Raw genomic sequence first — 224,509 nt, 5'->3', positions numbered from 1 at the left:
TCCTGATTCTGGCAGCTTCCCGCTGGTGGGGTTTTCGCTGTGTGATTAGGCGTTTTGTTGGCTTGGCGGGGTTTCCCTCGCCGCGGCGACTGGTAATACTTTACGCAGGTTTTTCACACCGCGCAAATCGAAAAAGAGGAGAGGACGGGCTCAAAGGGGCCCAAAAGGGGCTTTTCCCCACCCCCAGCCTCTCTCTGCAATGATGTTTCACCTAGTCAAAAGCTATCTGTGAGGCAGGTCTATGGTATATATCTATGACCTAGTCCACCAAAATTTCCTACCGCTCTCCCCGTTTTGCCCCTCAACGGCCCTCAGCTTTACTCATTACCTGGATATTCAACTCCACTATCGGCACGGTAGGGAATACAAGCAAACCTCCGCACGTTGTAGGACCTAGACAAGAGCATCACCCTGAGCAAGGAAAACCAATGCCAGCACTCTCATTACTTGACTTCGCGCTCATCTTCCCTGGGGAAGGCCCCTCAAATAGCTTCAAAAGGTCTGTGGCCCTAGCCCAGCAGGCAGAAAAACTAGGCTACGACCGCATCTGGTACGCAGAACACCACAATATGAAGCGCATCGCTTCATCTGCTCCCGCAGTTCTTATTGCCCATGTTGGCGCCCACACCCAGAAAATTAGGCTGGGCGCGGGCGGGGTAATGCTCCCCAACCACTCCCCGCTCACCGTTGCCGAACAGTTCGGCACGCTGGCAGAAATGTACCCCGACCGCATAGACCTGGGTCTGGGACGCGCACCCGGAACCGATATGCGCACCCTCCGTGCGCTAGGCCGCGACCCACGAGATGCCGAACGGTTCCCCCAGGATGTCCAAGAACTCCAGGGCTACCTCACCGGTAAGACACTGGTCCCAGAAGTACATGCAACCCCTGGCGCAGGTACCAATGTTCCCCTCTACATCCTGGGGTCCTCACTCTTCGGTGCCTCTCTAGCGGGCTCTTTAGGTCTGCCCTACGCCTTTGCCTCACACTTTGCACCCACCCAGCTTGAACAGGCCATCAAGGTCTACCGCGATCGCTTCGCCCCCTCAGAGCAGCTCCAGGAGCCCTACGTTATTGCCGCCGCTAACGTCATTGCAGCGGACAGTATGCAAGAAGCCAAAGCCCAGCAGGTTATCGCCCACCGCCAGCGCGTCAAATCAATGATGCGCCTCGATGACCGCGATATGACCGATGAAGAACTCGACCTGCTCGTAGAATCAAGCCAGGGCCAGCAGATTCTGGATATGCTCCGCTACACCGCACTTGGCACAGCACCCGACATCAAGGACTACCTCACCCGCTTTGCCAATATGGTCCAGGCCGATGAAATTATGATCTCTAACCTCTCCCCCAGCACCGAGCAAGCCCACCGGGGCCTAGAGATACTGGCAGAAGCGATGATTAAGGCCTAAATGTCTAAGAAAGCGAGGACGGCCCGGACCCGCCGATTACCGGTATCAGCGGGAAGGTCAAGCTTGTCAAAAATGTTACCCACATGCTTAGCAACGGTAGCTGCCGAAATATAAAGGTCCTGCTCAATCTCTGCGTTGGAGTAACCCCGAGCCATGAGCCTCAGAATCTCTAACTCCCTGGGGGACAGGCGAGCCAGCTTCCCATCAGTCCTGGCAGGCACAGATGCAGAAGCTGCCAGCACCCCGCCACTTTCTGGTGACACCGGTGGAGTTCCCGCACCCAAAAGGTGTTGCACCACATCGGGATCAATGACGGTGCCCCCGTTGGTCACGGTCGTGAGCGTCTGAGCGAACTCCTCAATATCACCCACCCGATCTTTGAGAACATAACCAAGCCCAGCCGCCGAACGCGCAAAAAGTTCCCGCGCATAGGCTGTCGTGATGTACTGCGATAACACCACAATTGGCAAACCAGGGTAAGCCTCACGAAGTTCCAAGGCAGCTTTCAACCCATCGGACGTGTGGGTAGGGGGCATACGCACGTCGGTAATCACGATATCGACCCCCTCACCGGTCTGTGCCGCATGGACGGCGGCCAGCAAAGACGGAGCGTCCTCAACCTCTGCAATAACGGTATGACCCATAGCGCCCAGAACCATCGCCAGCCCCTGACGGAGCAGAGCAGAATCTTCAGCAAGGATAATACGCATGAGCGGCCTTTCAACGGTGTCTCATTCCCAGGGTACAGACCCCGGCTACTTTCTACTGCCCAAGAACCGGCAGGTAAATAATCTACCCACCGGTTCTTTGCTCAATCAGGACCCTAGGCCAGCGGCAAACTGACCGTCAGCCGGGTAGGCCCACCCTGCGGCGAATCAAGCTGAGCATGTCCGCCCAGAGCCGCTGCCCGTTCTACCAGACCAGCCAGGCCGGTGCCACCATCCAGGTTAGCTCCTCCTATGCCGTCATCTTCTAGACTGAGCACAAGCAGGTTCTCAACCACCGCAACCGTTATCGAGATACGCTGTGCCTGTGCGTACTTGAGAGTGTTAGTGACAGCCTCGGTCACCGTGTAGTAGGCGGCCCGCTCAATCTGCTGGGGTAGACGCTCCGGAGCGTCGTAGGTCAGGTGAACCGGAATGAGGGTGTGGCGGGCCAGCTCTTCCAGGGCCGCTTTCAACCCGTAGTCCTCAAGCACCGGTGGGTAGATTCCCCGCACCGTATCGCGCAAGGTGTTCTGAGCGTGGGCAAGCTGAGCTCGGGCTTCGATGACGTGCTCAAACAGCCTGCTAGCCCGCTCGTCCTGGATGCTATCGGCAAGGCCCTTAGCCTCCATCTCCGCCAGACCCAGACGCAGGTTAAGATTCACCAGCTCCTGCTGAACACCATCGTGTAGGTTCCGTTCAATCCGGCGGCGCTCACTTTCAAAAGCGTCAACGATCTTGGTGCGGGAAGCTGCAAGCTGGGCAAGCTGTTTTTGTTGCTCCTCGGGGCGAGGGGAAAGAATCAGTTTGGAGAGGCTGGCACCGGCCGCCGCTAAAAGACCGTTCAGGTAAGCAAAAATGACAAGACCGATAACCATAGCAATGGGGAAAACCCACCATAGCTCAGGAGCTATCTCAGTAAATGGCCCACTCAGTTGTTCTCCTCCGTTAGTTGCCTGTAAACGCTGGAAATCCTGTTCAGAGTACAGACCAAAAATCTGGCCCCAGTCAATATACAAACGGTTGCCGATACCTGTGTAGTAGGTCAGGCTAACGCACACTGCAAGGAAACCAAGCTCTACAAAGAGGAAGAACCACCCAGCAATGAGGCCCCACACAGTGGTCAGGGCAAGCGAGCCAACCTCACGCCAGGTCGCTACCTCTTTTAGGCGGAAAAGTAAACCGTCAAAGAAGTTCTCACCGGGATAGCTCACATGGCCGTCTCGAATCTGGCCGTATCCGCTGACCTTCAAACGCCACCGCTCATAGAGACCAAACCCAATAGCTGCAAAAGGTAGAAGCACAATCCCAATCAGGGAAGCAGTAAGAGTAAAGACCACACCAGAGATAACGCTCTGAGCCAGCAGAGTAGCCAGGGCAATCCAGGGGCCTGCGGAAAACACGTAAAAAGGGCTAGCCATACGCCGCCACAGGCTCCTGACGGATGGTTCCTTGCGCTGAGTATGAGAAATGTTTGTCATACTTCTATTCTTGATGAACAGACAGCACTAAACAGTGGAGCAGACTCTACTCTTGATTCCAGCCCACTCACTCTGTGGTAGAGCCAGCTCTACCGGTGAGAACCTTTTCAGCGCCGATAACACCGCGTAGCAGCTTAGGGTCAATATCCTCACCTTCACGTACGATACTGAGGTGACCGGTCACCTCTAAAATGACGCACTGAACCTGATCAAACTGAGAAATACCAGCTTTACGCAGGGCTGCATAAATCTCTGCCGGCGCCAAATGCGAGCGCTTGAGGTTGCGCACCACAAACTTACCGTGGGCCATGATGACGCGTGGCTTATGGTTGAGGTGGCGGATACCGGTCACCGACTGCACTGCCCCAAAGATAATCTCTAAGAGCATGAGCGTTCCAAGGCCCACCATGCCCGAAGCAAGAGTGGGAGGGTGACCAATGATGACACGACCAGCAACAGCACCAAACATAATGATGATGACCGCATCAAAGCCGTTCCAACCACTAAGAACCCGCACCCCAAAGATGCGGACAAGCACCAAAAAGGTTAAGTAGATACCCACTGCGGATAACATCACGATAGGAATACGCCAAAGCTCAATCCCCAGATACTCATGTAAGGCGGGACCCCAGCCCTGCGGTGGTTCCAACAAGAGAGGACTCCTCCTTTTCGTCTAGCTGGCCTAACGGTAAGTGAGATGGTTATGTTTTTATGCAATAGATCCAGGCACAACAATCACCACTGCCCAAGACTCTTATGCCCTACTCAACGAAAGCTTCAGCCTAGGCAGCCCGCCACAAGAATAAGAGTATTGGTTCCGAAGTAAGTCACATACATTCTCTAACATCTTCTCAGTTTTGGAGTGAACTCGCACCAAGCACAACTGGCCGGTGACCCAGAGCTAAAGATGCCCCTTGCGAATCTTCTGGTGCTACCGTACAGCTGGCTTTCACTCAAAAGACCGGTCGCCCCAAAACCTACACCCACTTTCCTATAACTACCTGAGGTCAACAGTCCTTCTAAGCGGAACCAGTAGTAGAGGGGCAACTGCGCCTAAGGCAATAAACAACCAACCTATTTCAGCTTCAGCCCCGGATATAACAAGCTTTGACACTACAGATGCCAGCACAGCAGCGCAGACAGTCGATGCAATTGACTCACTCAGTACAGAGGCAGTGGCAAGCTCAGCGTCCTTAAGACCATCAGCACGGGGAGGCTTCTCAAATAAAGCATTCATGACATCCAGATAGATAAGCCCTATGCCTAGGCCTGTCATACCAGAACAGCAGGTCAGCATGAGAGCCGCTCCGGTTGGGAGAACCACTAAAAGGTAGCCAATACCAATCAAGCCGGCTGAAAGACAGGCAATACCGAGACTCCCCCGCCAGATAAAATACCTACCAGTTGCAGGTTTAGCGCCGGTGAACATGCCTACAACAGCCCATGCCAGCCCTGAGGACATCAAAGTAGCAGAGATCAGAGAAACCGAATCATCAAACCGCTCCGATATGGCCACAGCAATAATGGAATCTGCACCCAAGTAGATACCTGTCAGCAAGAACTTGAGGAGAACAGCGGAAGGACGGCCCCTTCTGGCAGAAAAAACACCCGCTGGTAGCAAGAGACGTGCAAAAAATAAGGCACCAGCAACACCGCAGGGAAGAGCCAACCAGATACTGTGCTGGGATCCATTAGAGAGCGAAATAGTAAGGACAGAGGTAAAGAGGGCAAGGGAAAGAAGGAGCGTTCTCCCCGCAGACTCGCCCCTGTGCTCCACAACTTGAGAATGTTCACGGAGGCTCACAGCAACCAGCGTTCGCGCCAGCAGAAGCAGCGGCAGGTAAAGAACAAGGGCCCAACGCCAACTAAGAAGCTCGGATATCAAGGCAGCATACAGGGGGCCAACAAGAGAAGAAATTACCCACATGGCAGAGTAACCAGCCAGCACCATCTGGCGCCACCGCGCTTCAAGATGCCTTACGATAGCGGCCAGCGACACTGCCCCTAACAAGCCAGCAGCTAGACCTGAAAAGATACGCCCAGTAGCAAAAACCCAGATATTGGGGGCAAGGGCGCTAGTAACCCCACCAATTACGGTAACCCAGGTGCCGGCAAGAAGTAAGGATGACGCCTTCCAGCGCCCAAGCGCCAGCGGTGCAAGTGGAATAGTTACAAATGAAGCAGCCAATGATGTGGTCGTAATCAGGCCAAAATATTGTTGAGCTTTAAGCTCTGCACCAATTTCGGGAGTCACAAGCGAGAGAACATAAATCTGAATCCCAGCGATCAGCTCAATCAGTAGTAAAGAAACCGATAAGAGCACCGTTCTAGACCGATGCATTGCTTCCCCTCCCTGATTTTGCCCCATGATCGCCTCACCCAATACCGGATCGGTCAAGCCGTCTGGAGACTGAAGTTGACCAGGGATTCTATCTCTAGCCACCAGCCGCCGGCTACCTTATGTATGGGATGCAGTTAGTCTAGCCCCTAAAAGGTTTCAGTACCGGTGTAGGAATCGTGCACCATGTTGGCAAAGCGCGAATAGTGGCCCTGGAAGGCAACCGCAATGGTCTTAGTGGGGCCGTTACGGTGCTTAGCCACAATGACGTCGGCTTCGCCAGCACGAGTGGACTCCTTATCGTAGTAGTCCTCACGGTGAAGCAGAATGACCATATCCGCGTCCTGCTCAATCGAGTTGTGAACGGTAATGCCGTTAGCAACAAAGTTGTGACTCCCCAGGACAGTAGCGTCAAAGACCTCTTCTTCGCCGTCGTATTCAATCCCGGTCACGGTATCCCAGAACAGGTCATTAACCGCCAGCATCTCTAAATCTGCGGCATCAAGGACCGTAGCAACCTTCTCCAGGCGCGAGCCAGACGGCGCACTCTTGTCATAGGAGGAGCCGCAGTACTGTGAGCCCATAGCGGCCTGGAACTCACGGTGGCTCATGCCTTCCTCCGACAGAATCTTTCTCACATCATCCCAAACCTGGACGGGTGCTGTATCACCATTCGTATTGGAAGAGGATCCCCCATCGGTCAGAGCAGCAAGCAGCAAGGCACAGTTCTTAGCCCGCTCCCCGTAGGAAGAGATTTCGCGTAAAAACCTCAGCTGTTCATCGCGCCCAGAAATGTCCAGGCTGTACCCCTGGGGGTATTCGCCCTTGATAGTGCTAGCGCGAACCCGCGAGTTAATGCCAAACCGCAGAAGAAGAAGCGATAGCTGATCCACGAGAGCACGAGAGGTCGAACCGTAGTAGATACGGCCCGCCCGGCCATTCTTATTGAGGGTTACCGAGCCATCAGTAGCCCAAAGATGCTTGATAAACAGAGCAATCTGACGTTTGGGCAGAGCAAAGACCTGCTCCGGGATAAATTTCTCCCAAGAACGCTTATCAAAGAGCCCCAGTTCATCGAGCCACGCAGCCAAGGGATTGCCTTTACCGTGGGTCAGTTTCTCCGGTGACGGTAGACGCAAAGAAGTACAGCGAGCCGCCGGGTGAGTATCACGAACACCGGTAATTCCGAACTGCTTACGGGCTGACTCAGCCACCGCATCAAGGTTTTCCGGATCGATAGAGGCGTAGCGGATAGGCTGGTGGGCAAGCGCTGAACCATCACCAATCATGTGAGCTAGCAGAATAACCTGCTCATCGGTCCACCGGGTACGAACAGACGGGCCGTTAACGTGCCGGGGTACACCGAGCCGGTCACCTACGGATAGTTCTCCCAGCCCCTTCCAGCCGGTGTAGGTGAAGAAGGGGTGGTTGGCAGTAGCGCGGAGAGTCTTACCGGATGCAAGAGTTAGACGATATACAGGCTTCACCCCGGTTGAGAAAACGTGGGTGAGGTGACGCTCCACAAAGCGCATATCGTCACCCAAAGACCAGACAGGGATATCCCGAGCTCCCTGCGCGAAAAGCTCAGCCATGGTTACCTCGGCACCTGTATCTGACCGTAGGATGCGAGTATCTGCCGTCAAACAACCCGACTCACGAAGGTCAGAGACCTGGGGCTTCTTGTCGGGGCGCTGCTCAGAACCACGGTTAAGCTGCGATAGGGCAATCAGGGGAACTTCAAGCTCCTTAGCCATCAGCTTGAGGGCACGCGAGAACTCTGAAACCTCTTGCTGGCGAGATTCCACTTTCTTACCGGAACTCATGAGCTGGAGGTAGTCCAGAACAATCAGTTTGAGGTCGTTCTTCTGCTTGAGACGGCGGGCCTTAGCGCGGATCTCCATAAGGGTCATGTTCGGTGAATCATCAATGAAGAGCGGCGCGGAGTCCATCTTGCCCATAGCCGTTGCAATCTTGGCCCACTGGTCATCGTCCAGTCGGCCCTTACGCAGGTCTGACAGGTTAATACCGGCCTCAGCCGACAGGATCTTCATGGCAATTTCGTTACGCCCCATTTCTAGGGAGAAGAAAACCGTGGTCATCTTGTGCTTAATAGCCGCCGAACGAGCTATATCCAAAGCGAACGTAGAGTTATGTGTCGGCACAAAAGCAGATGATGCCAGGAAAAGGTGGTCGCTGTTATCAACCTCAATGCAACGCACCGGAACAGATTCAACAGGCTCAACAGACACAATGTAACGCCAAGTACGCTTAGCCGTAGGACGGGCATCCCGTTCGCGGTGCATCTGGTTCTTGCGGGACAAGCCAAAAACGGTATCTGAGGTAGAGAAGGTCAGCTTGTACGCGGTTGAACTTTCTGGGGTACGAGCAGCCACTTTCTTGGTCCGCAGGCCGGTGCGATAGCCCAAAGAATGGACGAGTTCCTGCACATCAAGAGCAAGCTGTCTGTTGGTGACAACAAACTGAACACATCCCGCGTTGGTCACTGTCCCATAGCTGTCCAAAAGGCCCGCCAGGAGAGCCCTGCGCTGCAACTCCGATGCGCGAAGGTACGACATAGGAATGTGCTTATTATTCAAAACACCCAGAGTACGCAAACGCCCCTGCACACTCGCCCGAGAACGGTGGCAGCTCAAGCATCGCAAACCGGCAGTACACGGCCTCCCACAGTCAATGCAGGTCGCACGAGACTGTGGAGTAGCAATGAGATTTTTACGCTTACCCCCGCAGGTACGGGAGCATGTGGTGACGTTTCGGTCAGTGTGGGTGAATTCCTTCCCACAAACCTGGCAGTGTTTCGTAAACTCCCGGTTTTCTTGTGGGAGATGAACTGAATAGGTAAGGCCCTGAACCTGGCGGATGTCGTACCCATCAGCTTCAATTCCCTGGAGAACCTCATCATCTGCTGTGGTGATGCGAGCAGAAGCGGCGGCGCCGTCACCCAGCCATACCCCAAGAGTGTATGGGGCAATAGGAAGATCAGCGTCGGGCAGCTGAAGTGCACTGGCATTGGAAATGCAATGGTTAGCGCGGTTATCAGCGGTAGCGCAGCGCACCGTCTCATGAATCTCAGCGGTAGTGCGTACCTTAGCACCTGCCAGCTGCGGCTCATCTACCGCAGGTCCCCCTGCCCCTACCTTGATGCGAGCGCGACGAGAAGCCCGTGTGTGGGTAAGCCACTGGTGCTCAGCATCGGCAATAATGCGGGTTCCGTCGTCAAAGGTCACGGTATAGCAGGGACGGCCGGTCATAACTTCGGTTGCATTGATGACCTTGGTGGGGCGGCCGTCTGCACCGAGAACAAGATCACCGACCCGAATATCACCCATGGTAGTCCAACCTTCCGGGGTGGGAATCGGGGTGTCAAGCGCGAGAGCTTTACCCATAGCAGGGCGGGCCGCCACCACAACCATTTGACCAGGTTGCAAACCAGCAGTAAGTTCATCAAACTCGATGAAGCCGGTGGGAACACCGTGGATACCGCCAGCACGTGAACCGTTAGCTTCGATTTCTTCAACGGTGCTGTTCATGGCTTCGGACAGCGGGACGTAGTCTTCCCTGGTGTTATTAGCCGATACACCATAGATTTCGGCCTGGGCAGCGTTCACCAGGTCTTCCGCTTCACCATCGCCGGAGTAGCCCAGTTGAACAATCTTTGTCCCCGCCTCGACCAGGCGGCGGAGCATAGCCCGTTCTGCCACAATTTCGGCGTAGAAACCGGCGTTAGCCGCTGTGGGCACACTGGCGATAAGGCTGTGCAGGTAGGCTGCCCCACCTACCCTGTTGAGTTCGCCGCGCTTGGTGAGCTCATCGGCTACGGTAATCGCGTCTGCCGGTTCGCCGTGCCCGTAAAGGTTGATAATTGCTTCGTAAATCATCTCGTGGGCAGGCTTGTAGAAGTCTGCGCCGCCACCGATGACCTCAACAACGTCGGCAATAGCGTCCTTGGACAGCATCATGCCTCCCAGAACTGACTGTTCTGCGGTGTCGTCGTGCGGCGGTGTGCGAACAAATTCAGACTGACTCTCAGACAAAGCTGCCCCTTCGGATCAAAAGATGGTGAGCTTCTATCATCTCACTTTAGGGTAGGTGTGTCCTACCCTCTTCGCTCTGAGGCTAGAGGGGCGAAGGCGGTATGTGGAAACATAGTTCACCCCGTGTGATGCAGACAACCATACAGGAGTAGCATGGTACATGAGACCAGACAGGTCTGAGAGGCCGCTGTATCGCGCACCTGAAAGGACTACACGTGGGCAAAAAGAACAAAGGCAAAGAGAATGATGCCAAAGACCTCATCAAGGAACTTAGGCACCTTAGAAAGAGCCACAAGAAACTTCTCAAACGGGTGCAAAAGCTAGAAGAGTCCTTGGCCGCTTACACAGCTTCAGCCGCCCCCACTCCAGAGGCGCCGACTGAGGCAGAATCAACCGACTCGCAAAATACGAGTAAGCCAGCACAGAGCGCCTACCCTGCACCCATGAAGTCCGGCAAGTACAAGAACGGCTACGCCCCTTACACGGTCACTGAGGTAGGCAAACTCACCCCCACCGTTATGCGCCTAGTAGCTGAACCTGCCGGTCAAGCCAGCGCTGAGTCACAGGGCCTGGTGGGTGAGTATATTCGACTTGTGACCGGTAAACAGGGTGAAGCGCTCCCCGAACCTGATCAAGCCAAAAACAAGGTGCGGTGGAACCAGCCCACCAAGAGCACTAAGTACACGGTTCGCTCCTACCAGGAAGAAACCGGGGCGCTTGAAATCAATATCGTTCTCCATGAAGCAGGAGCAGGCACTACCTGGGCGCAGGAGGCAGCGGTGGGGGACCTCATCCACCTTCTGGGCCCAAAGTCCGGCTACGAGATTAGTGACGACTACGATTTCTACCTGCTTGCGGGGGACGAAACCGGACTACCCGGCATGGCTCGGTGGATCGAGTCCATGCCCTACGATGCCCGGGGTGTAGCTTTTATCCAGGTAGCAGGCCCGGATTCACACCAGCAGATTGATGCACCCGAAAACTTTGAGGTGGTTTGGGTCGACTCCACCCTGCCCGGGGCGCTAGCTGATGCCGTTCAGTCTTACCCCCTGCCCCAGGGCGCTATCTTTACCTGGCTTGCAGGAGAGTCGGGTTCTATTCAGCCACTCAGAGCATGGGTACGGCGGGAGCTAGGGGTTCCCAAGGGCCACGGGTATTCAAAAGGCTACTGGAAAAAGAAGTAAAACAACCCAGTAAAATCGTTTATTGACCGGCTTTGATTTCCTCTGGGGGTTCAAGGTAATTACGCGCTATCAGCGCACCTAGCTCCTGCACATAGGGAGCCGGGTCAGCTAGCGACTCTGCCAGCCTTGCCTGGGTATCGGCTGTTACCGAGTAAACAGCGGTGAAACCTGCCCCCTGATATTGTTCTTGACGCAGTTCATTGATACCGCACACCGCAATGGCGGGGATACCCTTTTGGTGCGCCGCGTCAGCAACGCCAGCAGGCCCTTTCCCCTGGAGGGTCTGCTCATCAAATTTGCCTTCCCCGGTGACAACAAGATCTGCGCAAGCAAGCGCATCGTAGAAGCCCGTGAACTCACAGCAGATATCCACGCCGGGGCTCACACTTGCACCAAGAACAGACATGCAGGCAAAGCCCAACCCACCAGCCGCCCCGGCCCCGGGTGCGTGCGCGAATGTTCCACGTGAAACGTTAAGTGATTCTTCAACGAGGACAGCTAGCTTTTCAAGGTTTTGGGCCAGTAAGGGGACTTGCTCCGGGGTGGCTCCCTTCTGTGGCCCATAGACTGCCGCCGCACCATGAGGGCCAACAAGGGGATTGGTAACGTCACTGGCAACAATGATGTTGAGGTCCTGCAAGCGGGCATCTAGCCCGGAGATATCCACGCCTGCTAGTTCCGCTAAGGCACCGCCGCCGGGAGCAAGTTCCCTACCTAGCCGGTCGCAGAAACTTACGCCGAGCGCCTGGAGCATACCCGCTCCCCCATCAGTAGTAGCAGAGCCACCCAGGCCAACAATAGCTGCCTGCGCCCCGTTCTCTACCGCATGTAGCAGCAGCTCTCCCACGCCGTAGGAGGTAGCGTGCCAGGTATCAAGCTGTTCAGAAGTCAGTGAAGCCATACCGCAAGCCTGAGCGACCTCAAGGACGGCGGTATATTCAGCTTCAGAGTAGGCGTAGCGGGCAGTAACTTTCTGACCAGAGAAGGGGCCGGTCACTTGGCACTGCACTTCGGTGTAACCTGCGGCCAGAGCGGCATCGACAGTGCCATCACCACCATCAGCAATAGGGCAATGCACCACGGAATAGTGAGGTGCTACGCTCTGTATCCCCGCAGCCAGCGCTTCGCAGAGCCGTGCACCGCTCAGGGTTCCTTTGAATTTATCAACCGCCAGTAAAACTTTCATGGGTCTATTATGTGCAGATTAAGACGCATTCGATAAGCCACAGAACTCTACAGGCCCTTGAGATACACGGCCGCTTATCTATTGCCTACAGGTAAGCGCTTAAAGCAGTGGTGCCGGGTCCTGCGACCCGGCACCACCATTACACACATTTACACATCGATCAAAGACCCATGCAAAATACACACTTTCTTTCTTGAGGTCCAGAAGAACCGGCCACCTTGCGGCTGTTCTTCCCTTGAACCTGTACTACCAGTATGCTCCAGCGGCCTGAGCGCGATATAGATTGTTTCTGTGGGCGGACTGAGAATATCTGTTCCTCTCTTGCCTCCAGAGCACCGTCGGGTGCAGGGAAGACCACAGATAGGCACAAAAAGTGGCGAGGCCCCCATACTGGTCTCGCCACTCTCCGATGAAAGACAGGTTCAGCATTACCTGACTTTGAAGCACACACACATTCGCTTCTTATAGCCTTTCAAGCTAATACCTCTATATAACCTCACTAGGCTTATGGTGGGTTTTAAGTTACCTGGGAACTAGCTGGGTATTTATGTTTTTTACTGCAAAAACTTCTTCTTAGGCAAAAGAACCAATAATAAAGAACCACAGAACAGGGTTAGCAAGGACCGAAACCACCATCACTGCGATAAAGCCACCGGTGTGCCGCGAAAAGCGGATCAGTCCCACCAGGGCAAGGATAAAAGCTAGGGCTGCAGCTAGAACAGAAAGAACCATAAAACCTAGCAGGGTAGCTAAAACCGTTGAGGGGGGTCCAATGTTGACCGCAAACGCCAACACAAGGGATATCAGTGAAATTACCTCAGTTACGACAGCGGCAATAAAGGTCTGGGTACTCTGAGGGCGCGGGGTAGGTTTAGCCATACCCTCTAGCATGCCAAACCAACCTGGAAAACCCGAATACTACGGACCCACTACACACGCCAGTTTCACCACATTAGCCACAGCTACCCCACAGTGCGCCACAGTGCGCCACAGTGTCAGACCATGCGAAAGCCCCGTTCTCTCCTGACGGGAGAAAACGGGGCTTTTAGGTTGGCCGTAACGGGTAATAAAACGAGTTTATTACTCGGCTACAACATCCAGCTCAACGTTGGCTACAACGTCTTCGTGCAGACGCACGGAAACAGTGTAAACGCCGGTGCGCTTGATAGCGGAACCGAGGTTGATAGCGCGCTTGTCGATTGAACCTGCACCGGCAGCTTCAATAGCTTCAGCTACGTGCTCAGCCTTGACGGTGCCGAAGAGACGGCCGTCAGCGCCAGCCTTGTGAGCGACAACAACGGGCTTTGCCGACAGAGCAGCCGCAGTTGCCTTAGCTTCTTCGAGGTTAGCCTTGGCGCGAGCTACACGAGCTGCACGGATTGACTCAACCTGCTTTTCGCCGCCTACAGTCCAGGTGACTGCAAAGCCACGGGGAAGCAGGTAGTTACGAGCGTAGCCGTCCTTAACGGTAACGACGTCGCCAGCAGCACCGAGACCGGTGACTTCCTGAGTAAGAATGATCTTAGCCATGTTCTTCTACTCTCCTATCGATTTAGCGGCCAGCGCCTGAGTAGGGCAGCAGTGCAACTTCGCGGGCGTTCTTGATTGCCTGAGCAATCTTGCGCTGTTCCTGAACGGTTACGCCAGTAACGCGACGGGCACGGATCTTGCCGCGATCGGAGATGAACTTACGCAGAAGTGCAACGTCCTTGTAGTCGATTACGGTAACGTCTGCAGCCTTCAGCGGGTTCTGCTTGGGTTTGGGCTTACGGATTTCAGCCTTAGCCATCGTGGTGCTCCTTTTTCTCTTGGGAGCCCGCGGCTCTCACCGCGGGATGGATGAATATTTGGTCTTGTTCACAGAAGGACACTTGGTGTGCACCCTCCTCTGCATATGGCAGGTAAGTGCCTGCCAGCACCTTAGAAGGGAGGCTCGTCGTCGGCTCCACTACCCCAGTCATAGTTACCGCCGGACTGCTGGCCCCAAGGGTCAGCGGCTGGAGCCGGTGCCTGCTGGGGAGCTGCCTGAGGAGGAACTGCGGGGCTTGCCTGCGGGGCAGGGGTGCCGTAGCCGCCCTGCTGGCCGCCGTAGCCTGCGCCACCGCCAAAGCCAGCCTGGGGTGCGGCGTTGTAGCCGCCCTGGTTGGCATTGTTGTAGCCGCCACCAAAGCCCTGGTCGCCACCAAAGTTGCCACCTGAGCGCTGGTTACGGGATACGTTAGCGGATGCAAAACGGAGTGAGGGACCGATTTCTTCGATCTCTAGCTCCATTGAAGTGCGACGCTCGCCTTCTTTGGTTTCATACGAGCGGGACTTTAGACGGCCCTGCGCAATAACGCGCATACCCTTTTTGAGGGTTTCAGCGACGTTCTCCGCAGCTTCACGCCATACGCTGGCACGCAGGAAGAGGGTCTCGCCTTCTTTCCACTCGCCTGATGCGCGGTCAAAGTTGCGGGGGGTTGACGCGATCGTGAAGTTAGCTACCGCTGCCCCGTTGGGGGTGAAGCGAAGCTCAGGATCGCCTGTCAGGTTACCGATTACGGTAATGACGGTGTCGCCAGCCATGTGATGCCTCCGGTCGTAGTTATAAGAGTAAGTATTTGAAGTTTTGCACGGGGGTCTGACATTTTAGAAGCCCCTCGCGGGAGGTTAACCTAGTTTTCCTCGCCCCGTTTCAAACATTTACTTGGAGGAGATCTGCTGATCTTCCGGGCGGATGATCTTGGTGCGCATGACGGACTCGTTCAGGTTCAGAACGCGGTCCAGTTCAGCAGCAGTCTCGGGGGTTGAGGTGAAGTTAACAACGGCGTAGATGCCTTCGCTCTTCTTCTGGATTTCGTAAGCGAGCTTACGGCGGCCCCAGATGTCCATCTTCTCGATGGTGCCGTTGTCCTTGGTGACAACTTCGAGGAACTTGGTGAGGGTGGGCTCTACAGCCTTGTCCTCGACCTCGGGGTTGAGGATAACCATCAGTTCGTATGCACGCATGATTAAACCCCTCCTTTGGGCTAAGCGGCTATGGGATTTCCATAGCAGGAGATTACGTACTGTCTGCCCGGGCTCAGGTGTTGGCTGGCACCAGCACAGACTCCACCCACTTTACAGGAGTAGGGAGGGTTTAGGCAGGTTTTTGAGGTTTTAAAGAGTGTTGCCCGCAGCACTGTAGGCGAGCTGTTTCTTAGGGCACCTAAGCCCCAACTCCCAGTGGCTTAGCTCCTGTAGGTGGCCCGGCTCTTCATCAGGGCATTGAGGTAACCTACGCGCACGGGTATGGTGAAGAGATCCCACAGCATGACAATGGCCAAGGGGGCATAAGATATCCAGCCAACAAAAGGAATACCTGCTGTCAGGGCCGCCGCAATGGCATTCCCTACAAGGTAGAAAATCCCCATAAAGGGCTGGCGGAGGTAGAACTTATGGGCACCGAGCCACCACAGGAAGATAAAGAGCAGGTAGGCCACGAGAGTCGATTTGGCCTGGACAATATAAACAGGCTGGCCCTGGGCGTATGAATAGGGGTGCCCAGGGTTATTGATGTAGGTGGGGCTGTAATGCTGAGGTTGTTCAGACATGCTTTCCTGCTTCGAGTCCGCCTAAGAAGTAGCGGCAAATTGTTGGAGAGTCGGTTGGGAGAGAACGTCATCAGAAACAGATTCTTGTAGCTCTTCCCTACTTGTTTTTTTATCTCCCAGACCGACGCTAATATCGGCGTGGTTTCCATCTGAGACTACCTCAGCGTCAATAGTGAATGTGATGATTTCTCGCTGGGCTTTACCGTCTGCTAGGTAGGTCAAATCCATGACAGCCTGATCATGCTCAGAGGCATGCCACAGGCTAGGTTTGGCGGTATCTTGAACCAGGTAAAACGCAGGTCGAGAGACGAGCTTCCACTGCACATCACTGATAGTTACAGTTGAGTCATTCCCATAGATAGCGGAGGTGGGACACCCCACGACATCGAGCCTTCGTGAACTCTCACAGCGACTCAGCCAGGAATCAATGAGTTCATCTGTCTCTCTCCACATGCGGGGGGACGGGCGGACCTCCAAGTTTAGGGGGGATATTTCGCTACTCCCGTCGGGCAGGGGGCTAGTCACAGTGCGCTCTACCGGGGAAAGTACATAATAGGACGTTGAAGGTAACGAGACGGTGTATGCACCGGGCAAGAGAGGAACCAGCCAAGAATAGCCCCCGTCAACCGTAAGACGGCGTGTCTTAGGCAGGCTCAGAGAGTGGCCGTTGACTGTAATTTCTGAAAGATCCACAGGGGTGGTTAACTGCAGATAATTCTGTGCGGAGGTCGCTAGTTTCCAGGTGTCATTGAAGGGGCCGCTTCTGGGCTCCAGTACAAATGGCAGTACAAAATCGTGCTCTTGCCCGTTGGCAAGGGCCCGCACAGTGACTTCAGCACGGTCATCCGGCTCAGGGGCGGAACTCAAAATGGTATAGCTTTCCACCCGTCCTTGAGCGGAGCTGTAGATAGTGTTGGTGAGATAGGTGTATGTGAAGCTTCTGTAGGCTTCCTCGTCCAGACCGTCGATATAATCGCCACGCTGAAGCGCCTGTATATACTGTTCAGCGGCTTCTTCTGGACTATGCGGCAGGGAATAGTAGTTACCCACCGACGCAATTACCAGGGCAAGCACCGACACGAACAGGGCTGTTAGGGTCAAACGAATCTTGATGCTACGGGCATCTCTGCGGGTCAGAATACCCGCTGCCCGTTCAGAGAACTCACCTACCTGGCCAGAGAACCGACCAACTTTTTGCACCGAAGCGGAAAAATTTTCACGAAGCTGCTCCCCGTGAGCGTGCAAGACAGAGCGAGCACTTCTCTGCTCTTCATTTTTGTCACGCTCAACCATGCCACCATTGTATGCCGGAGCGCTGGTGTATCTTTGCCTCCGCGATCAATCATTTCAAGATAGAAGAAACATATTTATTCAAGCCACAGGAGTAAGTCGCAAACTAATGGGCGCTGGAGCTCTGCTTATCAGAACTCCACCGCCCACCGGTATGTGTAAGCTACACCTTCCAGGGACAAAAATTATCCACGGGTATCCGAAAAACGGAACCGAAGGTAGCCGAGCAAGGCCGGGATAAAGGCCCAGAGCGCAAACCAGGAGCCAGCCTCCAGGTAGCCCATATCCGCATCAGCTCGCAGATCATAGGTCAAAATTACTCGCCCCAGAGAAGAGGGCAGGTAATTCATCGCATCAGCTACCCATTCCACTTGACCCGAAAAAATGGCCGCAATTATGGGAAGGATGAAGAAAACCACAACGACCATAACAATGCCCGCAGCATTGTTCCGGAAGAGGGTGCCAAAGCCGTACCCCATCCAGGCCATCAACATGAAGTAGATACCGGCAGCTACCCAGTTAAGCATCAGCCCGTTGTTGAACTCTAGGGTATCTTTCACAGAGCTATCAAGAACTGCGTAGCCAACCCAGTAGCCGATGCCCGTAACGACTACACCGAGTACGAAGGAGTAGACAGACAGGACGATAAGTTTTGCCAGGTAGTAACCTGTTCTCCGGGGCACAGCGGTCAAGGCCGCCTGAATTGACCGAGTGGAATATTCAGAACCGATAAAGACCGCCGCAAGAGAAGCAACCAGCATATTGGCAAGGTCAATACCGGAAGAACCCATCGCATATGCCAAATTGGTAATACTTTCGATCCCGGCGTTGGTCTGCTCCATTTGTTCAGACATCTTTGCCAGACTCTCAGCGTCCCGAGCCATTGAGTTAAGGATCGTGGCGTATAGCGGTGCCATTCCAATCATGACCAGAGCGGTCACTAGCGTTATCACCCAGTTGGTAACTAAAGACCGGAACTTGAGCGATTCCGAGCGAATCACGCCCCAAAAGGTGAGTTTTTTACCGGCGAATTGAGAAGGGCTCACCGGAGCCGCAAGAGATGTGTTCGCCATGATTATTTCTTCTCCCCTGTCTCGTTGCTGCTAGTTCCCCAAGGCGTACCCGGAATGTTCTCTGCTTGCACCTGAGCCGATTCAAAGGTGCTTGAGTTGTATTCCACATCATCACGGGTCATATTCATGTAGACCTGCTCCAGCGTGGCAACCTGTGGGGTGAGCTCATGCAGTAACACACCACGGTCACGCGCAAGCTCAGCAAGGTGACGAGAAGCTACCTGCTCCACCATCAGACCGTCCGTGTCAATAACACTAAAAGCATAGCCAGCTTCTTGGAGGGCACCGGCAAAAGCCTCTCTGCTATCGGTGCGAACCAGCACTTTATTCTGATCACCAATGGTGAGGAACTCTTCCATCGAGCAGTTGGCCAGCATGCGGCCACGCCCAATCACAATAAGATCATCGGCTGTTTGAGACATCTCACTCATGAGATGGGAGGAAATCAGGACAGCTCGCCCTTCACTGGCTAGGTGCCGGGCCAGGTTACGCACCCAGATGACGCCTTCCGGGTCAAGACCATTGACGGGCTCATCCAGGATGATGTTTTCAGGGTCGCCCAGCAGAGCGGCGGCAATACCCATGCGTTGGCCCATACCCAGAGAGAAGCCCTTAACCTTCTTCTTGGCTACGGCACTCAGGCCAGTCATTTCGATGACCTCATCAACACGAGTCTTGGGAATACCGTGGGTCAGAGCCAGCGAGCGCAGATGGGCCAGCCCACTTCGACCGGGGTGCATGGCTTTGGCATCGAGTAGGGCACCAAGGCTAGAGAGCGGGCTAGGTAGGGAACGGTAGGGTGAGCCATCTACTAGAGCTTTCCCTTGGGTGGGCTTTTCGAGGCCGACCAGCATGCGCATGGTGGTTGATTTGCCGGCACCGTTGGGGCCCAAAAAGCCGGTAACTTTGCCGTTGGGGACGGTGAAACTTAGGTCATTGACGGCTGTCTTAGAGCCGTAGCGTTTGGTGAGGTTTTTGACCTCTAGCATGGGTGTCCTCTGCAATAGGGGGATTCTTCTTCTCTGAACCTTACAGGGTTTTGGACATACTGATATCCACCCAAAGGATGAATCCTGGAGAATATTTTGGTGGTGGAAGGTGAGAAACGGACAGAGACACCGACAGTGAACAAATTATCTACCAGCTACCTGAACAGGCACTGTGGGAAGATTCTTGGGAAGGGCCGCTTTGGGATCAAGACGCGAGCACAAGCCGTATTCAGATGCTCCCCTCACAAGAGTTTGAAGATGCCCTGTGCCTTGCTCATGCAGTCAGCAGCCTGCTAGCTCATCCACCTCACCCTAGCCAGCTTCTACCCCAGCAGCTAGTTGGTGTAGATAGCCAGATAGCACCAAGCTGGCATTATCTTCAAGCCAATCAGCACATCACGATTTTCCTGCCCTCTGTGGCCCAGCCACCCCAGCAGACCTATCTGTCAGTATGGTTGCCCGGTGCCATGGTGGAAAGCTTTGCCCTCTACCGAAACGAGGAGGGAAAATTCTTCATTGTTGCCCACGAGAAGCTCACTCCAGAGAGCACTTTTATTTCTCTTCAGGAGCTCAACAAACGCCAAACTATCGCTGATATTTTTGGTCACCCCTTGGATCTATCTTTGCTCTGTCAAAACCTGCCCACCATTTTTGCAGATATAGAGCAGGGTTCTACAGGTCGATGATCTCCTAGCTACTATCTATTCAATAGTTCCAAGGCTCAAGCCAATATTTCCAAGGCACAAACTCTAGGGAAAATCGATTAAACCCTATCTTCCGGGCTCTAACTTACTTGCCCTATCCCCTGCTCAGCTGCCCATGCCCGCAGACGCCAAGTAGCTTCTTCTTCGCCCAAGGCACCTTCATCCAAGCGCATATTCAGCAAGAACTTATAGGCCTGCCCCACCAGCGGGCCGGGCTTAATACCTAAAATTGCCATAATCTGCTCGCCGTCCAGGTCCGGGCGCAGAGAGTTCAGCTCTTCCTGCTCGGCAAGTTCAGTGATGCGGCGTTCTAGGTCATCATAGGCCGAGGAGATGCGGTGAGCCTTGCGCCTATTGCGGGTAGTGACATCGGCACGAGTCAAGCGGTGCAGACGTTCCAGCAGTTCTCCCGCATCGCGCACGTAGCGCCGCACAGCAGAGTCTGACCAACCAGCATCGCCGTATCCGTAGAAACGCATATGAAGCTCTACCAGCCGAGCAACAGCCTTGATAGTGTCGTTATCAAACCGCAGTTCCCGCATCCGCTTCTTAGTCAGTTTGGCACCCACTACATCGTGGTGCAAAAAGCTCACAGAGCCGTTCTCTTCAAACTTACGGGTAGCGGGCTTACCGATATCGTGCATGAGAGCAGCAAAACGCAGAATGAAGTCAGGGCCGGGTACCGCACCATCATTATCCGTTTCCTGTGAAGCGGCCTGTTCCATAACGGTTAAGGAATGTTGGTAGACATCCTTATGCCGGTGGTGCTCATCAACTTCTAGCTTAAGGGCCGGGATCTCTGGTAAGACATAGGAAGCCAGGCCTGATTCCACCAGCAAGTCAACACCGCGACGGGGCGCTGTCCCGCAAATAAGCTTGACCAGTTCATCACGTACGCGCTCAGCGGAGATAATAGTGATTCGCTCGGACATATCGGTCATGGCTTCAAAAACCTCAGGAGCAAGGTCAATATCCAGCCGGGAAGCAAACCGGGCGGCACGCATCATACGGAGCGGGTCATCGGAGAAAGAATCCTGAGGGGTGCCAGGTGTTCGAATGATCCCAGCTTCTAAGTCTCGCTGACCGCCAAAAGGATCAACAAGCTCCAAAGACGGCAGGCGCAGGGCCATTGAGTTAATCGTGAAGTCACGCCGGAGGAGGTCATCTACAAGGTCAGTTCCGAAAGCCACGACCGGTTTACGGGAATCAGAATCGTATTTCTCAGCGCGGTAGGTGGTGATTTCGACCATCTCATTGCCCTTACGGATTCCGATGGTCCCGTATTCCTTGCCGATTTCCCAGGTGGCGTCTGCCCACCCTTTGACTACTTCTAAGGTCTGGTCCGGAGTGGCGTTGGTGGTGAAGTCCAGGTCTACCGATGTTTCCCCTAGAAAAAGGTCACGAACGGGCCCTCCCACCAGGGAGAGCTCAAATCCTGCGCGGTTAAATAGCTCGCCCGCCTCAAGGGCCACAGGGTGAATCAAAGAGGTATCAAATACATGCGCCATAACCCTTCAATCGTGCCAGCAAAATGCACAAGTTACCACTCACACCTACCTTTTTAAAACATCGTCCCCGCATATCGGTTAAGGTAGAGACATGACTTTTCCTATTCCACGGGCACCCAAGAGGCGGACTTTTACGCCCCTCGTTGCCATGCCCACGGTCGAGGAGGTCTCCGCAGGCGGTGTGATTGTCGACTTTAACGACCGAAATCTGCCTGTAGCCATCATCGCCCGAGTCAATCGCGGTGGCCGTCTCGAATGGTGCCTACCCAAGGGTCACCCCGAAGGTGATGAATCTAAGGTTCGCGCTGCTGCCCGTGAGATTGAGGAAGAAACTGGCATCTGTGGGGAAGTCATTACTTCTTTGGGTAGCATCGATTACTGGTTCAACGTCTCGGGGAATCGAGTCCATAAGACCGTCCACCACTTTCTGTTCTCCGCAACCGGGGGTGAATTGACTACTGAGAATGATCCCGATCATGAGGCGGTAGATGTCGCCTGGGTCAATATTGATGATTTGGGGCGCAAGCTCTCTTTCCCCAACGAGCGGCGTATCGCTGAAATCGCTCGCGAATACATCATTCACCAGCTTTCCTAGCTCCTGATTAGATAAGGATTCCCGTGGCACGTTCCGGTGCTCTTTCCAGCGCGATTATGGCTGCTGGAACCCTGGTTTCTAGGATTCTAGGGTTTGCCAAAACTTTTCTGATTACCGTTGCCCTTGGTTCTACAACCACTGTGGGCGATATTTTTGAAACCGCTAACACCCTACCAAACCTGATTTATGTTCTGGTGGCCGGCGGTATTTTCAACGCTGTGCTGGTGCCGCAGATTATCAAGGCAGCCAAGCATGATGACGGCGGTTCTGACTATGTTTCCCGCCTGGTAACACTTGCGGTTAGCGGTATAGCAGCTATTACTGCCCTTGTCCTGCTGTGTTCCTGGCCTATTATCCAGGTCATGGGTAGCAGGTGGAGCCCCGAGCAGCAGCACTTCGGTCTTATTTTCGCCTTCTGGTGTCTACCCCAGATTTTCTTCTATGGCCTCTACACAGTTCTAGGCCAGGTCCTGAACGCTCGCGGGGCTTTTGGCTGGTATATGTGGGCACCTGTGCTCAACAATGTGGTTGCTATTGCGGCGCTCATCGTCTTCATCTTCCTTTTTGGGCCCCAGGACGTCACCACTAACCCGCCCTACCATAATCTAGACAGTTGGACCTCAGCTCAGACTCTAGTTCTGGCAGGATCTGCCACCCTAGGTGTGGCTTTACAGTCACTGATTCTTTTTATTCCGCTCCGAAGAATCGGGCTACGGTTACGACCTAAGTTTGGCTGGCGCGGTATTGGACTGGGAACTGCCGCCCATCTGGCAGGTTGGACCCTCGCAACCGGCGTGATTTCTAACCTGGCCTTTATGTATCTGACCAAGGTGGCTGCTGGCGTGGTGGGTTCTCGCGAAGAGTTATTGGCCGCCGGTATCCAGATTCCGGGTGTTCAGGCCCTGAATTATTCGTCCATGCTCTATTCTCTGCCCCACGGTGTCATTGGCCTGTCGATTGCCACGGTGCTCTTCAATCGTATGTCTGCCGCCTCCCAGGAGGATGATCGCAGTACTGTTGCCTCCGCACTCTCTTCGGGTCTTAGGACCGCTTCGATTGCAACTATCTTCTGTGCTGTAGTTCTTGTGGTCTTTGCTGGGCCTGTAGGGATGATTTTCGGTGGCGGCTCCCAACAGTCCGGTGCAGTCATTGGCCAAACCATAGCGATAATCGCCCTTGGTGGGCCTTTCCTCACCGTTGCTTTCATGATGGGCCGTGTCTTCTATTCCCAGGAGGATGCAAAGACCCCCTTCTACGTCCAACTTTTCTCTGCTTTCGTTATTATTGCCCTTGGTTTTACAGCATCGCGACTATCCCCCCAGCACGTTATCTACGGCCTTGCACTAACGTATGCCCTCCAGAATGTTCTGGCGGTCTATCTGAGCCACCGGGTCCTGGTACGCCGTCTAGGTGACTACGATGTGAGAGGTATCGTCCTGACTCACGCTAAAGTTGCGTTTGCATCTCTGGGAGCAGGGGTCTTCGGCGTTGTTGCCCTCTATCTTCTGGGTGGCTATAGCTTTGATGGGTTCGCCTGGGAGTCAAGACTCAGTGCTTTCTTCACGGTGCTGCTGGGGGGCATCGTCATGGCAGTTGCCTACTATGCATTCCTCTTAATTTTCCGAGTCAAAGAATTAGATACCCTAATCAACCCGATTATGAATAAAGTCGGTGTGCTTACTCGCCGTGTCCGTGCTAGCAGGTAGTATCAGATACCAAAGAACCATTCAAACGGGAGGCCCCTTTTGACACCGCAGATTCCTCTTAACACCCTGTTGGGAGATCGCTACAAAGTCACCGCGCATGTTTTGGAAACCGCGGGCGGCGATGCAGTGCTCGATGGCCTAGACCAGGTATTGGGTCGCAAGGTTTCTATAGTTGTTGCCGCGCCCGAACACAATCGTCTTTTGGTTACAAATGCACGCAAATCAACGACTCTGACTCGTTCAGCAGTCCAGGTTCTTGACCTGGGCAACAAAGATGACAGCACCTACCTCATTACCTCCCATTCTCGCCCTGACACTCTCCTCGATGTTCTGCTGACTGAAGGTGAGAGCGGAAATACCGAAGAATTTGGGGAGGAAATTTTCGGTGATACGGGGTCTATGGCGGCCCCCAACACCTATGTGGTTGCTAAAGAAGCCAGCACAGTCGGTGGCGGGGCGATCTCTGCTATCAGGTCTGTGGATGAGGTGGCCGATGAGCCAGCAGAAGAATTTGAAGAGTACGATGCCGAAGAAGATGGCTACTACGAAGCGGACGAACCAACTGACCGTAATGGCGGTGTCTGGATTGTGGGCATCGCAGCTGCCCTCCTGCTTGTGATTGGCGCTGGAGCTGTCTTTGTGACCCTGGGTGGGCTTTCAAAGTCCGGTGAGTCTTCAGAGGCTTCGGGCGAAACAAGCGTTAGCGCCTCTGCTTCAGAAGGAGCAGCATCAGATGGTAAGGCTTCTGCAGCTGGGGAGCCCTCTGCTCCGGCAGAGAAATCTGCTGCCCCAAAGATTGACGGGACTTTTACTCGCTTAGTTCCTTCATCACCGACGCTGATGGCCGAAAGTGATTCTATGCTGGCTCATCTGACCGATAAGAATGAAGCGACGACCTGGACATCCTTGGCTTTTGGTTCGCCCAATTTTGGGGGCCTGGCAGATTCTGTCTACCTCTTGGCTAAGTTAGATGAGGCAACAACAGTTAAGAGCATCACTATCAACCAGGTTTCAGGTACCGGCGGCCAATTCACCATCTATGCCTCTGAAACTGCTTCTGCAGATGGCGGCAAGGAAATTGGATCTGGCAGTTTTGCAGCGAGCGGGGAAACCACTGTACAGCTCAATAAGGACGCCCAGAAGGGCAAAACCAAGTACATCATCATTAAGTTCACTGCGGCGCCTCAGCTGAGCCAGCCCATTGTTGCTGGTTACCCTTACGGTCTTCGTATCGCTGAAATCAGTATCAACTAAACCTTTGCAGCTGCCGGCGGGTGGGTTGGGAATATTACCCACCCACCCGCCGTTATATTGCACAAGCCCTGCAACACATAGATCCTCAAGGAGAAACATGACAGATAACGCTCTTGGCGGCCTTTTCAATGGCTCTGCCGGCCTCAAGGTGAAGGCTCCTGCACAAGCCCCTGAGACCGCGGCAGAGAAGCCCCGAGAAGCCGAGCAGCCCGTTCACAAGGTGATTATTGTGGGTTCTGGCCCCGCAGGTTACACTGCGGCTATTTACACCGCACGAGCTAATCTTCAGCCTCTTCTCTTTGCATCATCGGTATCCCCCGGCGGCGATCTGATGACTACCACTGAGGTCGAGAACTTCCCCGGTTTCATTGAGGGAATCCAGGGCCCTGAGTTGATGACCAATATCGGCGCTCAGGCAGAGCGTTTTGGCGCTGATATCCGCTACGAAGATGTGGCCGAAGTGGAGCTTGAAGGCGATATTAAGAAAGTCATTTTGACTGACGGTTCTGTTCACCTAGCCAAGGCCCTTATTTTCTCTACCGGGTCGGAATACCGCAAGCTGGGCGTTGAGGGTGAAGCACGCCTTTCAGGGCACGGTGTCTCTTGGTGTGCAACCTGTGACGGTTTCTTCTTCAAAGAGAAGGCTCTGGCTGTTATCGGTGGCGGCGATTCCGCTTTGGAAGAGGCTCTCTTCCTGACCAGCTTTGCATCTAAGGTCTATTTGGTCCACCGCCGCGATTCCTTCCGTGCCTCAGAGATTATGACCCAGCGTGCCCTGTCCAACGACAAGATCGAAGTGATCTGGGATTCCGTTGTGAAGTCCATTGACGGCGAAGATAAGGTCTCTGGCCTGACATTGACCAATATTAAGACCGGCCAGGACAGCGCCCTTGATGTTGAAGGTGTTTTTGTTGCCATTGGCTCAGACCCCCGAACTGCGCTAGTACAGGGCAAACTGGAGCTCACCTCCGAAGGCACCATTGCCGTAGATGGTCGTTCTTCCCGCACGTCTATCCCCGGTGTTTTTGCTGCGGGTGACGTTATTGACCCCACCTACCGCCAGGCTATTACAGCCGCAGGATCAGGCTGTGTAGCCGCTATTGATGCACAGCACTACCTGGAATCTCTTTAATTTCCCCCTCAAGATACGCCAACGAAAGGTTATTTCCTATGACTACTCAGGTTACTGATGCAACTTTTGCCGATGAAGTCCTCCGCTCCGATAAGCCCGTTATTGTTGATTTCTGGGCCGAATGGTGTGGCCCCTGCCGTATGGTTGGCCCCGTTATCGACCAGATTGGCGAGGAGTATGGAGACAAGGTCAAGGTGCTTAAGCTCGATGTCGAGAACAACCCTGCTACCGCCATGAAGTACGGCATTACCTCTATTCCCGCAATTTATGTCTTCAAGGACGGCGAGGTCGCCAAGCAGACCGTAGGCGCTAAGCCTAAGGCTGCCCTGGAGCAGGAATTCGAAGAGTTTCTCAAGTAAGGCCTCGATGATGCAGGACCGATTCTGCATCATCAGTACATGCGGGTCGGTGTTTCACGTGAAACACCGACCCGCATGTGTTTATACAGAGTCACAGTAAAGTCATAAAGCATGCCTTGATTTATCAGTAGATACGGGAAAGCTAAAAAGACACTAGATAAATTCCCCGTCGAGACCCATAGGGGAAATCTATTTTAAGATAATTACAGGCAAAACTAGGGTGGACTAACAGATCTGCGTGAAGCTATAAATTTTCCCAAACATAAACTTTTAATATATTTACACACCCTATTACATCTATGTCTAAAAGATAAATATTCAAAATGGGGTGAGGGTAAAAAATATTTTCTATTTTCCAGCAGATGACTCAAGTAGCATGCACCCACAGAAACTCTATTCCCCGTAATAGGCAACCCTGATACACCGTATTTAGTCCAAAAAGTGTAATAAACAACCTATTTTGGTATATATTTATATTTGTTTCATGTGAAACAACCCGTAGGAAATATTCGGTATCTACCTAAAACAAAACCTATTTAACCCCTACTTTCAATTTAGTGAATCAAGGGGTTTTTCAAGATTAAAGAGGAGAGAATTAGCCCCGATATCACCAGATAATTTTTCCACGCCAGGTAAAAACTCCGGTGCTACCACCGAACCGTAATTATCCATAGGTTGCGTCAGAATATCCCTAAAAATACTTTATTTATTAATTTTATTTCTTATTTCACCGCACCGAACTTTATCGATTCCCCATCGCCCAACAACATATTCACCACCAGCGGTTAAAACTAAAAATAAAGTTCCCATGATGAATTCTGGAATGCTCTCCAGCTCGATCCCCTTTTAAATATCCTCTATGACAGTAAAATATTCTAGATGAGGGATAAATATAGAGAAGTCTGATTTTCGGACCATTTTTCGATGCCCTAGAGCCCTAAGCAGATCGGTACTGAGTTACCACTGCGCTAGTGCAGTTAATGCAGTCAAATACACATTACCCTGATTCTGCTTCAAAGGGGCATACCTAGAGGCACCCCATCTCTTTGCCAAAGAACTATCCCTATAGTTCCGGGGTAAGCTGCTCTCAAGATTTGATTCCCTAGCCTGCCGGCTCGCGGTAGAACAGTTTTTTAGGTGACCTCAAGAAAAAATACAGCCTCCAGATTCGCTCCTGAGGCCCTAAAGCCACCTAGAGTAGGTAAATACCTATCTGGCATAAAAATAGCCCCTTAGACGGCCACTGAGGGGTTTCAGCCTCCTCTGGATCCCTTAAAAACATCGAAAGAGGCCCTATCCAGCTCAAAAAGGGTAAGACAGAGCATTCTTCGACCCCTTACCATTTTCCTTGCGCAACTGCCTACTGAAGCGCAAATATTTATAAATGGACGAGCTGTTTCACGTGAAACAGCTCGTCCATTTATGGCTAAGTTAGCACCGCCTAGATCCTTGGCAAACACAGGGCCGGCAAGGAATGCCCACACCAGAACAAACCTACTTTTTGCTTATCTTGGGGTCGATGAGATCAAGGATACGGTTTAGATCATCAACTGAGGCAAATTCAATCGTCATCTTCCCTTTGCGCGCGCCTAGGGAAATTTTGACGTTAGTATCAAGCTTGTCACCAAGGGCATCCGCAAGGTAGTCAAGGCGCTGGGAGTGGTCCTGGACCTTAGTGGTCTTGGGTTCTTGCGGCTTCTTACCCTCAGTACCAGCTGATACAAACTCTTCAACTGCACGAACAGATAGGCCCTCATTCACAATTTTCTGAGCGAGTGTTTCTATCTCGGAGGCTTTTTTTAGCCCTAGAAGAGCCCTAGCATGCCCGGCTGAAATAGTCCCAGCAGCTACCCGCCTCTGGACCAGGGCAGGCAATTTGAGCAGTCGGATGGTATTAGAAATCTGAGGGCGGGAACGTCCGATACGCTGGGCCAGCTGCTCTTGGGTAGTCCCAAACTCTTCAAGAAGCTGCTGGTAAGCAGCCGCTTCTTCAATAGGGTTGAGCTGGGACCTATGCAGGTTTTCCAGCAGAGCATCACGGAGGAGATCTTCATCTTGAGTCTCACGGATAATGGCAGGAATGGTATCGAGACCGGCACGCTGGGTTGCACGCCAACGGCGCTCACCCATAATGAGCTCGTACTTTTCAAGGCCATTTTCGCGGCTGGGACGCACCACGATGGGTTGCAAAACACCGATTTCTTTGATGGAGTGCACGAGCTCTTGCATATCGTGCTCATCAAAATCAGTTCGGGGTTGCTTACGGTTGGGGTGAATATCAGTAACATTGAGGGTCGCAAAGTTTGCACCTGGAACGGGTACTAGGATCTCCGATGCGGCTGCTTCTTTTGCGCTGTCCTCCCCGAAGAAGAAATCTACTGGGCGACGTGACCCTGTAGTGCTCCGCAAGGCAGCTCCCATATCGGCGCGTTTCTCTGGACGTTTTTTCTTGGGTGTTTCACGTGAAACAGACTTAGGCTTCTCGGCATTTTTCCCCGACTTAGTTGCAGGGGCTTTCGAGGTAGAGCTGCGAGTAGACCTAGCAGGCGCCTTATTATCGGGCGTATCTTGGGTAGCTTGTGACTTAGTACCCTCGGGAATAAGAGCACCTAGCCCCCTACCTAACCCACGCTTCTTTTCTGCCATACGGACCTCCATGCCACTTAGGTTTTGTCTCTTGTCCAAGTCTAATGGAGTAAAAGCTCATAGAAAGACACTGGTCTTGCTAGACAGCGAGATTCCAGTGTCTTCTTTTAGCTTTAGAAAAAATATTTATCAGATAAAGATTCTTTACAAGGCGCTAGTCACCCTGGTGGGCAATTTCAACGGCGGCCTTAAGGTAAGCAATTGCACCCGATGACTGCGGATCGTAGCTGATGACGGTCTGCTGGTAGCTTGGTGCCTCAGAGATACGCACCGACCGAGGAATAGCAGCATCGAGAACCTGTTCAGGGAAATGTTCACGCACCTCTTCTGCTACCTGAGCAGAAAGATTGGTTCGACCGTCATACATGGTGAGAAGGATGGTACTAATATGCAGATTTGCATTGAGGTGCTTCTGAATCATAGTGATATTTTTTAGGAGCTGACTCAGCCCTTCCAGCGCATAGTATTCGCACTGAATAGGGATGAGGACTTCACGAGCGGCAACAAAGGCATTAATGGTGAGCAGCCCCAGGCTGGGAGGGCAGTCAATGAAGACATAGTCCAGCCGAGGCTCCCCCGCCATTTCCCGAGCCGCCATATAATCTGAAAGTGCATTCTTGAGCCTGGTTTCACGGGCAACCATAGAAACCAGCTCAATCTCAGCACCTGCAAGATCAATGTTAGAAGGTGCACACCACAGGTTTTCAAGGTCGGGGCACGGCTGGACGATATCCGCCAGCGGTTTATCATCGACCAGTACGTCGTAAATCGATGGAACGTCAATACCGTGATCGATACCCAGTGCTGTCGAGGCATTCCCCTGCGGGTCATTATCAATGACCAAGACATTCATTCCCTTACTTGCAAAGGCGGCAGCAAGATTGACGGCAGTAGATGTTTTGCCAACTCCACCTTTTTGGTTAGAGATGGTAAAGATTCGGGCTTCAGCGGGCCTTCCCAGCTGCTCACCATCAAGTTGCTGCAGTTGTTGCTTAGCGCTGTATGCCTGCTGTGCAATGGGGTTTTGGGTAATGGCTACACTGTCGGTGCGTTCGAGTTTTTCACGTGTTTCACGTGAAACATGGGAACCGCGATCGGGCTTAGCGGTCGCATCTTGAGGTTCTGGGGGTAAGCCAAAATCAGGAATGTTTGAGATAGTGGGCACCGGGTTCTCCCCTGGGTAGGTCTATGTTCTCGTCTGTATAAGACTACCCGCTTCCTGAGGAAACTCTAAAGCTCTACACATAGAGTGCTTTATATAGGTTGTTTTATAAAATTTTATTTTATGTTTCACATGAAACACTCCTTAAAATCTCAATGCCGACACCCCGGTTTTACCATGCACTAGGCAACAAAAAGGTCCGGCAGTTCGCTCAGGACTGCCGGACCTTAGGGAAGAGTGCCAGTTCTAGTGGGTTTTACAAACTAACCCGAACCACTGTGGTGGGTTCTTCTAGCAGGTCTTGACCTGCAATAAGAATCTCGGTTTCCCTCGCTCCATATCGGGTAAGTTTTTTGGATGCTTTAGTAATCTCATCTGCCGCGCTCTTCCCTTTGAGAGCAAGAAGCTGGCCGGTACCGCGCAGAATCGGCAGAGTGATATCCAGAAGCCCTACCAGGGCAGATACGGCACGAGCAGTCACATAGTCTGCTTCCACCTGCCCTACGGCCTGTTCAGCCCGCGAGCGCAGGATGCCTACGTTGTCTAATCCCAGGTCCTCAACTACCTCTGTCAGCCAAATAACTCGGCGCTCCAGAGGCTCAATCAGAGTTATCTGGAGGTCTGGGCGGGCTATAGCCAGACAGAGCCCTGGAAGCCCCGCTCCGGAGCCCACATCCACCACTTTGGCATCCTTCTCAATAAGCTCCTCGATAACTGCGCAGTTGAGCACGTGGCGCTCCCAGAGACGAGGAACCTCACGCGGACCAATCAGACCACGCTCAATACCGCTAGTTGCCAAATGCTCAACGTAGCGTTCGGCAAGGGGGAGGCGGTCGCCAAAGATTTGGTCAGCAGCCACCAGGGAGGGGCCGACCAGTTCAGGTAGCTGGGTATTTTCTTCACTCACGTTTTAGTCCTCTACCGGTGCAATGACGATGTGGCGGCCGGGCCCGGAGCCCTCAGACTCAGAGTAGAGACCGTGGGTTGCCACGATGTCGTGAATCAGTTTGCGCTCGTAGGAGCCAAGGGGCTCCAGGTGGACTTCCTGCCCTGTTTCTTTGACCTGAGCGATAGCTGTTTCGGCCATGGTGAGCAGCGCCTGCTGGCGGCCTGCCCGGAACTCTGCAATATCCAAAATCAGGCGGGTGCGCTGGCCGGTAGTGGCCAGCACAGAGAGGCGCACTAGCTCTTGAAGAGCGTCGAGCACTTCGCCGTTCTTACCCACGAGGGCTTGAAGGTCCTCATTGTTACCGTCTTCAGTGACTACGGAAAGATAGGTGCGGCCGTTACGTACCTCGATATCAATGTCTCCATCGATATCGGCGATATCGAGGAGCTCTTCAAGGTAGTCAGCGGCAATGTCACCTTCGTCTTCAAAGTTGTCTTCTAGCGCGGCATCCGGTGTTTCGGGGGCTTCAGTCATGATGTTTTCTCCTGTAGCTACCGCTAATTTTTCTTTTTATTCTGTTGCTTCTGGCGCTTCTTACTGACAGGCTGCTGGCGCTGCCCGCGGGCTGCGCGTTCACGCTGTTCAGCAAGTTCCTGCTCGTGCTGTTCCTTGGTCTTGCCAACGGGCGGAAGGCCCTTAGCGGCACGGCGTTCGTTGAGTTCGCGTTCAGCCTGAGAACCGGGGGTGGGGTTGTTCTTGATAACCCAGTACTGCTGGCCCAGGGTCCAGAAGTTAGAAACGGTCCAGTAGACCAGCACACCTAGGGGAAAGTTGATACCGGAGATTGCGAAGATTAGAGGCAAAATATAGAGCATAATCTGCTGCTGGCGGTACATGGGGGATTCCTTAGCGGCATCCGACATGTTCTTAGCTGAGAGTTGCTTGGTGATGTAGAACTGGGTTGCACTCATCAGCACTACCATGATTGCGGCCAGGGCAATAGTTGCGGTGTGGTTGCCGTTGCCGGGGTGCGTCATGGTGGAGAAGAGGGGGGCACCAAAGATATAGGCGTCGTTGAATTGTTCGACCTTAACATTGTCAAGGATCAGGATGCCCTGGCCATTAGCTGCCGCCTTAGGGATACCGTTGAGCACCTGAAAAAGGCCGAAGAAGATGGGCATCTGCACGATAATAGGCAGGCAGGATGCTAGCGGGTTAGAGCCCTTTTCCTTGTAAAGCGCCATCTGTTCCTGAGCCAGCGCTTGGCGGGAAAGTTGATCGGTTTTCCCTTTGTATTTGGCCTGGAGCTTAGCAAGCTCAGGTTGCAATTCCTGCATGCCACGCATGGCCTTGATTTGCTTCATAAAAAGCGGGATCGTCAGGGTTCGCATGACAAGGGTGAGGCCGATGATGGCCAATACCCAGGTGACGCCCGATCCGGGGTCCATGCCGATAGCGGTGAAAAGTTCATGAAATGCCCAAAGGACTGCAGAAACAATCCATTTGAAGGGCCAGAGAATGATGTCGAACATGTATCTCTCCCTGGCTCAGCGAGATGTGAGCCGGTTGTGGTGGACAAGCACTAGCACCGAGAAGTTACTGGTGGTGATGGTGCCGGTGTGGATGGTTTAGAAGAATTATCTTAGGTTCCTGGCCGGGCGCAAAAGTGCGTTTGCCGGCCGGAACAGGGTCAAGACCGCCCGTAGCCCAGGGATGGCACCGCAGAATACGGCGAACGGTAAGAGAGAGGCCGCGGATGGCACCGTGGCTTGTAACTGCTTCTAGCCCGTAGGCGGAGCATGTTGGGTAGTACCGGCATACGTTGCCGTAGAGGGGCGAAACGATAGCTCGGTAAATCTTGATAAAAGCGATTAGAAGGTTCTGAGGTAGGACCAGCGCCGCTTGGGTCAGAGAGGTCGGAACCACAAACTCGTGGGGAGCTTTTTCTAGCAAGATGTCCTTGTCGCTAGGGGTGGGTTCCTGGGGGGCGGTGTATCGGGAGGCACTCATGTGTTTTAGAGTTCCTCTCCATGAGGGGCGACGGGGGTAGCGGCAAGGCCATGATTATTGGGATTGCCCCCGAGTTTTTTGAGGTTGGATAGAAGAGCGCTTTCGAGGTCGGAGGCAAGCTCAGCATAGCTAGCTGAGGCCGCGGCCGGTAGGGCTCTGAGCACAATGGAATAGCCCTCGGGATGCTCTGTCAGAAAGTGGGCACTTAGTTCTCGAAGGCGGCGTTTGGTTTTGTTGCGGGTAACGGCGTTACCCACGGCTTTAGAAACGATGAAACCGATAAGGGTTGGTTCTTCGTTTAATTTGGCTGTATATAGAACTAAGTTCCGGCGTCCTGATCGGACGCCGGAACGTGTAGTCTGTGAGAATTGAGCCGAAGCTCTCATCCGGTGCTGCTGTGCCAGCACGTGCTCTCCCCTTTCGGTTCGGTCTGTCTCGGCGGGCTGCGTTAGTACGCTGGCCTGCATGGAGTGAAGGCCGATTGGTTAGGAGATAGTAAAGCCTTATGCTGAGAGGCTTGCGCGGCCCTTTGAACGACGGTTCGCGAGGATAGCGCGGCCTGCGCGGGTGCGCATGCGAAGACGGAAACCGTGCTTCTTGGCGCGGCGGCGATTATTCGGCTGGAAAGTCCGCTTGCTCATCTGGTTACTCCAAAAGTGGTTGGTACGGGGGCCAACCTTTCAACAGTTCTTCGAACAGGTTGACGCTTCTTGCTGATGTGTAGGCCGCCGTTGAGGGCGGGGCATACCTAGTATGGGCATACTCCTAGCACACTTTGACTAATCAACTCTAGAAGACGGGGCTATACAAGGTCAAGCCTAAGGGGCGTAGGTCTTTAATCACAGGCAGTGGAGAGAGGTTAGGCACATCTGTGGATAGCTTGTCGATAAGAATCTCTTAGCGCAGGTTATCCACAGGTCTTCGCAAAAAGTTGTAAGTTGTATTTTTCACGACTTTAAGCTGGCAAACCGCACTTTAATCACATACTGTGGACAGGTACCCCACCAGCAATTCACATCTTATCCACCCTGTGGATAACATGGTGATATTCTCAGGGTATCTATGGGTAAGCTGTGGGTAAGTTTTCTAGTTGCGCGTCTTGTAAGGAGAGCCTGTGGGCGATTATATGGATCCTGAGCTTCAAAAGAAGTGGATGCACTTGGTGACCCTGCTGCGTGCCGATACATCGGTAGCGCAACGCCACCGCGCACATATTGGGCTGGCTCAGCCTCATGCTTTCATGGGCAATGTTCTGCTGATTGCGGTCCCCAGCGAATTTACCCGTGATATTTTCCAGCATGAGCTCAAAGGCTCCCTGCAAGAAGCAATTAGAGCTACTTTTGGGCCCGGTGTGACTGAGGCTTTCATCATTGATACCAGCCTTGTGAAGAAGCCAGAAGTTGCTGCTGAGCCTTCGTCATCGGTAGCGCAGCAACAGGCGACGGCAGTAGTAGATCACTCCCCCACCAGTTTTATTGAACCGGCACAGGCAGAAGCTACCAGCGGGTTTATTGACCGCGGCTCTGAACAGCAAGGAGTAGCCGATGCGCCTTCAGATATCTCTGATGTTCCGGCGGTTGCCGATACAGACAACTACTCTGGGCAGAGTATCTCCCACGATGTTGAGCCTCGTCAGGAAAGCCCCAGAGAATCTAGTACGTGGGACTCAACAGCCCGGCTGAACCCTAAATACACTTTTGATAGCTTTGTGATTGGCCAGTCCAATCGCTTTGCCCATGCGGCCGCCTTCGCTGTCTCGGAGACCCCTGCCTCTGCCTATAACCCACTCTTTATTTACGGTGGTTCGGGGCTGGGTAAGACCCATCTGCTTCACGCCATCGGTCACTATGCCAAGAGTCTCTACCCAGGGCTTCGAGTACGCTACGTGAATTCAGAAGAGTTCACCAACGATTTCATTAACTCGATTCGAGACAAGAACGATACGTCGTTCAAGCAGATTTATCGTAACGTCGATATGCTCCTGATTGACGATATTCAGTTTCTGGCAGGTAAAGATAGCACCCAGGAAGAGTTCTTCCATACTTTCAATGCCCTGCATAACCATCAGAAGCAGGTCGTGATTACATCGGACTTACCGCCCAAGCAGCTCACAGGCTTTGCAGAGCGTATGAGGTCGCGTTTTGAGTGGGGTTTGATTACCGATGTTCAGCCGCCTGAGCTAGAAACGCGTATCGCCATTTTGAGCAAGAAAGCCCAGAATGAGGGGCTCAATGTTCCCGATGATGTCATGGAGTATATTGCCTCGCATATCTCAACCAATATCCGTGAGCTTGAAGGTGCGCTGATTCGTGTGACCGCTTTTGCGTCCTTGCAGCAGCAGGCCGTTGATATGCAACTGGCTGAACAGGTACTCAAGGACCTTTTGCTCGATGATGGTGCCCCCGAGATTACTGCTTCGCAGATTCTTTCTGCTACTGCGGAATACTTTGATGTCACTCTTGAGGATTTACGCTCCAAGTCACGGAGCAGGACTCTGGTCAATGCCCGTCAGATTGCAATGTACCTGTTGAGAGAGCTCACGGACATGTCCCTGCCCCGTATTGGTCAGGAGCTGGGCGACCGTGACCACACCACTGTTATGTACGCCGATCGGAAGATTCGCAATCTGATGGCCGAACGTAGGCCTATTTTCAACCAGGTAACTGAGTTGACGAACCGCATCAAACAGGGTTCCAGGGACGCATCACGCTAGAAATGGGCTTTCAACACCCCTGTGGATAACTTGCTATTGGCGGGGTTTTAATGTGGAGGTTAAGTGCATAGATATTCAAAAGGTGTGCAGTTCATTTTTTGCATAAATATTCATACACTATTCATTCACAGATTGGGCCTTACTTCTACACAATAGCCCCACAGGGAAATCCTTGATTTGCTGGGTTCAAATTGAGTTTTCCACAGTTTTCACAAGGGTTATTAACACTACGACCTTTAAAGAAGAAAAGGCAAATAACAAAAAATTGTCCCGATCCTGTTTCCCCTGGCGAGAGTTCTTGTAATTACATGGCCCTAGCCGGTTGCTTACCCCTTGTAAGAACTCTCTGTAATTACAGAAATTCGCACTCTTTTGGGAACGCTCTTCTGTAGTTTTCGGATCTCTGCCCAAAGCCAAGGCTCAGATAGGGCTAGGGTCATAGGTTCAAGAGGGGATGAGTCCGGTAGACTGAGAGTCTGAATATGCCCGTTATCGCGGGCTTCTACTGTTTTGAGATTTGGAAGGTGCTCCAGTGAAATTTACTGTTGAACGCGACACCCTGGCAGAGGCGGTTAGCTGGACCGCTCGTTCCCTCTCCCCTCGCCCTCCGGTGCCTGTCCTTTCAGGTCTGCTCATCAAGGCAGTTTCAGGTGAAGTATCCATCGCAAGTTTTGACTACGAAACCTCAGCAAAGCTAAATATCGCAGCTGATGTTGCCCAAGAAGGCCAAGCTCTCGTATCGGGCCGCCTGCTTGCTGAGATTTGCCGTTCCCTACCTAAGGCAGACGTTCTCTTTGAACTGCACGAAGGTAAAGTCCATCTCTCATGCGGTTCCTCAAACTTCAACCTCTCATCAATGCCTGTGAACGACTACCCGGAACTACCAGCGCTACCGGCAATCTCAGGCACCGTGGAAGGTACCGAATTCGCTAAAGCAGTGAGCCAGGTATCGGTAGCAGCTTCCAAAGACGACACCCTGCCAATTCTGACCGGTGTTCGCATGGAAATTGAAGGTGATCAGATCACCCTGCTGGCTACCGACCGTTACCGTCTAGCCATGCGTGAACTGACCTGGAACCCCACAGACCCTTCCATCTCAACAGCAACCCTCATCAAAGCTAAAACACTGTCGGAGGTCGCCAAGACACTCGGTGGTGCCGGTGATCTTTCTATTGCTCTCTCTAACAGCCACGAACTTGTAGGCTTTGAATCTGACTCCCGCCGGACGACAAGCCTGCTCGTAGACGGCGAATACCCCAAGATTCGTTCGCTCTTTCCCGAAGTCACCCCGGTACACGCAATTATCCGTACCTCAGATTTGATGGAGGCTGTTCGCCGCGTATCACTGGTAGCCGAACGAAACACCCCTGTTCGTCTTGCTTTCAGCCAGGGCCAGGTAACCCTCGACGCCGGCACAGGCGAAGACGCTCAGGCATCCGAAACCCTGCAGGCACATCTTCACGGTGAAGATATTACGGTTGCCTTCAACCCCAGCTACCTGTCCGAAGGCCTCCATACCTTTGCTTCCAACAAATTTGTGAGGTTCTCTTTCACCGACCCTCGCAAGCCCGTTGTGCTCTCTGAACAGGAAGACTGGCAGGCTGAGGACGAGAAAAACTACCGTTACCTGCTAATGCCTATCCGCCTGCAGAACCAGTAAAGGTTCTTTCTCAGCCCCCCTCTCATAACGTCAAGGAGTACGCGCTGTACATCGACCACCTATCCTTGATGGACTACCGCACCTATCGACTACTGAACCTGCCGCTGACCCCAGGCGTCACCGTTTTTCTTGGCCCTAACGGGGTAGGTAAAACCAACATCATCGAGGCAGTTGACTACACCGCGCAACTTGCCTCTCACCGGGTCAGCCAGGATTCACCGCTCGTACGTGTGGGGGCCCAACGCGCTTACATTCGTACCCGCACCGTTCGGGGCAACCAACAAACGGTCCTCGAATTTGAGATAGCTCCTGGGAAAAGTAATCGGGTGCGTATCAATAGGGCAGCTCCCGTCCGGGCAAGAGAAGCTCTTGGTGTTACAAGAACCGTCCTGTTTTCTCCCGAAGACCTGCAGCTTGTCAAAGGTGAGCCAGTCGGCCGAAGACGCTTTATCGATGACCTAGCAGTTTCTTTGCGCCCAGCTGTGGCCGCATATCGTTCTGAGTACGAGAAAATCTTGCGTCAGCGAAACTCCCTGCTGAAATCTATGCGGGGCCGCCGTGTATCTGTGCAAGAAGATGCGTTCACTCTAGAGGTCTGGAATCAGCAACTAGCTACTAGCGGGGCTTACCTCTTGCAGGCTCGGCTGCGGACCCTTTCGCTGGTGCTTCCCCAGCTTCAGCGTGCCTATGGGCAATTAACTGATGGCTCAAAAAGCGTCAGCATCAACTACGAATCTACTGTCTTCCCTACGATCTCGGGTCAAACCCTCCCCCAGGCAGCTCTCATGGGTGTAGAGGATATAAAACAGGCACTTATCCGTGCCCTGGAACAAAAACGGTCTGAAGAGGTCGAACGAGGAATAACCCTGGTAGGGCCCCATCGTGATGACCTGGCCCTAGAACTCGGCGGGATCCCTGTGAAAGGTTTTGCTTCCCACGGTGAAAGCTGGTCTTATGCTCTAGCCCTTAAACTTGCTGCCTGGTATGTTCACCTTGCAGATAATGATTCGACAGGGGCATCCCCAATTTTGATTCTTGACGATGTTTTTGCTGAGTTAGATATTGCTCGCCGTCACCGTCTGGGCGCGATTGTGGCAGGTGCTGAACAGGTTCTTGTAACCTGTGCTGTAGTGAGCGATATACCCCAGGAGCTAGGACAGATTGTGCTGGTTCGTGTTGACCAGGGCAAAGCAGATGTTGATGAAAGCTTCAACCATCGTATGGACAGTGCGGAATAGTCACCATGAGCAAAGATATTCCTTATACAGAATATGATGCGGATGGTCTAGATGCCCCCGCCGCTCTCTTGAGCCGTATCCGAGCGGCTAAAGAAGCTCGCGGTGAACTGCGGGTTCAGGGCCTAGCCGGCCTAAAAATCATTAAAGATTTCGGTCGGGTGATGAACGCTGAACCCGGTGCAAAAGTCAAACGGTACAACTCCCTATCGACTGCCGGCCAGCTCGGGGGGTACTCCGGGCCTGGGCCCAGTGTCAGGGATCCCCAAAGCCTGGCTGGCCTCTTGGATCGCGTCATGATGGAGCGGGGCTGGAGTACCCCTTTGGCAGTTTCATCGGTCATGGCTCGCTGGGACAAACTGGTGGGACCGCAACTGGCAAGCAAAACTACCCCGGACAGCTTTGATGATGGGGTTATCACCGTCCGTTGCGAATCAACAGCTTGGGCTGTGCAGGTGCGGCACATGAAATACGACATCATTCGCCGCTTTAACAGCGAGCTAGGTGATGAGGTGGTGCGTGATGTCAAAGCCTTCGGCCCCAACGCCCCCTCCTGGAAAAAGGGGCTGCGGGTTGCCCCCGGTGGTCGCGGGCCACGAGATACTTACGGGTAAATTACTGGAAAAATCGCCTCTGGACGGTTTGACCCCTCAAGCTGTGAGAGCCTACAGGCTGAGGGGGTAAAGCACTGGGAAGGCCAAATAAGCGCCTTCTGCGAGCAGATAGCCCTCTAAAACCTTGTAAAGCGGGGAGAAAAAAGCCCCGGTGCGGTAGAATTGGCAGAGAATACGCGCGCCCAGAATAAGCGGGCCTTGATGATCTGTCTGCCTATACTGCCAGCATCTTGTGCCTGACCATTGGGCGCGATACCGACCATGCAAGGAGCCTAATCACCCGTGGCAACTGAAGAAACTTCCCACGAATACGGCGCCGCCGACATCACGGTCCTCGAAGGCCTTGAAGCTGTGCGAAAGCGCCCCGGTATGTACATCGGCTCAACCGGGGAACGCGGCCTGCACCACCTGGTCTATGAAGTCGTCGATAACTCTGTCGACGAAGCTCTGGCCGGATACGCGGACCTCATCGAGGTCGTCATTCAAAAAGACGGCGCAGTTCGAGTCTCCGATAACGGGCGAGGCATTCCCGTAGATGAACATCCCACCGAGAAAAAGCCCACCGTTGAAGTTGTTATGACTATTCTGCACGCGGGCGGTAAGTTTGGTGGCGGCGGCTATGCGGTATCGGGTGGTCTACACGGCGTGGGTATCTCGGTCGTTAACGCTCTCTCAACACGCGTTGAAACCGAAGTGCGCCGCCAGGGCTACAGCTGGCACATCAGCTACGCTAACGGCGGTAAAACCGCTAAGCCCCTGACTCGCGGTGAAGCCACCGACGCTACCGGCACCACGCAGACCTTCTACCCCGACCCCGAAATCTTTGAAACCGTCGATTTTGATTTCGAGACCCTCCGTGCTCGCTTCCAGCAGATGGCCTTCCTCAACAAGGGTCTGACTATCCGTCTGACCGATGAGCGAGAGCTGCACGAAGGTGATGAGGTTGCCGGTGAGGACAAACCCGCTACCCTACCACTCAACCAGGTCGGCCCTAGCGCTGAGGGTTACAAGAGCGTCACCTACATGTACGAGAACGGCCTCTACGACTACGTCAACTTCTTGAACACTTCAAAGAAGCTTGCGACCGTGCACGATGATGTCATCGCCTTTGAAACCGAAGACACCGACCGCATGATGAGCCTGGAAGTTGCTATGCAGTGGACTGCTGCCTACAAGGAGTCGGTCCACACCTATGCCAACACCATCAACACCCACGAGGGTGGTACCCACGAAGAGGGCTTCCGTGCTGCACTGACCACCCTGATTAACCGTTTTGCTCGTGAGAACAAGCTCCTGCGTGAAAAGGACGACAATCTGACCGGTGAGGATGTCCGTGAAGGTCTTACCGCCGTGGTCTCAGTCAAGATTTCTGAACCCCAGTTTGAGGGCCAGACCAAGACTAAGCTGGGTAACTCCGAGGTTAAAGCCTTTGTTCAGCGCGTCATTATGGACCAACTGGGCGACTGGCTGGAACGTAACCCCTCAACCGGTAAAGAGATTGTCCGCAGGGCTATTACCTCTGCCCAGGCGCGTCTGGCGGCCCGTAAGGCGCGTGAAACTACCCGCCGTAAAGGCCTGCTGGAGAGCGGCTCTATGCCGGGTAAGCTCAAGGATTGCTCATCAAAGGACCCCTCGGTATCCGAGATTTATCTGGTGGAAGGTGACTCCGCGGGTGGTTCTGCTGTACGCGGCCGTAACCCCGAGACCCAGGCTATCTTGCCCCTGCGCGGCAAGGTTCTTAACGTTGAGCGCGCTCGCCTTGACCGCGCCCTATCAAACGCTGAGATTCAGTCACTGATTACCGCTTTTGGAACCGGCATCGGTGAGGACTTCAACATTGAGAAGGCTCGCTACCACAAGGTTGTGCTGATGGCCGATGCGGACGTCGATGGCCAGCACATCACTACCCTGCTACTGACCCTGCTCTTCCGCTACATGCGTCCCTTGATTGAGGCAGGCTACGTCTATCTGGCTCAGCCTCCGCTGTACCGGATCAAATGGTCTAATGCTCCGCACGACTACGTCTTCTCGGACGCTGAGCGCGATGTTGCCTTAGAGCGTGGTTATGCCAAGAGCCAGCGCCTGCCCAAGGATAATGGCATTCAGCGTTACAAGGGTCTGGGTGAGATGGACTACACCGAGCTCTGGGATACCACCATGGATCCTGCTCGCCGCACCCTGCTGCAGGTTCGCATGGAAGATGCTGCTGCCGCTGATCAGATTTTCTCCATCTTGATGGGTGAGGACGTCGAAGCCCGTCGAGAGTTTATTCAGCAGAACGCAAAAGACATTCGTTTCCTTGATATCTAAGGCATTTATTCCACAAAGGGAATATATGCAAAATCTGGAATATATAGGTCAAGGACAAAGAAGAGGAACTTATGAGCGACGATAACACCAAGGGCTCAGAACAGCCCCTAGAGGGCCAGCTGCTTGATACCCCAGAGGGGCCCGGCGATAAGGTCGAGGTAGTTGACCTACGCTCCGAAATGGAACGCTCCTACCTGGACTACGCTATGGCGGTCATTATTGGCCGTGCGCTTCCCGATGTGCGCGATGGCCTCAAGCCTGTGCACCGTCGCGTCATTTACGCGATGTATGACGGTGGCTACCGCCCCGAACGCTCCTTCAACAAGTGTGCCCGCGTTGTGGGCGAAGTGATGGGGCAGTACCACCCCCACGGTGACTCCGCTATTTATGACACCCTGGTTCGTCTGATTCAGGACTGGGTCATGCGCTACCCCCTGGCCCTGGGGCAGGGTAACTTTGGTTCACCAGGTAACGACGGTGCGGCAGCTCCCCGTTACACCGAAACCAAGATGGCCCCCATGGCGCTTGAGATGGTACGGGATATCAACGAGGACTCCGTAGATTTCCAGCCCAACTACGACGGTAAGAATCAGGAACCTGTTGTCCTACCCTCCCGCTTTCCCAACCTGCTGGTTAACGGCTCATCGGGTATCGCCGTGGGCATGGCCACCAATATTCCGCCGCATAACCTGCGCGAAGTAGCCGAGGGTGTGCAGTGGTTCTTGCAGAACCCGCAGGCCTCGAACGAAGAGCTTCTTGAGGCGCTGATTGCCCGTATTAAGGGTCCTGACTTCCCCACCGGCGCCACTATCTTGGGTCATAAGGGCATTGAAAATGCCTACCGGACCGGGCGTGGTTCTATCACCATGCGTGCCGTGGTGAACGTCGAAGAAATCCATGGCCGCACCTGCCTCGTCGTCACTGAATTGCCCTACCAGGCCAACCCAGATAACCTGGCTGTCAAAATTGCTGAACTGGTCAAGGATGGCAAAATTACCGGCATCGCTGATCTACGCGATGAAACATCTGGCCGTACCGGTCAGCGACTGGTCATCGTGCTCAAGCGTGATGCGGTGCCCAAGGTTGTGCTGAATAACCTCTATAAGCACACCCAGCTGCAGGAAAACTTCTCGGCTAACATGCTGGCTATCGTGGATGGTGTGCCCCGCACGCTTTCGCTCGATGCCTTCATCCGCCACTGGGTTAACCACCAGATGGAAGTTATCGTTCGCCGTACTCGGTACCGTCTACGCCAGGCTGAGGAAGAAGCGCATATTCTGCGCGGCCTGCTGAAGGCTCTGGATGCCCTGGATGAGGTTATTGCCCTCATTCGTCGTTCACCCACCGCCGATGAAGCACGTACCGGGCTGATGGAATTTCTGGATATTGATGAGGCTCAGGCTCAGGCTATCCTCAACATGCAGCTGCGTCGCCTGGCTGCTCTGGAGCGTCAGAAGATCCAGGATCGTCACGATGAGCTCATGCGCATGATTGACGAGTACAACTCCATCATCGCTTCTGAGGACCGCCAGCGCACTATTATCTCCGAGGAGCTCTCAGAGATTGTTGGCCGTTACGGTGATGAGCGCCGGACCAAGATTCTGATGGGCTACGACGGTGATATGTCGATGGAAGACCTGATCCCCGAAGAGGAAATGGTCGTTACCATTACCCGTGGTGGCTACGTCAAGCGTACCCGGAGCGACCAATACCGGTCCCAGCATCGTGGTGGCAAGGGAATCAAGGGTGCTGCTCTGCGTGGCGACGACGTGGTGGAACACTTCTTTGTGACTTCCACTCACAGCTGGATTCTCTTCTTCACTAACCTGGGGCGTGTGTACCGTACCAAGGCTTACGAGCTGATGGAAGCAGGGCGCGACGCCAAGGGCCAGCATGTTGCTAACCTGTTAGCTTTCCAGCCCGAAGAAACCATAGCAAAGGTCATGGAACTGAAATCCTATGAGGATGCTCCGTACCTGGTGCTTGCCACTAAGCGGGGCCTGGTCAAGAAGACCGCGCTATCTGACTATGACACCAACCGTGCCGCAGGTGTGATTGCGATTAATCTGCGCGAGGGTGATGAGCTGGTCTCTGCCCAGCTGGCAAGCGCTGAGGACGACCTGCTCCTGATCTCTAGGCATGGGCAGTCGCTACGCTTTACTGCCAGCGACGAAGCCTTGCGCCCCATGGGTCGTGCGACATCCGGTGTAACCGGCATGAAGTTCCGTCAAGGCGATGAGCTTTTGTCAGCCAACGTCGTCACCGATGACTCCTTTGTTTTCGTTGTCACCGCTGGTGGTTATGCTAAGCGCACCCAGGTTGATCAGTACCGTGTTCAGGGGCGTGGTGGCTTAGGTATCAAGGTCGCAAAGCTGGCAGAAGACCGTGGTGATCTGGTGGGTGGCCTCATTGTGAGCGAAGAAGATGAGGTCATGGTTGTTATGCAATCGGGCAAGGTGGTTCGTACCGCTGTTGCCGAGGTTCCCGCTAAGGGCCGCGATACCATGGGTGTTATCTTTGCTAAGCCCGGTAAGAATGATGAGATTCTTGAAGTTGCTCGTAACTTTGAACGCAACATTGATGAGGCAGAAGACACCGACGAAAACGGTGCCGAAAGCTCAGAAAATCCGGCAGATGAAGTAACTTTAGAAAATGACACATCACCGGCGGATACTGATGCTGATTCCGCAGAAGCACACGGAGGTAACTAGTGAGTACCAATAGCAAGGGCACAGCCCCGCGCCCCGCACCGCGAACTGGCACTCCGCGTGCCTCGCAGGCTCGAAACCGAGCTGGCGGCACTTCCAGTTCGGCAGGACCTCAGCGTAAGCCGCTGGTTCGTCCCGCCCCTCGGTCTAAGATTCGTCGTGCCCGTCTGGTAGTTGCAAAGGTTGACACCTTCTCCGTTGCTAAGCTGGTCTTCCTACTTTCGGTGGCTGTCGGTATTGTCACGGTTGTTGCAGCTGTGATCCTGTGGCTGGTTATGCAGGCTTCAGGTGCTTTCCAGAGCATTAATGACCTGCTGCAGCTCTTGGGTACTACCGGTGACGCCGTGGATATCTCGGAGTACCTGTCGCTGGGTCAGGTAGCGCTCTACAGCACGATTATCTCGGTTATCAATGTTGTTCTGTTTACTCTGCTGGGCACCCTGTCTGCCATGCTCTACAACGTCGCCGCTAAGCTTGTTGGCGGCGTGGGGGTCACTCTGACTGACGAATAGGTTTGAAAACCTCTCAGTAGCTTTCATGGCGGCTTCTCGCCCCCCTTATCGGGGGGAGGGGAGCCGCCTTGGGTTTATGGGGCAGGTGGCTATTGACCTCAAAAATGGATGTGAGTCAGAACATATCTTTTCGATTTGGCAAGGTTCCAAAATCTGTGTAAAGTTATATTTCGTTCTGATGAACACCAAGGGCGTATAGCTCAGACGGTTAGAGCGCTACACTGATAATGTAGAGGTCCCAGGTTCAATTCCTGGTACGCCCACTCACCTTGGTTGAAAGGTTGGCATGAAGAAATTTATGACAATCACACTGGTTGCAGTTGCTACGGCAATAGCAACAAAGGTAGCCAAGGATTCTCAGGAGAATAAAAAAACTTGGGAAGAAGCTACAGATAAAATTTCATAGGTAGCACCCGATGGGGGCGTGGCGCAATTGGTAGCGCACCTGCTTTGCAAGCAGGGGGTTAGGGGTTCGAGTCCCCTCGCCTCCACTCTTCGGTGATTATAGCAAGAGGGAAACACCCGGTCCCATCCCGAACCCGGAAGTTAAGGCTCTTAGCGCCGATGGTACTGCACTGGCGACGGTGTGGGAGAGTAGGTCATCGCCGAATTAAATGTGATGGAAAGGCTCCGATCAAAAGATCGGGGCCTTTCTTTTGTATTAAGGTCACTCTGTATTACTTCAACTAAGGGTTGAGTTTGGGTAGGGTGGGTGATAAAAGCCACGGGGCTTTAAGGTGAACACTAGGTAAACAAATTTGTGTTGAGGATTGTTGTTGCCAGAGCAGCGTGTGGGTTTGTGCCCTAAAAGCCCTGCTTTGAGATATTGTTTTAAAGAATGATGGCTTTAAAAATTACCTTTGACTAGTAATAACGTAATTCTGACTAGCCTGCGGCCTGCCCTCACGCTCCTGTTTGTATGCGTTTTTTGGGTTTTATGAAACTTAAACAATATTTAAGGCTCTTCTCATCTGGTGGTGGGTTGAAGTTTTCCAAAATCTGCTGAGGCAACAACAATAGATACGTGACTACAGAACTGATCATCCTGGCGATTGTCGTCCTCACAGCTTTGGCTTTCGACTTCACCAACGGATTTCATGACACAGCAAACGCTATGGCATCCTCCATTGCTACCGGTGCGCTCAAGCCCAAAGTAGCTGTGGCTCTCTCAGCTGTCCTTAACCTGGTAGGCGCTTTCCTCTCCATTGAAGTGGCTAAAACCGTGGGGAAAGGCCTGGTAGATCTTAACACCACAGACAATGGGGCAAGCCTCATGCTGATTGTGTTCACCGGTCTGGTGGGCGCTATCTTATGGAACGTTTTCACATGGCTGTTGGGGCTACCATCTAGCTCATCCCATGCCCTCTTTGGCGGTCTCATCGGTGCAACCTTAGCTTCACTTGGCACAGATGGGGTGCTCTGGGAAGGTGTGCTGATGAAGATCATCGTTCCTGCTCTGATGGCTCCGCTGATTGCCGGTGCTGTTGCAGGTATCGGTACCATTCTGGTGTACGCCTCAACCCGCAAGGTATCTGCTAACCGTAAGAAGAAAAACTTCCGTTTCGGTCAGATTTCAGCTGCCTCTCTCATGTCTTTGGCTCACGGTACAAACGACGCTCAGAAGACCATGGGCGTTATCTTCCTAGCTCTGGTTGCTGCCCAGAAAGTTGACCCTAATGCTGAAATTCCTTTCTGGGTTCGTTTTGTCTGCGCCGCCGCTATCGCATTGGGAACCTATCTGGGTGGCTGGCGCATCATTAAGACCTTGGGTAAAGGCATCGTCGATATTGACGGACCCCAGGGGCTTGCAGCTGACGGTTCTTCGGCGGCTATCATTCTGACCTCGTCCCATTTTGGTATGGCGCTTTCGACAACCCACGTAGCGACCGGCTCCATCATTGGTTCGGGCCTGGGGCGTCGCGCAAAGGTACGCTGGTCAACCGCCCGCCGTATGGTGATCGCCTGGATTATTACTCTGCCCGCAGCCGGTGCAGTCGGCGCTATCACCTGGTTTGTCGGTAACTACATCAACCTCTTCACCGATAGTAACTGGGTGGGGGAAGCAACTGTCTTCCTAATCCTGGTTGGTTTCTGCTTCTTAATGTGGGCTCATTCCCGCAAGAGCGCTGTTAGCCACATTGATCTGCATTCGGGTGAAGCAGTCACTGCTCGTGAGGTGCTTAAAGAAACCTTGCCCGCTAGTGGGAAGGCCGGTGCCTAATGTTGATTGTCGATATCTTTCATAAGATTTACCCCGTATTCTTGGCTGGCCTGGTGTTTGGCGCTGGACTCCCTGCCCTGTATGCCTTGGCGGTACGGCTGATGAGCGGTGCCGCCGGTGAAACGGAAGAAGGCGCAGTGCTTGAAACCGAACCGAATTTCCTTGCCCGTACTGCCGCCTATCTGATCTTTGTTGTTTTAGTCCTCGCTGTTATCAGCGGTATCCTATGGATTGCTAAGGACTTCCTCTACGCCTACACCGGCTTTAACTTTTTGGGTGTTGCTGGCTAGCTCAAGGCCTAGCATGCACCCAAGGGAAAAGGGGTTCCTGATTGCAGTCGGTTAGGAACCCCTTTTCGTGGGTGAGTTTTAGGCCCACTCTGCTGTCTCCATGCTTACCCCGTGGGCAGCTGCATTGGATACGATAGCGGCAACGAGCCATTCCGTGAGTCCCGGCTCTTGGGCATCCTAGTGGGCAGTGAATCGTGGACTAGCGCTCTAGCCCTGTGCAATAAGAACATGCTTGGAGTGAGTCACAGGGAGCCGGTGGCTCAGTAGATAAGGGTGTGTTGAACCTTCTCGATATCTTGAGTCGTGTAGAGACGAGCGCTCTCACTACCGCGTCTACTGGGGCGTAGTAGGTGTATTTCACCCCAATAGTGCAGGGTTCGTACTGTTAGTTCCAAAAGCTGGGCCGTTTGGCTGACTGTTCGGTACCGTTTATCTCCCGTGCTCACTAGGCTAGAAGCCTCATGTTCCGTGAGAGCAAGTCATAATAATTTTTCTTCCTAAGGCCTTGGGTCACAAAACCTCAGCAATCTAAAGTTGAGGCTATGACCGAATTCCTCAACCTTCCGCTGAGACGCATTATCGCTAGAGCTGAAGACAAACCTGCCCCAAGCGGTGCTTGGCCCTATAATCTCGCCATCACTCGTCGTGCTCTTGATGGGCTGGATTTTGGTGCGCTGACCGTCATAACGGGTGAAAACGGGGCAGGTAAATCAACCCTGGTGGAATCTATTGCTGAGGCCTACGGGTTACCCCTAGGTGGTGGTGATGCGCAGGTTGCCCGGCCCGGTTATGAAAATTCATCTGCTTTTGGTTTTGCTTTACAGGTAGTGCGCGGGGCTGCGCGGCGGCGTGCCGGTCTTTTCTTGCGGGCAGAAGGCTTGCTTGCACATCTTGAGTACCTGGCAGAGCTGCAATCTGACCGGGCCAAGAAGATGCTCAGGCTCTCTCACGGTGAGAGTACTCAACGGTTTTTGGAATACGCTCAGGAAAACTACGGCCTGTGGATTCTTGATGAACCGGAATCTGGTCTCTCTTTGAACGGTCAGCTCCAGCTCTTGGCGCGAATCCTAGATTTTCTGCAATCTGGAGGTCAGGTTATCCTCTGCACGCACAGCCCCCTGCTGGCTTCGCTTGCCGACTTCCGTGATGAGCAAGTGTGGGAAATAGGGGAGTGGGGCCTGCGCTTGAGGTCCTGGAGGGAACTTGAGATGGTTCGGGACTGGCAGGCTATTTTGCAAGAACCCGGGTGTTACCTTAGGTATTTGGCGGAGAGCTAGCTCAAGAAAAATAAAAATAGTGTGGTGCAACTAACCGCTCATTTGATAGGCTGGTGTTGCGCGTGTAAAAAACGTGTAGTAGAGTAGAAGCATAACACCACGGGGGCGTGGCGCAATTGGTAGCGCACCTGCTTTGCAAGCAGGGGGTTAGGGGTTCGAGTCCCCTCGCCTCCACTCTTCGGTGATTATAGCAAGAGGGAAACACCCGGTCCCATCCCGAACCCGGAAGTTAAGGCTCTTAGCGCCGATGGTACTGCACTGGCGACGGTGTGGGAGAGTAGGTCATCGCCGATTTAAATTTAGTTCAAAGAAACCCTAGGCTGAAAAGCCTAGGGTTTCTTTTTGTCTTCAGATGAGACCTAGCCCATGAACAGCACCTCAAGGGTGCTAGCCCGCCAGATTTCCCCCTCACCTGCCCTGCGTCGCATGTTCCTGGTAGAGCTTTGCGCCCGGCCCCACCAATTTTCACAGAAAGGGGGGCCTGTCTCTTATAGAGACAGGCCCCCCTTCTTTAACTCAAGGCAGGAAAGGTTAGGCCGCAGGGGTCTTCCAGGGATCCTCGACAGGGCGTGAAGCCTTGTAGGCAGCAACGCCAGCAACAAGGCCAGCAACCAGCAGGCCAAAGACCAATAGGCCCTTGCCGCCACTCTTAGCAGCCTTCTTCTGTTCCTTAGCATAAGACTTAGCGGCCTTAGCGGCAGACTTTTGAGCTTTTTTCAGGGCTTTCTTATCGCCGGTCACCTTGGTTGCTAGAGTTTCAACCGCAGCCGGTGCCTCTACATCCGAAATCTTACCGGCCACAGTTGAGGCAACGCCGGCTGCTTTGATTCGAGCCTGAGCTACAGCACCTTCTACCGCAGGTGTTACATCGTTCACCTTTGACTGAATTTTATCGGCAAGGCTGCCTTGAATCTTTTCAGCCTTCTGTACGCCATCCTGGGCAACCGAGCGAGCGTTCTTGCCGAGCTGGTGTGCTTTTTTGCCGGTCAACTTCTCGGCACGACTGAACTTTTTCTCCGCTAGAGCAGTCAATTTATCTGCCTTCTTACCGGACTTCTTAGTAGCCTTCGCCAGCAGCTTCTCTGCCTGCTTCTGGGCCTTCTTAGCCTTGCTCTTCTTACATAGTTCCATGGTCTCTCCTTAGAGTCTTAACCTGCTTGCAGTTTTGCCTTCCCGGCTCAACTAAATGAACTAGCAGGTTTTACTAGTATCTCATTATCAGCTTACTTTCTATCATTCAAAATAGGGTTTGGATACCTCAAAAAACACCCGTGTTTCTCTACTCGCTGAAGTTGAGCCGCTTTCGCTTAGTGCAAAAGCACAGCGAATAGCTAGCGGGTATTGAACACCCCGTGCAAGAATAGGGACATGACTGCAACTGCAAAAGCAACAATTCACACCAACCACGGTGACATCGTCGTTAACCTCTTCGGTAACCACGCACCGGTAACCGTCAAAAACTTCATCGGCCTGTCCGATGGTAGCCAGGAATGGCGCCACCCCCGCACCGGCGAAGCACAGAACGGCCCCCTCTACAAGGACGTTATCTTCCACCGCATTATCCGCGACTTCATGATCCAGGGTGGCGACCCCCTCGGCCAGGGTATCGGTGGACCCGGCTATCAGTTCAAGGACGAGATCCACCCTGAACTCTCCTTCAACAAGCCCTACCTGCTCGCTATGGCTAACGCAGGCCCCGGCACCAACGGCTCACAGTTCTTCATCACCACCGTTGAAACCCCCTGGCTCAACGGCCGCCACACCATCTTCGGTGAGGTTGCAGATGAGGACTCCAAGAAGGTCGTTGATGCGATTGAAGGTGTTCCTACTGGCGCCATGGACCGCCCTGTTGAAGACGTCGTCATTTCTTCCATCGACATCGAAGAGCTCTAAATCTCCGTAAAGATTTACTCCAGGCCCGCCCGAACTCTGGGCGGGCCTTTCTGCACTCTGCGCTTATGAGGAGTACATAGAGAAAGGAAGGCCCCGTGAGCCAACAGACAGGCGGTTACGGGTATAAGGATGAACAGGTTTCGGTGTGCCCACGCCACCCTGATCAGATAACCTATGTACGATGTGGGCGGTGTGGCAGACTGGCCTGCGGCAAATGTCAGGTGCCCTTAGAAGTTGGCATGATCTGCGTGGACTGTATGACTGCCGCTCAAGCTACCGCACCTAAAATTCGGTATGCCCGCACCATGCCCATCGTTACTTACATCCTTATCGCTCTCAACTGCCTGGTGTGGGTCCTCCAAATACTCTTCCGCCAGGTCACCCTATTCGGCATTTACAACCCCCTCTACGTGGAATATACGGGACAGTGGTACCGCCTGCTGACCTCAGGCTTTCTGCACTCCACCAGCAACATCACCCATCTTTTGCTCAATATGCTGACCCTCTACCTCTTTGGGCAGGCCCTGGAACCGTTACTGGGACGGTGGAAATTCTTGGCAACCTACCTGCTCTCCATTATTGGAGGGTCCCTGGCGGTGCATCTGATTGCCCAGATGATGGGCACCATGGACACCAGTACGCTGGGCGCATCGGGTGGCGTTTTTGGGCTCTTTGGAGCCTTCTTTGCCCTCTCTCGCGCTCGCAAACAGAGCACCAATGGCATTGTCCTCTTAGTTGTTCTCAACTTTGCCTTTGGTTTCTTTGCTTCTGGTATTTCGTGGGAAGCCCACCTAGGCGGGCTGATTACAGGTGCCGCGGTAGCTACCCTCTTAGACCGTATCCCAACACCTCGGGGTAAGCGACTCAGCCGCTAGTGGGCAGATCAACAAAATGACAAGAACAGTGGGGCGGGTGGCCTATAGCTAGCCAGCCCCACTGTACTTAAACCAGGGTTCCACACAGTTTATCCACAGCTGTTAATAACTACATAGATGTAATTCCACAGATGTTAAAAAACTGTGTATAGCGGAACCGAGCTGATGGAGATCTTGAAATTACATGGATGTAAGAGATTTCCCCAAATTTATCCCCACCTGTGGATAAAGCCTGTGTGGGTAAATAAGCGAATAAAACCCTACGGAATCGCCCCTCCCCAATAAAAAAGCGCCACAGGTACAACCTGTGACGCCCAAGAAGAAACTAACTTAGTCTTTCTTGAAAGAATCTGCAATCCCGGAGAAGGTTTCCTTGACCTTGTCAATACCGTCGCTTACGGCTTGCTTGGCGTCTTCAACCTTGTCCTGTGCCTGAGCTTTGACCTGATCGGTCTTGCCTTCTGCCTCGAGGTGGTCATTACCTGTCAGCTTTCCGCCAGCTTCCTTAGCTTTACCAGCTAGGTTGTCTAGACCGTTTTCAAATTTCTCTTCTGCAGCCATGAGAGGCTCCTTTCATCTATATCCAGAGACGGATAGAACCTTTATAAGGTGATACTTGGGTATTGTTTTGTGGGGTAAACCCAAGCTTTACTTGTTGAATTTCTCGCCCAATTTATTGGCAACATCGGATGCAACGTCCTTGGCCTTCTGAGCAAGGTCGTCGTTGACAACTTCCTTACCGGCCTTTTCATTGACGACGTCCTGCGCCTTCTCGAGGTTCTCGTTGATGGCGTTATTGAGGTCAAAACCCATTTGTTGTTCCTTATGTGAGGTATATACCAGGACGGCAGGAAAGCCATCCCTGAAGCCCAGTTTATGCACTCTCACTGTGAAAAGAAACCCGCCAGGCTGTAGATATGCTGAGATAGTCAGTCCGGCATTCAAGGAGCTGTGCAATACTTTGAGAGGCTGAGAAGAAGTCCTAAAGATCTCTATCGGCAGGGAAGCCTGCTACCATCGGCAAGAACTCAGGCTCATCATAGCCCCCTTGAGCGTAAGCAAGAGCAACCTGCTGGGCGGCCTGCTGTATATGCGCGGCATCCATGAGGGCCATAACAGCGCCACCAAAGCCACCACCCACCAGTCGGGCACCTAAAGCCCCGGCCTTCAAACAGGTCTCTACCGCCACATTAATTTCGGGGCGCGAGACCCGTAGCTCATCGCGCATGGAAACAAAGCTTTCAGTGAAGAGATGGCCCAGCTCAACCCAATCGGTGTGCCCACTCGCAGCTTTAGCTTTTAGAAGATAGGCAGATCGCTCAACCAGCGTCATGTCGTGAAGAGTGTGGCGCACCCAGCCACGGGGGAAATCTAGGGGCTGCCCACTTTCTTCCAGGGCAACCAGTGCGCGGTTGACTGTCTCGTCAATAATATTGAGACGACGCTGTTTGGCCTCGCGCTCGCTGAGGCCGGCGCAGGATAGGTCCTTGGGAAGCGCATTGCGTAGATAGTCGAGCCCCATAGCTTGGGTGACAGCCTCGTTGGCCGCCCGCCGAGCGGCAAACTTTCCACCTGTGAGCTCGTGGGGAGTGTTGGTATTAATAACCAGCCAGGCTAGACCTGCCTTATTCACATCGACCTCTAGCGGTTCAATGGAGAAATCCCTGAAGTTAATGACAAGCGCTTGGCCCGGTGTGGAACGAAGCGAAGCGGTCTGATCCAACCCTCCTGTGCGGGCACCTGCGACCTCGTTCTCAGCTCTGATACAGACCTGCGCCAGGCGCGCCCTGAGCTGGTCATTACCGGGACCTCGATCAGAGGGAAGAGCCTCGGTGGAGTCACAATCAGCTCGTAGAGGGCACGAAAGATCAAGGAGGGCGAGCGCTGTTGAACATTCAATAGCAGCTGATGATGAGAGCCCCCCGCCCACGGGAACCTGCGATGAAATCAGGAGGTCGGCACCAAACTGGTGTGGCAGAGCGATATCTTTGCCGCCTTCCCTATTCATAGCCCAGGCTACTCCGGCAACATAGGTGAACCAGCCCTTAATAGTTCCGGGAGCGATCTCACGAATGACAACAGTGCGGTCATCGCCTGGCATCTGGAGAGATGCAGCCCGCAGAACTCCATCGGTGCGGAGTTTACCTGCAACATAGGTGCGGTAGGGCAGAGGCATGGGCATGCAGGAGCCGCCCAAAAAGTCGATGTATTCCCCCAAGAGATTGAGTCGACCTGGAGCTGACCACACACCGTCTGGTTCCTCCCCATACTTATCGATGAAAGCGGTGCGAGCGGCCTCCACCTGGGCTTCATGGTCGGGCAGAGTTGACCACAGGGGTTCTACACGGAAAGTCACGATACTTATCTTTTCTACAGGCTTCAGGAGCCGGTTGTCGTTCTAGCTACATGTAAAACGTATGAAGCTACTACTTTATTTCTTGTCGAAGGTATCGCAGGCTAATACCCCGGTGGAGTTGAGGGACTGACTGTGAAACCTTTAATCAGGTGTTCCAGGGCAGATATATAGCTTGCCGGGGGATCTGAGGCAGGAGCGGCACCTGTGAGTAGTGCTCTGGTCTGCTCTTCCTCAATCAGGCTGAGAGCCAGATGGAGCAAAGAACTCGCGGCAAGGCCCGCAGAGGATCCGCAGAGGGGTTTAAATTCGCTTTCCAGAATATCTAAAAGATCAAGATGCCCCGGCCCTTGCTCCTGGGGATGCAGTGCAATAGCCAGACGGATTACCTCGGCAGATTCCTTGACCGGCATAAGTTGGGTGTACAGTTCACCGCAGATAATGTCCAACCTACCTGTGCCTGCTCTACCCTGCCTAGATGAGGCGACCAGAACTCTGTGCAACATGCGAGATGCGAGATGAGTAAGGAGCTCCTGCTTATTTTTGACGTGGTAGTAAAGGGCACCCGGTGCGACCCCCAGCTCGGTTGCCAACCTGCGCATAGACAGGTCGGCTAGCCCAAACTGGCGGAGTACTTCAAAAGCTGTATCAAGAATCTTTTCACGGGTTAATGCCACCCCCTCATTGTGTCCTACTTTGAGTTTTCAGAACAGTTAGGCGCTGACCCGGCAGGGCGAAACTGGCGGTAGGGGAGTACATTGGGGAGCATGACTCTTAACTTCTCAGACCTAACCCGCCGCGTCCGGGCGGGGCAGAAGGTCACCGCCGAGGACATCAGCGACGTTCTCACCGCTAGCGCTGCGGCTACCTTCGCCCTCATGGAATTCGCGGCGGAACTACGACAACAGCACTTTGGGACGCTGATGACAGTGACTAACCTGCCGGGGGTAGCGGCAGACGTAAAAGCGGGGGTTCGGTTAGAAATTACCGCACCGCTTGACCCTACAACACTCGTTGCTCTACTTATCGACGAGGGTGAAACACGTAAGGCTCTGGAACTTGATTTTGTGGCAGGGGACAGTGCTCTGCTCCCTATGGAAGCGCTGCGCATTATTGCTGCCGCCCGTATTGCGGATCCTGCTCGTAGTCTTCACCTGGGTTCCAGCAGAGAGGCAACGCTCCGTTCCCTACAGCCCCTTGCTGTGGGTGCGATTGATTCCCTGGTGCTCAACGACAGTCTCGAGGAACCTCGCCTGGTTTTTGAGGACCTCAAACTTATTGTGGGCGCAGGGCTCACTATTGAAGGTGCCGGAGAGCGTGACCTGGTCGCCGAATATGTGGATTACCTGAGTCAGCACGGTGTTGCCGGTGCAGAAACCTACGCTCAGATCGCCCTGAGCGGTTCCGATAAGACAGGTGGGTGCGGTGGCAACTGCGCTTGCGGTAGTGGCGGGTGCGGGTCCTAAAGCAGGCTCAGGCAGGAGAAGTGAAAAAGTCATAGGTGCCCAAAAGTTGAACACTGTTCAAAAACAGTGTTCACTGGTTGCATGACTGACTTTTCTGCTCTTGCCGACAGGGCCCTAGCTGGCCAGCCTGCGACTCGCGACGAAGCGCTCGCCATGCTGACAGCTACCGATGCCCAGACCTTTGCTCTCGTGGATGCGGCTTCGCGCCTGCGCCGTCACTACTTTGGCAACACCGTCAAGGTCAACTACCTGGTCAACCTCAAATCGGGCCTCTGCCCCGAAGACTGCACCTACTGCTCCCAGCGTCTGGGCTCAGAAGCCGACGTGCTCAAATACACCTGGATTAAGGCTGATGAAGCCGTCAAGCAGGCCGGCTACGGTATTGCCGGTGGGGCATCACGTGTGTGCATGGTGGCCTCCGGTAAAGGTCCCACCGATCGTGATGTTGAGCGGGTGGCAGCAATGGTAGAAGACCTCAAAGAAGAACACCCTCAGGTGGAGGTCTGCGCCTGTCTGGGTATCCTCAAAGACGGCCAGGCTGACCGCCTTAAAACTGCCGGGGTAGATGCCTACAATCACAATCTCAACACCAGCGAAGACCACTACGCCGATATCTGCACCACCCACACCTTCCAGGACCGGCTAGATACCGTCGCAAAAGCCCAAAACGCCGGCCTTTCTGCCTGCTCTGGCCTGATTGTGGGTATGGGTGAGACTAATGAACAGCTCGTTGATGCCATCTTTTCCCTCAAAGAACTTGAGGGGGACTCAATCCCGGTGAACTTCCTGATGCCTTTTGAAGGAACCCCGCTGGCAGGAACCTGGGAGTTGACCCCCATGCGGTGCTTACGGATTCTCGCCACGGTCCGCATGGTTGCCCCGGAAAAAGAACTGCGCATGGCCGGGGGGCGTGAAATGCACCTGCGCACTCTACAGCCACTGGCCCTGCATGTGGTGAACTCTCTCTTCTTGGGCGACTACCTCACCTCCACCGGACAGTCAGCCCTCGATGACCTCAAAATGATTCGTGACGGCGGGTTCCTTGTTCTTGGTGCTGAAGACCGTGACCTGGTTTCAGAACACGAAGACTACCTGCGTGCCCATGGAGTAGATCTAGCCCAAGAGTCCGGTACAGCTCTTGCTCCCTGCGGCGCCTCTGGTGGGTGCGGAGGTTGCTCATCCAGTGCTTGCGGTGGGCACGAACCTGCCAAGGCCCAGGAAGGCCCCATCTTTTCCCCCCAGATTCGCCGACGAGGCGTAGGGACGGATGCCACCCCCAACTTCTAGGGTGATTCAGGATGCCGAGAGGTAGATACTCAAGAAATTCTGAGGATTATCCCCTACCATGGGGTAGGTAACCACTCGATAGGCGCTAGGTCTACACCAGGTGTAACTGGACGCTTGTCGCCCTACCCCTAAATATTCTTCCTATAGAATATAGGCATTAAGTAAACCAAAGAATTAGGACCCATGGACCCCAAAGATCTTTCACCGGCATACCTGACTTCCCTTGCGTCTCTGCTTGTAGGAGCTTTACTGGTGAGTGTCAGCTCATCTTTGCTCGCGGTGCTGGGTTGGGTTTTGCTTCTGGCTGGCTTGGGCCTCAATGTCTTCTCTACCTTGGTCATGATTCAGCGTTCCAAGGGCGGACCTCTTCCTGCTCTGCTGACGGGTGGGGAAGGCCAGAAGGAAGCTGAGAGCCTAGGAGAGGTATCAGATACGCAGATTGATGAAGCGGAACCCGTAACTGAGTCTCACGAGATCCTTCCTTCCAACCCTGCGGCAACCTCCGATGAGCGTATCTTCCGCCCCCGCCCCCCTCGTCCGCACGTTCACTAAAGCTCTACCGGCAGATAGGTTATACCTCAGTTCATGGATACAAAATTTCTTTTCTCGCCTGCCTACCTGGTTTCGGTGACAGCTCTCGTTGTGGGAGCTATCCTAAGCGGAACCTCGCTTATGATTGTTGGCTGGATTATTTTTATTGTGGGTCTTGCCCTTAACGCTATGGCTCTAGTTGTTCTTGCCAACCGTGAACAGCTCTATAAGGCACAGAGAGTGGGAGCAGCACCCAAGGGTAAGGCTGGTAAATCCAGCTAAGTTATACCTGGCTGAGGGTGCCAATAGCAGCTTCACATAAGAGAGGGGTTGTACCGTCTTGATGGCTGGTGTGAACCCTTATCTGTAGAAGGTACAAATGACCTATAAGCTATTGCGGGTCCTGAGTTTTGCTCTGTGATGTGATGTTGTTCCGGACAGTTCGCGAAAAAAGTGAAACCGCAAGGGCTATTGAAGGGTCAAGTGCGCTGAAAACTGTGCGCTGTACCTCTCTGGTATATATAGGAGCTGCCTGGCGGTAGACCTGCTGGCCCAAGGGCGTAATTACTATACCTTTACCTCGACGGTCCTGAAGCACAGGCATCTTTGAGACCCACCCTTGCCGCTCAAGAGCTTCAATTTGGTAGGTGAGACGAGAAGCTGAAACGCTGGTAGTTCGCGCAAGATCGCGCATGCGTATAAGCGTTCCTGCGGTGGGAGAGACGCTATTGGCCTCCATGAGAGTTGCCAGAATCTTGTAGTCGGACAGCTTAATTTTTGCTTCTTTTTTGAGGCAACGATCAAGATGGAGATTGAGAGTTGCCAGAGTCTCCGTCAAGTTCCTCCAGAGGCCTTCCTGATCTTTAATGGAACTAGCTGATGGGGTAGATATGGTCACAAAACCTCCTCGCATAAGTCTTGTGAGAGAGTAGATGCGGGGGCGGCTGGAAAAACCCCTACAGGTTTAGCCTAACTCTCGGTTTACCTGTATGGAATACTTGCCTTAAATATTAAGCTACTTTAAGGGAAATATTGGCTTGACCAGCATCTATGTTTATTTTCTGATTCTTTTATGGAGAAGAAAAAATAGACAGATGAACCAGCGTGCATCTTGTTCTCACGCCATGCTGAAAACCCTACCCCTTGCTGGCTTGAGCTATGAGATGCTGTACTGATCCCGGGCAAGCCGGGCAATGTGAATCGTCAGGTAGGTGAGTTCATCGTCGGTCAGTGGCTGGTTAAGGTGCATTTCTAGTACCAGGCGCACCTTGCGGGCACAGGCAAAAGCGCGGGGGTGAGCCTCTCTCATGCTGTCCAAGAGGAGCGGGAGGCTAGGGGAAGAATCCGGAGGCTGGTGCTGAGAGGCTCTCACGAACAAGTATCGAAGATGAGTAACAAAGCGCGCCGCACTCATGAGCGAACGATCAACGGGGCCACCAAAGCCTGCACCAATAACTTCAAAAATCTGGGCAAAAACCTCGGTCATGCGGTAAGTGCTGCCCATATCCTCAGAAGCGAACTGAGAATTAACCAGGTGCATAGCCAGAGGAATAGACTCAATATCGGGCAGCTCAATGCCCATACGGTCTTTAACCAGCTCAAGGGCACGACGTCCAAATCGGACCTCTTGGGGATACAGCTGCGACACCTCAACAGCGAGCGGATAATCGACAGTTAGGCCTTCTTTGGCGCGAATAACCGCATAGTTGATATGGTCAGCTACCGGCACAATAAAAGAATGAGAAATGCTGATACCTTCAGCCTTAACTAGAGACTCCAAATCGGTTGTAATACCCAAAATCTCTGATGGTATTTTTGCCAGAGACCATGACAAACTCTCATCAGACATCCCTGATTCAGGAACAAAAGTCTGTTCAATCAAAGTGGGGTCAACCATGTCCCCCTTGCGCTTGCCGAAAGCAAGACCCTTGCCAATAACAACAATCTGCTCACCGGAATAGGTCTGGGTGAGCGCAACATTGTTATTGTAGATACGAGCAATGCGCACACTGACCCCCCATCTTTATTGCAGAAAGTACCGTATCCCTACCATTCTACCGGTCTGCGGTGCTGAGGTCCCACTCTTTTGTGGACCTCTTGCCCGAAACTGTATAAGCTATAGCTTTCGCTTTCAACAAGAATTGATAACCGCCAGAAATGAACACTACTTCTCGATCATCATTTTCTCCTGCAGGTGTCTTGGTGACAGCCTTGATGCTGTTTTCCATGTTCTTTGGAGCAGGTAACCTTATTTTCCCCGCAATGCTAGGCGCAGAGGCGGGAACCAACTTTACCCCTGCAATAATTGGATTCCTGGCTACTGGTGTGCTGATGCCCATTCTTGCGGTGATTGCTCTTGCTGTGACAGGTCTTGACCTTCATGACCTTGCAAGCCGCGGCGGGCGTATCTTTGCCCTGATCTTCCCACCCCTGGTCTACCTTTCCATTGGTGCTCTCTACGCCCTGCCTCGCACCGGCACCGTAAGTTACGCCATCGCTGTAGAACCTTACTTTGGCGCCCAAGGCATACTACCCACCCTGATTTTCTCCGCGATCTTCTTTGGGATCTCCTATGTGCTGGCCATGAACCCCAGCGGAATTGTTGACGCTCTGGGTAAGTACCTCACTCCAGCACTTGTGGCTTTATTGGTAGCACTCTTTGTGATGGGTTTTTTAACCCTGCGTGAGCCAGCGGCAACTCCCACCGAAGACTACGCCAGCGGCGCCCTTGCTACAGGCTTTGTCAGCGGCTACATGACCATGGACTCCCTAGCTGCCCTTGCTTTCGGGATTATCGTAATTGCCTCCCTACGAGAAAAAGGAATCACAGCCCGCGGTGACCTGCTCCGCGGTGTTGCTCTGGCCGGTATTATCGCGGGTCTACTCCTAGGGCTGGTCTACCTGGGCCTGGGATACATTGGCGGTCATATTAAGGATGGGCAGGGATTCAAGGACGGTGCGGCCCTGCTGACCGAAGCTGCTCACCAGACTATGGGTAGCGCTGGGGCCCTCGTCTTTGGCCTAATTGTACTTCTTGCCTGCCTGACCACCTCTGTTGGGCTTATCGGTGCGACCAGCTCCTTCTTTAACAAGCTGATTCCCGCAGTGTCTTACCGAGCCTGGGCTATCATCTTCACCCTGATTGCCTTTGCCTTGGCTTCCTTTGGCCTCGAAGGGTTGATGAGCTTTGCCATTCCCATCATCACCACCCTGTACCCTCCGGCTCTCACCCTGGTGATTCTTGCGCTGGTAGAAGCAGGTATTAAGGCGCCCTGGATGAACTTTACCCACCGCTTTGCACTGATCATCTCGGTACTGTGGGCGCTGTGCATGACGCTCTCCTCCCAGGGAATTGGGTCTTCGCTCATTGAATCTCTCATCGGCTGGGCACCGGGCCATTCCTACCAGCTTGGTTGGATTGTACCTACCTTGGTTGCGGCTCTGGTTGGTTTTGTTCTCGATACGACGCGGAAACCCCGTAACAGCTAGATTGAGCGCAGTCAGCTGGGACCTGAAAGCATAGAAAAAGGGAGCCTTGCCTCGCACCTTAAGTGCGGGACAAGGCCCCCTTTCTTCTTAATAAAAGAGGCTCGCGCTGAGGGGAACCACAACCATCAACGCGAGCCCGCTCAACGAGTTGCAAGGCTTAACCCTCCAACTCAAACTCAGGAGACCCCGGCAAGGCCACCAAAATCTTCTTCAAAAATAAACAAGTAACAGCTTGCAACAGACTCTACCCGATGGGAGATTGGAAAGAAACAGGTCTTGATGATGGAAATTTAAAGAAGATGATCCAAGGCTTTGAGGGTCAATTTTACCGCCGGTGACCCCTCCTCAGGATGAGCGAACAAGGTGATAGTCTGGGCGGGTGAAACCTAGCCCCTCAGATGCTTTCCTGGTCTTTTGTGGTGGTGGTGTCGGAGCCATTATCAGGGTGGCTCTTACCGCCCTATTCCCCGATTCTGCAGTAGACCCCCTGACTACAGACCCCCTGAACATGTTCCCGGTAACTATGCTTGCCATCAACTGTGCCGGTGCCCTCATTCTGGGAGTACTGACCGGCTTCTTGAACTCTCGTTCAGGGGGACCCTGGGTAAGGTCAGCACGTCTAACTTTAGGCACCGGTGTGCTGGGTGGATTTACTAGCTACTCATCTTTTGCCTTGGCTCTCGCTCAGCTTGGGGCAGCCGGGCAGTACATAGATGCTCTGATTTATCTGGTGCTCTCACTGTTTGGAGGCTATCTGATGGCTTGGTCAGGGTTACGCTGGGGTAAAGTGCTCGGTGGAAGAGAGCACAAGGAAAACTACTTTCAGAAGGGCAGGGGCCCGCGATGATTGCCTTGCTTATTTTCTGTGCTGGTGGACTTGGAGCGGCCTTACGTTTTGTGGTCGATAGCTATTTTAAGGCTTATCTCTGCACCCGGCTCCCGCTGGGGGTCTTCTTTATTAATGTGACCGGATCCCTGTTCTTAGGCCTGCTGACCGGGGTGATAACCCAGAATCAGGCTTCTGATCTTTCAGAAGGTCTTGGACTGGTCTTGGGCGCTGGTTTTCTTGGCGGCTACACGACTTTTTCTACTGCCCTTCTTGAAGCAGTCACCCACCCCGGTAAGGCTGGACCCTTGATTCTTGTCCTGCTACAAGCTGTGTGCGCAACCTTGGCAGCTGCCCTGGGGCTTATTGTAGGGGGATCCCTAGCCCTTTGAGGGGCAGTTATCAGGTGAAGGCCTAGCCCATGAAGGGAACAATAAAATTGACCTCTTATACAAGGGGTTAGAATAAAGGCCCCCGATTCCTACACCCCTGGACTATGCGCTACTACCTTAACTACTCTCTACCTGTGATTCAGCAGGCTATCTGGCTGTGGCTTATATTAGCTCTTGTTGCTCTTCCCCTGACCTGGTGGGGCAGTCGCCACCTTGCTACCCGTGCCCTCGTGCAACGGCTGGGGCGTACCTCAATAGTCCTGTTCTACGCCACCGGAGTGGTCGCCTACACCCTACTTCCGCTGCCGGATCGGGACACCTTTGTCTGCCCGGCGGGATGGGGCAATACCTACCCCCGCTTCTTCCTGGGATGGAGCCTACAGTTTGCCCTGCGGGAACACGGTAGTCTGCTCGAAGCCCTTTTTTCCACCTATATCCTGCAGATGCTCCTCAACATCTTGCTCTTTATCCCCTTTGGGATCTTTGCCTACCTGTTCTGGAAAGCCCATTTTCGTACCGTACTACTGGCCGCCTTTGGGGTCTCCTTGGTTATTGAGTTGACCCAGCTCACCGGGCTCTGGGGATACTACGGGTGTGCGATCCGCACTTTCGATGCCGAGGACCTTTTCAATAACACCCTGGGTGCTGTGCTGGGCTGGACTTTTGTGGTGGCTTGGCAGTGCCGTGGCTACCTGTTGGAGACACTAAAGCGTCTTTTTGCTCCCTAAATGCGGGAATCTGCGCTTGTGAATCCGGGCTAGATTCTTAGTAGGTGGAAATAAATTATGGGTTTTCAATCACATTATCTTGGGTAAATCGCAGGAAATCGCTTAAGTGTTAGAGCACTTTTACCCCTAAGGTCTTGCCCCAACAAACCCACTCATTCACACTTAAACGCAACCGAAACAATTATTTGGGTGAAGACACCGGATAGCACCGGCCCCACGCCCCAGACCGTGCGGAGAACCTGTGAATACCATCAGCCCCTACCTCGCTGAATTCCTTGGCACCATGATCATGGTAACCATCGGTTGTGGTGTCATCGCCACCGTAGAGCTACGCCGCTCAAAAGGCCACGGTGACAACTTCTTCACCATCGCTTTCGGCTGGGGCTTCGCAGTAGCATTTGGTGTGTACGCCTCCCACCACTATTCCGGCGGCCACCTGAACCCCGCCGTTTCTATCGGGCTAGCTGCCTACGGCGAATTTGAGTGGGCCAAGGTGCCCGGCTACATCCTGGCCCAGGTGCTGGGTGCCATGGCTGGTGCCTTTATCGTCTTCCTCAACTACCTACCTCACTGGAAAGCCACCGCTGACCGCAAAATCAAGCTGGGTGTCTTCGCCACCGTTCCCGCCATTCACAACTACTTCACCAACGCTCTCTCCGAGATTATCGGTACCTTCATGCTGGTCTTCTCAGCCCTCTATGTGGGCGTGAACTTTAGCCCTGCCCTCGAAGGCTCCGCTCTGACGCTAAACCTCAACGACGTACTCAAGCCCCTTGCCTTCGGCTTCATGGTTACCGTACTGGTCATCGGCCTGGGCGGTCAGACCGGCTACGCACTCAACCCTGCCCGTGACTTGGGCCCCCGCCTCATGCACACCCTGCTCCCTATCCATGGCAAGGGCCGATCACGCTGGTTCTACGCCTGGGTGCCAATCGCTGCACCTATCTCCGGTGGCATAATGGGCGGCTCCTTCTTCAAGCTCTACTACGACGGTCAGTTCTCTATCTTCCAGATCATCTCAACCGTTCTGGTGGTAGCCGTACTTGGGTTTGGGCTATGGGCTAACACCCACATGTACCGCTCCAAGTCTGCTGAAATCCTGCCCCAGGTAGAAGACACCGCCGCAACCGCCGCATCAGCTGCCGCAACCTATGTACCCACCGGCCAGATTCCCGTGGTCGACAAGAAGCACTTCTGGGAGTAAGACCCACATACAGCCCTTTGCGCCTACCCCGTCCACCTCAAGCTCCTGCTTACAGCAAGTCAGCAGGAAATAGACCCGGGGTAGGCACTTTTGTTACGGTGCCTCTAGGCAGACTATCGGCAGGGTATCTACACTGGGCTTATGGTTGCCAGCTATCACTTTGTGCCCTACCCCCTAGCTCCCGGACTGCACCCCGTTCTGGCAGGGATCCTCACGGTTCCTGTCATCGAAACTCACCCCGGGGAACCTGGCACCATCATCTATGTGCAAGGGGAAATTGAACAAGACCCTTACCACCCGCCGGGCCGTTCTGAGATGAGCGTGACCTATAGGCCCGAGACATCTGCCGGCATCACAATTCGGGCTACCTACACGCAGAGAACAAAGACCTGGGATATGAGCCTAGTGACTTTGCCTGTGATGGGGCAGCCCGGCTGTCCTTTGCTTAAAGAGGTGAGCCCTGGGGTCTTTGAAGGCAAACTCCCCGGGGACGACGAAACGGGACGAGAAACCCGGGCACTGACCGCTTTTATGGGTGCCGTGCGCGCCCTCATCGAAAGAGAATGTGGCCCTGATCCTTACCCGGCGGCAGAGATACTCGCACAAACTGCTGGGTTCTCACCCTCAGCTACCTCAACAGGCTGACCCTCTACCTGCGAAGTAACGGAGACTGGGCCATGCTCTGGGAATCACTTGACCGCAGAGCACCTTTGCACGAGGAAGTGGGTATAGGGGACCCTGCTACACCCACCGTCTCTTCTCGCTACCAAGAAGCCCCGTACCAGCGGTGGATAGCTCTGGGTAAAGAACTCCAGAGCCGGGTAGCAACCGAGCTAGGAGAGAGCTACACCGTGGAAACCATCTACAGGCTAGACACCGCTGAAGACCTAGGAGACCTGCTCAGTAGGTAATAGCAACTCAACCTTGCAGTTTGGAAGAACCTATTGATAGGTTCTTACTGGGCGCTGGTTGCCCATGCCAAAACCTTCTCCATAAAGCGCTCGCAGGCCTCAATCTGGGCTAGCTCAATCCATTCGTTAGGAGTATGCGCCTGTGCAATATCACCAGGTCCGCACACCACAGCCTGCACACCGCCATAGAGGGCAAACTGGCCAGCTTCGGTACCGTAGGTAACCTTAAGAGCTTCCCGCGACCCCTCACGCCCTGCCCAGTCATTAGCCAGACCAATAATCTCAGCATCACCCGCAGTGCCCAGCGCAGGAACAACAGCCAAAAGCTCGTGCTCAATACCCACCGCCGTCTCAAACTCACCGGCAGAAACACCCGCCAATTTCTCCGCATCACGGGCACGCGACTTAAGGGCTGGTAGCAAATCGTCGGCTATCTTAGCCTCAAGCTGGGCTATCACTTCATCGGTCGTCATCTGAGGTACCGTGCGAAAGTCGTACTCCAAGACCACATGCTCACCCACAATGTTGTACTGGATACCCCCACGCGCAAAATTCACTCCGCCAGTGGACGACGGAACAATAAAACCCTCGTCAAAGGGGCCGTGCTCCCGCCAGCCTGCCGCTAGCTGCTCAAAGAAAGTAATGAACTCTGCCGCAGGAGCTAGAGCATTAACCCCGTGGGGGGCTAGTGATGCGTGCTTAGCGACACCGGTAAAAGTCACCCGGCCCCGGTGGGCGCCCTTATGGGCCGAAATGACCTGCATCATGGATGGCTCACCGATTACTGCGAAATCGGGTTTTACCCCGCGCTCGCGGAATTCTCGGATCATGGACGGTGCTCCTACACAACCAATTTCTTCATCATAAGAGAAGGCGCAGTGTAGGGGACGGGTGAGCTGGGCTTGGGCGATGCGGGGGAGTAGCCAGAGAATAACCCCGATAAAAGACTTCATATCCGATACTCCCCGGCCATAAAGCTTGCCATCGACTACGCGCGGTGAAAAAGGGGCAGTAACTGTCCAGGCCTGACCCTCAACCGGAACCACATCGGTGTGCCCCGAGAGCACCAATCCGCCACTAGTAGATCCATCGCTGGCCGGAATGGTGACAAAAAGGTTGGTGCGCTGGCCGTCATCGCTGTGTGTTAAATAGGGGGTGAAACCATACTTCTCAAATTCTGCGGAGATGAGGTCGATGACTGCCCGATTACTGGTCTGGCTAATGGATTCGGTGCGAATAAGCTTTTCGATCCAGGGCAGGCTGGCAGGTGTAGACACTGGTGTCCTTTCAGGGGATTAAGCTGATTTCCAGCTTACTCCCGCAGAGGACTCTAAGAGTGAATATGCCAAATAAAGCATGTTATTTCTATTCTCCGATGGAGGAGGACCTAAAAGGATAAGAGAATATACCTGAGGGTGAAAATCCTAGTCCTTGGCTTAGCCTAAGACCTGGTAAAGCAATAAATTAGGGTTCGTGACCCCCTCGGTGCATAATAGGAGGAATGAAAACACATGGCGCGCATCATATTGTGGTGATGGGGGTCAGTGGCACCGGGAAAACCAGTGTCGCCCACGCTCTGCGTGATGAGCTGGGCTGGGAATTCATCGAAGGAGATGACTTGCACCCAGAATCCAACATCCGCAAAATGAGCGCAGGAATACCCCTCAACGACTCTGACCGAGGCCCTTGGCTAGAGAAAATTGCCTCCTGGATTCAGGAAGCAGATAAACGAAAAGCTAAGACCCTGGTCACCTGCTCGGCCCTTAAGCGCGCCTACCGCGATGTACTCCGAGAAGCATCACCGGGACTTGTGTTTCTGCATCTCACCGGCGATAAAGACCTAATCGCTGAGCGTATGAAGAGGCGCACAGGCCACTTTATGCCGCTTTCACTACTTGAGTCACAGCTAGCTACCCTAGAACCTCTCCAAGAGGATGAAAAGGGTGTAGCTGTAGATATCTCAGGGGAGATGCCCCAGGTCCTTGAGAGAGCTTATGCAGCTCTAGGCCTTAGCCTGACCTAGCCCGTAACCACATCATCTTATCCATCAGGAAAGTAGTTCCTCATGCCCCTCCCCGACGACTGGAGTCAGAGCCTGACCGCAGGCCCGCTTCTAGCTATAGCCGCCGGTGCAATTTTGCTCCTGCTACTTCTCATCATCAAACTGAAACTACATGCCTTTCCCTCCCTGATCATTGTCAGCCTCCTGACCGCAGTAGCCACAGGCATACCGATTACCAGTGTTGTACCGGTCATGCTCAGTGGCTTTGGGTCTACACTTGCCTCCGTAGCCCTGCTGGTGGGACTGGGCGCAATGCTGGGTGCTCTGATTCAGTACTCAGGTGGCGCCCAGGTGCTAGCCAATAAGCTGATCACAGTTTTTGGTGAGAAGAGGGCTCCTATTGCCCTTGGTGTCGCTTCAATGCTCTTTGGCTTCCCCATCTTCTTTGATGCCGGGCTGGTTGTCATGCTACCCATCGTCTTCTCAGTAGCTCGCTGGGTCGGAGGTTCCTTGCTCTACTACGGTATTCCCGTTGTAGGTGCCTTCTCGGTTATGCACGTCTTTGTTCCACCCCACCCTGGGCCGGTATCTGCCGCAGCATTCTTTGAAACAAATGTAGGAACCCTACTACTTGTCTCACTCCTGATCGCAGTCCCAACCTGGTACCTGGCAGTCTACCTTTTTAGCAAGCTGGTAGCCCAGAGAATTAACCTACCGGTTCCGTCACTTCTGGGGTACGAAGAAACTCAGGAAGATCCTACCAACCCGCCCTCTTTTGGAACGGTTCTTTTTGTTCTGCTCCTACCTATGGCCCTTATTTTTTTCAATACGGGCCTCAACACCCTTGCCACCGGCGGTGTCCTACCTGAAGGTTCAGCCAACCAAACCTGGTTCCAGGTCCTACGGCTCTTAGGAGAGACTCCCGTTGCCCTGCTCATCACCTGCCTAGTTGCCATGTACCTGCTAGGCTTCAAGCGTCAGGACCAGGCAGCCGGACTACAAAAGATTATGGACGGCGCCCTGCCCGCTGTCTGTTCGGTTATTCTGATTACCGGTGCCGGCGGTATGTTCGGTGGGGTCCTGCGCTCCTCAGGGATTGGTAATGCCCTAGCTGATGTACTGGGTGATTTAGGGGTTCCGCTGATTTTTGCAGGCTTCATGATTGCGGCCATCTTACGTGTAGCTCAAGGCTCAGCCACCGTAGCTCTGACTACCGCTGCTGGCCTGATTGCCCCCGGTGTTCTAGCAGCTAACTACAACTCAATTCAGCTAGCCGCCCTGGTCGTCTCAGTTGCCGCCGGTTCTGTAGTGCTCTCCCACTTCAATGATTCAGGTTTCTGGCTGGTCAGTCGCTTCTTCCGCATGGATGAAAAAACTACGCTCAAAACCTGGACCGTCATGGAAACCCTGATCGGCATAACTGGTTTTGCCGGTGCCCTGGCAGTTTTTGGAGCCGCAAGCCTACTCTAGAGCCTGACTCCCTGAGAAAGGTCAGATGACCTCAGAGGCCGCCCCTTCTGTTGAGGGGGCGGCCTCTGAGCTCTCTATGAGTTATTACTTCTTCTTATTGAGCTGGGCAGCCTGTGCACCAAACTTCTCTAGAAGCTCAGGCATGTCCATGGGGGCGGTGACAACCTCCACAAAGACCAGCTTGTCGCGGGTTTCACGAGCAAGGTGGCAGGCCTCGTCAAATTCACGAATAGTGGCGGCTCGAAGAATAACAGTGTTGTCTTCTCTTCCCCCAAAGGCACCGGGAATCTTTGACCAGTCATAGGCCGTGATGTCGTTGTAGGAGGCGGTGACACCGTGGATTGAACGTTCAATGGTGTAGCCATCATTGTTAATCAGGAAGATAACCGGGTTGATCTCTTCACGGATAATTGTGCCAATCTCTTGGATCGTGAGCTGGGCAGAGCCATCGCCCACCATCAGTACACCGCGGGATCCCTGGTCAGCCATAGCCGCTCCCAAGAGAGCCGGAATGGAATAGCCGATCGACCCCCATAGTGGCATGCCAATAAAACGTGAGTCCTTGGGGAACTTGCGGGTAGCCATACCAAAGAAGGAGGTGCCCATATCGACTACCACGGTGTTCTTAGAATCCAGGTTGGAGGAAAGAACCTTCCAGAGGGCGTCCTGGGTGAGTGCCTCATCGGTAATCTGGGGGAGTGGCTCCTGGGTGGTGGTTGCCTCAAAGTCGGTACCACTGAGCCCCAGTTCCAGCGCGACTTCCTTCACGATGGTCAGCGACCTGGCCATGGTCAGTGGCGCATAGTGGCGGCCCGCGATACTGGTGCTCTCAGCCGCAACATTGATTACCCGGCTAAAGTCAATGGAATGCGAGTAGATGCCGGTGGTGGTATCGGTAAGCTCTACACCAGCGCAAATAAGAACCTCGGCATCCTCAACTACGGCACGTGTCGGCTCGGCAGAAAGCCCACCCACATAGATACCCGCAAAATTAGGTTCCGTCTCATCGAGAACAGCCTTACCCCACATGAGTGATGCGAAGGGGAAGCCGGTTTCGGTCACCAGGTCCCGCACCTCAGCTACGGCACCTAGCCTCTCGGTCATAATATCGGCAAGTACAGTAACCTTCTTACCCTGCATAAAATCAGCTACTGCCTTGCGGAAAGCCTGTTCAATATCGGGTGAGGAAACCTTGCTGTCTACCTCAAGTGGCTGTGCCGGTGGGGTGGTAGGCATAGTGGATACATCAACAGGGAGCATCAGGTAGCCGGGCTTGCGCTGAATGACGGCGCTTCGGATCACACTGTCAATGTCACTGGCTGCAGTGGCAGGGTGGATAGCGGCTACAGCGGCAGAAACCTCCGAGGCCATACGCATGAAATGCTTAAAATCCCCATCACCTAAGGTGTGGTGCATACGCAGGTGGGAGTTCTGCGCGGCAAGGCTAGGGGCACCCACAATATGGATGACGGGGACGTTTTCTGCGAAAGAACCGGCAGTTGCGTTAATAGCGGACAGTTCACCTACGCCGTAGGTGGTAACTAGTGCACCCAGACCCTTAACACGGGCGTACCCGTCTGCGGCATAGCCAGCGTTCAGTTCGTTGGCGTTGCCCACCCAATCTAGCTTCTCATGGGCCAGAACATCGTCCAGGAAAAAGAGGTTAAAGTCCCCCGGGACGCCAAAGACCTTATCGACCCCTAGCTCAGCCAAGCGATCGAGAATATAGCGGCCTACGGTATAAGTCATCGTCGACTCCTTCTCTAGTACATCATGCAGGTTATTAGCACCTGCCACAGTCATCTAACAGTTTAATCGCTCCTGCAAGACCCCCCGAGCCGGTTTGCGCTTACTCTTGGTCTGAGGGTGCACAAATGGGTGTTTAATAGAAGATCCGCCTGTATGTGAGGGGCTCTAGGGGGGCTTATGCGGTGATTGTTGCGGTTTCGGTAAGAAGGGGATGAGAGTAAGGTCCTGAGGTGTAGCGGGTACGGAAGAAAGATAGTGTGCAGGAGACTAGCCCGCCCTAGCTCTGAGCTTGCCCGGTACTTGCCGTGATTTCTGCAGGTTTAAGCCCGGGATTAACAAGGCTCAAGAATAATATGTCTAAAATAGGAGATACTTTTGATCCGAACCCATAGAGCTCATGGGTTGAGTTATACCGGATATTTTATCCCCGAAAGGTAGTGGGACTGGTGAGCTGGTCTGTTCTTGTGCTTCCGGTTGTTATCTGTGTGGCGCTTCTTGTTCTACCGGGGCTATTCCTTGTCCTAGCGACAGGCCAGAAGGGGCTAGATGCCCTAGCCCTCTCCCTGCCTGTATCGGTGGCCACTATTGGGCTAAGCGCCATAGTTGCACCCCTGTTGGGGATCAGGTGGTCTATAGCTGTTCCCTGCCTGAGCGGGCTCATATTAGCCCTCCTTACCTACCCGCTGATGCGGTTGCTGCAGAGATATAGGTGGTGGGATACCCCCCTGCCCCTCACGGCAGGTAGCCCATCCACACTGAGCCAGTCACAATGGTGGGGGCCTCAAAGTATTTATTCTGTCCTAGGATTTTTTCTAGGGGTTGCCCTCCTGGGCCGCGGTATCCTGGGTGCTCTCGGTAGCCCAGATGCTATTGGGCAGTCCTTTGATGAGCTCTTTCATCTTAATGCGGTCCGGTATATCGCTGAAGAGGGCAATGCCTCGTCCTTCTTTGTCGGGACCATGACTATTGATGCCGACTCATCCTTTTACCCGGCTGCCTGGCATGCTATCCCTGCCTTGGCCCTTGGAGCGGCTCAAGATTCTGTTCGGGCGGCAGTCAATAGCATGGCTTTAACGGTTGGTGCTTTTGTCTGGCCTATCAGTACTCTCTACATGGTGCGCCATATCCTGAGGAACAACCCGGTATCGCTGGTGGGAACAGGGGCTATTTCGGCATCTTTTATAGCCTTCCCTTTTCTTCTCATGCGCTGGGGGATTCTCTATCCCAATAGTTTGGGAATTGCGCTTATTCCTGTGGGTATCGGTCTAGCTGCCCAGATTTTTAGACTTGCGCATTTGAGGACCCTAGCTAGTGTTCAGGGAATTTTCCTGGGAATTTTCGTTTGCCTGGGCATAGGCTTAGCCCACCCTAACGCGGCACTTACTTTGCTGGTTCTTTGCCTACCTATGGTTGTGGTTCGCATGTATCTACAGGTGCGCGCTGCCTTCAGAGGGCAGCTGGGTTGGCTACCTACCAGCTTCCAGTTGCTGGCGCTCTTTTCCTGCATCCTGGTCTTAGGTGTGCTGTGGGTACTGGTGCGCCCAGATATTGAGGCCGGACGTCACTGGGTACCTGAACTAACAGCCTCGCAGGCTGTGGGGGAGGGCCTGGTCAACGGAGTCATGAATACCGGTGCCCTCTGGGCTGTCAGCCTTTTGATGATTGTCGGTATATTTGTAACGGTTGCCCAAAGGGATAAAAAACTGTGGATTCTGGGTAGCTGGCTAGTAGCTATGTTTTTTCTGGTAGCTATCCGGCACCTAGATTACGATGAAGGCCGGTACGAAATTACCGGTGTCTGGTACCAGGATGCCTACAGGGTTGCTGCTTTTACACCCGTTGTAGCCCTACCCTTGGCCGCCTGTGGCTTATCTGCAATGAGTCAGAAATTGGTTGATTCTTTCTCCCCAATCCTACGGGGGCGGGTGAAGGAAGGAGTTCTATGGGCCGCTCTTATCTTGGTCTTTCTGGCTCCCCTCACCTACTGGACCCAGAATGCAGTAGGTTATACAGAATATCTTCAGAAACTTAAGAAGTACTATACGGTGACCGACTCGAGTTACCGGGTCTCCAATGACGAAATCGCTCTCTTACAAGAAATCAAGGGGATTTTGCCCCCAGGGTCCACCATTGTGGTGAACCCAGAGGATGGAGGGGCCTATGCTTATGCCATATCTGGCTATGAGGTCACCTCTAAGCATATACTTGCGGATGTTACGGAGGATGAGAGGACGCTTAAGCTCCATTTTGATGAGGCGGCTACCGACCCTGACGTCTGCCCGGCCATGCGACGGGAAAACGCCTTCTACGCCTTGGATTTCACACCTCCTCCTGGTCAACAAAAGGCAAGTGGCTTCGACCGCCTGGGGGAGGACCTCCCCGGCTACACTCAGATTGACCGTGTGGGGGCTGTCGGCTTATACCGGGCTGACCTCTGCATGTAGCCGCCGAGCTAGGGTTTTTGAGGTTGCCCCAAAAGAGGTAGGCTAAACCTTTGCGCACATCCTGCGCAGAAAGTGTTCTAAGCTGGGTGATTGAGAGACTCAGCTTGGTTTAGGGCCTACCGGCGGTGGACTGGGGAAGGGGCTCGGCCGGACTATAATTGAGGCTAGGTGCCATAAACAAGGCCCTAATTGATATTTTTGTGAGGAGAACTCCACGCCCATGCCTGCGGAACCCCTAAGAGGTAGTCTGAGTACCCTCATCATTATGCCCGCCTGGAATGAGCAAGACGTTATTGGTCGAACTATTGCAGAGCTCTACGCCGTAAAACCGCAGGCTGATCTTTTGGTTGTTAACGATGGTTCAACAGATAGAACAGCGCAGGTAGCCCGGGAGGCCGGCGCCCTGGTGCTGGACCTGCCCTATAACATGGGCGTGGGAGGTGCTATGCGTGCAGGTTACCGTTACGCCCAGCGGATGGGCTATGACGTTGCCCTGCAAATGGACTCTGATGGCCAGCACCCCCCAGAGTACATCGACACTCTAGTAGAAGCCCTTGAGGGAGCGGATATAGTCATTGGATCGCGTTTTGCCGGGTCAGATAGTTACAGTGTGCAGGGGCCCCGTAAATGGGCCATGCACCTGCTGTCCTTTCTTTTCACGCAGATATCGGGTGAGAAATTTACGGACGTCACCAGCGGTTTTCGTGCCGTGAATAAAAGGGGAATTGACCAGTATTGCGACTTCTTCCCAGCGGAATATTTGGGCGACACCATTGACTCCACAGTTATGGCCATACGAGCTGGCTGTAAAGTGATTCAAGTCCCAGTTGAGATGCGAGAACGTCAAGGAGGCAAACCCTCATCCGGACCTCTTAAATCAGCTGTCTACCTGATGCGCTCTTTTTTCGCCTTTGGTATATCCATGACCCGTAAAAAAACAGAAAGCGGGAAGTAGTCGTGCCATCTAACATATTTTTCCTGATCCTGGCCATTCTCATATTCGCTATGGTCTTTGCCCAAGTCCGCAATCAAAAGATGAAGGAAAAGTACGCCGCGCTGTGGCTGCTGGTCTCGGCAACCATCATTATCTTAGCTATCTTCCCACACCTTTTGGAGGCCCTGGCACAGTTAGCCGGGGTTGTTATGCCTGTTAATCTGCTCTTTATGTTAGCGATTATCATGCTCATAGGGGTCTGCTTACACCTAACATTAGACCTATCTCGTTTGGGGGAAGACACCAGAAGGCTGGCCGAAGAGGTAGCAATCTTACGGTCCCAGCTGGAAAAGCCAGATCATAGACCGGGGCCAGCTGCTATCTTGAAGGACCAGCCGAGCCAGGCAGCAAACCATAAGAGGAAATAGCTAGGGTATGAATATTGCTTTTGTCATTAATAATTACCCTCCCAAGGTGGGCGGGCTAGAACAGCATGTCTCTGCCCTAGCCGCTGAACTTAAAGACTTAGGCCACCAGGTGACGGTACTTACTTTAGGGGCCAAATCCCACTTCGCGGTAGAGGAAGGTATCAGGGTTTACCGGCTCAAAGAGTATCTTACCGTGGATGGAATTTTAGGTTTTCCCTCACCGCTGGGGATCCTGAAAATTGCCCGTCTGCTCAAAAGCGAAAAAATAGATATCATCTCGGTTCACACTAGGTTTTTTAGTATGAGCTGGATAGGAGCCGCCTTAGGGAAAATCCTGGGAATCCCCGTTCTGCATACTGAACACGGTTCAGGTTTTGTAGCTTCGGAAAAAGCTTTAATTCGCACTGCCAGCCGACTCGTTGATCGGACCTTGGGTGTTTTGACCCTGCGAGCGGCTTCACGGGTTATTGGGGTGTCAGAACCCTCCTGTGATTTTATTAAAAGACTTGCCGGGGTGGAGGCTGAGGTTTTCTATAACGTTTCTCCACTTCCTGCCCTAGCCCCTGAAGATGTAATTTTTGATCGTAAAAAGTTGGTCTTTCTGGCCCGGCTTGTGGAGGTTAAGGGTTGGAGAACCTTCCTTGAGGCGGTTGAGCTCCTAGCAGCTGATGACCCGGGGGTCAGAGCTCTTGTTTTAGGGGCGGGTCCCGACCTTGAAAAGGCTCGTGCTTATGCTAGTGAGCTGGGTATAGCTGACCGCGTAGATTTTAAGGGGTTTGTGGATCATTCCACGGTAGCCCGGGAGCTGGCCGGTGCTACCTTGGTCAACCCGACTGTTGCCGCTGAGGGCTTCCAGACCACCATTATTGATGCATACGTTTCACAGGCTGCCATTGTTACCTTCGATGTTTCTAGCGCCCGCGTACTTCAGGAATCCGGTGTTCGAGTTCGCATCGTGACTGACCGCGGGGCAGAAGAGCTGGCAGCTGCTATTGCCGCACAAATCGCAGAGCACGACGCTCAACCCCGCCCCATTCAGAGCCTAGAGCAGTGGGGGTGGCCTAGCCAGGCTAAAAAATACGAAAATATCCTCACAAGCTTAGTGAAATAGTCACCTCTGATAAGGAGTGGTTGCCTATGAAACCCGCGCCTGAACTTTCCGTAGTGATTCGAGGCGGCGATATTAATGACTGGCTATGCAAAACAGTTGAGTCTACCCTCAACAGTCAGGGCCTTAACCTTGAAATTATTTTGGTCCTCAATAGCCCAGATGTCCCATTAAAGGGTGAAGCCCTTGAGTCTCAGGAAAGAGCCTACAGCTGGCTTCAGGACCCACGACTGACTGTGCTTAGGTACGACCGCTACATCGGTGTTTCAAACGCTATGAGAGTTGGTTGTGAAAATGCTCGGGCGGATTTCATCGCTAACGTGGATGGCGATGATCTGGTGGATTCAACCAAATTCCGCACCCAACTGGACTATCTGGCTACCCATCCTCAGTGTGTTCTTGTGGGTACCGGTGGACGCCTAATCGACGGTACCGGTCAGGTTACCGGCCATTTTAAAATCCCTCTCGGTGATGATGTGCGCCGAAGTATGCTTCTGCTGAATCCCATACCTCACTCTTCTATCGTTATGCGCGCCCAGGCCTATAAGGAGGTCGGCGGATACCGTCAGGACCTGGAACAGTTCGAGGACTATGATCTCTTCTTGCGGCTAGCCAGATTAGGCGCTGTAGCCACTCTGCCTGGGCCTGGTATCAGCTACCGTGTGCACTCGGAAAATATCAGTAAGGGTGCAGGTGCCCGGGGTAGACATATCAAGGTAGTGGCTCAGGGACGCCGTCAGCTGGCTAAGGTGCTGGGTGTTCCACAGTTCCTTGCTCTGCCCCAGCACTTTATCTGGCGAGCTGTTCAGTTTATCCGGGTAGCTGGCCTTATCCGACCTTTGCACGAGTACTTTAAATTTTTGTAGGTAAGGTCTACTGCCTAGAACGGAAGAGGGCCTGCATTCCAGCAAGATGCACCGCTGCACCTACCAGCGGGCTAGATATGAGGGCAAGCAAGGTTCTGGCCTCTAGCCCCAAAGGGAAGATGAGGCAGACCAAAGCGGTGAGAAGGGTGGCGACCCACCCGAGCAGGTAAATACGGTGTGCCCCCATAGCCAGGGCCGCCGTCCCTGAGAGGGTAGTAAGAGCTAACAGGGCTGCTGCGAAGGTTAAGGCGGCCAAGAAGGGGCCAGTCAGTTGCCCAGCGTACTGTGTATAAATCAGATCGAAGAGCAAGGGGCCGATGAGCCAGGCCGCTAAGGCACCCACCACTCCCAGGCCGACTAAGCCCGCTAGGGGTTTAGCTAAAATCCTTGCGGGGCTTTGACTTTGGGTGATGAAGTAGGAGACCGCCACACCCTGAAAAGCCTGAAGAGGGAGCATAATGGGGGCTCTAGTGATGGATATACCCAGAATGATTGCCGCCATCAGGGTAGCTTCTTTTGCTGAGCTGGTGGAACTGGTGGCTTCAAGAAATACGGGGAAGCCCGTAGACATGGCGGCCATAGCCAGAGCCGTTCCCACCGCCAGCATCATGCTGATATAGGTAGTCCTTAGGTTACCGCTCAGGCGAATCGTGAGTGTGGAGCGAATCTGCGGTGAGAAAAGGATAAAGAAGATCCACAAAAAAGCGGTAGCTAAAAAGGACAGCTGGAAGCCTAGCGGACCTGCTCCGGTCACCGATGCAAGGTAGGTGCACAGCAAACAGAAGATACCGCCGGTAGCGATCAGAAGAGCATATTCGGTCCAGGCTCGGATCCCAGCGGCTGCACCGATAAAGTAAACGTGGCAGGCGTAAACGGTGGTGGTCAAGGCGATCAGGAGGGCTGATCGAAGGTCCTTAGCCGGAAGCACCGTCCCTAACCATACGGGAGTGAGGGCGAGGAAAACCAGGGAGCAGGTGACACCAACGAGCACTGCAGCTAGAAGGGGGTTATAGGTTGGTGAGCTACTGGAGTGCTGGTTTTTGAGACCTGTCCCAGCCCGGTCTTGCTGGGCAAGCCCCAGGAGCCTGGCTGATTCCTGTTGGACACCCAGAAGTGTTGCAAAGACAAGGGAGGTAAGGGACCAGAAAACGAGGAAGTCCTTGCCCTCCTGAGGTCCCAGGGAGCGGGTTGCAAGCCAGGTGACAATAAAAGTGGAGACGGCGCTAATAACTGATGAGCCGGTGATAAAAAGAGACTGCCCCTTGCTGATGACAGGTTGCTTGGATAAATCCTGCTTCACGAGCCCTCCAGTTTGATTCCTCATAGCCTTTAGTCCCTCTAGTCTAGTGGTGGTGAGGCTGTCGCCCGGTGCCGTATCATGGTTCTGTGACCAATCCTTCCTCCCCCAAGCCTGACCAAGGTGCAGCCGTCCTGTCGGTAGTGGTTCCTGCTTACAACGAAAGCGAAGGTATCAGAACATTCCATGAGATGCTACTGATACCGGCGCTTGACGAGATGCGCGAGGAGCTGAGCCGATTGGGGCAGGTCCCCTATGAAGTGGTTTACGTGAATGATGGTAGCTCTGACAGTACATTAGCTGAACTCCACGCTCTCGCAGACCAAAAAGAGAACATAAGGGTCGTTAACCTCTCGCGTAATTTTGGTAAAGAAATTGCCACAACTGCTGGTATTGAAGCAGCTACCGGTCAGGCTGTGGTGATGATGGACGCAGACGGACAGCACCCGCCTGCCTATCTACCAGAGTTCATAAGGCTCTGGCAGGGTGGGGCCCAGGTCGTTGTAGGGGTTCGCTCTAACGATGCTGGCGGCTTCTTTAAAACCCAAGGTTCCCGCTACTTTTACCGCATCCTCAACTCAATTTCTGATAGCCAAACTGTGCCTCGGTCTACTGACTATCGCTTACTTGATCGGGGTGTGGTCGATGAGTTCCTCCGCCTAGGTGAGCGTAAACGCATCACTCGGGGGCTCATTGATTGGCTAGGTTTTAGGCGAGAGTACATTGAGTTTGAGGCTCCAGAGCGTCTGGCTGGCGAAGCCACCTATGATATGCGCAAACTGGTAGGTCTTGCACTTAATAGCTTTACCACGATGAGCATTAAACCGCTCTTTATTTTTGGCTATCTAGGGGTCATGATTACCCTGGTAGCATTCATCACCGGTATTTCCATTATCGTGCAACAGTTTATGATGGGTGACCCGCTGGGGTGGGACATTACTGGGTCAGCTATGGTGGGCATCCTGGTGGCCTTTCTCGTAGGTATCTTGTTGATAGCTCAGGGGATTCTCGCGGTGTATATGTCACATATCTACGTGCAGGCTCAAGGGCGGCCTCTCTATGTGGTTGATCGTTCCTCATCACGCAATCTGGCAAGGTAAACCATGCTCGGTTTAATCCGTAAAAATCAGACCTTGGTGCGTTACGTTCTAGTGGGCGGAGTCGGCGTACTATTTGAGCTTGCGGTCATCTTCGTGATGATCCGGGTATTCACTGCAAGTGATAGTCTCGCGGTCACCGCGAGCTACTGGCTCGGCGTTATTTTCTCTTTCTTACTGCAGAAATTTTTTGCGTTTGAGAATAAGGACGTTCGTGCTAAAACCGTGAGCTACCAAACCGCTGCGTTTGCAGTTCTGCTTGGGTTTAATTACCTCTTTACCTTGGTTTTTGTGCATTTTACGGCCGAGTTTTTAGGGATCTATCTTTCCCGTATGGTTGCACTAGCCATTACAACCGGCTGGAACTTCTTTGTCTATAAATTAATTATCTTTAGAAAGCCAAGCCATGTCTCATAGCTCTCATACCCGCGCTGCAACTAGTAGGCTTTCAAGGGTAGCGGCTACGATACTTGCTGCTGCCGCTCTTGTGGCGTTTGGAACCTTTACCTACTTTGCCACTCAGGCAAGTATCATTGCCGATGACTTTAGCTACTTTCATGCCTATGAGCAGGCGGGTAATCCTATAAGTTATGTCACCCACCACTATATGACCCATAATGGGCGGTTGGGGCAGGCCGCCTTCTTTGCCTTTGCCTACGCAGTCTTTGGTCAGGCCTCCTTGCAGATTGTGCCTGTTTTTATGCTGGTCATGATCGTTTCTTTGGTGGCTTATATGGTGCGCCGTCTAGTGGCGCTGACTGTGGCGCCGCTAGTTGTCTCCCATAGCGTAGCTGCTCTCTTCACCGTAGGCGCTTTGATACTCACCCCGAGTATGTTTGATTCCTTCCTCTGGCTTACCTCAAGCACCGTATATCTGGGTGGCCTTACCTTTACACTGTTGGCCTTTTCTCTGGCGCTGTCGATGAGTTTCAAAGACGTGCGGCTACCGGGTATTTTAGTGTTGTTCCTGGTGACGTTGTGGGCGGGTATGTTCACTGAGCCCCTAACTGTCTGCACCGGTCTTACCGGGTTTGTCATACTCTTGAGTGGAGTTTTTACGGGTAAGGGGGCCTTGCGCCGTCTTGGCCTTCCCCTGTGGCTGGGCTCAATTGTAGCCTTTGCGCTCATTTATTTTTCCCCGGGTACAGCAGCTCGCCGTGAGTACTATGGGACTGATATTTCTATTGGAGAGATTCTTAAGAGTCTCCCCGCGAACTTCCGCCTCTTCACAGAGCACTCGCAAGAGTGGGGGTATCTACTTGTTGTGGCCGCAGCTTTAGCTGTTTATGGTTTTGCTTCAACCCAGTGGCACGAAAACCTCAAGTTCAGAAAACTACTAATGGTTACCGTACTGGTATTTCTCATTTATTTTGTGGGCCAAATTTTTGTTGCCCGAACAGGTAGCCCCGAGATTGCACTAAGAACCTTTACAAACCCCACTTTCGCTCTAGCAAGCTGCTGTGCCCTGGTTGTACTTGCGTTGGTTCGACTCCTAGCACCTCGGAAGGAACAACAATCGGTGGTGCTGGTGTTGCCTTGCATTCTTCTGGGCCTTTCATTAATTTCGGCGGTGACGTATGTTCAAACTGTCTCTCAGGCACTTACCATGCGCGCTACTCAACTTGAGGTACGCGCTCAATCTGTAGCCGACCAACTGGCATCTGGAGACGCCTATTCGCCGGTTGAGCTAAAGCCACTCAATACTCCCTTGGTGAGTGAGGCTGTTGATCTTAACTACAGCGATGTGCCCCAGATTGAATGGGTCCTTGATGCGATTAGCACCTGGTACGGGGTAGAAACTGAGCGGGTAGTCATTGGACAGGAGCCGCAAGGCTACTGCCTGCCTGCAAGCCCTATCGTCAAGTCGTGGATGACATGCAATATGCCTTAGGGGTCCGTGAATACTATTTTTGCAACGGCTAATAGCGGGGTGTGATAGGATTCCTCAGTTATTGGCTTGAGATTTGATAGAAAACTTGGGATATCCGATACGGCCTGGCCTAGCAGATAGTGTTAAGAGATGAATCAGAGACCGCGTAGACAGCATAAGCCCCTCGGTAGCTTGGTGGAACAACCTAAATTCAGGCCAGAAGTGCAGGGCCTGCGTTCTTTGGCTGTGCTCCTGGTTGTCATGTACCATGTCTGGTTTGGCAGAGTCTCAGGCGGTGTGGATGTCTTTCTTTTCATCTCTGCCTTCCTGCTGTCTCTTTCCTCTCTGCGCAAAATTCAAGAGGGTCAGCCCCTAAAAATTCTTAGCTACTGGCTCCATGTCTTTCAGCGCTTGCTCCCGGCTGCCGCAACGGTGATTGTTGCCACCCTGCTGGCAAGCTACTTTGTTATTGTTCCCTCACGCTGGGCCTCCATACTGGCGGATGCCAAAGCTTCCATCTTCTATTACCTTAACTGGCGACTGGCCTTCAACGCCGTGGACTACTACGCCCAGGACGCCACCCTCAAGACACCATTCCAGCACTTCTGGTCGCTCTCCATGCAGGGACAAATTTTTATTCTCTGGCCCCTGCTTTTTGCTCTGGTAGCTTTCCTGGTCGGTTATCTACGCCTTAAAGTCTTACCGACAGCCCTCTTTGTCTTTGGTCCTATCTTTGTTCTCTCTTTGACTTTCTCTATCTTGGAGACCGGTTCGAACCAGGGCTTTGCCTACTTCGATACTCGGACCCGCCTGTGGGAGTTCGCTGCGGGCACTCTGTTGGCTATTGTTCTTCTTTCATGGCGCGTGCCCCAATTCATTAAAGTCCCGATGGGTTGGGCTGGCGTGATTGGCCTTGTCACTTGTGGATGGCTTTTACCTGTTCAGCAGGCCTTTCCCGGCTACCTAGCTCTCTGGCCCCTGCTCTCCGGTGCTTTCGTGATTGCGGCCGGGCAGACCGGCTCACCTTTTGGAGCAGATAGGTTGCTATCCGCTAAGCCCTTTCAAAAAATGGGTGCTATCTCCTACTGCCTCTACCTGGTGCATTGGCCGCTACTGATTCTTTATACTTCCTGGGCCCGAAAACCTCAGGCAGGCTGGTTTGACGGTGCTCTCATTATCCTGATCTCCCTGGTCCTTGCCTGGTTGCTTCATAAGGGTGTTGAAAGGCCGCTGAGAGCCTGGGAGAAAAAGTCAGGTGCTACTCCCTTTACTTCCCCTGCTGGAGCAGCAGATAGGCACCAGATGCCCTGGTCTAGTGTGGTCCGGGTAAGTGTAACCCGTCTGATTCGCCCGGCCTCATTAATTCTTCTTTGCTTGGCACTAGCGGGAGGCCTGGTGTTTGGCGGGCAGAAGTGGCTTGAGGCGAAATCGGTTCAGTGGGCCTCAAATGAACAGTACGCCGGGAGTGAGCGATTCCCTGGCGCCCTCGCTAAAAACGTAAACCAGAGGTACACGGACCCGGCTATCCCAATGACTACAGACGGCCAGCTCCCCCCCTTTGGTGAAAGTTGTTTGGATTACCCCGGTATTGATAACGAGTATCTCGATTCAGGCGTTGAGACCAGCATCTGCCGCATGAAACTATACGGAGACCTGGATGCTCCTCTGACCGTGGTGGTCGGAGACTCCCATGCCCACCACCTGGTCTACCCCCTGATGGAGGGTATCGCCCGGGCAACGAACACTAACCTCATCTTGCTCTTCCGCCCGGGTTGCCGTTTCTCGCTCACCTCAGACCCTGCTGAGCCAGGATCATGCCAGGACTACAACCAGATTGTCTACCAGCAGTTGCTGGAATTGCACCCTGATAATGTGGCTTTGGTTTCTACCCGCACCTCCAGAGAATCCAATGAAGAAATTTTTACACCCAACTTGGAGCCAGCACTTGCTGGGCTCACCTCTGAGGGGATTAACGTCATAGGCGTCCGGGACAACCCCCGTTGGACAGAGAATAAGTTTGAGTGTGCACAATCTAACCGGCAGAACCCCGCCTCATGTGGCGCTCCCCGGCAAGACAAGATGGCTGCGACCGACCCCAGCATCGACATCATGAATCGTTATGATCACACCTACAGAGTCGATGTCACCGACGGTTTATGCCCGGATAACTATTGCAACTCCATTGTGGGCAACATCATTGTTTACATGGATGATAACCACCTGAATTGGTCCTTTTCTCAAACTTTGGTTGAGGAAGCAGACCGAGAGCTACGTGAACAGGGCTGGGATCCCTACGATTTACAGATTCCTTCCTCACAAGAACTGATACCCGCACCGTAATCGGCCCGTTACCTGACGGCAGGCTGAGAAAGTGCTAGCTCTCAAAGTGACCCCGTGTGAAGACGCCCGGGGTCGGGCTCCTTATGCCTCTGACCGGTCTCACTAAAATCTAGAGGTAGTAGTGTTGCGGTTCACTCCCACCCCCAAGCGGACTAAGATTAAATGACGCGCACCACCCCGCGCACCGATATCACAAAGAAGTGACATCCTCACCAGCGAAAGGCAAATTCTTGCGCACGAACGAACGCTCAGCCCTCTGGTCCGGCACCAATGACTGGATCAACGATTACTACCGTCACAGCTCAGCAGACGAGCTTGAAGGGCTGACCGACCAACAACTCACTGACCTTGCCCAAGCACACCGGTCCCTAGCTGCCGTCCGCGCACCGGGCCAGGCTATCGTCTCTCTCCAGAACGACGACAGCGGCAGCACCCTCTACATCGTGGTCGATGACACCAGCTTCCTCGTCTCCTCCATCACCGCCCAGATCGCAGCCCACTGGGGCGGTATCTCAGGCCTGGTTCACCCCACCTTCCTGGTAGAACGTAACGGTGCAGGTGAACTGGTCAACCTCACCGGCCCCGGCCTCAAACAGCCTGTAGCCAGCGGTGACACCGTCTCCATGCCCATCATCAGAGACGCTACCAGCGGCAATATGGGGGCAGGGGCAACCGTCGAATCCTGGATCTCCGTCCGACTGACCACCCGCGTCGATGATGCCGCCACCGGGCAGTTGGAAGAAGAAATCCGCTCCGTCCTGACCGACGTACACCGCGCTGCCCGTGACAACGAAGCTATGGCTAGCCGTGTTCTAGATATCGCTGATAAGCTCAACGAGCTTTCCGGGGTCACCCTCGGCGGGGCCGAACACTACACCGGCACCATCAATTCCGATGCCGACCCCATGACCCGGGTGGAAGCCGCCCAAGAATTCCTGCGCTGGCTCACCAGAGGAAACTTCCTCTTCATGGGCATCAAAGAACGTGACCTGACCGGCCACTCCGGCGAAGTGCTCCTGACGGACCGCCCAGGCTCCGGCCTAGGCATCCTGGCCACTACGGGGGAAGGCGACCCCATCGTCCTCACCGGCCTGGGCCTAGAAAACGCCCGGAATCCGCGCCCCCTCTACATCACCAAAGCCAACTCCCGCTCCACCGTGCACCGCCACGAATACCTGGACTACATTGGGGTACGCGACTTTGACCGGTCCGGCAAGATTGTGGGCGAATACGTCATTCTGGGCCTGTTCTCCCGCCAGGCCTACTCGCTACCGGCAGTAGAAACCCCGCTGGTGCGTGAACGCATCGCCATTATGCGCCGACACCTGGGCTACCAGCCCGGCTCACACTCCGATAAGACCCTGGCTGGCATTATCGAAGACTACCCCCGCCTAGAACTGCTCCACGCCGACCTGGAAGAACTCACCGACACCTTCCGTGGCATTATGGGCCTAGAAGAACGCCGTACCACCCGCCTCTTCCTGCGCTCCGATACCTTTGGCCGGTTCGTTTCAGCCACCGTCTTCCTGCCCCGCGACCGCTACAACACCCAGGTTCGCCAGCGGCTCGAAGCGGTCTTCTATGAGTTCATCGACGTAGAGAGCCTAGACTTTGAGGTCTACCTCTCCACCTCATCGCTGGCCCGTATTTTCTTCCGCCTGCGCCTGGCAACCCCCAACGTCATTCCCAGCCTGGATGCACGGGAAATTGAACGCCGCCTACAGGCCACCACCCGCTCCTGGGGTGAAGCAACCGCCGCCGCCGTTGAAGGCGCTGTCCTTGGCCAAAAGCAAGACCCCGAAGCTAGCCGCCTGGCCGCATCCGCCTGGTCAGAAGCGGTACCCATGACCTACCGCGCCGACTACGAGGTTGAAAACGCGGTCGAAGACATGGCCATCTTTGAGTCCCTCAGTCAGGAACAGCCCGCCGCCGCCCGCATCGATGAACGCAAGGGCCGCACCCGCATCAAGACCTACCTGGCCTCGGCGCACACCCTGACCGAGCTACTGCCGGTCATGCAGAACATGGGCCTGGTCGTCATTGACCAAAAACCCTACGAAATCACCCCTGCTGACGGACGAGTATTCTCCCTCTACGACTTCGGCGTAGAACTACCCCAAGGGGTCGATATCCAGGCAGTTGCAGGGCTCTACCAGGATGCCCTCAACGCCTACCTGCTGGGCAAGCGCGAATCTGACAGCCTGGACCGCCTCATCCTCATTGAAGAACTCACCTGGGAACAGGTCGCTATCCTGCGTGCCTACACCCACTACCTGGTCCAGCTGGGCCAGGTCTACTCCGCAGAGTTCATGTCCGACACCCTGCTGGGTTACCCTGCGGCCACCCGCCTGCTTGCCCGCTACTTCGCGGTCAGCTTCGACCCCGACGCCAGCTACAGCCCAGCAGAGGAACGAGAAGCCAAGCGCGAACAGGTCTGGGCCGAACTTACCACCGCCCTGGATGCTATCCCCACCCTCGATGTGGACCGCTTCATGCGCTCACTTGCCACCGTCATGAAGGCAACCCTGCGCACCAATGCCTACCTGGACCGCCCCGCCCTCGCTTTCAAGGTGGCACCCGGCCAGATTGACTTTGCGCCCCTACCCCGGCCCACCTTCGAAATCTTCGTCTACTCACCGCGCGTTGAGGGCGTTCACCTGCGCTTTGGCCCCGTAGCCCGCGGTGGCCTGCGCTGGTCCGACCGCCGTGAAGACTTCCGCACCGAGGTCCTGGGCCTGGTCAAGGCGCAGATGGTCAAAAACGCGGTCATTATCCCCACCGGCGCTAAGGGCGGCTTCTACCCCAAGCAGCTACCCAACCCCGCACTTGACCGCGACGCCTGGATCACGGAGGGCCGCGAATCCTACAAGGTCTTCATCGCCTCCCTGCTCGATGTCACCGACAACCTCTCTATCGAGGCCGACGGCACCGAAACCGTAGTACACAACCCCCGCGTCCTGGCCCGTGACGGCGACGACTACTACCTGGTCGTTGCGGCCGATAAGGGCACCGCCTCCTTCTCCGATACCGCCAACGCCATTAGCGCCGAATACGGCTTCTGGCTGGGCGATGCCTTTGCTTCCGGCGGTTCGGTAGGCTACGACCACAAGGCTATGGGCATCACCGCACGCGGCGCCTGGGAATCCGTCAAGCGGCACTTTGCCGAACTCGGTATCGACTGCCAGACCCAGGAGTTCACCGCCGTAGGTATCGGCGATATGAGCGGGGACGTCTTTGGCAACGGCCTGATGCGCTCACGCGCCACCCGCCTGGTTGCGGCCTTTGACCACCGGGATATCTTCCTGGACCCCTCACCGCAGGCTGACGTCTCCTTTGAGGAACGTGTTCGCCTCTACAACCTGCCCCGCTCGTCCTGGCAGGACTACAATCCCGAGCTGATTTCTGAGGGCGGCGGTGTCTACTCTCGCGGCGCTAAGTCCATTCCCATCTCTCCCCAGGTGCGTGAGGTTCTGGGGCTGGGCGAGGATATTACCCAGCTCTCACCGCCCGAACTGCTCTCCGCCATTCTTAAGGCCCCGGTTGATCTGCTCTACAACGGCGGCATCGGTACCTATGTGAAGGCTTCCAGTGAGAACCACGCGGCCGCGGGTGATAAGGCCAACGACGCTATCCGCGTGGACGGCCGCGACCTGCGAGCTAAGATTGTGGGCGAGGGCGGCAACCTGGGCTTCACTCAGCTAGGTCGCATTGAGGCCGCACGCGCAGGCGTCCTGCTCAATACCGATGCTATCGATAACTCAGCCGGTGTGGAAACCTCTGACCGCGAGGTTAATATCAAGATTCTGGTGGACCGCCTGGTGGCTGCCGGTGAGCTTGCCGCTGAGGAACGCGCGGCTTTCATTGAAGCCCAGCGTGAGGATGTTGGTGCCCAGGTTCTGCTGACCAACCAGGAGCAGAATGTGCTTTTGCAGGCTGAGCGCCACGGCACCGCCCCCGGTATTGAGGTCTATATCCGACTGATTCACGACCTGGAAGAGAAGGCCGGGCTGAACCGTGCTGTCGAGTTCCTGCCTACCGATGAGGAAATTCGCAGCCGCTACGAGGCGACCGGTGAGATGCTCAACGGCCCGGAACTGGCTGTGCTGGCGGCCTACGTCAAGATTCACCTGACCGCCGAGTTGGAGAAGACTGACCTGGCCGATGACCCCTACCTGGCCCGTATTTTGACCGACTACTTCCCGCCTGCCCTGGTGGAGCGTTTTGGGGAACATCTGGCTTCGCACCCGCTGCGTCAGCAGATTATTTGTACCCGTGTCGCCAATGAGATGGTGAACCTGGGTGGCATTACCCACGTCTTCCGGGCTGTGGAAGAAACCGGGGTGGGGGTTGATGCGATTGCCCGCGCCTTCTATGTTTCCCGTGAAACATTTGGCATTGGCAACTCTGCACGGTTGCATCGTGAGCTTCCTGCTTCAACTCCCTTGGAGGGGTGGCTGGCTGTTATCCGTGACTGGCAGCGCGTATTGGACCGCCTAGCCCGTTGGTTTGCCGCTGAACGCTCGGTGGTGGTGGGCACCCCCATTGCTGACATGATTGAGCGCTTCAAGCCCGTTGCCGAACTCATCCCCTCACTCAATGACTACTTTGCAGACGACACACGAGCCAGAGTACGCGCTATGCGTAACCAGGCAGAGGCCTGGAACCTACCCGAAGAGCTCACAGTCAACTGGATTCGCGAGTTTGAAGCATTTGCTCTTATGGACGTGGTACGTGCGGCAGAAGACCACAACCTGTCCACCGAGCAAATGGCCCGCGTCTACTACTCGGTCTATGACCGCTTCCAGGTAGATATGCTCCTGACCACTATCTCGACTCTGCCCCGTGCAGACCGGTGGGAGACTCTGGCTCGCTCATCACTGCGCGATGACCTCTACGAGATTGCCGCTAAGCTGGCCCTGCGTGTGCTCCAGGAAACCGGCCAGGGCGTAGTAGCGGGCACCGAGAACGGCGATCTTGCCGTAGCCCGCTGGGTAGAGAAGCACCCGGTTCGTATGGGCCGTGTGGACACCATGCTGGCTGAGATTCAGCAGGCTGCCCCCGGCGCCGACGGCCGCCCCCGCCTGGCGGTACTTCAGGTAGCCCTGCGTACCCTGCGCGGTGCCGTGAGCTAGACGGAAGATCTCCTCACTGCAAGGCGAAATAGCTAGTAGACAGCGGCCCCGGGGAATGTCCCCCCCCCCGGGGCCGCTACTTTCTGACAGGGGCTCAGCTAGGCGGCGTAGAGCTCATCAATGACCTGACCGAAGCGCTTAGAAAGCGCTGTGCGCCTGAGCTTCTGCGTGGGGGTTATCAGCTCCGGGTCCTGATCATCTAGCTCAATGACCTTAAAACGGCGGACCTGCTCACTGCGGGCCACCAGGGAATTAGCATCTTCAACCAGCTTCTGGATAGCCTGAGCGCAAGCCGCCTGAGGTAGTGCCCGGCCATCTTCGCTGGGCACTATCAGGGCAACAAGGTAGGGTCTCTTATCTCCTATCATGATCGCGTGTTCCACCAGTGGGCTGGCGGTAACCGCCTCCTCCCAGGTAAAAGGCGATATGGACTTGCCGCCGGCTGTTGTAATTTCATCTTTGAGTCGCCCGCGAATGGTCAGGTAGCCGTCCGCGTCTAGGGAACCCAGGTCACCGGTTCTCAGGTAGCCGTCTTCGGTAAAAGCCAGCTGATCCCAAGAACTATCTGTGTAGCCCGAAATCACACCGATGCCCCGCGCTAAGACCTCCCCTTCCTCGCTAATGCGGATCTCTGCGCCGGGCAGGGGTAAACCTACCGTCCCTGAGCGGATAGCACCTGGCCTGTTACCAGCCAGTGGGGCGGTAGTCTCGGTCAGGCCGTAGCCCTCCACCACCGGAACTTTCATGCCCGCAAAAAGTAGTGATAGCTCACGAGCTAGGGGAGCGCCGCCTGAGAGTATCCATTCAATTTTTCCTCCCAGCAAGGAACGCACCCTGCTAAAGAAGAGTGCATCGTATGCGGCCCTAGCGAAAAGAAGCGGCCGACCGGGGCGTAGCCCCTGCTCCTGCGCTCGGGCTACAGCCAGGGCGGTTCGCTCGGCGGCCTGCCACACCCTGCCCAGGTGCTTAGCCTGCGCCTGCTTGGACACCGCATCGCCTACCTTCTCTAAGACGCGCGGAACCACCACTAAGAAGGTGGGCTGGGTATGCGGTAGCTGCGAAATCAGCTCCTTGGGGTTTGAAAGGTGGGCGATCCGCATCCCCTTGACCAGGCACACCAGCTGTAAGCCTCGCGCCAGAACATGAGCCAGTGGCAGGAAAATAACCGTCCTGCCCTGTTCATGAACAATCTCCGAGTAGGCAGCTGCAACGTTGAGAACCTGCCCCATCATATTCAGGTGGCTAATTTTTACGCCCTTGGGCGCCCCACTGGTCCCCGAGGTGTAGACCAGGGTAACGATATCTGCGGGCCTCAGCTGAGCTCGGCGCTGGTCCACCTGCACCTGTTCAAGGCCCCGCCCTGCCTCCTCCAGATCGGCCAGACAGGGGTAGGAAAGCGAGCTTTCCCAGCACCAGATGGCAAGTTCCAGCCCGCGTTCTTCCCCTGCCTGAGTCAGGGTATCGGCATGCCCCTGCGACCCGGCAAAAGCGGCCACCACGCCGGCATCGGCCAGAATATCGCCCACCTGTTGGGGTGAGCTCGTGTCGTAGATGGGCACCACCTGGGCACCTGCATAGATCAGGGCGCAGTCAGCTACAGCCCACTCATAAACGGTGGGTGAGAAAAGAGCAACGCGGTCGCCCAAACCTATGCCCTGGGCTATTAGACCCGCCGCAACCGCCCGAACCTGCCGGTGAAACTCTGCTGTTGTGACATGCTTCCAGCGCTCAATGGCACCTGTAGACCCTCGCACCGGCAGATCAAAAGCAATGTGCTCAGGGTTCTGTGAAAGCCGTTCCTCTAAAACGTCACTGAGGTTACGGTACTTCTGCTCAGGATCAACCATCAAAGCTGATGAGACCGATGTCCGCTTTCTCACTAGTTCTTACCCTTAAGGCCCGGAATCAGCACAGGGGTGTTCCGCTTGTACTCCTCATAGGCCTCCTGGCCGCCCCAGCGTTCATCGGCACGAGCCTCCAGCTTGGGGATACCACTGACCTTAGTAAGAAGAAGAACCACCACAACAGGCGACAAGATAGTTACCCACTGCCAGCCCACCAGCAGGGGAGCAGCGGTCACCAAAACACCCACCCAAACCAGAATCTCGCCCAGATAGTTAGGATGACGCGACACCGACCAGACCCCGCTTTGGATAAAGTCACCACGGTGGGCGGGGTCAGCCTTAAAGCGGCTCTTCTGGACATCGGCGGTTATCTCAAGAGCCATACCTACCAGCCACACCAGTACACCCAGATAGCTTACCCAGCCCAGCTCAGCATGGCGGCCTGAGGTAATGACCGCCCAGGCTGCACTCGCTGTTACCGCAACCCACAGCCCCTGCAAAGTCCAGGCGATAAAAAAGCGTACGGGGTCGGTTTTAATGTCGTCAAAGCGGCCGTCGCCCCCGCTGCGCATGACCCGAACCAGGAGGAAGAGGGACAGGCGGAGCGACCAGAGAATAACCATGGCCCCCAGCAGCCAGGCAAGAGGGCTCAGAGAGGAGGCAGCAAGCATCACAAAGAGGGTTCCTCCCACAAAGCCCACACCACCGGCAGCATCATAGAACTTCTCGGTCTTTAGGGCGTAGGCGGGGATGAAAAAGAGCCACTGAATCAGGTAGGACAGCACCACGGCGCTCGCAAAGAGCGGGAACCCACCCGCTAAGGTCTCACCCCGGTAGCTACCGCCGCTAGCTACCAGAGCAGAAATCAGGATGACTACCCCAAGTACGCTGACCAGTGCTTTTAATTTTTGAGACATATTTCCCTTACCTTTTCGCACCCGCTAGCTTGAGCGGTCCAGGGGTTATAAATATAGTTGCTGTTTTGAGTGCCCCGCACCCCCCAGCTCAGAGCTGGTTCAGGCTGGTTTTACCGGAACCCACACCTGCATCTGAAAGTCTTGAGACGAGGGGTCACCCGGTCCGTAGGCTTCAAAGACTGGGCCGTTGGCCTTAAAACCAGCTTGGGGCAAGAAAGTCCCCATGAGGTGATCTACACCTGCCATAGTACTCATGGGCACAGCACCCTGAACAGTGGTCACAGCAAAATCACCGCCATCCACCTTAAGGGCATTAAGCCCTAGAGCTTGAGCGGTCTCTAGGTTCTCCACCAGAATTCCCGCCATGTAGTCGAACTCGCCTGCGCCATTCATGCCCACAATGACACCCATGGAATGAACCTCTGGCATGGTAACACCGCGCTTCTGGACGTGGTCGGTCAGCTTCTTCCAGAGTTCACCGATTCCAGCCCCCTGCTTGACGGTCTGGCGGAACCCCGCAATAAAGAACTCGTCCTTGTGCTCTACCCGCGCACCAATCATCGCCACTCCTTAGAAAATAAAATCAGCACTATTCTAGTGCCCAGCACCCAACGGCCGGTCAGCTGCCGCACCCGCATCCGCCGCACCCGCAGGTGGACTGCGACTCCACCAGGGGGTCACCGTCATCGGGCAGGCCCTGCCCGAAATCGCCGCCCATGAGGTTGCGGCGCCCGCCGATGTCGGGGCCACCCGTTGGTTTTTGAGTGACCCCCGCAAGGACGGCCGCAAAGCCAGCTGGCTCAAGGGTAGGTGTGCTTGCCGGAGCTTGGGCACCACCGGTCCCGCAGGCCGCAGCCGCTGCGTTCACCTTGGGTTGTTTGACCTCAGAAAAGTGCGAGAAACGGCGCATCTGCTCAGCAGTGGGGTACATGTAAGACACCTTGACTAGGCCCTCCACCAGCAGGATGGGTAGGACCGCTTCCCCAGCCATAGCAATCTGATCCGCTACCGGCTCACAGTCCCTAAAAGCGGAGGGGTAAGAGTCCGTGGAGTAGACGGCGATATCAAGACCGGCATCCAGGAGCTCCTGCGCCTGGCGCAAAAAATCCTGCCGGGCGCTATCGCCCGGGTCGTCAGGGTTTTGGCCGGGCGCTGGAATGAAAACTTCTAGAGCGGTGGTGCCGATGGTGTCCTTGGCGATACGGGCCACGGGTACTCCTTTGACGGGGTGTGCAAGGGTGCTAGCTCTTCTCCCAGCAGATATGAGAAGAAGTTAGACCCTAGCCTACGCCCAGATAGTGCCCCCGCGCCTCTAGTTACCTAGCTGCCGGTAAAGAATTTGCGCAGGGCGGAACGCAGGTTACCTTCGGGCTGCTTATCCTCACGCTGGGCTGTTACCTCACTCGGGGAGGCTGAGGTGAGTGACAGTTTCTTACCGCGCCTATCACGGGTGGGCATGGGGCTGGTGTCTGCCGCACGGTATTCCTCGCGCTGTTCCTTGGTGCCAAAGGCCAGGGTGCCAATAGCAGTGGCGATATTCTTCTGCTCCGGCGAAATCGGTGCGTAGGTCTTGCCGGGGTTAGTGTTGTCGGCGCTGACCTCCGAAGCCTCAGACTGAACGGTTTCTGCCCGCTCCGGCTCATTGTCGGGTTGGGCGCCGTTGGCTTGTTCTTCTTGCCACTCGGCGCTGGGTGCCTTAGGGCTATCAGCCTCGGTCCCCTCAACATTGGTAGAGTACTCAGGCTCGTCGGCTTTGCTGGTTGCACCCGCCTGCTTACCTGAATCGGTAGCGGACCCGGCGGTAGCTTCAGTATCTGCTACGGGAGAGGATGCCTCGGTGGGGGCTTGACTAGAGAAGAGAGCGCTGGCATCTTCTGCGACCTTGGCCTCTCCAGGAGTAGCATCTTCTAGCGGCCCAGAAGTCTCCGCCTGCCCTGCTGTGCTCTGCTCGACGGTTTCAGCGTCGGTTTCACCCTCAGCAGGAGCCGGGTCAGCCAGCTCTTGGAGTGCCTGCCGGTAGTGGGACTCAGCCGGAAACCCTGCCCAGCCTAAGAGCGAGGGGAAGGCGATAGGGTCTACGGTGCCAACCCAGGCAACGGTTTGCCCAAACGGGCTTTCGTTCTGAGAAGTGCCCTGGGGAGCTTGGGCTCCTTGGTCGCCTCCAACCTCACCTACCACAAACTGGGCCAGTGAACTTGCAACCTGCACAGGGACGGAGGCCTCGCCAATAGGGCGCGCAATAATCTGACCGATAACACCGGCAGAACCTGGAGCCAGGTCGATGGCGTACAGGTGGCTATCGCTGTGGGCTATCTCGATCCACAGGCGGTGGTTCAATACAGCCTGCACGGTACCATCGTGGGTGGCCGGGGCCTTCCAGGGGGCACTGTCGAGGCTTGAAGCCCCGAAGTCAGCCTGTGGACTAGAGGCCAGCACATCGCGCCCCTGCGCCTGTGCAACCACACCTTCACGCACCAAAGCCCTGTAGAACTTGAGTTCGGGAGAAAAAGAAAAACCGCGTTCTCTTTCTTCGTTGGCAATCTCTTGGGGAGAATAGCCCGAAGTATGCCCACGGTCCATCAAAGCCGCGCGTAATTGCAGGCCATCAGCGGTGATAATCTGCTGGGGCTGAGCGGCCGGTGCCGGCTGGGAATCAGCGCTAGCAAGGGGTACCTGCTTGACGATCACCTGCCCGCCAGGGCTGCTATTGATGCGGACGGTGAAGGAGCCTGAAAAATCTTCAGACCGGGCTATATCAAGGGCGGCAACTGTAACCGCTTGGGCGTAGTCGGTTGGAACCGGCCTATCAGCGCCCCCGGTCACAGAGGTGCGGACGGTATCGACAGCGCCCTCGTGCACTCTCAGGCGAAGCTCAAGAGGTAGCTGGTGTGCATCCGTGTACCACTGGGTCATCTGAGCAAGAGCTAAAAGGTGCGAGGGGAGCTCGGAGTGCGAATCAAAACTCATGGTCACTATTTTTGCACGTTTCCAGGGGGCTATGACCCGGATGACCGGTGGCTAGGGGAGATTACTTTTTGCCGTTCACCCCACAAACTTTAATAACGAAACATGACCCGCCCGTCGGCATGTGAGGCAGGCTACCTGCCTAGCAGGGGAGGGCGTAAGATGGATAGGACAGCCGCGAGACATTAGACACACAGTCACTGAAAGGTGAAAACCCTCATGACCCTGGATACACAGGAACTTTTGGCAAAGGTCCCCACCGGCCTACTTATCGGTGGGCAATGGCGTGAGGCCTCCGACGGCGGAACCTTCGACGTTGAAAACCCCGCCACCGGCCAACACCTCGCCACCCTAGCATCAGCGACCGAAGCCGACGCGCTCGCCGCCCTCGACGCCGCCTGCGCCGCTGAACGCGGTACCCGAGGCAACGGCTGGGCCGCCAGCTCCCCGCGCGAACGCGCCGAAATTCTCCGCCGCGCCTTCGAGCTCGTTACTGAACGCGCCCAAGAATTTGCCACCCTCATGACCCTAGAAATGGGTAAGCCCTACGCCGAAGCCCTGGGAGAAGTCACCTACGGTGCCGAATTCCTGCGCTGGTTTGCCGAGGAAACCCCCCGCCACTACGGGCGCACCCTCACCGCCCCCGAAGGGCACCTGCGCATGATCACCCGCCACAAGCCGGTTGGCCCCTGCCTGCTCATTACCCCCTGGAACTTCCCCCTGGCCATGGGCACCCGCAAGGTAGCCCCCGCCATCGCCGCAGGCTGCACCATGGTGCTCAAGCCAGCCCGCCTAACCCCGCTCACCAGCCAATACCTGGCCCAAACCCTCATGGACGCCGGCCTGCCCGCAGGTGTACTCAACGTGGTTTCCTCCAAGTCGGCGGCAGCTATCTCCGAGCCCATCATGAGCGATTCGCGCCTGCGCAAGGTCTCCTTCACCGGCTCCACCCCGGTGGGTAAGCAACTCCTTAAAAAGGCCGCTGAGAACGTCCTACGTACCTCTATGGAACTGGGCGGCAACGCCCCCTTCATCGTTTTTGAGGACGCCGACATCGACCAGGCGGTTGCCGGGGCTATGGCCGCCAAGATGCGCAACATCGGTGAGGCCTGCACCGCCGCTAACCGCTTCATCGTCCACGAATCCCTGGCCGAAGAGTTCTCCCAGAAGTTTGCCCAGAAAATGAGCGAACTGGTGGTGGGCAATGGCCTGGATGAGGGCGTGACCTGCGGCCCGCTCATTGAGCAGAAGGCCCAGGACTCCATGGTTGCCCTGGTTGAAGATGCTGTCGCCAAGGGTGCCCGCGTGCTCACCGGCGGTAAGAAGGGGGAGGGCGCCGGCTACTTCTTCCAGCCCACCGTGCTAGTTGATGTGCCCCTGGACGCTCGCGTAGCCCGCGAAGAAATCTTTGGGCCCATCGCCCCCATCTTTACCTTCAGCAAGGAACACGAAGCCTACGCCCTGGCCAACGACACCGAATACGGCCTGGCCTCCTACGTCTTTACCGAAAACATCGACCGCCTCTACCGGGCTTCTGACCACCTAGAGTTCGGCATCATGGGCTTCAACGCCGGTGTCGTCTCTAACGCGGCGGCCCCCTTTGGTGGTGTCAAACAGTCCGGTATGGGCCGTGAAGGCGCGGCAGAAGGCATTGACGAGTACTCCTCCATTCAGTACATCGGCATGCGTAACCCCTACACCAGCTAGCTACCCTGCGCCGCCGGTCCCCACCGGCGGACACCCAACTTTTCTGTAATTACAAAACTTTTTAAGGAAAACCATGGCTGAGATTACCTACCGCCTGCCTCAAGAAATCAAGCTAAACGGTCCCGTCCCCGGCCCCCGCTCAGCAGAACTGGCCGCCCGTCGCAGCGCCAACGTACCCGGTAGCGTGGCCTCCACCCTGCCTGTCTACACCGCAGACTCAGACGGTGGTGTGATCGTCGATGTGGACGGTAACTCCTTTGCCGACCTGGGCTCCGGTATTGCCGTGACCTCCGTGGGCGCTTCGGCCCCCAAGGTTGTGGCCGCCGTCCAAGAAGCGGTCAGCCACTTCACCCACACCTGCTTCATGGTCACCCCCTATGAGGGCTACGTGGCTGTTGCCGAGAAACTCAATAAGCTCACCCCCGGCGACTTCGACAAGCGTACCGTGCTCTTCAACTCCGGCGCTGAGGCCGTAGAAAACGCCGTCAAGATCGCTCGCGCCGCCACAGGGCGCAACGCCGTAGTGGTCTTTGACCACGCCTACCACGGGCGCACCAACCTGACCATGGCACTGACCGCCAAGGCCGCACCCTACAAGAAGGGCTTTGGCCCCTTTGCGCCCGAGGTCTACCGCGCACCCATGAGTTACCCCTACCGCGATGGCAACGTCGGCGGTAAGGAAGCTGCCGCCAAGGTCATCGACATGATCGAAAAGCAGATTGGCTCCGAGTATGTGGCCGCAATTCTGATTGAACCCGTACAGGGCGAGGGCGGCTTCATCGTACCCGCCGAGGGCTTCCTGCCCGAGCTCGTCACCTGGGCCCGCGAAAAGGGCATCGTCTTTATCGCTGACGAAGTACAGGCTGGCTTCTGCCGCACCGGTAGCTGGTTCGCCTGCGACCACGAAGGTATCGAACCTGACCTGATCACCACAGCTAAGGGTATTGCCGGTGGTATGCCCCTCTCTGCTGTCACCGGCCGCGCCGAACTCTTCGACAAAGTGCAGCCCGGCGGTTTGGGCGGCACCTACGGTGGTAACCCCGTGGCCTGCGCCGCAGCCCTGGCCACTATCGACACCATGGAAGAGTGGGATCTTTCTGCCCGCGCCCGCCACATTGAAGAAATCGCCCGCCAGAAGCTGGCCCCCCTGGTTGAAGAGCTGGACATCGTGGGTGAAATCCGTGGCCGTGGCGCTATGTTCGCCGTGGAGTTCGTGGCAGATTCCGACTCCAAGGAACCCCACGCCACCGCCGCTAAAGAGATTGCCGCCGCCTGCGCTGAGCGCGGTGTACTCATTCTGACCTGTGGCACCTACGGTAACGTGGTGCGCCTGCTGCCGCCGCTGACCATCGGTGATGAACTGCTGGGCCAGGCCCTGGATATCTTCGTCGAAGAAATCCGCAAGGTCGCCGGCTAATACCCAGCGATAGGCAGGGCGGGTGTCCCCGGCAATCGGCTGGCTGGCATGAATCGTCTGCGAGCTGGTTAGTCGGCCTAGGAGCGCCTAGCCGCATCAACCCTAAGAGACACAAAAGGAATATGATCCATGAGTAACTACCGCGTAGAGGACCCCACCACCGGGCAGATCCTCGAAACTTTCCCCACTCTCACCGACCAGCAAGCCATCCAGGCTGTAGAGCGCGCCCACGCCGCCTACCTGACTTGGCGCAAGACCAGCCTGGAGGATCGTGCGGCCATTGTGCGCCGGATCGGTCAGCTCTTTGAAGAGCGCAAGCAGGAGTTAGCAGAAATCATCTGCACCGAAACCGGTAAGTCCCTGCCCGAAGCCCTTGAAGAGGCTGAGTTCTCCGCCGCGATCTTCACCTACTATGCAGATATCGCTCCTGACCAGCTCAAGGACGAGCCGATCCCCTCCCAGACCGAAGGCTCTGAGGCCTACATTCAGCGTCGCCCCCTGGGCGCCCTGCTGGGAATCATGCCCTGGAACTTCCCCTACTACCAGGTGGCCCGCTTTGCCGCGCCCAACCTGATGCTGGGTAACACCATCGTGCTCAAGCACGCCGAAATTTGTGCCCGCTCCGCCCAGGCTATCGAACAGTTGATGCTGGACGCTGGTCTACCAGCTGGCACCTACCTGAACGTCTTTGCTAGCCACCAGCAGATTGAAACCATCATTGAGCACCCCCACATTCAGGGTGTTTCCCTGACCGGCTCAGAGCGCGCCGGATCCATTATTGCCGGCATTGCAGGACGCAACCTCAAGAAGGCCGTTCTGGAACTGGGCGGATCTGACCCCTACATTGTGCTTGATACCGACGATGTGAAGGCCGCCGCGGCAACCGCCTGGGGCTACCGCATGTACAACGCCGGTCAGGCCTGCAACTCCAATAAGCGCCTGATCGTCATGGAGGACATCTATGACGAGTTCGTAGCTGAACTGGTTGCCTTGGCCCAGGCTATGAAGCCCGGCAAGCCGACCGAATCTGACGATACTACCTACATGGCCCTCTCCTCACGGTCTGCCGCTGAGGGGCTCAAGAAGCAACTGGATGAGGCCGTGGCCGCCGGTGCCACCCTGCACGCTGGTGGTGAACTACTCGATGACACCAGCGCCTACTTCTCCCCAGCTGTCCTCACCGATGTTCCTGTGGGTTCTGAGGTCTACTACCAGGAACTTTTTGGCCCTGTTGCTACCGTCTATAGGGTCAGCAGTGATGAGGAAGCCCTGGTTCTGGCTAATGATAGCCAGTACGGCCTGGGTGGTGCGGTCTTCTCCCAGGACCGGGAGCGTGCCGAGAAGCTGGCCCGTCAGCTGGATGTGGGCATGGCCAATGTGAACACTCCTGCCGGGGAGGGAGCTGAGATTCCCTTCGGAGGGGTGAAGAACTCCGGTTATGGCCGTGAGCTGGGCCCCTACGGCATGGACGAGTTTGTCAACAAGCGCCTCTACTTCGTGCAGAAGTAAGAGCCATACGGTCAAGCCTGTCTTCACCCTCTGATAGAGAAGGTGAGGGCAGGCTTCACTTATTGGTGTCGGCTGATATAAATTTTTCTACAGCTATTTATTAGATTCACCAGGCAGTAAAAAGTCATGAGTGGGACGATGATGTGGATATTCTTGCCCACCCCTGGAGGTCAGAAAAATTATTATGAGTATTGAGGACACTAAAAAAATTAAGAAGAGCATGGATGATGCTAGGGCGTTTAGAGCTTCCCTGGATTCTTCTGGTGTTGTAAACATAGGTTTGTAGGGTAAAACGGTGGGCAACTGCGGTAGCTGAGATACCACCTATGCCTACCAGTGGGGCCTTCAGGAAGAGTGATGGTATGGGCTTTAGGGAGGTCTTCATGGGGCATAACTTTCTGTTTGGAATCTAGATTTTCTAGATTTAGGAGGTTGTTCCCGGCTTGATGTGAAGAAAGTCTAATTAAGTGGTTCTCTGGTAGCGGACCAATTTATGGTGTTCCATACTTTTACTTTCTTATCTCAAGAGATTAGGGGTGCTACCTGCCTGCGGACCCTCTTGCCCGGTGCGTTTCGCTCGCAAGGGCGATTCGCGCCCCGGCCTTGCCGCGGACTCCGTTCGCTCCTGGGTGTTACGCACCCGCTCACTTCATCGAGCCGGTAAGCGAGGGCGGTTCTAAGCGGATGATCAGAGAAATTTTCTACTCTTGACTTGCCCGTGTCCAAACCAGTACATTTAGAAGCGCAGAACCCCTCTACACAGGTAGAACAAGGGGTTCTAGCTGTTTAAAGGATCTATATCAGGTGTATTTAAAATAATTGGTTTTCTAGCCACATCTCTTACCGATAAGTACTGTTCATACCATCGATGCGCAAAAGAATGTTTGGGTATTTGGGCGATACTGGCGTTTGCACACCAGGCTATGTGGTCTGCCATCTGCATGAACTGTGATGTCTTAGAGTCCAGGTAAATAGGATCTTTGATAATGTTCCGTTCGGAACGAGGTAGGCTACGGTGAGTATCACGATACGAGGTGTCGCTTCCATCGCCATCCATATAGATAATCCCTAGAGAATGTCTAGATGCAAGCTCTTGATCAATCTTTTGGATAAGCCACTTGTAGACTTTCTGACGGTTAACCGCCAGGTTCTCGGGCTTGCCTGTAGTGCCTGGTGGCACCTGCCAAGAAATATAACAGTGTCTCAGGTCATATGGGTGTGTCTTGTGTGTAGTCTAGTGGGAAAGTGATTCTTGGTGATACCACCTGCCCATAAGGAGAAACTCATGGCTCACCCTCCTGCCAACAGCCCCCAAGCATCAACACCCAACGGGCCAGCCCCCGGTATCTCGGGGGATACCACCGTCCACAAGCTCAAGCCCCGCCACGTCACCATGATTACCCTGGGTGGCATCATCGGGGCTTCACTCTTTGTGGGCTCCGGCAACGTTATTCGGTCCGTGGGGCCGGCTGCTATCCTTTCCTACCTCATGGGTGGTCTACTGGTCTTCCTGGCTATGCGGATGCTGGGTGAAATGGCCGCCGCCCGCCCCTCCATCGGCTCCTTCATGGAATACGCCAGGGTGGGCCTAGGCAACTGGGCGGCCTACCTGGTGGGCTGGCTCTACTGGTACTTCTGGGTAGGGGTGTTGGCCTACGAGGCGGTGCTCGGTGGTGAAACCCTGGCCACCTGGTTCCCCGGCCTGCCCGCCTGGGGGGCCTCCCTGGCCCTGCTTGCAATCTTTGTGGGCACCAACCTCATTTCGGTACGTACTTTCGGTGAAGTCGAGTTCTGGCTGGCCTCCATTAAGGTGCTCGCTATTGTGGTCTTCCTGGGGGCAGGCACCCTCTACGCCCTGGGCCTGTGGCCAGATGCCACCCTGAGCGTGAGCAACCTCTGGGCCCACGGCGGGTTCGCCCCGCACGGCTACGGTATCGCCCTCACCGGTGTTGCCCTGGTGATTTTCTCCTACTTTGGCACCGAAATTGCGGTGATGGCCGCCGCTGAATCTGAGGACCCGGCTAAGGGGATTAGGCAGGCTACCTCCACTATTATCTGGCGCATCCTGCTCTTCTTTGTTGGGGCTATTGCGGTGATCTGCATGGTCATTGCCTGGGATGAGCTACCTGAACCCACCAACGTCGCAGCCGCGCCCTTCACCCAGGTCTTTGAACGCCTGGGGATTCCCGCCGCGTCGGTCATCATGCAGTTGGTTATCTTTACCGCCGTGGTGTCGGTCCTGAACTCTGGTCTCTACTCGGCATCGCGTATGGCCGCTGCGCTCGCCCAGCAGGGCTTCGGCCCGGCCCTCCTAGCCCGTAGGTCAAGTAGGGGAGTGCCGGTCTACGCGCTCTTTGCCTCCACCGTGGGTGGTGTGATTGCTTCCTTGGTGAACTTTGTGGCTCCTGACTCCGGTATTTTTGAGTTCATCATGAACTCCGCTGGCCTGGTGGCGCTCTTTGTCTATGTCTTTATTGCCTTGACCCAGTGGAACCTGCGCCGCACAATGACCCCGGAGCAGGTGGCCGACCTCAAGCTGAAGGTCTGGCTCTTCCCCTGGCTGAATATCGTCCTGATTGGCGGGGTGCTCTTTGTTCTGGTGGTCATGATGGGTAGTGAATCGGGGCGCACCCAGGTGTACACCTCGCTAGTAGTCACTGTTGCCATGCTTGCCCTGTGGCCGCTGGCCCGCAAGAAGGCCCTGAATGACTAACTGCCTGCGCAGGCACGGCAAGTTACCTTGCCCGGGTGCACACCTGGGGTAGCCTAAGGTGAGATGGATCAGGTAATAGAAAGGTGGCCTTGGTGCTTCTCATGCTGGTAGGGGGCCTGCTCATTGGCCTACTCATGGGCGCCCTGGGCGGCGGCGGCGCTATCTTGGCCGTGCCCCTGCTGGTCTACGGGGCTGGAATGGCACCAGCTTCTGCCACCCTGGCATCACTCGTTATCGTCAGCCTGGGTTCTATTACCGGAATCGCCACGCACGCTCGCGCCGTTCGGTGGCGGCAGGGCATTACCTTTGGTGCCCTGGGTATAGCCGGTGCCTCTGTGGGGCGGATGCTATCTGTAGGGGTAGACGGCAGCGCCCTGCTCCTGGCCTTCTCCGCACTCCTAGTAGTGGTGGCAAGCCTCATGGTGACCAAGGCCCTCAGGGCTACACCCGCACGCCCCTCCCACCCCGCTCACACCACCCATCTAGCACCCGGTCGGCTTGCTCGCCTCATCGGTGCCGCTAGCGGGGTAGGTTTTCTGACTGGCTTCTTTGGTGTGGGCGGAGGTTTTGCTATTGTCCCCGCCCTCACCCTGATTCTGGGGCTGGGAATGGGGGCGGCTGTGGGTACCTCCCTGCTGGTCATCCTCATTAACAGCCTTATCACTCTCGCCCTGAGCGCCAGCCACCTGGCGACCCTTGACTGGGCGCTACTGCTTCCCCTACTGCTGACCACCGTGGCAGGAGTACTTGCTGGCGGCTGGGTGGGTAAACGTGTCTCCCGCAGGGCTCTCCAGCTTTCCTTCGCAGGCTTCCTCTACCTTATTTCCATATATATCGCTGTCAGTACCCTCACTCAGTTGGCCGCATCAAGGTAAGGACAGCACACGACGGCTATCCCCACCGACCTCCCCGCACAGATTGATGTGCCCCAGTTCGCCGAGAAAATCAAGGCCGACGACGGTGCCCTGCTTCTTGATGTTCGCACCGGCGCAGAATATGAAGGTGCCCACGTCCCCGGGAGTGTCAATGTGCCCCTGGCTCTTATTGAGCAGCACCCCGAGGAGCTCAGTAGCTTCATCGACAACGAAGCTATTATTATTTGCCGCTCCGGTGCCCGTGCCCAGCGTGCCCAGAAACTCTTGGCAGGGGTGGGCGTTACCCACACCAGCGTCCTGGTCGGAGGTATTGAAGCCTGGAAGAAGGCAGAGCAGGCTGTCAATGTTGGCCCAGCACGCTGGGATCTAGAACGCCAGGTTCGACTGGTTGCCGGGTCCTTGGTGGCTGGAAGTGTGGCTGCTAGCACGGTCTTTCCCCGCGCTAAATACCTGGCTGGTGCGGTAGGCGGTGGACTGACCTTTGCGGCAGTGAGCAACAGTTGCGCTATGGGCTCTTTGCTTTCGCGTCTGCCCTATAACAAGAGTGGGGAAGTAAGCCTGAAAGAGGCCAAGCGCAGGCTAGCTGCTGCCCGTGCAACCGGGAAAGCATAAATTTTCGAATGCCCTTAAGGACTTAAAGATTTGAGGCTTATTCACATGTTAGTCTAGGGAGACGCTCACCACAGGCAAGCCGGCTGGGGCTGGTATGAATCGCCCTTATAGGTGCAAGAATCAGGCCAGAAGGTGAGCTTGCCTGTGATGAGCGCCGAACAGTTATACGGGACTTTTGGATAAGCCTCTGAGCGACTGGCAAAAAACTTATCGAGATAGCAAGAAACTCATGAGAAAAGAATATTTGGGGCGCAAGAAAAATAAATATTTAATATCCACCCTTCTTACATCAACAATTTGGATAATCACCTTACCTCTCTGGCTATTTTGTAATTATGTGGTTTTATTCAGAACGGGTTCAATCGATTTTTTCTGTGAAAAACAAGGTATATATTCGGACAATACTACGGGGAGCATTCCGTTCGACTTGAAAGCCTATACATGCGGCGGGTATCGTGATGTTTTTAGTAATTTCGATATTGTATTTTATTATTTAACTTCAATAATTATAATCATCGGATTTTTACTATCTATATATTTATTTTTAATGTATGAAAAATATAAGAGAGAAGCATGGATTTATCGTGGATAACTAGTGATCCTGTCTAGGTAAAAATTGAGGTACTGTTAGTATTCTTTTAATTATCCAAGGGTAAATAATTTTCTACAGCATCTTTTCTCTTGCCGAGGTGGAGTCCAGTCTGATATCGGAGCGCACCCAGGCAGGACTTGCTGCCATGAAAGCAAAGAACGGAGGTAAGAAAAGGGGCCGGGCAGGGTCGTCCTGCAAAGTTATCTGCTACGCAGAGGGGGCAGTTGGTGCGGATGCGTTCGGAGGTCAACCCACAGACCGGGCGGGTGTGGAGTTTGCGGGAGCTGGCTGATTTTTTTCGGGGTGGGAGTATCCACCGTAGCTCGCGCACTCGAACACTCTAGGGGGTAAGTGCACAAAGAAAAAGCTAAAGGTCCCACCCTGTATGCACCGCTAGAAATGCCTGAAGAGCAAAGAAAACGGTAGTCCTCGGCACCTGCTTTAGGCTAGGGAGAGGAACATTTTTTCAAGTTCCTGGGGGCTGAGTTCCGGGTTATCGGACGCTAGGCACTGCTGAAGGCCGCAGGCCACCACCGCAAAGCTGGCCCGGTCTACCGCCTTGGATGCGGCGGCCAGCTGGGTAACAATTTTCTGGCAGTCATCGCCCTCTTGGAGCATACGAATAACACCGTTGAGCTGGCCTTGGGCACGCTTAAGACGGTTGATGACGGGCTTCATCTCATCGGGATCGAGTTTCACAGCTTCTCTACTTTCGTGTTTGGGTGGTCCCTACAGAAAAATTATACCCCCCGGGGTTTATCGTATTTTGAGAGCTACACCGCTTTTCCCTGGCATACCTACTCACGGCAGGCATACTGCAAAAGCACCGCCCCTCCCACCTAGAACCAGGGGAGAGGGGCGGCTATTTTTAAGGCGGACTACTGGCAGGTGCCACCTATGAGTTGGCGCGGGTCAGTGCAGCGGCCACATCCGCCAGCAGAGCCGGGACGTCGTCCTGATCCATGACGACTTCTATAAAGACCAGCCTGTCACGGGTTTGGTGGGTGAGCTTGGCAGCCTCGACCAGCTCACGGGCGGTAGAGACCTTGAGCATGAGTACATCGTCCTCCTGTGCGCCCAAAGCCGCCGGAATCAGCTGCCAGTTGTAGGTGCGGATATCGTTGTAGGGCTGGGTGGCTCCGTGGATAGCACGCTCCACCGTGTAACCCTTGTTATTAATGAGCACCACCACCGGGTTAATTTTCTGCTCCAGCATGGTACCGATTTCCTGGAAGGTCAGCTGGGCTGAGCCGTCACCAATGAGCAGAACCCCGCGTGCTGAACGGTCAGCTATAGCCGCCCCCAACATAGCCGGTAGGGTGTAGCCAATAGAGCCCCACAGGGGTTGGCCAATAAACATTGAGTTCTCGGGGAAGCGGCGCGAAGCCATACCGAAGAAAGAGGTGCCCTGGTCGGCCACCACAATATTGCCCGGTGAAAGTTTCTGAGACAGCAGAGACCAGAGAACATCCTGGGTGAGCGGCTCATCCCAGGCGATTACTCCCTGGTTTTCTTCCTCGGCCCAGGGCAGGAGCTCCTTGGGCTGGGCTCCCACCTCAAGGGCAACCTCCCGCACCACATCGAGAGCGGCAGCCAGGGTCAGCGGGGCATAGGTGCGCCGACCAATCTTGGCGGTCTGCGCCCCCAAAAAGACAGTATTCTCGGGGAGCTTCTGCGAGAAACCAGCCGTGGTGGTATCGGTAAAAGTGACACCGGCGCAAATCAGGGCCTCGGCCTGCTCCACAGCATCCTTTGCCCGCGCATCAGAAACAAGGCCGGCATAAATGCCCGCAAAGGCAGGCTTGGACTCATCAACCAGGGTCTTACCCCACATGAGGGTGGCGTAGGGTAGGCCGGTGGTGGCAAGGAGCTGGGCCAGCTGTTCCTGCGCCCCCATGCGGTGAACCAGTAGGTCCGCTAGAACGGTGGTCTTTTTACCTGCAAGCGCTGTGGCAAGATCTGCCCGGAAGGACTCTAAAGCACCGGGGGATGAGAGCGCCTGGGGCAGCTCCAGCGGTGCCTGGGGCGGTGCCACCTCAACCCGGGCCACATCGGTAGCTAGCAGAATATAACCGGGCCGCTTTTGAATCATCATCTCACGCAGGACGCGGTCAATCTCACCGGTCGCGGTGGCGTGTTCCAGGTTAGCCACAGCGCAGGAAACCTCGGAGGCCATGCGGATAAAGTGGGTGAAATCGCCGTCTCCCAGGGTGTGATGCATGGTCAGGTGGGCGGCCTGAGCATCTTTAGAGGGCGCACCCACAATGTGCAGGACGGGCACATGCTCGGCGTAGGAACCCGCCGTGGCGTTGATAGCCGAGAGCTCACCCACCCCGTAGGTGGTCACCAGGGCACCAATACCGTTAACACGGGCATAGCCGTCGGCGGCGTAGCCGGCATTGAGCTCGTTAGCGTTGCCCACCCATGCCAGGGTCTTGTGGGCAACCACATGGTCCAAGAATTGGAGGTTAAAGTCGCCGGGAACACCGAAAATATCGGTAACCCCCAGCTCAACAAGTCGGTCAAGGAGGTAGTCGCTGACGGTGTAGGTCAAAGGTCGGGCCTTTCTCTGGGGGTAACCACATAATGTTGTTAGCATCACGTTTGTCTCTCTCTATGATAGGGCCGGATGCTAGCTTGAATAAACTGCCCCTAGCCCCAGCGTCACAGGGGCGTAAGAAACCTTCTCGCCTGCCGGTGGGCGTAGACTGACCCTATGAAAGAGCAGGATATTCTTGGGCACCCCTACACAGCCGAAAGCCTTGACCTGGGCGCTGATTCCGAAGGCCCGCTGGTGGCCACTCTGGTTCACCGGCCCGCCGATTCTGGCCCCACCCCGTCAGCGGGTGCTGTGCTCTATGTACACGGCTTTGTGGACTACTTCTTCCAGCGGGAACTAGGGGACTGGTGGGCAGCCCGTGGCTACGACTTCTACGCCCTTGACCTACGAAAGTACGGACGTTCCCTGCGCACCGGCCAGACTCCCTTCTACACCGAGGACATCACCGACTACTTTGCAGAACTGGACACCGCCTGGGAACTAATAACCAGCCGTGACGGGCACCAGCAGGTGGTGCTCATGGGGCACTCCACCGGTGGGCTCATCACCAGCCTGTGGGCGGGGCAGACCGCCCCGCCAGAACTTACCGCCCTGATCCTCAACTCGCCCTGGTTGGATCACTTTGAAGGGCCGGTTGCCCAGGCCGGTTTGACCGCCCTGGCCGCTACCGCCGCCCGCCTGAACCCGCGCACCGTCCTCAAAAAGCCCGCACCCGACCCCTACGCCCGTTCCCTGCACCACAGCACCGGCGGTACCTGGGACTTCAAGACCGCCTGGAAGACCCTCAACTTCCCGCCCATCTACGCAGGCTGGCTCACCGCTATCCGGCGCGCCCAGGCTAAGCTCCACCGGGGTACCGGCATCACAGCCCCGGTGCTGGTACTGACCTCAGCCCGCTCCGGGCGGCTGAGCGCACCGGGCCAGAAACATGACTTTGACGCAGTACTCTCTGTTCAGCAAATCCGCCGCTGGGCCCTAGAACTGGGCAGCGATGTCACCAGTAAAGTCATTGACGGTGCTACCCACGATGTTTTTCTCTCCGCCCAACCCGCCCGCAGTCAAGCTTACGAACTTATGGGCCGGTTTATGCGGCGGCTGGCAGTGGACTAAGAGGGCGCTAGAGCTGTCTAGCCCTCCGCAGGCTGGGTGGGGGCTATGCTCTCTACCTGCCAGCTAGTTGCCGGGCTGGGGTCTTTGCCGCAGGAGGCCGGCCGGGCAGGTAGCTCTACCTCATGGGCGGTAACTAGCCATGCCCGCCCGTCCCGGTGGGTCACGCGTGCGCTCTGGACGATCCCCTCTGCCGGTGTGCTTACCCGTTCGGGGCTGAGGTCATTGATTCGCGGCTTCTCGCCCTCTTGGGCAAGGTAGGAGCGCACTGCAACTTCCGCTACCTGCTCGATAGGGGTGTGGGCTGAGCGTCCCCTTAGGCCCGCTAAAGCAAGCTGCTCAGACCGGATGCCAGAGGCGAGAGTTAAGGCCTGCTCAAAAGTGAGCCGCCCATAGGTGTAGCCACTGGGTAGGGTGAGGGCAACCGGGCCAAAACGGTGGCCTCCGGTGTGGGAGCACTCCCATACCTGCACCCCGGTGCTCTGCTCCTGGAGGAAAGCCGCCAAGGGGCGCCCCAGTAAGGCACAGCACCGGTCGCGCTTAGAATGGGTGCATATCAGCACCAGGGTTTCACGTGAAACAACTAGTCCGGGTATAGTTTCTGGCTTTTCCAGGGGGAGCGTCAGCAGGTCTGCCACATCTGAAACCTCAAAAGTATAAAGCACGGCAGGCTCAAAGCCCCGACCTCCTACCCGGGCAAGGTAGGCCCTGCGGGACTCCCCACTAGCCATAAGTACCTGGCCCTCCCGTCCCGGCTTACGCACCAGAAGCAGGCGGGCCCCCAGTTGCTCCATGCGCGCCGACAGCTCAGTGGAGAGAGGCTGGCCAAATGCTGACCCATCCAGAATATCTCGCCCCCAGCCACCCGGGTGCTCCACAAGAACCCAGGTAGTTACCTGGGCCGCTGTGCCGGGAAGAGCCTCATCGCGAGGTAGAGAGCAGGAACCCGCTGGAAGCTCCGCCTGCTTTCTAACTGTAGAAGAAGTAAAAGCCATACCATCCAGTCTAGGGCCGGTAACAGTGCTCTGCCCATGGGGCCTCTGAGGCGCTACCCCTTGGCTTCATGCAATGCTCTTAGCTGCTACAGACCCGGCCCCTGCTTTTATTGAGGTGGCCTGGTGACTACCCTAGAAGACATGACTCAACCCACCGGCGCCGGAGCGGTGCCCCCACCCGCGGCAGAAGAAGCACAGGCACCCGTGCGACTTGACGCCTGGCTGTGGGCCGTCCGCATCTTTAAGACGCGCTCGCTGGCCTCCAGCGAAGTAAAGGCCGCCCACATTCGGCTTAATGGGGCCCACACCAAGCCCTCCCAAAAGGTGCGCCCCGGAGACACCGTCACCGTGCGTTACCCTGGCTGGGAGCGCACACTGGTGGTACGTAAAACCCTGTCCAAACGGGTCGGCGCACCCGTAGCTGTTACCTGCTACGAGGACATCTCTGCCCCCAAGCCCGCCTACCTGACCAGCGGAACCCTACCCCGGCGCGAACGCGGCGCGGGCAGACCCACTAAAACTGAACGTCGCGCCCTCAATAAGCTGCGCGGCTACGAGAAAGCGTAAGTGCTCACGGCCTCCACTCTCCGCCTGATCCGGTGAGATTCTCAGCACAGCCGCCTACCTGAGTAAGTTCTGTCTGGGCCCTGCTGTGCGGGGTAACGGGCTGGCCGATGAGCTCATGGAGCGGGTTAAAAGACCAGGCTCCTGCCGCCGGGATAGAGGGCATCTATTGAGCTACCCACCAGGAGAATTACCGGGCTCAGAAGTTCTAGGAGAAGATGGGCTACACCATCGTGGGAACCCGCCAGTTCTAGCTAACCCCCGGTGTGCTGGTGCAGGACTTCGCCTACTACCTCCCACTGATAGAAAAACACCCTTCGCAGGTTGGTGTTGTACGATGTTCTGCGCCCCACCCATCTCACGTCTTTTGGTGGGGTTGGAGGACACCGTGAAATTTGAGGTTCGCCCACCCCTGCCAGCGGAGGCAAGGGCCTGGGAGCAGCTGCGTATTGCCTCGTGGCGAGAAGCCTACGCCGGCGACTTTACCCCCGAGGTCTTTAAGGCTCAGGAGAGCCAGCTAGAAGCCCGTGCCGAGGGCTTTGCCCAGTGGCTCGAATCCACCGCTGGTACCGGTGAGGACGTACAGCCCCAGTTGGGCCAGCGCCGCCGTGCCCTAGTGGCTGTGCGATCAGCGGAAACTGTAGCGGCACCACAGACTAGCCCCGCAGATCTAGGGGGTCTGTTGGGCCTAGCCTTTGCCACCCGCATACCCTATGAGGTGCAGAAACTTGAGATGCTCTACCTGCACCCACAGGCTTTCGGCACCGGTATCGCCCACGCCCTGCTCAGCCGGGTCCTTGACCCCGGTCCCGCCGAGCTAGAAGTACTGACCACTAACGCCCGCGCAATCCGCTTCTACGAAAAAGAGGGATTTGTGCAGGTGCGAACCGATAGGTTTGCCGGACGTAAAACCTACATTATGGCCCGCCCCTAGCTACCCTTGGAACTGCCCAGAGCCTACCTGGTGGAGGGCTCAGCCTAAGAGCTAGGCTAGAAGCTATGCCAAACGCAGCTCAAACCAGACCAGCAGACCGGGGGAGTACCCCCTCCCTGAATCGTCAGATTCTTGCCCTTGCCCTACCTGCCTTCGGCGCACTCATTGCTGAGCCGCTCTTGGTGCTTGCAGACTCAGCTATCGTAGGCCACCTGGGGAGCGCCCAACTTGCGGGCCTGACCTTGGGCTCCACAGTCCTTCAAACCCTGGTGGGCTTCATGGTCTTCCTGGCCTACTCCACCACGCCCGCCGTCGCCCGCGCAGTCGGTGCAGGTGACACCGGCCGCGCCTTTGCCGCTACCCGCAACAGCCTATGGGTAGCCGCTGGCCTGGGAGTATTCTTTGCTCTGCTTCTAGCCCTCCTTGCTCACCCCCTACTCAAAGCCCTGGGCGGTGAGGGCCAGGTACTTACCTACGGCAACGCCTACCTGCTGCCCTCTTTGGCCGGTCTGCCCGGCATGCTCATCGTTCTGGCCGCAACAGGTGCCCTGCGCGGCTTCCAAGACACCAAAACCCCGCTCTACGTCGCCATAGCCGGGGCCGCCCTCAACGTGCTGCTGAGCTGGGTTCTGGTCTATCCTGTGGGCTGGGGCGTGGCCGGTTCAGCGGCCGCAACCGCTCTCACACAATGGGCTATGGCCCTGGTACTCACCGCCTCAGTGCTGGCCCGCACTCGCGGGCAAGAACAGGGCTGGGCACCCGACAGGGCTGGACTGGGGGCCGTCTTTAAGGTCGGTGCCTGGTTGATGGTTCGCGCCGCCTGCATGCGCGTTGCCCTGCTTGCCACCGTCTTCGTGGTCACCGCCCAGGGTGAGAAAAACCTGGCCGCCTACCAGCTCACCATGGCCTTCTTCAACCTACTGGCCTTCGCCCTAGACTCCCTTGCCATTGCCGCCCAAGCCCTCCTGGGTCAAGAGATGGGCACCCAAAACCTGACCACACCCCAGGGCCGTGCCGCCGTCACCCAGCTGAAAAACCGGCTGGTCCGCTGGAGCGTCCTCTTCGGGCTAGTGACCGCCCTAGCCTGCCCCGCCGTAGGGTTCGGTGCGGCCTGGATCTTTAGCTCCGACCCGCAGGTCCAGCACCTCTTTGCTCTCTCCCTGCTGGTACTGGGAGCAGGCCAGCCCCTGGCGGCCTACGTCTTTATTCTGGACGGGGTTCTCATCGGTGCCCAGGATGTGCGCTACCTGGGCCTGGCGGCCTTCTTCACCCTGGCCGCCTACCTGCCGGTGCTGGTGGGCCTCTACCTGTGGTGGGCCGGTAGTTCCTTCCCCGCCGGGGCCACCGCCGCCTACCTGCTCCTCTGGTGCGCCTACGCCCTCTGGTACATGGGCGCTCGCGCCACTACGCTCTGGTGGAGGGCCCGCACCGGCGTCTGGATCCGTTAGCCAGTTTCACCCGGATGCGCGAGCAGCCCGTGTAGCTGGAAGGAAAGCCCGCAGGTTACTGGCCGTCCTGCGTCAGTAGCCCCTCGATAAGACCCTCTACCCGGTGGCCCTGCCCGGTGGTCTGGAGTAAATCAAGGCAGGCATCTAAGGCGGCGGTGGCTGACTCGACCAGCCCCACCCCCTGAAAGAGCTCCCTGGCCCGCTGATAGGCGCTGACAGCGCCCTCAACTCCGCCCCGCTCACGGGCATACTCAGCAACCAGCACGAGCAGACGTGCCGAACGCTCGGGGAAACCCAGCTCAGCATAAGCATCGGCCGCCGCGACCAAGCCCGCCTGAACCTGCTGAGGGTCAGATGTTCCCGCCGCCGCATCCAGCCGCGCAACCAGCTCCTGGGCTAGTAGATAAACCAGGAGGTCAGGGCGCGGTAAGGCACTCATGCCGGTGCCGCTGGGTCGGGCTTCACTGCCCTCCTGAGCAGGAACCAGGGCGCTCTCTACCCGGTCAAGGGCAACTTGGGCAGCAGGCAGCACCGCGCCGTAATCCCCCAGAATCTCAGCCACTGGTGCCCACTGGCGTATCGTCTCTACCAGAAGCGCGGGGTGCGCATCACCGGCTACCAGCAGATCAAAAGCCTGGCTCAAGAGGGCGGCAGCTTCAGCTTCACGGCCCACTAGCTTGGTGCAGATAGCGGCCTCAGCCCGTGCCTGCCCCGCCGCCGCAAGCTGACCGGCACCCTCATAGCTAATGGCCTGTTCCAAGTAGGCCTGGGCGGCTCGGTCGTAGCTGCCCTCCGCCAGTAGGCCATCTGCACTCTCACCTGCGGCGGCAGTATCCGGCGACATCAAACCTGCCTGTGCAGAGTCAGTGTAAGAAACAGGCTCACCGGCAGATTCCCCCTTAGGCCCTAAGGGGGCGCTCGCGGCCTGCCCCTCCGGAAGAATCAAGGGGGTGAGAACAGATTTTAGTTCGGCATCTGCCAGTGATTCACTAAAACATGTGTTACCCGCCCGCCGGTCAAAAGCCGCAACCAGGGGTAGGGATTGGGCCAGGGCCCAGTCGTAGAGCTCACCCAGGGTAGCGCGAGACACCTCTGCTGACTGACCTCCCTGGCTCCCGGCAGAAGATGCGGGGGTAAAACCGCTCAAGCCGGTGGGCATCTGTCCCTTCTCCTGGCGGGCCCAGGCCAGACCGGCTACCAGGTAGCGCAAGAAGTTACGGTTATCGCCGGGGTCGCCACCCAGGGCCAGCGCCCGTTTGCCGTGTTTTTTCAGCAGAGCAAAGGCGCGCTCTAACTGTTGGCCGCGCGCTAAAATCTCAAACTCTACACCCACATCGTCGGGGTCATAGTGCTGGCTGTTGGCCTGGGCACGCAAAAGCTCCCGCCCGGCCTCCTCGCCCCTGCCCAGGTGAAGCAGGGCCAGGGCAAGCTGGCGGTGGGAGGACGCCGGTTCGCGGTTGCACAAATCTTCGGTCGGGGCACCGAGCGCAACAGCCTGCTCAAACTCCCCGGCGGCCATATGGTCCCGCAGATTGCTCCCGTGGCGGCAGGAGCCGCAATCCATCTCGTCCTCACCGTGGGAGAGCCAGCGGGCCTGCCAGGTTTGGGCGGCTTCGTCATCGCCAATGTGGGCGGCCCACATGTGTTCGGCACGGTCGGCGGCGCTATCGCCCAGCCCGGCTAGGCGGTAGCGTTTACGCATCTCATCAAGGAGCTGGCGGGCCTGCTCCTTGGAAATCTGCGGGTAGGCGGTCAGGTCGCCGGTGACCCACTTGAACTGCCAAAAGAGGGCCTTGGCGGTTTCGTCGTCAAAGTATTCGGGGTGGCTGTCCCACAGCCGTAAGAGCTTAGAGAAGACCGCAAAAGAGGCGGGGGTTGGCTGGCCAAAGACATAGGCCTCCACCAGGGTTAGGAGGGCCTGCGGTAGAACCTGCTCCGGCCCCTCGTTCTCAAGGGTGCGGGCAATGTACTCTGCGGCGGCGGTGCGCGCGCTCCCATAGGGTAGCGTGCGGGTGTGAGCTATCTTCTGGGTGGCTTCGTGGATGGACCACACGGTGTTTCTCCCTGGTGAAAACTAGGTGTTGGGGCGCAGAGCGGCTTCAAGAAGCTGGGCCAGGCTGTCGCTGAGCAGGGTGGTTTCACTGCCGCGCAGGCCCTCACCCGCCAGCATGAGTGCCGAGAGGTAGAGGGTGTTAATGCCGGGCTCAAAGGAGGGGTGATGCGGCTGGTGCAGTAGCCGCTGGACGTTCTCGTTGGCGTCGTTGAGCACCAGGGTGCGGCTGGGCTCGGTGGACTGACCTGCTAGGGAGCCAAGAAGATCGCCCCACAGCCCATCAGCCTGCTTGGCTTCTTGGGTGAGGTCGCGGCGGCGTTCGGCGTCGGCATCGCGCAGCAGAACTGCCGGTACGCTGGCCGGTTCAAAGACCCGCAGGGTGGCCCCGCAGTCTTGGGGGGATAGTACAGCGCGGGCGAGTTCCAGGGCTGGCATCACGTCAAACTCCCGCTCCATCTCCACAGAGGAAAGGGTTTGGGTCACGTCCTGGCTGGTGAGTTCGGTGACCTGCCAGCCGGGGCGGTCAGCCAGCTTAGCTAGCAGGTCTGAGTCGTAGACGTAGCCGCCGTTGACCACCCATAGGCCTTGGGCGCGGGCCACGGGAGCTATACGGCGGTAGGCCTCGGTGGTGGGAGTGTAGAGAATCTGCCCGGCGGCATCGGTGACCTCGGTGAGGGTGGCAAGCCCCTGGGATGTTTCAAAGGGGAGGGAGCGGGCAACCACATCGAGCATGTCGTCGCTGGCAAGGGCAACAGCGCGTAGGGCTAGGTTGTGGGTCTGCACAAAGCGGTCGCGCAGGGCACTTGGCTCTGCCAGAGCTTGCGTAATCCAGGTTTTGAGCTGGTCCCCGATTGCTTCGCGGGTGAGCAGGAGTACCTCGTCCTCGCGCAACTGTTCGCGGGAGGCGGTGGGGGTCAGCCCCTCAGAATTGACGACCGCCCGCACAAAGAAGGCCCAGTCGGGTAGGAGCGAGTCCTCACGGGAGGCTACCAGCATGTTCTTGACGTAGACCCGGTGGCGGCCAGAACCCGGTGAGACGGCCTGGGGGAGTATGTAGGCGACCCCGCTGGTGCCGGTGGCCGGTACCTCTAGGTCGATCGTGGCAAGTGGGGTGATGCCCAGGGTTTTTTCTGCATAGGTAGCTAGGGCCATGGTGCGTTCATGCTGGTTGGGGGCTTCTTCGCTGGCGCTGTTGTTTCCCAAGGTGCGGGCGGGTGCCCACGGGGGGCGGGGGTGGGAGATTCTGCGCGGTAGGCGGCGTGAGCCAGCTTTAACGACCACGGATACGTCGATGGGGAGCATGTCGGCGTAGTCGGTTGCCAGGGTTAGCACAGTTTCTTGAGCAACCCAGTGGGCGGCATCGCGGCGGGCTTTCAGGCGGATAAGGGTGCCCACTTCGGGGGCCTGCTCCGGCGCTAGCTCGGTAACCTCAAAGGTGCCGTCGGCATGGCCCAGCCAGCGGACCGGGGCCTGCCCAGCGGTGGCAGAACGTGACGTGATATCAACCGTGTCAGCAATCAAGAAGCAGGCCAGTAAACCAATACCGAACTGGCCTAGGTACTCGGCTCGGCCTTCGTTAAAGACGTCGTCACGCTTGGAGGTGCGCCCAATAGTTGCTAAAAATTCTTCGGCCTGTTCCGCGGTCAGCCCAATCCCGGTGTCGGTGATGGTGATACCTGTGCCCTCTTCCCAGGGTTCTAGAAGCACCCGGGCGGGGGCATCGGGGTCAGTCTCGCGGCGGGCGGTAATGGCATCGACACCGTTCTGGATTGCCTCGCGTAGGTAGACCTGCGGGCCTGAATAAAGGTTTTTGGAGAGCAGTTCAACCAGGCCGCCCAAATCCACTTTAAAGCGCTGTGACATGCTTTTATTCCCCTTCCGTTATGGGTTCAAAGGCGCCTTCTACTTCGGTCAGGAACTCCTGGGCCGAGCGGCTAGCTTCACGCAGGTAGAGGTCGATCTGCTCATCGGTGGCCCCGGCGGTGACGGGCAGGGTGAAGTCCGCTGGCAGGAGCGCGAAGTCCTGGCCGTCTTCACCCAGAATGGCCGGGTAAGCAGTGGGATAGGGGCGGTGCTGGTTCCATTGGTGGGCAAACATGCTCAGGTGGGGTAGGGAGCTGGTGGGTAAGGACTGCCGCCAGGTGGTACGTACCGTCAGCCGGTCAGGGGTGAGCAGGTAGAGCAGATAGCCGGCAGGGTAGTAGGTGATGGGGGTGCCGTCCGCTTCAAGCTCGTGGGGGATTTCAAGACGCCGCAGTGCTTGCCCCAGTCGAGTGCTTGTGAGCGGTGCAGGGGTAGCAGGTGCTGGCTGGACGCTATCAAAGAAGCCCAAGGGTGCTCTTTCTTTTTGCTGGCGGGCGGTGAGGCTGATAGCCACAGGCCCGTTTATGTGGTCTGTAGGGGGGCGCTGGCACCTCTCTATCCTACAAGTTTTGGGGTCTATCTTTTAATGGTCTTGAGGATAGGTTCCAGACCTTGCCGGCTGGGGTAGCTCCAGACCAGTATTTAGTGGGGCGGGTGCCGGGTTTCCGTCTGTGGTCTAGGCTAGAACTAGCTAAATCTACCTCAAGGAGCCCCGTGGCTGACACCGCACTTTCTGCCCTCGACCGGCAATCGGTTCGAAAGACCCTTACTTCCCCCAAGCTACTCAAAACCGAAGTCCTCGCCGGGCTTGTCGTTGCCCTAGCCCTCATCCCAGAAGCCATTGCTTTCTCTATCATTGCCGGGGTAGACCCCAGGCTAGGGCTTTTTGCCTCCTTCACCATGGCAGTCACAACTGCACTGCTTGGCGGGCGACCAGCCATGATTTCAGCAGCCACTGGCGCTATCGCACTGGTGATTGCCCCGCTGGTTGCCAGTCACGGCACCGACTACTTTATTGCCACCGTTATCCTGGCCGGATTTTTCCAGGTTCTTTTGGCTGTGGCGGGTATTGCTAAGCTCATGCGCTTTATTCCCCGGCAGGTCATGGTCGGTTTTGTGAACGCCCTGGCTATCCTCATTTTCATGTCTCAGGTTCCCGAACTTTTGGGTGTTCCCTGGGCGGTTTATCCTCTGGTTGCCCTGGGTCTTCTGCTGGTGTTCGGGCTTCCCCGCCTCACCCAGGCTGTCCCTGCGCCCCTGGTCGCTATCGTCCTCATTACCGCTATTACCGTAGTAGCTGGAATTAAGGTGCCTACTGTGGGCGATAAGGGCGAGATGCCACAGGCCCTGCCCACGCTCTTTATCCCCCAGGTTCCCCTCAACGTGGAAACTTTCAGCATCATGGCCCCCTACGCCCTGGCTATGGCTATCGTGGGTATCTTGGAGTCGCTGATGACAGCCAAGCTGGTGGACGATATTACCGATACCCCTTCCAATAAGACCCGCGAATCTTGGGCCCAAGGTGTAGCCAATATCGTCACGGGCTTGACCGGCGGTATGGGCGGCTGCGCCATGATTGGGCAGACCATGATCAACGTCAAGGCCTCGGGTGCCCGCACCCGTATTTCTACTTTCCTGGCCGGTGTTTTCTTGCTGGCGCTGGTGCTCCTGCTGGGTGATGTGGTGGCGCTGATCCCTATGGCCGCACTGGTAGCTGTCATGATTTTTGTGTCGATTGCGACCTTTGATTGGCACAGCATCACCCCGCGTACCCTGCGAATCATGCCCAAGAGTGAGCTGGTAGTCATGCTGGTGACGGTGGCTACCACAGTGGCTACCCACAACCTGGCAATCGGTGTGGTGCTGGGCGTGCTGACCGCTACGGTTCTCTTTGCGCGCAGGGTTTCTCACCTGGTGACGGTAAACCGGCAGATGGCACCCCTGGACGGGGTGGAGGCCGTGACCTACCGGGTGGAAGGGGCGCTGTTCTTTGCTTCCTCGAATGACCTCTACTACCAGTTCCAGTACGCGCAGGACCCGCAGACCGTGGTCATTGATTTGAGTGGCTCCCACATTTGGGATGCCTCCACGGTAAGCGCCCTGGACAGTATTACAGCCAAGTATGAGCGACTGGGTAAAACCGTACAGATTCAGGGTTTGAACCCTGCCAGCCAGGACTTCCAGGACCGGCTGAGCGGCCAGTTAGGAGCAGGTCACTAGGAAGTGGCATTGCCCCCAGCATGTCCCCGTACTCCTACCTGATTCTCAACCGGTGCCGTGCCAGCCAGCTGGCTTGGGGGGCTGGCGTTAAGGGCGCTGGGCCGGGCGCGGCACCGGGTATTTAGGTTGGGTGCTATTGACTTAGCCCGCAGCCCCCGCGAGTTCCGGTGCAGGAGCGTTCTTGCGGGCACGTTCTGCTTCCCTGCGGTCTTCCCGGCGGTGGCGAATCCAGATGCTAGCTGCGGTACCGCTAAGAGCCAGGATGAACCAGCCTGCCAGCCAGGCAAGGCCGGTAGAGATTCCAATTGAACCACCAGCAATGAGTGAGCGGAAGGCTTCCAGGGCGTGGGTGAGCGGTAGCCAGGGGTGCAGGGCCTGCAAGAAGCCCGGGGCTGTTTCAATCGGGTAGGTGCCGCCTGCTGCGCCAATCTGAATAACTGTCAGCATGAGCGAGATAAAGCGACCCGGTGCATCGAGCAGGGCAATGAGTGCCTGGTTGATAGCCAGGAAGGTGATGGAGGTCAGCACCGCAAAACCCATCAGGCCCCAGAAGTTAGCTGTCTTAATATCTACCAGGCTGTGAATGATGATAGTCATCACTGACCCCTGGACGATACCCATGAGGATAACCGGCACCATGGCTCCTCGGAGGGTTGCCAGGCCGGAATGTCCACGTCGAGCGAACTTAGCTGAGATAGCTGGGTACATCATGAAGTAAGCAATGGCACCTACCCATAGACCAAGAGTCATGAAATAGGGGGCTAGGCCGTGTCCGTAGGTGGAGACCTCGTTGATGCGGGTTTTGTCAATGGCTACGGGGTCGCTGGTCACTGCGCTCAGATCCTCAGCTTGCCCGTCAGTATAGCTAGGTACCTTGTCCACCGCGTCACTGAGCGAGGTGGAGAGGGTAGAACTTCCCTTCTTGAGTTCCCCGAGACCTTGTGAAAGCTGGCTGGCTCCGTCTACGGCCTTACCGGCCCCTGCATCAAGGTCAGCGGCCCCGCCGTTGAGCTGGTTGGCTCCCTGGTTGAGCGAGGACGTGCCTTGCGCCAGGGTGAAGGTGCCGTCTTTGAGCTGGTTGGCTCCCTGGTTGAGTGAGGACGTGCCTTGCGCCAGGGTGAAGGTGCCGTCTTTGAGCTGGTTGGCTCCCTGGTTGAGTGAGGACGTGCCTTGCGCCAGGGTGAAGGTGCCGTCTTTGAGCTGGTTGGCTCCCTGGTTGAGTGAGGACGTGCCTTGCGCCAGGGTGGATGCGCCAGCCTCTAAGGAGGAGGTGCCATCTGCCAAGCTGGTGGCTCCGGTAGCAAGTGATGAGGTCCCGTCATGGAGGTTATGGGCACCGGTAGCAAGTGATGAGGTGCCATCTGCCAGTGCGGCTGCCCCGTCATTAGCCTGGGATACTGCACCGGCTAGAGCTCCGAGATTTTTGCTGAGGGCTCCGACTGAGCTATCTAGCTCCTGGGCACCCTGTGAGAGAGCGCTGGCACCCTCTGCTAGGGTGGTGGCTCCGGTAGCGGTTTGGCTAGCTCCGGTTTTTAAGCTATTTGCTCCACCGGCTAGTTTGGTTAGCCCGCTGTTTTCATCGCCGACCAGTGCCTGGGTGCCCGCAGCTAGGGTGTTTGCCCCGGAATCCAGCGCCTTAGTTCCTGCTGAGAGTTTACCGGCCCCGGTGTTGAGCTCTTGGAGGGCAGCTCGCTTCTGTTCGTCTGTGAGCTTGTCCCAATTATCTAGTAGGGATTGGGTGCCCGCAGCTAGGGTGGTGGCTCCGGTGGTGAGCTCGTCGGTAGCGCCGGCTAGGTTGGTTGCTCCGGTGGCCAGGTCTTGTGCCCCGCCCAGGGCTTTATCTGCTCCTTGGGAGAGCGCTTCAGCCCCAGAGCTCACCTGATTAGTAGCTTCTTTGAGCTCTTGTGCCCCAGCAGCTAGGTTGGATGCGCCTGTTGTAAGTGAACCGGTGGCATCGGTCAGGGCGGGAAGTTTTTCGGGTAGGGTGGCTACACTCTCGTTGAGTTGGGTCAGGCCCTTAGAGAGGCTAGAAGCCCCTGCCTTGACCTGGTCCGCACCGGTTGCCAGGGAAGATGCCCCACCATTGACCCGGTCTGCACCCTTGGCTAGGGATGATGCTCCCTCGTTAACCTGGCTGGTGCCCTGCGCCAGGGTGGATGCTCCTTGGTCAACCTTGCTGGTGCCCTGAGCTAGGGATGATGCGCCTTGGGAGAGGGATGAGGCGCCTTGGTCAACCTTGCTGGCGCCGTTAGCTAGGGATGATGCGCCTTGGGAGAGGGATGAGGCGCCTTGGTCAACCTTGCTGGTGCCGTTAGCTAGGGATGATGCGCCTTGGGAGAGGGATGATGCGCCTTGGTCAACCTTGCTGGCGCCCTGAGCTAGGGATGATGCGCCTTGGGAGAGGGATGATGCGCCTTGGTCAACCTTGCTGGCGCCCTGAGCTAGGGATGAGGTCCCGCTGGCTAGTGAGTCTGTTCCTGATTTTAGGTCGGTGAGCCCTACGACTAGCTCCTTACTGCCCTGGGCTGCTGAGCTTGAGCCGTCTGCCAGTTTTTGGGCACCGTCGGAAGCTTCCCCCAGGGAGTCGTGGATATTGGTGAAGCCCGCGTAAATCTTGCTCAAGTATTCTGTGGATACCTTATGGGCCAGTGCGTCGGTAACTGCTGTCCCAAGTGAGCTAGCGATATTGCCGGAGATGATGTTAGAGCCGTCGTTGGTGGCAATATCTAGTTTGGCTTTGCGGGCTGCATCTGAAGAGTTTTCGGACAGGGATGAGACGTTGGCTGAGAAGTCAGCTGGAATGGTCAAAACTGCCTGAACCCGACCGTTTTCGAGCTCGCTCCGTGCTTGGTCAGCATCCATGACTGACCAGTCAAAATTACTGGTGCTGTCCTTAGTAAGTAGTTCTTGGGTGAGGTCGTCACCGAGGGTCAGTTCTTGGCCTGTGCGTGTGGTGGCAGCCTTGTCCTGATTGACGATAGCGGCCGGTACGGCATCGATGGTACCGGTGGGGTCGTAGTTAGCCCAGGTGAGAATACCTGCGTAGATGGAAGGAATAATAATAACTGCCAGGAGTACCAGGTATTTCATAGGGCCTGATGTGCGCTTTAGGGCGGGGTGTTTGGTTCGTGTTGAAGGCACCGGGTTCACCTACTTTCTTTTTAAGGTTGGGGAGAGGGGAAAACTAAGGGGGGTTAGCTGGTAGCCGCTTGGATCATGGCGGACAGGCGCTGGCCCATGGCCTGGGCGGTGTTGGGGCCGGTGAAGTCTGTTCTGAGCCAGCGCACTGTTAACCAGGCGGCCCCGGCGGCGATAAACTGGGCGTAGTCACTGGTGAGAGGCCTATTTGTGGTCTTGGGTTGTTCGGTAGCAGAGCCTCGGAGCAGGAGTCTATGGGTCAGGAAGGTAACGAGCTCTTCGACCAGAGATGAGTTGCCGGAGGTGTCTAAGACATTGCGGAAGAAGACTGCATCTGCTTGGAGTGCGGTGAGCAGGCTGGTGCTAGCTGCGCTTGTGATGAGGGTGCTTGGGTCGGTGGGGTCTGCCTCGGGGAGCGAGTTGAGGGCGGTATCTAGCTTTTCCAGCGCGGCAGTGTGAATGAGCGTGTTGATGTCTGAGAAGTATTGGTAGAAGGTGGGGCGGCTGACTCCTGCGGCCTTAACCAGGTCGGTGATATTAAGGCTTGCTGGTTCTGGGGTGTTCAGAGCCTTGATGGTGGCCTCGACAAGGGCTGTGCGACTACGGGCGGGGCGGGGGTCTAGGGTCACGGGCTTCTCTCCACAGTATTTTTCTTACAGATGTAAAGTTTACGCCTGTGAGGGAAATCAGCAAGGGGCTGGGGTGTGATATAGGACAGTTTCTGTGAGCCAGGGGTGCTCAATACTGCAACCGCTACCTCAAATGCCCGCCCCTGAAGTCTTCCTTTTCGTTGGGTAGGTAGAGTACTGGCAAGCCTGTTTCTTGCCTGGCTCGTTAGCGCCCGCACGGGAATTCACGTTAGCCCTAGCCAGCTTAGCTGGTGCGCCTTGAGTTTCAGCCAACAGGCTGGCCGGTTACCCGCTAGCGGAGACCCGGTAGATTAGAACTATGAGCACATTCACCCGCTACGCCCTCACCGCAACCACCACCCTTGTCGCAGGCGCTTGCGTCACTACCGCTCTCGCCGGCTACCGGCAAGCCCGTAAACCTTTAGCTAAAGGGCTCAGCTTGGAGGGTCGGAGTCATCCCTCGGGTTACACCCAGCTTTTGGCTGACCTGACCTACCAGCAAGAGGGTACTACTGTTTCGGAGCAGTCCATCTTTGCCGCCCTTGAGGGCCTGATCGAGCGTGCCCAAGACTTCCTGGTCTTAGACCTCTTCCTCTTCAACTCTGACTACGACCGTACCCGTGGGCCAGAGGGTGGCTACCCGCGGCTTGCTGAGCGGGTGACTAGGGCCCTGGTTAACAAGCGGGCACAGGCACCTGAACTGCCTATCATTTTTATTACCGACCCCATTAATACTTTCTACGGTAGCTACTCCCTACCTCACCTGGAGCAGCTAGCTGATGCTGGGGTGCAGGTGGTGATGACCGATCTAGATGCTCTGGCTGACTCCAACCCGATCTACTCGGCTTTCTATCGCACCTTCCTGGCCCGTCTGCCCGAACTTCCTGCAGGGTTGCCTAACGTCTTGGCTCCTGGGCGTCCTAGGGTGAGCCCTAACGCCTATGCTCGTCTCTTCAATTTCAAAGCCAATCACCGCAAGCTGGCGCTTAGTGAGCGAGAGGCCCTTGTCAGCTCAGCTAATCCCCATGACGCTTCGGCCCCTAACTCTAACCTAGGTTTGCTGGTGACGGGCCCCGTTCTGGCCGATATTTTAGCCAGTGAACGCGCTATTTATACCCTCTCGGGTGGGCAGGGTGAGGTCTTTGACAGGTTCGAGCAGGTGCTCACCCAAGGCCTGCGCGACAGGAGCGGCCAAAGCTCAGAAGACCATGAGCCGGTGAGAGTTCAACTGGTCACCGAAGGAGCTATCCGGCGGGTAGCCTGCCAGATGGTGCGAGCAGTAGAGCCCGGTGGAGAGATTTGTCTGGGAATGTTTTATCTTGCTGAGAGATCAGTGGTGCGGGAGCTCAAAGCTGCCGCTCAGCGCGGAGTTCAGGTGCAGGCCCTGCTTGATCTGAACCTTGATGCTTTTGGGCGTAAGAAGACGGGGCTGCCGGCCCTGCCTGTAGCCCGCGAACTGCAAGGCGCTGGGGTGCAGGTGCGGTGGTATGCCACCAGTGGGGAGCAGTTTCACCCTAAGTACTTAGCGACCTACCGAAAGGGGGAGGGCGGCGGTATCTTCGAGCTGCTGGCTGGATCGGGTAATTTTACCCGCCGAAATATTTGTAATTACAACCTGGAGACTGACCTGAGGTTGGTGGCACCTATCGATGCCCATTTGGCTCAGGAGTTTACTGCCTATTGGTCACTGATGTGGAGGAATGAGCCGGTTGCTGGCAGGCCAGCTCTCTTGAGTCTGCCCTATGAAGGGCGTGAGGAGCCTGGGGCCTTGCGCTCTGCCTTGCACAAGCTGGTTTATCGCTTTCAGGAGGCTACCGGTCTGGGTACCTTCTAGAGACTTCTTAAGCTGAACTGCGTGGAATAAAAGAATTTTTGCGTTTGGTGGACGGCTGGGGCCTAGTAATTGCACAACTACTTTAGGCAAGGAATGCCAAGATGGTGCAGTTGCTCAAGAAGAGCGCGACAAGCGATAAGACCACCAGCCCACACCCCAGTCTGGGTCATACCTGCATCTTCGCTGCGGGCCAACTGCCGGTGCAAGAGCTGAGAGTGAGTGGTGGGTAGATACCGGGTGGCTATTCCGAGGGTTAGACCAAGCAGAGAGTAAGCCCAAGGGCTATGGAGGCAGTTGCCCCAGAGAGGATGAGGCCAAAGAGGAGAGCCGGACCACCAGCGGAGAGGGTGGATTTGAGATTGACTGCCGTGCCCAGAGCGGCCATGGCTACTGCCAAAATAAAAGTGGTGAAGGTATTGAGTCCAGCAAGGAGCGGGCCAAGGGGCTGATCCAAGCCGCTCCACGCCAGCACTGACCTGAGCACGATAGCCACGATAAACCCCACCACAAAGAGGGGCAGTAGGGGTGGTCTGTGACTCTTAGCCTGCGAGGTCTTCCTCTGGGCCTGCCTACTCTGGCCATAACCTACCAGAGCCACAATAGGGGCCAAAAGAACTACCCGGCCCAGCTTGCTTACCGTAGCAATATCGGTCACCTCTGGGCTAATAAAGCCCCCCGCCGCTACTACCTGCCCCACCTCATGAATAGAAGCACCTAACCATACCCCAGCCTGCAGAGGTGTAAGGGGCAAAAAACCAACCAGGGCCGGTAAGGCAAACATAGTCAAAGTGCCGCAGAGGGTAATGACAGCCAAGGCCGTGAGGGCCGCGTTATCCACTGTTTCATCGTCTGGGTCTTGGGCTTTTGGGGGTAGGGCCGCCGAGATACCGGCAATTGCCGAAGCGCCACAGATTGCAGTGCCGGTGGTGGTCAGAAGGGCGGTAGTGGGGGCCAAAGCAAGGTAGCGCCTCAAGATGATAGCCACCAGGTAGGTCCCTGCAGCTGTCAGAAGTATGGTCAGTAGGGCCCCGAACCCCAGTGAAAATACATCTGGCAGAGACAGACGAAGACCCAGGAGGACAACGCCCAGCCGTAACAGGCTCTTGGAGGCAAAGGTCAAGCCAGCCTGAGCATTTTGGGGTAAGAGGCCCATATTGCGGGCAGCTATTCCCAGAACTATGGCCAGAAGTAGGGTGCTGACCAGCTTGAGACCGGGCATAAGGGTCAGAAGGTAGGCAACTAGGGCTAGGCCCACCGCTAGGACTAGCCCCGGTAGGAGCTTAGGGAGGGACGCTAGGCCAGCGCGAGGGGTGGCTCTGCGGTGGATTGTGGGGTCTGGCAAGCTCATGCTTTTAGTTTAGACTGCCTTGAGCCCTCTGAGTTGGCCTGCAGAATGAAATCCCTCCCCTTTCCTTAGCTACTCTTGACACCCCTAGAACCTCAACCCTTTTATTCCGGGGAGTGCCCCGGTAAGGGCTAGGCGGTGGTAAGTTCCAGTAAACGGCGGTGGACTGTGGTGTCCCCGGTCAGCTCGGGGTGGAAGGAGATGCCCAGTAGTTTGCCCTCTTGGACGCCTACTATTTTCTTGCGGTAGGTGGCTAGGACTTCTACCTCGGGGCCTGTTCGTGTAATCGCAGGTGCACGGATAAAGGCTGCCCTCAGCGGGGTTTCTTGCTGGCACCAGGCAAGCTCAGCTTCCGCCGAATCGATCTGGGAGCCAAAAGCATTACGGGCAACGGTGACATCGAGCAGACCCAGGGTTTGCTGGTCAGCGGCTGTGCCCTCAAGGTTTTTGGCCAGAAGGATCAGCCCGGCGCAGGTGCCCAGGGTGGGCAGGCCAGCGCCGATAGCGTCAATGAGGGGTTGGCGTAGGCCAAAGATACGGGTGAGCCTGTCGATAGTGGTTGATTCCCCACCGGGTAGTACCAGGGCATCGCACCTTTGCAGTTCCTCCGGTTTTTTGACCAGCAGAGTGTTCACCCCCAGCGTCTCTAGGAGCTTGACGTGCTCGGCCACTCCGCCCTGGAGGGCCAGAACACCAACGGTTAAAGTCATGGATTCCCTTTCGCTACCCCGGCAAAGTAATAGATGCTAGGGGTGGGGCGTAGTTACCCCACCCCCTAGGCTTACCAGCCGCGTTCTGCCAGGCGGTGCGGTGCGGGCAGGTCGGCAACGTTGATGCCGACCATGGCTTCACCTAGGCCACGTGAGGCTGCGGTAACCTGCTCGGGGTCATTGTAAAAGGCGGTGGCTTTCACGATTGCCTTGGCGCGGGCTTCTGGTTTGCCGGATTTGAAGATGCCCGAACCCACAAAGACACCGTCTGCTCCTAGTTGCATCATCATGGCAGCATCGGCTGGGGTGGCAACGCCGCCTGCAGTAAAGAGGACTACGGGGAGCTTGCCGGTGCGGGCTACTTCAAGGACCAGCTCGTAGGGTGCGGCCAGTTCTTTGGCCTTGACGTAGAGCAAGTCGGGGGACGTGGCCTGCAGAGCCTGAAGCTCAGCGATCTGGGTCTTGATGGTGCGAATGTGTTTGGTGGCTTCGGAGACATCCCCTGTGCCTGCTTCACCCTTGGAGCGGATCATGGCTGCACCTTCGGTGATGCGGCGCAGTGCCTCGCCTAAGTTGGTGGCGCCACAGACAAAAGGAACCTTAAAGGTGTGTTTGTCAATGTGGTTGACGTAGTCGGCGGGGGAGAGCACCTCAGACTCGTCAATGTAATCGACCTTGAGGTGCTCTAGGATCTGGGCTTCGACGAAGTGCCCGATACGGGCTTTAGCCATGACGGGGATTGAGACAGCATCGATAATGCCCTCAATCATATCGGGGTCACTCATGCGGGCAACACCGCCCTGGGCGCGAATGTCGGCGGGCACGCGTTCAAGGGCCATGACGGCAACAGCGCCAGCATCTTCAGCGATTTTGGCCTGTTCGGGGGTGACAACGTCCATGATGACGCCGCCTTTGAGCATGTCGGCCAGGCCGCGCTTAACAAGGGGTGAGCCGGTGTTTGCGGTCTCGGTTGTTTTTTCAGTCATGGTGACCAGTCTGCGCCCAGATCTGGTCTAGGGAAAGGTCCAGACAAACACATTCTTTTTAGACCAGATAGTTTAAGGCCTGGGTTTACCCCAGGCCTGGATTTTCTGCCCCTCTCAAACTCCAGGCCAGGCACTTAGTCTCTGGGGGTGAGACTGGAGTGCCTGGCCTGGGAGGGGTTCGCTGTAAACCTGGGAACTTTTTAGGCTTCGGGGCGGTAGAAGTACTGATCTGGTGATTTCATGCTTTGCTGGCCGTTAACGGTGGCGGTGTACTTATAACGGTACTTAACCCTCAAAGTGCTCCAGTCACGATCATCTTGGCCGGTTGCAACAAAGAGGTAGCTTGGGAAGGGCGTGGTGCCCTTCCTGGCTTCCAGACTTCCCTGGTAGTAGGAGGTGTAAGCGTATTCTGTAATACCTTGACGTGTGACCACGTTACCCTGGGTGTAGTCGCGGGTAGGGGTGGCCCAGCCATTGGACTCTACGCTAGTGAACTGCAGATTATCTTCTGGTAGCCAATAGGTCACCGCTACGTTGGTGATGATATCTGTAGGAATGGTGAAGTAAACAGCTACGCTGTAAGGATTTCGCTCATCGAAGGTAGTCAGCCAGTAGCGCTTACTGCCGTCGTAGTGAGCGTCCTGACCTGAATTGTGGTAAGCGTGACCGTTGCCGCTGACAGCGGGCTGCTTCTCTCGGGTAGAAGCGGCATAGGCCGGGATGCTGGCGGATGCTAGGACCATGGGTGCGGACCAGGCCAAAGCCCGGCGGCTAACATGAGGGGTGGGGGAGGACATCTTTACCTGCTTAGAGATATTTAGGATGGTTTAAGGTGTTTGGCCCATGCTATCAGCTCCTTCTGGTTCGGGTAATGGAGATAGGCATCTCTCGGTGAGATGTTGGCAACAAATAATAAATTATTCTTTGCATCTGTAATGCCTAATAGGAGCCATATTTACAGATATAGCAAACAGGGCTGGGGGCTCAGAATCCTGCCGAGTTCGTATCCGTAGCCTGGGAATAAGGGCAGGCCCCTTAAGAGACCCCCCAGCACCTCACTGGGCCCAGGGGGAAGGAGCCCAGGAAGTGTCATCTTCTGACCCTTTAGCACCTATTCCAGGTTCGCTGAGCGGCTATCTCCTAGGGTTCCTATCTGCCGATACACTAGAGAAGGGAAGAGCAGAAGGGGGGCACATGGCTCAATACTCAGGGGATAAATACCTCCCCCTTAGCCTGAGCAGGGGCACAGGGCTCTCCTTACACACCCAGATCGCTGAGCAGATCCGCGCGCTGATTGTCTCTGGCCGCCTCAGGGCCGGTGACCACCTGCCATCTAGCAGGACGCTAGCCCACCAGTTAGAGGTTTCACGGGGCACAGTGGTCTTTGCCTATGAACAGCTGACCGGTGAGGGGTACCTGTCAAGTAATCGTGGCGGAACGCGGGTCTCACGCACACTACTGGCTCACTGGCCCCAAGATCCTGCTCAACCCTCCGGCGCCGGCCAAGAATACCTCATCCCAGGGCCAGCTAGCGTCCAAGTCCAGCAGCCAGAAACAAGCCCCCCTCAGGGCAACTTTTTTGACCTGAGGCCCGGTCAACCCGATACCTCCCTGCTGGCCAGCGCCAGCTGGCGAGCGGCCTGGCGAACCGCCGTGGCAGCCCCTCTGAGCAGCCACCCCCCGGCTGGGTCGCTAGCCCTACGCTCAGAGTTGGCAGAGCACCTGAGGCTCATACGGGCCACCTACAGGGACCCAGAGGAGCTACTGATCACCGCTGGTGCCAGGGAGGGTTTTCGCCTGCTTCTTACGGCTCTGCGTGCTCGGCAGCGTAAGCGCCCCTTGAGGGTGGCAGTGGAAAATCCCGGTTACCCTAACTTGCGTAAAATCCCCCAAACCTTTGGGCACCAGATCATCCCTATACCGGTTGATTCCTGCGGTCTGATTCCGGACTGCTTACCTGTCGGTAAAGATCGCCCGGATCTAGTCTTGCTGGCACCTAACCACCAGTACCCCTTGGGCACCTCCATGCCGGTGAGCCGTCGCCTGGATTTACTTGCCTGGTCTGCGGAGCAGCAAGTGCTCCTCGTGGAGGACGATTATGATTCTGAACTGCGCTACCGAGGTGACCCTCTGCCCACCCTGGCCGCTCTTGACCGTTCCCCCCTGCTATCTTCCCAACTAGTTTCTGGTAGGCAGAGCCAGCAGGGTCGAGTCCTTACCCTAGGTTCCTTTTCTAAGCTGCTAGCTCCCGGTCTTAAGCTGGGTTACCTTCTAGCACCCCCGCAGCTAGCTCAAGAATTACTGGATCTTCGGGATACTCTGGGTAACCCCGTGCCCTGCCTGGTTCAAGATGCTCTAGCTCATTTTCTGGCCCGGGGCGGGCTGCGAAGCCATACTGCCCGGATGAGTAGGGTCTACCGACGGAGGCGGGAGCTTGTTCGTGAGGCTCTAGGGCAGATTCCCGGAGTGAAGTTGGTTCTGATGGAAGGTGGTTTGCACGCCATGCTGATCCTGCCGGGGCAGGGAGGGCTCACTGAGACCTGTGCCTTGGAGCGAGCCCGTGAGGTGGGGGTAGTTCTGGCCCCTCTGAGCGACTACTGGTCCCAGGAAAGTGAGCTGTCCCCTGGCTCTCCCCTGGGGTTAGAGCACTCGCAAGGGCTAGTTTTAGGGTTTGGTGCCCTTAAGGACCAGGACCTTGCTCTTGCTCTAGAGCGCCTGCGTTTTATCTTGATGCGCCCTTCAGCCTAAGAGAGCCTGTTGATGTCTTCAGAGATTTACCCTGGCCTGTCGGCCCTTCTGCTCAGCCCCAGAGAGCTACTCATCCCCTGGATGGGAATATCTTCGTAGCTAAGCCTGTGCTATCTTCCAAGCCACAGGGTCGAGGGAGGGCGGTAGACTAAGAGGGTGATTGAGGAACCTAAGAACAAATCTGAGCTCCACCCCACCGACCGGCTACTGGCCGGGGCACTTGCAAGCCCTACCCTGGTTCAGGCCCTGGTCTTCCTGGTCTTTGGGCTGGTTACCGTTTTTTGGCAGGCCCCGACCCTGACGGTCATTACTATAATGCTGGCGCTCTACCTGCTGGGCTATGCGGGAGCCTCCTACCTGACGGCGCGTGCGCTTGCTCCTGCCGGGGACAGGGTTTCTGCCCAGGGGTTTACTTCAATAGCCTTAGTTCAAGCCGCCGGTGGCGCTCTGATGCTTCTGGCGCCGCGCGGGGAGTTCTGGCTCACCCTCATAGGGGCCCTGGTTCTTGGCCTGACCGGTGTTCTTAAAGTTCTAGCCGGTATGCGCTCTCAAGAGTGGAACCCTGCCGCCCGCGACTGGCAGCTGGAAGGCCTGATCATCACTCTGTCTGCGGCCGCCCTACCGGTGGTCTCAGAGATCGGAGACAAGGCCATTATGGGAACCGCCGGTGGCGGTGCCCTGCTAGCAGGTGTTTTTGTGCTGATCGGGGCGCTTACTCTGCGCGCTCAGGCAAACAAACCCCAGGAGCCCTAGCAGGGCTACCTGTGACCCTAGCGGTGGCGGGGCGCATAAAACCCTTGGCCACCCCGTAGACTGGTGGGACTACCAATTCAGGAGGAAGAAGTCTGTGGCTCAGAAGAGTGAACCAACCCGGTCAGGGTTTAAGGCGCAGGTGACCGGCCCGCTCATTATCGCGGCGGTACTAGCAGCTGTTGCCTTTGCCTGCACCTTTATTTTTGCTACCGGCGGTACGGCCAACCGGCCTCAGTTCGTTTTGGCGCTGACCATCGGCGGTGCTGTTTTTGTGGTCACCCTGGTCATGTGCGCCACCCTTATCTTGGTGGAAAAACCCAATGACCCCTCCTTGGGCCAAGGTACCGGTGTTAACCGTTCCTCCGCCAAGCTCTACGCCGAGGCACGCGCCCGCCGTGAAGCCGAAGCCAAACGCCGAGAAGCTGAGGAAAAAGAACGCCTGGCCCAGCGTATCGACGAGGCCAACAAAAAGAACTAGCCCTACCTGCCGGTCAGAGGCAGATAGGGCCAGTCGCTAGTGGAAGGCACTAAGTGCATATTTTCAGCTGGCGCTAGATCCTAGGATTCCTGAGCGGCAGAACCTAGATCGTGGGCTACCTTACGGCTGGTGCGGTAGGCGGTTTCAATGGCTCCGTCTACTACCACACCTCGCCAGCCGCGAGCATAGTCGGACCCAGCAAAGTAGATGCGGCCCATATCCTGTTCGAAATGGTGCCAGCCATCGGTAAATTGCCCCTTCTTCAAGGTGGCCCAGGCTTGTCCGCTCCAGGGGTCATCGACCCAGTCATGACCAGTGCAGTCGATAGCTTCAAGGTCGGGGCGCCACTGGTTGAGGATTTCTTGGGCATCCTCAAGGCTGTTGAGGTCTACCTGGCTGTGATCGGAGCCAAAACCAACGCAAATGGTGGTGCCGTCGTCCAGAAAGAACTCGCTGCGGAAGACATTAATCTTTGCGGGGCTAGGGGCGTAGCCCAGAATCTTATGATGGCCCTTGATTTTAATCCAAATCTTGCAACCGGTGGAGTTCCACTTCTGCTGGATTAGAGAAGGAATTTTACCCGGTAGCTCAGGTGAAAAAGTCAGGTTGCCTAGCGCCCCCAGCGGGACGGTAACTACGACGGCATCCGCCTCGACCAGCCGGCCATCTTCTAGGGTTAAGCGCACCTGCTGGTCGCTATGCTCCACCTTTTTGACCGGGGTCTCTAAATGGATAGGGCAGGTGAGGTCTTGAGCAATAGCCTGGTAGATACCTTGCATACCATTGGTCAGTTTAAAACGGAGGGTCTGTTCATCCATAAGGGAGAGACGGTGGTCGCTCAGAGCCGCCCACTGCTTAGCCATCAGTGATGACCCCTGGTGGGGGTTGCCGATGTAACCAGCAGACCAGTAGGCGTTACACAGATCCTTCTCTTCCTGGCTGAAATCTCCCTCTTCGAGAGGGTCAAGAACACTGTCTTGATCCGCCTTGAGGAAGGCTTCTTGCAACTGCTCTGAGGCCTTTGAATCGGGCCTCAGGATGGCCAGGGGGTCTTGGGGGTTGGGGAAGAAGTCACGAGAACCTTCAAAGATTTTTGCCTGTGGCCTAGCAAGGCGGGCATCCATCTGACTTTCAGTACCTGAAATGACCTGCCCTTGGCTGACCCAGTAGGCATCGCAGTCTGAGGGGCTGGGGTAGATGGTCTGCTGGTAGCGGGTAATCTCAGCCCAAATATGGGGTTGCATCCAGTGGACCCAGGTGGCACCTAGTTCCAGGTCTTGACCCATGCGGTTTTCCGTCCAGGCTCTGCCCCCGATGCGGTTCCGGGCTTCAAAAACTTCTACCTGGTAGCCCAGGGTTTGAAGTTCTCGGGCGGTCACTAGGCCGGCGAAGCCAGCTCCAATTACTGCTACTTTTTGTGTGGTCATGGTGGGGACCTTCTTTCTGTGGCACCTCAGTAGCCTGAGCCTCATGAGGGCTGGCTACCGGGGTCTGTTGATTCCTGATGGTCAAGGTGGCGGATGGCCTGGTAGACATCGGGCCTGCGGTGTTTGAGGTAGTGGCCCCAGGCCAAACCCAGCACCCCGGAGCCCATGATGACTGCTGGCATGACATAGACCAGGGGGGAGCCGTCTTGGGAGCCGATCATGATGTCAAAGTTCCAGAGAATGAGGAAGGCAACTACCGCAAGGGCCAGCGCTGAGACTCCGGGGGCTATGAGGCGCACCCAGAGGGAATGGTCGGCTGGATTGCGGGCGAACCAGCAGATGACTGCTACTGAGGTGATGGTCAGTAGAAAGACCAGCCCAAAGGCTGCCGCGTTGGTGAACCAGGTAAAGAGGGTCAGTACCGGGTAGAGCTCCCCGTGCTCAGAGTTCTGGCCCAGGACGGCAAAGATCAGCAGGACCAGTAGGGCTAGGACGGTCTGTAGAGCTGACCCGTAGAGGGGGGAACCTGATGTGCTCGCCCGCCCTAGTAGGCCTGGCAGCACGCGTGACCTGCCCAGGGAGAAGAAATAGCGGGCAGCAGCATTATGGAAGGCCAGCAGGGCGGCAAAGAGACTGGTGATGAAGAGAGCGTTAGCGGTGTGTGCCAGGGCGGGTGAGCGTTCAGCCAGCCAGACAAAAACCAGATCTGGCCCGTATTCCTGAGCCTGAGCGATGATGGCGCTTGGCCCTACTCCCATGGCAAAAGCCCATGCCGTGCCAGCGTAGAAGAGGGCAATGAGGGTCACTGCAATGTAGGTTGCTCTAGCAACAGTTCGTTTGCGGTCTTTGACCTCTTCTGAATAGATAGCCCCGGATTCAAAGCCCATAAAGGCGGCAATGCTAAAGGCTAAGAGAACTCCGATGCCGGTGGTGAAAAAATCCTGTGGCTCGATGGTCTGGCTAGAGATCCCCTCGGGTGGCTCTGTGAGGGCGAGGGCGCTGACGATGATAACTACCAGGAACTCGAGGGCTACTAATAGTCCCAGGATTTTTGCTGACAGGTCAATGCTGGCAACTCCGAGCAAACCTACACAGACCCAGCCCAGCAGGGCCGCGACCCACCAGGAGATGTGGATGCCAAAGAGGGTGCTGAGAAAGGCGGCCAGGGAGAAGCCAAAGAGCCCGTAGAGGCCGCACTGCATGAGGTTATAGGAGACCAGCGCCAAGATGGCAGCGGCGATTCCCTGGCGGTTACCCAGCCCTTCGGTGATGTAGGCGTAGAAGGCCCCCGCGTTGGAAATAGAGCGGCTCATGGCCACGTAGCCTACGGTGAAGAGCAAGATGATGAGCCCGATGGCTAGATAGCCCAGGGGCACCCCCAGAATCCCTGCAACAGCAAAGTTGGTGGGGACTCCACCGGCTAGCACGGTCAGTGGTGCCGAGGCCGCAATAATCATGAAGACCAGGGCCGTGGTTCCTATGCCCGGTCGGGTCCGCTGAAGGTTCTGGGGCACTGGGGGCCTCCCATCTGTGAGTAGTCTTACTGGAAGACTCCGTTGAAGTAGTCGCTGATGCCCTGCAGGTCATTGAGGGGTAGCACTGCGGCCACGTACTGGTCGGGGCGCACGATGATGACAGCACCATCGCGGCTAATAGCGCGTTGCTCAAAGATATCTTCTTCTGGCAGGCGGCAGTAGATGTTCTCCCAGTACTCCACCTGGTGCTGGCCAACTAGCGGGCGGAAGGCTGCTGGTACATCGGTGACCTCAAACTCGGTGTGGACCTGTTGGTAAATCACCAGGGGCTCAATGAGCGCGTCAAAGTCTTGGCCCTGGGCCCGGAACTTCACGAAAGGTGATTGGGGGTCCGAAACGAGGAAGTCGCTCAGGGTTCGTACCGCAGAATCTTCTGCGGCGGGGTGGGCTGCATCTGCAAAGACGTAGAGCCGGTAGCGACCGTCGGCAGTGGCCTCGTGGCCCAGGTGCCGGGGGTAGGAATTCTCCCGCCGATTGACCCGGGCCGAGCGGAAACGCTTACCCACCGGGAAGCCTTCAGCCAGGTGCTGGTGCTCGGTGCCACCGGTCAGTAAAGAGGGCTTATAGCAGGTCATAAAGCCGGCCGGGAACTCGGCTGTCTTGACGTAGAACTCTTCGAGGTATTCGGGGCTGGGGAGGTCTTCGGGTTTGGTGGCCATGAGGGTTGACCACTCTTTGTCAAAGTTGATCAGGTCCTGGGCGACTTCCTGGCGTTCTTCCGAGTAGGTTTCGAGCAGGGCTTGGGGGGCCCGGCCGCTGAGGACATGCCCCAGCTTCCAGGCGATGTTAAAGCCATCTTGCATGGAGACGTTCATGCCCTGGCCTGCTTTGGCGGAGTGGGTGTGGCAGGCATCGCCGGTGATGAAAACCCGCGGGTGGGTTTCTTCTGTGCTGCGGTCATCGAAGTGATCTGTCAGCCGGTGGCCTACTTCGTAGACCGAGTGCCAGGCAACCTCTTTAACGTCGATGCTATAGGGGTGGTAGATGGCGTTGGCGCGGTCAATGATCTCTTCGATGGGGGTGGAACGTACAGCGTGGTTATCATCTGCTGGCACTTCGCCAAGGTCTACATAGACCCGGGCCAGGTGCCCACCCTCTCGGGGGATATGCAGAATAGATCCCTGGGCTGAGCTGATAGCGCACTTCATGCGCCAATCGGGAAAGTCAGTATTGACGATGACGTCCATGACGCCCCAGGCGTGGTTGGCGGCGTCCCCGGTCAGCTTGCGGCCGATGGCCTTGCGCACAGCTGAGCGGGCTCCATCGCAGCCGATGATGTATTTGGTGCGCACGCTAAACTCCTGCCCCTGCTGGGGGCCAGCGCTGTGGCACAGGCGGACTTCTAGGGGGTATTCCTGGCTTTCGTCGGTGCTCAGCCCCAGAAATTCAATGCCGTAGTCGGGGGTGATTCTGCCGGGGGAGTTGCGGGCGTATTCTGCGAAGTAGTCCAGCACCCTGGCCTGATTAACGATTAGGTGGGGGAATTCGCTGATGTCGTGGGGGTCATCGACGGGGCGGGCACCGCGAATAATGTTTTGGGGGTTTTGGGGGTCCGGCTTCCAGAAGCTCATTTCGGTGATGTGGTAGGCCTCCCGGATGACCTCTTCGGCAAAACGGAAGGCCTGGAAGGTTTCGACCGAGCGGGCCTGGATGCCGTCGGCTTGCCCGAGTTCTAGGCGGCCTTCACGGCGTTCGATGATGCGGGTATTGACGGTGGGGAATTGGGAGAGTTGGGCTGCGGCGATCATGCCGGCAGGGCCTGAGCCGACGATGAGCACATCCATTGTTTCTGGCAGGTCGCTGGGGCGGTCGATGCCGTAGCCAGCAGCTTCTTGGATGCGCGGATCGCGGGAAATATAACCGTTGTGGTGGAAGTGCATACTGCTCCTTACGGTGTGTTGGGGTACGTCCTTGTACGCCTTAGTTTGGGTGTGTTGGAAGACCCAAGCCCCCAGGGGTGTGATGTCGGTAACTAATTTGAATCATATACGATACCAGACCGGGCAACAAGGGATAGGTGCTCTTTTTGCTGAGGGAGTGCTGGCCCAGGCCCGAGGGGGCTGCCCTTACTGGCTGTGCTGGCCTACCCTGATCCAGGAACAGCCTTCTAGGCTCTGGTGACTAAACTTTTACAGGGCCTTTCTAAGGGCCTATTCCGTGGGGTGTAGGCCAGAAAGTTTCTTTTTGATGAGTTCAAGGAGGGCCTGGGGGTTCTTGTTGCAGCCCTGGAGTTCCTGGGAGGTAACTAAAATACGGGACTCTTCCCCGCAGATGTAGGCGATAGCGGGTGCCTGCTCATCTGGTATCAGGGTTTTGAGCTGGGGGGTGCCTTGGTTGAGGTGCAGGGTTCTCAGGGGCAGTGGTAGGGTCTGGCAGGCTTCTTTCCACTCTTTCTTGCCCAGGGGATTGTAGCCGTGGGTGATGTCGCAGAGGGCGCAACCTTGGCGCCCGCTGACTTTCCTCAGGATGTAGGATAATTCTCCTTTGATTCCGGCATCGGCTGCATAGACTCCGATGAGGTATGGCTCCTTCATCATTTTTCCTTTCAAGCACAGAAGCGCCGAGGCTTTTGCTTTGTTGTGTGGAGGGGACTAGCTTGCCTGCTTGAAGGCTAGCTACCCTCCCCCTTGTTGTGACGCTGATTACTTGCTAATGTGTGAAAATAATATACGATTTTCGGTGAAATACCAGAGCTCGAGGAGGAGACTCTATGGCAGATCAGCCCACACCCCTACCCGCAGCCCCCGGCAAGATCATCGCTGTGCACCTGGCCTACGAATCCCGAGCCGCCCAGCGAGGCCGCCGGCCCTCCACCCCCTCCTACTTCTTCAAACCCACCAGCTCCCTGACCGGATCAGGTGAAGTAGCCCGCCCCCAAGGCACCGACTTACTGGCTTTCGAGGGCGAAATCGCCCTGATTGTAGGAAAGGAAGCCCGCTGGGTCAGCCAGAGCCAGGCCTGGGACCACATCTCCCATATCACCGCAGCTAACGACCTAGGAATCTACGACTACCGGGCCGCCGATAAGGGCTCCAACGTGCGCTCCAAAGGCCGTGACGGTTACACACCGGTAGGGCCTAACTACATTGATGCTTCTACCGTCCAACCTGACCAGCTACGTGTGCGCACCTGGGTCAACGGCCAACTCCGCCAGGAAAGCGGAACCACCGACCAAGACCTAATCTTCCCCCTGGCCCAGTTCGTGGCAGACCTATCCCAGCATATGACCCTAGAGCCCGGCGACATTATTCTCACCGGCACCCCGGCAGGTTCCTCGGTGCTGGTTCCCGGCGACCTAGTCGAGGTGGAGGTAGATGCCCCCACTGCCCCCGGTTCCCCCACCAGCGGCAAGCTCTCCACCCGCGTTATCGAAGGGGAGGGGAACTTTGACCCGGATCTGGGCAACCTGCCTGCCACCACCGAAACCCAGGTTGAAGAAGCCTGGGGCTCCCGCCAGGAAGCAGGCCTACCAGAGAAGCCGGCCCTCAGCCAGGAAACCCGCGCCCTGCTCCAGGAGCTACCCACCGCTGGCCTCTCGGCCCAGCTCCGAGCCCGCGGCCTCAACAACGTTGTGATTGAAGGGGTCTACCCCCAGACCCCCGGAACCAAGCTGGTAGGTACCGCCAAAACCCTGCGCTTTGTCCCTAACCGTGAGGACCTCTTCAAGAGCCACGGTGGCGGCTACAACGCTCAGAAACGCTGTTTTGACAGTGTCCAAGCCGGGGAAGTCATCGTCATTGAGGCACGGGGAAGCTCCCAGTCAGGCACCCTGGGCGACATCCTAGCCCTGCGGGCCCAGCACCGGGGAGCTGCCGGTGTTGTGACAGACGGCGGTGTACGCGACTACGCAGAAGTCCAAAGGATCGGCCTGCCCGTCTTTAGCCAGGGCCCCCACCCGGCTGTCCTGGGCCGCCGCCACGTCCCTTGGGAATCAGATGTTGCCATAGCCTGCGGAAACGCCACCGTCTTACCGGGAGACGTCATCGTAGGTGATGATGACGGGGTTATCGTGATCCCCCTAGATCTGGTCGATGAGGTAGCCGCCGCCGCCCAGGCTAAGGAAGAAGAAGACGCCTGGGTAGCCCAGCGCGTAGCCCAAGGCAACCCCGTGGATGGGCTCTTCCCGCCCACCGGACAGTGGAAGGAAGCCTACCAGGCCTTCGTCCAGTCCCAGCAGGGAAGCGAATAGCCCTGTGAGCCACCAGAGAAGAGCTAGGCTGTCCAAAGCGGAGAGCGCCTACCAATGGATCCGAGAGAAAATAGTCGGCCAAGAGTTCGCCCCGGGCCACAGGCTCACCCTCTCGAGTCTGGCCGCTGAATTAGAGATGTCAGTGGTCCCGGTGCGTGAAGCTATCCGCCGCCTTGAAGCCGAAGGCCTAGCCACCTTCGAGCGGAACGTAGGTGCCCGGGTTGCCATGGTTGACCAGTCCGCCTACACCCACAGTATGCAGGTGCTGGGCCTCTTAGAGGGGCGGGCTACAGCCCACTCAGCACCCCACCTGAGTGCCCAGAAACTCGAACAGGCACGGGAACTGAACACCCAGATGGAGGCCCTCCTTGAAGACTTTGACCCCAAAGCCTTTACCGAACTCAACTACCGCTTCCACCAGATCCTTTGCTCAGCCTGCCCCAACGACAGGCTCCTCGAGCTAGTTGCCATTGAGTGGGACCGCCTCAGCCATCTGAGAGAATCAACCTTCTCTTTTGTACCCGCTAGAGCCCAGGAGTCTGTCAGCGAGCACAATCGCATGCTGAGCCTCATCGAATCCGGGGCCAAGGAACAAGAGATTGAGGCCGTTGCCCGCCAGCACCGTCAAGCGACCCTCTCCAGCTACCTCAAGAGCACCCACTAAAAATTTTTCATTCTTCAGATTCAACACCACCAAGGAGTTAGCCCGTGAGCACACCCAACACCACCCTCCCCGCAGGTCTACCCGACCGAATCCAGCACTACATCAACGGTCAGTTCGTTGACTCCCTAGACGGCGAAACCTTCGACGTACTCAACCCCGTGACCAACCAGCCCTATATCCAGGCCGCCAGCGGTAAGAAAGAGGACATCGAGGCCGCCGTAGCTGCCGCCCGCCAAGCCTTCACCAGCGGCCCCTGGCCCACCATGCTGCCACGCGAGCGCGCCCGGGTGCTCATGAAAATCGCTGACATTGTGGAATCCCGTGAAGAAACCCTAGCCCAGATGGAGTCCTTCGACTCCGGCCTACCCATCACCCAGGCCAAGGGCCAGGCTCGCCGTGCCGCCGAGAACTTCCGTTTCTTCGCCGACCTGATCGTGGCCCAAACCGACGACTCCTTCAAAGTGCCGGGCCGCCAGATCAACTACGTCAACCGCAAGCCCATCGGTGTCGCCGGCCTGATCACCCCCTGGAACACCCCCTTCATGCTGGAATCCTGGAAGCTAGCCCCCGCCCTGGCCACCGGTAACTGCGTGGTCCTCAAACCCGCCGAATTTACCCCCCTCTCAGCCTCCCTCTGGGCAGGAATCTTTGAGGAAGCCGGCCTGCCGGCAGGTGTCTTCAACCTGGTCAACGGCTTCGGTGAAAGCGCCGGAGACGCCCTGGTTAAACACCCGGACGTTCCCCTGATCTCATTCACCGGCGAATCCAAGACCGGCCAGATCATCTTCGCCAATGCCGCCCCCTACCTCAAGGGCCTGTCTATGGAGCTGGGCGGTAAGTCACCGGCCGTTGTCTTTGAGGACGCTGACCTAGAGACCGCCATTAACGCCACCATCTTCGGGGTTTTCTCCCTCAACGGCGAGCGCTGCACCGCAGGCTCCCGCATCCTGGTCCAGCGCAGTATCTACCATGAGTTCGTGGAACGCTACGCCGCCCAGGCCAAGCGCGTCAAAGTAGGCCTACCCTCAGATCCGGCCACCGAAGTCGGTGCCCTGGTCCACCCCGAACACTACGAGAAGGTCATGTCCTACATCGAGATCGGCAAGAGTGAAGGCCGCCTGGTCGCCGGTGGCTCCCGCCCCGAAGGGTTTGATCAAGGCAACTTTGTGGAGCCTACCGTCTTTGCCGACGTAGCCCCCGATGCCCGCATCTTCCAAGAAGAAATCTTCGGCCCCGTCGTTGCCATCACCCCCTTCGACACTGATGAAGAAGCCCTAGAGCTGGCTAACAACACCAAGTATGGCCTGGCCGCCTACATCTGGACCTCCAACCTACAGCGGGCCCACAACTTCTCCCAGGCAGTAGAGGCAGGCATGGTCTGGCTCAACTCCAACAACGTCCGCGACCTACGCACCCCCTTCGGCGGTGTTAAGGCCTCCGGCCTGGGCCATGAGGGTGGCTACCGCTCCATCGACTTCTACACCGACCAGCAGGCCGTACACATCAACCTGGGCGAGGTCCACAACCCCGTCTTCGGTAAAGCCAACTAAGCCAGTTAGCACCGGTGCCCGGTAGCCTGGCGAGGATGCCAAGCCACCGGGCCTAAGAAAAGAAAGCATAACCATGTCACCCAATTTTGTTGATTACCCCGTTATTACACCCGATGAGAACGCCCCCGATATCGTCCGCTGCGCCTCCATGGAGCTGGTGGTCACCGACCTGGAACGCTCCCGCGACTTCTACGTCGATGTCCTGGGCCTTGTCGTCACCGAAGAGGACGAGAACACCATCTACCTGCGCTCTCTAGAAGAGTTCATCCACCACAACCTGATCCTGCGCAAGGGAGAAACCCCGGCTGTTGCCGCTTTCTCCTACCGGGTCCGCACCCCAGAGGACCTGGATAAGGCCGAAAAGTTCTATGAATCCCGCGGCTGTGAGGTCCGCAGGAAGAAAGAAGGCTTCGTCAAAGGCCTGGGCGATTCCGTACGCGTCCTTGACCCCCTGGGCTTCCCCTACGAGTTCTTCTACGATGTTGAACACGTCGAGCGCCTGGCCTGGCGTTACGAACTGCACACCCCCGGTGCCCTCGTCCGCCTGGACCACTTCAACCAGGTCACCCCGGACGTGCCCCGGGCTATCTCCTACATGGAAGATCTAGGTTTCCGCGTCACCGAAGACATTCAGGACCAGGCCGGCACTGCCTACGCCGCCTGGATGCGCCGCAAACCCACCGTGCACGATACCGCCATGACCGGCGGTGACGGCCCCCGCATGCACCATGTGGCCTTCGCAACCCACGAGAAGCACAACATTATCGCTATCTGCGATAAGCTCGGTGCCCTACGCCTGTCCGATCACATTGAGCGCGGCCCCGGCCGCCACGGTGTCTCCAACGCCTACTACCTCTACCTGCGCGACCCGGACGGTCACCGCGTTGAGATTTACACCCAGGACTACTACACCGGTGACCCCGACAACCCCCGCGTGACCTGGGACGTCCACGATAACCAGCGCCGTGACTGGTGGGGCACCCCGGTCGTGCCCTCCTGGTACACCGATGCCTCCCGCGTCCTCGACTTGGACGGCAACCTGGTGCCCCTGGTAGAACGCACCGATGATTCTGAACTGGAACAAACCATCGGCGCAGACGGCTTCTCTTACACCCGCTCAGATGAGGGTGAGGAATCCATGCCTGACTGGAAGAAGGGTGAATACAAGCTGGGCCACCAGCTCTAAAGACCGAAAATACAATAAGTTCGGTGCTTGAGGGATATGCTCTAGCCAACTAAGCCTCTTGGGACTCGCGCGGAGCGCTCGTCCCAATTCACGCCAGACCCAGCCAGTTGGCGGTGAGCATATCTCTCAAGCGCCTCTCGCAGTATTGAAAGCTAGCTATGCTCACTGAAGAACAACTCACACAGATTGCCGATGACCTGGCCCAGGCCGAAAAGAACCGCACCATGATCCCGCGCCTGACCGCCAGCTACCCCGAGATGACCGTGGAAGATTCCTACGCGGTGCAACAGATGTGGCGCGCTCGCGGTGAAGCCGCCGGTCGTAGGCTGGTGGGCCGCAAAATTGGGTTGACCTCCAAGGTCATGCAGGAGGCCACCGGCATTACCGAACCGGACTACGGTGTTATCTTCGCCGACCAGGTTTATGAGAATGGGTCGGTTATTGAGCACGCCCAGTATTCCAATGTGCGGATTGAGGTGGAGCTGGCCTTCGTCCTCAAAGAAGACCTGGCCGGCCCCCACGCCACCATCTTTGACGTTCTGCGTGCCACCGAGTACGTGGTTCCTGCCCTAGAGATCTTGAGCTCTCGCATTGAGATGGAGGGCCGCACCATTGTAGATACCATCAGTGATAACGCGGCCCTGGGTGCCATGGTCTACGGAGGCAACCCGGTAGACCCGGCCTCCGTCGATTTGCGCTGGATTTCGGCTTTGCTCTACCGCAACGAGCAGATTGAGGACACCGGGGTAGCAGCCGCCGTACTCAACCACCCGGCCAATGGGGTTGCCTGGTTAGCCAATAAGCTGGCCGCCCACGGGGACAGTTTGAAGGTCGGTGAGATAATTCTGGCAGGCTCCTTCACCAAGCCCATGTGGGTGCACCCCGGCGATACCGTGCACGCCGACTACGGGGATTTGGGGGCAATCACATGTCGCTTCATCTAAATCCGCCTTTTGCTCAGACCCTGCGGGACTTGGGCCGCCCAGCGGTCGGCATGTGGGTCTGTTCCGGGTCGCCGGTGGCCGCCGAGATTTGCGCCGGTTCGGGCATGGACTGGCTCCTGGTGGACGCCGAACACGGGGTTGTGAGCCTAGAGACCGTCCAGGAGCTTTTGCAGGTGGCGGCGGCCTACCCGGTGCAGAGTGTGGTGCGCCTGCCCTCCCTGGACGTGGTTGCTATCAAGCAGTTCTTGGACGCTGGTGCCCAAAACCTGCTGATCCCTATGGTCGATGATGCGGCTGCCGCTGAACTGGCGGTGGCCGCCACCCGCTACCCGCCTGCCGGTGTGCGCGGGGTGGGTTCTGCCCTGTCCCGGTCGGCCCGCTGGGGTGGGGTAGCTGGCTACCTGACCGAGGCTGAGAAGTACATTTCGCTTTGTGTGCAGATTGAGTCTGCTACCGCTGTTGAGAACGCGGCAGAGATTTGTGCGGTGGAGGGCCTAGCCGGGGTCTTTGTGGGGCCTTCTGATTTGGCGGCCTCTATGGGGCTGTTGGGCCAGCAGAATCACCCGGACGTGGTGGCTGCGGTGAAGCGGGTAATCGGGACGGCTCGGGAGGCCGGCCTGCCTGTGGGCGTGAACGCTTTTGACCCGCAGATAGCGCAGGACTATCTGGATGCTGGTGCTGACTTTATTCTGGTAGCCGCCGATGTGCAGTTACTTGCCCTGGAGTCTAAGAAGCTGGCGGCTCGCTTCATCAGCGGTTATTCTGCCGGCTCTCAGCCTGCCGGGGGCGGCACGGACGTGGGCTACTAGCCCCACCCTCATCGAGATGCGCGGGTTTCCTTCTAGATGCGCGAGGAACCCGCGCGCTTGGAAGGAAACCGCGCATGTCCCAGCCCAAGGCACACTGGGTATTTCAGGTATACCCGAAATTAACCGTCAAAACAGTTGTAATTTCGGGTATAGTCGAAATATGGCTGAACTGTTTGCGCGTGACCGATACCTTGAATTCCTGACAAACATTGACGACCCCGCCCTCGTCCGCATCATCACGGGAGTACGTCGCTGCGGTAAATCAGCCCTCCTCAGTATGTACCGAAGCTACCTCATCGCCCAAGGTGTAGGCCCCTCACAAATCCTCACCATCAACTTTGAGGATATGGCCTACGATCACCTGCGTAATGCTCAGTCCTTTCACGACCACGTCCTGGACGCCATCAATAACAGCGAGATCCGCTACCTCCATATTGACGAGGTCCAAGAACTCAGTGACTGGGCCCGGGTCATTAACTCACTGCGAACCCGGGAGAACCTAGAAATATGCGTTACCGGCTCGAACGCCTCCCTGTTCGTCTCAGAATCAATGACCTACCTCGCGGGCCGCTACATTGAAATCCCCATGTACCCGCTGTCGCTTGCAGAGTTCACTCGCTTCCGCCAAAAAATTGGGGTGACCTACACGGGGGTTGAGCAGGCCTACCAGCAGTGGCTTCGCTGGGGCGCTTTTCCCGCTTCGGCAATAACGCACGATGAGGAAACCGTCAGGCAGCTCAACAGCGGCCTTTTTGACTCAATCTTTACGCGCGATATTGCCTTGCGGGGGCAGATTAGGGATACAGAGACTTTTCTGCGTGTTGCCCGTTTTGTCTTCGACAACGCAGGTTCTGAGCTCTCAACTCTCTCTATTGTGAAACAGCTCAGGGTCCAGGGACGCGGTGCGTCGTCAGAGCTGGTGGACCGCTACCTGCAACTCATGGTGGATGCACACCTGCTGTACCGGTGCCGCCGGTATGACACCCAGGGTAAGCAATGGTTGCGGACTAGCGGGAAGATGTATTTCGTGGACCCTGGCCTGCGTAATTCTCTTCTGGGGTCACGCGACTTTAACCGGGGCCGGGACCTAGAGAATATGGTGTTTTTGGAGTTGAAGCGGCGCGGCTTTGAGGTGATGACTGGCCAGGTGCCCGGTGGCGAGATTGATTTTGTGGCGCGCCGTGATGGGCACGCTCTCTACCTTCAGGTGGCTCTTTCTACCGATTCTGAACAGACTTTAGCCCGTGAGCTGGCTCCTTTTGATCGCCTTCCGGCGGGGGCTCATTGTCTTTTGCTGACAGGCGATAGATTCGCCCCAGCAACGGGTGAGGTGAAGTGGCGGGACGTGTTTGATGTGCTAGCGGGTGCTCCCCTGTAGCGGGCAACCCCTCATCGAGATGCGCGGTTTCCTTCCAGATGCGCGAGGAACCCGCTCGCTTGGAAGGAAACCACGCATGTCCCAGCCCAGGTGGCCTTACTTCCCCCTAAAGACCGGCTTGCGTTTCTCGGTGAAGGCGGCGAAGCCTTCGGCGTAGTCGGCGGAGGCGCACAAGTCGCCTTGGGCGCGGTTCTCGGTTTGAATTAAGTATTGACTTTGTTTTTTGAATAGTTAGTGATTGAAAATCACAGTAGTACAAAAACAATCTCTTTCGAAGAAGGTGCAATGATGTATTAGACGATAAATATTTTCTTATTTCACTGAGGGTTATTCAAATGTAAGATTGAAAGGTAATTGCAGTGAAGCTAGCTACTAAAATTAACCCTCTTTCTTGGTTCAGTACTGCTTGCTTGGTTTGTATAACTTTCTTTTCATACCTACTAGCGGAAATCCTAGTTACTGATAGAGAATTTGTTCAGGCTGTTGTTGCCCCACAATCTCCTGGGTACTATCCTGGGGTCCCTACTGGAATCGGTTGCATGGGATATACAGAGCGTGTGCATAAGAGTGGTGGAATGGCTTCTGTGCATTCAGGCGTTAAAGGTTGTGGCCAAAGCGTTGAGTTTATGGCTGCTGGTGCAGAGATTATGAAAAAGGGTTGGGGGTATGGCACCGGAGGTCATTCCATGCTAAGGAGGGTAAGAATATAAGAAAAATTGATGTTAATTCAAAGCGGGTTTGTGGGTCTTCTTCTATGCAGACTTATAGGGGCAATGGGTATCATAGGGTTGTATATCAAGGAAAAACATATATTCAGCGCACATCAAGTGATATTGAAACAAGGTTTGACTGCAATGCGTAAGTTTTTCGGGTTTCTGACGGTGCTACCCCTCTTGACTCTGTTCTCTTGCGGCGGCGGGTTTAGCGACTACCATGAGGCCCCTCTGGTGGCAGAGGAAGAGTTCCAAGAAGACATACCAGAGTTAAGCGTGAACGGTGAACCTCTTGTGCCTTTCTACTACGAATGGCACTCAGCGAGCCTGAGCGAAACAAAAGAGCTCGTGCAGGATAAGCAACTCATTCCTGTTCTTGGTTCTGCCGGTGAGTCCAACACTGTGAGAATCACCTTTGATGCTGAACCCGTGTTCGCTGAGATTAATATCTTTCGAGGGAAGGCTGAGGACGTTGACCTCGATGGGGATCCTGACCAGCTCATTGAGGTAACCCCGGATATGGTGCAGGCTACCGACGAAGGCTACCTACTAGAACATAAGCTGGCAGAGCCCGGGCCGCAGGTAGTCACCATGACCTACCAGTTCCACACACCGCCCGGTTACGAGCAAGAGGGCATGACCAATATCGTCGCCTGGATTGTTGAGATCTCCTAGAGCCACCTTTCTCACTGGCAGGTGCCGGAGCAGGTGCTTGCCACCCTCATCGAGATGCGCGGGTTTCCTTCTAGATGTGCGAGGAACCCGCTCGCTTGGAAGGAAACCACGCATGTCCCAGCCCAGGTGGCCTTACTTCCCCCTAAAGACCGGCTTGCGTTTCTCGGTGAAGGCGGCGAAGCCTTCGGCGTAGTCGGTGGAGGCGCACAAGTCGCCTTGGGCGCGGTTCTCGGCTTCCACGGACTCCCAGAGGCCCACCCGCGCGTCGCGCACCTGCGCCACCAACTGCTTAGAGGCCAGGAAAGCCCCCGTAGCACCGGCGGCCACCTGCGCCACCTTGGCGCGGGTAAAGTCCAGCAACTCATCGGCGGGCACCACCCGGCTAAAGAGCCCAGCGGCCACAGCCTCAGCACCGGACATTAAATCGGCGGTATAAATCAGATCTAGGGCCCGGTGAGCACCCAGACGTTCCACAAAGAGAGCATGGCCGCCAGAGTCCAAGGTGGCCCCCAGCTTGGCGAAAGGCGAGCCAATCTTGGCAGTATCAGCCACATAGACCACGTCCGTAGCAATGGCCAGGCCCAGGCCAACACCCAGGCAGGGGCCTTGAACCGCCGCGAAAGTGGGGGCGGGGAAGGCACTCATCTTCTTCAAGAGCGGGCTAACCTTACCGGCCAGGTAGTCGTAGGCATCATCCTCGGCAGGAACCAACCCGGCAATGTCCCTCCCGGCGCAAAAGCCGCGCCCCTCCCCGCGTAAGAGCAGGGCGCGCACACCGGCTGTAGCGGCCTCATCGTAGGCAGCCGACAGGTCAGCTAGGGCCGCCTCGTTCAGGGCGTTCATCTTAGCCGGGGCCTTCAAAACCACCTCTGCAATACCGCTCTCTACAGTCAGCTCAATCATGCTCATGGTTACCCCTCCTAGGCGTCAAAGTCCACGCTGACAGCATCGGAGCAGGGGCGGGACTGGCAGGTGAGAATATAGCCGGCATCTACCTCGTCCTTTTCCAGGGCGTAGTTTTCGTCCATATCCACCTGGCCGCTTATGACCTTAGCCCGACAGGTGCCGCAGACACCGCCGGCGCAGGCGAAGGGAACATCCGGGCGTACCCGCAAGGCTGCATTCAAAAGGGTCTCATGGGCTGAAACAGGGGACTCCACAGAAGCTGAGGTTCCATCCAGAGTGAAAGAAATGGAGTAGTTTTTACCGTCCGGGTCTGTTTCCACGGAACGGCCCTGCTGGCCAGCAGGTTTCTCTGGCTTACCGGTGGTGAACAGCTCAAAACGTACCTTGTCCTGATCCACTCCACGCTCGGCCAGGGTGTCCCGGCAGAGCTGGACCAGTTCGAAAGGCCCGCAGAGGAACCATTCATCGGCCCTGTCTACCTGGATGACGTGATCGAGTAGGGCCTGGAGCTTCTCATCGTCAATACGGCCGCTCATGAGCGGGTTGATGCGCTGTTCGCGGGAGAGCACATGGTGAACCGCGAAGCGGGTGGGGTAGCGGTCTTTGAGGTCCCCGATTTCTTCGGCAAACATGACATCCAGGGCGGACTTGTTGGCGTAAACCAGGTCAAAGGTGCTGGCTTGGCTGGCCGAAAGTACAGCCCGGGCGATAGCCATGATGGGGGTGATGCCGGAGCCAGCGGCAAAGGCTACCAGGTGTTGCCCCCCGTTGGCATCCGCCTCCTGAGCTATGTGCTGGGGGTCGTTAAGGCTGGTGACGGTGCTCTGAGAAACAAAGGCCCCCTGGGGGTTCATGACGTCGATGATCTGCCCTGGGGTGAGGGTGTCATTGGCCCAGTTAGAAAAAAGACCGCCGAAGTCCCTTTTGATGGCGACCTTAATTTCACCGGGGGTAGGCTCGGCGCAGATGGAGTAGGAGCGGCGAACCTCTTGCCCATCAATCTGTGCGCGCAGGGCTACATATTGGCCGGGTAGGTAGTTGTAGTCTTCTACCAGGTCATCGGGCACGGAGAAGGTCACTTCAACGGAGTCCTTGGTGAGTTTGCGTACCCCGGCAACGGTCAAGCTGTTAAAGCTGGCTCGGCGGCGGGTGGGTGTCTCGGTCATAGCGGGTGCAGTCCTTAGTGAATCTTGAAGTAGTCAAAGGGCTCGCAGCAGGCGGTGCACTGGTAGAGAGCCTTACAGGAAGTGGAGCCAAAGCGGGTGAGTTCTTTGGTAGCTAGGGAGTGGCAGCGGGGGCACTTGACCGCCAGCCCCAGGGTCACCGGCCCCGCGGCGGCTTGCCCGCTGGGTGGGGCAATACCGTACTCAGCCAGGCGGTCTTTACCTGCCTGACTCATCCAGTCGGTGCTCCAGGCCGGGGAGAGTACCAGCTCCACCTGCGGTATCTGCTGGCCGTGATCTGTGAAGACCTGGCGGATGCTGGCGGTAATACTTTCCATGGCCGGGCACCCGGAGTAGGTGGGAGTGATGACGACTATCGGCTGGCCGTCCTTGCCGTAGCGGGCCGCTCGTAGGATGCCCAGGTCGGCTATGGAGAGTACCGGGATTTCGGGGTCAGCTACCTTGGCGGCTAGCTCCCACAGGGTAGCGTCAGAGCCGGCGGGCGCCGGGACGGCACTTTCGGCCTCCCGGGGTGGGGCTGCGTAGCCGGAGTCCTGGTCAAAGCCGAAGCTGAAGTCAATTCCGGCGCTAGCGGCTTGGCTAGCGTGTGTCATCGGGGCACCTCCTTGTGCGTGTGGTCAGCTAGCGGGGCGGTAGGGCCGGGAGCACCGGGGTGCTCCCGGTTTTTACCAGGTGGCGCCGGGGTGGGCGCGGGCCAGTACCTGCATCTCTGCCAGGATGTGCCCGCGGTGTTCGCTCATGACTCCGGAGCGGTCGCCGCCGCGAGCCTGATCAAGGTTGGGCACCTCTAGCTGAGCTTCACCGATGATGGTGTGCAGGCGCTCTTGGAACCTTTGGCGCAGGCTTGAGGGGGCCACCGCGATACCCGCTAGTTGGTCTACCGGGTCAAAGTCGTAGAAGAGCTCATCAATGTAGGGCCACATGTAGTAGAGGCCCTCCTGCATACGGCGGTTTGACTCCTGGGTGCCCATGCCCAGTCTCAGGGTCCAGGCGGTGGCGTGGTCCTGGTGATAGGCCACTTCTTTCAGGGCCTTGGCGGCAATGGCGGCCAGGGTGGGGTCCTGGGAGTTGACCAGCTGGGAGTAGAGCTCGTGCTGGTAGTAGGAGAAGATGAGCTGGCGGGCGATAGTCTGCCCAAAGTCCCCGTTTTCCTGCTCGGTCAGGCGGGCTGAACGGAATTCTTCTTCGTCGCGGAAGTAGGCCAGGTCGTCTTCGGTCTTGCCCCAGGCTGTTCCTGCGTAGGTCAGGAAGAAGCGGGCGTGCCCAATCAGGTCCAGGGCGATGTTGCCCAGGGCGATATCTTCTTCTAGTTCTGGTGCCCGTGAGATCCAGTGGGAGAGGCGCTGGCCTAGCATGAGGGCGTCGTCGCCCAGGGCTAGGGCGTAGCGGGCTACTGCATCACTGGCCTGCACTCCGGAGGCGGTGATGTCCTCAGCCAGGATTGATTCTCCTTGGCTGTGGTGGGTTGCTGAGTCTGAGGAGGCCATGCTCATAGGTGCTTAACCCCCTCGCTGGTGGTGTAGTAGGTGGCGTGGCGGTAGCTCTTACCCTGGGCCGACTCAAAGAAGCCGCCCTTGGAGTCGGGGTCTGAGGCCAGGATTGCTTGGGCAGGGACCACCCAGATGCTGGTGCCTTCGTTGCGGCGGGTGTAGAGATCACGGGCGTTACGCAGGGCCATGGTGGCATCGGGTGCGTGCAGGGAGCCTGCGTGAACGTGGGAGAGGCCGCGTGATGAACGGACGAAGACTTCCCAAAGGGGCCATTCGTTGGAGTCGGGTAGGTGTGTGATGTTCTCGGTCATCTTTATGCTCCCAGGAGTTCTGCGTGTTGCTCTGCTGTTTTGCGTGCGTAGGCGGCGGCTGCTTCGCGTACCCAGGCGCCCTCCTCGTGGGCGGCGCGGCGGCGTTGCATACGCTGGACGTTGCAGGGGCCTGCCCCGGAGATTACGGAGTGGAATTCATCCCAGTCCAGGGGGCCGTGGTCGTAGTGGCCGCGCTCTTCGTTCCATTTGAGGTCCGGGTCGGGCAGGGTCAGGCCCAGAGCCTCGGCCTGGGGGACCAGCATGTCAATGAAGCGCTGGCGTAGCTCGTCGTTGGAGAAGCGTTTGATGTTCCAGGCCATGGATTGCTGGGAGTTGGGGGAGTCGGCATCCGGGGGGCCGAACATTTGTAGGGCGGGGCCGTAGAAGCGGTTGACGGCGTCCTGGGCCATTTTCTTTTGGGCTTCTGTGCCGTGGGAGAGGGCGTAGAGAATTTCCCAGCCCTGGCGCTGGTGGAAGGATTCTTCCTTGCAGATGCGGACCATAGCTCGCCCGTAGGGGCCGTAGGAGGCGCGGCAGAGGGGGACCTGGTTGCAGATGGCGGCTCCATCGACTAGCCAGCCGATAGCGCCCATGTCAGCCCAGGTACGGGCGGGGTAGTTGAAGATGGAGGAGTATTTGGCTCGGCCCTCAAGCAGTTGTTCGTTGAGGATGTGGCGGGGGGTGCCGAGGGTTTCAGCGGCGGAGTAGAGGTAGAGCCCGTGTCCGGCCTCATCCTGCACCTTGGCCATGAGGATAGCCTTGCGTTTGAGGGAGGGGGCGCGGGTGATCCAGTTGGCTTCGGGTTGCATGCCGATGATTTCGGAGTGGGCGTGCTGGGAGACCTGGCGGGTGAGGGTCTTGCGGTACTTTTCGGGCATCCAGTCGCGGGGTTCGACGCGGGAGTCCTCTGCGATGAGCTGGTCAAAGTAGGCCTGCTCGGTGCTGGTGTCCCCTGGTGCGGGTTGGTCTACTGCTGTGAGGTGAGGGTTAGTTGTCTCTGTGGTCATGGGCTGGCTCCTTGCGGGGTGTGGGGGAGGGGCTTCCCCCAGTCAAAAATAATTACTGACCGTTCGTTCAGAATATAGTGTTTCGTGGGTCACGGTCAAGAAACCGGGTGGCGTGCCGGGCCAGCTGATGGGTTTTCTCTCTGGGGGTGTGAACTGACGCTGTCTTGCTCAGAGAGAGGTGGGTAGAGTGGGCAGTGGCGAAAAGTATTTATCGGGGCTAGAGACAGGCCCCCGCTGGCGGCAGTGTGGCCGACCTGGCGGCTGGGTCTTGGGCCCAATCATTGAGAGGAAAGATCATGGTGGACGTAGCAGATCAGAGCCTTCTGGTGCAGCAGTGCGGGAGCCTGGGGGTGATTACCCTCAATAGGCCCCGTGCCGTTAATGCCTTGAACTACCAGATGATGCAGGGCCTGAATGCGGCCTTGGATCGGTTTGAGGCTGATCCGGGCGTGTGTGCCGTGCTGGTGCGCGGAGCTGGTGAGCGTGGCCTGTGCGCCGGGGGAGATATCGTAGCTCTCTACCGGGCCATGAAGGATGCCCCGCAGGAGGGCGTGGAGTTCTTTCGCTACGAGTACGCTCTCAACCTGCGACTTTCCCGCTACCCTAAGCCCTATATTGCCCTGATGGACGGTTTGGTGCTGGGCGGGGGCCTGGGAGTTTCTGCCCACGGTTCTCACCGTTTAGTGACTGAGCGGACCCGCGCCGGTATGCCCGAAACGGTGATTGGTTTTAGCCCGGATGTAGGTGTTCTTAATATTCTGGCCCGGGCACCTCAGCATCTGGGGGTGCTGATGGCGCTGACTGGTTTGCATGTGGGCGGGGCCGATGCCCTAGCAGTGGGCTTGGCTGACTTTTTTATTCCCTCAGCCAGGGTTGATGACCTGGTGGGAGAGCTATCTGGGGTGGCTGACAGTTCTGAGGTTGACGGTGTGCTGGCCGGGATGCAGGTTGACGCTGGTGCTTCCCCGCTGGCTGCCCAGGCCGCCTGGGTGCAGCAGGCCTTTGCCGCTGATTCGGTAGAGCAGATCAGGGAGAGCGTGCGGCAGGTGGTTGCGGCTGGGGGAGAGAGAGCTGAGTTTGCTACAAGAGTTCTGGGGGCTATGGAGCAGAATAGCCCCACGGGCATGAAGGTGGCTTTGGAGGCGGTACGCCGTGCCGCCACCCAGAGCTTGGCTCAGACCCTCAATCAGGATTTTGTGACCACCTGTAGGGCTATGGAAGGGCACGATTTGAGTGAGGGGATTCGCGCCCAGGTCATTGATAAGGACCGGAACCCGGCCTGGTCCCCCGCTCGCCTTGAAGAGGTGGGCGGGGGCACGGTCCTGGCCTTCTTTGAGCCAACCGATGCGGGGGAGCTGGGGCTGGCTTAGGAGAGGAGAGGGGGGAGGGGGCCGCTTATTGGTGGGTTTGCTTGCGCATCATGATCATGGCACGGATGGTGTTGTAGGCGTGGATGGCGAAGCCGATGAGGAAGATGATGAGGCCGGGGATGAAGAGCTCTTGGTGTTTGTAGCCGTGGTAGCCAAGGAGGATAAAGCCGGTGAGGGCGGTGAGTACCCCAACCCAGTAGAGGGGTGTTTTAAGCATTTCTTTCATGACTTTATTTTTCATTTTAATAGTCCGTAATCCCCGAGAAGTAGAAGGTAGAGCGTTCCAAGTAGACATAGGACGTTTGGCCCTACCGTTGTGAGGTATCGCCCTGCTGGGCTTGGGTTTTTGAAGATCATGGTTTCAGGCCATACAGCAGGGTTCCCTTCTTTGATGTTTTTCTTAGTCTTGAAGTAGAAGAAGGGTATTGTGAACAAGGAAGCTACGATGAAGCAGATATAAACATAGTGGGAAATATTCATATAAGTATCCTATTTTTATCCGACCGGTAAGGGGAAATTAAAATTAAGAGTTGCACTTCAACCGACACGCTTTCTGCTTGCTCGGTCGGGGTGGACCTTTAACCTGTAGATGAACACTGTAAAACCTACAAGAAAAGCAATTGCTCCAAATATTGTTACTGTATTATTTATTTTATTTCACAGGCTAAGATATTCCGTGGGTTCTAGGGCTCGTCCCAGGTAATTTTTTATTTTTTGTCATCATAGTGCGCTGAAGCTCCAGCTACCATCAATATAATTACTCCTGTTCCAAACAGTATATACCCTGCGGGGTGCACTGTTGATGCAGTCCCCGAAAAAGTATTAAGTATTATCAAAATTCCAGTAAATAAAAATAGGGCGGCAACTATCTGAATTATTAAAGCCTTCTTCATTATTTCCCTAAAAATATATAATTGTAAAAATTATCATCAACATTCCCATGAGGCACCCAAAAAACTGTGTTGCAAACTTGATAGAAAAGCCTTCACTGTTGAGCGTCCTGGCAGATAGTGTCACGGCAAATATCGTGTAAAAGCTAAACACTATCAACATGAGAACTTGCAATGTGCTCATTCTTATCCAATCGGTATTGAGAAATCCAATCCTAAATTATATCCTCCGGAGCTTGTCACAATTCCGGCATGATGAACGTGGTGCCTGGCTGCTTATTTGAAAGAGAGCCACCAAAATATCCTCCTACCGTGTAACCACCGCGACAGCCCCAGCTAGTCACCCCCTCACCCATATTGTCGTCGCTGCTAGGGGCGGGGGTGCGGTCACCTAAACCCTCGGGGGCAGGTGGGGGCTATTCTCCTACGCTCTGTGTCTGTAGAGGGCTTTGCGGTGCCGGATAACAAGACCCCCTAGAGTGTTGCACATCTCACTAAAATGTGAAACAGTGGGTCTAAACAATAACTGACCGAATGGTCACTAAATTCTTGTGGAGGTTATGTGGCCCCCCAGCACCCCATGCTCAAGCAGGACCAGGCCAGTCACTGGATGGGCATCCGCCTGCTCACCGTTGAGCCAGGCCATGCCATCATCGAAATGGACATCCGAGACGAAATGGTCAACGGCTTCGGCATGGTGCACGGGGGCATGACTTTCGCGTTCGCAGATACCGCCTTTGCCCTGGCCTGCAACAGCAGTGACCCAGAGGAACTAGCCCAAAGCATCACGGTCGGAACAGGCGTGGACATCAACTATCTTGCACCGGCCTACCGAGGGCAAACCCTGCAAGCAGAAGCCACACTCACCCACCGCACCGGGCGAACCTGCCTGGTCGATGTCACCGTCACCTGCAAGCAGAAGCTCATCGCTGAGTTTCGCGGGCGCGGGCGGTCAATCACCCCTCCAGCTCCCACCACGGAAGGACACCCAGCATGAGCACCACCCCGCACTCTACCTGTAGCGTAGAGAACCCCTACAGCCCCGCGCCCCGCGCCACAGACCCAGCCCAGCCCGACCCCGAAGAGCTGGCCAGCCGGGACCAGATCGAAGCCCTACAGTTTGAGCGCCTGCGCTGGACCCTGCACTACGCCTATGAGAACGTCCCCGCCTACAAGGAACTCTACGACTCCCACGGCGTTCACCCCGGCGACTTTAAAGAACTCGACGACCTCAAACTCTTCCCCTACACCGACAAAGAGTTCCTCCGCAAGGCCTACCCCTTCAAAGCCTTCGCGGTGCCCATGAGCGATGTCCGCCGCATCCACGCCTCCTCGGGTACTACCGGCCAGCCCACCGTGGTTGGCTACACCGAAAACGACATTGCCACCTGGAGCTCCCTGGTGGCCCGCTGCTTCCGTTTCTCCGGCATTAAACCCGGCTACAAGGTGCACAACGCCTACGGTTACGGCCTCTTCACTGGTGGGCTGGGTGCCCACTACGGTGCCGAACGCCTGGGTGCTGCCGTTATCCCCATGTCCGGTGGCCAGACCGAGAAGCAGGTTCAGCTCATCCGAGACTTTGAACCCGATGCCATCCTTTCAACTCCGACCTATCTGCTGACCATTGCAGATGCCTTCCGTAAACAGGGGATTGACCCGCAAGAAACTTCCCTCAAAACAGCTGTGCTTGGTGCCGAGCCCTGGACTGCGGAAATGCGCCACGAGATTGAAAAGACCTTCGGAACCCTCAAAGCCTGCGACATTTACGGGCTATCTGAGGTCATGGGCCCCGGTGTGGCCGGGGAGTCCTTTGAAACCCAGGACGGCTCCCACATCTGGGAGGACCATTTCCGCCCCGAAATCATCGACCCCTTTGATGACACTGTGCTGGATATGGGCCGCCCCGGTGAGCTGGTCTTTACCTCCCTGACTAAAGAGGCCCTGCCCATTATCCGCTACCGCACCCACGACCTAACCCGCCTCCTGCCCGGTACCGCCCGCCCCGGCCACCGCCGCCTGGGGCGCATCACCGGTCGTAGCGATGACATGATTATCTTGCGCGGGGTTAACCTCTTCCCCTCCCAGGTGGAAGAGCTCGCCCTGCAGCAGCCTGAGCTCTCGCCCCACTTTGCCCTGGAACTGACCCGCCCTGGCCGTATGGACGAGATGACTGTGCGCATTGAACGCCGCGAAGAGGTCACGCTCGAAGCCGCCCAGGAGGCCGGCAAGCGGCTCCTGCACGATATCAAAACCAAGATTGGTTCCACCTGCCAGATTGAGGTGCTAGACCCGGAGGTTCTGCCCCGCTCGGTAGGTAAGATTCGCCGTATCTACGACTACCGTAACAAGCCCAAGGGCAATGAATAGAAGCTGACAGCTCGGACATGCTGCCAGTCAAGTAACGTATTTGCCCTACCCTGAAATGCTAGTAGCTCTGAGGCACGAGTTCGGCAGGTGATGAGAAGGAGGTGGGGGTGGAGAGGCCGCTAAAAATTCTGATGCGGGTTGCCTTCTTTATCTCTGCCCTTCTTTTCTTCTGCCTTTTCAGCGGAGCCAGAGATTATCTGCTCCACGGACAGAACCGGGTTCTAGGTTACGGTGGGGCGCTGACTCAGATATGTGCTCATCATCTCCGACGTTTGCGCGCGGGCGTTACTGGGTTCGCTTGGTACCTTGCCTACACATGGTGATCGGCAGGCACGTTGACGGACGCACCAAGGAGAGGGCTACGTGGCTCGACTGACACTCAAGGAAATTGAAGCTCGCTTCGCACCGCTAGGCGAGTAGGGTGTCTACAACCGGGAGTTCCTCTTCGACCTGATCATCGCTTGCGGTGAGCCCAAGAGCTCCATCACCCGCCTACGTAAACCCCAGAGCGAGGGCTCCCTCAACGTTGCGCCGATGAAACATGCGAGGATGCTCTCAAGAACGTCGTCTACCTGCACGAGCTTCCTGCCGGTACGAACGGACAAGATCCCCTCAACGCCAGTGAGGTCCTACTTACGGCACCCCACGTACTGCGCTACACCCCGCGCTTCATCATGGTGACCGACTGCGCAAACCTGCTGGCCTGGGACACCAAGACCGGGGGAACACGATCTTCCCGCTGTCGTAGGTCGGCGAACGTTTCGCCTTCTTCCTGCCATGGGCGGGGATGGGGAAGATGCAGTATGTGGCCGAGACACATGCGGATTTGAAGGCTACCGAGCGCATGGGAGAGCTGTTTGACGATCTCCTCAGCGCCAACCCCGGGGTATTGCAGGGCCGGACCAAACGCCACAGCCTCGATGTCTTCTTCAGTCGGCTGCTGTTCTGCTACTTCGCCGAAGACACCGGCGTCTTCGAGCCTAACCGGTTCACCAACGCTGTCGGCTCTCACACCCTGGAGGACGGATCCGACACGCAGGACTTCCTCACGGACCTCTTCTCCGCCCTGGATACCGAATGGCCCGAGGATAAGCCTGCACATCTGGCTGGCTTCCCGTATATGAACGGGCGCCTGTTCTCCAGGGATCAGACGCTCACCGTGCCGGTGTTCACCCGTAAGTCCCGCAGCCTGCTCATCGGATTGGGGACGCTGCTGTGGCAGGAGATCAACCCGGATATCTTCGGCTCCATGTTCCAGGCCATCGTCACCCCCGGGCAGCGCAGCGACCTGGGACAGCACTATATCTCGGTGCCTAACATCCTCAAGACCCTTGAACCCCTGTTCCTGGATGATCTGCGCGCCCAGTTCGACGCTGCCTATGACAAGCCCAAGAAGCTCGATGCCCTGCTGGAGCGGGTTGGGCGGATCAGGGTGTTTGATATTTCCCTACCTCAACCGATACCTGTGCAGAGCTCCCCAACCCGGTCCATGCGACCGGGTTTTCGCTTGCTACCGGGCCAAAATCGGTGTGTGCTTACCGCCTAGTGCATGCTCGGTGAAGGGCGCGCCTGGGTGGTGTTGGTGTGCCGCGAGGTGGGGCCTGCTGGGGCTGTACCCCCACTCCGGCACGCGAACCATTCACGCGCCGGAGTATGGGGATGGCGAGGGCCTTGACTATGCCGCATGGCGATGCCAGACCGGTAGTGTCGGCCCTCAGCGGACCTTCGCAGGAGGCCTGTAGAATTGATGGGGGTATCGTCGCTCCGAGCGCAGGACGACGACTCGTAGCAAGTCGATCTCCGGTCGCTCTAGTCGGCGGCGTCGAGACAGTAGTTACGAAGACAAAGAGACGGAAGGTCGCATCATGGTGGCGCACATCGGAACACTCGAACCGCAGGTGAATGATAGAAGGTTTGACGTTGATACCAACGACGACGGACTCATCGTCGACGTACTGAGCAAGAAGCTGCTTCAGAATAAGCCCGAAGAGCGAGTTCGCCAGCGGTTCCTCAAGGTTCTCCACTATGAGTATGGCTATCCATACAATGAAATGCGCACCGAGGTGACCGTGTACGCAGGAAGTTCCCCGATACTGAACCGCGACGGTAGTCCGAAATTCGCCGACATCGTTGTGTATTCAACGAAGAAGGCGGCTTCGAGCAACGATCAGTCGAACATCAAGTTCATGGTCGAATGCAAGCGGCCTAACGTAACCCAAGGTCTGAATCAGCTGGCGTCGTACGTGTTTAACACGTCCGCTGAAGGCGCCATTTGGACCAATGGAGATGACCTCCAGGCGTACCGCCGTACCTTCCATCCGAGCAATGGCCTACTTGAGAGTGTCGGCATCCCTGCCCGTGGCGAGACGTGGGAGTCTATGGGGAGGACACGCAAGAGCGATCTTCGCCGACCTCAAGATGTCAGGGGGTTGCTACGTCTCTGCAACAACAAGCTGCACGGACGCGGCATTGACTCCGACGAAGAAGACCTCACCATGGAAATGGTGCGGATCATCCTCGCTAAGGCGCAGGATGAAATGCAGCCAGGCGAACTTCCCGAGTTTTATGTGACCTCTGAAGAGAACGCCTCAGCCGAAGGGCGTGTTCGTGTTGCGCAGCGCATTCAACGCCTGTTCCGCGCTTTCGCCGACAATAACCCAGGTGTCTTTTCCGAATACGAAAAGATTGGGGTCTCCGATCGGGCGATCACCGACGTTGTAGCTCTCTTGCAGCACTGGCAAATCATGACCCGGCTAGATGAGGCCCAAGAATGGGATGTGATGGGCGCGGCTTATGAGGAATACACCCACACGCACCTCAAGCGCGCTCGTGGACAATTCTTCACGAACCGACTGGTCGTTGACATGATGGTCAAAATGCTTGACCCGATCCCGGGCAGTAAGGTTCTAGATCCGGCTGGCGGGTCCGGCGGGTTCACGACAGCGGCGCTGCGGCATATGCGCCAAACCGTCATCGCCTCGACGCGTGAAGGCTCGGCACAGCGAGAGCACCAGCTTGCCAATCTGCGGCGACAACTATTCGCAGTGGAGATCAGTAAGCGCCTGGTGAAGATTTCCAAGACAGCTATGCTCTTGAATGGTGACGGGCATAGCGGAATGACTCAGGGTGACAGCCTAGGCCCCTTCGATCAGATGGATACGTGGATCCAGTCGCAATGCAATGAGGGTCAGGCTGGGTACATCCTCACGAATCCGCCGTTTGCTGGCGTAGGCGATGGACAGGTGACCGATCGCGAGGTGCTGGCGCAGTTCCAGTCTGCACACCGATGGAAGATAGTGGATGGTCAGTACCAGGCATTCCCCGAACTTCAGGAGGCTTGTCCGCCTGAAATGCTGTTTTTTGAACGGTGCCTGCAGTGGCTGAAGGTGGGTGGCAAGCTCGCGATTATCGTACCTAAGTCATTCCTTGACACCGCGACCTTTAGGCCCGCTAGAGAGGTGCTTTTTGCGCAGGCAAAACTTCTTGCGGTGATCAATCTACACAAGAATTCATTCCAGCCTGACACGGGTGTAAGGACTGCTGTGTTGATTGTCGAGAAGACAGGGATGGATTCGCGGCTGAACACCGACATACAGCCCGACGTGTTCATGGCTATTTCTCAGAAGGTTGGGCGAGATAGTGAGGGGGTGCCTATTTACAAGATCCTCGCAAACGGAGAACGCACCGACATCCTTGACGAGGATCTGTCGCAGATTTTCTCCGACTACACCGATTTCCTTTCGGGCACATTCAAAGAGAGCGAATATCGATTCGCCGTGCCCTTCGAGCGGATTCTCGAGTCCGGCAATATCAATCCGCAGCATTACCTGCCGGATCTAAATGAGACGCTTCGTCGAATTCAGAGTTTCGACGAGCGGGACGGCTGGAGTGTCTCATCTCTTTCTCAGGTGGCGAGTGATGTGGAGATTTTCAAGGGACCGCGACTGCGCACTGAAAACATCCTTGTTGAGGGGCCGGGTGCAGGCATTGAGCCATACTATACGCCGTCTGCAATTCTCCAAGACCGCAGAGATTCGGTGAAGTGGCTCGACATGACGCGTGCTACAGATCGTCAGCGAGATGCGTTTGACGTGGTCCGGGTCCACGTAGGTGACATTCTAGTGACTCGCTCGGGATCCATTGGTCGTGTGGCATACATTACCTCCGGACTGGATGGCGCGATTGTCTCTGACGATGCGATTCGGGTACGAATTCCTGATGTCCAGATGAGGCTTTACGTTCTCGCGTTCCTGCTTTCTGATGAGGCTCAGGCGCAGATGCGAATTAGCGAGTACGGGGCTGTTCAGCAGCATCTCGAACCTTCTCATCTGGCTGACCTGTCAGTTCCGATTCCTGACGACATGAGGCAGGTTCGCGAGGTGGTTGCCGCAGCTAACAGCTTTGTGCAGGCCAAGGAATTTGTGGATCAGGCACACGCTGAACTGATCGATGCGAACGACCTGTTTTCGCGGTAACCGCTCGAGGGCCGGCAGTCCCCTGCAATCCTGAGTCGTTTCAGGTTCGGTCGCTTGCAGGGGCATCTGTGGGTGTCGACATGCCGGGCTTTGACGTCGTGGGTTCTGTGCTAGCATCGATGCAGGCATAGTTACGCAGAACAGCGGGATGACGTAAGGGGGGCGCCGCCGTACCTGAGTCTGACGAGACGTTCGCAGAGTACCTCTCGCGCGTTCACAAGGAGCGCGGCCTGACCCTCCGGGCCTTGATAACTAACCCCCGCATCCTCGTAGCCGATGAACCTTCTTCTGCCCTGGATAGGGCAAGAACCGAGCATATTATGGGGCTTCTTGCTGGCCTGGCTGCCGGTGGAATGGGTATCGTTCTAGCAACCCATGACCCTCTGGTGGCCCAAGCCTGTCACCGGGTCCAGCATCTCTCTGTTCTGTAGAGGTGTATTCTGCGCTCAAAGCTTCGCGTGCTTTAGTAGCATGGGAAGCGCCCCTTCCCCAGGGGTTGCCCCCCTACTGCTGATGTGAGAGGACCACCCGTGAGCGCCCAGCCTACCGTCACCACTCAGACCGGTGCCCGTGTCAAACGAGGCCGCCCCGGCTACGACCGCCAAGAGGTACTGCGGGTCTGCGTTGAGGCTTTCAACGAGCACGGCTACGATGCCACCAGCATGGACATGCTGGCTAAACGGCTGGGGCTGACTAAGAGCGCAATCTACCACCATGTCACATCCAAAGAGGAGATCCTGCGCACGGCCCTGGACCGGGCCCTCGATGCCCTCGAAGAGGTTTTTGAAGCCGGTGAGGTGCTAGAAGCTGACCCCAGAGAGCGCCTAGAGTTTGTGGTCCGTCAAACCGTCTTTGTGCTCGCTGAACACCTGCCCTCGGTCACCTTGCTCCTCAGACTCAAGGGCAACACCCCGGTGCAAGAGGCGGCCCTGGATAAGCGCCGTGCCCTGACCGTGCGCCTTGCCGCCCTGGTCGCGGCGGCCCAGCAGGCGGGGCAGGTGAGGGAAAGCGCGGACGCCCGCACCCTGGCCCGCCTAATTTTCGGTATGATCAACTCCCTGGCGGTCTGGTACGACCCTGATCGCGGAGGGGACATTGAGGCCCTGGCCGACGCCGTAGTCGACATGGCCTTCCGGGGCATTGCGGTTGAACCTTAAGGCCCAAGCTAGAAGGGGAAAGAAAGTAGTCAAACTGAGTATTCCATTACCTCACGATCCCAGCTAAGAGCTAGGAGGGTCACCGGTCTTGTGCAACCGGCCCCTCCCGTTTCCCGTCTCTAGTACTGAGAGTTTTTAGTCCTCGCTCATCTCCTGCATAGGCCAGGTTTTAGCGACCAGGGTGAGCACATCGTAGGTGGCGACGACTTCGTCCTTCTGATTGTGCAGAACAGCGTCCCAGGTGACCTCGCCGTAGTCGTCGGTAACGCGCGGAGTAATCTTCTTAGCGGTCAGTGTCACCCGGATAGCGTCATCGTAGGTGACCGGTGTGATAAAGCGCAGATTCTCCAAGCCGTAGTTAGCCAGTACCGGGCCCGGTGCAGGGTCCACAAAAAGGCCTGCCGCCCACGAAACCAGCAGGTAGCCGTGCGCCACCCTGCGCGGGAAGAAGGGGTTAGCGGTAGCTGCCTGCTCATCGGTGTGGGCGTAGAACATATCCCCGGTTTCCTGCGCGAACGCCGTGATATCCTCCAGGGTCACCGTGCGCAGGTCAGAAGCGAACTGATCCCCGATCTCCAGCTCCGCCAGAGACTTGCGGAAGGGGTGGACCCCCTGCCCGGCCTCCACCTGGGCACGAGTCACCGTGCGAGCATCCGCCCCGCTATGCCAGACCCCGGTCAGGGCAGTGAGCTTATTGGGTGAGCCCTGAAGGGCAGTGCGCTGCATGTAATGCTTGATAGCGCGCACACCGCCCAGCTCCTCACCGCCACCGGCCCGGCCCGGCCCACCGTGAACCAGATGAGGCACCGGGGAGCCGTGCCCCGTAGAAGTCTTAGCATCCTCACGGTCTAGAATCAGTACACGCCCGTGGTGGGCGGCAATGCCCAAAGCCAGTTGGCGGGCCACAGCATCGTCGTGGGTGCAGACTGTAGCAACCAAGGAACCAGCGCCCAGGGCTGCCAGCTCCACCGCTTCTGCCACATCCTGGTACTCAAGTACGGAGGTCACCGGCCCAAAAGCCTCTACCGCGTGAACCTCAGGGGTTCGAGCATCAGCAAAGGTCAGCACAGTCACCGGGTAGAAGGAGGGGCCCTCGGGGGCCTGCCCCTGGAAGGCAACCTGACCGCCTGCGGCAACCAGCCGCTCTACCGCTGCGCTGACCTCCGCTTTCTGCTCGGGTGAAGCCAAGGAACCCATGGTCACGCCCTCAGCCTGTGGATCGCCCACTACAACGCGGCCCGAAATTTTAGCGGCAAGAGCTTCAACGACCTCACCGGCACGTCCCTGCGGGACCAGCACCCGGCGGATAGCCGTACACTTCTGACCGGCCTTAGCGGTAATCTCCACCATGACCGACTTAATGAAGGCCTCAAACTCCGGGGTATCAGCGGTAGCGTCCGGGCCTAGGATCGCGGCGTTGAGTGAATCAGTCTCGGCAGTAAAGTGCAGTCCCTTAGTCTGGACGCTGGGGTGGGAACGCAGAGTCTGCGCTGTGGCAGCTGAACCGGTGAAAGCAACATGATCCCGGTAGTCCAGATGATCCAGCAGATCGCGGGCAGAGCCAGAGATGAGTTGTAGGGAGCCTTCCGGTAGCAGGCCGGAATCCAGCATGATGCGCACCGTGGCCTCAGTAACATAGCCGGTGGGGGTGGCTGGCTTAACAATGGTGGGCATCCCGGCAATAAAGGCAGGGGCGAACTTCTCGAGCATCCCCCAGATGGGGAAGTTGAAAGCATTAATTTCTACCGCAACACCGGGCAGGGTGGTGTAGATATGTTCACCGATAAAGGAGCCATCGCGTGAGAGCGGTTCCAGGGCACCATCAATAATGACCTGGGCGTTGGGCAGTTCCCGGCGGCCCTTGGACGAGAAGGTAAAGAGCGTGCCAATACCGCCGTCTACATCGATGTAGTGGTCGCGGGCGGTTGCGCCGGTGGCAAAGGAGAGCGCGTAGAGTTCCTCCTTGTGCTTGCCCAGGTGCAGGGCCAGCTCTTTGATGATCAGGGCGCGTTCATGGAAGGTTAGTGCGCTGAGGTTGGCCTGGCCCACGGTGCGGGCGTAGTCGATGGCCCCGGCGGTGTCGATGCCCTCGGTGGAAACCCGGTAGATGACCTCACCGGTGACGGCCTTGAGGACGTCCTGGGCCTTGGAGGGGTTTTGGGGCACCCACCAGTTACCCTTGATGAAGCTGGGGACTAGAGGGGCAGTGCTCGTCATGGGGGTTCCTTTGCTCGGTCAGGTGGTAACGCTAGGGACAGCCCGGCAAATAAGTGACCGAGCGTTCAGTTATTGCTATAAACTATAGTTCACATCACACTTGAAAGAAAGTGCCCAGCCCGCCGGGCAGAAAGGAAAACAAAAGCATGACTCAGGATGCACGCCCCGCCGACCAGGCGGAACTCTGGAAGATTAGGCTGGGGGAGCTGGATCAAAAACTGGGTGTGGAAGTACTCGAAGAGTCGGCTCAGCGGGTTGTCGCCACTATGCCCATTGAGGGGAACCGTCAGTCGCTGGGGCTACTGCACGGTGGAGCCATGCTCGCCCTGGGCGAGGCCGTGGGCTCCTGGGCAGCCGTTATTCACGCGTCCAGCATGGGCAAGGTCGCTGTAGGTGTAGATGTCAACGCCACCCACCACAAATCCTCCCGGGCCGGTACCGTGCGCGCAGTAGCGCAGGCCATTCACCTGGGGCGCTCGCTGACCACCCACGAAGTTATCATCACCCACCAGGAGAGCGGGGACCGGCTCTGCACCCTGCGAATCACCAACTTCATCAAGGGGTAGTTTCTTTATAAAGTAGCCCGCCCGGGTGGGTCCGGCAAATTTCTGCCGGGTCCGTAAAATGGGTGCCCCGCTGGAAAGATGGATGCCCAGACGCGTCAGCCCCGCCCGGTTCTCCGGAAGCTGACTTGTTGCGGCTTCTCGAAGACCGGGCCTCAGCGTAAGGGCAGGCACCTAGCTGTAGTCGTAGAAGCCCCTACCGCTTTTACGGCCTAGCTCGCCACGGGCCACCATGTCGCGCATGAGCTGCGGGGGTGCGAAACGTTCACCCAGCTGCGATTCCAGGTACTCAGCAATGCCCAGGCGCACATCCAGGCCCACCACATCGGTCAAAGCCAGCGGACCAATGGGGAACTTGTAGCCCAGCACCATAGCGTTATCAATATCCTCAGGGCTTGCTACGCCCTCTTCAACCATGCGGATAGCCTCCAAGGCGATAGCCACACCCAGGCGGGAGGACGCAAACCCCGGGGCGTCATTGACCACCACGGGGGTCTTGCCCAGGCCCTCAACCCAGGTGCGTGCAAGGGTTTTCAGTTCATCGGAGGAATGCTTAGACTGCACTACCTCCACCAGTTGTGAAGCCGGTACGGGGTTGAAAAAGTGCAGGCCAATAAAGTGAGCTGGCCGTTCTAGTGATTCTGCCAGCCCATCAATGGACAGCGATGAAGTATTAGAGGCCAACCATGCGCTTTCATCAAGCTCTTCCTCTACCGCGCGCAGGGCCGAGACTTTCAGGTCCCAGTTTTCGGGTACGGCTTCTACGACGAGTTGGCGGTCAGAAAAATCAGCGTAGCTCAGAGAGAGGCTCAAACGTTCGGTCAGTTCATCCAAATTGCCATCGAAGGTGCCGCGCTCTAGCGACTTAGCCAGGTCACGTTCGACCCTCTCGCGGGCGGCCTGGGCGCTGAGCTCGTCACGCTCCACCACCAGAACCTGCGCCCCAGCCAGCAGGAAGGCGTGGGCGATGCCGGCACCCATGCGCCCGCCGCCCAGCACGCCTACGCGGGCGGGTACTTTAAGTTCGTGAATTTCGGTCATAGGACACCTCTACTTCTTTTTGCGGTCTAAAAAGGCCTGCATGCGGTCAAACTTGGCCTGGGATTCAAACAAGATAGCCTGGGCTAGCTCATCAATGTGCGGGTGGGCCTGCCGGGGGGCGGCAAATACCCGTTTGGTGACGCGAATAGCCAGGGGGTCCTGGGCGGCTATGCGGTCGGCTAGGGCGTGCGCAGCGGGGAGCAGGTCATCCGGTTCGTGCAGCTCTGTGACCAGGTGCAAATCCAGGGCCTCCTGGGCATTGAGGATACGCCCGGCCAGCAGGATCTCCAGGGCCACCGGCTCACCGACCAGCTCTTTGAGCCGCCACAAACCACCTGCGGCGGCAATGATACCCAGATTGGTTTCTGGCTGACCCATCTTGATGTAAGGGGTGCCCAGCCGGAAATCGGCGGCGTAGGCCAGCTCCGCCCCGCCGCCTAAGGCGTAGCCGTCAAGAGCGGCAATCACCGGCATGGGGAGCTTATGGATGCGGTCAAAAATCTGCGAGTTAACTCCGCGCAGGGCATCGTCCCGGCGGCGTTCACGCAACTGGGCGATATCGGCACCGGAGGCAAAAATGCCCCGTCCCTCTACCTGGCAGCCGGTCAGAATCAGAATCTTGGGGGTGTTTTCCAGATAGGCGCATACTTCGTGGAGCTCAGCGACCATGGTTGCGTCAATAGCGTTACGTACCTGGGGGCGGTTCATGCGCACCAGCAGGCGATCTTGGCTTTCCTCAAGGGTGAGGGCGGTGAAATGTTCAAACACGCTTAGACCCTTTCAAGTAGCAGGGCCGCGCCCTGGCCTACACCGATACACATGGTTGCCAGGCCACGCTGGGCCTCCTCCCGCTCCATGCGACCTAAGAGGGTGATGACGATACGGCAGCCGGAGGATCCCAGCGGGTGGCCCAGGGCAATAGCCCCACCGTCCTTGTTAACGATTTCTTCGTTGAGGCCCAGGCGACGCATGGAGGCAAGGGACTGGCTGGCGAAGGCTTCGTTTAGTTCTACAGCGTCAAGATCGGCTACAGACCAGCCTGCACGTGCCAGCGCCTTCTCGGTAGCGGGGACCGGGCCTAGGCCCATGATTTCGGGGGCAAGACCGGCGCTGGTACCGGTCACCACGCGGGCGCGCGGGGTCAGCCCGTACTTTTCGAGGGCGGCCTCGGAGGCAACCAAAATTGCAGAAGCACCGTCGTTGAGGGAGGACGAATTACCTGCTGTTACTACTGACCCACCGCTCACTACCGGGCGCAGGGAGGCCAGCACTTCTGTGCTGGTGCCTGGGCGGGGCCCCTCATCGGTGTCAACAAGGGTTTCGCGCCCCTTACGATCCCGGACGGTGACAGGGACAATCTCGTCACGGAAACGACCGTCCTTGATAGCTGCCAGGGCACGCTCATGGGAACGGAGGGCGAAAGCATCGCAGTCTTGCCGGCTGATGCCCTCTTGCCGCGCTACTTCCTCAGCGGTTTCGGGCATGGAGTAGGTGAACTTGTCACGGCTGGCAAAGGCCGGGTTGATAAAACGCCAGCCGATAGAGGTATCAAAAACCTGGCCGGGCTTAGCGAAAGCGGTTGCCGGTTTTTCCATGACCCAGGGGGCCCGCGACATGGACTCGGTGCCGCCTGCTATGACCAGGTCAGCTTCCCCTGCCTTAATCATCTGGGCCGCTAGGGTAATGGCACTCATGCCGGAGGCGCAGAGGCGGTTGACGGTAATCCCGGGGACGGTATCGGGGTAGTCATTCAGTAGCCAGGCCAGGCGGGCAACGTTGCGGTTTTCTTCACCTGCGCCGTTGGCGTTGCCCAGGATGACCTCATCGATAGTGGCGGGGTCTATGCCGGTCTTCTCGACGAGGTCTTTGATGACCAGGGCGGCCAGATCATCGGGCCGGATGGAGGACAGGGCGCCTCCATACCTGCCAACGGGTGTGCGGGAGCCTCCCACGAGATAGGCCTGGGGTGTCTGGGACATTCTTACTCCTTTGTGAGAAGGCATGAGTCATAGAGCCAAATAACTGACCAATCGTTCAATAAATCTTGTCATTTTATGTGACTTAGGTCAAGTCTTGTGGTTGGGTGCTGGGCGGTCTTAAAGCCAACCGCCAGCCCTCTGGTTGGGGGCTGGCGGTTACTGTGCTCAAGTGTTACTTAGTGAACCCGGGAGCTTTCATCTGCTGGGTGCAAATCTATCTCCTGGATCCCTCGAGGTACCTTGCTGACGGCAATCAGGGAGACGACCGCTAGCAGGGCGATGTAGAGACCAATAATCCAGGACTGGCCGGTTTGCTTGAGAATCATCTCTGCAATCATGGGGGCAAAGGCACCGCCGAGAATCGCACCGATGGCATAGCCAATGGAGATACCTGAGAAACGGACGGAGGCAGGGAACATCTCAGCATACATAGCGGACTGGGGGCCGTAGGAGGGGCCCAGGGCCAGGGTAAGTACCAGGATGGCCAGGGTGAAGAGGGCAAAGTTGCCGCTATCAATCAGGAACCACATGGGAATAGCCCACAGGGCCATAAGACCATAGCCTATTTGGAAGGTTCGAACACGGCCCACTGTATCAGACATCCAGCCGCCCACCATGGTGAAGATAAGCCAGCTGAGGCCACCAATGATGGCTGCGGTCATGGCTTGTCCACGGCTCATATCCAGGTTCTTGACGCCGTAGGAGATAAAGAAGGCGATCACCAGGTAGCCTGCGGCATTGTTGGCGATAAAGATTAAGGCGGCCAGGATGACCTCACGCTTGTTGCTCTTGAAGAGCTGTTTCAGGGGTGCTGATTCCTTCTTCTTGAGGGTTTGCATCTCCTTGAAGACGGGGGATTCCTCAACCGAGTGGCGGATGTAGAAGCCAACCAAAATCAAGATGATGGAGGACCAGAAGGGGATGCGCCAACCGAAGCTTAGGAACTGTTCTTCGGTGAGGATGGCGTTGAGGAGCAGATTGACCAGGGTTGCCAGAATCATGCCCAGGGGTACGCCAATCTGTGGGAAGGAGCCAAAGAAGCCGCGGCGGTGGCGGGGGGCGTGTTCTACAGACATGAGGGCCGCACCGCCCCATTCGCCACCGGCAGAGAAGCCCTGAATAATGCGCAGCAGGACGATGAGTAGGGGAGCGGCTATGCCGATTTGGGCGTAGGTGGGTACGCAGCCTACACCTACGGTTGCTAGCCCCATGAGCAGGAGGGTCAGGACCAGGGCGATGCGGCGGCCGAACTTATCGCCGATATGCCCGGCTACTACTGCCCCCAGGGGGCGGAAGATGAAGCTGATACCTAGGGAGGCCCAGGCGACGATCTGGGCTAGGGTGTTGTCCTCACCTTCGGGTGTGAAGTACTGTTTGGCCAGGATCAGGCCGGCTGCTTGGGCGTAGATGAAGAAGTCATACCACTCAATGGTTGTGCCAATGAGGGTTCCGGCGAGGACCTTTCTTTCTTCTTTATTTATTTTGTGTGCTGTGGCGGGTGAAGACATCTGCGTCTCCTTGTGTGTCATGGTCAAGTCAGGGGCCTTTATGAGGCGGGCATCACAGTGCCTTGCAAGAAATCATATATGAAAACTGGGCTTGGCACACCCGGGGCGCACTATTTTTTTACCATTTGGTCAGTAAATAAGGTCAGGCAGGGTGACGGACTGCCCTCACCCGAAGGTTTGCCTCATAGGGTGGGCGCGCGGTACACAAGGGCCCCGGCCCGCTCCACAAGGAGACAGGCCGGGGCCCTCAAAAAATGATGGCGCCCTACTCGCAAATAACCTGGGGTAGGCCCATGTGCTTGAGCCCCTCAACACCAAACTCGATGCCGTAGCCAGACTGCTTGATACCACCAAAAGGAATACGGGGATCAATAGCGCCGTGCTTATTAATCCAGACGGTACCGGCCTCAATCTTGGACGCAACCTCGCGGGCCCGCTCAATATTAGGAGACCAGACCGAAGCGCCCAGCCCTACATCCAGCTTGTTGGCTTCCTCAATGGCCTCTTCCAGGGTGGAGTAACGAACAATCGGCAGAGCCGGGCCGAACTGCTCCTCAACCACCAGAGGATTATCGCCATCAATATCTGCAACCAAGGTAGTGGGGTAGAAGAAACCCTTGGCGCTCTCGTCGGGATCCCCACCCAGCAGAATACGGGCGCCAGAGTCCTTAGCTTTCTGGACCAGATCAGCAACAATATCGTACTGGGCCTTATTCTGAAGCGGCCCCAGAACATTCTGCTCGTCCAGACCAACACCCATAGGCATCTGCTGGGCAACAGCTAGCAACTCTTGGCAGACCTGATCATAGAGTGAGTCGGGTACGTAGAGACGCTTCAGAGCGGCGCAGGTTTGGCCGGTATTAATAAAGGCTCCCCAGAAGAGACCTTCAGCAATAGCCTTGGGGTCAGCATCATCAAGAACGATACCGGCATCATTACCACCAAGCTCCAGGGTGAGCCGCTTGAGTGTATCTGCTGCCGAGGCAGCAATTTTTCTACCGGTAGCGGTAGACCCGGTGAAAGTAATCTTGTCAAAGCCGGGGTGGGTGCTCATAGCTGCACCGACACCGCGATCAGCGGCAATAATCTGGACCACTCCCTCGGGCAGGACCGTATTGATAATCTCTACCAGGGCCAGCACGCTCAAAGTGGTGTACTCAGAGGGCTTGAGCACAATAGTGTTGCCCATACGCAGGGCTGGGGCAATCTGCCAGATAGAAATCATCAGCGGCCAGTTCCAGGGGCCAATGCCACCTACTACACCGATAGGCCGATAATTGAGGACAGCCCGTGTCTCTTCATCATCTACCAAGACCTCCTCATCCATAGCAAAGGAGGCTGTAGCCCGGGTCCAGGCCACGCAACCACCGACCTCAAAACGGGCGTTAGGTCCGTTCAGGGGCTTGCCTTGCTCCCTGGAAAGGAGCTCAGCCAGCGGCTCAGCGCTTGCCTCAATGGCATCAGCCATCTTCATCAGGTAGTCGCTACGCTCAGCGTGCGAGAGGGCACCCCAGGCTGGCTGGGCCGCCCGGGCTTTCTCGACCAGCTCGTTGAGGACGTCTTCGCCCTGCACCGGTGCAAGACCAATGAGCTCTTCGGTTGCCGGGTCAAAAACCTCTCGGCTGCCACCGGTGGTGACGCGCTCAAGAAGTTCCTGGTAGGTGGTGGGTAGTGACGACACTGTCAGCTCCTTAGTTATGTATGAACAGTTATATCCATGGTGGGATTGGGCTGCAGGGTTGCGTTAGGTGGGGAGCGCACAACCCTTGGCCTGGTGTGCTACGCCTCACTTCCGCTAAAGTGTGAGAAGCCCCCCAGAAAGGTAATCCATGCGCCAGCCCGTTCAGCAGTCTTCCCCCTACCACTTTCGGCACCACGACCCTATGGGCTTTACCCAGTGGGTTGAGCGGGTCCGGGAGACTTTTGGCCCCCTGGAGATCAAAGCACCCAACCCAGGTAGCTTTAGGGCCAGCGCTCGCACTGCCTCCCTGGGGGAAATTATGCTCTTGGACATGCGCACACCGGCCCATTCAGTTAGCAGGGACCCTGAGCCCTCAGAGCAGGTACAGGGCGGCTACTGCAAACTCAGCCTGCAATTAGAGGGACAATCCCAGGTAAGCCAGGATGGCCGTAGGTGCACCCTTAACCCCGGCGACCTTGCTCTCTATATCACCAAGCGTCCTTATCGACTTGATTACACCGGTCCCCAACGTAGCCTGGTCGTACTTTTCCCGCAGAGCTTCGTACACCTCAGCCCTGAATATACCGACCTGATAACGGCCACTCCGGTTTCTGAATCCCAGGGGCTTGGGAAATTCGCGGTTCCGCTTTTTGAGCAGCTAGCGACCAATCTGGAGGAGCTAGGAGGGCCTCACGCCTTAGCCTTGGTACGCTCTGCCCTAGAGATGGTCATTACAGTTATGATTGCTGAGTCTACACAAGCTGGGCGTCAACCGGCACACACAATATATCACCGGGCAGTAGCCTACATAGAGGAGCACCTGGACGACCCAGATCTAGGCCCCAGCAAAATAGCTGAAGCTCTCTATATTTCTCTACGCCAACTCCACAGCCGTTTTTCAGCCCACCAGCAGACAGTCTCTGCCTTTATTCGTGTCCGCCGTCTGGAAAGAATCCGAGAGGACCTAGCAAACCCGCGCTACAGGGCAGAGTCCGTGCAGGCCATCAGCGCCCGCTACGCCCTCTTTGATCCCTCCTATGTGAGCAAAGCCTTTAAAACTCAGTACGGTCTAAGTCCCTCAGCCTACCGTTCACAGATTCTTGGCTAGCTAGACCGGGTATCAACCGGAGAACCTCAGAGTCAGCTTATGAGCAACTAACGACTTCAAGATGGATAGGGTGGCCGGGTAGCTCGGCAGCTAGGGCTAACCCCACCTCTTGGGTAACCTCAACTACATTGTGGCTTGCAGTGATACCCAATCTAACCTTGACTTGGGCAGGCAGGGAGCTGGCTTGCTCAGCGTCGTGCTCTAAAGCTTGGGCCCTTTCGGTATCTTCCGTCAAGAGCGGGGCACGGACCAGGTCTATCAGGTAAGGAGTACGCGGGTATAGCTTATGAGCCCCTGGAACCTGCAGAACTAGCTGCCGCAAGCGGTCAAGGTCAAGCTCCCCAGCGCTCCTGTCGTGAGGTTTACTAGCCCCTTCTTGTTCCTGAGAGGCCGGGGCATCAGCAGGCTCAAGGTAGATTTCCTGGATGGGCGCACTTGGGCTAGTCATTGAGGGATTTTTCATGAAGGTCCTGAATCGTGATATTGATTGCGACAATATTAAGCTCGCTGCACCGTTCCAGTGATTCCTGAATACTAGAGCGCAGGGCTTGGGCCAAATCTGGGATAACCAGACCTATCTGAACAGATGCTGTCACATTGACTTCCACAGGAGCCCCTGGGGTCTCAATGTCACCTTCTAGCCGGCACTGGCCGATGATTACTTCATCAAGTTCATCTGCAACAGCTCTTACAGCTGCCACAACCGCCCCTTCGTCCTGGCGGATGCGTACAGCCTGGTGTGGTGAGGGTAGGGGAATTGAACGGCCTGCCTTGGCTTCTAGAACCAGATTGCTCAGGAGGTTCTCCGCCCAGCTCAAATCCTTCTCTAACTCTTTAACCTCGTGGTCAAAGTCTTGGCTAGCGAGGGAATGAAGCTTGTGAAGAGAGGCGACTTTGCGGTCGCACTCCGGGCATGAATCAATATGACGTGTTAGCTGTGGCTTCTGTGAGTCTGTCTCTAAATCATCAACCCAGCTGCTCAGGGCGCTTAGAGGAATACTGCAGTTAGTCATTTTAGTTCTTTCCCTCCATCTCTTCGAGGAGTGTGGCCCGTGCACGTGCGAGTTTGCCCCGGACGCTGGGTGTGCTCATCCCCAGGGACTGAGCAATTTCTTGGTAGCTACAGGCGCCGTATTCACGCATGATCCAGACTCGCTGCTGATCTACCGGTAGTTTCTTGAGGGCCTGGCTGAGCGTATCAATCTCAGAGCGGCTCATTGCAAGGTCCTCAGGACTTGCTGAACCATCACTGAGGTGGTGGTAGTCATCGATATCTGCGTTAGGTTTGCGCTTCCTGAGCAGGTCGATACTTTTGCGACCGGTCAGTTTCATCACCCAGCTTTTAAACTGAGCGGGATCCTGGAGGGTATCAAGCTTTTGCCAGGCCTGTAGAAGAGAATCTTGGAGGGCATCATCCGCATCCGCTGAGTTACCGGTTAGTCGAATAGCATAGGCCCGCATCATGGGTAAATATGGTTGTACCAGCAAGCGGAAAGCCTGCGAGTCACCATCAACAGCTCGCTGCAGAAGTAGGCTTGGCGCTAACTCCGCGAGGTGACGGTTGCTCAGTTCTGTCACTACAGACTCCTGAAAGTATTGACGGGGGAAACCCCCTATGGCTAAGCGCGATGCTCTGGGGGGACAGTGCACCGCGCTTAGAATTTAGAGACAATTTATTTTACCGAACCCGCTGGGTCTCGTCTGCGAAGGTGGACCGCAGTCCACCGGTCACTCGGACCAGTAAGGGAATCTTGTGACCCAAAAGCTGATCTAAGCCCGCAACAACCTGGGCTGCCCTTTTTTCGAGGCTGGCGATGTCAGCACCCTGTCTGACCTCAAGTTTGACCGAGCAGGCTGAGGAGCGCTTGAGCTCCTGGGAGCTGACGGATACCGAGAGGATGTCGGGGTGACTTTCAAAGCCATCGGTGATGGCCTGCTTGATGAACTTATCGGAGATAGTGGTTCGTCCAGCGGTCTGGGTGTCCTGCTGACTGAGCAGGGTCTTTGATTTCTTAGGCTTCTGAGCAATTATTCCCATCATGAGGGCGATTACAACTAAGAGAAGCAAGAGAACAAAAAGCAGGGTCAGTAGGCTTGTCTGACCGTCAACGGTGTTGAAGGCAACCCTATCAAAGGCAGCTCGGGCAGGTTCCTCCAAGGGCTGTACATACTCGGCCCATAGATCTTGAGCTTGGGGCACAAGGGGAAGGCAAAGGCTCACAAGCCCTAGGACAAGTAAGACCAACCCCAGCACAGCTAGAAAGAAACGGTTTAGTTTTCTGGGAGTGTTACCCATTTTATATAGCTCCCTGCTTCTCAATAACTACCTTGGTACCCGGCTGGTCCTGCAAGGCCAGGTTGGCTACTGTCTGCTTAACCAGCTCATGCACCTGCTGCTGATCCAGCGGCCTGCCAGAGGTCGGCGTTACAGTAACTTTAATCTGACGAGGGCTAACACTGGTTACTACCTGGTCCTGGTCAAGGCCGGTGCGAGCACGCACACTTGCGCTGATGGATGAGGCCAGGGCTTTATTATCAACCACCATAGCGAAGCGCCCTGAACGAGCACTGTGGCGGCTCAGGCGCCCCGGACGGAGGCTGAGGGCAAGCAATACCAGCCCCAGTAGAACTAGAACTGACCCAATGATGACGCCCCAAAGAGGGCTGAGAAGCTCATCGAGCTTAAAGAAGCCTGAAAAGAGATCCTCGCCGGTGATGAGGAGGGGAGGTTGGCCCAGGGCCGAAAGAACAAGTTCTGTGCCCAGCCAGGAAAGGCTCAAAATGAGTACAGTGTTGACAATGACTGTGGTCAGCCAGCGGGATGAGTGAGTCTCCTGGCGGGCCAGTAAGCGCTCATAAGGGCCAGCTTCTTGCCGTGAACCGATGAAAGAGGCCTGGTCAACCTGGCCTGAGGTCTGCTGATGCTGTGGTGTAGAGTTTTGTTGCTTCATTGCACCCTTGCCTTATCACTGCTGGGGCTAGTTGTTCCATCGAGTGCTATGTTGATTGATCCCACTTCTGAGCCACAGAGCTGAGTAAGTTGCCGGGCTATACGAGCCCGCGCCTGGGCAAGAAGATCAAAAATAGTTCCCTGCCCGTGGGTACCTTGAGCAAGAGCTTTTGCATCATGGATTGGGCCAAGCGGGTAGTCAAGGTTGATATCTACCCCCAGCTTGCCAGCATCATCAAAAATTGATGACTGGACATGATCGGAGGGCACACCAAGTTCCTGAGCCGCTACCGCATGAGACATAGAGACAAGAGCTTTCTTGCGTACTCTCGTGCTACCGGGGCCGCTATCGGTGGTATTTTTATTCATTAAAAGCCTGATCTATCCTATGCGCAGGTGGTTGAGTAACCACCTGCGCATGAATTTGGAATTCTGGGATTAGCGTGATGATGAATTCTTACGTACCGAATCCAGCATGTTACCCACTGAAAGATCTGAGCTCTGCACCAGGTGCCCAACCGTGGCACCTGCAGCCATCAGCACAGCAAAGAGGACAAACCCTCCAAAACCGTAGCGGAGGCCAGCAAAGGCCAGAAGGGCTCCTATGAGAGCGCCTGTGAATTCTTTAGACATTACTTAACGCGGCTTTCCTGCTCATCGTTCTTCTGCTCAGCGTCCTGGTCATCGCCGGGTACGTGAACATCAAGGACCTCAATGTTTACTTCGGTGACCTCAAGGCCAGCCAGTGACTGGATAGCCTCTACAACAGCCTTACGGGCGTTCTCGGCAACATCGTAGATGGGGTGGGGGTACTCAACGATGATGGACAGATCAACAGCAGCCTGAGTCTGGCCTACTTCTACGCTGATACCCTGCTTGAGGTTGTTGTCCTGGCCAACAGCGCTACGCAGAGCACCCATGGCACGAGCGGCACCGCCACCCAGATCGTAAACGCCTTCAACATCGCGCAGTGCGATACCGGCAATCTTGGCGACAACACCGTCATTGATGCTGGTGGTCCCCTGACCGGTTGCTGCACCGGTGTTCTTGACGGGAGCCTGGTTCTTCTTTTCAGCCAGGGTTGCGGGGGTGGTTGCAGGTGTCTGGTTCATATTATTTCCTAATTTCTGTTAGGTAGGTATTAAGGTGACAGCGCAGGTTGCGGAATCCGAAGAAACCGCAACCTATGCCAGTTGCGCTGTCATAGGTTAAGACGGGGTGAGCCCGGCAGATGTCACGCAGATTTCTAAAATTTTTTAATTTCTTTTTAGAACTGGCTGTGCCTGAGCCCTCTCCTACCTCTCAATCTAGCTGTTTATCCCTTGAAACCCAATAGCCTGGCAGAATTGAATACTACAAAAACTGACGAAAAGGCCATAGCGGCGGCGGCAATCATGGGGTTGAGCAGTCCAGCGGCCGCCACCGGAATTGCTACCGTGTTATAGGCAAAGGCCCAGAAGAGGTTGCCCTTAATGAGGCGCAGAGTAGCCCGAGAGAGCCTGATGGCGGTGGGCAGGGCGGCCAGATCACTGCGCATAATGGTCATATCTGCCGCTTCCATGGCCACATCGGTACCTGAACCCATAGCAACACCCAGGTCTGCCTTGGCTAGGGCGGCGGCATCGTTCACGCCGTCACCGACCATAGCGACCCCCCGCCCGCCTTCTTGCAGGCGGGTAATGGTGGCTAGCTTATCGTGCGGGCTGACTTCTGCAAATACGTTCTCGGCTGCAATGCCCACCTCGGCGGCGATAGCCCGCGCTACCGGCTGAGCATCACCTGTGAGGAGGACGGGGGTCAGACCCAGTTCTTTAAGCTGGGTCAGCGCGGCAAGGGCATCGGGCTTGGGGGAGTCTTGGAGCGATACTAGCCCGGCAACCTGCCCATCGACAGCCAGAATCACGGTAGTCTGCCCGGCCTCCTGCCGGGTGCGCAGGGCCTGGTCCTGGGCCTGGCTCAGCTCAACACCTTCACCGCTCAGAAAGCTCTTTTGCCCCAGGACAATATGACGGTGCGCGCCCTTGTGCAGGAGGGTTGCTCGCACGCCGCCACCGGGGGCTGACTCAAAATCGGTGACCGAGGGAAGAGTGTGGCTGCTTCCCTGTTTGTGGGCTGTGTGCGCGGCGGCTTCGACAGCGCGGGCAATGGGGTGCTCGGAGTGAGCCTCCACCGCCCCGGCTAGGGCCAGCAGGCTGGTGGCGTCGTAGCCTGGGAAGGGGAAAACTTCGGTCACAGCCAGCTCACCGGTTGTCACGGTTCCGGTCTTATCCAGGACGATAGTACCTACTTTTTTGGTGTTTTCTAGTACCTGGGCTGAGCGAATCAGAATGCCGAGCTGGGACCCGCGCGAGGTGCCAGCTAGCAGGGCGGTAGGGGTCGCTAAACCTAGGGCACAGGGGCAGGCAATGACCAGGACGGAGACAGCGGCGGTGAAGGAATCGTTGATATCGCCGGTCACTAGGAGCCAGCCAGCCAGGGTGAGCACAGCTACCCCAATAACTATGGGAACAAAGACCGCCGATACCTTATCGGCTAGGCGGGCAATGGGAGCCTTGGTTGTTTGGGCTTGGGCTACGGTGCGGCTCATCTGGGCCAGGACCGTCTCGGTACCCACGCGGGTTGCGCGGACGGTGAGTGCCCCGGAGGTGTTGATGGTTGCACCAATGACGGTGTCACCCACACCGACCTCCAGGGGGAGGGACTCACCGGTCAGCAGGGAGGTGTCCAGGGCGGAGCGTCCCTCGATTACTTGCCCGTCCACCGCAATTTTCTCGCCGGGGCGTACCAGAAAGATGTCGCCGGGGAGCAGGTCTTTGACCGGGACTTCTACCTGTGCACCGCCCTGAAGGATGGTAGCGCTCTTGGCTCCTACACTGAGCAAGGCGCGTAAAGCCTGGGATGAGCGGCGCTGGGTGCGGTGCTCAATATAACGCCCCACCAGCAAAAAGAGGGTAATCATGGTGGCTGCATCAAAGTAGAGCATGTGTTCCATGCCGTGCCCGCCGTGGGAGCTGCTCGCGTGGGCGGTCATGCCGGGGTTGGTGGCAAGTTGCCAGAGCGAAAAAGCGTAGCTGGCAATAACACCCAAAGAGATGAGGGTGTCCATGGTCAAGGAGCCGTGGCGTAGATTGGTCCAGGCCGGGCGGTGAAAGGGGAGCGCCGACCAGGTGGCCACCGGCAGGGTGAGGCCCGCTACCACCCAGCCCCAGTGGGGGAACTGGAAGGTGGCGAACATAGAGATAAGGAGGACGGGTATGCTCAGCAAGGCCGCCAGGATGAGCTGGGGGAGAAGCCTTGCCTGAGCATCCTCGTCTGGGCACTGGGCCTCATCATTTTTGAGGGAGGCGGTGTAGCCGGCCTTTTCGATGGTTTCGATGATGTGCTCATCGGGCATATCTGCCGGGGCGATTACCCGCGCGGTTTCTAGGGGCAGGTTCACCGAGGGAGCTGTCCCTATCTTTTTGAGTTTGCGTTCCACCCGCCCCACGCAGGAAGCGCAGGTCATGCCCCCTACGCTCAGGGTGACGATGCGAGTGTCACCGGTCAAAAGGTCCGGGGCGGGGGCTGTGGGCATAGCTCTTTCTTTCAGTGCTGGCATTTAGGGGCTGGTGCGCCTTGGTAGCCAACTGGCGGGGCTGGCGGGAGAGCTACCCCTGACTAAGCTGGCTCAGGACTGGCGTTTTAGGGGGCTGGCATTTAGGGGGCTTGCCAACGAGGTAGCTTTCCCGCCCGGTTAGGGGCTTAGGCGACCGGGGTGAACCCGGCTTCTTGAATAGCGGCGGTGACAGCGGCGGGGTCAAGATCACCGGTGTGGCTGATGGTGACGGTGGATTGGCCGTCCTTGACAACCTCAACCTCAACGCCGGTGACGTTCTGGATCTCTTCGATTTCTTCGCGCACGCTCATGGCGCAGTGGTTGCAGGTGAGGCCGCTTGCTTTGACGGTGGTGGTCATGATTTTCTCCTTGGGTTAGCTCTTGACCAGGCGCGAGATAGCGGCCATGGCTTCTGAGATTTTTTCGTCGAGCGGTTCTGTGTGCCCGGTATCGTGTGCCTGATGGGCGGTGTCGACAAGGCAGTGGCGAACGTGGTCTTCGAGCAGTTGCAGACAGACGCTGTGGAGGGCTGCGTTGATGGCTGAGACCTGGGTAAGGATGTCTATGCAGTAGGTACCCTCGTGTACCATGCGCTGGATACCGCGCACCTGCCCCTCGATGCGGCGGAGCCGCTTGAGGTAGGCATCTTTATCTGCGGTGTAGCCGTGCTGGTGTTCTACCGGGCAATGTTCTTGGCTCATGCCTCTTAACATATACCCCTAGGGGGTATATATTCAAGGGGTGTCATAGAAATTCTCCAGCCCGGCCCGATACTAAGTACCCTGTTAGACTGAAAGACATGGCTTCTTACATCGAGGACTACGCCCTACTCTCAGACATGAATACCGGTGCGCTTGTTTCGCGTAGCGGTTCCATCGACTGGTTCTGCGCCCCGCGCTTTGACTCTCGGGCCGTTTTTGCGGCTCTGTTGGGCGAACGCGAGCACGGTCGATGGCTTTTAGCTCCCCTCGAATCGGTCAATCCTGCACCGGTAGAAGAGATCCGCACCGAACGTTCCTACCGCCAAAACACCTTCATTCTGCAAACCGTCTGGTTTGTGGGTGATTCCAGTGTGCGGGTTACCGAATTTATGCCGCTCTCCGGCGGGACCACTATCGTCCGTAACGTTGAGGGCTTGACCGGCGAAGTCACCATGTACCACGAGCTAGCCCTACGCTTTGACTACGGTCGCACTATTCCCTGGGTGACCCGTTACGGCGGTGTCGATACCGCAGGTAAGGCCGACCCATCCGCTGACATGCTGGTGGGAATGGCAGGCCCCCATGCGCTGGTCTTCCGGGGTGACTCTCTGCCTGAGGGCGACCCTGAATCTAAAGCCGAAACTTTCACCGTCTCGGCAGGTCAGAGCTACACCTTTACCTTGTCCTACTTTGCCTCCAACCACAACCCGCCTGCGCCGGTGGACTACCTCACCGCCTTGACCTACACCCAGGAGCAGTGGGGCGAATGGTCTGATCTCTACACGCCTGCCTCTGTGGACGAAGAGCCCCCGGCCGCCGATGACGCCGGCACCACAGCCCAGGCCACTGTGATTTCGGCGGTCCGCGATGTGGAGCAGGAGTACGAGAAACCCTCATCCCTACTGGATGCCGGTTCTAACACCGCCGCTCCTGAGGTAGACCTAGAAACCTACCAGGAGCTAGCTCAGACTGCGGCTCAGCAGATTGTTGTGCCTACTGCATCGGGCCTCCGTAATGAGGCTAACCAGCGTTACCGCGCAGCTCGCCTGCGTTCCCTGCTGCTGTTGCGCGCCCTGATTTCCCGCGAAACCGGTGCCCTGGTTGCATCGGTGACTACCTCTCTGCCCGAGGTTATTGGTGGCAAACGCAACTATGACTTCCGGTTCACCTGGCTCCGCGACGTTGCCATGGCTATGGATGTTACCCTGGCCCACGGCCACGAACGCGAAACCGCCCAGCTCCGCAACTGGGTTCTGCGCGCGCTGGCTAATAATCCGCGTCAGATTCACGCGGTCTACGGGCTGGCTGGTGAAAAAGACGACATCGAGCGCCGCCTAGCCCTACCCGGTTACGAGGGCTCCCAGCCCGTCCGTTCCGGCAATGGCACTGGCGATCGTTTCCAGGGTGATGCCCTGGGCCAGGTGCTGGTTACTTTTGCCCACCTGCGCGAGCAGGGGGTGGCCGAGGACCATCTGTCCTGGCCCCTCCAAAAGGCTCTGCTCAATGCTGCGACCGAGCGCATCGGCCACCCCGACCGTTCCATGTGGGAAACCTTTGGTGAACCTGCCGTCTATACCCACTCTCAGGCCATGCTCTGGGCGGCTTTCGATGCCGGTGTTTCGGCGGTGCGCGACTTCGGGCTGGACGGGGACGCCGCCGTCTGGGAGCACTGCCGCGATACAGTAGCTGAAGATATCTTGACCAGGGGCTACAGCCAGGAGCTGGGGTGCTTTGTCTCCACCTACGGCGGTTCCTCGGTTGATGCCTCCCTGCTCCAGCTACCCCAGATTGGCCTCTTAGCCTGGGATGACCCCCGTCTGTTGGCAACGGTAGAGCGAATAGAGCAGACTATCCGTCACCCGTCGGGCATGATTTACCGCTACGATAATTCGGATTCTCATGATGGCTTTGAGGGGCAGAGTAACCCTCATTTCGTTTCGTCGCTGTGGTTGGCTGAACAGTATATTCGTTCGGGCCGCGAAGAGGATGGCCGTGCCCTGCTTGATACGGTTCTGGATAAGGCTAATGATTTGGGCTTGATGAGCCCCGAATACTCTTTTGACGAGCAGCGATTGACCGGTAACTTCCCGCAGGCACTTGCCCATATCTCCCTGGTGCGGGCGGTGCAGGCCCTGGGGCTCTAGGGCTTCTGGCCTTAGTTGGGGGTTTCCTTCTGTCCCTGTGGGCCTAGAGGAACTTGTGGGTGGCCTCCACCAGAATGAGCACCCCGAAAACGAGCAGGACGGCTCCGGCGACTCCGTCAATGACCAGGGCCGCGCGGGGGTGCAGTAGCCACTTCATGGCTAGGGTGGCCAGGGAGATAATGACCGCGAACCAGGCCACGTTAATGCCGCCGTGAATCAAGGCCAGCAGGGATCCCATGAGGACCGGGCTGACGCTGGCAACCATAAAGGGCGGCACGCTAGCAATATAGAAGACCGCGATTTTGGGGTTGAGGATATTGGCGATAAAGCCGGCTAGAAAATCCTTGTGGGCGCTACCTGAGGGGCGGGGGGCCTGGTGTCCGCCGAGTGCGGCCTGACCCAGTTCGCCGGGTGCGGGCTGGGGCAGAGAAGCTAGGGCGGCCTGCTCAGTTTTGAGGGCGGTGACCTGGTTCCAGCGGCGCAGGGTGAGGAGGAAGCTGATTCCCAGATAGATGAGGTAGAGACCACCGGCTACCGTCATCAGGTCGAAGACGGTGGGTGCGGCTGCCATGAGCACGGCTAGGCCGGTTGCGGCGGTGACTCCCCAGATTAGGAGCCCGCTGGTAATACCCATGACGCAGGCGTAGGCGCTTTTCTTGCCCCCGGCCACCAAGGAACGCAGTACTAGGGCGGTATCGGTGGCGGGAATGACGGTAATCAGGAAAGCGATACCGGCGAAACCAAGGAGTGCCTGTGTGAGAGTCATGGCTCCCACTGTAGGCTAGGTGCGAACAGCGTTCAATACCGTGAAAGCCAATAGTGGTTGTGGGTTTTTATCCGTTCGGCAGCGAAGGTGCAGGATGCACCTTTCCTATAGTTATATGTGCTTATGGCAATCTCAGCTAGGTGAAAGGACAAGCAAATGCGAATTGATGATTTTGGGGAGTGTCTTCGCCCAGTCGGCGTTTTTTATGTTGATGTACACCCCGCCCGGTGGAGGGAAGACGGGAGCCTGGAGTTCTTATTATTACGCCGTTTGAGCACAGATGCCGCGGTTCCTATGCCCGGTGAGTGGCAAACTGTGTCGGGCAAACTGGTGCAGGGGGAACGCATTTCGGATGCTTTCGCGCGTCAGGTTCATGCTAAGACAGGAAGCTGGCCCAGCCAGCTTTTTAAGTTTCGTAATGTAGCACAGTTTTATGATGATAACTACGATACGGTGATGCTGGTTCCGAATGCGGTAGCTATCATGCCCCCTGGGCCTGTGGAGCTTGATGAGACTCTCCACGATCAGTTTGTGTGGCTTCCCCTTGCCGATGCCCTGGAGACATTGATCTACCCCACGCAGAGGTGGGCGGTCGAGACGGCGGCCAAGTTATTGAGCTTGGGTGATGATGGAAAAACTTACGCACGTGAGGGACAGGTTGAGCTAACAGCCTTGGCATAGGCCAGGGGCATAGCAACTACTGTGCCTGGTGTGGTAGCTGCGGGGTAGGTGCCCCGGCAGGAGGGCTGCACCTGCGCCGTGTGAGAGCCGAGCCGGACTTGCTTCTTAGGGGGTTTCGTGCGCCTGCCTGCCCCAGCGGGCGGCTTTAGCCGCGCAGACCATGAGCTGAACCTGGTGGAAAATCATCAGCGGCAGAATGAGGGCACCCACCTGGGCTCCACCAAAAATGACGGCGGCCATGGGCAGGCCCGTGGCTAAGGACTTCTTGGAGCCGCAGAATTGGATAGCGACCCGGTCGCCGTAGCTAAAGCCCAGTTTGCGGGCAAGGACCCCGCTGAGCCAGAGCAGGAACTCCACCAGGAGCAGGGAGAGAACCACCAGAAACAGAATCTGCCAGGGACTAATACGCCTCCAAATGCCCTGCACAATACCGTCCGAAAAGGCCGCGTAGACCACCATGGCGATAGAAAGCCGGTCAATATGCTTGGTCAGTTTGTTGCGGGCAATTTCTCCCACCCACCGGCGCAGAAGCTGGCCCAGGATAAAGGGCAGCAGGAGCTGAATGGCGATGTTCCCAAAGACTGAGCCAGAGATAACCAGCTGATCACTGCGCATCAGAAGCATGACCAGTAGGGGTGTGAGGACTACCCCGGCAAGGTTGGAGGTGCTGGCGCTGACGATGGCACCGGCTACGTTGCCCTTAGCTAGGGAGGTAAAGGCGACCGAGGACTGCACGGTGGAGGGCACCAGGGTCATGAAGAGCAGGCCCAGGTAAAGTTCCCTGCCGATGACCGCCTGTAGGGGGTAGAGGGCAAGACCAATCAGCGGGAAAAGGATAAAAGTGAGGGCCAGGATGGTGCCGTGGAGCTGCCAATGTTTGAGGCCCTGGAGGGCTTCTTGGGGTGAGAGGCGCGCGCCGTAGAGGAAAAAGAGCAAGCCGATAGCTAGCTTGGTGACTAGGCTGAACCCCTGCGCGAAGTCCCCCCGCGCGGGTGCAAGGATAGCCAGGATAAGAGCTATCAGGATGAGGGTAATGAGCGGGTCGGGCCGCCAGGTTTTGAGCGGACGTTGAGGAGACACGGTGGTGGTGGTGGCTAGGAATCTGACGGCCTGGGGCCGCCATTTTCTGGTTCTGTGGTGGGAGGGGTATCAGCCTGGGCCGGAGGTGCCTTAGGGTGAGCTGGTGCTTGATTCTGCTGGCCTGGCATGCCCGGCCCCTGTGGTGGCTGAGGTGCTTGGCGCAGGTGCGGGGGAATCCAACCGTTATTGAGCATATCTGCGACTCTACGGTCCCGGTATTGGGCGGGCTTACGGTAGGTTGTTTCTACAGAACCCCAGTGCTGGTTAGCCGGATTTTCGGGGTAAATACCCATGTAGTCAAGGGCCTGGAGGGGGTCAGCCCAGGATTCAGCGGGTTCTGCCGCAGGGATCATGGAGAGGGGGTAGGGCGGGTTGTTCTTGGGCCGCCAGATCAGACGGCCCGGCTCGCTGCGGTCACGCAGGGCGTGGGCGCGCCAGGTCACTGGCGGGTGGGTGGTGGTCAGGTTGTAGGCCCAGGTGAAGAAGCCCCGCTCGTAGACGGCGCGGTTGGCTAGTTCGTGGAAGTTCACATCGTTGACCAGGTATTTACCGGCGGCCAGGACGCAGGTGGTGGTTTCTGCCCCCTCCGGTGCGTAGCGGTAGCCAAAGTTATCGGCGGTGTATTCCTGGGTGCGGGAGAGGAGCTTGCCCGCAATAGGGATCTGCATGAAGAAGGAGGTGAAGATCAGGCGGAAGTAGCCGGTGTGGCCGGCGGCAATATGACCGACTTCGTGGCCGATGATAAAGCGCAGTGCCTCGGGGTTGCGTGCGGCCCCACCGATTTCGAAGAGGTCGGAATAGATGGCGATAAAACGGCGGTGCCCGTGCCCGGCGGCGTAGGCGTTGATGACACCGTTACCGAGTACGACGTAGGCATCGGGTACTCGACGCAGGCCCGCTGCCTGGGCCGCTTCAACGACCATCTGGTAGGCATCGGGGAACTGGGTGGGGCTGATGCGCACACCTGTCATGCGTAGCTGGGCGTACATGAGGGCACGGGCCAGGAAGATCCCTAGGGGCAGGTAGATAGCCAGGACAACCAGCTGGCTGACCAGGCTCCCTAAGCCACTGAAGGCGGGTTTACTGTCGGTGACAAGAGCGATGAAGGATGAGATCAGGTAGACGGCCCCACCCACGTAGGCCAGTAGGGTCAGGGCGTAGGCCATGATGACCAGGGGCAGCTCGGCGGGGTGCCGAATGGCGTTGATGAACTTGAAGGGCAGTAGGGACTGGTAGCCAAAGAGCTTGGGTGCCGGTAGCGGTGAGAAGGGACGTTGGCGCTTGTCTTCGGGCATCCAGCCCTTGCTGAGGTCGTTAGGTAGCGGGTTCTGTAGCCCTGGCTCGTGCGGGCCACTGGGGTGCCCGGCTGTACCTGTTGCTTGGTTGTGCCGGTTACCGCCATCTGCCGGTGGGGTGTTGGGTCTTCCCTGGTTGTCGGGGCCGCTGGTACCGCCTGGGGTGTTCTCGCTCATCTACTATCCTGCTGGCTAGGGTTTGTTTTCTACCCACCACAGTAGCAAGAAAGCTGGCTATGGTGCCTGTTTCTGCGGCTGCCGTGGAGTGGGCGGGTGCTTAGAGCACGGATTCACTGCGAACAACGGTGTGGAGAATCAGCAGGAAAAGGCTTACGGCGCAGAAGAAGATTTGGAGCAGGAGGATTTTTGCCGGGAGCACCCGGTAGGTGCGGGGCAGGTTGGCTAGGGTCCAGAGCAGGCTGGTGGCGTTGAGGGCCAGTACCGGCAGAATCAGGAAGGTCAGGAAGAAGGATGCGATAGTTGCCACGCCCTGAACGTGGATGAGGGGCGGTAAACCTTTTGCTGAGCGGGTAATCATGGTAGAAACTCCCTTGTTTCAGGCTGTAGGGCAAGTATCCCACATCCCTTGAGGCATTCAAACGTTCGGTGTCCCAGTTCACTGCTCTATCAGCCAACTGGCTCGGGTCTGGCGTTCAGGGATGTTGGCTGATAGAGCGCTGAGCAAGGTGCTGTTTGAATAAACCTTATAGAAGTCTTAAAGGCGCTGTGCCCGCTCCCTGATAGTTCAGGGCGCGGGCACAGCGTGGCATTTGCCGAGAGGCTGGTTAGGCGACCAGTGCGGCGGTTGCCTCCGCGATAGCCTTCTCCTCGTTGGTGGGAACCACCAGAACGGGGATAGCAGAATCAGCGGTCGAAATCAGTCGGGGCTCGTCACTGCGTACCTTGTTGGCCTCAGCATCCAGCTTGATACCCAGGGCACCTAAGCGCTCTACGGCCAGCTGGCGGAACTGGTGGGAGTTCTCGCCGATACCTGCGGTAAAGACCAGGGCCTTCGCGCCGCCCACAGCAACGTGGTAGGCGCCGATGTACTTAGCCAGGCGGTAGGAGGTCATGTCCAGGGCCAGCTGAGCGCGGGCATCGCCAGCTTCCATTGCCTCAACAACAGCGCGCATGTCGTTGTTGCCAGCAATAGCCAGCAGGCCGGATTCCTTGTTGAGCAGGGCATCCATCTTAGCGGGAGTCATCTCGGGGTCGCGCATCATAATTGAGGTCAGAACCGAGGGGTCAATGTCTCCGGAGCGGGTACCCATGACCAGGCCAGCCAGGGGAGTGTAGCCCATAGAGGTATCCAGGCACTTGCCGCCCTGTACGGCGGTAATGGAAGCACCGTTACCCAGGTGGGCAATGACACCGTTGAACTCGGAACGGTCAAGACCCAGGAAGTCGGCGGCAATGCCGGTCACGTAGTCGTGGGAGGTGCCGTGGAAGCCGTAGCGGCGCACACCGTACTTCTCGACCAGTTCTTGGGGCACAGCGTAGCGGTAGACGTGCTCGGGCATGGTGCCGTGGAAGGCGGTGTCAAAGACAGCGACCATGGGGACACCGGGGTAGGTTTCCTGCGCGGCCTTGAGACCCAGAACGTGGGCGGGGTTGTGCAGGGGTGCCAGCGGTGAGAGTTCGTCAATTTGGGCGATAATCTCATCGGTGACTAGGACGGGCTCAGAGAAGACGTCGCCGCCCTGGACGATGCGGTGGCCAATAGCGTCGATGGTCTTGCCGTGCAGGGGTTCCACTAGGGCCTGAGCCATGATGTCCAGGGCCTCGGTGTGGGTGGGAATCTCTGCCCCACCGATATTTTCGATCAGGCCCTTAGCGATGACCTGGTTGTCTTCGCCGCTAGCGGAGGTGTCGCGCACCTGGTACTTGACCGATGATGAGCCACAGTTGATTACGAGAACGAGCATGTATGTTTTCCTTTGGTTTGGCGGGCTTTAGAGGGTCTGTGCCTGAATAGCGGTGATCGCTACGGTATTGATGATGTCTTCAACGGTGCAACCACGGGACAGGTCATTTACGGGCTTGCGCAGGCCCTGCAGAATCGGGCCAACGGCGACAGCACCGGAGGTCTGCTGAACAGCCTTGTAGGTGTTGTTGCCGGTGTTCAGGTCCGGGAAGATGAAGACGGTGGCCTGTCCAGCTACCTGGGAGCCGGGCAGTTTGGAGGAGGCGATGGACATATTGGAGGCAGCGTCGAACTGGATGGGGCCTTCAAAAGCGAAGTCGGGGTTGGTTTCACGGAGCTTGTCGGTGGCCTCAACAACGATTTCTACATCCGCCCCGGAGCCGGAGGTGCCGGTGGAGTAGGAGAGCATGGCGACCTTGGGGTCTACACCGAACTGGCGGGCAGTTTCGGCAGAAGCCTTGGCAATGTCGGCTAGCTGGTCGGAGTTGGGGTTGGGGTTGACCGCGCAGTCACCGAAGACCAGCACGCGGTCTTCCATGAGCATGAGGAAGACCGAGGAGACAACCTTGACACCGTCGCGGGTCTTGATGAACTCCAGGGAGGGGCGGATGGTGTTGGCGGTGGTGTTAACCGCGCCGGAGACCATGCCGTCCACGATGCCCTTGTAGACCAGCATGGTGCCGAAGTAGGAGGGGTCCATCATGCGGTTCTGGGCGCCTTCCAGGGTCATACCCTTGTGGGCGCGCAGTTCGGCGTAGGTGGCGGCGAAGTCATCGGTGTAGGGGTTCTCGTCCAGGTCGATGATGGTAACACCGCGCTTGCCCTCTTCTGCCAGAGGCAGGTCGATGGATTCACGCTGGCAGATTTCGGCAATCTTGGCGGGGTTGCCAATCAGAACCAGGTCGCAGAAGTCACGGCGCACGATGATGGAGGCGGCGCGCAGGATACGGGGGTCGTAGCCTTCGGGCAGCACAATAGAGCGGCGGTCGCTGCGGGCCTTCTCGATCAGGTTGTGCAAGAAGCGCAGGGGGGTCATGGTGGCGGGGCGTTCCAGGTTAAGGCGCTCAAAGAGTTCTTTTTCGTCTACGTTGCGGAACCATTCACCCAGGGCGGTAGCAATTTTACGGGGCTGGCCTAGGGCTAGCTGGCCGCGAATACGTGAGACGGCCCGGCCTGCCTTGAAGGTATCGAGCTGGGTGGAGAAGACCGGGAAGGGGGCCTTTTCAACCAGCTGGCCGATGGCGGTGTCGCCCTTGAGTTCACCGGCCAGGCCGCCGGTCAGGAGCATACCTGAGGGGGCCGGGAAGGTAGGGGAGAGGGCGGAGGCTAGGGTTGCGACCATGATGTCTGAGCGGTCGCCGGGGACGATAACGAAGTCTCCGTCGGTGAACTGGGAGAGGAAGTTGGAGACGGTCATGGCCGCGATTTTGATGTCGTGGATGTCGCGGTCCAGGAAGTCTTGGCTCATGCCGTCGTGCTCTAGGTTGAGGCTACCGGCAACTTCTGCCACGGTGGGCAGGGCGATTTCGGGTAGTTCGGGGAGCACGTAGACGGGGCGCTGGGAGGGGCCGCGCTTGACGTTCTTGAGGATTTCTTCGCGCAGTTCGGGGCGGGCGCGGTTGACCATGACGGCCAGGATGTCGACCTTGGCGGCGTGCAGTTCGGTGCGGGCTACATCGACTGCGTTGACGACGTCGGAGACGCTTGATTCCTGCGCGCCAACCACGGCGATAACCGGGGTGCCGAGGTCCTTGGCGAACTGGGCGTTAAGGTCGAATTCAACGGTTGCGGCGTTGTGGGCGAGCATGTCGGTGCCATCGACGATGATGACGTCGCAGTGCTTTGCCATGTCGGAGTAGATGGAAACGGCGATGGAGGACATTTCCTCGTGATCCCCGGATGCTAATAGTTCGCGGCATCGGTCCAGGGAGACACCGCCACGTGCCTGGTTTTCGGTCAGGTCGTATTTGGTGCGCAGTAGCCGGATGAGCGGGTCTTGCGCTTCGATCTCGCCGCTGAAGACGGGGCGGAAGAAGCCTACACGGTCGGTTTCTTTGACGAGGGAGTCAACGAGGCCGATAGCGATGAGGGACTTTCCGGAGCCCTGGTTCATGGCTGAGATATACATGCCGTTGGTCATATTTGGTCTACATCCTTGTGGCGTTTTTGGGTGGTGCGCGGTCCCTGGCGGGCTGGTGCGCACGGTGGCTGTATGCCACCTATCTTTACTTTCGAGTTTATTCCTTTGGGTGGGGTTTAAGGGCGGCAGGGCATGCGTTTGTGTGGTATCTCATGGGAGCTATTGTTTGCTGACAGTCTGTGACATAAAACCTGGGTGTGGTGGACTCTAAAGTGAGAGCAAAGATTATTATTGAGCCAGGAGGCTTTATGCTTGTTTTCCCCCGCCGATCGGCCCTGGGCCTTATGGCTACGCTGGCTCTGACTGCCTGCGGGACAGGCCAGAAAACCGCACAGAGTAGTAAGGCCGCAAGCGGTAACCAGGCCTCAGAAACCAGCCCAAGTGCTTCACCTGCGGGCGAGCAGTCGGTTGAAACAGGTGTGCGCACTGATTCTGGCTACCATCTGAACACTGTGCTTGAAGGCGCCCCAACTGTTACCCTCTACACCGACCTACAGTGCCCCTACTGTGCCCGCACTGACCCGACCTACCGTGAGGTAGCGCGCCGTCTGGCGGGCACCATGAACCTTACTGTGCGTCACTTCCCCCTGCCCATGCACGCAAACGCTCTTCCGGCTGCTCAGGCGGTACAGGCGGCGGAGAAGCAGGGTGCTTATATGGCCATGAGCGGGAAGATTTTTGAACATCAAACGGATTGGAAGGGTCTTACAGATATCGCCCAGCTCACCGAAATTTTTACCGGCTATGCCCGGGAACTCAAGCTGAACACTGATCGTTTTATAGCCGACCTACCCGATGCCGCTGGCCTCAAACTTATTCAGGACGAATTCGAGGCAGGTAATGAGGTAGGCGTACACGGTACCCCCAGTTTCGTGATAGACGGGGTTCTGGTAGAGAAGGTTGATTCATCCACCAGCGCTGACCATATGGTAGCTGCCTTCACCGAGCAGGCAGGTCTCTAAAGAACTAGAAGCTACCGGTCTATGGGCTTAGAGTGGAGCTATGAAGATAGCCCTTTGCCAGATGCTCAGCACCCAGGACGTTGAACGTAACATCGCTACGATTCGTGAGTACACGGCACTGGCCGCTGCTCGTGGGGCGCGGCTAGTGGTTTTTCCCGAGGCCGCCATGCGGTGTTTTGGGGGGAGTCTCTACGATGCTGCCGCCCAGCACGAGTTTACTTTCCGGTCTGCTCTGGCTGAGATAGCCCGCGAACACTACCTCACCCTGGTTGCCGGGGGTTTTGCCCCGGTGGAACTATCCGATGAGTGGGATTTGAGGGTCTATAACAACCTTTATGCCTACGACCAGACCGGCACCGAGACTATCTACACTAAGGTTCATCTCTACGATGCCTTCGGGTTTAAGGAATCTGACGGGGTGAAAGCGGGGGAGAGTCTGCGAACTATCACTGTCGATGGCACGGTTATAGGGCTAGCTACCTGCTATGACCTTCGTTTCCCCAAGCTCTTTACGGAGTACGCGCGGGCAGGTGCCCAGGCAACTGTTGTGGCCGCGTCCTGGGCGGGCGGTGAAGGTAAGGTGGCCCAGTGGCAGGTGCTGACCACTGCCCGCGCTCTGGACTCTACCCAGTTTGTGCTGGCTGTTGATCAGGCCTCCCCTGCAAGCGCTGATGCCCGCGCCGATGTTACCCAGCCGCGCGGTGTTGGCTACTCTCGTGCAGTTGACCCTCTGGGCCTTACCCTGGTGGAGGCCGGTGAGGCACCGGAGATTCTGGTGGTTGACCTGGACCTGTCCCGGGTGGCTGACGCCCGGCAGTCTATCCCGGTGCTCACTAACGCTAAGCTGGGCTATTAGAAGGCTTATTCAAGGGTGCTCCTGAGGCTAAATCTCGCTGGGTGCTTTACCCACCAACTGGCTCGGGGCTGGCACCTAAGGGAAGTTGGTGGGTAAAGCGCTGAGCTGGGGTACACGCCCCTTGAGTAATCCTTAAGATGTAGCGTCAGGAAGGGAAGCTATGGGTTTTTTCGATATTTTTTCAAGCAAGGATCCCGCCGGTCCGATTGAAGTGCAGCTCATGGCCACTGTCTACGGCAAGGTTCAGGGTGTGGGCTTTCGCTGGTGGACTGCGGGTATCGCTAAGCCCCTGGGGCTGGTGGGCTACGCTAAGAACCTGGATGATGGCTCAGTGGAGATTGTCGCCCAGGGGAGCCGGACCGCGGTGGAGGGCCTCCTTGCTGAACTTAAATCGGGTGATACCGCTGGCCGGGTAGATCACCTGGACGCGGACATCACCCAGCCGGTTGGCAGTTACGATAATTTCGGTATCTATTAGGGGCACACACATGGGTCACTCCCACAGCCATCAACATTCGCATGCCGGAGGGCAGAACCTTAAGCGCCTGCGCCTTGTGGTGCTTATGGCCTGGTCGCTGGTTGCCTTCCAGCTGGTGGGGGCCTGGCTGACTGGCTCCCTGGCTCTGCTTTTTGATACCGTCCACGTTTTTACCGATGCCCTGGGGGTGAGTGTGGCCCTGGTGGCCACCCGCCTGGCTTTGCGCCCTGCCTCGGACCGGCACACCTGGGGTTTTCGCCGGGTGGAGGTTATCTCGGCTATGCTCCAGGCTACGGTCTTGCTGGGTGTTGGCCTGTTTGTTCTCTATGAGGCTATCCAGCGTTTTATGCACCCGGAAGAGATTCCTGGCCGCGAGGTCCTCTTTTTTGGTCTGGTGGGTCTGCTGGGTAACGTCATCATGATTGCGGTGTTGGTGGGCGGGGACCGCTCTAATTTCAACATGCGGGCGGCCTTTCTAGAGGTGCTTAACGATGCCCTGGGGTCGGTGGCGGTGATTATCTCTGCCCTGATTATTTGGCGCACCGGCTTCTATCAGGCCGATGCTCTTGTTGCCCTGCTGATTGGTCTGCTGATTATTCCGCGCACCGTCAAACTTTTCCGTGAGACGGTGAGTGTGCTCTTGGAGAGTACCCCGCCGGGCCTTGACCTGGAGCTGGTACGCAGTCACCTGCTGGGCCAGGAGCACGTTCTGGCGGTGCATGATTTGCACGCCAGTCAGATTTCTTCTGACCTGCCGGTGCTCACCGCCCATATTGTCTTGGATGATGAGTGCTTTACCTCCGGGCACACGGTGCAGATTTTGAAGAACCTGCAAACCTGTGTTGCCGAGCATTTTGAGGTCTCTATTGAGCACTCCACCTTCCAGCTGGAACCGCAGGGCTTTTCCGCCGACGAAGACCTGCGCCACCTGCACTAGGGGCTAGCGGGCCTATTACCTCTTCACCGGTAGGCGGTGCGCCCGCTAGCTCTGTAAGCTAGTGGGCATGTCACGCGCTATCCAGCTTTCCTTCTCGGGGCTTTCGGCCTCTGTTGCCCGCGACGGGTTTTCAGACACCGGCTACATCCTAGAAATCGGTGGGGCCGAACAGTCCCACGTTGATCTGGGGCGGCCCAGCTATATCTTCTATGAGTACCTGCGCCGTATCGGCAACCTCGCCGACATACTAGCCCCAGCCGGTCAGCCCATCACCGCCGCCCACTTAGGGGCCGGTGCCCTGACCCTGGTGCGCTACCTGCAAGCCACCCGACCCGGTTCCCGCCAACTGGCTGTGGACATTGAGCGCGAACTTCCCAGCTTCGTCATGCAAGAGCTGCCCCTACCGGAGGGCACCGACTGTCGGGTGCTGATCGAGGACGCCGCGACCGCCGCACCCCGGCTGGCAGAGGAGCTTGATACCCCCGCTGGGGTGGACCTGGTGGTGCTAGATATTTTTTCTGGCTGGGAGGCCCCTGCCCACCTGACCACCCCTGAGTTTTACACCGACCTGCGCCAGGTGCTCGCCCCGGCGGGTAAGCTGGTGGTCAATGTGGGCGATGACGCCGGGCTGACTTTCTTTAGCGCCCAGGCCCGTACCCTGCTTGAGGTCTTTGAGCACCTCTGGTGCCTGGCAGATACCGCCATGCTGACCGGCAAGCAGGCCGGCAACCTGATTCTGGTGGGGTCTGCTGATGCGCTCGCCCCGGAGACTGCCACGCGCCTGGTTAGTGCAGGTCCGCACCCGGCCTCCGCCCTGGGTACCGACGAACTGATTGAGCTACTGCAAGGCCCCTTAAGCAGGTAGGTCCACTGCCTTAACGCCCTAGGCGTACAGCGGCTATAGTAAGCAGACTGTGTTTCTAGGAAGACAGGCTGTAAGCTGAGACTATGTTCAACTTCAACGCATCCAGTGCCTTTGATTCCAACGGCCAGCCTAAGCCCGCTGTAACCCGCACCGTCGATACCGTGCTCAAAGCACAGCGCCCCCTGGTCCTTTCCCTGCTCAAAAAAATGCGCCAGAAGCACCCCCAGGAAACCCCCCAGCAAATTGCTAAGCGCCTAGAAAAGGCCTACCTGCGGGATGTCACCGTAGGCGGTGGAGCTGTAGGAGCCACTGCCTTTGTGCCCGGCCTGGGCACCATTACCTCCCTGGGCCTCTCTGCCCTAGCCGTAGGTGGCTACATGGAGCGCACCGCCGTCTACGCCCAGGCTATGGCCGAGTTGCACGGCGTTCACGTTGATGACCCCGAAAAGGCCCGCCTCATGGTTATGGCTATCATGCTAGGCGAAGATGGCTCAGTGCTCATGAATTCGATTCTGGCCCACACAGGTAAGACCGGCGGGGCATCCCGCAAGTGGGGCATGATGATGGGCTCCAAGGACTCCGGCAAGATTTTCAGTATCGAGCGCACAATTCGCAATATGTTCTTCAAACGATTCTTGGCCCGCCAGTCTGGTGCCCTGATGGGCCGGGCCCTGCCCTTTGGTATAGGTGCGGTTGTGGGGGGTGGCGCTAACCTGGCCCTCGGGAAGAACGTTGTCAAGGCTGTGGAAGAGACCTTCGGTTCCTTACCTGCTGTCTTCCCCGATGCACTCAACATGGACCGTGCCCCCAAGTTCGTTGCAGAGCAGGAGTCGGAGCCGGCAGCTGGTAGCTCCAGCGCAGAGGAAGCCGCCCAGCTCGATTCGTAAGAATCTCTCCCTGCACGGGGGCTAGACCCCGCCAGCCCAGGCCCTCTAGGGGGCTAGGGTGGCGGGGTTTTCTCTACCTACTTATTGCGCAAGCCGGCACGAGCTCTTACAAAGGCCCGAGCCGCAAGCCGGGCACCGCGCGCAGAAACTCCGCTAGCCTCTGCTAACTCCTGCTCGGTGCTGGGGCGCACCTGCTCTACCGGTGCTATCTCCTGTGGTGGCTGGGCGGTGGGGTTTTGGCTCCCCATAAGTTCTAAAGTCTCATGGCTGAACTGGGCCGGGGCCTGCCCCAGGGTTTGCTCTACTTGGGCGATCAGCTGTTGGGCAAAGTCTTTGCGGGTGCTCTGGTTAGCTAGCATCGCCCCGCCAGCCTTAATAAGCTGCTCACCTGCCGTCACCAGCAGCAGGGTTTGAGGGTTGCGCAGTCCAATGGCGGCTACCGCACCCAGCACATTGATCTGGCTCGGCCTGCTGCCGGTAGGCTCTTGGACGGTCTCAATATGGGTCAGTAAGTCTTTAACATCGGTGCCCAGCACCGCTTGTGCGGCCTCATCACTATTGGTTACGGGGATGCCATAGATCAGGGCCACCCCGTGCAGGTAGGTTTTGATGGCCTGGGAACTACCCACCTGCCCGGTGGTGCGGATCCCCTGGCTTGCCGCCCGAGTGTAAGTGGCAGTGCCCTCTTTGAGGGCACCCAGATGAGCGGCGGCCTGGGTCAGCCCGGCCACTCGCTGGTGACGGGTTACCGTTCCGAGCAGGTTGGGTGTCAGCTCCTGGGCACCTGCCTGGGCGCTCCCCACCAGGGTAAAGTCCCGCACAAACATGTTGCCTAGGTGCTGGATGAGCTCCGCCGGGGTCGCCAGCGGGTTCCGGGCGTAGAGCTTGCGCAGGCGACGCACCGCCAGAGGTATCTGCTGGGCTTCAGAGGACTCGGTCATAACTATTACTTTAGTGATAGGGCTTTAGCGGGTAGCGTGCTCCAGTAGCTGAGGCGCTAGGCCAATGTAGGTGCGCGGGGTCAGCTCTGACAGGCGCTTCTCGGCCTCGGGCGAAAGCCCTAACCCGGCAACAAACTCCTTAAGACGGGCCGCATCCACACGCTGACCACGAGTCAGCTCCTTGAGTCGTTCGTAGGGGTCCTCCATGCCCTCAACACCGGCAATAGCTTCGGCACGCATGACCATCTGAATGGCCTCGGCAAGAACCTCCCAGTTCTCATCCAGATCCTGGGCGATGACATCGGTAGCGATATCCAGGCGTTCAAGGCCCTTGACTACGTTAGAAATTGCCAGAACAGAGTGCCCAAAAGCCACACCAATGTTGCGCTGTGAAGATGAGTCGGTCAGGTCGCGTTGCCACCGGGACTGCACCAGGGTCGAACCCAAGGTATTCAAAAGGGCGTTGGAGATTTCCAGGTTGGCTTCGGCGTTCTCAAAACGAATGGGATTGACCTTGTGGGGCATGGTCGATGAACCGGTCGCCCCAGCCACAGGAATTTGGCGGAAGAAACCGATCGAAATGTAGCTCCAGACATCGGTGCACAGGTTGTGCAGTACCGAGTTGAAGTGGGCCATGAAGGAGTAGAGCTCGGCCTGCCAGTCGTGGTTTTCAATCTGGGTGGTCAGCGGGTTCCAGTCCAAGCCCAGGCCGGTCACAAAGTCTTCAGAAATCTTCTGCCAGTTAGCGGTCGGAACAGAGACGACGTGAGCGGAGTAGGTGCCGGTTGCGCCGTTGATTTTGCCCAGAAACTCAGCATTTTCAACCTGCTTTATCTGCCGGTTCAGGCGGTAGGCAAAAACAGCCAGTTCCTTACCCAGGGTGGAGGGGGTGGCAGGCTGGCCGTGGGTACGCGAGAGCATGGGCACCTCACGGGCCTCTTCTGCCAGCTTCATAATCTCTTGCACCAGGCCGCGGGCGGCGGGCAACCAAATGTTAGTGACCGCGTCCTTGATGCCTAGGGCGTAGGAGAGGTTATTGATGTCTTCTGAGGTACACCCAAAATGTACCAGGGGCTTAAGGTGGCCCAGGCCCAAGGGTTCTAAGCGGCGAGCGATAAAGTACTCAACAGCCTTAACGTCGTGAACAGTGACGGCCTCAATTTCGGCCAATTCAGCGGCGGATTCTTCGGTGAATTCGGTGACGATAGCGCGCAGACCGGTGCGCTGATCATCGGTGAGGGGCTCCAGACCGGGCAGAACCTGCTTGTCACAGAGGTAGATGAACCATTCAATTTCTACGTGCACACGGTCACGGTTGAGGGCGGCCTCCGAGAGGTAGTCAACAAGCGGCTCGGTAGCGGCTTTGTAGCGGCCATCCAGAGCACCGAGGGCTAGATTGGCGCCGGTAAGTGAGTGGCGGCCAGAGGGCAGGGTTGTGCAGTTTTCGCGATGAGACATATTTCTAGTTTCTCATGGGAACGTGTCGGCGCGCACGGTTTTGGGGCGGCTTTGGGACAGTCCGGGGGCTGTATGGCTGAGCTACGCACAGGTCAGGCTGTGGATAGGGCGGTGTCATGGGTAGTCACTGCTTCACCAATTCCGCTGAAAGTGGGGTTGAACTGCCCGGCGACTTTCTTCCACAGACCTGCCCACCACTCACCGTGCGAATTACGGCCCCTAAGGTGTAGGCACAAAGGTACCCCGATAAATGAGGAGGTAGGGCATGCCCTCGATCTATGAGATTGCGCAAGCCGCCGGCAGGTCAGGCTGGGCCAGTAGCGGTGCGGCCCAGGCCAGCGCGGGCGCACTGGACATGGCTCAGCGAGTCCGCAACTGGGCCGCTTCGCTGGCTGAGCAGGTGAGCCGTGAAGCTGTCCATGTGCACACCGCAACCGGTACAGCGCGGGTAGCGGGGCAGGTGCAGTGGACCTCCGCGGCAGGTCGTGCCTTCCAGAAAGGTCTTGAGATTGAATGTTTAGCTGGCCAACGGTTGTGGGGCGAGCTTGACCAAACAGCCCATCACATCCGGATTTCTGGTGAGATGGTTGCCCTTGAACTTGAGGCCGCTGCGACGGCGGTTAAGGCGGCGGGAGCGGCCTTAGACCTGGCGCTTAGTGGCATGGGAGTGATCGAGGACGTATTGGACGACTTCGTGGTCTACGCACAGAAGGCCGGTGTTCCTGGCCTACACGCGGAGCTGGTTCAGGCCATGAACAACCCCCTACTGGCCCAAGTGTCCACAGCCTTAGCCGGAGTAGGGAGGTAAAGCCATGAACCAGAAACTTCTTTCGCTTGGCTCAAGCATCTCGGTGGAGATGTCTGAACTCGGGCCGCTTTCTGACCAGTTGAACGGTGTTGCCGATCGGTACGATCAGACGGGGAACGCTCTACTCGGCATTACTTCCCAGGTTGCCCTGCTGGCCCCTCTGGACGCTAGCGGCAACGGGGCGCAGGCACTCACTTCTCTGGGTGTGACTTCAACGGGGCTTACTGCCCTGGTTGCGGGTACGCGCCGCTTATCCCGAGCTGTCGGCCAAGCGGCTCAGGCCTACGAGGAAGCCGAGACCTTTGCCCTAACTCTTATGGGCAGATTTACTGTTGCTGCCAATCAGGGTAAGTCTCTAGCACTAGCCTATGGCTCTGCCTTCGGTTACACGGTTGACAGTCTCAAAATTAGGGTGATCAAGGGTGGCCTGGTTCTTAGCAGCAGTGCCCCAAAAGTTGGGTTGCCTCTCTTGGATATTTACCGGAAGACCCCCGGTGGATATTTACTCCTAGCGAGAGGGGCTTCTACCCTTAACGGTTTTGTTAATCGACTGGGTATGACCGGAAGGCTACGCGCCAAGCGGGAGATGACCGGTGACCTCTTTACCGATCAAACCGAGGCAGCAGCCTTTATGGGGCCCGTTCCGATCACACCGCAGGACGTTACACACCGTTTCGGGCAGGTCAAGGAGATCGAGGAGAGAGGCGATACCTACATGGCTAGCCAGGGCTACCAGGGGGAGTGGGACCATATTGTGGTGGAGAAGCTGGTTAACCCCACCACGGGCAAAACCATGTACCTAGTGACTATTCCTGGGACAGATGGGAATCTTTTGGGGGGTAACCTAGAGGATACACTGGCTGGATTCTATAAGGGGGGTGTCAATAGTTGGCCCGGCACCGTTGGCACTGTATCCAGCAGTAACCCGCACCTTGCCCCGCAAGACTATACGGCCCTCATGTCTCTGGTGGAGAAAGCTATAGAGGACGCCGGGGTCCCCGAGGGGGCAACTATATCCTTTATGGGCTTTAGCCAGGGAGCTACCGCAGCGGCTACCCTCGCTAATAACGACACCATCAATTCCCGTTACAGGGTCAAGGGGCTGGTGACCCAGGCTGGCCCAATTGGCCACCTCAAAGTGCGCGATAGCATCCATCACGTTGATCTGCGCCATCGGGAGGATTATGTTCCTATGCTGAGTGGAGACCGCCCGGACTATAAGCCCGATGAGTCCCATGTCTACACGGCTGTACCGGATTCAGGGTGTATTCACGGTGCACAGGAGTACCAGGAGATAGCCAGCAAGGAGCCAGAAGCGCAGCAACCGTCCCCGGAGCTTGAAGAAATCTTTGCTGGCTATGTATCGGTGAAGGCTGATATCTATTCTGGAACCACCCAGAAGCCCGATATCACCCAGGATGAGCAAAGGGCGATAGGTGCCATGGGAGCTGCCCATGGAGCGGCGGAGATCATGACGGGAATGAGTTTAGACGTGAACCCGGCAGATCTCTATCAAGATACGGAAGATCTGGTTCAAGCTGTAGAGCATAGTCTGGGGGAGATGAACATCGGGGGTGTAGAGATTTTTGACCCGATCCTTGAGCCACTCCATCCCAAGGAGGGAGCTAGCAAACCGCCGGTTCCTGTTCCGGATCATAAGATCAAGGTGTATGAGGCTACCTTGCAGGACCATCTGGAGAACCTGGGCGGCTTGCTTGGAGCTCCTGATATTCCGGCTACCGGGCTGGGGAGCCCCATCCAGATTTTTGAGCCTGAACTTGAACTGGTTGCCGGGTAGCTAAGCTCTGCGGAGGGGGTGCTTAGTCGCTGCTTTCGATGCTCAACCCGCGCACCATGCGGGCTGTGCGAGCCTTCCCCCAGGCACCACCGCAATCAATGATGCTTCCTTCTAGCTCGAAGCCTCGTTGCTCGTAGAAACGCACTGCTTTCTGGTTACCTATGATGTACCAGAGGTAGGCCGGCTCGTCGGGGTAGAGTACCGCATCAAAGAGGGCGGCTCCCAGCCCGGTCCCCTGAACGGACTCTAGGGTGTAGAGGTGGGTGAGGTCCCGTGTGCCTTCCGGCGCTAGGGGCAGGTTCACCTCGTACTCCCAGGGCAGGGGGCCCGGGCGGGAGAGGGCAAAACCTACCGGCTTACCCCAGTCAAGAGCGGTACCGACTGTGCAAGAAGTGCCGGAAGTCGGTGTCCACTGGGGGTTCTCGTAGGCGAAAAAGGCTCGTACACCGGGGGCTACAATATTTTCAGCAAACTCCCGGTGCAGGGTTTCGGCGGCAGCTCTCTGGCGGGCACCGAACTCGGGGTCTACCAGGGTGTTATAGGTCTGGGCCAGGCACTGAAGTTGCAACTCAACATAGGTGCTTCCATCCTCAGTGCCCACCGGGCTGAGGATATACCTGCCACTTACCGCAAAACCCACAGCCGCCTCCTTCCTCTTCTACCGGCGTTACCGCTCTCTCACCCTACCCAGTCTACTGCCCGGCCCAAGAAGCACTAGGCTAGAGGGGTGGCTAAACGAAGAAGAAAACCTAAGGCGACGGTAGAGGCCCCTGAGTCCCTAGTTGAGGGTAAATACCCTATTGATACCGGTATCGCTGAACTCATTGAGGATGACTACACCCCCGGTGGCTGGGTGCTAGAAATCAATGGCATGGAGTCCTCCCACATTGTGCTGGGTAAACCCCGCGAGCTAGATTTTGAGTATATGCGCTGGCTAGCGGCTGTCATTGAGCCTTTCGTGGATGCCCACTGCGATCCCGCCAAGCTCCGAATTACCCACCTGGGCGGCGGCGCCTGCTCAATGGCCCGCTACCTGGCCGATATCTACCCGCAGTCGCGTAACACCGTGGTGGAACTTGACGGCAAGTTAGCCGAGTACGTGCGTGAGTGGTTTGAACTGCCCAAGGCACCCCTGGTTAAGATTCGCGTGGGTGAAGCCCGTCAGGTCACCGAGGGGTTCGCTCCCCAGTCGCGGGACATCATCATCCGTGACGTTTTTTCGGGCTATATCACTCCTGAGCCGCTAACCACCCTTGAATTCACCCAGCTAGGCGCTCGCTCTCTAGCCCCCGGTGGGCTGTACATCATCAACTGCGGCGATGACCGTAACCTCAACGGTGCACGGGCCGAGGCTGCTGCTATCGCCCGGGTATTTGAGCACACCTGTATTGTGGCTGACCCGGCCATGCTTAAGGGCCGTCGCCGCGGCAACGTGATTATCGCCGGTTCTAATTCGCCCCTCCCCGTGGAGGGGGAGCTGGTAACGGCCGCTATTAGCAAACGCCTGCTGGGTGGCGGTGTCCCCGCCCAGTACAAGGACGATGCTTGGGTCCGAGACTTTGCTCGCTCTGCCCAGCCCCGGCGGGATGGCGCCCCGAACCTGGATACGGTCCAACTAGATCGAGAGCTACGCGGGTAACGTCAAATTCTTCCCCTGGAGCAATAGTCTTGTGCTAGTGGCCCTTGGGGCAAGTCCTCACTCTTAACACTGAGGGTATCACTGATAAAAATCTACCTCACTGAGAATCATTGACTTATGGAATAGAACGCCCAGAGACTTGAAGAAACCCTTGCCCTACTTCGGGAACGAGGCTTTGATAGCACTGAGATTGAGGTCAAGGCCGCCCGGGAGGGTTTACCGCAGAATCTAGGGCAAACACTCCCCGCTTTTGCTAATATGCCCGATGGCGGGACCCTGATCCTGGGTGTCGATGAGAAGAGCGGGTTTACCCCGGTTGGAGCGGATGCCACGGTAGAGGCGGGCATTGCCTCCCTCGCTCGGAATGAGGCTACCCCCACTCCTTAGCTTATTAACAGCGGGGTTAAGTTTAAGGTGATTCTTTGGTTTGACCGGGCTGAGCCGCTAGCCCAGGTTGCTCCTGAATCTGCGAAGCTTGCTCCTGTAGTGTCTGCGGTAGCTGAATCGCCGGTAAGGCTGAGCAAGAATTCCCCATATATTGTTGATGCCCTAGGCCGGGGCGGTGAGCTTTCAGCACCAGAATTGGCAGAGCGCCTGGGCTTAAGCCTTGCTCAGGTGCGCTATGCTTTACGTCCCCTGTTGGAGCGCGGGGATATGGTGATGGTGGGTAGTCAGGGTAGCCATTCCACTGTGTATGCCTTAAAGAGCATGATTGGTTAGTTCTTGCAGAAATCCTGCTTGTTGAGCCCCTGATAGGTGCTTTTTCGTGGGCTACTCGACAGCGCCGACAAGGTAGTACCAGACCCCCTTTTCTCTGGTGAATTGGGAAACTTCGGTCTGTAGCCCGCCCACCTTCTGACTTTTGGGTGTACCCGGTGCTGACCGGTAGTAGGCGGCAAAGTGTACGGTTCCCTGGGGGTCGAAGGGCCCGCCTGTGGCTTTCAGGATATCGAGCCGGTACCACCGCAGGCTCTCATCAAGCTCTAGAGAGTGTGGCCGGGTAGTGGGGTGCCAGGTTGCCAGTAGATAGTCAGGCAGGTTGAGGGCAAAAGCAGTGAAGCGGGAGCGCATGAGAGCCTCAGGGGTTGGGGCGGTGAGGGCACCGGTCTGAGCGAATTGCCGGTGGTAGCGCTGGCAGCAGGAGCCATAGGTTTCGCCGGTCCCGCAGGGGCAACGTGTTGTGGAATCAATCATGCCCTCAATTAAAACAGGGAATAAGAAACCCCGCCCGCTCTGTATTGGGGGTGACGCAAAGAGGGGGCGGGGCTTAGAACTATAGGGGTTCTTGCGGGCTTAGCTGTGCATCCAACCTTCAATGATGCCCATACCGAAAAAGACCAGGAAGGCTGCCGAGACGATGTACATAATGGGGTGTACATCTTTACCGCGGCCCTGGACCAGGCGGATGAAGGTGAAGGCGATGAAGCCTGCACCGATACCGTCGGCAATGGAGTAGGTGAAAGGCATCATGATGATGGTCAGGAAGGCTGGGATACCCAGGCCCCAGTCGGTCCAATCAATGTGGATGGCCTGGCGGACCATGAGGAAGCCGACGACAACCAGCGCGGGTGCTACTGCTTCGAAAGGAACAATAGATACCAGCGGTGAGATGAAGACAGCCAGCAGGAAGAGCGCGCCGGTGACCATGTTGGCAAAGCCTGTACGGGCACCTTCGCCGATGCCGGTTGCGGACTCCACAAAGATTTGGTGTGCGGAGCTCGATGAGCCACCACCGAGTACGGAGCCTGCCGCGTCTATGAGGAGCACCCGGTCGATGTTCTTAATCTTGCCGTCTTTATCTATGGTGCCGGCTTCAGTAGCCAGGCCTACCGAGGTTCCCATGACATCGAAGAAAACGGCGAGCAGGATGGCGAACATGAGCATGGTGGCGCCCAGGGTTCCTAGGGAGCTTGCGGAGAAAGCTCCGACCATGTCCACTGAGCCAATGAGGGAGAGGTCGGGGTGGCCTACCCACTGGGTAGGAATGCCAGGGATCATGAGTGACCAGCCGGTTGCTGAGTCAAGGGATGAGCCAGAGGGCGCTACTTTTTCTAGGATGATGGCCAGGATGGTTGAGGCAACTACACCGATGAGAATTGCGCCGCGCACGTTGCGAATGAAGAGGGCAATAGTTAGGAAGAGCCCAAAGAGGAAGACCAGGGTAGGCCAGCCGTTGAGGTGGCCGTCAGCACCGAAGGAGACGGGGACGGTGGTACCTGCGGCGTCGGGCATGCGGCGTACAATGCCGGCGTTGACCAGGCCAATGAGGGAGATGAAGAGGCCGATACCTACAACGATTGCGGTTTTAAGAGATTCGGGTACGGCGTCAAAGACCGCGCGGCGGAAGCCGGTAAGAACTAGGATTGCCATGACGATACCTGCCCAGACGACCAGGCCCATGATTTGGGGCCAGGTGAGGTTGGGGGTGGTGGCAATGGTTGATGCGAGTAGGGCGTTGACGCCCAGGCCGGCTGCCATGGCGAAGGGCTGTTTGGCCCACAGACCCATGACGATGGTGAGGATACCCGCGATAAGCGCGGTTGCGGCGGCAACTCGTTCAACGCCGAGGGTGTTGCCTGCGCCGTCCGGGGCTAGCCCCAGGATGAGAGGGTTGAGGACTACGATGTAGGCCATGGCAAAGAAGGTGGCCAGGCCGCCTCGGAGTTCGGTGGCTAGGGTTGAGCCACGTTCGGTGATTTTGAAGAAGCTGTCGATAGCGCTGGTGGTTGCGGGTTTTTGAGCCGCGGTGTTCTCAGAAGACATTCGTGAAAATCCGTAGATACTCGTGTGGGTGTGTGCCCAGAAATGAGAGAGCGCCACCGTATCGGAGACTGTGGTAGCGCTCTAATGTACCTGTCTAGTCTACGCCTGCCTCTCTATTATCTGGCGATATGACAGGGCATAGTGCTTTTACGAAGTAAGAGTTTTTGAAACTCGAAGATGCAGGGCCAGTCGAATTGGCCTGTCGACTGGCCCCGGTACTAGTAAAGATTTTTAGGAGGCGTCTTAGCCTTTGCCGGTTTTGTAACGGTAGATGAAGGCAGCCATTGCGTCACGCTTACTGGCTTGTAGAGGGCGGTATGTTCCGTCGACCCAACCGGTGGAGATTCCACTGGCGTACATCCACGCGATTTCTCTATAGAAGGGGTTGCCGGTGGCTATGTCCTTGAAAGGACTGACGGTCGGAGGAATAAAAGCAGGTGAGCCTGAGAATCTATATATAAAGGCGGCCATTGCATCGCGGCGCACGGTGTCCCAGGGGCGGTATGTTCCATCGTCCCAACCAGTGGAGATTCCATTGGCGTACATCCACGTAATTTCCTTGTAGAAAGGGTCGCCTGTGGTTACATCTCTAAAGGTACTTGTAGCTGGGGGGTCGAACCGAGGTGATCCTGCAAGTCGGTAGAAGAAGGCGGCCATTGCATCGCGGCGCATGGTGTCCCAGGGGCGGTATGTTCCGTCGTCCCAGCCGGTGGAGAGCCCATTGGCTCGCATCCAGTTAATCTGGGTGAAGAACTGGTTAGAGGGTAGGATATCTGCAAAGCCTGTGCCATTGAGCCAGCGTAGCCAGGCGGCTAGATAAGGAGCTAGGGCATCGTGACCTGTGGGGCTGAGGTGCACACTATCTGCCAGGAGATGCGCAACATTTTTATCTGTTACCCAGTACCTTGTGGGAGCTGTGTCTATTCCCTCTTGTCTTGCGACATCACGGAGTAGGCCTGAGAGGTAGTGGCGGTTGGCGTGCTCGGCAATTCTGCGGCTGAGAATCTCAGAGAGAACAATCCGGCTACCGGGGTAGAGCTCTTTAAGCTTGCGAATAAGGAGTCGGGCTGCTTCAGTTACTTCGTTTAGCGGCTTGTTAGTCCAGAGGTCATTACCCGATGCGTTGATGTAGATGAGCCCTGGTGAACCCAGTGGTAGAGCTCTCGCGTTGTTGACTACGCTATCGTAGTAGGAGGGGTGCCACTGGTTAGCCGTAATGATTCCGACTCCACCCCAGCTGTAGAAGTACGGGGTGTAGCCCGCTTGCATGATGCCTTTACCCACCCAGTAATTGCGGGCTTGGTTGGGTTCTCCGACTTGGGAATCCCCGATAACGATAGCATCTTGAGGGCCAAGTACCTTGCTGGTGTCCCGGAGCATATTGCCGGGGCCAGTGCGCTGATAGGTTCCTTCGGAATTGGGGTAGAAGTGGGCACCTGATGCATAATCCCAGATGATGACCCCCCTGGTGAAGGCTTGGTAGGCGCTTACGGGGCTGAGAGCTTGCTCGGCTTCTAGGGGTTGGCCGTATAGGCCGGGGTTATTAATCCAGAGCGCGCGGATGCCGCCGACTACACTGGGTACCGCATAGGCTGGCGAGCTGGTACCCATGGCTACCCCAAAGGTAGCTGCGGTGAGGATTAGAGCCTGGGCGCGAGTGACCTGGGGCCTGGTGGTATTTATATTCATTTTTAGCCTCGGGGAAAGAACGGTGTGCGAGAGTGTCTATTGACGCACTTTAATTGTAGGGATGATACTAGCCTTGTGCATATAAGATAAGGTGTGCCTAACTACCATGAAAGGTTTACCCATGACTGATTCCGCTTACCCAGCTCTTGAGAGTTTAACTGTTCGTTCGCGCGCAGTTGTGACTACGGAGCGCCCGGCTCGGTATGCCAAGCAACTCGCTTCGCACATGGGGCATAAAATTCCGGTAGAGCAGATTGAGGGGGGCTACCGCCTAACTTTTAATCGTGACGGGAACTTCAGGGGGTATGGGGATCTTCTCGTGGGATCGGGGCAGGAGCAGGGTTGCCTGGTTCTTAAGGTGTACGCTGGGACTCCCGAGAAGTGCGAAGGTCTTGAAGGCGTTTTAGGTCGCCACCTGGAGCGGTTCGGTGAGCGTGAGGGGCTGGCGGTCAGTTTTACCCCTGAGAGCCTCCGCTGACAGATAGGTTCAGGGGTTTCACTGTGGGGCTTTGCCCGCTATCGCCTTTGGGATGTGTTGAGAGGCTGTCCCAGGGGGGCTTGCGGGGGAGTGTATCTTGGAAGGGAACCTTTTTGATCCTGACCTGGAGGGCTATGGCTGAGAAAAATCCTGGTGACTTAGAGATGGCTCGTGACTTCCTGCGCCGGGCATCTGCTCAACTAGACCTTGACCCAGCGCTTATCAGCGAGCTAACCCCCCACTTACTTGGCTTGACCAAGAGGGTAGCGCACGGTGTGGTTCGTCCCGCTGCACCTCTGGCGGCTTTTTTGGTGGGCTATGCTGCAGCTCAAGCCGGTTCTGGTCAGGCTGGCGCTCTATCAACACCCGATGCGATAGCCCAAGCGCTTGTGGCTATCGCCGGTATCGACGATGTGGTGGAGCAAGCTGATGGGCAGGCTTAACCGTAGCCTTGCGGCAACCCGCTATGTCTTGGGTGAAGATGGTAGCTTCACATCTAGTCGTCGAACTGAGTCGCTGACCCCCGAGGAGCCCCTAGAAATCCGTCTGGATGGGCGTGTTATCACCACCACCATGCGCACGCCGGGGCATGACCTTGAGCTGGCACATGGGTTTTTACATTCTGAGGGCATTATTCGCGGTGCAGAGGACATCAGGGCTGCCCGGTACTGTGCCGGGGCTACCGGTCCAGATGGCGCTAATACCTATAACGTGCTGGATCTGACCAGTGCAGGCGCAGTCCTCGCTCCGGGCTTGGAACATGTGCGGCTGACCGTGACGAACTCAGCCTGCGGGGTGTGTGGTTCTACTTCTATTGAGTCGATTATGGGTAAGGCCAACAGGCCGATTGCGCCTGCGGCTTTGACTCCACAGCAGATACTGGATTTTCCCCAGCAACTCCGGGAGCAGCAGGTGCTTTTTGGTAAAACCGGGGGAATTCATGGGGCGGCTGTTTTTGATTCACAGGGCAGTATGCTCGTTGCGCGCGAAGATATAGGCCGCCATAACGCTGTGGATAAGGTTATTGGCTATCTGCTTTTAAAGGGGGGGCTGGGGGAGCCAGAATCTGGGCAGAATATGAATGTGCCCGGCAAGACCCTTGTGGTTAGTTCCCGGGCTTCTTTTGAGCTGGTGCAAAAGGCTGTTTTAGCTGGTTTTTCTGCCTTAGTGGCGGTCTCTGCGCCGTCTTCATTAGCTGTTGATCTTGCCCGCCAAGCGGGCTTGACCCTCATTGCTTTCACTCGGGATAATCGCTTTACTCTCTATGCGGGGCATATAGCAGAACATAGCAGGTGAGATTCTCTGATCCCGTGTGCTCAGGGGGCTAGAATGATGCTATGGCTAAAGTGTTGAGGCAAAAGAGTAGTTCCTTGTCGGGGGCCGAGGGCGCTAACCCCACGGCCTTTGATAACCCTAAGGTAGGTCATCGAGTAAAGGTGGCGGCAGGTCCTGGGGGAGTTATCCACGCAATGCAGCATGCCATTCCTGCGCGGGGTCTCTTGCCTTTGCTGACCATGAATAAGCCCGGGGGCGTAGATTGCCCAGGCTGTGCTTGGCCTGAGCCCTATCAGAATGACATGAATCTTGTGGAGTTTTGCGAAAACGGTGCTAAGGCTATTGCGGAGGAGACCACTGCTGATCGGGCGGGGGCTGATTTTTGGGCACGCTACTCAGTGACAGAGCTACGAACTAAGACGGATTTCTGGTTGGGTAAGCAGGGGCGTATCACCGAACCTCTTCTCTATGACCGTTCCAGTGGTGATGACCACTACCGCCCCGTCTCCTGGGGGAAAGCCTTTGCCCTGATCGCTGAGCAACTCCAGCGCACTGACCCTCAAAAAGCGGTTTTTTATACGTCCGGTCGGGCCTCAAACGAGGCTGCCTATGCTTTCCAACTGCTGGCCCGACGCTTGGGATCAAATAATCTCCCAGACTGCGGTAATCTCTGCCACGAATCAACGGGGGTAGCCCTTAAAGAGGTAGCGGGTTTGGGCAAGGGGTCCATCACCATGAGCGACCTTGAAACCACCGACCTGCTGATTTCTGTGGGGCAGAACCCCGGCACCAACCACCCGCGTTCGCTCACTAGCTTTAAGAAAATGAAGGAAAACGGCGGCAAGATGGTGGTGCTCAACCCCATGCCTGAAACCGGGTTGATGGCCTTTCGGGAGCCTCAGTCACCTATGGGTATGGTGGTTCCAGAGAAACTAGCCGATGAGTACCTGCAGGTACGTCTTGATGGTGACCGCGCCTTCTTCCAACAGCTCAATAAGGAGCTGATTCTGCGTGATGCCCTGGACCATGTTTTTATCGACAAGTTCACCAGCGGCTTTGAGCAGCTCAAGGAGCATCTGCTGAGCCTTGATGATGCCGAGCTTGAAGTTGGCTCAGGCATTTCTGCCGCTCAGGTGGCTCGGGTTGCTGACTTGGTGGAGCGGGCCGAGAGCGCTATTGTTTCGTGGACGCTCGGCGTTACTCAGCACCGCGAGTCGGTAGGCACCCTGCGTGAGATCATGAACTTCCTCTTCCTGACCGGTAATATCGGTAAGCCGGGCGCCGGTAGCGCACCCTTTAGGGGCCATTCCAATGTCCAGGGCAACCGGACGGTAGGTATCTGGGAGAAGATGCCTGAGCCCTTCTTGGCAGCAGTTGAAGAGCACTTCGGTTTTCCCGTTCCCCGTGAGCATGGTTTAGATACCGTTAAGGCGCTACGCCAGATGCGTGATGGTGGTAACCGGTTCTTTATGTCTCTGGGTGGAAACCTGGTGCGTGTTGCCTCCGATACCGCTGCCTGTGAGAAGGCCATGAGCAGCCAGGAGATGACGGTCCACCTCTCCACCAAGCCCAACGGGTCACATGCTTGGCCCGGGGAAAAAGCCCTGATTCTGCCGGTCCGTGCTCGAACCGATGAGGATATCCAGGCCAGTGGCCCTCAGAAAGTTACCGTGGAGAATTCCTTTGGGGTTGTTTCAGCCTCCGTCGGTAAGCGTAAGGCCAACAATGACCTGAACCTGAAATCTGAGGTAGATATTATCTGCTCGGTGGGGCGCGAAACTTTTGGGGATGACTTCTGGCAGCCCATGATTGATAACTACGCTCTGATCCGTGATGCGATTGAGGCCACTGTGCCTGGTTTTGAGAACTACAATGAGCGCATAGAGAAGCCCGGGGGCTTCTACCTGCCTAATGGCCCGCGTGAGCGTGTTTTCAATACTGAGAACGGTAAGGCTTTGTTAACGGTGAACGAGACAAACGTGCTGGATCTTCCTGCCGGTCACCTTTTGCTATCAACAGTGCGCTCTCACGACCAGTTCAATTCCACCATTTACGGGCTTGACGATCGTTATCGGGGTGTTCGTCAGGGCCGCCGAGTTGTCTTTATGCACAGGGATGATATTGCTCAGCTGGGCCTGCAGGATGGCAGCCTGGTCGATATTGTTTCTGTCTGGGAGGACGGGGAGCGCCGCGCCCCTAACTTCCGCGTCATTGAGTATGATCACGCGCGCGGTTGTTGCTCTGTTTATCTTCCTGAGGGGAATGTTTTGGTCCCGCTGGATTCAGCAGCTAAAGGTTCCAATACGCCGGTTTATAAGTCTGTGCTAGTGCGCCTTGAGTCTCTAGGGCGGCAAGCAGAGGTATAGCGAGTTGGGGAGGGGGCAGACCGCTAGGTCTGCCCCTTTTCCTTTTAAAGTTCTGCTGACCGGGGTCTAGAAAATATGCGCCCCGGAATGTGATGCCCCGACTTTACTGGCATTCTTTATGCCATTTTTATGACCCTGACTAGCGCTTATGTTTCTTTTACCCCTTTTGGGGGACGGGTGCTGGGTCCTCACCCTGAGCTCCTGGCTCACTTGTCAGTTTTCGCCCTGGATTTCTGTCCCACATTATGGTGACAAAGCCTGAATGGGGGCAAAACCCTGCTTTTGACAAGCACCGATACTGGGATAATGGTTCTAAATAAAGAAGAGGGAATCGCACCTAAGAAAGATCTACCTATGTCAACCGCACTTATGACATCTACTCGTCGGGGCAAGATAATAAATCCACGAAAGCGTAAATTTCTGATTCAATTTCTGCTTTATCTATCCCCCGTCATCCTCCTAACCACTATTTTTCCGCTAGTCACCCCGCAAATTTCTGAGGTGACCCTGGGCGGTGTAGCCCTCACACAGGTGATTCTGGCAGTCTCCATTACTGTGCCCTGGATGTCCCAGAGCATCTGCCTGCCCGTCTATAAAGCTATGGACGACCTGCTGGGGGAGCGTGATCTGGAGGCTTGCACCAAAAGGTTCGCCGAATATTGGGTCTCAACCTGCCTGGCAGTAGTGCCCGCGCTCATCCTTTTCGCTCTTCCCTTTTACTTTGCTCTGCACTGGAACCTGACCGTTCTGATGGCTTTCCTGCTCCTGGGTTTCTTGAACGTCATGTTTGGGCAGCTTCTGGTTGTGGCTAATCTGCCCACCGATAGCCGTAAGGCCTGGGGCTTCTCCTGGCTGGCCTACGCCCTTGCCCTGCTGATCGCCCCCAAGATCTGGTTCCTCCCCCCTCTCATGGGTATTTTGGTCATGCTCTTTGTAATTCGCGATTACATTGGCTACCTGAGCCTCTTCAAACGGCTTTACTACCCTGTTGTTGCACGCGAGATGCTCCGTGGCTTCCTCATTGGTACCGTCCTTTGGGCAGATAAGTACATCTTCTTTATCTCCCAGGGTGGCGAACTGCAGGTTGTCACCATCTACATGGGTCTTATCCCTGCTGTTGTTGCCTATAACTATTTCTTCGCTGCTGAGGCAAAACAGGTTGACCGTGCTGTGGCAAAGCTGCGTGAGGCTATCCAGACCAGAGGTTATAGCCAGGTTCAGAGCTACTCGAAGAAGGTGGAACGCCGAGTTCTGCAGGCTACACAGCGCACCCTGCTGATGGCTGGTATCTGCTCTGTCTTCGTTGCAGTCTTCATGTTCTTCTACCTGCCAGACTCGGTTATCTTGGCTTTTAGCATCATCATGTCTTCGTGGATGTTCCTGGCTGTTGCTATCTACAGCTACCAGGTTGATTACTTGGGGTCCCATCTGATTCCTCAGGTCTTAGGTCTGGCACATTTGATTTTGTGCATGCTTGCTTTCGCCCTTATCCCGAATACCAATGGCTACTTCATCATCATGGCTGGTGAGGTCGTGCTTGTCACGATTGCCTACATAGCCTTCCGCAAGACCTGGAAACTTCCTGCCTACGACCTTTTCTGGCGGCACGCTGTCACCTGGTAGTTCTCTCCCCCCCCCTATTGATCGCTCTTCCCCAAATTGCACCTTTTAGACATTTGAAGATAGGCACCATGACTGTAGAAAACACCTACAAAGAACTTCTTAAGCCTGATTCCGGCGCGCATTACACTGACCCGAACTACCCTGATGTTGATGTGGCTATTACGATGGAGTCCACCTACCCCTATCTCAAGGGTGGGGTTTCGGCGGTTGTCCACGACATTATTACCAGCAACCCAGATCTGACGTTCGGCATCATTCACATTGCCTGGGACAGAGATTCCCCCATGAAGGACCTCTACGGGGTCCCAGAGAACGTACTCTGGGTTAAGACCATTTTCTTGAGCTTCGACGAGCACCGGGAGTCCTATTCTGATTCCGCCAAGAAGCTACACCTGAATGCCCAGGAGCGGATTGCGGCTTCGCACGAACTCTTCGATGCCCTGTATGCGCTCACAGAAGAAGCCGATGTTAATCCTCTGTGGCGGGTCTATGACCGCATGTTCTCAGAGAAAACCCGGGAGTTTCCCGGGTGGGGGCTTCTTGGTAGCAAGGAATTTATGGAGGTGCTCTTTGAACGCCTCCCGCTCGATAACATGAGCTTTTCTGATGCTTTCTGGCTAATCCGTACCTTCTTTTCTCTTGCTTATGCGCTCCTGCATGAGCGTCTTCCCTACGCTAGGGTTTACCACGCACACACCACAGGGTACGCATCTCTCGTCGGTGCTGCCGGGGCACGAGATAATGGGAGCAGCTTCCTGCTAACGGAACATAACCTCTACGTCCGTGACACCGTGAACACTCTCTTGGACCGGAATATGTCCCTCCCCGTGACTGTCCAGGATCCCGACGTTTTTGATGTTACCCCCGAAGAGCGCGCCTGGATGCTGTGGTGGATTCAGATGGGTCGTTTCTGCTACCCCAGCGCGGATCTGATTACCTACCTTTACCCCAAGGCCATTGACGAGGCTCAGGGGCTTCATGGCATCCGTGAACGCTCCATTATCTTGCCCAACGGCATGCTGATTTCTGATGTCAATGAGGCTTACGCACTCCGTCGCCATGCCCGTGAAACGATTATTCAAGAGGGCACAAACCACCTTTGGAAGTTCGTCTTTATTGCCCGTGTGGTTCCTATTAAGGGCCTGATCGACCTGATTGAGACGGTGGCGATTCTCCGTGATGAAGGCTTCAAGCTTCACATTGACTGCCTGGGCCCCACCGAACATCTTCCGTCCTATTATGAGAAGTGCCGTGAGGCTATCGCGGAGCGCGGCCTTGAAGACTACTTCACCTTCCACGGAACCGTTAATGTCCGTGAAAAGCTGGGTCTCTTTGATGCGCTGGTCATGCCCAGCTACAACGAGGGCCAGCCTATCGTTGCTTTGGAAGCGATGAGTGCTTCAATCCCCGTGATTGGTTCGGATGTGGGTGGTATGTCCCAGCTGATTGATGATGTTCTTGTCTCTGAGGATGGCTCACACGTTGAGCGTTGCGGAATTCTTACCCAGGCCGGTGACCCGCAAGGTTTCGCAGATGCACTCAAGCGGATTATGAATAGCCCGGACTTCTACGAGCAGCTATGTCTCAACGCTCGTGAACGCGTACTGCAGTTCTTCCAGCTTCACGATGTGATGGACCGTTATAACTACATCTATCGCAAGCTGGGCAAGTTGGATTATAAGCCTGGCCAAGAACACACTTCGCTGGCGGGTGTCCCCAGCGCGGTTGTTGCCGAAGGTGACCAGAACATAGATTACATTGAGGCTAATAGCTAGGAGGTGGCATGACTACGGTCAGTCGAGGATTATGGGTACGCTACGGAGGCGACCCAATTACCCGCGAACAGGTTGAATTTGCAGCTCAACATTACGCGGTGGCCTTGGTCCAACCGGGGGAGAGGGAGGCTGCACGGCAGCTCAAAGAGCTCAACCCTAATATCATCGTACTGGCCTATAAGTGCCTATCTTCAGCTCGTAGGTATGAGGAGAGCGCACCTTACACCTCCGGTGTTTCGTATTCTGAAGCTGAGGCTCAGGGGTGGTTTGCTCGTCGCCTCAACGGTGACAAGATCGAGTGGAACGGTTACTGGGGGCACTACCAGATGCGAGTTTGGGATGCCTCCTACCGGAGCCGTTGGACTCAGAACGTGGTGGAGGAGATTGCGGATTCCCCCTTTGATGGTGTTCTTGCAGATAACGATATCTACGGGGATTACTACGGTTTGAACTTCCCCCTTGAGGGCGCAGAAAGCATCGAGGTAGTCCACCGTGGCCTTGACGCGCTGATCTCAGAGGCCGGTCAGGCCCTGAACGCGCGCGGCAAAATCCTGGTTCCGAACATTGCTGAGTCCCGCAGGGATGAGGGTAAGTGGGAGCGCCATAGCGCCTACGGCGGCGGTTTTGAAGAGGTCTTCTTGGGCTGGGGGCCGAACGAGTTTTTGGATGCCAATAGTTCGGTGGCTCAGATTAAGCAGATGATGCCTAGCCCCCAGGCCAACCTTCGGAACTTCATGCAGGGGGAGCAGGCGCAGGGTGAGGGAAGGTTAACCCTGTTGCGGGCTTCCACTGATGGAGACCTGCAGCACCCCAACTTTCTGATGGCTCTTGCGGCTTTCTGGATTTTTGGTGGTGGTCAGTGGTCGGCGGTGACTGCCGGTGCCCATGATGCCCACAATGACACCCCCTGGGTTGAAGAGCTAGCCTGGGATCTTGGCCAACCGACCGGCCCCATTGAGGGTGCACTGGGTATTTATGGGCGTAGCTTTGAGAAGGGCTGGGCGGCGGTTAACCTTACTGATCAGGTGAGCCCTGCGCTGAACTTTCCCGGTAGTGGACATGCTAACGGTACGATTTCTATCCCGCCGCACCAGGGTATGTTGGTTCAGGCCCAAGACGATGGTGGCCTGATTATTGCCCGGCGTTTTGATCTGCAGTAGGGGCGCGCTTCTAGCCGTAGACCGGGAAGTTGTGGTGGCCTGCGTGAACAAGGAGCTGGGTGCGGGTGGCTACGCCCATCTTGTCGTAAATGCGGGATAGTGCATTTTTGACGGTTGAGAGTGAGTAGTGGAGTTCTTCTGCTATCTCTTGATTGGTTTTACCTAGGCAGACTAGCTTGACGATGCCCTGTTCGGTTTCTGTGAGTTCGCTCCAGGGGTCCCCCTGGGGCGGTTCTGTCATATTCATGGAGATTACCAGGCTGGCTAGTGCCCGGCGGTCGATGATGGCGCGCCCCTCAATAGCTGCGGTGATGGCCTGTTTGATTTCTCGTGGCCGGGAGTTCTTGAGCAGGTAGCCGTCTACCCCGGCTTGGAGGGCTTTGCGGACGTAGTCGTAGCTATCAAAGGTGGTGATGGCGATAATTTTGGTGTCGGGGTAGGTGGCAAGGATCTGGCTGGTAGCTTGGATACCGTCCAGGCCGGGCATGTGTAGGTCCATGAGGAAGACCTGGGGGCGAGTGTTGGTTGCCAGTTCTATGGCTTCTTGCCCGCTGGTGGCTGTGCCTGCCAGGTGTAGGTCTTCTTGGCTCTCGATGTAGAGGCTGAGCAGTTCGAGAATTTCGGGGACGTCATCGGCTACGGCCACGGTTGTTGTCTTCATGCTGGGCCTTTCTTAGTCAGTAACCAGGGGTAGGTTGATGGTTAGCCGCCAGGTCTGGCCCTCTACTCCGTAGTTGATGGTTCCGCCCAGCCGGCGGATGCGTTCTTGGATCCCGACTAGCCCGTAGCCGGTGCTGGGCGAACGCTTTTTCTTGCCGGTGACAGCCGGTAGGGGGTTGCTGGTGGCGATGGTGATACCGGTGAGGTTGGGGCGGGCTGTCACCTTTATAGTGCTGCCGGGCGCAGCATATTTTTCGGCGTTAAAGCGAATCTCTTCAATAACCTTGTGCAGGGTGGGGCGTACGCCTTCGGGAATCTCTGTGCTGGCTAGGTCGATGTGAGCATCCACCGTGAAGCCCTTGCTGGTCAGGCGGGCAATGGCCTGGTTGATGGATTCTTCAAGGTTGATGGTGACCGGGGATACCTCTGGGAGTGCCGTGATGCTGTGGTCTGCCCTGGTTGCTTGAATGAGTAGGCGCATATCGGCTAGGGCCCTATGGGTTTTTTCTTGAATGGTTGTGAGTGCGGTGTCTTTAGCATCCAGGGTGGGGGCGCTGAGTGCCTGGTTGGTGCTGAGCCCAATGATGCTGATCTGCCGGGCTATGGTGTCGTGGAGTTCGCGGGCCAGTGCTCTGTTGGCTTCTGTTACCTGTTCTTGGAGTTGCTTGTATTTGCGGTCGCTGGCTGTTTTCTGTTCCCAGGCTAGGCGCAGGCTAAAAGGGAGGCCGAAGAAGATAAAGAAGAGCGAAATGGCGACGATTATTGTGTAGACCAGGCTACCAACCATGAAGCCATTGGAGAGAGCAATGCAGAGTGAGATTGCCAGGGCTAGTGCCTGCCGGGAGCTTGCCAGGAGTACTGCTAAGGGAAAACCAAACATACCCAGGAGAAAAAAGAGTTCGGATACCTGGTCGTTGAGGGTAAAGGCGGCGATAGTGATGATGCCAAAGATGTAGGCCGTGGGCAGGGCCCGGGCTGAGACACTCAGAGCGAGAGCTAGAACTAGCAGAAGGCAGTAAGCACGTACTAGAGCTTCGTCTGCTGGGGCGGTGAAAGCTAAGAAGGTTTCGACAGCTAGGAGGGCCCCCATGATGATGAGGGCTATACGTTTGGCTCTGGGCGGGAGCTGAACCTCTGGGAGGTGCCTACCGGTTTCTAAAAGACTGTGCATCAGTAATGGGCGGGACAAGGTGTTTACGCTTTCCAGCACCAGGGGAAGAGTCTAGAAATTCCCTGCTCGCACCTGATAGCTTCTGGGCCATTTGAGCTGGATACTAGAAGCCCCTGAGCGGGTAGCTCTGCGGCTGAGGCTGCGGTGGGGGCGGTGAGGGTGCTGGTCAGGGTGAGCAGGGCCAGAGCTAGGTATTTCATAGGTACTTTCTTTTTAGGTTACGGCTATCACCAGGTAATTCTATGGAGGCCCTGGTGTCAAGGAGGGCAGGTGATAGTACAACCTTTATTCGTGTTCCCTTGGTTGTCTGTTGCTCTGAATTTTTGGCGGGGCGAATACCTAGAGCTTGAGTGCTTTATCTAGGTTGGTAATCACCATAGCCGAGGGGAACTGGTATTTTTTGTCTACGTTTTTGTAGTCGGGTAGTTTGGCGTGGGATTCCATTTCTCCGGTGGTGAGGTTGTAGCGGTAGAAGTCTGTATCGCGCCCAAAGCGGGGAATAGATTGGAAGAGGTAGGGGCCTTCAAATGCAATCAAACCGGGGGACTCAGTTTCGATGTCGTAACCTTGGAGCGTGAGTATCTTGGTGTTGTGGGCCGTTTTGAGATCAGTCCGTACAAGGTCGCCGCTTCCAGAGATCCAGTACAACCCTCCCTGGTAGATATGTCTATAAATCAGCTCACTGTTCCACATTTCACCTGTGCTACGAATTGCCCAGTCACCGTTGATATCACGTTTATCGAATATTCCGGTTCGGGTGTCATAGGAAACTAGGCTAGAGCCATCAAAATCATCAGGCCCACCCCCGTAGGGATCTGTCACCTCTGGTTTGTAATTGTCAATGATGTAGTAGAGAACTCCATCGGCGCAGTCTAAGGAGTTTCCTGTGCTGTAGCGGTGTTCGTGTTCTATGGTGGCAACAGGATCAGGTTTAAAATCGGGGTAGAGTTGCAAGATTTGTTGAGGGGCGTTAGCAGCACCGTAGTCGCTGGTATTGGAGGTCAGGTAGGGATTGCTCCAGCCCCAGACGCTACCGTCTTCGCATTGGGCCGCGTAGCCAATATAGTGTTCGAGTGGGTGGACGGTGCGCTTGTTGCCCTGGGTAACGATAATATCCCAGAGATAGCCTGAGCCGTCATCTTCGCTTCCTTGGTTTGCTAGGGCAACCATGCCTCCTCCCCGGTCTTGGGGGATACCGAACATGAGCGGAATACGGGGTGCTTGGTGGTCCTGGTGCTCAGCGGTGGCGAGGCCCTTGGGGGTGAGAGCGTAATCGGTTTGGTAGTCGGTGTAGTAGAGGGTCTGGTCTCGGTAAGTGAGCCTGGAGTGCTCCATGCCATCGGTGGCGACATCTGTCCAGGTCTTGGTGTCTGGGTTGTAGAAGAGGATGCTACCGCCGGGGTTATTCTCAAGCCCCCCGGCTGAGCGGTAGTCGGTTGACATGGAGTAGGCGATGACGCTGTTGGCTAGTTGCTCTTCGGGTGGGGTGGTGCTGATTTGTTGGTTGCCGTGGGTGCAGGCAGTAAGAAGGAGGAGGGCGGCGGCTAGCGATGCGGTAGATGACTTTTTCATGGCTGTACCTTGTAGAAGTGGTGGTGCGTGGGCACCTTGATCTAGGTGCCCACGCACTGTTGACGAGAAATGCGGAGTCTAGGAGCGGGTCTCGTACCAGGTGGTCCAGCGGGAGTTAGCAATATCTGCCGGGTAGACTCCGGGGCCACCGTTAGAGTCTAAATCTACGTTGGGATCTGTTGATTTATAAGCCGCCCAGACCAGTTGGGAGCAGTTATACGAGCCGGCTTGAACTCTCTTATTATCGTAAAATTTATAGTTGTAGCCGGCTTTACCTATCTTGGATCTAGCAAAATCGGCAGCTTTCTGTTTGTTAGGGCTTTTCCTGTTCCATCCAACATAGTATTTGTAGGCAGGTGCAGGTGAAGCGACTTCCCAGGCATGTACCTTTGCGACTTTTTTACCTAGACCAGGAGCTTCTGCGTAATTGTATAAATCAATATAGATTCCATTATGTCCGTGCTGGATACCCGCGGTGCTGTTAGAAGAGTAGAAAACATCTCCAACGTATCGTGCCTTACCCATAGCTACTTTTCTTGATCCTCCACCTGAGTTGAGGTCTGCTTGCCCTGCCTGAGAGGAGCTGGCAGTTTCTTGTGGAAAGGTATTGGTGCTGTAGCTTCGGGACTCATCTGCAACCCGCTGGGCGGCTTGCTCCAGGGTGAGGCCCTGCTCCTGGGCATATTCCTGAAGCCCCTCCAACATCTCAGCGCGGATATCCTGGTCGTTGGCCTCTGCTCCTACCGAGGTAACAATATAATCAAGGTTCTGCTCAAAGGTGGTTTCTGCCCCTGCTGGTGCTATCCCCGACAAGCAGGTGAGGGTAAGCGCGGTCAGGGCAAATAAGCCGATAGCTTTCTTCTTGAAGGCTGGCATGAGAGTCATCTCCTAGGGGAGTGCTGCAGTTTTCGGGTTACAGAAAGAGGTAGTTTCTGTAATCTGGAATATACTCCTTTGATTATGAGATTCAATACATTGTGTGAAACATAGTACTTAAGTACTGACTTTTCAGATCCCTCTTGATGTTCTGCCCACATGCGAGCAAGCACAGTAAGGAGTGTGTCTTGAAAACTTCGCCAAGGGCAGTTGCTCAGTGCTCACACTTTAGTGCACATGTCTTCCTGAAAAGCGCTCAAGCTGAATTGACGGCTTATAAGGTTAACCTAACCCAGCCCCCAGCGGTAGACTAATGGGTAATTGTGAAAAACGTCCTCAGCCGGTCAAGTCCACAGCCACCGGCGCCGAAAGGAAAACCCGTGTCCTCAGCCCCCCGCGCCCTCCGTGTTGCCGTCATCGGCGCAGGCCCCGCCGGTATCTATGCCGCCGACATCCTCACCAAGTCCGAAGAAGTCCGCTCAGGCGATGTCCCCGTAGCCATCGACATCTTCGACCGCTACCCGGCCCCCTTCGGCCTAATCCGCTACGGAGTAGCCCCCGACCACCCCCGCATCAAGGGCATTATCAAAGCCCTGCACAAGGTACTAGACCGCGGCGACATCCGCTTCTTTGGCAACGTAGACTACGGCACCGACGTGACCCTGGCAGACCTAGGCAAGCACTACGACGCCATCATTTTCGCCACCGGTGCCATCAAGGATGCTTCCCTGAACATCCCCGGTGTTGAGCTGGATGGCTCCTACGGTGCCTCCGACTTCGTCTGCTGGTACGACGGCCACCCCGACTACCCCCGCACCTGGCCCCTAGAAGCCAAAGAAATCGCTGTGCTCGGTAACGGCAACGTGGCTTTGGACGTTGCCCGCGTGCTCTCCAAGCACGCCGACGACCTGCTGGTTACCGAAATCCCCGACAACGTCTATCAGGGCCTTAAAGCCTCACCCGTCACCGACGTTCACGTCTTTGGTCGCCGCGGGCCCGCCCAGATCAAATTCACCCCCCTGGAACTGCGCGAACTAGCCCACTCCCGAGATGTAGACATCGTGCTCTACGAAGAAGACTTCCAGTTCGATGACGCCTCCCGCCAAGCCATGGAAACCAACGCCCAGACCAAGGTCATGATGAAGACCCTCAAGGGCTGGCTAGAGGAGCAGAAGGAAAACCCCGGCACCGCCTCCCGCCGCCTGCACCTGCACTTTTTGCAGGCACCTTCAGAGATCCTGGGTGAGGACGGTAAGGTCACCGGTATTCGTATGGAACGCACCCAGCTCAACGGCAACGGTGGTGTTACCGGCACCGGCGAGTTCATCGACTACCCCGTCCAGGCCGTCTACCGCGCCATCGGCTACTTCGGCTCAGAACTACCCGAGGTAGGCTACGACTCCGAACGCGGCGTAATCACCAACCGAGAGGGTCGCGTCATTGACGACAGCGATGTGCCCGTCCCCGGCCTCTACGCCACCGGCTGGATTAAGCGCGGCCCGGTTGGCCTGATCGGCTCCACCAAGTCCGACGCCCTCGAAACCGTCACCCACCTGCTTGAGGACCGCGAGAACCTTTATACTGCAGAAGCTACAGACCCCGCCGACATTGAGAACTTCCTCAAGGGCAAGGGCATCCGCTACACCACCTGGGAAGGCTGGCACCGCCTGGACGACCACGAAAAGGCCCTGGGTGCAGCGGCAACCGATGCCGCCGGTGAGCCTCGCGCCCGCATTAAGGTGGTAGACCGCGAAGAAATGACCGCCATCTCTCGCGCAGAGTAAAACCGGGTGTGCCCTCTCCAATCAGTTCCCTTGGCCCCTGGAGAGGGCACCCCTAGGCCTTCGCTATCAAGAGGGTCTAGCCCCAAAGACACGCCCGGAGGATATTTTGTGGCTACTTCAGCCCTGAGCAGGTAACAGTACCTAAGATAAACCTTGTGCTACGTTCTTCCCGAATCAACCCTCAGCGCAGTGTTTTTTACGGTTTCCTCTCTGTAATCCTGATGGGCACTGTTCTCCTGCTCCTGCCTATCTCCCACCTGGACCCTTCTTCCACCAGGGTCATTGATAATCTTTTCACCGCTGTATCAGCAACCTGCGTGACCGGACTTTCAACCGTGGATACCCCCAACTACTGGTCAAACACGGGTTTAGTCATCATCCTGATCTTGATTCAGGTGGGCGGCCTGGGGGTTATGACCCTGGCAACGGCTATTGGTGCATCACTCCAGGGCAGGCATCTAGCATTCAGCGCCAAGCTCAGAGCCTCTGCAGAAGTGCGAGGCAACGGCCTCTTCAACATGCGCAAAGCCGTGCTTGGCATCGTTAAAACATCCCTGCTTTTTGAAGCCTGCGGTGCCCTTGCCCTGACCCTACGCTTTCACTGGGGTTACGATATGCCCCTAGGGCAGGCAACCTGGTACGGAGTCTTTCACGCGGTATCCGCTTTCAATAACGCAGGCTTTGCCCTCTACTCCGATAGCTTGATGGGTTTTAACCATGACCCCTTCATTCTTCTACCCATTAGCTTTCTGATTATCCTGGGTGGCCTGGGGTTTCCCGTGCTCATGCAACTACGCCGTTACGGCTCTAACAGGCGGCTGTGGCGTATGGGAACCAAGCTTGTTATCTATGGGACGCTTCTGCTTCTGAGCGTAGGCACTCTTGGGTTCGCTATCCTGGAATGGAACAACCCGGGCACTTTAGGCCCTATGAGTGCCTCCCAAAAAATTCTCAATAGCTTCGCTCAATCTGTTTCTACCCGAACAGCAGGCTTTAGCAACCTGGATATAGCCCAGTTCCACCCGGCAACAACCATGTTCGTTGACCTATGGATGTTCATCGGGGGAGGGCCAGCAGGAACAGCCGGCGGCATCAAAATTACAACCTTCGGTGTGCTTTTCTTTTTGATGCTTGCGGAAATCCGTGGCCAGGGTGCAGTAAACATCTTCGGTAAGCGTCTATCACGTTCGGTTCATCGTGAAGCAACCACGGTGCTCCTGTTAGGTTGTGCTTTTGTCTTTATCAGTATTTTTGCCCTGGCGCTCATCACAGATTTTACCAGCGACCAGCTCACCTTTGAAGCTATCTCCGCTTTCGCTACGGTGGGCCTGAGCACCGGGATCACCCCCATGATGCCAGATGCCGGCAAGGTTATTCTGATCGTTCTTATGGTCATAGGCCGGGTGGGTCCAGTTACCGCAGCTGCCGCCTTCGCCTACCGCCGTAAACCCGTCAACTATGAGTTCCCCAAAGAAAGGCCCATCATTGGTTAGCAAGAAGAAACTCTCCTTTTTTAGTCCAGAGCTGGTCAGCGAGCGTAAATCGGTAGCTGTCATAGGTCTGGGGCGTTTTGGCCAGTCGGTAGCCTTAGAACTTATGGAAGACGGTGCCGAGGTGCTGGGTATTGATAGTGATCCCGGCGTTGTTCAGCAGTTGAACGGCCGGCTCAGTCACGTTGTGCGAGCCGATGCCACCCAAGAAGAAGCCCTAGAGCAGCTCGACATCTTAGATTTTGATCGAATTGTTGTGGCTATTGGCAACCACCTGGAATCCAGTATTTTGGTCACTTCTTACTTAATCCGGCAAGGGGTCAAAAATATCTGGGCCAAGGCCGTCTCAGATCAGCACGGTATTATTCTGCAGCAGCTAGGGGTAGAAAAAGTCGTTTTCCCCGAACGTGACATGGGTAAACGCGTTGCCCACCTGCTCCAGGGGAGCCTGAAAGAATACATCCAAATTGATAGCAACTGCGTAGCGGTTTTATCTGCAGCTCCACAAGGCTTTGTCGGTAAAGAGATCTATACCAGGTCCCTGCTTAAGGAGCACGGGATCGCAGTTACTGCCGTCAGAGACTCAAAAGGAACCTGGCACCATTTACCCGATAATTTCCCGGTTGAGTCCAACGACACGATCCTTTTTTCTGGGACGCCCCAGGCCGTTGAACAGTTCGCTCGGAACTATCTGCAGTAAAAGGTTCACCACTAGCCCTCAAGGAGCACCCTGTGCAGGTGGGGGTTGAGGAAGATCCCCCGGGGGTCCAGCTTGGCGCGCAACTCTACAAAGTCCTTGAAGTGCGGGTAGAGCTCGGCTAAATCGTGAGCGCTCTGGCTGTGGAACTGCCCCCAGTGGGGGCGGCCCCCGTGCGCCTTGAAGATAGCCTCTAGGGGGCTAAAAAGCTCAGCCTGGGGTTGCCGCCAATAAGAGCGCGCGGAAACATAGAAAGTCTCACGCCCATAAGCCGGGGAGAGCCAGATATCGTCAGCGGCCGATGTGCTTATGACGAGCGGGTAAGAGCTCTGTACGGGGCTTCCCTTACAGTGGGCGCGGATATCAGACATGAGCTCGCTGAACTGGGATATATCGAAGGCATATTCCATAGTGCTGTGCCGCACGGTACGGTGAACGGTGAATACGCGGGCAGAGTAGTCTGCGTAGCGCCGGTTGCCCTTGCCCCAGTTAGAGACCTTGTTCAGGGCAGGCTGGAGGGCAGGAGCCTTAGCGCCCAGGTAGCTGAGGGCAGAGAACATCCCGTTATTGAGCAGGTGATCCCCGCCGTAGCGGCGGGCCTGGCTGACCGCTGCACTCGCAGGCATGTAGCCCTCGGTCAGCAGCGCCAGACGGGTGAGCCTGCGGGTGCGAACCTCAGCGGAGCCGGGGAACCAGCTGAACTCGTAGTGATCGGATCCGTGTGCGCGTTCGGTAAAGCTATGCACAATGTCGGTGTAGGAGTGGCCGCGTTCTACCGCATGCAGGCGGAATTGGGGAACCACCGCGAAGGTAATTTCTACGATGATGCCCAGGGCGCCCAGACCGCAGAGGGCTGCCTTAAAAAGTTCTGGATTCTCCTGTACTGAGCAGGTGATGAGCTGACCTGAGGCCCCTACCAGTTTGAGTTCGGTTACCTGGGTAGCAAAGATACCGTAATCTACACCGGTGCCGTGGAAACCCGTTGAGATAGCACCGGCCAGGGTCTGCTCATCGAGCCTGCCCAGGTTGCTGAAAGCAAGATTGTAGTAACCCAAGATTTGATTGGCTTCGCGCACCGTGGTGCCTGAGCGAAAGGTGGCGGTAAGACCCTCGGTGTCTACCCGCGTGAGGCCTGTGAGGTAGTCAAGTTCAAGTAGAGCATCGGTGGGCTGGGCTATAGCGGATGAACTGCGCCCCCGGCCTACTACCTTGAGGCGCTGGCCGGTTGCACCTGCATGCTCGATACATTCCTGCAGTTCGGGTATGGAACGGGGCCGGAACAGGCCGGTGGCCTGGGCCTCGTGCTGGCGGGCCCAAGTGCTCCAGGCCAGACTGCTGTTTTGCGGGGTATCTGCCATGGTTTTCCTCTTATCTTGCTTCCTAGTGCATATCTTCGCACGATTAGTCAGGCTCTTACTAGCTGTTTGCTGAGTCTTTGCAGGGGCGGTTATCAGCAATGGTGAAAGGAGCGGGTAACCTGCCCGACCTGTCCCTGTCATGATGTGAAATAGGGGGATAAATGTGAGCGCACCCACTAAACTTTAAGTAGGACCCCAGCAGGGCTACCGGTAGACCGGCTGGCAGAGCGGGGTCGTCGTGAATCTAAGGAGATGACCATGACCGAACGCGAACTCACCTTCGGCGAAAAAGCAGTAGCCAGCCGTGACAACCTATCAGAAGTCGCCCAGGCTTCCGGGGAGATTATTGTAGGCATCGATGGCTCAGAGCAGAGCTATGGTGCCCTTCGCTGGGCGGTCCATGAGGCCGAAATTCGCAAGGTGCCGGTCCGAATGGTTACCGCCTACTCTCTGCCCGTCTTTACCGGTACCGGCTTTGACGCGGGTTATTCCATGGTCGATGAGCAGGCCCTGACCGATGGTGTCGCTCAGATTCTTGACGAGGCCCACTCCCGTGTTGGCGACACCAGCGTAGAACTGCGTGCCACCGTAGAAACCGGCGATGCCACCGCTGTCCTGCTTGAGCTCTCCAAGAAAGCTGAACTGATGGTGGTTGGCTCACGTTCACACGGAGGCTTCCTGGGTCGCCTGCTGGGTACCGTTTCAACCTCCCTTCCCGCTCATTCGCACTGCCCCACTATCGCTGTGCCCCAGTCTTACGCCGAGAAGATTGAGGGCGACCCTGAGATTCTGGGCCGTGGCCGTTCTATCGTGGTGGGCTCTGATGGCTCCGATGAAGCCCGCCTAGCTATGATGCAGGCCGCTGACGAAGCCTCGCGCCGCGGAGTCAAGCTGACCTTGGTCAATGCCCTGGCCCCCTACACCGGTGCGCTGAACTGGGTGCCCGCCGCCGTTGACTTTGAGGCACTTTACCGCGAAATCGCTGATCTTCAGCGTAAGGCTGCCGAGTGGATTCGTGGCTACTTCCCCCAGCTTGAAATTGAGTTCAAGCTGATTGATGGTTCGCCCGTTCAGGTTCTGCTTGAAGCTGGTAAGGCTGCCGACATGATCGTTGTAGGTACCCGTGGACGCGGCGGTATCGCCGGCATGATTCTGGGTTCAACCTCCCAGGGCATCCTGCACAACACTCAGGTTCCGGTCATGATTGTTCCGGAGATTGACGATCCTCGCATTAAGGAAGCCCCTGACGCAGGTATTAGCTGGGGTTAAGAACATCCGCTAACTTCTGGTTAGAACCCCCGGTAGGGGAGTAAGCTAGAGGTAGAAAAGGCAGGACAGCTCCCGCCGTAGCGTTTTCGGCAGTGAAGATGCTCCGACGGCGCTGTTCTGCCGTCTTTTTTAAAAAAGTTGAAAATTTTTTGTGCCCCCTATTGGAAATACCAGAATATGCCTTTGACAAGTTGTTTTAGGTGCTTTGGGGATTTGATTTCACTCATTTTTGTGTCGGAGAACACCGGTTTTTTAGCTCCGATAAGGGGTTTTGAGGGTTTCTCGATTTGCACGCCTTTTAGAAGTCGCGTAATGTATTACTTGTTCGAGCGACGGGCCAAGGGAACGAGGCCTGGAGCGAGTAGCGAACTAGCCCCTATCGTCTAGCGGCCTAGGACGCCGCCCTTTCACGGCGGTAACACGGGTTCAAATCCCGTTGGGGGTACTGTGAAACTTCGGTTTCACGGCCATGTTAGAATTTCGGTTCTAGCCTATGGCCCCGTAGCGCAGTTGGTTAGCGCGCCGGCCTGTCACGCCGGAGGTCGCGGGTTCAAGTCCCGTCGGGGTCGCTCCGACCGCGTAATTCTCACTTGTGGGGAAGGCGCGGTTGTGGCATATCTAAGGTATGCCTGGCTCTGTAGCTCAGTTGGTAGAGCGTGCGACTGAAAATCGTAAGGTCACCGGATCGACGCCGGTCGGAGCCACGAAATCCACTCTCTAGGCTTCTACGTGAGAGTGGATTTTTTACTTTAACCTTTAGCGCCCTATCTTCCTTGCGGAAGGTGGGGCGCTTTTGTGTGCCCTGGGGGGGGTTGCGCTTCTTGGTCTGTCTTTCTGCTCTGTTGCATATCGAAAAACGATATGTCACACTTTAAGCATATTGAAAAACGATATGTTTCTGTGTGGAAAGGAGAGCAGCCGGCAATGCCACCCCTTGAAGAACACCGCGTGACATGCCATTTGGATTGTTTGCTCTTGGACAGAGGAATGAGCTTGGTTGAACTCTCAGAAAAGGTGGGGGTTTCTGTGGCTAACCTATCGATTCTTAAAAATAACCGGGCACGGGCGGTGCGGTTTTCCACACTGACTGCTCTCTGCCAGGTGTTGGACTGCGCCCCGGGTGACCTCTTTACAGTCGACGAGGAAAGGAACTAGTCCTATGAGGCAAATCAAAAACTATCTGGGCTTAGAAGCACAGAACCCACAACCTGAGGAACACGCTTTCTCTCTTCCGCTGGTCTATAGCGCTGTTGTGTTCGTGCTTTTTATATGGCTCATTGTCATGCAGTGGCCAGAGGCTGGGATTCCTTCCCCTCTACACCGCTACAACCCGGAACTTGACGGTGGAATCAACTGGGTGGAAGACTCCCCGCTTGGGCAAGGTACTAGAGTGCTTGCCTGGGCAGCTTTTGCCTGGAAATTTAGCATGTACCTGGTAGTAACAGCCCTGCTCTACAGGTTGGCTCGTATTTTCTACACTAAGGCACACTTTGGTACCCAAGCTCTTGCTCTTTTGAGGGCGGCTCAGATAGTCCTGCTAGGGGGAATGATCGTCTACTCGCTCCTGACAGCTTTTCTAACGCGGGCTGTGGCAAATGATTATGACCTGCCGGACATCCACAGCGAAAGCACCTTTTTCTCTGACCAGGGTCTGCTGACCCTACTCTTTGTGGCAACTCTCTTCTTTATAGAAGGCGCCCTGCGCCGCGGTCTCACTCTCCAGGAGGACTCCGATGCAACCATCTAAAACAGCCAACAGCTTCCAAGAATCATTCAGCCTACCGTTGCTGGGCTTTATACTTCTGGCCTTTATTTTCCCAGTGACTATGGCCCTCTACTGGCCCTATCCCTCACAGGAAGCTCTGTGGGTGACCTATGAGTCGGCGCCGGGACAGATAACAACCCTGGAAACAGCATCATTACCGCTCTTTGTCAAAGTTTTTGCTTGGGTGGACCATGCCCTACCCTCCCTGGGGGTAAGCATTTTTGCTCTCCAGATGGCCCGGGTATCAGCCAACTTTAACGTAGCTGCACAATTTACTCAGAAGTCAGTGCGCTACTTCTACCAGCTCCGTATGATGATGCTGTGGTGGGGAATTGCCTATTTTCTTGTCCACGATGTCGTTCGCTGGAGCGTAGAGAACTACTACGTAGGCTACGACAGGATTACCATCAACGGTAGCGGGCTCAACTGGCCTATCTTGTGCGGTTTAGTCTTTTTTCTGATAGCCGGATTTATGGAAGGCGCCCTGCGCCGCGGTCTCACTCTCCAAGAGGACGT

General features: G+C 56.5%; 201 protein-coding genes, 6 tRNA genes and 2 rRNA genes (1 of these 209 only partly in view). 110 read left to right on the top strand and 99 right to left on the bottom strand.

Going from position 1 to position 224,509, the window contains the following annotated elements; translation table 11 throughout:
- The first annotated feature begins 428 nt into the window (after nucleotides 1-428).
- Nucleotides 429-1,412 carry an LLM class flavin-dependent oxidoreductase gene (locus tag ACN08Y_RS03680; RefSeq protein WP_419100749.1) on the top strand — a complete coding sequence of 328 codons (984 nt, stop codon included), beginning with the start codon at nucleotides 429-431 and terminating at the stop codon, nucleotides 1,410-1,412.
- Here the strand turns inward: ACN08Y_RS03680 and ACN08Y_RS03675 are convergent.
- The 5 genes from ACN08Y_RS03675 to ACN08Y_RS03655 all read right to left on the bottom strand — a co-directional run bounded on the left by ACN08Y_RS03675 (nucleotide 1,409) and on the right by ACN08Y_RS03655 (nucleotide 9,987).
- Nucleotides 1,409-2,122, bottom strand: coding sequence for a response regulator transcription factor (locus tag ACN08Y_RS03675; protein WP_419105215.1), 714 nt, complete (start codon nucleotides 2,120-2,122; stop codon nucleotides 1,409-1,411). The two genes, ACN08Y_RS03680 and ACN08Y_RS03675, sit on opposite strands and share 4 nt — an antisense overlap.
- Before the next feature lie 113 nt (nucleotides 2,123-2,235).
- Nucleotides 2,236-3,597, bottom strand: a complete 1,362-nt coding sequence (locus ACN08Y_RS03670; protein ID WP_419111854.1) for a histidine kinase — start codon at nucleotides 3,595-3,597, stop codon at nucleotides 2,236-2,238.
- A gap of 67 nt (nucleotides 3,598-3,664) precedes the next feature.
- Nucleotides 3,665-4,249 carry a DUF421 domain-containing protein gene (locus ACN08Y_RS03665; RefSeq protein ID WP_419105213.1) on the bottom strand — a complete coding sequence of 195 codons (585 nt, stop codon included), beginning with the start codon at nucleotides 4,247-4,249 and terminating at the stop codon, nucleotides 3,665-3,667.
- A 345-nt stretch (nucleotides 4,250-4,594) separates the two neighbouring features.
- Nucleotides 4,595-5,938, bottom strand: coding sequence for an MFS transporter (locus tag ACN08Y_RS03660; protein WP_419100745.1), 1,344 nt, complete (start codon nucleotides 5,936-5,938; stop codon nucleotides 4,595-4,597).
- A gap of 146 nt (nucleotides 5,939-6,084) precedes the next feature.
- Nucleotides 6,085-9,987, bottom strand: coding sequence for a replicative DNA helicase (locus ACN08Y_RS03655; protein ID WP_419111853.1), 3,903 nt, complete (start codon nucleotides 9,985-9,987; stop codon nucleotides 6,085-6,087).
- Between the two features lie 215 nt (nucleotides 9,988-10,202).
- Between ACN08Y_RS03655 and ACN08Y_RS03650 the strand changes: the two genes are divergently transcribed.
- Nucleotides 10,203-11,171: a siderophore-interacting protein gene (locus tag ACN08Y_RS03650; protein WP_419111852.1), complete on the top strand. Its 969-nt coding sequence runs from the start codon at nucleotides 10,203-10,205 to the stop codon at nucleotides 11,169-11,171.
- Nucleotides 11,172-11,190: 19 nt separating this feature from the next.
- Here the strand turns inward: ACN08Y_RS03650 and ACN08Y_RS03645 are convergent, their stop codons facing one another.
- From ACN08Y_RS03645 to ACN08Y_RS03600, 10 genes are all read right to left on the bottom strand, one after another.
- Nucleotides 11,191-12,357 carry a glycerate kinase gene (locus tag ACN08Y_RS03645; RefSeq protein ID WP_419111851.1) on the bottom strand — a complete coding sequence of 389 codons (1,167 nt, stop codon included), beginning with the start codon at nucleotides 12,355-12,357 and terminating at the stop codon, nucleotides 11,191-11,193.
- A gap of 573 nt (nucleotides 12,358-12,930) precedes the next feature.
- Nucleotides 12,931-13,236, bottom strand: coding sequence for a hypothetical protein (locus ACN08Y_RS03640; RefSeq protein ID WP_419100741.1), 306 nt, complete (start codon nucleotides 13,234-13,236; stop codon nucleotides 12,931-12,933).
- A gap of 201 nt (nucleotides 13,237-13,437) precedes the next feature.
- Nucleotides 13,438-13,887: a 50S ribosomal protein L9 gene (rplI, locus tag ACN08Y_RS03635; protein ID WP_419100740.1), complete on the bottom strand. Its 450-nt coding sequence runs from the start codon at nucleotides 13,885-13,887 to the stop codon at nucleotides 13,438-13,440.
- 22 nt (nucleotides 13,888-13,909) lie between these two features.
- Nucleotides 13,910-14,146 carry a 30S ribosomal protein S18 gene (gene rpsR, locus ACN08Y_RS03630; RefSeq protein ID WP_004005948.1) on the bottom strand — a complete coding sequence of 79 codons (237 nt, stop codon included), beginning with the start codon at nucleotides 14,144-14,146 and terminating at the stop codon, nucleotides 13,910-13,912.
- Between the two features lie 131 nt (nucleotides 14,147-14,277).
- Nucleotides 14,278-14,922 carry a single-stranded DNA-binding protein gene (locus ACN08Y_RS03625; protein WP_419105208.1) on the bottom strand — a complete coding sequence of 215 codons (645 nt, stop codon included), beginning with the start codon at nucleotides 14,920-14,922 and terminating at the stop codon, nucleotides 14,278-14,280.
- A 117-nt stretch (nucleotides 14,923-15,039) separates the two neighbouring features.
- A complete protein-coding gene (gene rpsF / locus ACN08Y_RS03620) occupies nucleotides 15,040-15,345 on the bottom strand; it encodes a 30S ribosomal protein S6 (RefSeq protein WP_419100738.1) in 306 nt (101 codons plus the stop codon).
- Nucleotides 15,346-15,566: 221 nt separating this feature from the next.
- Entirely contained in the window at nucleotides 15,567-15,929 is a 363-nt protein-coding gene (locus tag ACN08Y_RS03615) for a TM2 domain-containing protein (RefSeq protein ID WP_419100737.1), read from the bottom strand.
- 21 nt (nucleotides 15,930-15,950) lie between these two features.
- Nucleotides 15,951-17,222, bottom strand: a complete 1,272-nt coding sequence (locus ACN08Y_RS03610) for a hypothetical protein (protein WP_419111850.1) — start codon at nucleotides 17,220-17,222, stop codon at nucleotides 15,951-15,953.
- 182 nt (nucleotides 17,223-17,404) lie between these two features.
- Nucleotides 17,405-18,292 carry a hypothetical protein gene (locus tag ACN08Y_RS03605; protein WP_419100735.1) on the bottom strand — a complete coding sequence of 296 codons (888 nt, stop codon included), beginning with the start codon at nucleotides 18,290-18,292 and terminating at the stop codon, nucleotides 17,405-17,407.
- Nucleotides 18,293-18,294: 2 nt separating this feature from the next.
- Complete coding sequence (locus ACN08Y_RS03600) at nucleotides 18,295-19,281, bottom strand: ABC transporter ATP-binding protein (RefSeq protein WP_419111849.1); 987 nt, start codon at nucleotides 19,279-19,281, stop codon at nucleotides 18,295-18,297.
- Nucleotides 19,282-19,514: 233 nt separating this feature from the next.
- Between ACN08Y_RS03600 and ACN08Y_RS03595 the strand changes: the two genes are divergently transcribed.
- Complete coding sequence (locus tag ACN08Y_RS03595) at nucleotides 19,515-19,967, top strand: hypothetical protein (RefSeq protein WP_419111848.1); 453 nt, start codon at nucleotides 19,515-19,517, stop codon at nucleotides 19,965-19,967.
- A 98-nt stretch (nucleotides 19,968-20,065) separates the two neighbouring features.
- Here ACN08Y_RS03595 and ACN08Y_RS03590 read toward each other — a convergent pair whose 3' ends face one another.
- Nucleotides 20,066-21,493 carry a CCA tRNA nucleotidyltransferase gene (locus tag ACN08Y_RS03590; RefSeq protein ID WP_419100732.1) on the bottom strand — a complete coding sequence of 476 codons (1,428 nt, stop codon included), beginning with the start codon at nucleotides 21,491-21,493 and terminating at the stop codon, nucleotides 20,066-20,068.
- A 91-nt stretch (nucleotides 21,494-21,584) separates the two neighbouring features.
- Between ACN08Y_RS03590 and ACN08Y_RS03585 the strand changes: the two genes are divergently transcribed.
- The 5 genes from ACN08Y_RS03585 to trxA all read left to right on the top strand — a co-directional run bounded on the left by ACN08Y_RS03585 (nucleotide 21,585) and on the right by trxA (nucleotide 26,539).
- A complete protein-coding gene (locus ACN08Y_RS03585; protein ID WP_419100731.1) occupies nucleotides 21,585-22,088 on the top strand; it encodes an NUDIX hydrolase in 504 nt (167 codons plus the stop codon).
- Nucleotides 22,089-22,111: 23 nt separating this feature from the next.
- Nucleotides 22,112-23,794 (top strand): murein biosynthesis integral membrane protein MurJ, encoded by a 1,683-nt coding sequence (murJ, locus tag ACN08Y_RS03580; protein ID WP_419105205.1) that lies wholly within the window; start codon nucleotides 22,112-22,114, stop codon nucleotides 23,792-23,794.
- Nucleotides 23,795-23,833: 39 nt separating this feature from the next.
- Nucleotides 23,834-25,048 (top strand): serine/threonine protein kinase, encoded by a 1,215-nt coding sequence (locus ACN08Y_RS03575; protein ID WP_419111847.1) that lies wholly within the window; start codon nucleotides 23,834-23,836, stop codon nucleotides 25,046-25,048.
- A gap of 97 nt (nucleotides 25,049-25,145) precedes the next feature.
- Nucleotides 25,146-26,180: a thioredoxin-disulfide reductase gene (gene trxB / locus ACN08Y_RS03570; RefSeq protein ID WP_419111846.1), complete on the top strand. Its 1,035-nt coding sequence runs from the start codon at nucleotides 25,146-25,148 to the stop codon at nucleotides 26,178-26,180.
- A 38-nt stretch (nucleotides 26,181-26,218) separates the two neighbouring features.
- Nucleotides 26,219-26,539, top strand: coding sequence for a thioredoxin (gene trxA, locus ACN08Y_RS03565; RefSeq protein ID WP_419111845.1), 321 nt, complete (start codon nucleotides 26,219-26,221; stop codon nucleotides 26,537-26,539).
- Between the two features lie 1,494 nt (nucleotides 26,540-28,033).
- On the opposite strand, the gene ACN08Y_RS03560 is transcribed toward trxA, so the two are convergent.
- The 8 genes from ACN08Y_RS03560 to rpmH form a co-directional block, all read right to left on the bottom strand.
- Nucleotides 28,034-29,185, bottom strand: coding sequence for a ParB/RepB/Spo0J family partition protein (locus tag ACN08Y_RS03560; protein ID WP_419111844.1), 1,152 nt, complete (start codon nucleotides 29,183-29,185; stop codon nucleotides 28,034-28,036).
- 154 nt (nucleotides 29,186-29,339) lie between these two features.
- Nucleotides 29,340-30,170: a ParA family protein gene (locus ACN08Y_RS03555; RefSeq protein ID WP_419100752.1), complete on the bottom strand. Its 831-nt coding sequence runs from the start codon at nucleotides 30,168-30,170 to the stop codon at nucleotides 29,340-29,342.
- A gap of 433 nt (nucleotides 30,171-30,603) precedes the next feature.
- Nucleotides 30,604-31,254 (bottom strand): 16S rRNA (guanine(527)-N(7))-methyltransferase RsmG, encoded by a 651-nt coding sequence (rsmG, locus tag ACN08Y_RS03550; protein ID WP_419100725.1) that lies wholly within the window; start codon nucleotides 31,252-31,254, stop codon nucleotides 30,604-30,606.
- Between the two features lie 3 nt (nucleotides 31,255-31,257).
- On the bottom strand, nucleotides 31,258-31,770 hold the full coding sequence (locus ACN08Y_RS03545; protein ID WP_419105201.1) for a protein jag: 513 nt from the start codon (nucleotides 31,768-31,770) through the stop codon (nucleotides 31,258-31,260).
- Nucleotides 31,771-31,793: 23 nt separating this feature from the next.
- On the bottom strand, nucleotides 31,794-32,768 hold the full coding sequence (gene yidC, locus ACN08Y_RS03540; RefSeq protein ID WP_419105200.1) for a membrane protein insertase YidC: 975 nt from the start codon (nucleotides 32,766-32,768) through the stop codon (nucleotides 31,794-31,796).
- A gap of 64 nt (nucleotides 32,769-32,832) precedes the next feature.
- Nucleotides 32,833-33,246, bottom strand: coding sequence for a membrane protein insertion efficiency factor YidD (gene yidD, locus ACN08Y_RS03535; protein WP_419105199.1), 414 nt, complete (start codon nucleotides 33,244-33,246; stop codon nucleotides 32,833-32,835).
- A gap of 5 nt (nucleotides 33,247-33,251) precedes the next feature.
- The gene (rnpA, locus tag ACN08Y_RS03530; protein WP_419100721.1) at nucleotides 33,252-33,653 is read right to left on the bottom strand and encodes a ribonuclease P protein component; all 402 of its coding nucleotides are present in this window, start codon (nucleotides 33,651-33,653) and stop codon (nucleotides 33,252-33,254) included.
- Between the two features lie 96 nt (nucleotides 33,654-33,749).
- Nucleotides 33,750-33,887 (bottom strand): 50S ribosomal protein L34, encoded by a 138-nt coding sequence (gene rpmH / locus ACN08Y_RS03525; RefSeq protein ID WP_083091541.1) that lies wholly within the window; start codon nucleotides 33,885-33,887, stop codon nucleotides 33,750-33,752.
- A gap of 485 nt (nucleotides 33,888-34,372) precedes the next feature.
- On the opposite strand from rpmH, the gene dnaA reads away from it, so the two are divergent.
- From dnaA to ACN08Y_RS03460, 13 genes are all read left to right on the top strand, one after another.
- A complete protein-coding gene (dnaA, locus tag ACN08Y_RS03520) occupies nucleotides 34,373-35,959 on the top strand; it encodes a chromosomal replication initiator protein DnaA (RefSeq protein WP_419111871.1) in 1,587 nt (528 codons plus the stop codon).
- A gap of 532 nt (nucleotides 35,960-36,491) precedes the next feature.
- Nucleotides 36,492-37,619 carry a DNA polymerase III subunit beta gene (dnaN, locus tag ACN08Y_RS03515; RefSeq protein WP_419100720.1) on the top strand — a complete coding sequence of 376 codons (1,128 nt, stop codon included), beginning with the start codon at nucleotides 36,492-36,494 and terminating at the stop codon, nucleotides 37,617-37,619.
- Between the two features lie 44 nt (nucleotides 37,620-37,663).
- Nucleotides 37,664-38,857: a DNA replication/repair protein RecF gene (gene recF, locus ACN08Y_RS03510; RefSeq protein ID WP_419111870.1), complete on the top strand. Its 1,194-nt coding sequence runs from the start codon at nucleotides 37,664-37,666 to the stop codon at nucleotides 38,855-38,857.
- 5 nt (nucleotides 38,858-38,862) lie between these two features.
- The gene (locus ACN08Y_RS03505) at nucleotides 38,863-39,468 is read left to right on the top strand and encodes a DUF721 domain-containing protein (protein ID WP_419111843.1); all 606 of its coding nucleotides are present in this window, start codon (nucleotides 38,863-38,865) and stop codon (nucleotides 39,466-39,468) included.
- Nucleotides 39,469-39,750: 282 nt separating this feature from the next.
- Nucleotides 39,751-41,778 (top strand): DNA topoisomerase (ATP-hydrolyzing) subunit B, encoded by a 2,028-nt coding sequence (gene gyrB, locus ACN08Y_RS03500; protein ID WP_419100718.1) that lies wholly within the window; start codon nucleotides 39,751-39,753, stop codon nucleotides 41,776-41,778.
- A 71-nt stretch (nucleotides 41,779-41,849) separates the two neighbouring features.
- On the top strand, nucleotides 41,850-44,489 hold the full coding sequence (gyrA, locus tag ACN08Y_RS03495; RefSeq protein ID WP_419105197.1) for a DNA gyrase subunit A: 2,640 nt from the start codon (nucleotides 41,850-41,852) through the stop codon (nucleotides 44,487-44,489).
- Entirely contained in the window at nucleotides 44,489-44,998 is a 510-nt protein-coding gene (locus ACN08Y_RS03490; protein WP_419100716.1) for a DUF3566 domain-containing protein, read from the top strand. Before gyrA ends, ACN08Y_RS03490 begins: the two co-directional genes overlap by 1 nt.
- Before the next feature lie 189 nt (nucleotides 44,999-45,187).
- Nucleotides 45,188-45,261 (top strand) — tRNA-Ile (locus ACN08Y_RS03485).
- A gap of 35 nt (nucleotides 45,262-45,296) precedes the next feature.
- Nucleotides 45,297-45,404 (top strand): DLW-39 family protein, encoded by a 108-nt coding sequence (locus ACN08Y_RS03480; RefSeq protein WP_419100715.1) that lies wholly within the window; start codon nucleotides 45,297-45,299, stop codon nucleotides 45,402-45,404.
- Nucleotides 45,405-45,416: 12 nt separating this feature from the next.
- A tRNA-Ala gene (locus tag ACN08Y_RS03475) sits at nucleotides 45,417-45,489 on the top strand.
- 3 nt (nucleotides 45,490-45,492) lie between these two features.
- Nucleotides 45,493-45,609 (top strand): 5S ribosomal RNA (gene rrf, locus ACN08Y_RS03470).
- Between the two features lie 413 nt (nucleotides 45,610-46,022).
- Nucleotides 46,023-47,219, top strand: coding sequence for an inorganic phosphate transporter (locus ACN08Y_RS03465; protein WP_419111842.1), 1,197 nt, complete (start codon nucleotides 46,023-46,025; stop codon nucleotides 47,217-47,219).
- The gene (locus ACN08Y_RS03460) at nucleotides 47,219-47,509 is read left to right on the top strand and encodes a hypothetical protein (protein WP_419100779.1); all 291 of its coding nucleotides are present in this window, start codon (nucleotides 47,219-47,221) and stop codon (nucleotides 47,507-47,509) included. The genes ACN08Y_RS03465 and ACN08Y_RS03460 overlap by 1 nt, the downstream gene beginning before the upstream one ends.
- A 260-nt stretch (nucleotides 47,510-47,769) precedes the next feature.
- On the opposite strand, the gene ACN08Y_RS03455 is transcribed toward ACN08Y_RS03460, so the two are convergent.
- Nucleotides 47,770-47,955 (bottom strand): MerR family transcriptional regulator, encoded by a 186-nt coding sequence (locus ACN08Y_RS03455; protein ID WP_419111841.1) that lies wholly within the window; start codon nucleotides 47,953-47,955, stop codon nucleotides 47,770-47,772.
- A 96-nt stretch (nucleotides 47,956-48,051) separates the two neighbouring features.
- Here ACN08Y_RS03455 and ACN08Y_RS03450 point away from each other — a divergent pair, with 96 nt between their 5' ends.
- From ACN08Y_RS03450 to rrf (ACN08Y_RS03440), 3 genes are all read left to right on the top strand, one after another.
- The gene (locus tag ACN08Y_RS03450; protein ID WP_419111440.1) at nucleotides 48,052-48,786 is read left to right on the top strand and encodes an AAA family ATPase; all 735 of its coding nucleotides are present in this window, start codon (nucleotides 48,052-48,054) and stop codon (nucleotides 48,784-48,786) included.
- Between the two features lie 101 nt (nucleotides 48,787-48,887).
- Nucleotides 48,888-48,960 (top strand) — tRNA-Ala (locus tag ACN08Y_RS03445).
- 3 nt (nucleotides 48,961-48,963) lie between these two features.
- Nucleotides 48,964-49,080: ribosomal RNA gene (gene rrf / locus ACN08Y_RS03440) — 5S ribosomal RNA — on the top strand.
- 237 nt (nucleotides 49,081-49,317) lie between these two features.
- Here rrf (ACN08Y_RS03440) and ACN08Y_RS03435 read toward each other — a convergent pair.
- Nucleotides 49,318-49,917: a hypothetical protein gene (locus ACN08Y_RS03435; RefSeq protein ID WP_419111840.1), complete on the bottom strand. Its 600-nt coding sequence runs from the start codon at nucleotides 49,915-49,917 to the stop codon at nucleotides 49,318-49,320.
- Between the two features lie 237 nt (nucleotides 49,918-50,154).
- On the opposite strand from ACN08Y_RS03435, the gene ACN08Y_RS03430 reads away from it, so the two are divergent.
- Together ACN08Y_RS03430 and ACN08Y_RS03425 are read left to right on the top strand one after the other, a co-directional pair.
- On the top strand, nucleotides 50,155-50,679 hold the full coding sequence (locus ACN08Y_RS03430; RefSeq protein WP_419098802.1) for a peptidylprolyl isomerase: 525 nt from the start codon (nucleotides 50,155-50,157) through the stop codon (nucleotides 50,677-50,679).
- A 95-nt stretch (nucleotides 50,680-50,774) separates the two neighbouring features.
- Nucleotides 50,775-51,554, top strand: a complete 780-nt coding sequence (locus tag ACN08Y_RS03425; RefSeq protein WP_419111442.1) for a rhomboid family intramembrane serine protease — start codon at nucleotides 50,775-50,777, stop codon at nucleotides 51,552-51,554.
- 330 nt (nucleotides 51,555-51,884) lie between these two features.
- On the opposite strand, the gene ACN08Y_RS03420 is transcribed toward ACN08Y_RS03425, so the two are convergent.
- The 4 genes from ACN08Y_RS03420 to ACN08Y_RS03405 form a co-directional block, all read right to left on the bottom strand.
- Nucleotides 51,885-52,115, bottom strand: a complete 231-nt coding sequence (locus ACN08Y_RS03420) for a CsbD family protein (RefSeq protein ID WP_419098804.1) — start codon at nucleotides 52,113-52,115, stop codon at nucleotides 51,885-51,887.
- A gap of 87 nt (nucleotides 52,116-52,202) precedes the next feature.
- The gene (locus ACN08Y_RS03415; protein ID WP_419111839.1) at nucleotides 52,203-52,367 is read right to left on the bottom strand and encodes a ribosome recycling factor; all 165 of its coding nucleotides are present in this window, start codon (nucleotides 52,365-52,367) and stop codon (nucleotides 52,203-52,205) included.
- A gap of 169 nt (nucleotides 52,368-52,536) precedes the next feature.
- Nucleotides 52,537-53,910 (bottom strand): galactokinase, encoded by a 1,374-nt coding sequence (locus ACN08Y_RS03410; protein ID WP_419111838.1) that lies wholly within the window; start codon nucleotides 53,908-53,910, stop codon nucleotides 52,537-52,539.
- A 101-nt stretch (nucleotides 53,911-54,011) separates the two neighbouring features.
- Nucleotides 54,012-54,584 carry a TetR/AcrR family transcriptional regulator gene (locus tag ACN08Y_RS03405; RefSeq protein WP_419111837.1) on the bottom strand — a complete coding sequence of 191 codons (573 nt, stop codon included), beginning with the start codon at nucleotides 54,582-54,584 and terminating at the stop codon, nucleotides 54,012-54,014.
- 90 nt (nucleotides 54,585-54,674) lie between these two features.
- Between ACN08Y_RS03405 and ACN08Y_RS03400 the strand changes: the two genes are divergently transcribed.
- The 4 genes from ACN08Y_RS03400 to ACN08Y_RS03385 all read left to right on the top strand — a co-directional run bounded on the left by ACN08Y_RS03400 (nucleotide 54,675) and on the right by ACN08Y_RS03385 (nucleotide 57,473).
- Nucleotides 54,675-55,373: a hypothetical protein gene (locus ACN08Y_RS03400; protein ID WP_419111836.1), complete on the top strand. Its 699-nt coding sequence runs from the start codon at nucleotides 54,675-54,677 to the stop codon at nucleotides 55,371-55,373.
- A gap of 81 nt (nucleotides 55,374-55,454) precedes the next feature.
- Nucleotides 55,455-56,660, top strand: a complete 1,206-nt coding sequence (bioB, locus tag ACN08Y_RS03395; protein WP_419105191.1) for a biotin synthase BioB — start codon at nucleotides 55,455-55,457, stop codon at nucleotides 56,658-56,660.
- Between the two features lie 183 nt (nucleotides 56,661-56,843).
- Nucleotides 56,844-57,212, top strand: a complete 369-nt coding sequence (locus ACN08Y_RS03390) for a hypothetical protein (protein ID WP_419098810.1) — start codon at nucleotides 56,844-56,846, stop codon at nucleotides 57,210-57,212.
- A 33-nt stretch (nucleotides 57,213-57,245) separates the two neighbouring features.
- A complete protein-coding gene (locus tag ACN08Y_RS03385; protein WP_419111446.1) occupies nucleotides 57,246-57,473 on the top strand; it encodes a hypothetical protein in 228 nt (75 codons plus the stop codon).
- A 109-nt stretch (nucleotides 57,474-57,582) separates the two neighbouring features.
- Here ACN08Y_RS03385 and ACN08Y_RS03380 read toward each other — a convergent pair whose 3' ends face one another.
- Nucleotides 57,583-58,089, bottom strand: a complete 507-nt coding sequence (locus tag ACN08Y_RS03380; RefSeq protein WP_419111447.1) for a MarR family winged helix-turn-helix transcriptional regulator — start codon at nucleotides 58,087-58,089, stop codon at nucleotides 57,583-57,585.
- Nucleotides 58,090-58,347: 258 nt separating this feature from the next.
- The gene (locus ACN08Y_RS03375) at nucleotides 58,348-59,199 is read right to left on the bottom strand and encodes a PRD domain-containing protein (protein ID WP_419098813.1); all 852 of its coding nucleotides are present in this window, start codon (nucleotides 59,197-59,199) and stop codon (nucleotides 58,348-58,350) included.
- A 149-nt stretch (nucleotides 59,200-59,348) separates the two neighbouring features.
- Between ACN08Y_RS03375 and brnQ the strand changes: the two genes are divergently transcribed.
- The 7 genes from brnQ to ACN08Y_RS03340 all read left to right on the top strand — a co-directional run bounded on the left by brnQ (nucleotide 59,349) and on the right by ACN08Y_RS03340 (nucleotide 64,741).
- The gene (gene brnQ / locus ACN08Y_RS03370) at nucleotides 59,349-60,680 is read left to right on the top strand and encodes a branched-chain amino acid transport system II carrier protein (protein ID WP_419111835.1); all 1,332 of its coding nucleotides are present in this window, start codon (nucleotides 59,349-59,351) and stop codon (nucleotides 60,678-60,680) included.
- Between the two features lie 379 nt (nucleotides 60,681-61,059).
- Nucleotides 61,060-61,527: a fluoride efflux transporter FluC gene (locus ACN08Y_RS03365; protein ID WP_419111834.1), complete on the top strand. Its 468-nt coding sequence runs from the start codon at nucleotides 61,060-61,062 to the stop codon at nucleotides 61,525-61,527.
- On the top strand, nucleotides 61,524-61,898 hold the full coding sequence (locus ACN08Y_RS03360) for a fluoride efflux transporter FluC (protein WP_419111833.1): 375 nt from the start codon (nucleotides 61,524-61,526) through the stop codon (nucleotides 61,896-61,898). The genes ACN08Y_RS03365 and ACN08Y_RS03360 overlap by 4 nt, the downstream gene beginning before the upstream one ends.
- A 104-nt stretch (nucleotides 61,899-62,002) precedes the next feature.
- Nucleotides 62,003-62,626 (top strand): VanZ family protein, encoded by a 624-nt coding sequence (locus ACN08Y_RS03355; RefSeq protein WP_419111832.1) that lies wholly within the window; start codon nucleotides 62,003-62,005, stop codon nucleotides 62,624-62,626.
- A gap of 241 nt (nucleotides 62,627-62,867) precedes the next feature.
- Nucleotides 62,868-63,830 (top strand): MIP/aquaporin family protein, encoded by a 963-nt coding sequence (locus ACN08Y_RS03350; RefSeq protein WP_419105184.1) that lies wholly within the window; start codon nucleotides 62,868-62,870, stop codon nucleotides 63,828-63,830.
- Nucleotides 63,831-63,971: 141 nt separating this feature from the next.
- On the top strand, nucleotides 63,972-64,475 hold the full coding sequence (locus tag ACN08Y_RS03345) for a hypothetical protein (RefSeq protein WP_419111831.1): 504 nt from the start codon (nucleotides 63,972-63,974) through the stop codon (nucleotides 64,473-64,475).
- Between the two features lie 32 nt (nucleotides 64,476-64,507).
- A complete protein-coding gene (locus tag ACN08Y_RS03340; RefSeq protein WP_419111830.1) occupies nucleotides 64,508-64,741 on the top strand; it encodes a hypothetical protein in 234 nt (77 codons plus the stop codon).
- Nucleotides 64,742-64,785: 44 nt separating this feature from the next.
- Here the strand turns inward: ACN08Y_RS03340 and ACN08Y_RS03335 are convergent, their stop codons facing one another.
- Nucleotides 64,786-66,018 (bottom strand): acetylornithine deacetylase, encoded by a 1,233-nt coding sequence (locus tag ACN08Y_RS03335; RefSeq protein WP_419111829.1) that lies wholly within the window; start codon nucleotides 66,016-66,018, stop codon nucleotides 64,786-64,788.
- Nucleotides 66,019-66,242: 224 nt separating this feature from the next.
- Here ACN08Y_RS03335 and ACN08Y_RS03330 point away from each other — a divergent pair, with 224 nt between their 5' ends.
- The gene (locus tag ACN08Y_RS03330; RefSeq protein WP_419098821.1) at nucleotides 66,243-66,764 is read left to right on the top strand and encodes a gluconokinase; all 522 of its coding nucleotides are present in this window, start codon (nucleotides 66,243-66,245) and stop codon (nucleotides 66,762-66,764) included.
- 42 nt (nucleotides 66,765-66,806) lie between these two features.
- Complete coding sequence (locus tag ACN08Y_RS03325; RefSeq protein ID WP_419111828.1) at nucleotides 66,807-68,213, top strand: GntP family permease; 1,407 nt, start codon at nucleotides 66,807-66,809, stop codon at nucleotides 68,211-68,213.
- Nucleotides 68,214-68,297: 84 nt separating this feature from the next.
- Here ACN08Y_RS03325 and ACN08Y_RS03320 read toward each other — a convergent pair whose 3' ends face one another.
- A complete protein-coding gene (locus ACN08Y_RS03320) occupies nucleotides 68,298-69,962 on the bottom strand; it encodes an alpha-keto acid decarboxylase family protein (RefSeq protein WP_419111827.1) in 1,665 nt (554 codons plus the stop codon).
- Between the two features lie 446 nt (nucleotides 69,963-70,408).
- Here ACN08Y_RS03320 and ACN08Y_RS03315 point away from each other — a divergent pair, with 446 nt between their 5' ends.
- The 5 genes from ACN08Y_RS03315 (at nucleotide 70,409) to ACN08Y_RS03295 (ending at nucleotide 75,742) form a co-directional block, all read left to right on the top strand.
- Nucleotides 70,409-72,406, top strand: a complete 1,998-nt coding sequence (locus ACN08Y_RS03315) for a DUF6541 family protein (RefSeq protein WP_419111826.1) — start codon at nucleotides 70,409-70,411, stop codon at nucleotides 72,404-72,406.
- 220 nt (nucleotides 72,407-72,626) lie between these two features.
- Nucleotides 72,627-73,361, top strand: coding sequence for a glycosyltransferase family 2 protein (locus ACN08Y_RS03310; protein WP_419105176.1), 735 nt, complete (start codon nucleotides 72,627-72,629; stop codon nucleotides 73,359-73,361).
- A 2-nt stretch (nucleotides 73,362-73,363) separates the two neighbouring features.
- The gene (locus tag ACN08Y_RS03305) at nucleotides 73,364-73,768 is read left to right on the top strand and encodes a DUF2304 domain-containing protein (protein WP_419111825.1); all 405 of its coding nucleotides are present in this window, start codon (nucleotides 73,364-73,366) and stop codon (nucleotides 73,766-73,768) included.
- 7 nt (nucleotides 73,769-73,775) lie between these two features.
- Nucleotides 73,776-74,879, top strand: coding sequence for a glycosyltransferase family 4 protein (locus ACN08Y_RS03300; protein WP_419111824.1), 1,104 nt, complete (start codon nucleotides 73,776-73,778; stop codon nucleotides 74,877-74,879).
- Nucleotides 74,880-74,905: 26 nt separating this feature from the next.
- Complete coding sequence (locus tag ACN08Y_RS03295; protein ID WP_419111823.1) at nucleotides 74,906-75,742, top strand: glycosyltransferase family 2 protein; 837 nt, start codon at nucleotides 74,906-74,908, stop codon at nucleotides 75,740-75,742.
- A 7-nt stretch (nucleotides 75,743-75,749) separates the two neighbouring features.
- Here the strand turns inward: ACN08Y_RS03295 and ACN08Y_RS03290 are convergent, their stop codons facing one another.
- Nucleotides 75,750-77,042 carry a hypothetical protein gene (locus ACN08Y_RS03290; protein WP_419105172.1) on the bottom strand — a complete coding sequence of 431 codons (1,293 nt, stop codon included), beginning with the start codon at nucleotides 77,040-77,042 and terminating at the stop codon, nucleotides 75,750-75,752.
- A gap of 86 nt (nucleotides 77,043-77,128) precedes the next feature.
- On the opposite strand from ACN08Y_RS03290, the gene ACN08Y_RS03285 reads away from it, so the two are divergent.
- The 5 genes from ACN08Y_RS03285 to ACN08Y_RS03265 all read left to right on the top strand — a co-directional run bounded on the left by ACN08Y_RS03285 (nucleotide 77,129) and on the right by ACN08Y_RS03265 (nucleotide 87,478).
- Nucleotides 77,129-78,139, top strand: coding sequence for a glycosyltransferase family 2 protein (locus ACN08Y_RS03285; RefSeq protein WP_419111822.1), 1,011 nt, complete (start codon nucleotides 77,129-77,131; stop codon nucleotides 78,137-78,139).
- 3 nt (nucleotides 78,140-78,142) lie between these two features.
- Nucleotides 78,143-78,553, top strand: a complete 411-nt coding sequence (locus ACN08Y_RS03280) for a GtrA family protein (protein ID WP_419098831.1) — start codon at nucleotides 78,143-78,145, stop codon at nucleotides 78,551-78,553.
- Nucleotides 78,543-80,027 (top strand): hypothetical protein, encoded by a 1,485-nt coding sequence (locus ACN08Y_RS03275; RefSeq protein ID WP_419111821.1) that lies wholly within the window; start codon nucleotides 78,543-78,545, stop codon nucleotides 80,025-80,027. Before ACN08Y_RS03280 ends, ACN08Y_RS03275 begins: the two co-directional genes overlap by 11 nt.
- Before the next feature lie 174 nt (nucleotides 80,028-80,201).
- Nucleotides 80,202-82,346: an acyltransferase family protein gene (locus tag ACN08Y_RS03270; protein ID WP_419111820.1), complete on the top strand. Its 2,145-nt coding sequence runs from the start codon at nucleotides 80,202-80,204 to the stop codon at nucleotides 82,344-82,346.
- A gap of 230 nt (nucleotides 82,347-82,576) precedes the next feature.
- Complete coding sequence (locus ACN08Y_RS03265; protein ID WP_419111819.1) at nucleotides 82,577-87,478, top strand: NAD-glutamate dehydrogenase; 4,902 nt, start codon at nucleotides 82,577-82,579, stop codon at nucleotides 87,476-87,478.
- A 98-nt stretch (nucleotides 87,479-87,576) separates the two neighbouring features.
- Here the strand turns inward: ACN08Y_RS03265 and ACN08Y_RS03260 are convergent, their stop codons facing one another.
- From ACN08Y_RS03260 to ACN08Y_RS03240, 5 genes are all read right to left on the bottom strand, one after another.
- Nucleotides 87,577-89,358, bottom strand: a complete 1,782-nt coding sequence (locus tag ACN08Y_RS03260; protein ID WP_419098835.1) for an AMP-dependent synthetase/ligase — start codon at nucleotides 89,356-89,358, stop codon at nucleotides 87,577-87,579.
- Nucleotides 89,358-90,239 carry a DUF1295 domain-containing protein gene (locus ACN08Y_RS03255; RefSeq protein ID WP_419098836.1) on the bottom strand — a complete coding sequence of 294 codons (882 nt, stop codon included), beginning with the start codon at nucleotides 90,237-90,239 and terminating at the stop codon, nucleotides 89,358-89,360. Before ACN08Y_RS03255 ends, ACN08Y_RS03260 begins: the two co-directional genes overlap by 1 nt.
- Nucleotides 90,240-90,338: 99 nt before the next feature.
- Nucleotides 90,339-90,800: a GyrI-like domain-containing protein gene (locus tag ACN08Y_RS03250; protein WP_419111818.1), complete on the bottom strand. Its 462-nt coding sequence runs from the start codon at nucleotides 90,798-90,800 to the stop codon at nucleotides 90,339-90,341.
- A 58-nt stretch (nucleotides 90,801-90,858) separates the two neighbouring features.
- Nucleotides 90,859-91,449 carry an arsenic metallochaperone ArsD family protein gene (locus tag ACN08Y_RS03245; RefSeq protein ID WP_419098838.1) on the bottom strand — a complete coding sequence of 197 codons (591 nt, stop codon included), beginning with the start codon at nucleotides 91,447-91,449 and terminating at the stop codon, nucleotides 90,859-90,861.
- 110 nt (nucleotides 91,450-91,559) lie between these two features.
- Nucleotides 91,560-93,206, bottom strand: a complete 1,647-nt coding sequence (locus tag ACN08Y_RS03240) for a hypothetical protein (RefSeq protein WP_419111817.1) — start codon at nucleotides 93,204-93,206, stop codon at nucleotides 91,560-91,562.
- Nucleotides 93,207-93,422: 216 nt separating this feature from the next.
- On the opposite strand from ACN08Y_RS03240, the gene ACN08Y_RS03235 reads away from it, so the two are divergent.
- The 3 genes from ACN08Y_RS03235 (at nucleotide 93,423) to ACN08Y_RS03225 (ending at nucleotide 97,836) form a co-directional block, all read left to right on the top strand.
- Nucleotides 93,423-94,910: an NAD-dependent succinate-semialdehyde dehydrogenase gene (locus ACN08Y_RS03235; protein WP_419111816.1), complete on the top strand. Its 1,488-nt coding sequence runs from the start codon at nucleotides 93,423-93,425 to the stop codon at nucleotides 94,908-94,910.
- A 73-nt stretch (nucleotides 94,911-94,983) separates the two neighbouring features.
- Nucleotides 94,984-96,327: a 4-aminobutyrate--2-oxoglutarate transaminase gene (gabT, locus tag ACN08Y_RS03230; protein WP_419105443.1), complete on the top strand. Its 1,344-nt coding sequence runs from the start codon at nucleotides 94,984-94,986 to the stop codon at nucleotides 96,325-96,327.
- Between the two features lie 129 nt (nucleotides 96,328-96,456).
- Nucleotides 96,457-97,836: an NAD-dependent succinate-semialdehyde dehydrogenase gene (locus ACN08Y_RS03225; protein ID WP_419111815.1), complete on the top strand. Its 1,380-nt coding sequence runs from the start codon at nucleotides 96,457-96,459 to the stop codon at nucleotides 97,834-97,836.
- A 778-nt stretch (nucleotides 97,837-98,614) separates the two neighbouring features.
- On the opposite strand, the gene ACN08Y_RS03220 is transcribed toward ACN08Y_RS03225, so the two are convergent.
- Nucleotides 98,615-99,016 (bottom strand): DUF3800 domain-containing protein, encoded by a 402-nt coding sequence (locus tag ACN08Y_RS03220; protein ID WP_419111814.1) that lies wholly within the window; start codon nucleotides 99,014-99,016, stop codon nucleotides 98,615-98,617.
- A gap of 105 nt (nucleotides 99,017-99,121) precedes the next feature.
- On the opposite strand from ACN08Y_RS03220, the gene ACN08Y_RS03215 reads away from it, so the two are divergent.
- The 3 genes from ACN08Y_RS03215 to ACN08Y_RS03205 all read left to right on the top strand — a co-directional run bounded on the left by ACN08Y_RS03215 (nucleotide 99,122) and on the right by ACN08Y_RS03205 (nucleotide 102,036).
- Nucleotides 99,122-100,549 carry an amino acid permease gene (locus ACN08Y_RS03215; RefSeq protein ID WP_419111813.1) on the top strand — a complete coding sequence of 476 codons (1,428 nt, stop codon included), beginning with the start codon at nucleotides 99,122-99,124 and terminating at the stop codon, nucleotides 100,547-100,549.
- Between the two features lie 83 nt (nucleotides 100,550-100,632).
- Nucleotides 100,633-101,424, top strand: a complete 792-nt coding sequence (locus ACN08Y_RS03210; RefSeq protein WP_419111812.1) for a sulfite exporter TauE/SafE family protein — start codon at nucleotides 100,633-100,635, stop codon at nucleotides 101,422-101,424.
- A gap of 48 nt (nucleotides 101,425-101,472) precedes the next feature.
- Nucleotides 101,473-102,036 (top strand): rhodanese-like domain-containing protein, encoded by a 564-nt coding sequence (locus ACN08Y_RS03205; RefSeq protein WP_419111811.1) that lies wholly within the window; start codon nucleotides 101,473-101,475, stop codon nucleotides 102,034-102,036.
- A gap of 1,033 nt (nucleotides 102,037-103,069) precedes the next feature.
- Here ACN08Y_RS03205 and ACN08Y_RS03200 read toward each other — a convergent pair.
- Both ACN08Y_RS03200 and ACN08Y_RS03195 read right to left on the bottom strand, forming a co-directional pair.
- A complete protein-coding gene (locus ACN08Y_RS03200; RefSeq protein WP_419098847.1) occupies nucleotides 103,070-103,327 on the bottom strand; it encodes a metal-sensitive transcriptional regulator in 258 nt (85 codons plus the stop codon).
- 196 nt (nucleotides 103,328-103,523) lie between these two features.
- The gene (locus ACN08Y_RS03195) at nucleotides 103,524-105,182 is read right to left on the bottom strand and encodes an alpha-keto acid decarboxylase family protein (RefSeq protein WP_419098848.1); all 1,659 of its coding nucleotides are present in this window, start codon (nucleotides 105,180-105,182) and stop codon (nucleotides 103,524-103,526) included.
- A 162-nt stretch (nucleotides 105,183-105,344) separates the two neighbouring features.
- On the opposite strand from ACN08Y_RS03195, the gene ACN08Y_RS03190 reads away from it, so the two are divergent.
- On the top strand, nucleotides 105,345-106,298 hold the full coding sequence (locus ACN08Y_RS03190) for an alpha/beta hydrolase (protein WP_419111810.1): 954 nt from the start codon (nucleotides 105,345-105,347) through the stop codon (nucleotides 106,296-106,298).
- 17 nt (nucleotides 106,299-106,315) lie between these two features.
- Here the strand turns inward: ACN08Y_RS03190 and ACN08Y_RS03185 are convergent, their stop codons facing one another.
- Nucleotides 106,316-107,290, bottom strand: a complete 975-nt coding sequence (locus ACN08Y_RS03185) for a sucrase ferredoxin (RefSeq protein ID WP_419111809.1) — start codon at nucleotides 107,288-107,290, stop codon at nucleotides 106,316-106,318.
- Nucleotides 107,291-107,431: 141 nt separating this feature from the next.
- Between ACN08Y_RS03185 and ACN08Y_RS03180 the strand changes: the two genes are divergently transcribed.
- From ACN08Y_RS03180 to ACN08Y_RS03170, 3 genes are all read left to right on the top strand, one after another.
- Nucleotides 107,432-107,857, top strand: a complete 426-nt coding sequence (locus tag ACN08Y_RS03180) for an RNA-binding S4 domain-containing protein (RefSeq protein ID WP_419105435.1) — start codon at nucleotides 107,432-107,434, stop codon at nucleotides 107,855-107,857.
- A 385-nt stretch (nucleotides 107,858-108,242) separates the two neighbouring features.
- The gene (locus ACN08Y_RS03175) at nucleotides 108,243-108,788 is read left to right on the top strand and encodes a GNAT family N-acetyltransferase (protein ID WP_419111808.1); all 546 of its coding nucleotides are present in this window, start codon (nucleotides 108,243-108,245) and stop codon (nucleotides 108,786-108,788) included.
- A gap of 65 nt (nucleotides 108,789-108,853) precedes the next feature.
- Complete coding sequence (locus ACN08Y_RS03170) at nucleotides 108,854-110,236, top strand: MATE family efflux transporter (protein WP_419111807.1); 1,383 nt, start codon at nucleotides 108,854-108,856, stop codon at nucleotides 110,234-110,236.
- 55 nt (nucleotides 110,237-110,291) lie between these two features.
- Here the strand turns inward: ACN08Y_RS03170 and ACN08Y_RS03165 are convergent, their stop codons facing one another.
- Genes ACN08Y_RS03165 through ACN08Y_RS03155 form a run of 3 tightly spaced genes read right to left on the bottom strand, consistent with a single transcriptional unit; the run spans nucleotide 110,292 to nucleotide 114,666 of the window.
- Nucleotides 110,292-112,289: a hypothetical protein gene (locus ACN08Y_RS03165; RefSeq protein ID WP_419111806.1), complete on the bottom strand. Its 1,998-nt coding sequence runs from the start codon at nucleotides 112,287-112,289 to the stop codon at nucleotides 110,292-110,294.
- A 21-nt stretch (nucleotides 112,290-112,310) separates the two neighbouring features.
- On the bottom strand, nucleotides 112,311-114,152 hold the full coding sequence (locus ACN08Y_RS03160) for an HSP90 family protein (RefSeq protein ID WP_419111805.1): 1,842 nt from the start codon (nucleotides 114,150-114,152) through the stop codon (nucleotides 112,311-112,313).
- Nucleotides 114,153-114,156: 4 nt separating this feature from the next.
- Nucleotides 114,157-114,666 (bottom strand): YbjN domain-containing protein, encoded by a 510-nt coding sequence (locus ACN08Y_RS03155; protein ID WP_419111804.1) that lies wholly within the window; start codon nucleotides 114,664-114,666, stop codon nucleotides 114,157-114,159.
- Between the two features lie 200 nt (nucleotides 114,667-114,866).
- Here ACN08Y_RS03155 and ACN08Y_RS03150 point away from each other — a divergent pair, with 200 nt between their 5' ends.
- Nucleotides 114,867-116,372: a SulP family inorganic anion transporter gene (locus ACN08Y_RS03150; protein WP_419111803.1), complete on the top strand. Its 1,506-nt coding sequence runs from the start codon at nucleotides 114,867-114,869 to the stop codon at nucleotides 116,370-116,372.
- A gap of 141 nt (nucleotides 116,373-116,513) precedes the next feature.
- On the opposite strand, the gene ACN08Y_RS03145 is transcribed toward ACN08Y_RS03150, so the two are convergent.
- Complete coding sequence (locus ACN08Y_RS03145; RefSeq protein ID WP_419111802.1) at nucleotides 116,514-119,513, bottom strand: YhgE/Pip family protein; 3,000 nt, start codon at nucleotides 119,511-119,513, stop codon at nucleotides 116,514-116,516.
- 53 nt (nucleotides 119,514-119,566) lie between these two features.
- Nucleotides 119,567-120,139 carry a TetR/AcrR family transcriptional regulator gene (locus tag ACN08Y_RS03140; protein WP_419111040.1) on the bottom strand — a complete coding sequence of 191 codons (573 nt, stop codon included), beginning with the start codon at nucleotides 120,137-120,139 and terminating at the stop codon, nucleotides 119,567-119,569.
- 319 nt (nucleotides 120,140-120,458) lie between these two features.
- Between ACN08Y_RS03140 and ACN08Y_RS03135 the strand changes: the two genes are divergently transcribed.
- Nucleotides 120,459-121,973, top strand: a complete 1,515-nt coding sequence (locus tag ACN08Y_RS03135; RefSeq protein ID WP_419111801.1) for a phospholipase D-like domain-containing protein — start codon at nucleotides 120,459-120,461, stop codon at nucleotides 121,971-121,973.
- A gap of 253 nt (nucleotides 121,974-122,226) precedes the next feature.
- Here the strand turns inward: ACN08Y_RS03135 and ACN08Y_RS03130 are convergent, their stop codons facing one another.
- From ACN08Y_RS03130 to ACN08Y_RS03115, 4 genes are all read right to left on the bottom strand, one after another.
- Complete coding sequence (locus ACN08Y_RS03130; RefSeq protein ID WP_419111800.1) at nucleotides 122,227-123,321, bottom strand: YeiH family protein; 1,095 nt, start codon at nucleotides 123,319-123,321, stop codon at nucleotides 122,227-122,229.
- Nucleotides 123,322-123,449: 128 nt separating this feature from the next.
- Nucleotides 123,450-124,028: a pyridoxal 5'-phosphate synthase glutaminase subunit PdxT gene (gene pdxT, locus ACN08Y_RS03125; protein ID WP_419111799.1), complete on the bottom strand. Its 579-nt coding sequence runs from the start codon at nucleotides 124,026-124,028 to the stop codon at nucleotides 123,450-123,452.
- 71 nt (nucleotides 124,029-124,099) lie between these two features.
- Nucleotides 124,100-125,014, bottom strand: coding sequence for a pyridoxal 5'-phosphate synthase lyase subunit PdxS (pdxS, locus tag ACN08Y_RS03120; protein WP_419111038.1), 915 nt, complete (start codon nucleotides 125,012-125,014; stop codon nucleotides 124,100-124,102).
- Between the two features lie 200 nt (nucleotides 125,015-125,214).
- Nucleotides 125,215-125,811, bottom strand: coding sequence for a hypothetical protein (locus ACN08Y_RS03115; RefSeq protein ID WP_419111798.1), 597 nt, complete (start codon nucleotides 125,809-125,811; stop codon nucleotides 125,215-125,217).
- A gap of 397 nt (nucleotides 125,812-126,208) precedes the next feature.
- Between ACN08Y_RS03115 and ACN08Y_RS03110 the strand changes: the two genes are divergently transcribed.
- The 3 genes from ACN08Y_RS03110 (at nucleotide 126,209) to ACN08Y_RS03100 (ending at nucleotide 128,993) form a co-directional block, all read left to right on the top strand.
- Entirely contained in the window at nucleotides 126,209-127,762 is a 1,554-nt protein-coding gene (locus tag ACN08Y_RS03110; RefSeq protein ID WP_419111797.1) for a PLP-dependent aminotransferase family protein, read from the top strand.
- A gap of 156 nt (nucleotides 127,763-127,918) precedes the next feature.
- Nucleotides 127,919-128,515 (top strand): hypothetical protein, encoded by a 597-nt coding sequence (locus tag ACN08Y_RS03105; protein WP_419105395.1) that lies wholly within the window; start codon nucleotides 127,919-127,921, stop codon nucleotides 128,513-128,515.
- Nucleotides 128,516-128,609: 94 nt separating this feature from the next.
- Complete coding sequence (locus tag ACN08Y_RS03100) at nucleotides 128,610-128,993, top strand: hypothetical protein (protein WP_419098870.1); 384 nt, start codon at nucleotides 128,610-128,612, stop codon at nucleotides 128,991-128,993.
- An 80-nt stretch (nucleotides 128,994-129,073) separates the two neighbouring features.
- On the opposite strand, the gene ACN08Y_RS03095 is transcribed toward ACN08Y_RS03100, so the two are convergent.
- From ACN08Y_RS03095 to ACN08Y_RS03080, 4 genes are all read right to left on the bottom strand, one after another.
- Complete coding sequence (locus ACN08Y_RS03095) at nucleotides 129,074-130,420, bottom strand: flavin monoamine oxidase family protein (protein ID WP_419098871.1); 1,347 nt, start codon at nucleotides 130,418-130,420, stop codon at nucleotides 129,074-129,076.
- Nucleotides 130,421-130,461: 41 nt separating this feature from the next.
- Nucleotides 130,462-131,934: an APC family permease gene (locus tag ACN08Y_RS03090; RefSeq protein ID WP_419111796.1), complete on the bottom strand. Its 1,473-nt coding sequence runs from the start codon at nucleotides 131,932-131,934 to the stop codon at nucleotides 130,462-130,464.
- Between the two features lie 26 nt (nucleotides 131,935-131,960).
- Nucleotides 131,961-133,835 carry an FAD-binding monooxygenase gene (locus ACN08Y_RS03085; RefSeq protein WP_419105396.1) on the bottom strand — a complete coding sequence of 625 codons (1,875 nt, stop codon included), beginning with the start codon at nucleotides 133,833-133,835 and terminating at the stop codon, nucleotides 131,961-131,963.
- Nucleotides 133,836-134,105: 270 nt separating this feature from the next.
- Nucleotides 134,106-134,489, bottom strand: a complete 384-nt coding sequence (locus ACN08Y_RS03080; protein ID WP_419111795.1) for a hypothetical protein — start codon at nucleotides 134,487-134,489, stop codon at nucleotides 134,106-134,108.
- A gap of 176 nt (nucleotides 134,490-134,665) precedes the next feature.
- Between ACN08Y_RS03080 and ACN08Y_RS03075 the strand changes: the two genes are divergently transcribed.
- The 8 genes from ACN08Y_RS03075 to ACN08Y_RS03040 all read left to right on the top strand — a co-directional run bounded on the left by ACN08Y_RS03075 (nucleotide 134,666) and on the right by ACN08Y_RS03040 (nucleotide 144,063).
- Nucleotides 134,666-136,144, top strand: coding sequence for a fumarylacetoacetate hydrolase family protein (locus ACN08Y_RS03075; protein ID WP_419111034.1), 1,479 nt, complete (start codon nucleotides 134,666-134,668; stop codon nucleotides 136,142-136,144).
- A gap of 4 nt (nucleotides 136,145-136,148) precedes the next feature.
- Entirely contained in the window at nucleotides 136,149-136,808 is a 660-nt protein-coding gene (locus tag ACN08Y_RS03070; protein ID WP_419098876.1) for a GntR family transcriptional regulator, read from the top strand.
- 44 nt (nucleotides 136,809-136,852) lie between these two features.
- Entirely contained in the window at nucleotides 136,853-138,358 is a 1,506-nt protein-coding gene (hpaE, locus tag ACN08Y_RS03065) for a 5-carboxymethyl-2-hydroxymuconate semialdehyde dehydrogenase (protein ID WP_419098877.1), read from the top strand.
- 73 nt (nucleotides 138,359-138,431) lie between these two features.
- Nucleotides 138,432-139,544, top strand: coding sequence for a 3,4-dihydroxyphenylacetate 2,3-dioxygenase (gene hpaD, locus ACN08Y_RS03060; protein ID WP_419098878.1), 1,113 nt, complete (start codon nucleotides 138,432-138,434; stop codon nucleotides 139,542-139,544).
- 158 nt (nucleotides 139,545-139,702) lie between these two features.
- Nucleotides 139,703-140,488, top strand: coding sequence for a 2-oxo-hept-4-ene-1,7-dioate hydratase (hpaH, locus tag ACN08Y_RS03055; protein ID WP_419111794.1), 786 nt, complete (start codon nucleotides 139,703-139,705; stop codon nucleotides 140,486-140,488).
- Nucleotides 140,473-141,297: an HpcH/HpaI aldolase family protein gene (locus ACN08Y_RS03050; RefSeq protein WP_419111793.1), complete on the top strand. Its 825-nt coding sequence runs from the start codon at nucleotides 140,473-140,475 to the stop codon at nucleotides 141,295-141,297. The genes hpaH and ACN08Y_RS03050 overlap by 16 nt, the downstream gene beginning before the upstream one ends.
- A 160-nt stretch (nucleotides 141,298-141,457) precedes the next feature.
- Nucleotides 141,458-142,675 carry an ATP-binding protein gene (locus tag ACN08Y_RS03045; RefSeq protein WP_419111792.1) on the top strand — a complete coding sequence of 406 codons (1,218 nt, stop codon included), beginning with the start codon at nucleotides 141,458-141,460 and terminating at the stop codon, nucleotides 142,673-142,675.
- An 854-nt stretch (nucleotides 142,676-143,529) separates the two neighbouring features.
- Nucleotides 143,530-144,063: a hypothetical protein gene (locus tag ACN08Y_RS03040; RefSeq protein ID WP_419111791.1), complete on the top strand. Its 534-nt coding sequence runs from the start codon at nucleotides 143,530-143,532 to the stop codon at nucleotides 144,061-144,063.
- Nucleotides 144,064-144,195: 132 nt separating this feature from the next.
- Here ACN08Y_RS03040 and ACN08Y_RS03035 read toward each other — a convergent pair whose 3' ends face one another.
- The 6 genes from ACN08Y_RS03035 to paaA all read right to left on the bottom strand — a co-directional run bounded on the left by ACN08Y_RS03035 (nucleotide 144,196) and on the right by paaA (nucleotide 148,961).
- A complete protein-coding gene (locus ACN08Y_RS03035; RefSeq protein WP_419111869.1) occupies nucleotides 144,196-144,966 on the bottom strand; it encodes an enoyl-CoA hydratase/isomerase family protein in 771 nt (256 codons plus the stop codon).
- A 17-nt stretch (nucleotides 144,967-144,983) separates the two neighbouring features.
- Nucleotides 144,984-146,135, bottom strand: a complete 1,152-nt coding sequence (gene paaE, locus ACN08Y_RS03030) for a 1,2-phenylacetyl-CoA epoxidase subunit PaaE (protein WP_419098883.1) — start codon at nucleotides 146,133-146,135, stop codon at nucleotides 144,984-144,986.
- 14 nt (nucleotides 146,136-146,149) lie between these two features.
- Nucleotides 146,150-146,746 (bottom strand): 1,2-phenylacetyl-CoA epoxidase subunit PaaD, encoded by a 597-nt coding sequence (paaD, locus tag ACN08Y_RS03025; protein WP_419111790.1) that lies wholly within the window; start codon nucleotides 146,744-146,746, stop codon nucleotides 146,150-146,152.
- Nucleotides 146,747-146,818: 72 nt separating this feature from the next.
- Nucleotides 146,819-147,646 carry a 1,2-phenylacetyl-CoA epoxidase subunit PaaC gene (paaC, locus tag ACN08Y_RS03020; RefSeq protein ID WP_419098885.1) on the bottom strand — a complete coding sequence of 276 codons (828 nt, stop codon included), beginning with the start codon at nucleotides 147,644-147,646 and terminating at the stop codon, nucleotides 146,819-146,821.
- Nucleotides 147,643-147,954, bottom strand: coding sequence for a 1,2-phenylacetyl-CoA epoxidase subunit PaaB (gene paaB / locus ACN08Y_RS03015; RefSeq protein ID WP_419098886.1), 312 nt, complete (start codon nucleotides 147,952-147,954; stop codon nucleotides 147,643-147,645). Before paaB ends, paaC begins: the two co-directional genes overlap by 4 nt.
- 2 nt (nucleotides 147,955-147,956) lie before the next feature.
- Nucleotides 147,957-148,961, bottom strand: coding sequence for a 1,2-phenylacetyl-CoA epoxidase subunit PaaA (gene paaA, locus ACN08Y_RS03010; RefSeq protein WP_419098887.1), 1,005 nt, complete (start codon nucleotides 148,959-148,961; stop codon nucleotides 147,957-147,959).
- A gap of 296 nt (nucleotides 148,962-149,257) precedes the next feature.
- On the opposite strand from paaA, the gene ACN08Y_RS03005 reads away from it, so the two are divergent.
- Nucleotides 149,258-150,331 (top strand): 3-hydroxyisobutyryl-CoA hydrolase, encoded by a 1,074-nt coding sequence (locus ACN08Y_RS03005; protein ID WP_419111789.1) that lies wholly within the window; start codon nucleotides 149,258-149,260, stop codon nucleotides 150,329-150,331.
- A gap of 25 nt (nucleotides 150,332-150,356) precedes the next feature.
- Here the strand turns inward: ACN08Y_RS03005 and ACN08Y_RS03000 are convergent, their stop codons facing one another.
- Complete coding sequence (locus tag ACN08Y_RS03000) at nucleotides 150,357-150,557, bottom strand: hypothetical protein (RefSeq protein WP_419111788.1); 201 nt, start codon at nucleotides 150,555-150,557, stop codon at nucleotides 150,357-150,359.
- 1,244 nt (nucleotides 150,558-151,801) lie between these two features.
- Here ACN08Y_RS03000 and ACN08Y_RS02995 point away from each other — a divergent pair.
- From ACN08Y_RS02995 to ACN08Y_RS02975, 5 genes are all read left to right on the top strand, one after another.
- Nucleotides 151,802-152,218: a PaaI family thioesterase gene (locus ACN08Y_RS02995; protein ID WP_419099436.1), complete on the top strand. Its 417-nt coding sequence runs from the start codon at nucleotides 151,802-151,804 to the stop codon at nucleotides 152,216-152,218.
- Entirely contained in the window at nucleotides 152,215-153,588 is a 1,374-nt protein-coding gene (locus tag ACN08Y_RS02990; protein WP_419104072.1) for a phenylacetate--CoA ligase family protein, read from the top strand. Before ACN08Y_RS02995 ends, ACN08Y_RS02990 begins: the two co-directional genes overlap by 4 nt.
- A gap of 805 nt (nucleotides 153,589-154,393) precedes the next feature.
- Nucleotides 154,394-155,134: a type IIL restriction-modification enzyme MmeI gene (locus ACN08Y_RS02985; protein WP_419111787.1), complete on the top strand. Its 741-nt coding sequence runs from the start codon at nucleotides 154,394-154,396 to the stop codon at nucleotides 155,132-155,134.
- Nucleotides 155,135-155,453: 319 nt separating this feature from the next.
- The gene (locus ACN08Y_RS02980; protein WP_419111786.1) at nucleotides 155,454-158,063 is read left to right on the top strand and encodes an N-6 DNA methylase; all 2,610 of its coding nucleotides are present in this window, start codon (nucleotides 155,454-155,456) and stop codon (nucleotides 158,061-158,063) included.
- 530 nt (nucleotides 158,064-158,593) lie between these two features.
- The gene (locus ACN08Y_RS02975) at nucleotides 158,594-159,220 is read left to right on the top strand and encodes a TetR/AcrR family transcriptional regulator (protein ID WP_419111785.1); all 627 of its coding nucleotides are present in this window, start codon (nucleotides 158,594-158,596) and stop codon (nucleotides 159,218-159,220) included.
- A gap of 135 nt (nucleotides 159,221-159,355) precedes the next feature.
- Here the strand turns inward: ACN08Y_RS02975 and paaZ are convergent, their stop codons facing one another.
- The gene (gene paaZ / locus ACN08Y_RS02970) at nucleotides 159,356-161,437 is read right to left on the bottom strand and encodes a phenylacetic acid degradation bifunctional protein PaaZ (protein ID WP_419098891.1); all 2,082 of its coding nucleotides are present in this window, start codon (nucleotides 161,435-161,437) and stop codon (nucleotides 159,356-159,358) included.
- A gap of 146 nt (nucleotides 161,438-161,583) precedes the next feature.
- Between paaZ and ACN08Y_RS02965 the strand changes: the two genes are divergently transcribed.
- A complete protein-coding gene (locus ACN08Y_RS02965) occupies nucleotides 161,584-162,003 on the top strand; it encodes a PaaI family thioesterase (RefSeq protein WP_419104075.1) in 420 nt (139 codons plus the stop codon).
- 171 nt (nucleotides 162,004-162,174) lie between these two features.
- Here the strand turns inward: ACN08Y_RS02965 and ACN08Y_RS02960 are convergent, their stop codons facing one another.
- The 5 genes from ACN08Y_RS02960 to ACN08Y_RS02940 all read right to left on the bottom strand — a co-directional run bounded on the left by ACN08Y_RS02960 (nucleotide 162,175) and on the right by ACN08Y_RS02940 (nucleotide 168,209).
- Complete coding sequence (locus ACN08Y_RS02960; RefSeq protein WP_419098893.1) at nucleotides 162,175-163,041, bottom strand: 3-hydroxyacyl-CoA dehydrogenase family protein; 867 nt, start codon at nucleotides 163,039-163,041, stop codon at nucleotides 162,175-162,177.
- 9 nt (nucleotides 163,042-163,050) lie between these two features.
- Nucleotides 163,051-163,749, bottom strand: coding sequence for an enoyl-CoA hydratase/isomerase family protein (locus tag ACN08Y_RS02955; RefSeq protein WP_419111053.1), 699 nt, complete (start codon nucleotides 163,747-163,749; stop codon nucleotides 163,051-163,053).
- 62 nt (nucleotides 163,750-163,811) lie between these two features.
- Nucleotides 163,812-165,020 carry a thiolase family protein gene (locus ACN08Y_RS02950; protein ID WP_419104078.1) on the bottom strand — a complete coding sequence of 403 codons (1,209 nt, stop codon included), beginning with the start codon at nucleotides 165,018-165,020 and terminating at the stop codon, nucleotides 163,812-163,814.
- Between the two features lie 176 nt (nucleotides 165,021-165,196).
- Nucleotides 165,197-166,528: an MFS transporter gene (locus tag ACN08Y_RS02945; protein ID WP_419098895.1), complete on the bottom strand. Its 1,332-nt coding sequence runs from the start codon at nucleotides 166,526-166,528 to the stop codon at nucleotides 165,197-165,199.
- A 265-nt stretch (nucleotides 166,529-166,793) separates the two neighbouring features.
- Nucleotides 166,794-168,209, bottom strand: a complete 1,416-nt coding sequence (locus ACN08Y_RS02940; protein ID WP_419098896.1) for an aldehyde dehydrogenase family protein — start codon at nucleotides 168,207-168,209, stop codon at nucleotides 166,794-166,796.
- A gap of 148 nt (nucleotides 168,210-168,357) precedes the next feature.
- Here ACN08Y_RS02940 and ACN08Y_RS02935 point away from each other — a divergent pair, with 148 nt between their 5' ends.
- Complete coding sequence (locus ACN08Y_RS02935; protein ID WP_419098897.1) at nucleotides 168,358-169,317, top strand: helix-turn-helix domain-containing protein; 960 nt, start codon at nucleotides 168,358-168,360, stop codon at nucleotides 169,315-169,317.
- A 37-nt stretch (nucleotides 169,318-169,354) separates the two neighbouring features.
- Here ACN08Y_RS02935 and ACN08Y_RS02930 read toward each other — a convergent pair whose 3' ends face one another.
- From ACN08Y_RS02930 to ACN08Y_RS02880, 11 genes are all read right to left on the bottom strand, one after another.
- The gene (locus ACN08Y_RS02930) at nucleotides 169,355-169,765 is read right to left on the bottom strand and encodes a hypothetical protein (RefSeq protein WP_419111784.1); all 411 of its coding nucleotides are present in this window, start codon (nucleotides 169,763-169,765) and stop codon (nucleotides 169,355-169,357) included.
- Complete coding sequence (locus ACN08Y_RS02925; protein ID WP_419104079.1) at nucleotides 169,758-170,330, bottom strand: hypothetical protein; 573 nt, start codon at nucleotides 170,328-170,330, stop codon at nucleotides 169,758-169,760. Before ACN08Y_RS02925 ends, ACN08Y_RS02930 begins: the two co-directional genes overlap by 8 nt.
- A 1-nt stretch (nucleotide 170,331) precedes the next feature.
- Complete coding sequence (locus ACN08Y_RS02920; RefSeq protein WP_419098900.1) at nucleotides 170,332-170,895, bottom strand: RNA polymerase sigma factor; 564 nt, start codon at nucleotides 170,893-170,895, stop codon at nucleotides 170,332-170,334.
- Nucleotides 170,896-170,995: 100 nt separating this feature from the next.
- Nucleotides 170,996-171,613 (bottom strand): hypothetical protein, encoded by a 618-nt coding sequence (locus ACN08Y_RS02915; RefSeq protein ID WP_419104080.1) that lies wholly within the window; start codon nucleotides 171,611-171,613, stop codon nucleotides 170,996-170,998.
- A 1-nt stretch (nucleotide 171,614) separates the two neighbouring features.
- Nucleotides 171,615-172,268, bottom strand: coding sequence for a DUF6286 domain-containing protein (locus tag ACN08Y_RS02910; RefSeq protein ID WP_419104081.1), 654 nt, complete (start codon nucleotides 172,266-172,268; stop codon nucleotides 171,615-171,617).
- Nucleotides 172,265-172,636, bottom strand: a complete 372-nt coding sequence (locus ACN08Y_RS02905; protein ID WP_419098903.1) for a hypothetical protein — start codon at nucleotides 172,634-172,636, stop codon at nucleotides 172,265-172,267. Before ACN08Y_RS02905 ends, ACN08Y_RS02910 begins: the two co-directional genes overlap by 4 nt.
- Nucleotides 172,637-172,705: 69 nt before the next feature.
- A complete protein-coding gene (locus ACN08Y_RS02900) occupies nucleotides 172,706-172,900 on the bottom strand; it encodes a hypothetical protein (RefSeq protein WP_419111783.1) in 195 nt (64 codons plus the stop codon).
- Entirely contained in the window at nucleotides 172,900-173,379 is a 480-nt protein-coding gene (locus tag ACN08Y_RS02895; RefSeq protein ID WP_419104082.1) for an Asp23/Gls24 family envelope stress response protein, read from the bottom strand. Before ACN08Y_RS02895 ends, ACN08Y_RS02900 begins: the two co-directional genes overlap by 1 nt.
- 203 nt (nucleotides 173,380-173,582) lie before the next feature.
- Nucleotides 173,583-175,841 carry a heavy metal translocating P-type ATPase gene (locus tag ACN08Y_RS02890; protein ID WP_419111782.1) on the bottom strand — a complete coding sequence of 753 codons (2,259 nt, stop codon included), beginning with the start codon at nucleotides 175,839-175,841 and terminating at the stop codon, nucleotides 173,583-173,585.
- Between the two features lie 167 nt (nucleotides 175,842-176,008).
- Nucleotides 176,009-176,221 (bottom strand): heavy-metal-associated domain-containing protein, encoded by a 213-nt coding sequence (locus ACN08Y_RS02885; RefSeq protein WP_419104084.1) that lies wholly within the window; start codon nucleotides 176,219-176,221, stop codon nucleotides 176,009-176,011.
- Nucleotides 176,222-176,236: 15 nt separating this feature from the next.
- Nucleotides 176,237-176,563, bottom strand: coding sequence for a metal-sensitive transcriptional regulator (locus tag ACN08Y_RS02880; protein WP_419098908.1), 327 nt, complete (start codon nucleotides 176,561-176,563; stop codon nucleotides 176,237-176,239).
- 98 nt (nucleotides 176,564-176,661) lie between these two features.
- Between ACN08Y_RS02880 and ACN08Y_RS02875 the strand changes: the two genes are divergently transcribed.
- Nucleotides 176,662-178,707, top strand: a complete 2,046-nt coding sequence (locus ACN08Y_RS02875; protein ID WP_419111781.1) for a glycoside hydrolase family 15 protein — start codon at nucleotides 176,662-176,664, stop codon at nucleotides 178,705-178,707.
- 43 nt (nucleotides 178,708-178,750) lie between these two features.
- On the opposite strand, the gene ACN08Y_RS02870 is transcribed toward ACN08Y_RS02875, so the two are convergent.
- Nucleotides 178,751-179,473 (bottom strand): LysE family translocator, encoded by a 723-nt coding sequence (locus ACN08Y_RS02870; RefSeq protein WP_419104087.1) that lies wholly within the window; start codon nucleotides 179,471-179,473, stop codon nucleotides 178,751-178,753.
- Nucleotides 179,474-179,629: 156 nt separating this feature from the next.
- On the opposite strand from ACN08Y_RS02870, the gene ACN08Y_RS02865 reads away from it, so the two are divergent.
- The gene (locus tag ACN08Y_RS02865; RefSeq protein ID WP_419111780.1) at nucleotides 179,630-180,154 is read left to right on the top strand and encodes an NUDIX domain-containing protein; all 525 of its coding nucleotides are present in this window, start codon (nucleotides 179,630-179,632) and stop codon (nucleotides 180,152-180,154) included.
- Nucleotides 180,155-180,259: 105 nt separating this feature from the next.
- Here ACN08Y_RS02865 and ACN08Y_RS02860 read toward each other — a convergent pair whose 3' ends face one another.
- The 5 genes from ACN08Y_RS02860 to pta all read right to left on the bottom strand — a co-directional run bounded on the left by ACN08Y_RS02860 (nucleotide 180,260) and on the right by pta (nucleotide 186,593).
- Nucleotides 180,260-181,234, bottom strand: a complete 975-nt coding sequence (locus ACN08Y_RS02860) for a bile acid:sodium symporter family protein (protein ID WP_419111779.1) — start codon at nucleotides 181,232-181,234, stop codon at nucleotides 180,260-180,262.
- Nucleotides 181,235-181,248: 14 nt separating this feature from the next.
- Nucleotides 181,249-182,706, bottom strand: coding sequence for a M48 family metalloprotease (locus ACN08Y_RS02855; RefSeq protein WP_419111778.1), 1,458 nt, complete (start codon nucleotides 182,704-182,706; stop codon nucleotides 181,249-181,251).
- 100 nt (nucleotides 182,707-182,806) lie between these two features.
- Entirely contained in the window at nucleotides 182,807-183,067 is a 261-nt protein-coding gene (locus ACN08Y_RS02850) for a hypothetical protein (protein ID WP_419111777.1), read from the bottom strand.
- A gap of 247 nt (nucleotides 183,068-183,314) precedes the next feature.
- On the bottom strand, nucleotides 183,315-184,454 hold the full coding sequence (locus ACN08Y_RS02845) for an acetate/propionate family kinase (protein WP_419098915.1): 1,140 nt from the start codon (nucleotides 184,452-184,454) through the stop codon (nucleotides 183,315-183,317).
- Nucleotides 184,455-184,481: 27 nt separating this feature from the next.
- Nucleotides 184,482-186,593 (bottom strand): phosphate acetyltransferase, encoded by a 2,112-nt coding sequence (pta, locus tag ACN08Y_RS02840; protein ID WP_419098916.1) that lies wholly within the window; start codon nucleotides 186,591-186,593, stop codon nucleotides 184,482-184,484.
- A gap of 248 nt (nucleotides 186,594-186,841) precedes the next feature.
- Here pta and ACN08Y_RS02835 point away from each other — a divergent pair, with 248 nt between their 5' ends.
- The 6 genes from ACN08Y_RS02835 (at nucleotide 186,842) to ACN08Y_RS02810 (ending at nucleotide 191,578) form a co-directional block, all read left to right on the top strand.
- Nucleotides 186,842-187,555 carry a DsbA family protein gene (locus tag ACN08Y_RS02835; RefSeq protein ID WP_419111776.1) on the top strand — a complete coding sequence of 238 codons (714 nt, stop codon included), beginning with the start codon at nucleotides 186,842-186,844 and terminating at the stop codon, nucleotides 187,553-187,555.
- 40 nt (nucleotides 187,556-187,595) lie between these two features.
- Complete coding sequence (locus ACN08Y_RS02830; protein WP_419104093.1) at nucleotides 187,596-188,411, top strand: nitrilase-related carbon-nitrogen hydrolase; 816 nt, start codon at nucleotides 187,596-187,598, stop codon at nucleotides 188,409-188,411.
- Between the two features lie 160 nt (nucleotides 188,412-188,571).
- Entirely contained in the window at nucleotides 188,572-188,889 is a 318-nt protein-coding gene (locus tag ACN08Y_RS02825) for an acylphosphatase (protein ID WP_419111775.1), read from the top strand.
- A 10-nt stretch (nucleotides 188,890-188,899) separates the two neighbouring features.
- Nucleotides 188,900-189,826, top strand: a complete 927-nt coding sequence (locus tag ACN08Y_RS02820; RefSeq protein ID WP_419098920.1) for a cation diffusion facilitator family transporter — start codon at nucleotides 188,900-188,902, stop codon at nucleotides 189,824-189,826.
- A gap of 67 nt (nucleotides 189,827-189,893) precedes the next feature.
- A complete protein-coding gene (locus ACN08Y_RS02815; protein ID WP_419111774.1) occupies nucleotides 189,894-190,691 on the top strand; it encodes a spermidine synthase in 798 nt (265 codons plus the stop codon).
- Between the two features lie 83 nt (nucleotides 190,692-190,774).
- Nucleotides 190,775-191,578: a di- and tripeptidase gene (locus ACN08Y_RS02810; protein WP_419098924.1), complete on the top strand. Its 804-nt coding sequence runs from the start codon at nucleotides 190,775-190,777 to the stop codon at nucleotides 191,576-191,578.
- Nucleotides 191,579-191,655: 77 nt separating this feature from the next.
- Here ACN08Y_RS02810 and ACN08Y_RS02805 read toward each other — a convergent pair whose 3' ends face one another.
- Nucleotides 191,656-192,519: a hypothetical protein gene (locus ACN08Y_RS02805; protein ID WP_419111773.1), complete on the bottom strand. Its 864-nt coding sequence runs from the start codon at nucleotides 192,517-192,519 to the stop codon at nucleotides 191,656-191,658.
- A gap of 24 nt (nucleotides 192,520-192,543) precedes the next feature.
- Nucleotides 192,544-193,977: an adenylosuccinate lyase gene (gene purB / locus ACN08Y_RS02800; RefSeq protein WP_419111772.1), complete on the bottom strand. Its 1,434-nt coding sequence runs from the start codon at nucleotides 193,975-193,977 to the stop codon at nucleotides 192,544-192,546.
- A gap of 265 nt (nucleotides 193,978-194,242) precedes the next feature.
- Here purB and ACN08Y_RS02795 point away from each other — a divergent pair, with 265 nt between their 5' ends.
- Together ACN08Y_RS02795 and ACN08Y_RS02790 are read left to right on the top strand one after the other, a co-directional pair.
- Nucleotides 194,243-194,785, top strand: coding sequence for a hypothetical protein (locus tag ACN08Y_RS02795; RefSeq protein ID WP_419104098.1), 543 nt, complete (start codon nucleotides 194,243-194,245; stop codon nucleotides 194,783-194,785).
- 4 nt (nucleotides 194,786-194,789) lie between these two features.
- Nucleotides 194,790-196,583, top strand: coding sequence for a WXG100 family type VII secretion target (locus tag ACN08Y_RS02790; protein WP_419111771.1), 1,794 nt, complete (start codon nucleotides 194,790-194,792; stop codon nucleotides 196,581-196,583).
- 22 nt (nucleotides 196,584-196,605) lie between these two features.
- Here the strand turns inward: ACN08Y_RS02790 and ACN08Y_RS02785 are convergent, their stop codons facing one another.
- Complete coding sequence (locus ACN08Y_RS02785; RefSeq protein WP_419098929.1) at nucleotides 196,606-197,223, bottom strand: GNAT family N-acetyltransferase; 618 nt, start codon at nucleotides 197,221-197,223, stop codon at nucleotides 196,606-196,608.
- Nucleotides 197,224-197,310: 87 nt separating this feature from the next.
- On the opposite strand from ACN08Y_RS02785, the gene ACN08Y_RS02780 reads away from it, so the two are divergent.
- The 3 genes from ACN08Y_RS02780 (at nucleotide 197,311) to ACN08Y_RS02770 (ending at nucleotide 198,942) form a co-directional block, all read left to right on the top strand.
- Nucleotides 197,311-198,222, top strand: coding sequence for a spermidine synthase (locus ACN08Y_RS02780; protein WP_419111770.1), 912 nt, complete (start codon nucleotides 197,311-197,313; stop codon nucleotides 198,220-198,222).
- Between the two features lie 189 nt (nucleotides 198,223-198,411).
- Nucleotides 198,412-198,609 carry a hypothetical protein gene (locus ACN08Y_RS02775; protein ID WP_419111868.1) on the top strand — a complete coding sequence of 66 codons (198 nt, stop codon included), beginning with the start codon at nucleotides 198,412-198,414 and terminating at the stop codon, nucleotides 198,607-198,609.
- Nucleotides 198,610-198,636: 27 nt separating this feature from the next.
- The gene (locus ACN08Y_RS02770) at nucleotides 198,637-198,942 is read left to right on the top strand and encodes a winged helix-turn-helix domain-containing protein (protein WP_419111769.1); all 306 of its coding nucleotides are present in this window, start codon (nucleotides 198,637-198,639) and stop codon (nucleotides 198,940-198,942) included.
- Nucleotides 198,943-198,993: 51 nt separating this feature from the next.
- On the opposite strand, the gene ACN08Y_RS02765 is transcribed toward ACN08Y_RS02770, so the two are convergent.
- The 3 genes from ACN08Y_RS02765 to ACN08Y_RS02755 all read right to left on the bottom strand — a co-directional run bounded on the left by ACN08Y_RS02765 (nucleotide 198,994) and on the right by ACN08Y_RS02755 (nucleotide 202,674).
- A complete protein-coding gene (locus ACN08Y_RS02765; RefSeq protein WP_419111768.1) occupies nucleotides 198,994-199,416 on the bottom strand; it encodes a YchJ family protein in 423 nt (140 codons plus the stop codon).
- Between the two features lie 99 nt (nucleotides 199,417-199,515).
- The gene (locus ACN08Y_RS02760; RefSeq protein ID WP_419111767.1) at nucleotides 199,516-200,985 is read right to left on the bottom strand and encodes an NCS2 family permease; all 1,470 of its coding nucleotides are present in this window, start codon (nucleotides 200,983-200,985) and stop codon (nucleotides 199,516-199,518) included.
- 243 nt (nucleotides 200,986-201,228) lie between these two features.
- Complete coding sequence (locus tag ACN08Y_RS02755) at nucleotides 201,229-202,674, bottom strand: S-layer homology domain-containing protein (RefSeq protein ID WP_419111766.1); 1,446 nt, start codon at nucleotides 202,672-202,674, stop codon at nucleotides 201,229-201,231.
- A 121-nt stretch (nucleotides 202,675-202,795) separates the two neighbouring features.
- On the opposite strand from ACN08Y_RS02755, the gene ACN08Y_RS02750 reads away from it, so the two are divergent.
- The 7 genes from ACN08Y_RS02750 to ACN08Y_RS02720 all read left to right on the top strand — a co-directional run bounded on the left by ACN08Y_RS02750 (nucleotide 202,796) and on the right by ACN08Y_RS02720 (nucleotide 211,351).
- Nucleotides 202,796-203,152 (top strand): DUF2218 domain-containing protein, encoded by a 357-nt coding sequence (locus ACN08Y_RS02750; RefSeq protein WP_419098933.1) that lies wholly within the window; start codon nucleotides 202,796-202,798, stop codon nucleotides 203,150-203,152.
- Between the two features lie 134 nt (nucleotides 203,153-203,286).
- Nucleotides 203,287-203,595, top strand: a complete 309-nt coding sequence (locus ACN08Y_RS02745; RefSeq protein WP_419111765.1) for a DUF6457 domain-containing protein — start codon at nucleotides 203,287-203,289, stop codon at nucleotides 203,593-203,595.
- On the top strand, nucleotides 203,582-204,448 hold the full coding sequence (gene fdhD / locus ACN08Y_RS02740) for a formate dehydrogenase accessory sulfurtransferase FdhD (RefSeq protein WP_419111764.1): 867 nt from the start codon (nucleotides 203,582-203,584) through the stop codon (nucleotides 204,446-204,448). Before ACN08Y_RS02745 ends, fdhD begins: the two co-directional genes overlap by 14 nt.
- A 41-nt stretch (nucleotides 204,449-204,489) precedes the next feature.
- A complete protein-coding gene (locus ACN08Y_RS02735; protein WP_419111763.1) occupies nucleotides 204,490-206,793 on the top strand; it encodes an FdhF/YdeP family oxidoreductase in 2,304 nt (767 codons plus the stop codon).
- Between the two features lie 354 nt (nucleotides 206,794-207,147).
- Nucleotides 207,148-208,416 (top strand): hypothetical protein, encoded by a 1,269-nt coding sequence (locus ACN08Y_RS02730; protein ID WP_419098937.1) that lies wholly within the window; start codon nucleotides 207,148-207,150, stop codon nucleotides 208,414-208,416.
- Between the two features lie 68 nt (nucleotides 208,417-208,484).
- A complete protein-coding gene (pelF, locus tag ACN08Y_RS02725; protein ID WP_419111762.1) occupies nucleotides 208,485-210,191 on the top strand; it encodes a GT4 family glycosyltransferase PelF in 1,707 nt (568 codons plus the stop codon).
- Between the two features lie 8 nt (nucleotides 210,192-210,199).
- Entirely contained in the window at nucleotides 210,200-211,351 is a 1,152-nt protein-coding gene (locus tag ACN08Y_RS02720; protein WP_419104110.1) for a putative glycoside hydrolase, read from the top strand.
- 10 nt (nucleotides 211,352-211,361) lie between these two features.
- Here the strand turns inward: ACN08Y_RS02720 and ACN08Y_RS02715 are convergent, their stop codons facing one another.
- The 5 genes from ACN08Y_RS02715 to ACN08Y_RS02695 all read right to left on the bottom strand — a co-directional run bounded on the left by ACN08Y_RS02715 (nucleotide 211,362) and on the right by ACN08Y_RS02695 (nucleotide 215,630).
- Entirely contained in the window at nucleotides 211,362-212,012 is a 651-nt protein-coding gene (locus tag ACN08Y_RS02715; protein ID WP_419110991.1) for a response regulator transcription factor, read from the bottom strand.
- A 12-nt stretch (nucleotides 212,013-212,024) separates the two neighbouring features.
- Entirely contained in the window at nucleotides 212,025-213,200 is a 1,176-nt protein-coding gene (locus ACN08Y_RS02710; RefSeq protein WP_419111761.1) for a sensor histidine kinase, read from the bottom strand.
- A gap of 5 nt (nucleotides 213,201-213,205) precedes the next feature.
- Entirely contained in the window at nucleotides 213,206-213,382 is a 177-nt protein-coding gene (locus tag ACN08Y_RS02705; protein ID WP_419111760.1) for a hypothetical protein, read from the bottom strand.
- Nucleotides 213,383-213,521: 139 nt separating this feature from the next.
- On the bottom strand, nucleotides 213,522-214,754 hold the full coding sequence (locus ACN08Y_RS02700; protein ID WP_419111759.1) for a hypothetical protein: 1,233 nt from the start codon (nucleotides 214,752-214,754) through the stop codon (nucleotides 213,522-213,524).
- A 78-nt stretch (nucleotides 214,755-214,832) separates the two neighbouring features.
- The gene (locus tag ACN08Y_RS02695; protein WP_419111758.1) at nucleotides 214,833-215,630 is read right to left on the bottom strand and encodes a hypothetical protein; all 798 of its coding nucleotides are present in this window, start codon (nucleotides 215,628-215,630) and stop codon (nucleotides 214,833-214,835) included.
- 380 nt (nucleotides 215,631-216,010) lie between these two features.
- Here ACN08Y_RS02695 and ACN08Y_RS02690 point away from each other — a divergent pair, with 380 nt between their 5' ends.
- The 3 genes from ACN08Y_RS02690 (at nucleotide 216,011) to ACN08Y_RS02680 (ending at nucleotide 219,604) form a co-directional block, all read left to right on the top strand.
- On the top strand, nucleotides 216,011-217,414 hold the full coding sequence (locus tag ACN08Y_RS02690) for an FAD-dependent oxidoreductase (RefSeq protein ID WP_419104116.1): 1,404 nt from the start codon (nucleotides 216,011-216,013) through the stop codon (nucleotides 217,412-217,414).
- Nucleotides 217,415-217,569: 155 nt separating this feature from the next.
- On the top strand, nucleotides 217,570-218,907 hold the full coding sequence (locus ACN08Y_RS02685) for a TrkH family potassium uptake protein (RefSeq protein ID WP_419110985.1): 1,338 nt from the start codon (nucleotides 217,570-217,572) through the stop codon (nucleotides 218,905-218,907).
- A complete protein-coding gene (locus tag ACN08Y_RS02680; RefSeq protein WP_419098947.1) occupies nucleotides 218,900-219,604 on the top strand; it encodes a potassium channel family protein in 705 nt (234 codons plus the stop codon). The genes ACN08Y_RS02685 and ACN08Y_RS02680 overlap by 8 nt, the downstream gene beginning before the upstream one ends.
- 11 nt (nucleotides 219,605-219,615) lie before the next feature.
- Here the strand turns inward: ACN08Y_RS02680 and ACN08Y_RS02675 are convergent, their stop codons facing one another.
- Nucleotides 219,616-220,959 carry a D-arabinono-1,4-lactone oxidase gene (locus ACN08Y_RS02675; RefSeq protein ID WP_419110984.1) on the bottom strand — a complete coding sequence of 448 codons (1,344 nt, stop codon included), beginning with the start codon at nucleotides 220,957-220,959 and terminating at the stop codon, nucleotides 219,616-219,618.
- Between the two features lie 258 nt (nucleotides 220,960-221,217).
- Here ACN08Y_RS02675 and ACN08Y_RS02670 point away from each other — a divergent pair, with 258 nt between their 5' ends.
- The 7 genes from ACN08Y_RS02670 to ACN08Y_RS02640 form a co-directional block, all read left to right on the top strand.
- Complete coding sequence (locus tag ACN08Y_RS02670; RefSeq protein WP_419098949.1) at nucleotides 221,218-222,228, top strand: universal stress protein; 1,011 nt, start codon at nucleotides 221,218-221,220, stop codon at nucleotides 222,226-222,228.
- Between the two features lie 372 nt (nucleotides 222,229-222,600).
- Nucleotides 222,601-222,673, top strand: a tRNA-Glu gene (locus ACN08Y_RS02665).
- 50 nt (nucleotides 222,674-222,723) lie between these two features.
- A tRNA-Asp gene (locus ACN08Y_RS02660) sits at nucleotides 222,724-222,797 on the top strand.
- A 62-nt stretch (nucleotides 222,798-222,859) separates the two neighbouring features.
- Nucleotides 222,860-222,932, top strand: a tRNA-Phe gene (locus tag ACN08Y_RS02655).
- Between the two features lie 220 nt (nucleotides 222,933-223,152).
- A complete protein-coding gene (locus ACN08Y_RS02650; RefSeq protein WP_419111757.1) occupies nucleotides 223,153-223,383 on the top strand; it encodes a helix-turn-helix domain-containing protein in 231 nt (76 codons plus the stop codon).
- A gap of 4 nt (nucleotides 223,384-223,387) precedes the next feature.
- Entirely contained in the window at nucleotides 223,388-223,975 is a 588-nt protein-coding gene (locus tag ACN08Y_RS02645) for a hypothetical protein (protein ID WP_419111756.1), read from the top strand.
- On the top strand, nucleotides 223,962-224,509 hold the 5' portion of the coding sequence (locus tag ACN08Y_RS02640; RefSeq protein WP_419111755.1) for a hypothetical protein. 16 nt of this gene lie beyond the right edge of the window; the window shows 548 of its 564 coding nt (coding positions 1-548); the start codon lies at nucleotides 223,962-223,964; the stop codon falls past the right edge of the window. Before ACN08Y_RS02645 ends, ACN08Y_RS02640 begins: the two co-directional genes overlap by 14 nt.

This window comes from Rothia sp. P5764 (assembly GCF_048512965.1).
Lineage (GTDB): Bacteria > Actinomycetota > Actinomycetes > Actinomycetales > Micrococcaceae > Rothia.
This window is presented reverse-complemented; position numbering and strand designations above follow the sequence as displayed.

Excerpts from the sequence above, each read along its gene's own strand:
- ACN08Y_RS02865 (WP_419111780.1), top strand. The coding sequence starts at position 179,630 with ATGCGAATTGATGATTTTGGGGAGTGTCTTCGCCCAGTCGGCGTTTTT.
- yidC (WP_419105200.1), bottom strand. The coding sequence starts at position 32,768 with ATGTTCGACATCATTCTCTGGCCCTTCAAATGGATTGTTTCTGCAGTC.
- ACN08Y_RS03330 (WP_419098821.1), top strand. The coding sequence starts at position 66,243 with ATGAAAACACATGGCGCGCATCATATTGTGGTGATGGGGGTCAGTGGC.
- paaE (WP_419098883.1), bottom strand. The coding sequence starts at position 146,135 with ATGACCGAGACACCCACCCGCCGCCGAGCCAGCTTTAACAGCTTGACC.
- trxA (WP_419111845.1), top strand. The coding sequence starts at position 26,219 with ATGACTACTCAGGTTACTGATGCAACTTTTGCCGATGAAGTCCTCCGC.
- ACN08Y_RS02720 (WP_419104110.1), top strand. The coding sequence starts at position 210,200 with ATGACTACGGTCAGTCGAGGATTATGGGTACGCTACGGAGGCGACCCA.
- ACN08Y_RS03430 (WP_419098802.1), top strand. The coding sequence starts at position 50,155 with ATGACTGCAACTGCAAAAGCAACAATTCACACCAACCACGGTGACATC.
- ACN08Y_RS02795 (WP_419104098.1), top strand. The coding sequence starts at position 194,243 with ATGCCCTCGATCTATGAGATTGCGCAAGCCGCCGGCAGGTCAGGCTGG.
- ACN08Y_RS02850 (WP_419111777.1), bottom strand. The coding sequence starts at position 183,067 with ATGATTACCCGCTCAGCAAAAGGTTTACCGCCCCTCATCCACGTTCAG.
- ACN08Y_RS02820 (WP_419098920.1), top strand. The coding sequence starts at position 188,900 with ATGGGTCACTCCCACAGCCATCAACATTCGCATGCCGGAGGGCAGAAC.
- ACN08Y_RS03640 (WP_419100741.1), bottom strand. The coding sequence starts at position 13,236 with ATGGCTAAACCTACCCCGCGCCCTCAGAGTACCCAGACCTTTATTGCC.
- ACN08Y_RS03310 (WP_419105176.1), top strand. The coding sequence starts at position 72,627 with ATGCCTGCGGAACCCCTAAGAGGTAGTCTGAGTACCCTCATCATTATG.
- ACN08Y_RS03480 (WP_419100715.1), top strand. The coding sequence starts at position 45,297 with ATGACAATCACACTGGTTGCAGTTGCTACGGCAATAGCAACAAAGGTA.
- ACN08Y_RS03185 (WP_419111809.1), bottom strand. The coding sequence starts at position 107,290 with ATGGCTTTTACTTCTTCTACAGTTAGAAAGCAGGCGGAGCTTCCAGCG.
- ACN08Y_RS03680 (WP_419100749.1), top strand. The coding sequence starts at position 429 with ATGCCAGCACTCTCATTACTTGACTTCGCGCTCATCTTCCCTGGGGAA.
- ACN08Y_RS03255 (WP_419098836.1), bottom strand. The coding sequence starts at position 90,239 with ATGTCTCAAAAATTAAAAGCACTGGTCAGCGTACTTGGGGTAGTCATC.
- ACN08Y_RS03135 (WP_419111801.1), top strand. The coding sequence starts at position 120,459 with ATGAGCACATTCACCCGCTACGCCCTCACCGCAACCACCACCCTTGTC.
- ACN08Y_RS03035 (WP_419111869.1), bottom strand. The coding sequence starts at position 144,966 with ATGATTGAGCTGACTGTAGAGAGCGGTATTGCAGAGGTGGTTTTGAAG.
- rplI (WP_419100740.1), bottom strand. The coding sequence starts at position 13,887 with ATGGCTAAGATCATTCTTACTCAGGAAGTCACCGGTCTCGGTGCTGCT.
- ACN08Y_RS02910 (WP_419104081.1), bottom strand. The coding sequence starts at position 172,268 with ATGAAGCAACAAAACTCTACACCACAGCATCAGCAGACCTCAGGCCAG.
- ACN08Y_RS03505 (WP_419111843.1), top strand. The coding sequence starts at position 38,863 with ATGAGCAAAGATATTCCTTATACAGAATATGATGCGGATGGTCTAGAT.
- ACN08Y_RS02675 (WP_419110984.1), bottom strand. The coding sequence starts at position 220,959 with ATGGCAGATACCCCGCAAAACAGCAGTCTGGCCTGGAGCACTTGGGCC.
- ACN08Y_RS02885 (WP_419104084.1), bottom strand. The coding sequence starts at position 176,221 with ATGACCACCACCGTCAAAGCAAGCGGCCTCACCTGCAACCACTGCGCC.
- ACN08Y_RS02790 (WP_419111771.1), top strand. The coding sequence starts at position 194,790 with ATGAACCAGAAACTTCTTTCGCTTGGCTCAAGCATCTCGGTGGAGATG.
- ACN08Y_RS03460 (WP_419100779.1), top strand. The coding sequence starts at position 47,219 with ATGTTGATTGTCGATATCTTTCATAAGATTTACCCCGTATTCTTGGCT.
- ACN08Y_RS02980 (WP_419111786.1), top strand. The coding sequence starts at position 155,454 with ATGGTGGCGCACATCGGAACACTCGAACCGCAGGTGAATGATAGAAGG.
- ACN08Y_RS03050 (WP_419111793.1), top strand. The coding sequence starts at position 140,473 with ATGTCGCTTCATCTAAATCCGCCTTTTGCTCAGACCCTGCGGGACTTG.
- ACN08Y_RS03385 (WP_419111446.1), top strand. The coding sequence starts at position 57,246 with ATGGATACAAAATTTCTTTTCTCGCCTGCCTACCTGGTTTCGGTGACA.
- ACN08Y_RS03435 (WP_419111840.1), bottom strand. The coding sequence starts at position 49,917 with ATGGAACTATGTAAGAAGAGCAAGGCTAAGAAGGCCCAGAAGCAGGCA.
- ACN08Y_RS02715 (WP_419110991.1), bottom strand. The coding sequence starts at position 212,012 with ATGAAGACAACAACCGTGGCCGTAGCCGATGACGTCCCCGAAATTCTC.
- ACN08Y_RS02925 (WP_419104079.1), bottom strand. The coding sequence starts at position 170,330 with ATGACTAACTGCAGTATTCCTCTAAGCGCCCTGAGCAGCTGGGTTGAT.
- ACN08Y_RS02890 (WP_419111782.1), bottom strand. The coding sequence starts at position 175,841 with ATGCCCACAGCCCCCGCCCCGGACCTTTTGACCGGTGACACTCGCATC.
- ACN08Y_RS02855 (WP_419111778.1), bottom strand. The coding sequence starts at position 182,706 with ATGAGCGAGAACACCCCAGGCGGTACCAGCGGCCCCGACAACCAGGGA.
- ACN08Y_RS02815 (WP_419111774.1), top strand. The coding sequence starts at position 189,894 with ATGTCACGCGCTATCCAGCTTTCCTTCTCGGGGCTTTCGGCCTCTGTT.
- gyrA (WP_419105197.1), top strand. The coding sequence starts at position 41,850 with ATGAGCGACGATAACACCAAGGGCTCAGAACAGCCCCTAGAGGGCCAG.
- ACN08Y_RS03005 (WP_419111789.1), top strand. The coding sequence starts at position 149,258 with ATGGTGGACGTAGCAGATCAGAGCCTTCTGGTGCAGCAGTGCGGGAGC.
- paaZ (WP_419098891.1), bottom strand. The coding sequence starts at position 161,437 with ATGACGAGCACTGCCCCTCTAGTCCCCAGCTTCATCAAGGGTAACTGG.
- ACN08Y_RS02930 (WP_419111784.1), bottom strand. The coding sequence starts at position 169,765 with ATGACTAGCCCAAGTGCGCCCATCCAGGAAATCTACCTTGAGCCTGCT.
- ACN08Y_RS03160 (WP_419111805.1), bottom strand. The coding sequence starts at position 114,152 with ATGTCACAGCGCTTTAAAGTGGATTTGGGCGGCCTGGTTGAACTGCTC.
- ACN08Y_RS03190 (WP_419111810.1), top strand. The coding sequence starts at position 105,345 with ATGAAAGAGCAGGATATTCTTGGGCACCCCTACACAGCCGAAAGCCTT.
- ACN08Y_RS03045 (WP_419111792.1), top strand. The coding sequence starts at position 141,458 with ATGGCTGAACTGTTTGCGCGTGACCGATACCTTGAATTCCTGACAAAC.
- ACN08Y_RS02805 (WP_419111773.1), bottom strand. The coding sequence starts at position 192,519 with ATGACCGAGTCCTCTGAAGCCCAGCAGATACCTCTGGCGGTGCGTCGC.
- ACN08Y_RS03320 (WP_419111827.1), bottom strand. The coding sequence starts at position 69,962 with ATGACTTATACCGTAGGCCGCTATATTCTCGATCGCTTGGCTGAGCTA.
- yidD (WP_419105199.1), bottom strand. The coding sequence starts at position 33,246 with ATGAGTGCCTCCCGATACACCGCCCCCCAGGAACCCACCCCTAGCGAC.
- ACN08Y_RS02695 (WP_419111758.1), bottom strand. The coding sequence starts at position 215,630 with ATGCCAGCCTTCAAGAAGAAAGCTATCGGCTTATTTGCCCTGACCGCG.
- ACN08Y_RS03610 (WP_419111850.1), bottom strand. The coding sequence starts at position 17,222 with ATGGTTGAGCGTGACAAAAATGAAGAGCAGAGAAGTGCTCGCTCTGTC.
- ACN08Y_RS02990 (WP_419104072.1), top strand. The coding sequence starts at position 152,215 with ATGAGCACCACCCCGCACTCTACCTGTAGCGTAGAGAACCCCTACAGC.
- purB (WP_419111772.1), bottom strand. The coding sequence starts at position 193,977 with ATGTCTCATCGCGAAAACTGCACAACCCTGCCCTCTGGCCGCCACTCA.
- ACN08Y_RS02895 (WP_419104082.1), bottom strand. The coding sequence starts at position 173,379 with ATGAACCAGACACCTGCAACCACCCCCGCAACCCTGGCTGAAAAGAAG.
- ACN08Y_RS02950 (WP_419104078.1), bottom strand. The coding sequence starts at position 165,020 with ATGTCCCAGACACCCCAGGCCTATCTCGTGGGAGGCTCCCGCACACCC.
- ACN08Y_RS02875 (WP_419111781.1), top strand. The coding sequence starts at position 176,662 with ATGGCTTCTTACATCGAGGACTACGCCCTACTCTCAGACATGAATACC.
- ACN08Y_RS02835 (WP_419111776.1), top strand. The coding sequence starts at position 186,842 with ATGCTTGTTTTCCCCCGCCGATCGGCCCTGGGCCTTATGGCTACGCTG.
- hpaH (WP_419111794.1), top strand. The coding sequence starts at position 139,703 with ATGCTCACTGAAGAACAACTCACACAGATTGCCGATGACCTGGCCCAG.
- ACN08Y_RS03360 (WP_419111833.1), top strand. The coding sequence starts at position 61,524 with ATGATTGCCTTGCTTATTTTCTGTGCTGGTGGACTTGGAGCGGCCTTA.
- ACN08Y_RS02905 (WP_419098903.1), bottom strand. The coding sequence starts at position 172,636 with ATGAATAAAAATACCACCGATAGCGGCCCCGGTAGCACGAGAGTACGC.
- ACN08Y_RS03170 (WP_419111807.1), top strand. The coding sequence starts at position 108,854 with ATGCCAAACGCAGCTCAAACCAGACCAGCAGACCGGGGGAGTACCCCC.
- pta (WP_419098916.1), bottom strand. The coding sequence starts at position 186,593 with ATGACCAACGGCATGTATATCTCAGCCATGAACCAGGGCTCCGGAAAG.
- ACN08Y_RS02995 (WP_419099436.1), top strand. The coding sequence starts at position 151,802 with ATGCTCAAGCAGGACCAGGCCAGTCACTGGATGGGCATCCGCCTGCTC.
- ACN08Y_RS03560 (WP_419111844.1), bottom strand. The coding sequence starts at position 29,185 with ATGGCAGAAAAGAAGCGTGGGTTAGGTAGGGGGCTAGGTGCTCTTATT.
- ACN08Y_RS02650 (WP_419111757.1), top strand. The coding sequence starts at position 223,153 with ATGCCACCCCTTGAAGAACACCGCGTGACATGCCATTTGGATTGTTTG.
- pdxS (WP_419111038.1), bottom strand. The coding sequence starts at position 125,014 with ATGACTGAAAAAACAACCGAGACCGCAAACACCGGCTCACCCCTTGTT.
- ACN08Y_RS03080 (WP_419111795.1), bottom strand. The coding sequence starts at position 134,489 with ATGAAGGAGCCATACCTCATCGGAGTCTATGCAGCCGATGCCGGAATC.
- ACN08Y_RS02750 (WP_419098933.1), top strand. The coding sequence starts at position 202,796 with ATGACTGATTCCGCTTACCCAGCTCTTGAGAGTTTAACTGTTCGTTCG.
- ACN08Y_RS03585 (WP_419100731.1), top strand. The coding sequence starts at position 21,585 with ATGACTTTTCCTATTCCACGGGCACCCAAGAGGCGGACTTTTACGCCC.
- ACN08Y_RS02705 (WP_419111760.1), bottom strand. The coding sequence starts at position 213,382 with ATGAAATACCTAGCTCTGGCCCTGCTCACCCTGACCAGCACCCTCACC.
- pelF (WP_419111762.1), top strand. The coding sequence starts at position 208,485 with ATGACTGTAGAAAACACCTACAAAGAACTTCTTAAGCCTGATTCCGGC.
- ACN08Y_RS02965 (WP_419104075.1), top strand. The coding sequence starts at position 161,584 with ATGACTCAGGATGCACGCCCCGCCGACCAGGCGGAACTCTGGAAGATT.
- ACN08Y_RS03075 (WP_419111034.1), top strand. The coding sequence starts at position 134,666 with ATGGCAGATCAGCCCACACCCCTACCCGCAGCCCCCGGCAAGATCATC.
- ACN08Y_RS03040 (WP_419111791.1), top strand. The coding sequence starts at position 143,530 with ATGCGTAAGTTTTTCGGGTTTCTGACGGTGCTACCCCTCTTGACTCTG.
- ACN08Y_RS02755 (WP_419111766.1), bottom strand. The coding sequence starts at position 202,674 with ATGAATATAAATACCACCAGGCCCCAGGTCACTCGCGCCCAGGCTCTA.
- gabT (WP_419105443.1), top strand. The coding sequence starts at position 94,984 with ATGGCTGAGATTACCTACCGCCTGCCTCAAGAAATCAAGCTAAACGGT.
- ACN08Y_RS03615 (WP_419100737.1), bottom strand. The coding sequence starts at position 15,929 with ATGTCTGAACAACCTCAGCATTACAGCCCCACCTACATCAATAACCCT.
- ACN08Y_RS02825 (WP_419111775.1), top strand. The coding sequence starts at position 188,572 with ATGGGTTTTTTCGATATTTTTTCAAGCAAGGATCCCGCCGGTCCGATT.
- rpsF (WP_419100738.1), bottom strand. The coding sequence starts at position 15,345 with ATGCGTGCATACGAACTGATGGTTATCCTCAACCCCGAGGTCGAGGAC.
- ACN08Y_RS02880 (WP_419098908.1), bottom strand. The coding sequence starts at position 176,563 with ATGAGCCAAGAACATTGCCCGGTAGAACACCAGCACGGCTACACCGCA.
- ACN08Y_RS03450 (WP_419111440.1), top strand. The coding sequence starts at position 48,052 with ATGACCGAATTCCTCAACCTTCCGCTGAGACGCATTATCGCTAGAGCT.
- ACN08Y_RS02730 (WP_419098937.1), top strand. The coding sequence starts at position 207,148 with ATGTCAACCGCACTTATGACATCTACTCGTCGGGGCAAGATAATAAAT.
- ACN08Y_RS02935 (WP_419098897.1), top strand. The coding sequence starts at position 168,358 with ATGCGCCAGCCCGTTCAGCAGTCTTCCCCCTACCACTTTCGGCACCAC.
- ACN08Y_RS03130 (WP_419111800.1), bottom strand. The coding sequence starts at position 123,321 with ATGAGCTTGCCAGACCCCACAATCCACCGCAGAGCCACCCCTCGCGCT.
- ACN08Y_RS03275 (WP_419111821.1), top strand. The coding sequence starts at position 78,543 with ATGTCTCATAGCTCTCATACCCGCGCTGCAACTAGTAGGCTTTCAAGG.
- ACN08Y_RS03240 (WP_419111817.1), bottom strand. The coding sequence starts at position 93,206 with ATGAGTTTTGATTCGCACTCCGAGCTCCCCTCGCACCTTTTAGCTCTT.
- ACN08Y_RS02735 (WP_419111763.1), top strand. The coding sequence starts at position 204,490 with ATGGCTAAAGTGTTGAGGCAAAAGAGTAGTTCCTTGTCGGGGGCCGAG.
- dnaA (WP_419111871.1), top strand. The coding sequence starts at position 34,373 with ATGGATCCTGAGCTTCAAAAGAAGTGGATGCACTTGGTGACCCTGCTG.
- ACN08Y_RS03085 (WP_419105396.1), bottom strand. The coding sequence starts at position 133,835 with ATGCACTTCCACCACAACGGTTATATTTCCCGCGATCCGCGCATCCAA.
- ACN08Y_RS02700 (WP_419111759.1), bottom strand. The coding sequence starts at position 214,754 with ATGAAAAAGTCATCTACCGCATCGCTAGCCGCCGCCCTCCTCCTTCTT.
- ACN08Y_RS02900 (WP_419111783.1), bottom strand. The coding sequence starts at position 172,900 with ATGTCTAAAGAATTCACAGGCGCTCTCATAGGAGCCCTTCTGGCCTTT.
- ACN08Y_RS03300 (WP_419111824.1), top strand. The coding sequence starts at position 73,776 with ATGAATATTGCTTTTGTCATTAATAATTACCCTCCCAAGGTGGGCGGG.
- ACN08Y_RS03225 (WP_419111815.1), top strand. The coding sequence starts at position 96,457 with ATGAGTAACTACCGCGTAGAGGACCCCACCACCGGGCAGATCCTCGAA.
- ACN08Y_RS02845 (WP_419098915.1), bottom strand. The coding sequence starts at position 184,454 with ATGCTCGTTCTCGTAATCAACTGTGGCTCATCATCGGTCAAGTACCAG.
- ACN08Y_RS02915 (WP_419104080.1), bottom strand. The coding sequence starts at position 171,613 with ATGGGTAACACTCCCAGAAAACTAAACCGTTTCTTTCTAGCTGTGCTG.
- ACN08Y_RS03675 (WP_419105215.1), bottom strand. The coding sequence starts at position 2,122 with ATGCGTATTATCCTTGCTGAAGATTCTGCTCTGCTCCGTCAGGGGCTG.
- paaD (WP_419111790.1), bottom strand. The coding sequence starts at position 146,746 with ATGACACACGCTAGCCAAGCCGCTAGCGCCGGAATTGACTTCAGCTTC.
- ACN08Y_RS03095 (WP_419098871.1), bottom strand. The coding sequence starts at position 130,420 with ATGACCACACAAAAAGTAGCAGTAATTGGAGCTGGCTTCGCCGGCCTA.
- brnQ (WP_419111835.1), top strand. The coding sequence starts at position 59,349 with ATGAACACTACTTCTCGATCATCATTTTCTCCTGCAGGTGTCTTGGTG.
- ACN08Y_RS03345 (WP_419111831.1), top strand. The coding sequence starts at position 63,972 with ATGGTTGCCAGCTATCACTTTGTGCCCTACCCCCTAGCTCCCGGACTG.
- ACN08Y_RS03645 (WP_419111851.1), bottom strand. The coding sequence starts at position 12,357 with ATGAAAGTTTTACTGGCGGTTGATAAATTCAAAGGAACCCTGAGCGGT.
- ACN08Y_RS03660 (WP_419100745.1), bottom strand. The coding sequence starts at position 5,938 with ATGCATCGGTCTAGAACGGTGCTCTTATCGGTTTCTTTACTACTGATT.
- paaA (WP_419098887.1), bottom strand. The coding sequence starts at position 148,961 with ATGACCACAGAGACAACTAACCCTCACCTCACAGCAGTAGACCAACCC.
- ACN08Y_RS03625 (WP_419105208.1), bottom strand. The coding sequence starts at position 14,922 with ATGGCTGGCGACACCGTCATTACCGTAATCGGTAACCTGACAGGCGAT.
- paaC (WP_419098885.1), bottom strand. The coding sequence starts at position 147,646 with ATGAGCATGGCCTCCTCAGACTCAGCAACCCACCACAGCCAAGGAGAA.
- rpmH (WP_083091541.1), bottom strand. The coding sequence starts at position 33,887 with ATGAGCAAGCGGACTTTCCAGCCGAATAATCGCCGCCGCGCCAAGAAG.
- ACN08Y_RS03215 (WP_419111813.1), top strand. The coding sequence starts at position 99,122 with ATGGCTCACCCTCCTGCCAACAGCCCCCAAGCATCAACACCCAACGGG.
- ACN08Y_RS03235 (WP_419111816.1), top strand. The coding sequence starts at position 93,423 with ATGACCCTGGATACACAGGAACTTTTGGCAAAGGTCCCCACCGGCCTA.
- ACN08Y_RS03590 (WP_419100732.1), bottom strand. The coding sequence starts at position 21,493 with ATGGCGCATGTATTTGATACCTCTTTGATTCACCCTGTGGCCCTTGAG.
- ACN08Y_RS02765 (WP_419111768.1), bottom strand. The coding sequence starts at position 199,416 with ATGATTGATTCCACAACACGTTGCCCCTGCGGGACCGGCGAAACCTAT.
- ACN08Y_RS02670 (WP_419098949.1), top strand. The coding sequence starts at position 221,218 with ATGACCGAACGCGAACTCACCTTCGGCGAAAAAGCAGTAGCCAGCCGT.
- pdxT (WP_419111799.1), bottom strand. The coding sequence starts at position 124,028 with ATGACTTTAACCGTTGGTGTTCTGGCCCTCCAGGGCGGAGTGGCCGAG.
- ACN08Y_RS02945 (WP_419098895.1), bottom strand. The coding sequence starts at position 166,528 with ATGTCTTCACCCGCCACAGCACACAAAATAAATAAAGAAGAAAGAAAG.
- ACN08Y_RS03595 (WP_419111848.1), top strand. The coding sequence starts at position 19,515 with ATGCTCCCCTCACAAGAGTTTGAAGATGCCCTGTGCCTTGCTCATGCA.
- ACN08Y_RS02960 (WP_419098893.1), bottom strand. The coding sequence starts at position 163,041 with ATGACCGAAATTCACGAACTTAAAGTACCCGCCCGCGTAGGCGTGCTG.
- ACN08Y_RS03295 (WP_419111823.1), top strand. The coding sequence starts at position 74,906 with ATGAAACCCGCGCCTGAACTTTCCGTAGTGATTCGAGGCGGCGATATT.
- ACN08Y_RS03115 (WP_419111798.1), bottom strand. The coding sequence starts at position 125,811 with ATGTCCTCCCCCACCCCTCATGTTAGCCGCCGGGCTTTGGCCTGGTCC.
- ACN08Y_RS03415 (WP_419111839.1), bottom strand. The coding sequence starts at position 52,367 with ATGGGTTTTGACCTCAATAACGCCATCAACGAGAACCTCGAGAAGGCG.
- ACN08Y_RS03390 (WP_419098810.1), top strand. The coding sequence starts at position 56,844 with ATGGACCCCAAAGATCTTTCACCGGCATACCTGACTTCCCTTGCGTCT.
- ACN08Y_RS03180 (WP_419105435.1), top strand. The coding sequence starts at position 107,432 with ATGACTCAACCCACCGGCGCCGGAGCGGTGCCCCCACCCGCGGCAGAA.
- paaB (WP_419098886.1), bottom strand. The coding sequence starts at position 147,954 with ATGACCGAGAACATCACACACCTACCCGACTCCAACGAATGGCCCCTT.
- trxB (WP_419111846.1), top strand. The coding sequence starts at position 25,146 with ATGACAGATAACGCTCTTGGCGGCCTTTTCAATGGCTCTGCCGGCCTC.
- ACN08Y_RS02810 (WP_419098924.1), top strand. The coding sequence starts at position 190,775 with ATGTTCAACTTCAACGCATCCAGTGCCTTTGATTCCAACGGCCAGCCT.
- ACN08Y_RS02830 (WP_419104093.1), top strand. The coding sequence starts at position 187,596 with ATGAAGATAGCCCTTTGCCAGATGCTCAGCACCCAGGACGTTGAACGT.
- ACN08Y_RS02760 (WP_419111767.1), bottom strand. The coding sequence starts at position 200,985 with ATGTCTTCTGAGAACACCGCGGCTCAAAAACCCGCAACCACCAGCGCT.
- ACN08Y_RS03280 (WP_419098831.1), top strand. The coding sequence starts at position 78,143 with ATGCTCGGTTTAATCCGTAAAAATCAGACCTTGGTGCGTTACGTTCTA.
- ACN08Y_RS03110 (WP_419111797.1), top strand. The coding sequence starts at position 126,209 with ATGGCTCAATACTCAGGGGATAAATACCTCCCCCTTAGCCTGAGCAGG.
- ACN08Y_RS03355 (WP_419111832.1), top strand. The coding sequence starts at position 62,003 with ATGCGCTACTACCTTAACTACTCTCTACCTGTGATTCAGCAGGCTATC.
- ACN08Y_RS03670 (WP_419111854.1), bottom strand. The coding sequence starts at position 3,597 with ATGACAAACATTTCTCATACTCAGCGCAAGGAACCATCCGTCAGGAGC.
- ACN08Y_RS03605 (WP_419100735.1), bottom strand. The coding sequence starts at position 18,292 with ATGGCGAACACATCTCTTGCGGCTCCGGTGAGCCCTTCTCAATTCGCC.
- ACN08Y_RS03340 (WP_419111830.1), top strand. The coding sequence starts at position 64,508 with ATGCTCTGGGAATCACTTGACCGCAGAGCACCTTTGCACGAGGAAGTG.
- hpaD (WP_419098878.1), top strand. The coding sequence starts at position 138,432 with ATGTCACCCAATTTTGTTGATTACCCCGTTATTACACCCGATGAGAAC.
- ACN08Y_RS02870 (WP_419104087.1), bottom strand. The coding sequence starts at position 179,473 with ATGACTCTCACACAGGCACTCCTTGGTTTCGCCGGTATCGCTTTCCTG.
- ACN08Y_RS03420 (WP_419098804.1), bottom strand. The coding sequence starts at position 52,115 with ATGGCTGCAGAAGAGAAATTTGAAAACGGTCTAGACAACCTAGCTGGT.
- ACN08Y_RS02645 (WP_419111756.1), top strand. The coding sequence starts at position 223,388 with ATGAGGCAAATCAAAAACTATCTGGGCTTAGAAGCACAGAACCCACAA.
- fdhD (WP_419111764.1), top strand. The coding sequence starts at position 203,582 with ATGGGCAGGCTTAACCGTAGCCTTGCGGCAACCCGCTATGTCTTGGGT.
- ACN08Y_RS03400 (WP_419111836.1), top strand. The coding sequence starts at position 54,675 with ATGACTCTTAACTTCTCAGACCTAACCCGCCGCGTCCGGGCGGGGCAG.
- ACN08Y_RS03600 (WP_419111849.1), bottom strand. The coding sequence starts at position 19,281 with ATGCTAGAGGTCAAAAACCTCACCAAACGCTACGGCTCTAAGACAGCC.
- ACN08Y_RS02955 (WP_419111053.1), bottom strand. The coding sequence starts at position 163,749 with ATGAACCGCCCCCAGGTACGTAACGCTATTGACGCAACCATGGTCGCT.
- ACN08Y_RS02745 (WP_419111765.1), top strand. The coding sequence starts at position 203,287 with ATGGCTGAGAAAAATCCTGGTGACTTAGAGATGGCTCGTGACTTCCTG.
- rpsR (WP_004005948.1), bottom strand. The coding sequence starts at position 14,146 with ATGGCTAAGGCTGAAATCCGTAAGCCCAAACCCAAGCAGAACCCGCTG.
- ACN08Y_RS03545 (WP_419105201.1), bottom strand. The coding sequence starts at position 31,770 with ATGACTGAAGCCCCCGAAACACCGGATGCCGCGCTAGAAGACAACTTT.
- ACN08Y_RS03250 (WP_419111818.1), bottom strand. The coding sequence starts at position 90,800 with ATGATTGGTGCGCGGGTAGAGCACAAGGACGAGTTCTTTATTGCGGGG.
- ACN08Y_RS03325 (WP_419111828.1), top strand. The coding sequence starts at position 66,807 with ATGCCCCTCCCCGACGACTGGAGTCAGAGCCTGACCGCAGGCCCGCTT.
- ACN08Y_RS03000 (WP_419111788.1), bottom strand. The coding sequence starts at position 150,557 with ATGAAAGAAATGCTTAAAACACCCCTCTACTGGGTTGGGGTACTCACC.
- bioB (WP_419105191.1), top strand. The coding sequence starts at position 55,455 with ATGACTGACTTTTCTGCTCTTGCCGACAGGGCCCTAGCTGGCCAGCCT.